The organism is Haloarcula sp. JP-L23 (assembly GCF_011602445.1).
GTDB classification, from domain to species: Archaea; Halobacteriota; Halobacteria; order Halobacteriales; family Haloarculaceae; genus Haloarcula; species Haloarcula pellucida.
This window is the reverse complement of sequence record NZ_CP050014.1, coordinates 3332734-3563419: the sequence shown is the minus strand read 5'-3', so window position 1 is coordinate 3563419 and position 230686 is coordinate 3332734. Positions and strand designations below refer to the sequence as shown.

The 230686-nt window shown below is 59.9% G+C and carries 214 protein-coding genes, 1 tRNA gene and 14 pseudogenes (2 of these 229 running past the window's edge); 112 read left to right on the top strand and 117 right to left on the bottom strand.

What is annotated here, in order from left to right:
* The 5 genes from G9465_RS18605 to G9465_RS18585 all read right to left on the bottom strand — a co-directional run.
* Nucleotides 1-851 carry the 5' portion of an ISH3 family transposase gene (locus G9465_RS18605; protein WP_166972752.1) on the bottom strand. The gene continues 316 nt to the left of window position 1, outside the view, so only the first 851 of its 1167 coding nucleotides appear in the window; it begins with the start codon at nt 849-851; its stop codon lies off the left edge, out of view.
* A 24-nt stretch (nt 852-875) separates the two neighbouring features.
* Entirely contained in the window at nt 876-1088 is a 213-nt protein-coding gene (locus G9465_RS25700; protein WP_255491955.1) for an OsmC family protein, read from the bottom strand.
* Between the two features lie 1201 nt (nt 1089-2289).
* The gene (locus tag G9465_RS18595) at nt 2290-2706 is read right to left on the bottom strand and encodes a hypothetical protein (protein WP_166972750.1); all 417 of its coding nucleotides are present in this window, start codon (nt 2704-2706) and stop codon (nt 2290-2292) included.
* A gap of 247 nt (nt 2707-2953) precedes the next feature.
* Nucleotides 2954-3265: an MTH1187 family thiamine-binding protein gene (locus G9465_RS18590; RefSeq protein WP_166972748.1), complete on the bottom strand. Its 312-nt coding sequence runs from the start codon at nt 3263-3265 to the stop codon at nt 2954-2956.
* A gap of 177 nt (nt 3266-3442) precedes the next feature.
* Nucleotides 3443-3706: a hypothetical protein gene (locus G9465_RS18585; protein WP_166972746.1), complete on the bottom strand. Its 264-nt coding sequence runs from the start codon at nt 3704-3706 to the stop codon at nt 3443-3445.
* 404 nt (nt 3707-4110) lie between these two features.
* On the opposite strand from G9465_RS18585, the gene G9465_RS18580 reads away from it, so the two are divergent.
* Together G9465_RS18580 and G9465_RS18575 are read left to right on the top strand one after the other, a co-directional pair.
* A complete protein-coding gene (locus G9465_RS18580; RefSeq protein WP_166972744.1) occupies nt 4111-4578 on the top strand; it encodes a DUF5793 family protein in 468 nt (155 codons plus the stop codon).
* A 272-nt stretch (nt 4579-4850) separates the two neighbouring features.
* Nucleotides 4851-5414, top strand: a complete 564-nt coding sequence (locus tag G9465_RS18575) for a TATA-box-binding protein (protein WP_166972742.1) — start codon at nt 4851-4853, stop codon at nt 5412-5414.
* A gap of 294 nt (nt 5415-5708) precedes the next feature.
* Here G9465_RS18575 and G9465_RS18570 read toward each other — a convergent pair.
* The 9 genes and pseudogenes from G9465_RS18570 to G9465_RS18530 all read right to left on the bottom strand — a co-directional run.
* A pseudogene (locus G9465_RS18570) lies at nt 5709-5907 on the bottom strand (ISH3 family transposase); the annotation flags it as partial.
* A 543-nt stretch (nt 5908-6450) separates the two neighbouring features.
* Nucleotides 6451-6867, bottom strand: a complete 417-nt coding sequence (locus G9465_RS25420) for a hypothetical protein (RefSeq protein WP_193571719.1) — start codon at nt 6865-6867, stop codon at nt 6451-6453.
* Nucleotides 6857-8023 (bottom strand): signal peptidase I, encoded by a 1167-nt coding sequence (locus G9465_RS18560; RefSeq protein ID WP_166972740.1) that lies wholly within the window; start codon nt 8021-8023, stop codon nt 6857-6859. The genes G9465_RS25420 and G9465_RS18560 overlap by 11 nt, the downstream gene beginning before the upstream one ends.
* Before the next feature lie 84 nt (nt 8024-8107).
* Complete coding sequence (locus tag G9465_RS18555; protein ID WP_166972738.1) at nt 8108-8770, bottom strand: hypothetical protein; 663 nt, start codon at nt 8768-8770, stop codon at nt 8108-8110.
* Between the two features lie 48 nt (nt 8771-8818).
* Nucleotides 8819-9535, bottom strand: a complete 717-nt coding sequence (locus G9465_RS18550) for a hypothetical protein (RefSeq protein WP_166972736.1) — start codon at nt 9533-9535, stop codon at nt 8819-8821.
* Between the two features lie 557 nt (nt 9536-10092).
* Nucleotides 10093-11262, bottom strand: coding sequence for a hypothetical protein (locus tag G9465_RS18545; RefSeq protein WP_166972734.1), 1170 nt, complete (start codon nt 11260-11262; stop codon nt 10093-10095).
* 93 nt (nt 11263-11355) lie between these two features.
* Nucleotides 11356-13035 (bottom strand): SipW-dependent-type signal peptide-containing protein, encoded by a 1680-nt coding sequence (locus G9465_RS25695; RefSeq protein WP_227015628.1) that lies wholly within the window; start codon nt 13033-13035, stop codon nt 11356-11358.
* Between the two features lie 97 nt (nt 13036-13132).
* Entirely contained in the window at nt 13133-14806 is a 1674-nt protein-coding gene (locus G9465_RS18535; protein WP_166972732.1) for a vWA domain-containing protein, read from the bottom strand.
* A gap of 93 nt (nt 14807-14899) precedes the next feature.
* On the bottom strand, nt 14900-16450 hold the full coding sequence (locus G9465_RS18530) for a SipW-dependent-type signal peptide-containing protein (RefSeq protein WP_166972730.1): 1551 nt from the start codon (nt 16448-16450) through the stop codon (nt 14900-14902).
* A 551-nt stretch (nt 16451-17001) separates the two neighbouring features.
* On the opposite strand from G9465_RS18530, the gene G9465_RS18525 reads away from it, so the two are divergent.
* Complete coding sequence (locus tag G9465_RS18525) at nt 17002-17559, top strand: hypothetical protein (protein WP_166972728.1); 558 nt, start codon at nt 17002-17004, stop codon at nt 17557-17559.
* Nucleotides 17523-18392, top strand: a complete 870-nt coding sequence (locus tag G9465_RS18520; RefSeq protein ID WP_227015627.1) for a hypothetical protein — start codon at nt 17523-17525, stop codon at nt 18390-18392. The genes G9465_RS18525 and G9465_RS18520 overlap by 37 nt, the downstream gene beginning before the upstream one ends.
* Nucleotides 18393-18570: 178 nt before the next feature.
* On the opposite strand, the gene G9465_RS18515 is transcribed toward G9465_RS18520, so the two are convergent.
* Nucleotides 18571-18822, bottom strand: a complete 252-nt coding sequence (locus G9465_RS18515) for an Lrp/AsnC family transcriptional regulator (protein WP_166972726.1) — start codon at nt 18820-18822, stop codon at nt 18571-18573.
* A 662-nt stretch (nt 18823-19484) separates the two neighbouring features.
* A complete protein-coding gene (locus G9465_RS18510) occupies nt 19485-20882 on the bottom strand; it encodes a Tat pathway signal protein (RefSeq protein ID WP_166972724.1) in 1398 nt (465 codons plus the stop codon).
* Nucleotides 20883-21705: 823 nt separating this feature from the next.
* On the opposite strand from G9465_RS18510, the gene G9465_RS18505 reads away from it, so the two are divergent.
* Nucleotides 21706-21996 (top strand): winged helix-turn-helix domain-containing protein, encoded by a 291-nt coding sequence (locus G9465_RS18505; protein ID WP_166972722.1) that lies wholly within the window; start codon nt 21706-21708, stop codon nt 21994-21996.
* Between the two features lie 77 nt (nt 21997-22073).
* Here G9465_RS18505 and G9465_RS26315 read toward each other — a convergent pair.
* From G9465_RS26315 to G9465_RS18465, 8 genes and pseudogenes are all read right to left on the bottom strand, one after another.
* Nucleotides 22074-22280 (bottom strand): annotated as a pseudogene (locus G9465_RS26315) (ArsR family transcriptional regulator); the annotation flags it as partial.
* A gap of 2 nt (nt 22281-22282) precedes the next feature.
* Nucleotides 22283-22900 (bottom strand): hypothetical protein, encoded by a 618-nt coding sequence (locus tag G9465_RS18495; RefSeq protein ID WP_166966306.1) that lies wholly within the window; start codon nt 22898-22900, stop codon nt 22283-22285.
* A gap of 127 nt (nt 22901-23027) precedes the next feature.
* Nucleotides 23028-24262 (bottom strand): annotated as a pseudogene (locus G9465_RS18490) (RNA-guided endonuclease InsQ/TnpB family protein).
* Nucleotides 24263-24711: 449 nt separating this feature from the next.
* Nucleotides 24712-25689: a transcription initiation factor IIB family protein gene (locus G9465_RS18485; RefSeq protein WP_227015626.1), complete on the bottom strand. Its 978-nt coding sequence runs from the start codon at nt 25687-25689 to the stop codon at nt 24712-24714.
* Between the two features lie 545 nt (nt 25690-26234).
* Nucleotides 26235-27239, bottom strand: coding sequence for an IS110 family transposase (locus G9465_RS18480; RefSeq protein ID WP_166972720.1), 1005 nt, complete (start codon nt 27237-27239; stop codon nt 26235-26237).
* 312 nt (nt 27240-27551) lie between these two features.
* Nucleotides 27552-28121, bottom strand: coding sequence for a hypothetical protein (locus G9465_RS18475; RefSeq protein ID WP_166972718.1), 570 nt, complete (start codon nt 28119-28121; stop codon nt 27552-27554).
* A complete protein-coding gene (locus tag G9465_RS18470; RefSeq protein WP_166972716.1) occupies nt 28118-28483 on the bottom strand; it encodes a hypothetical protein in 366 nt (121 codons plus the stop codon). Before G9465_RS18470 ends, G9465_RS18475 begins: the two co-directional genes overlap by 4 nt.
* Nucleotides 28484-28580: 97 nt before the next feature.
* A pseudogene (locus G9465_RS18465) lies at nt 28581-28910 on the bottom strand (hypothetical protein).
* 637 nt (nt 28911-29547) lie between these two features.
* Between G9465_RS18465 and G9465_RS18460 the strand changes: the two are divergent.
* On the top strand, nt 29548-29844 hold the full coding sequence (locus G9465_RS18460) for a hypothetical protein (protein WP_166972714.1): 297 nt from the start codon (nt 29548-29550) through the stop codon (nt 29842-29844).
* Nucleotides 29845-29989: 145 nt separating this feature from the next.
* On the opposite strand, the gene G9465_RS25690 is transcribed toward G9465_RS18460, so the two are convergent.
* Nucleotides 29990-30181, bottom strand: a complete 192-nt coding sequence (locus G9465_RS25690; protein WP_227015624.1) for a hypothetical protein — start codon at nt 30179-30181, stop codon at nt 29990-29992.
* Between G9465_RS25690 and G9465_RS25685 the strand changes: the two genes are divergently transcribed.
* From G9465_RS25685 to G9465_RS18445, 4 genes are all read left to right on the top strand, one after another.
* On the top strand, nt 30101-30343 hold the full coding sequence (locus G9465_RS25685) for an SWIM zinc finger family protein (protein WP_227015779.1): 243 nt from the start codon (nt 30101-30103) through the stop codon (nt 30341-30343). The two genes, G9465_RS25690 and G9465_RS25685, sit on opposite strands and share 81 nt — an antisense overlap.
* Nucleotides 30344-30427: 84 nt before the next feature.
* Nucleotides 30428-30745 carry a hypothetical protein gene (locus tag G9465_RS25680; RefSeq protein WP_227015623.1) on the top strand — a complete coding sequence of 106 codons (318 nt, stop codon included), beginning with the start codon at nt 30428-30430 and terminating at the stop codon, nt 30743-30745.
* Between the two features lie 34 nt (nt 30746-30779).
* Nucleotides 30780-31019 carry a hypothetical protein gene (locus tag G9465_RS25675; protein ID WP_227015621.1) on the top strand — a complete coding sequence of 80 codons (240 nt, stop codon included), beginning with the start codon at nt 30780-30782 and terminating at the stop codon, nt 31017-31019.
* A 456-nt stretch (nt 31020-31475) separates the two neighbouring features.
* A complete protein-coding gene (locus G9465_RS18445; protein ID WP_166972712.1) occupies nt 31476-31862 on the top strand; it encodes a hypothetical protein in 387 nt (128 codons plus the stop codon).
* Nucleotides 31863-32025: 163 nt separating this feature from the next.
* On the opposite strand, the gene G9465_RS18440 is transcribed toward G9465_RS18445, so the two are convergent.
* On the bottom strand, nt 32026-32196 hold the full coding sequence (locus G9465_RS18440; protein ID WP_166966303.1) for a hypothetical protein: 171 nt from the start codon (nt 32194-32196) through the stop codon (nt 32026-32028).
* Nucleotides 32197-32585: 389 nt separating this feature from the next.
* Between G9465_RS18440 and G9465_RS18435 the strand changes: the two genes are divergently transcribed.
* Nucleotides 32586-33182 (top strand): bifunctional nuclease family protein, encoded by a 597-nt coding sequence (locus G9465_RS18435; RefSeq protein ID WP_166972710.1) that lies wholly within the window; start codon nt 32586-32588, stop codon nt 33180-33182.
* A gap of 99 nt (nt 33183-33281) precedes the next feature.
* Here the strand turns inward: G9465_RS18435 and G9465_RS18430 are convergent.
* A pseudogene (locus G9465_RS18430) lies at nt 33282-34150 on the bottom strand (RNA-guided endonuclease TnpB family protein); the annotation flags it as partial.
* 192 nt (nt 34151-34342) lie between these two features.
* Between G9465_RS18430 and G9465_RS18425 the strand changes: the two are divergent.
* Both G9465_RS18425 and G9465_RS18420 read left to right on the top strand, forming a co-directional pair.
* Complete coding sequence (locus G9465_RS18425; RefSeq protein ID WP_166972708.1) at nt 34343-34834, top strand: HTH domain-containing protein; 492 nt, start codon at nt 34343-34345, stop codon at nt 34832-34834.
* Between the two features lie 251 nt (nt 34835-35085).
* Nucleotides 35086-35517: a cyclic nucleotide-binding/CBS domain-containing protein gene (locus G9465_RS18420; protein WP_166972706.1), complete on the top strand. Its 432-nt coding sequence runs from the start codon at nt 35086-35088 to the stop codon at nt 35515-35517.
* A 246-nt stretch (nt 35518-35763) separates the two neighbouring features.
* Here G9465_RS18420 and G9465_RS18415 read toward each other — a convergent pair whose 3' ends face one another.
* Nucleotides 35764-36129: a hypothetical protein gene (locus tag G9465_RS18415; protein ID WP_166972704.1), complete on the bottom strand. Its 366-nt coding sequence runs from the start codon at nt 36127-36129 to the stop codon at nt 35764-35766.
* Nucleotides 36130-36540: 411 nt separating this feature from the next.
* Here G9465_RS18415 and G9465_RS18410 point away from each other — a divergent pair, with 411 nt between their 5' ends.
* The 4 genes from G9465_RS18410 to G9465_RS18395 all read left to right on the top strand — a co-directional run bounded on the left by G9465_RS18410 (nt 36541) and on the right by G9465_RS18395 (nt 40084).
* On the top strand, nt 36541-36687 hold the full coding sequence (locus G9465_RS18410) for a hypothetical protein (RefSeq protein ID WP_166972702.1): 147 nt from the start codon (nt 36541-36543) through the stop codon (nt 36685-36687).
* Nucleotides 36688-36934: 247 nt separating this feature from the next.
* A complete protein-coding gene (locus tag G9465_RS26310) occupies nt 36935-37084 on the top strand; it encodes a nickel-binding protein (protein ID WP_227015619.1) in 150 nt (49 codons plus the stop codon).
* A gap of 1636 nt (nt 37085-38720) precedes the next feature.
* Nucleotides 38721-39653 (top strand): methyl-accepting chemotaxis protein, encoded by a 933-nt coding sequence (locus tag G9465_RS18400; RefSeq protein ID WP_166972699.1) that lies wholly within the window; start codon nt 38721-38723, stop codon nt 39651-39653.
* Between the two features lie 5 nt (nt 39654-39658).
* A complete protein-coding gene (locus tag G9465_RS18395) occupies nt 39659-40084 on the top strand; it encodes a chemotaxis protein CheW (RefSeq protein WP_166972697.1) in 426 nt (141 codons plus the stop codon).
* 466 nt (nt 40085-40550) lie between these two features.
* Here G9465_RS18395 and G9465_RS18390 read toward each other — a convergent pair whose 3' ends face one another.
* Entirely contained in the window at nt 40551-41000 is a 450-nt protein-coding gene (locus G9465_RS18390; protein WP_166972695.1) for a universal stress protein, read from the bottom strand.
* 656 nt (nt 41001-41656) lie between these two features.
* Here G9465_RS18390 and G9465_RS18385 point away from each other — a divergent pair.
* Nucleotides 41657-41911 carry a HalOD1 output domain-containing protein gene (locus G9465_RS18385; RefSeq protein WP_166972693.1) on the top strand — a complete coding sequence of 85 codons (255 nt, stop codon included), beginning with the start codon at nt 41657-41659 and terminating at the stop codon, nt 41909-41911.
* 487 nt (nt 41912-42398) lie between these two features.
* On the opposite strand, the gene G9465_RS18380 is transcribed toward G9465_RS18385, so the two are convergent.
* The 6 genes from G9465_RS18380 to G9465_RS18355 form a co-directional block, all read right to left on the bottom strand.
* Nucleotides 42399-43820, bottom strand: a complete 1422-nt coding sequence (locus G9465_RS18380; protein ID WP_166972691.1) for a nitrogen regulation protein NR(II) — start codon at nt 43818-43820, stop codon at nt 42399-42401.
* Between the two features lie 7 nt (nt 43821-43827).
* The gene (locus G9465_RS18375; protein WP_166972689.1) at nt 43828-45336 is read right to left on the bottom strand and encodes an ATPase domain-containing protein; all 1509 of its coding nucleotides are present in this window, start codon (nt 45334-45336) and stop codon (nt 43828-43830) included.
* A 7-nt stretch (nt 45337-45343) separates the two neighbouring features.
* The gene (locus G9465_RS26430; protein WP_166972687.1) at nt 45344-45712 is read right to left on the bottom strand and encodes a HalOD1 output domain-containing protein; all 369 of its coding nucleotides are present in this window, start codon (nt 45710-45712) and stop codon (nt 45344-45346) included.
* A gap of 93 nt (nt 45713-45805) precedes the next feature.
* Entirely contained in the window at nt 45806-46381 is a 576-nt protein-coding gene (locus G9465_RS18365; RefSeq protein ID WP_166972685.1) for a response regulator, read from the bottom strand.
* Complete coding sequence (locus tag G9465_RS18360; protein WP_166972683.1) at nt 46374-48683, bottom strand: PAS domain S-box protein; 2310 nt, start codon at nt 48681-48683, stop codon at nt 46374-46376. The genes G9465_RS18365 and G9465_RS18360 overlap by 8 nt, the downstream gene beginning before the upstream one ends.
* 1275 nt (nt 48684-49958) lie before the next feature.
* On the bottom strand, nt 49959-50132 hold the full coding sequence (locus G9465_RS18355; RefSeq protein ID WP_166972681.1) for a hypothetical protein: 174 nt from the start codon (nt 50130-50132) through the stop codon (nt 49959-49961).
* 235 nt (nt 50133-50367) lie between these two features.
* On the opposite strand from G9465_RS18355, the gene G9465_RS26125 reads away from it, so the two are divergent.
* Together G9465_RS26125 and G9465_RS18350 are read left to right on the top strand one after the other, a co-directional pair.
* The gene (locus tag G9465_RS26125; protein WP_255491953.1) at nt 50368-50496 is read left to right on the top strand and encodes a hypothetical protein; all 129 of its coding nucleotides are present in this window, start codon (nt 50368-50370) and stop codon (nt 50494-50496) included.
* A 59-nt stretch (nt 50497-50555) separates the two neighbouring features.
* Nucleotides 50556-50798 carry a hypothetical protein gene (locus tag G9465_RS18350; RefSeq protein ID WP_166972679.1) on the top strand — a complete coding sequence of 81 codons (243 nt, stop codon included), beginning with the start codon at nt 50556-50558 and terminating at the stop codon, nt 50796-50798.
* A gap of 1949 nt (nt 50799-52747) precedes the next feature.
* Here G9465_RS18350 and G9465_RS18345 read toward each other — a convergent pair.
* A complete protein-coding gene (locus G9465_RS18345) occupies nt 52748-53101 on the bottom strand; it encodes a hypothetical protein (protein WP_166972677.1) in 354 nt (117 codons plus the stop codon).
* A gap of 132 nt (nt 53102-53233) precedes the next feature.
* Here G9465_RS18345 and G9465_RS18340 point away from each other — a divergent pair, with 132 nt between their 5' ends.
* Nucleotides 53234-53719, top strand: coding sequence for a universal stress protein (locus G9465_RS18340; RefSeq protein ID WP_166972675.1), 486 nt, complete (start codon nt 53234-53236; stop codon nt 53717-53719).
* 456 nt (nt 53720-54175) lie between these two features.
* On the opposite strand, the gene G9465_RS18335 is transcribed toward G9465_RS18340, so the two are convergent.
* Nucleotides 54176-54586: a hypothetical protein gene (locus G9465_RS18335; RefSeq protein ID WP_166972673.1), complete on the bottom strand. Its 411-nt coding sequence runs from the start codon at nt 54584-54586 to the stop codon at nt 54176-54178.
* A 279-nt stretch (nt 54587-54865) separates the two neighbouring features.
* On the opposite strand from G9465_RS18335, the gene G9465_RS18330 reads away from it, so the two are divergent.
* Nucleotides 54866-57352, top strand: a complete 2487-nt coding sequence (locus G9465_RS18330) for an MEDS domain-containing protein (protein ID WP_166972671.1) — start codon at nt 54866-54868, stop codon at nt 57350-57352.
* On the opposite strand, the gene G9465_RS18325 is transcribed toward G9465_RS18330, so the two are convergent.
* The 3 genes from G9465_RS18325 to G9465_RS18315 form a co-directional block, all read right to left on the bottom strand.
* Nucleotides 57317-57700, bottom strand: coding sequence for a hypothetical protein (locus tag G9465_RS18325; RefSeq protein ID WP_166972669.1), 384 nt, complete (start codon nt 57698-57700; stop codon nt 57317-57319). The genes G9465_RS18330 and G9465_RS18325 overlap by 36 nt on opposite strands.
* A gap of 270 nt (nt 57701-57970) precedes the next feature.
* Nucleotides 57971-59161, bottom strand: coding sequence for a cation:proton antiporter (locus tag G9465_RS18320; protein WP_166972667.1), 1191 nt, complete (start codon nt 59159-59161; stop codon nt 57971-57973).
* Between the two features lie 12 nt (nt 59162-59173).
* Nucleotides 59174-59659 carry a cation:proton antiporter regulatory subunit gene (locus G9465_RS18315; RefSeq protein ID WP_166972665.1) on the bottom strand — a complete coding sequence of 162 codons (486 nt, stop codon included), beginning with the start codon at nt 59657-59659 and terminating at the stop codon, nt 59174-59176.
* Between the two features lie 126 nt (nt 59660-59785).
* Between G9465_RS18315 and G9465_RS18310 the strand changes: the two genes are divergently transcribed.
* Nucleotides 59786-60016 (top strand): hypothetical protein, encoded by a 231-nt coding sequence (locus G9465_RS18310; protein WP_166972663.1) that lies wholly within the window; start codon nt 59786-59788, stop codon nt 60014-60016.
* 395 nt (nt 60017-60411) lie between these two features.
* On the opposite strand, the gene G9465_RS26305 is transcribed toward G9465_RS18310, so the two are convergent.
* Both G9465_RS26305 and G9465_RS18300 read right to left on the bottom strand, forming a co-directional pair.
* A complete protein-coding gene (locus tag G9465_RS26305; RefSeq protein WP_166972661.1) occupies nt 60412-60564 on the bottom strand; it encodes a primase-helicase zinc-binding domain-containing protein in 153 nt (50 codons plus the stop codon).
* A 191-nt stretch (nt 60565-60755) separates the two neighbouring features.
* Complete coding sequence (locus G9465_RS18300) at nt 60756-61838, bottom strand: transcription initiation factor IIB family protein (protein WP_193571717.1); 1083 nt, start codon at nt 61836-61838, stop codon at nt 60756-60758.
* A gap of 1036 nt (nt 61839-62874) precedes the next feature.
* Between G9465_RS18300 and G9465_RS18290 the strand changes: the two genes are divergently transcribed.
* From G9465_RS18290 to G9465_RS18260, 7 genes are all read left to right on the top strand, one after another.
* Nucleotides 62875-63171 carry a hypothetical protein gene (locus G9465_RS18290; RefSeq protein ID WP_166972659.1) on the top strand — a complete coding sequence of 99 codons (297 nt, stop codon included), beginning with the start codon at nt 62875-62877 and terminating at the stop codon, nt 63169-63171.
* 88 nt (nt 63172-63259) lie between these two features.
* A complete protein-coding gene (locus G9465_RS26300; protein WP_166972657.1) occupies nt 63260-65074 on the top strand; it encodes an SWIM zinc finger domain-containing protein in 1815 nt (604 codons plus the stop codon).
* Nucleotides 65075-65087: 13 nt separating this feature from the next.
* Complete coding sequence (locus G9465_RS18280) at nt 65088-65873, top strand: hypothetical protein (protein ID WP_166972655.1); 786 nt, start codon at nt 65088-65090, stop codon at nt 65871-65873.
* A gap of 62 nt (nt 65874-65935) precedes the next feature.
* Nucleotides 65936-67027, top strand: coding sequence for a tetratricopeptide repeat protein (locus tag G9465_RS18275; protein WP_166972653.1), 1092 nt, complete (start codon nt 65936-65938; stop codon nt 67025-67027).
* A gap of 225 nt (nt 67028-67252) precedes the next feature.
* On the top strand, nt 67253-67609 hold the full coding sequence (locus tag G9465_RS18270; RefSeq protein WP_166972651.1) for a calcium-binding protein: 357 nt from the start codon (nt 67253-67255) through the stop codon (nt 67607-67609).
* A 115-nt stretch (nt 67610-67724) separates the two neighbouring features.
* Nucleotides 67725-69125 (top strand): DEAD/DEAH box helicase, encoded by a 1401-nt coding sequence (locus tag G9465_RS18265; protein ID WP_166972649.1) that lies wholly within the window; start codon nt 67725-67727, stop codon nt 69123-69125.
* Complete coding sequence (locus G9465_RS18260) at nt 69125-70483, top strand: DUF790 family protein (RefSeq protein ID WP_166972647.1); 1359 nt, start codon at nt 69125-69127, stop codon at nt 70481-70483. The genes G9465_RS18265 and G9465_RS18260 overlap by 1 nt, the downstream gene beginning before the upstream one ends.
* A gap of 640 nt (nt 70484-71123) precedes the next feature.
* Here the strand turns inward: G9465_RS18260 and G9465_RS18255 are convergent.
* The 6 genes and pseudogenes from G9465_RS18255 to G9465_RS18230 all read right to left on the bottom strand — a co-directional run bounded on the left by G9465_RS18255 (nt 71124) and on the right by G9465_RS18230 (nt 74577).
* Complete coding sequence (locus tag G9465_RS18255) at nt 71124-71945, bottom strand: IS5 family transposase (protein WP_166972645.1); 822 nt, start codon at nt 71943-71945, stop codon at nt 71124-71126.
* Between the two features lie 70 nt (nt 71946-72015).
* Nucleotides 72016-72366: pseudogene (locus G9465_RS18250) on the bottom strand (carboxymuconolactone decarboxylase family protein); the annotation flags it as partial.
* Between the two features lie 356 nt (nt 72367-72722).
* Nucleotides 72723-73100: a hypothetical protein gene (locus tag G9465_RS18245; protein ID WP_166972641.1), complete on the bottom strand. Its 378-nt coding sequence runs from the start codon at nt 73098-73100 to the stop codon at nt 72723-72725.
* Nucleotides 73101-73483: 383 nt separating this feature from the next.
* Nucleotides 73484-73927, bottom strand: coding sequence for a hypothetical protein (locus G9465_RS18240; RefSeq protein WP_227015617.1), 444 nt, complete (start codon nt 73925-73927; stop codon nt 73484-73486).
* Between the two features lie 44 nt (nt 73928-73971).
* Entirely contained in the window at nt 73972-74346 is a 375-nt protein-coding gene (locus G9465_RS18235) for a PIN domain-containing protein (RefSeq protein ID WP_166972639.1), read from the bottom strand.
* The gene (locus G9465_RS18230; protein WP_166972637.1) at nt 74347-74577 is read right to left on the bottom strand and encodes an AbrB/MazE/SpoVT family DNA-binding domain-containing protein; all 231 of its coding nucleotides are present in this window, start codon (nt 74575-74577) and stop codon (nt 74347-74349) included. It abuts the gene before it with no gap.
* Nucleotides 74578-74956: 379 nt separating this feature from the next.
* On the opposite strand from G9465_RS18230, the gene G9465_RS26425 reads away from it, so the two are divergent.
* From G9465_RS26425 to G9465_RS18215, 4 genes are all read left to right on the top strand, one after another.
* The gene (locus tag G9465_RS26425) at nt 74957-75445 is read left to right on the top strand and encodes an HTH domain-containing protein (protein ID WP_394353972.1); all 489 of its coding nucleotides are present in this window, start codon (nt 74957-74959) and stop codon (nt 75443-75445) included.
* Nucleotides 75446-75610: 165 nt separating this feature from the next.
* Nucleotides 75611-76258, top strand: coding sequence for a DUF6517 family protein (locus G9465_RS18225; RefSeq protein WP_166972634.1), 648 nt, complete (start codon nt 75611-75613; stop codon nt 76256-76258).
* Between the two features lie 118 nt (nt 76259-76376).
* Nucleotides 76377-77576: a PGF-CTERM sorting domain-containing protein gene (locus G9465_RS18220; RefSeq protein ID WP_166972632.1), complete on the top strand. Its 1200-nt coding sequence runs from the start codon at nt 76377-76379 to the stop codon at nt 77574-77576.
* A 386-nt stretch (nt 77577-77962) separates the two neighbouring features.
* Nucleotides 77963-79183, top strand: a complete 1221-nt coding sequence (locus G9465_RS18215; protein ID WP_166972622.1) for an RNA-guided endonuclease TnpB family protein — start codon at nt 77963-77965, stop codon at nt 79181-79183.
* A 402-nt stretch (nt 79184-79585) separates the two neighbouring features.
* Here the strand turns inward: G9465_RS18215 and G9465_RS18210 are convergent, their stop codons facing one another.
* Nucleotides 79586-81136 (bottom strand): SagB/ThcOx family dehydrogenase, encoded by a 1551-nt coding sequence (locus tag G9465_RS18210; RefSeq protein WP_193571715.1) that lies wholly within the window; start codon nt 81134-81136, stop codon nt 79586-79588.
* Between the two features lie 126 nt (nt 81137-81262).
* Between G9465_RS18210 and G9465_RS18205 the strand changes: the two genes are divergently transcribed.
* The 5 genes from G9465_RS18205 (at nt 81263) to G9465_RS18185 (ending at nt 87311) form a co-directional block, all read left to right on the top strand.
* Nucleotides 81263-81583, top strand: a complete 321-nt coding sequence (locus G9465_RS18205) for a hypothetical protein (RefSeq protein ID WP_193571714.1) — start codon at nt 81263-81265, stop codon at nt 81581-81583.
* Nucleotides 81584-82108 carry a hypothetical protein gene (locus tag G9465_RS18200; RefSeq protein ID WP_166972620.1) on the top strand — a complete coding sequence of 175 codons (525 nt, stop codon included), beginning with the start codon at nt 81584-81586 and terminating at the stop codon, nt 82106-82108.
* A 1211-nt stretch (nt 82109-83319) separates the two neighbouring features.
* Entirely contained in the window at nt 83320-83892 is a 573-nt protein-coding gene (locus tag G9465_RS18195; RefSeq protein ID WP_166972618.1) for a hypothetical protein, read from the top strand.
* A 79-nt stretch (nt 83893-83971) separates the two neighbouring features.
* Complete coding sequence (locus G9465_RS18190; protein WP_166972599.1) at nt 83972-84769, top strand: IS5 family transposase; 798 nt, start codon at nt 83972-83974, stop codon at nt 84767-84769.
* A 934-nt stretch (nt 84770-85703) separates the two neighbouring features.
* Complete coding sequence (locus G9465_RS18185) at nt 85704-87311, top strand: hypothetical protein (RefSeq protein WP_166972597.1); 1608 nt, start codon at nt 85704-85706, stop codon at nt 87309-87311.
* A gap of 168 nt (nt 87312-87479) precedes the next feature.
* Here the strand turns inward: G9465_RS18185 and G9465_RS18180 are convergent, their stop codons facing one another.
* From G9465_RS18180 to G9465_RS18165, 4 genes are all read right to left on the bottom strand, one after another.
* Nucleotides 87480-88955, bottom strand: a complete 1476-nt coding sequence (locus G9465_RS18180) for an ATPase domain-containing protein (protein ID WP_166972595.1) — start codon at nt 88953-88955, stop codon at nt 87480-87482.
* A gap of 226 nt (nt 88956-89181) precedes the next feature.
* Nucleotides 89182-89796 carry a transcriptional regulator gene (locus G9465_RS18175; protein ID WP_166972593.1) on the bottom strand — a complete coding sequence of 205 codons (615 nt, stop codon included), beginning with the start codon at nt 89794-89796 and terminating at the stop codon, nt 89182-89184.
* A gap of 422 nt (nt 89797-90218) precedes the next feature.
* Nucleotides 90219-90674 carry a hypothetical protein gene (locus G9465_RS18170; protein ID WP_166972591.1) on the bottom strand — a complete coding sequence of 152 codons (456 nt, stop codon included), beginning with the start codon at nt 90672-90674 and terminating at the stop codon, nt 90219-90221.
* A gap of 191 nt (nt 90675-90865) precedes the next feature.
* On the bottom strand, nt 90866-91099 hold the full coding sequence (locus tag G9465_RS18165) for a hypothetical protein (RefSeq protein WP_166972589.1): 234 nt from the start codon (nt 91097-91099) through the stop codon (nt 90866-90868).
* Nucleotides 91100-91261: 162 nt separating this feature from the next.
* On the opposite strand from G9465_RS18165, the gene G9465_RS18160 reads away from it, so the two are divergent.
* The 3 genes from G9465_RS18160 (at nt 91262) to G9465_RS18150 (ending at nt 93362) form a co-directional block, all read left to right on the top strand.
* Nucleotides 91262-92413 carry a thiolase family protein gene (locus tag G9465_RS18160; RefSeq protein ID WP_166972587.1) on the top strand — a complete coding sequence of 384 codons (1152 nt, stop codon included), beginning with the start codon at nt 91262-91264 and terminating at the stop codon, nt 92411-92413.
* A complete protein-coding gene (locus G9465_RS18155; protein ID WP_166972585.1) occupies nt 92410-92778 on the top strand; it encodes a Zn-ribbon domain-containing OB-fold protein in 369 nt (122 codons plus the stop codon). Before G9465_RS18160 ends, G9465_RS18155 begins: the two co-directional genes overlap by 4 nt.
* Before the next feature lie 293 nt (nt 92779-93071).
* Nucleotides 93072-93362: a winged helix-turn-helix domain-containing protein gene (locus G9465_RS18150; protein WP_166972583.1), complete on the top strand. Its 291-nt coding sequence runs from the start codon at nt 93072-93074 to the stop codon at nt 93360-93362.
* A gap of 77 nt (nt 93363-93439) precedes the next feature.
* Here G9465_RS18150 and G9465_RS18145 read toward each other — a convergent pair.
* Nucleotides 93440-93833, bottom strand: a pseudogene (locus G9465_RS18145) (winged helix-turn-helix domain-containing protein).
* 110 nt (nt 93834-93943) lie between these two features.
* Between G9465_RS18145 and G9465_RS18140 the strand changes: the two are divergent.
* A pseudogene (locus G9465_RS18140) lies at nt 93944-94270 on the top strand (hypothetical protein); the annotation flags it as partial.
* Between the two features lie 116 nt (nt 94271-94386).
* A pseudogene (locus tag G9465_RS18135) lies at nt 94387-94548 on the top strand (zinc ribbon domain-containing protein); the annotation flags it as partial.
* Nucleotides 94549-95275: 727 nt separating this feature from the next.
* Here the strand turns inward: G9465_RS18135 and G9465_RS26420 are convergent.
* The 3 genes from G9465_RS26420 to G9465_RS18120 all read right to left on the bottom strand — a co-directional run bounded on the left by G9465_RS26420 (nt 95276) and on the right by G9465_RS18120 (nt 100427).
* Nucleotides 95276-95512, bottom strand: a complete 237-nt coding sequence (locus tag G9465_RS26420; protein WP_166972581.1) for a UPF0058 family protein — start codon at nt 95510-95512, stop codon at nt 95276-95278.
* 61 nt (nt 95513-95573) lie between these two features.
* Nucleotides 95574-98522 carry a PAS domain S-box protein gene (locus G9465_RS18125; RefSeq protein WP_166972579.1) on the bottom strand — a complete coding sequence of 983 codons (2949 nt, stop codon included), beginning with the start codon at nt 98520-98522 and terminating at the stop codon, nt 95574-95576.
* Between the two features lie 399 nt (nt 98523-98921).
* Nucleotides 98922-100427 (bottom strand): MEDS domain-containing protein, encoded by a 1506-nt coding sequence (locus G9465_RS18120; RefSeq protein WP_166972577.1) that lies wholly within the window; start codon nt 100425-100427, stop codon nt 98922-98924.
* A gap of 1211 nt (nt 100428-101638) precedes the next feature.
* Between G9465_RS18120 and G9465_RS18115 the strand changes: the two genes are divergently transcribed.
* The 4 genes from G9465_RS18115 (at nt 101639) to G9465_RS18100 (ending at nt 104042) form a co-directional block, all read left to right on the top strand.
* Nucleotides 101639-101794 (top strand): hypothetical protein, encoded by a 156-nt coding sequence (locus G9465_RS18115; RefSeq protein WP_166972575.1) that lies wholly within the window; start codon nt 101639-101641, stop codon nt 101792-101794.
* Nucleotides 101795-102049: 255 nt separating this feature from the next.
* The gene (locus G9465_RS18110) at nt 102050-102451 is read left to right on the top strand and encodes a plastocyanin/azurin family copper-binding protein (RefSeq protein WP_166972573.1); all 402 of its coding nucleotides are present in this window, start codon (nt 102050-102052) and stop codon (nt 102449-102451) included.
* On the top strand, nt 102451-103089 hold the full coding sequence (locus G9465_RS18105; RefSeq protein WP_166972571.1) for a cupredoxin domain-containing protein: 639 nt from the start codon (nt 102451-102453) through the stop codon (nt 103087-103089). The genes G9465_RS18110 and G9465_RS18105 overlap by 1 nt, the downstream gene beginning before the upstream one ends.
* Nucleotides 103090-103163: 74 nt before the next feature.
* Nucleotides 103164-104042, top strand: a complete 879-nt coding sequence (locus G9465_RS18100) for a universal stress protein (protein ID WP_166972569.1) — start codon at nt 103164-103166, stop codon at nt 104040-104042.
* 113 nt (nt 104043-104155) lie between these two features.
* Here the strand turns inward: G9465_RS18100 and G9465_RS18095 are convergent, their stop codons facing one another.
* Complete coding sequence (locus G9465_RS18095; protein ID WP_166972567.1) at nt 104156-104848, bottom strand: hypothetical protein; 693 nt, start codon at nt 104846-104848, stop codon at nt 104156-104158.
* A gap of 106 nt (nt 104849-104954) precedes the next feature.
* A complete protein-coding gene (locus G9465_RS18090; RefSeq protein WP_166972565.1) occupies nt 104955-105602 on the bottom strand; it encodes a metal-dependent hydrolase in 648 nt (215 codons plus the stop codon).
* 137 nt (nt 105603-105739) lie between these two features.
* On the opposite strand from G9465_RS18090, the pseudogene G9465_RS25655 reads away from it, so the two are divergent.
* A pseudogene (locus tag G9465_RS25655) lies at nt 105740-105934 on the top strand (ATPase); the annotation flags it as partial.
* Nucleotides 105935-106106: 172 nt separating this feature from the next.
* On the opposite strand, the gene G9465_RS18080 reads toward G9465_RS25655, so the two are convergent.
* Nucleotides 106107-107882 (bottom strand): S8 family serine peptidase, encoded by a 1776-nt coding sequence (locus G9465_RS18080; protein ID WP_166972563.1) that lies wholly within the window; start codon nt 107880-107882, stop codon nt 106107-106109.
* Nucleotides 107883-108117: 235 nt separating this feature from the next.
* Between G9465_RS18080 and G9465_RS18075 the strand changes: the two genes are divergently transcribed.
* On the top strand, nt 108118-108306 hold the full coding sequence (locus G9465_RS18075; protein ID WP_166972560.1) for a hypothetical protein: 189 nt from the start codon (nt 108118-108120) through the stop codon (nt 108304-108306).
* A 977-nt stretch (nt 108307-109283) separates the two neighbouring features.
* Nucleotides 109284-110258: a MoxR family ATPase gene (locus G9465_RS18070; protein WP_166972558.1), complete on the top strand. Its 975-nt coding sequence runs from the start codon at nt 109284-109286 to the stop codon at nt 110256-110258.
* Here the strand turns inward: G9465_RS18070 and G9465_RS18065 are convergent.
* From G9465_RS18065 to G9465_RS18050, 4 genes are read right to left on the bottom strand one after another with little or no spacing between them, the layout of a single operon-like run.
* A complete protein-coding gene (locus tag G9465_RS18065; protein ID WP_166972556.1) occupies nt 110230-110931 on the bottom strand; it encodes a hypothetical protein in 702 nt (233 codons plus the stop codon). The two genes, G9465_RS18070 and G9465_RS18065, sit on opposite strands and share 29 nt — an antisense overlap.
* On the bottom strand, nt 110919-112190 hold the full coding sequence (locus tag G9465_RS18060; RefSeq protein WP_166972554.1) for a DUF58 domain-containing protein: 1272 nt from the start codon (nt 112188-112190) through the stop codon (nt 110919-110921). Before G9465_RS18060 ends, G9465_RS18065 begins: the two co-directional genes overlap by 13 nt.
* Complete coding sequence (locus G9465_RS18055; RefSeq protein WP_166972552.1) at nt 112187-112873, bottom strand: hypothetical protein; 687 nt, start codon at nt 112871-112873, stop codon at nt 112187-112189. The genes G9465_RS18060 and G9465_RS18055 overlap by 4 nt, the downstream gene beginning before the upstream one ends.
* Entirely contained in the window at nt 112870-113661 is a 792-nt protein-coding gene (locus tag G9465_RS18050; protein WP_166972550.1) for a DUF4129 domain-containing protein, read from the bottom strand. The genes G9465_RS18055 and G9465_RS18050 overlap by 4 nt, the downstream gene beginning before the upstream one ends.
* 162 nt (nt 113662-113823) lie before the next feature.
* On the opposite strand from G9465_RS18050, the gene aglM reads away from it, so the two are divergent.
* Together aglM and G9465_RS18040 are read left to right on the top strand one after the other, a co-directional pair.
* Complete coding sequence (aglM, locus tag G9465_RS18045) at nt 113824-115131, top strand: UDP-glucose 6-dehydrogenase AglM (protein ID WP_166972548.1); 1308 nt, start codon at nt 113824-113826, stop codon at nt 115129-115131.
* 109 nt (nt 115132-115240) lie between these two features.
* Nucleotides 115241-116194, top strand: coding sequence for a hypothetical protein (locus tag G9465_RS18040; RefSeq protein WP_166972546.1), 954 nt, complete (start codon nt 115241-115243; stop codon nt 116192-116194).
* 4 nt (nt 116195-116198) lie between these two features.
* On the opposite strand, the gene G9465_RS18035 is transcribed toward G9465_RS18040, so the two are convergent.
* Nucleotides 116199-117347 carry a glycosyltransferase gene (locus G9465_RS18035; protein ID WP_166972544.1) on the bottom strand — a complete coding sequence of 383 codons (1149 nt, stop codon included), beginning with the start codon at nt 117345-117347 and terminating at the stop codon, nt 116199-116201.
* 466 nt (nt 117348-117813) lie between these two features.
* On the opposite strand from G9465_RS18035, the gene G9465_RS18030 reads away from it, so the two are divergent.
* Both G9465_RS18030 and G9465_RS18025 read left to right on the top strand, forming a co-directional pair.
* Nucleotides 117814-118932, top strand: coding sequence for a hypothetical protein (locus tag G9465_RS18030; RefSeq protein ID WP_166972542.1), 1119 nt, complete (start codon nt 117814-117816; stop codon nt 118930-118932).
* The gene (locus tag G9465_RS18025; RefSeq protein WP_166972540.1) at nt 118922-120097 is read left to right on the top strand and encodes a glycosyltransferase family 4 protein; all 1176 of its coding nucleotides are present in this window, start codon (nt 118922-118924) and stop codon (nt 120095-120097) included. The genes G9465_RS18030 and G9465_RS18025 overlap by 11 nt, the downstream gene beginning before the upstream one ends.
* Here G9465_RS18025 and G9465_RS18020 read toward each other — a convergent pair.
* Nucleotides 120067-121005 carry a glycosyltransferase family 2 protein gene (locus G9465_RS18020; RefSeq protein WP_166972537.1) on the bottom strand — a complete coding sequence of 313 codons (939 nt, stop codon included), beginning with the start codon at nt 121003-121005 and terminating at the stop codon, nt 120067-120069. The genes G9465_RS18025 and G9465_RS18020 overlap by 31 nt on opposite strands.
* Nucleotides 121006-121102: 97 nt before the next feature.
* Between G9465_RS18020 and G9465_RS18015 the strand changes: the two genes are divergently transcribed.
* The 6 genes from G9465_RS18015 to G9465_RS17990 all read left to right on the top strand — a co-directional run bounded on the left by G9465_RS18015 (nt 121103) and on the right by G9465_RS17990 (nt 128034).
* A complete protein-coding gene (locus G9465_RS18015) occupies nt 121103-122524 on the top strand; it encodes a sulfatase (RefSeq protein ID WP_166972535.1) in 1422 nt (473 codons plus the stop codon).
* Between the two features lie 31 nt (nt 122525-122555).
* A complete protein-coding gene (locus G9465_RS18010) occupies nt 122556-123956 on the top strand; it encodes a hypothetical protein (RefSeq protein WP_166972533.1) in 1401 nt (466 codons plus the stop codon).
* 61 nt (nt 123957-124017) lie between these two features.
* Nucleotides 124018-124731, top strand: coding sequence for a hypothetical protein (locus tag G9465_RS18005; RefSeq protein WP_166972531.1), 714 nt, complete (start codon nt 124018-124020; stop codon nt 124729-124731).
* Between the two features lie 86 nt (nt 124732-124817).
* Entirely contained in the window at nt 124818-126263 is a 1446-nt protein-coding gene (locus G9465_RS18000) for a glycosyltransferase family 2 protein (protein ID WP_166972529.1), read from the top strand.
* A complete protein-coding gene (locus G9465_RS17995) occupies nt 126256-126960 on the top strand; it encodes an acylneuraminate cytidylyltransferase family protein (protein ID WP_166972527.1) in 705 nt (234 codons plus the stop codon). The genes G9465_RS18000 and G9465_RS17995 overlap by 8 nt, the downstream gene beginning before the upstream one ends.
* A 48-nt stretch (nt 126961-127008) precedes the next feature.
* The gene (locus tag G9465_RS17990) at nt 127009-128034 is read left to right on the top strand and encodes an N-acetylneuraminate synthase family protein (protein ID WP_166972525.1); all 1026 of its coding nucleotides are present in this window, start codon (nt 127009-127011) and stop codon (nt 128032-128034) included.
* Between the two features lie 16 nt (nt 128035-128050).
* On the opposite strand, the gene G9465_RS17985 is transcribed toward G9465_RS17990, so the two are convergent.
* On the bottom strand, nt 128051-129832 hold the full coding sequence (locus G9465_RS17985; RefSeq protein ID WP_166972523.1) for an ABC transporter ATP-binding protein: 1782 nt from the start codon (nt 129830-129832) through the stop codon (nt 128051-128053).
* A 198-nt stretch (nt 129833-130030) separates the two neighbouring features.
* Between G9465_RS17985 and G9465_RS17980 the strand changes: the two genes are divergently transcribed.
* The 5 genes from G9465_RS17980 to G9465_RS17960 all read left to right on the top strand — a co-directional run bounded on the left by G9465_RS17980 (nt 130031) and on the right by G9465_RS17960 (nt 135088).
* A complete protein-coding gene (locus G9465_RS17980; RefSeq protein ID WP_166972521.1) occupies nt 130031-131368 on the top strand; it encodes a sulfatase in 1338 nt (445 codons plus the stop codon).
* Nucleotides 131369-131432: 64 nt separating this feature from the next.
* Nucleotides 131433-132221, top strand: a complete 789-nt coding sequence (locus G9465_RS17975; protein WP_166972519.1) for an FkbM family methyltransferase — start codon at nt 131433-131435, stop codon at nt 132219-132221.
* 111 nt (nt 132222-132332) lie between these two features.
* A complete protein-coding gene (locus G9465_RS17970; RefSeq protein ID WP_166972517.1) occupies nt 132333-133544 on the top strand; it encodes a glycosyltransferase in 1212 nt (403 codons plus the stop codon).
* Between the two features lie 676 nt (nt 133545-134220).
* Complete coding sequence (locus tag G9465_RS17965) at nt 134221-134529, top strand: glycosyltransferase (RefSeq protein WP_227015611.1); 309 nt, start codon at nt 134221-134223, stop codon at nt 134527-134529.
* 64 nt (nt 134530-134593) lie between these two features.
* A complete protein-coding gene (locus G9465_RS17960; RefSeq protein ID WP_166972513.1) occupies nt 134594-135088 on the top strand; it encodes a hypothetical protein in 495 nt (164 codons plus the stop codon).
* 18 nt (nt 135089-135106) lie between these two features.
* On the opposite strand, the gene G9465_RS17955 is transcribed toward G9465_RS17960, so the two are convergent.
* The 4 genes from G9465_RS17955 to G9465_RS17940 are packed head-to-tail and all read right to left on the bottom strand — an operon-like array spanning nt 135107 to nt 139093.
* On the bottom strand, nt 135107-135979 hold the full coding sequence (locus G9465_RS17955) for an FkbM family methyltransferase (protein WP_166972511.1): 873 nt from the start codon (nt 135977-135979) through the stop codon (nt 135107-135109).
* Between the two features lie 36 nt (nt 135980-136015).
* Nucleotides 136016-136999 (bottom strand): NAD(P)-dependent oxidoreductase, encoded by a 984-nt coding sequence (locus G9465_RS17950; protein WP_166972509.1) that lies wholly within the window; start codon nt 136997-136999, stop codon nt 136016-136018.
* Nucleotides 136992-137927, bottom strand: coding sequence for an NAD(P)-dependent oxidoreductase (locus G9465_RS17945; protein ID WP_166972507.1), 936 nt, complete (start codon nt 137925-137927; stop codon nt 136992-136994). The genes G9465_RS17950 and G9465_RS17945 overlap by 8 nt, the downstream gene beginning before the upstream one ends.
* Nucleotides 137924-139093 carry an NAD-dependent epimerase/dehydratase family protein gene (locus tag G9465_RS17940; protein ID WP_166972505.1) on the bottom strand — a complete coding sequence of 390 codons (1170 nt, stop codon included), beginning with the start codon at nt 139091-139093 and terminating at the stop codon, nt 137924-137926. The genes G9465_RS17945 and G9465_RS17940 overlap by 4 nt, the downstream gene beginning before the upstream one ends.
* 145 nt (nt 139094-139238) lie before the next feature.
* Between G9465_RS17940 and G9465_RS17935 the strand changes: the two genes are divergently transcribed.
* From G9465_RS17935 to G9465_RS17920, 4 genes are all read left to right on the top strand, one after another.
* A tRNA-Pro gene (locus tag G9465_RS17935) sits at nt 139239-139311 on the top strand.
* Between the two features lie 259 nt (nt 139312-139570).
* Nucleotides 139571-140008: a hypothetical protein gene (locus tag G9465_RS17930; RefSeq protein ID WP_166972503.1), complete on the top strand. Its 438-nt coding sequence runs from the start codon at nt 139571-139573 to the stop codon at nt 140006-140008.
* A gap of 400 nt (nt 140009-140408) precedes the next feature.
* Nucleotides 140409-140675, top strand: a complete 267-nt coding sequence (locus G9465_RS17925) for a hypothetical protein (RefSeq protein WP_166972501.1) — start codon at nt 140409-140411, stop codon at nt 140673-140675.
* Nucleotides 140676-140774: 99 nt separating this feature from the next.
* Nucleotides 140775-141143, top strand: a complete 369-nt coding sequence (locus tag G9465_RS17920; protein ID WP_166972499.1) for a methyltransferase domain-containing protein — start codon at nt 140775-140777, stop codon at nt 141141-141143.
* Here the strand turns inward: G9465_RS17920 and G9465_RS26415 are convergent.
* Nucleotides 141069-141377: a hypothetical protein gene (locus tag G9465_RS26415; protein WP_394353982.1), complete on the bottom strand. Its 309-nt coding sequence runs from the start codon at nt 141375-141377 to the stop codon at nt 141069-141071. The two genes, G9465_RS17920 and G9465_RS26415, sit on opposite strands and share 75 nt — an antisense overlap.
* On the opposite strand from G9465_RS26415, the gene G9465_RS17910 reads away from it, so the two are divergent.
* Complete coding sequence (locus G9465_RS17910) at nt 141366-142145, top strand: hypothetical protein (RefSeq protein ID WP_166972496.1); 780 nt, start codon at nt 141366-141368, stop codon at nt 142143-142145. The genes G9465_RS26415 and G9465_RS17910 overlap by 12 nt on opposite strands.
* 296 nt (nt 142146-142441) lie before the next feature.
* On the opposite strand, the pseudogene G9465_RS17905 reads toward G9465_RS17910, so the two are convergent.
* Nucleotides 142442-143592 (bottom strand): annotated as a pseudogene (locus G9465_RS17905) (IS630 family transposase).
* 1284 nt (nt 143593-144876) lie between these two features.
* On the opposite strand from G9465_RS17905, the gene G9465_RS17900 reads away from it, so the two are divergent.
* Nucleotides 144877-145851, top strand: a complete 975-nt coding sequence (locus tag G9465_RS17900) for a glycosyltransferase family 2 protein (protein WP_166972494.1) — start codon at nt 144877-144879, stop codon at nt 145849-145851.
* A 230-nt stretch (nt 145852-146081) separates the two neighbouring features.
* Here G9465_RS17900 and G9465_RS17895 read toward each other — a convergent pair whose 3' ends face one another.
* The 9 genes from G9465_RS17895 to G9465_RS17855 all read right to left on the bottom strand — a co-directional run bounded on the left by G9465_RS17895 (nt 146082) and on the right by G9465_RS17855 (nt 154820).
* Entirely contained in the window at nt 146082-146690 is a 609-nt protein-coding gene (locus tag G9465_RS17895; RefSeq protein ID WP_227015610.1) for a winged helix-turn-helix transcriptional regulator, read from the bottom strand.
* 1138 nt (nt 146691-147828) lie between these two features.
* Nucleotides 147829-149070, bottom strand: a complete 1242-nt coding sequence (locus G9465_RS17890) for a hypothetical protein (protein WP_166972490.1) — start codon at nt 149068-149070, stop codon at nt 147829-147831.
* A gap of 209 nt (nt 149071-149279) precedes the next feature.
* Nucleotides 149280-149924 carry a hypothetical protein gene (locus G9465_RS17885; protein WP_166972488.1) on the bottom strand — a complete coding sequence of 215 codons (645 nt, stop codon included), beginning with the start codon at nt 149922-149924 and terminating at the stop codon, nt 149280-149282.
* Nucleotides 149921-151102, bottom strand: a complete 1182-nt coding sequence (locus G9465_RS17880) for a glycosyltransferase family 4 protein (RefSeq protein WP_166972486.1) — start codon at nt 151100-151102, stop codon at nt 149921-149923. Before G9465_RS17880 ends, G9465_RS17885 begins: the two co-directional genes overlap by 4 nt.
* Nucleotides 151099-152061: a glycosyltransferase family 4 protein gene (locus G9465_RS17875; protein WP_349674910.1), complete on the bottom strand. Its 963-nt coding sequence runs from the start codon at nt 152059-152061 to the stop codon at nt 151099-151101. The genes G9465_RS17880 and G9465_RS17875 overlap by 4 nt, the downstream gene beginning before the upstream one ends.
* Nucleotides 152062-152210: 149 nt before the next feature.
* Nucleotides 152211-152687, bottom strand: coding sequence for a glycosyltransferase (locus G9465_RS17870; RefSeq protein ID WP_166972482.1), 477 nt, complete (start codon nt 152685-152687; stop codon nt 152211-152213).
* Nucleotides 152684-153127 carry a PssD/Cps14F family polysaccharide biosynthesis glycosyltransferase gene (gene pssD / locus G9465_RS17865; RefSeq protein ID WP_166972480.1) on the bottom strand — a complete coding sequence of 148 codons (444 nt, stop codon included), beginning with the start codon at nt 153125-153127 and terminating at the stop codon, nt 152684-152686. The genes G9465_RS17870 and pssD overlap by 4 nt, the downstream gene beginning before the upstream one ends.
* Nucleotides 153124-154161 carry a glycosyltransferase family 2 protein gene (locus G9465_RS17860; protein ID WP_166972478.1) on the bottom strand — a complete coding sequence of 346 codons (1038 nt, stop codon included), beginning with the start codon at nt 154159-154161 and terminating at the stop codon, nt 153124-153126. The genes pssD and G9465_RS17860 overlap by 4 nt, the downstream gene beginning before the upstream one ends.
* Before the next feature lie 101 nt (nt 154162-154262).
* Nucleotides 154263-154820: a nucleotidyltransferase domain-containing protein gene (locus G9465_RS17855; RefSeq protein ID WP_166972476.1), complete on the bottom strand. Its 558-nt coding sequence runs from the start codon at nt 154818-154820 to the stop codon at nt 154263-154265.
* A 416-nt stretch (nt 154821-155236) separates the two neighbouring features.
* Here G9465_RS17855 and G9465_RS17850 point away from each other — a divergent pair, with 416 nt between their 5' ends.
* Nucleotides 155237-156952 (top strand): carbamoyltransferase C-terminal domain-containing protein, encoded by a 1716-nt coding sequence (locus tag G9465_RS17850; protein WP_166972474.1) that lies wholly within the window; start codon nt 155237-155239, stop codon nt 156950-156952.
* A 288-nt stretch (nt 156953-157240) separates the two neighbouring features.
* On the opposite strand, the gene G9465_RS17845 is transcribed toward G9465_RS17850, so the two are convergent.
* The 3 genes and pseudogenes from G9465_RS17845 to G9465_RS17835 form a co-directional block, all read right to left on the bottom strand.
* Nucleotides 157241-158170: an NAD(P)-dependent oxidoreductase gene (locus tag G9465_RS17845; RefSeq protein WP_166972472.1), complete on the bottom strand. Its 930-nt coding sequence runs from the start codon at nt 158168-158170 to the stop codon at nt 157241-157243.
* A 195-nt stretch (nt 158171-158365) separates the two neighbouring features.
* A pseudogene (locus G9465_RS26295) lies at nt 158366-159437 on the bottom strand (glucose-1-phosphate thymidylyltransferase).
* Complete coding sequence (locus G9465_RS17835) at nt 159434-159910, bottom strand: dTDP-4-dehydrorhamnose 3,5-epimerase family protein (RefSeq protein ID WP_166972470.1); 477 nt, start codon at nt 159908-159910, stop codon at nt 159434-159436. Before G9465_RS17835 ends, G9465_RS26295 begins: the two are co-directional and overlap by 4 nt.
* Nucleotides 159911-160263: 353 nt before the next feature.
* Between G9465_RS17835 and G9465_RS17830 the strand changes: the two genes are divergently transcribed.
* The 5 genes and pseudogenes from G9465_RS17830 to G9465_RS17810 all read left to right on the top strand — a co-directional run bounded on the left by G9465_RS17830 (nt 160264) and on the right by G9465_RS17810 (nt 165583).
* On the top strand, nt 160264-160761 hold the full coding sequence (locus tag G9465_RS17830) for a hypothetical protein (RefSeq protein ID WP_166972468.1): 498 nt from the start codon (nt 160264-160266) through the stop codon (nt 160759-160761).
* Nucleotides 160754-161245, top strand: coding sequence for a metal-dependent hydrolase (locus G9465_RS17825; RefSeq protein WP_166972466.1), 492 nt, complete (start codon nt 160754-160756; stop codon nt 161243-161245). The genes G9465_RS17830 and G9465_RS17825 overlap by 8 nt, the downstream gene beginning before the upstream one ends.
* A 283-nt stretch (nt 161246-161528) precedes the next feature.
* A pseudogene (locus G9465_RS17820) lies at nt 161529-162670 on the top strand (ISH3 family transposase).
* Between the two features lie 396 nt (nt 162671-163066).
* Nucleotides 163067-164038: an NAD(P)-dependent oxidoreductase gene (locus G9465_RS17815; protein ID WP_166972464.1), complete on the top strand. Its 972-nt coding sequence runs from the start codon at nt 163067-163069 to the stop codon at nt 164036-164038.
* 90 nt (nt 164039-164128) lie between these two features.
* Nucleotides 164129-165583 (top strand): oligosaccharide flippase family protein, encoded by a 1455-nt coding sequence (locus tag G9465_RS17810; protein WP_166972462.1) that lies wholly within the window; start codon nt 164129-164131, stop codon nt 165581-165583.
* Nucleotides 165584-165904: 321 nt separating this feature from the next.
* Here G9465_RS17810 and G9465_RS17805 read toward each other — a convergent pair whose 3' ends face one another.
* From G9465_RS17805 to G9465_RS17795, 3 genes are all read right to left on the bottom strand, one after another.
* The gene (locus G9465_RS17805; protein ID WP_166972460.1) at nt 165905-167101 is read right to left on the bottom strand and encodes a sulfatase-like hydrolase/transferase; all 1197 of its coding nucleotides are present in this window, start codon (nt 167099-167101) and stop codon (nt 165905-165907) included.
* 4 nt (nt 167102-167105) lie between these two features.
* Nucleotides 167106-168368, bottom strand: a complete 1263-nt coding sequence (locus G9465_RS17800; protein ID WP_166972458.1) for a sulfatase — start codon at nt 168366-168368, stop codon at nt 167106-167108.
* Nucleotides 168369-168530: 162 nt separating this feature from the next.
* Nucleotides 168531-168764 (bottom strand): esterase family protein, encoded by a 234-nt coding sequence (locus G9465_RS17795; RefSeq protein WP_166972456.1) that lies wholly within the window; start codon nt 168762-168764, stop codon nt 168531-168533.
* A 506-nt stretch (nt 168765-169270) separates the two neighbouring features.
* Between G9465_RS17795 and G9465_RS17790 the strand changes: the two genes are divergently transcribed.
* Both G9465_RS17790 and G9465_RS17785 read left to right on the top strand, forming a co-directional pair.
* Nucleotides 169271-170533 carry a CDP-glycerol glycerophosphotransferase family protein gene (locus G9465_RS17790; RefSeq protein ID WP_166972454.1) on the top strand — a complete coding sequence of 421 codons (1263 nt, stop codon included), beginning with the start codon at nt 169271-169273 and terminating at the stop codon, nt 170531-170533.
* Nucleotides 170534-170917: 384 nt separating this feature from the next.
* On the top strand, nt 170918-172702 hold the full coding sequence (locus G9465_RS17785; protein ID WP_166972452.1) for a hypothetical protein: 1785 nt from the start codon (nt 170918-170920) through the stop codon (nt 172700-172702).
* A gap of 502 nt (nt 172703-173204) precedes the next feature.
* Here the strand turns inward: G9465_RS17785 and G9465_RS17780 are convergent.
* Complete coding sequence (locus tag G9465_RS17780; protein WP_166972450.1) at nt 173205-174287, bottom strand: DUF1616 domain-containing protein; 1083 nt, start codon at nt 174285-174287, stop codon at nt 173205-173207.
* Between the two features lie 596 nt (nt 174288-174883).
* Here G9465_RS17780 and trmY point away from each other — a divergent pair.
* The 10 genes and pseudogenes from trmY (at nt 174884) to G9465_RS17730 (ending at nt 183986) form a co-directional block, all read left to right on the top strand.
* Entirely contained in the window at nt 174884-175480 is a 597-nt protein-coding gene (trmY, locus tag G9465_RS17775) for a tRNA (pseudouridine(54)-N(1))-methyltransferase TrmY (RefSeq protein ID WP_166972447.1), read from the top strand.
* A gap of 58 nt (nt 175481-175538) precedes the next feature.
* A complete protein-coding gene (locus tag G9465_RS17770; RefSeq protein WP_166972445.1) occupies nt 175539-175982 on the top strand; it encodes a VanZ family protein in 444 nt (147 codons plus the stop codon).
* Nucleotides 175983-176113: 131 nt separating this feature from the next.
* Nucleotides 176114-178183, top strand: coding sequence for a hypothetical protein (locus tag G9465_RS17765; protein ID WP_166972443.1), 2070 nt, complete (start codon nt 176114-176116; stop codon nt 178181-178183).
* A 246-nt stretch (nt 178184-178429) separates the two neighbouring features.
* Nucleotides 178430-178975 carry an NUDIX hydrolase gene (locus tag G9465_RS17760; RefSeq protein ID WP_166972441.1) on the top strand — a complete coding sequence of 182 codons (546 nt, stop codon included), beginning with the start codon at nt 178430-178432 and terminating at the stop codon, nt 178973-178975.
* Nucleotides 178976-179018: 43 nt separating this feature from the next.
* Entirely contained in the window at nt 179019-179294 is a 276-nt protein-coding gene (locus tag G9465_RS17755; protein ID WP_166972439.1) for a hypothetical protein, read from the top strand.
* On the top strand, nt 179291-179737 hold the full coding sequence (locus G9465_RS17750; RefSeq protein ID WP_166972437.1) for a type II toxin-antitoxin system VapC family toxin: 447 nt from the start codon (nt 179291-179293) through the stop codon (nt 179735-179737). The genes G9465_RS17755 and G9465_RS17750 overlap by 4 nt, the downstream gene beginning before the upstream one ends.
* A 25-nt stretch (nt 179738-179762) precedes the next feature.
* On the top strand, nt 179763-181235 hold the full coding sequence (gene tgtA / locus G9465_RS17745) for a tRNA guanosine(15) transglycosylase TgtA (protein WP_166972435.1): 1473 nt from the start codon (nt 179763-179765) through the stop codon (nt 181233-181235).
* A 190-nt stretch (nt 181236-181425) separates the two neighbouring features.
* A pseudogene (locus G9465_RS17740) lies at nt 181426-182729 on the top strand (acetamidase/formamidase family protein).
* A 182-nt stretch (nt 182730-182911) separates the two neighbouring features.
* On the top strand, nt 182912-183190 hold the full coding sequence (locus tag G9465_RS17735; RefSeq protein ID WP_166972433.1) for a hypothetical protein: 279 nt from the start codon (nt 182912-182914) through the stop codon (nt 183188-183190).
* Between the two features lie 181 nt (nt 183191-183371).
* Complete coding sequence (locus G9465_RS17730) at nt 183372-183986, top strand: class I SAM-dependent methyltransferase (protein ID WP_166972431.1); 615 nt, start codon at nt 183372-183374, stop codon at nt 183984-183986.
* Here the strand turns inward: G9465_RS17730 and G9465_RS17725 are convergent.
* Together G9465_RS17725 and G9465_RS17720 are read right to left on the bottom strand one after the other, a co-directional pair.
* On the bottom strand, nt 183983-184474 hold the full coding sequence (locus G9465_RS17725; RefSeq protein ID WP_166972429.1) for a GNAT family N-acetyltransferase: 492 nt from the start codon (nt 184472-184474) through the stop codon (nt 183983-183985). The genes G9465_RS17730 and G9465_RS17725 overlap by 4 nt on opposite strands.
* A gap of 49 nt (nt 184475-184523) precedes the next feature.
* A complete protein-coding gene (locus tag G9465_RS17720; RefSeq protein ID WP_166972427.1) occupies nt 184524-184781 on the bottom strand; it encodes a hypothetical protein in 258 nt (85 codons plus the stop codon).
* Nucleotides 184782-184885: 104 nt separating this feature from the next.
* Here G9465_RS17720 and G9465_RS17715 point away from each other — a divergent pair, with 104 nt between their 5' ends.
* The gene (locus G9465_RS17715; protein WP_166972425.1) at nt 184886-185068 is read left to right on the top strand and encodes a hypothetical protein; all 183 of its coding nucleotides are present in this window, start codon (nt 184886-184888) and stop codon (nt 185066-185068) included.
* Nucleotides 185069-185107: 39 nt separating this feature from the next.
* Here the strand turns inward: G9465_RS17715 and G9465_RS17710 are convergent, their stop codons facing one another.
* On the bottom strand, nt 185108-185365 hold the full coding sequence (locus G9465_RS17710) for a ubiquitin-like small modifier protein 1 (protein ID WP_166972423.1): 258 nt from the start codon (nt 185363-185365) through the stop codon (nt 185108-185110).
* A 91-nt stretch (nt 185366-185456) separates the two neighbouring features.
* On the opposite strand from G9465_RS17710, the gene arcS reads away from it, so the two are divergent.
* The gene (arcS, locus tag G9465_RS17705; RefSeq protein ID WP_166972421.1) at nt 185457-187244 is read left to right on the top strand and encodes an archaeosine synthase subunit alpha; all 1788 of its coding nucleotides are present in this window, start codon (nt 185457-185459) and stop codon (nt 187242-187244) included.
* A gap of 110 nt (nt 187245-187354) precedes the next feature.
* Here the strand turns inward: arcS and G9465_RS17700 are convergent, their stop codons facing one another.
* Entirely contained in the window at nt 187355-187645 is a 291-nt protein-coding gene (locus G9465_RS17700) for an antibiotic biosynthesis monooxygenase (RefSeq protein WP_166972419.1), read from the bottom strand.
* Nucleotides 187646-187790: 145 nt separating this feature from the next.
* On the opposite strand from G9465_RS17700, the gene G9465_RS17695 reads away from it, so the two are divergent.
* A complete protein-coding gene (locus G9465_RS17695; RefSeq protein WP_166972417.1) occupies nt 187791-188729 on the top strand; it encodes a hypothetical protein in 939 nt (312 codons plus the stop codon).
* A gap of 44 nt (nt 188730-188773) precedes the next feature.
* Here G9465_RS17695 and G9465_RS17690 read toward each other — a convergent pair whose 3' ends face one another.
* The 7 genes from G9465_RS17690 to G9465_RS17660 form a co-directional block, all read right to left on the bottom strand.
* Complete coding sequence (locus tag G9465_RS17690; RefSeq protein WP_166972415.1) at nt 188774-190108, bottom strand: hemolysin family protein; 1335 nt, start codon at nt 190106-190108, stop codon at nt 188774-188776.
* Between the two features lie 4 nt (nt 190109-190112).
* Nucleotides 190113-192215: an ABC transporter ATP-binding protein gene (locus G9465_RS17685; protein ID WP_166972413.1), complete on the bottom strand. Its 2103-nt coding sequence runs from the start codon at nt 192213-192215 to the stop codon at nt 190113-190115.
* On the bottom strand, nt 192212-193132 hold the full coding sequence (locus G9465_RS17680; RefSeq protein WP_166972411.1) for an ABC transporter permease: 921 nt from the start codon (nt 193130-193132) through the stop codon (nt 192212-192214). The genes G9465_RS17685 and G9465_RS17680 overlap by 4 nt, the downstream gene beginning before the upstream one ends.
* Nucleotides 193129-194124 carry an ABC transporter permease gene (locus G9465_RS17675; RefSeq protein ID WP_166972409.1) on the bottom strand — a complete coding sequence of 332 codons (996 nt, stop codon included), beginning with the start codon at nt 194122-194124 and terminating at the stop codon, nt 193129-193131. Before G9465_RS17675 ends, G9465_RS17680 begins: the two co-directional genes overlap by 4 nt.
* 152 nt (nt 194125-194276) lie before the next feature.
* Entirely contained in the window at nt 194277-196202 is a 1926-nt protein-coding gene (locus G9465_RS17670; protein ID WP_166972407.1) for an ABC transporter substrate-binding protein, read from the bottom strand.
* 128 nt (nt 196203-196330) lie between these two features.
* Entirely contained in the window at nt 196331-196981 is a 651-nt protein-coding gene (locus tag G9465_RS17665) for a helix-turn-helix domain-containing protein (protein WP_166973100.1), read from the bottom strand.
* A 91-nt stretch (nt 196982-197072) separates the two neighbouring features.
* Complete coding sequence (locus G9465_RS17660; protein ID WP_166972405.1) at nt 197073-198506, bottom strand: SLC13 family permease; 1434 nt, start codon at nt 198504-198506, stop codon at nt 197073-197075.
* Between the two features lie 122 nt (nt 198507-198628).
* Here G9465_RS17660 and G9465_RS17655 point away from each other — a divergent pair, with 122 nt between their 5' ends.
* The 4 genes from G9465_RS17655 to G9465_RS17640 all read left to right on the top strand — a co-directional run bounded on the left by G9465_RS17655 (nt 198629) and on the right by G9465_RS17640 (nt 202000).
* Entirely contained in the window at nt 198629-198994 is a 366-nt protein-coding gene (locus tag G9465_RS17655) for a VanZ family protein (protein WP_166972403.1), read from the top strand.
* Nucleotides 198995-199182: 188 nt separating this feature from the next.
* Complete coding sequence (locus tag G9465_RS17650; protein ID WP_166972402.1) at nt 199183-200352, top strand: sensor histidine kinase KdpD; 1170 nt, start codon at nt 199183-199185, stop codon at nt 200350-200352.
* 158 nt (nt 200353-200510) lie between these two features.
* Nucleotides 200511-201587, top strand: a complete 1077-nt coding sequence (locus G9465_RS17645; RefSeq protein WP_166972398.1) for an archaeosine biosynthesis radical SAM protein RaSEA — start codon at nt 200511-200513, stop codon at nt 201585-201587.
* A gap of 50 nt (nt 201588-201637) precedes the next feature.
* Nucleotides 201638-202000 (top strand): hypothetical protein, encoded by a 363-nt coding sequence (locus G9465_RS17640; protein ID WP_166972396.1) that lies wholly within the window; start codon nt 201638-201640, stop codon nt 201998-202000.
* Nucleotides 202001-202034: 34 nt separating this feature from the next.
* Here the strand turns inward: G9465_RS17640 and G9465_RS17635 are convergent, their stop codons facing one another.
* Entirely contained in the window at nt 202035-202337 is a 303-nt protein-coding gene (locus G9465_RS17635) for a hypothetical protein (RefSeq protein WP_166972394.1), read from the bottom strand.
* Between the two features lie 240 nt (nt 202338-202577).
* Between G9465_RS17635 and G9465_RS17630 the strand changes: the two genes are divergently transcribed.
* Nucleotides 202578-203123, top strand: a complete 546-nt coding sequence (locus G9465_RS17630; RefSeq protein WP_166972392.1) for a hypothetical protein — start codon at nt 202578-202580, stop codon at nt 203121-203123.
* On the opposite strand, the gene purQ is transcribed toward G9465_RS17630, so the two are convergent.
* The 4 genes from purQ to G9465_RS17610 are packed head-to-tail and all read right to left on the bottom strand — an operon-like array spanning nt 203120 to nt 205623.
* Nucleotides 203120-203794 (bottom strand): phosphoribosylformylglycinamidine synthase I, encoded by a 675-nt coding sequence (gene purQ, locus G9465_RS17625; RefSeq protein ID WP_166972390.1) that lies wholly within the window; start codon nt 203792-203794, stop codon nt 203120-203122. The two genes, G9465_RS17630 and purQ, sit on opposite strands and share 4 nt — an antisense overlap.
* A complete protein-coding gene (gene purS / locus G9465_RS17620; RefSeq protein WP_166972388.1) occupies nt 203791-204045 on the bottom strand; it encodes a phosphoribosylformylglycinamidine synthase subunit PurS in 255 nt (84 codons plus the stop codon). Before purS ends, purQ begins: the two co-directional genes overlap by 4 nt.
* A gap of 38 nt (nt 204046-204083) precedes the next feature.
* The gene (locus G9465_RS17615; RefSeq protein WP_166972386.1) at nt 204084-204740 is read right to left on the bottom strand and encodes a hypothetical protein; all 657 of its coding nucleotides are present in this window, start codon (nt 204738-204740) and stop codon (nt 204084-204086) included.
* 1 nt (nt 204741) lies between these two features.
* Entirely contained in the window at nt 204742-205623 is an 882-nt protein-coding gene (locus G9465_RS17610; protein ID WP_227015602.1) for a GAF domain-containing protein, read from the bottom strand.
* A gap of 123 nt (nt 205624-205746) precedes the next feature.
* On the opposite strand from G9465_RS17610, the gene G9465_RS17605 reads away from it, so the two are divergent.
* Entirely contained in the window at nt 205747-206727 is a 981-nt protein-coding gene (locus G9465_RS17605; RefSeq protein WP_166972384.1) for a formyltetrahydrofolate deformylase, read from the top strand.
* Between the two features lie 119 nt (nt 206728-206846).
* Here the strand turns inward: G9465_RS17605 and G9465_RS17600 are convergent, their stop codons facing one another.
* From G9465_RS17600 to G9465_RS17590, 3 genes are all read right to left on the bottom strand, one after another.
* Nucleotides 206847-207020: a hypothetical protein gene (locus tag G9465_RS17600; RefSeq protein WP_166966300.1), complete on the bottom strand. Its 174-nt coding sequence runs from the start codon at nt 207018-207020 to the stop codon at nt 206847-206849.
* An 86-nt stretch (nt 207021-207106) separates the two neighbouring features.
* Entirely contained in the window at nt 207107-208894 is a 1788-nt protein-coding gene (locus G9465_RS17595) for a hypothetical protein (protein ID WP_227015600.1), read from the bottom strand.
* Nucleotides 208895-209023: 129 nt separating this feature from the next.
* Entirely contained in the window at nt 209024-209446 is a 423-nt protein-coding gene (locus G9465_RS17590) for a type IV pilin (RefSeq protein ID WP_166972382.1), read from the bottom strand.
* Between the two features lie 460 nt (nt 209447-209906).
* Here G9465_RS17590 and G9465_RS17585 point away from each other — a divergent pair, with 460 nt between their 5' ends.
* The 9 genes from G9465_RS17585 (at nt 209907) to G9465_RS17545 (ending at nt 219229) form a co-directional block, all read left to right on the top strand.
* The gene (locus G9465_RS17585; protein ID WP_166972380.1) at nt 209907-210530 is read left to right on the top strand and encodes a transcriptional regulator; all 624 of its coding nucleotides are present in this window, start codon (nt 209907-209909) and stop codon (nt 210528-210530) included.
* 441 nt (nt 210531-210971) lie between these two features.
* Nucleotides 210972-213590: a type II/IV secretion system ATPase subunit gene (locus tag G9465_RS17580; RefSeq protein ID WP_227015599.1), complete on the top strand. Its 2619-nt coding sequence runs from the start codon at nt 210972-210974 to the stop codon at nt 213588-213590.
* A gap of 6 nt (nt 213591-213596) precedes the next feature.
* Nucleotides 213597-213932 (top strand): 50S ribosomal protein P1, encoded by a 336-nt coding sequence (locus tag G9465_RS17575; RefSeq protein WP_166972378.1) that lies wholly within the window; start codon nt 213597-213599, stop codon nt 213930-213932.
* Nucleotides 213933-215966, top strand: a complete 2034-nt coding sequence (locus G9465_RS17570; protein ID WP_166972376.1) for a type II secretion system F family protein — start codon at nt 213933-213935, stop codon at nt 215964-215966.
* A 1-nt stretch (nt 215967) separates the two neighbouring features.
* Entirely contained in the window at nt 215968-216492 is a 525-nt protein-coding gene (locus G9465_RS17565) for a hypothetical protein (RefSeq protein WP_166972374.1), read from the top strand.
* 2 nt (nt 216493-216494) lie between these two features.
* Entirely contained in the window at nt 216495-217088 is a 594-nt protein-coding gene (locus G9465_RS17560; RefSeq protein ID WP_166972372.1) for a hypothetical protein, read from the top strand.
* Nucleotides 217076-218056 (top strand): hypothetical protein, encoded by a 981-nt coding sequence (locus tag G9465_RS17555; protein ID WP_166972370.1) that lies wholly within the window; start codon nt 217076-217078, stop codon nt 218054-218056. The genes G9465_RS17560 and G9465_RS17555 overlap by 13 nt, the downstream gene beginning before the upstream one ends.
* On the top strand, nt 218043-218507 hold the full coding sequence (locus tag G9465_RS17550; RefSeq protein ID WP_166972368.1) for a hypothetical protein: 465 nt from the start codon (nt 218043-218045) through the stop codon (nt 218505-218507). Before G9465_RS17555 ends, G9465_RS17550 begins: the two co-directional genes overlap by 14 nt.
* Nucleotides 218504-219229 (top strand): hypothetical protein, encoded by a 726-nt coding sequence (locus tag G9465_RS17545; RefSeq protein WP_166972366.1) that lies wholly within the window; start codon nt 218504-218506, stop codon nt 219227-219229. Before G9465_RS17550 ends, G9465_RS17545 begins: the two co-directional genes overlap by 4 nt.
* Nucleotides 219230-219248: 19 nt before the next feature.
* Here G9465_RS17545 and G9465_RS17540 read toward each other — a convergent pair whose 3' ends face one another.
* Together G9465_RS17540 and G9465_RS17535 are read right to left on the bottom strand one after the other, a co-directional pair.
* Nucleotides 219249-220283, bottom strand: coding sequence for a phosphoribosylaminoimidazolesuccinocarboxamide synthase (locus G9465_RS17540; RefSeq protein ID WP_166972364.1), 1035 nt, complete (start codon nt 220281-220283; stop codon nt 219249-219251).
* 65 nt (nt 220284-220348) lie between these two features.
* A complete protein-coding gene (locus tag G9465_RS17535; RefSeq protein ID WP_166972362.1) occupies nt 220349-221230 on the bottom strand; it encodes an NAD+ synthase in 882 nt (293 codons plus the stop codon).
* Nucleotides 221231-221383: 153 nt separating this feature from the next.
* Here G9465_RS17535 and G9465_RS17530 point away from each other — a divergent pair, with 153 nt between their 5' ends.
* Together G9465_RS17530 and cofH are read left to right on the top strand one after the other, a co-directional pair.
* Nucleotides 221384-222403: a sodium:calcium antiporter gene (locus tag G9465_RS17530; RefSeq protein ID WP_166972360.1), complete on the top strand. Its 1020-nt coding sequence runs from the start codon at nt 221384-221386 to the stop codon at nt 222401-222403.
* 75 nt (nt 222404-222478) lie between these two features.
* On the top strand, nt 222479-223828 hold the full coding sequence (cofH, locus tag G9465_RS17525) for a 7,8-didemethyl-8-hydroxy-5-deazariboflavin synthase subunit CofH (protein WP_166972358.1): 1350 nt from the start codon (nt 222479-222481) through the stop codon (nt 223826-223828).
* Between the two features lie 301 nt (nt 223829-224129).
* Here cofH and cofG read toward each other — a convergent pair whose 3' ends face one another.
* From cofG to G9465_RS17500, 5 genes are all read right to left on the bottom strand, one after another.
* A complete protein-coding gene (cofG, locus tag G9465_RS17520; RefSeq protein WP_166972356.1) occupies nt 224130-225236 on the bottom strand; it encodes a 7,8-didemethyl-8-hydroxy-5-deazariboflavin synthase subunit CofG in 1107 nt (368 codons plus the stop codon).
* 33 nt (nt 225237-225269) lie between these two features.
* On the bottom strand, nt 225270-225878 hold the full coding sequence (gene cofC / locus G9465_RS17515) for a 2-phospho-L-lactate guanylyltransferase (protein ID WP_166972354.1): 609 nt from the start codon (nt 225876-225878) through the stop codon (nt 225270-225272).
* Nucleotides 225878-226654, bottom strand: coding sequence for a hypothetical protein (locus G9465_RS17510; RefSeq protein WP_166972352.1), 777 nt, complete (start codon nt 226652-226654; stop codon nt 225878-225880). The genes cofC and G9465_RS17510 overlap by 1 nt, the downstream gene beginning before the upstream one ends.
* Nucleotides 226632-227816, bottom strand: coding sequence for a tubulin/FtsZ family protein (locus G9465_RS17505; RefSeq protein ID WP_166972349.1), 1185 nt, complete (start codon nt 227814-227816; stop codon nt 226632-226634). Before G9465_RS17505 ends, G9465_RS17510 begins: the two co-directional genes overlap by 23 nt.
* 220 nt (nt 227817-228036) lie before the next feature.
* Entirely contained in the window at nt 228037-228939 is a 903-nt protein-coding gene (locus G9465_RS17500; protein ID WP_166972347.1) for a complex I NDUFA9 subunit family protein, read from the bottom strand.
* Between the two features lie 130 nt (nt 228940-229069).
* On the opposite strand from G9465_RS17500, the gene tmk reads away from it, so the two are divergent.
* Nucleotides 229070-229663 carry a dTMP kinase gene (tmk, locus tag G9465_RS17495; protein WP_166972345.1) on the top strand — a complete coding sequence of 198 codons (594 nt, stop codon included), beginning with the start codon at nt 229070-229072 and terminating at the stop codon, nt 229661-229663.
* A gap of 1 nt (nt 229664) precedes the next feature.
* On the opposite strand, the gene G9465_RS17490 is transcribed toward tmk, so the two are convergent.
* The gene (locus G9465_RS17490; RefSeq protein WP_166972343.1) at nt 229665-229985 is read right to left on the bottom strand and encodes a hypothetical protein; all 321 of its coding nucleotides are present in this window, start codon (nt 229983-229985) and stop codon (nt 229665-229667) included.
* Between the two features lie 43 nt (nt 229986-230028).
* Nucleotides 230029-230259, bottom strand: a complete 231-nt coding sequence (locus tag G9465_RS17485; RefSeq protein WP_166972341.1) for an Lrp/AsnC family transcriptional regulator — start codon at nt 230257-230259, stop codon at nt 230029-230031.
* Nucleotides 230260-230415: 156 nt separating this feature from the next.
* Between G9465_RS17485 and G9465_RS17480 the strand changes: the two genes are divergently transcribed.
* A protein-coding gene (locus G9465_RS17480) for a TrkA family potassium uptake protein (protein WP_166972338.1) crosses the window boundary here: on the top strand, nt 230416-230686 show its 5' end (the start). 416 nt of this gene lie beyond the right edge of the window; the window shows 271 of its 687 coding nt (coding positions 1-271); its start codon is at nt 230416-230418; its stop codon lies off the right edge, out of view.

Sequence of the window (230686 nt, the reverse complement as noted above, 5' to 3'; positions counted from 1 at the left end):
CGTGGTGTCTCAATAAACGGCGCGTCAGCGGCGTAGCCGTGACGCGCCACCCCGTGTTCGTCGTACCGTCCGTTTTGGTAGGTACAGTCGATGTAGACGGGAAACTCGACGGTCCAGCTGTGACCGTCGAGTTTCCCTGTCAACTCATGTTGAATGACTCGACTCCACCCTTCCGAGAGTTCCTGCTTGATCGTCTTTCCCCAGCGGACAATCGGCATTACGTACGCGTAGTTGTGAGCGTGAAGGAGCGTGAGACACTTGCTATCGTAGAATTCCCGATCAAGATAGACGGCCTTGACGCTGAGGTCAAGGCCGTCAAGGAGGCCAAGAAACTCAGCCAGGACACTGCTGGCGGTGTCGCCGTCGACGAGACGGCGCACCGCCAGCGTGTATCGTTTATTCTTCACACGCGCGTAGAGTGTCGCGTAAGCGTGGAACGCGGTGGTTCCACGCTTGGCTTCTGAGTGATAGAGGCCATCTGTCTCATCCTCGTCACCGTAGTAGGGCCGCAGGTGGAGGTCTGCGATGACCTCCACCTGCTCGGGAAGGACCTCTAGAACGTCCTTCTGGAGGAGTGCGTTCCCGACTTGTTCAACCGATGTTAGTTCGAACTTCTCGCGGAGGTGGTACAGAACTGTGTTTTCGTGGGGAGAGTCTTCACTGGTCTCACAGAGTTCGGATATCGAGGTCCCGTCGGCGCAAGCGCCGACGAGGACCTCGTAGATATCCTTAGCATCGAATTCAGCATTAGCTCCGAGACAGAAAGCAACTTCCTCGTCAAGGGTGTTGACGAGGAAGTTAAGAAGTTGGTCCTCGTGGATTTCATTGTCTGCTTGCTTGTTGGAGTGCACATCCTCAGCAAGCAGACGTTCTAACTAACCGGCTTTGTGAGGTACTGAGTATCGTTCAGTATATCTCTGGAGCGCCGCTTGAGTCTCCTCGTCGAGGTCGCCGTCGACAGACACGTCGAGGCGGACGTCCTCGAACCCGACCGGGACATCGTCCTTGATGCCTAGCGTCCCGCGAAGATCGAGATCACCGGTGGCCTCCACACTGATGTCGACGTCGATGCCGAAGTTTGCCGCCACGGCCTGCGCAGTCAGCTGCGAGCAGGCCGCCAATGCCCCCAACAAGGGTCTCCGGAGCAGGCTACCGCACCGGGCCCACCCGCGCCCTCGTGTAGTTCAGCCTCGTATATCGCCCGACCAATATCCACGCTGCAGGCCCGGACGTCGTCCTGCTCTTCACCGGTCGCAGTCAACGAGATCTTCGCTGCATCCGGGTTCTCCTCGTACTCGGTTTTCAACGGTTCCTGTGCTTCTTGCAAGTCAATATCTGTCATGCTCATCCAGGAATTGTTAGTACATCAATGTGATTCTTCTGCTGCTCTCGCTGTACTGGCCGACACATCTACAGAGCGATAGCTGAACGCCGTACTGGCTGTGGTCGATCGACGACGTCGACGTACCTGTCTCCACCTCATGGAGTGATTGGCCCACTCAGTACCTATTTGATGGCTATCGAGGCCGTCGACGTCGTCAGTTCCGACCGCCTCGATTCTATGCACCGTCGACAATGACCATGACAGCTATTGTCTAACATATTTCAAAAATCTTCATAGTGGTCGCTATTCTACGTTAGTATGTAGCGAGAACGTGAGGGCTCGCTGGACGATCAGTCTCCAACCATCTACGAGGATGGGGAAGAGGCTGGTTAGAGGTGAACACTGAATGGTCCATAATAGGGCCCCGAAGTCAAAGCCTCGAAGGAGAACCGAACCAACCCAGTACCTGTCCCGCCGTCGGGGGATGGGTAAGAAGACCAAGTAATGGACAGCACGGAAGTGGTGTTCGTGAAACTGGCGCGAGTCAGGGTCAATCCGTGGCTCTGACACACGTCAGAAGGGTCGTACGGGTTGGGGAACGCATCTCCCGCCCAGGTCCAATTCACGGTTCTCGCGAGCCGTTTTCGCCTCGTGAGTGGCATCTATATTTATACTCTTAATCAACCAATACAATATTAACCAGTGGAGAATCCGAGTCTAGATATTTGTACGGTAGATTGATTCATCCTTGGTCATTGGTAACACCCTGAACGAAGAGACAATGTCCGAGTGCAATAACTGCAGCCGATTCGTAACACCCGATTTCGTTCGCGTATTTGGTGACAACAGTGGCGAGCTAAATGGCTGTATTCACTGTCTGACGATAGCTGAACTCCAAGATGGTGGGGCGATCGGTGTCGACTGAGGAAAGGCAAGATTGCGCATTGCACTTACAGTATGATTTGTTAGATGATGTCGGTGAGAGAGCTGGCCTCAATGTCTTCTAGCTCATGTAGAACCTCCCGTCTCTCCCGTTCCAGGTCCTGCCGGTCACGCCAACGGCTTCGTCTCTCTTTCCGAAGTTCACGGTAGAACTCTCGAATCCGCTGCTTCAACTCGTCTCGTCGTTCATTTTTGCTACGAGCCTGTTTGTACAGTGTTTCTAGCTGGTCGAGGTACCAGTCCAGCTTTGACTCGATGTCGGCCACAGTTTCGTCGTGAATGGCTTCGCGGCGGTCTAGCTGCTGCTCAATCCGTCCAAGCTCGTCTTCCAGCCGCTGCCTCGCATTCTCTTCCGACTGTTCAAGCACCGCTTCGACGTCGAACTCTCGGCTCTGCCCGTTGAGCACAGTTTCCCAGCTATCGTAGTCAAAGTAGTCCACACCACAGTATCGGGAGAAGAAAAGAGAAGTTGGTTAGTCTTCGCCGTGCTGCGTTAGCCGCCGGAATTCCTTTGCCTTCTCCCTATAGAATAGGGGCAGCTCCTCAACTTCCTCTTCCGACCACGACGCAACCTCGGCCAACAATTGCTCGGCCTCGTGAAGATCGCGTGTTAATACCCGACTCATCACTATCGAAATTAGTTCAGCGAGAGATTTACCGACGCGGTGACGCCGGGTTACAAATGGGCTATTGGTTACGCTTCGGTTCGCGGCCGAGCACACTTGCGACGGACTCGACACGGTCCTCGGCGTGTTGCTCACGGTTCCGCTGTTCGTCAACCTCGAGAGACGTGATGACACGGTCGGCTTCGACCGCGTTGTGTGCGGCCTGAACGGCATCAAACACCTCGTCGACGTCTTCAGCCTCGATGACCGTATCCGTCGCGGTCAGTTCGTACGAGATGTCGAAATCGTCGAGTGCGTCGATTGCCTGTGCGATGTCCTCGGACAGACTCCCGTTCTGGACCGGAATGACCTCGAATCTGGCTATGACAGTCATGGGTTCCACTCCAAATTGGCTGTGTATGGCAGGGGCACGCCAACCCCGATCTATAGTGACCTACGTTAACAACCACCATATAATTTTGCAGTTTAAATATTCTGATGACTTATCGGTACCAGTACTTGCCGCAAAACCAGGCTCACCAATATCGACACTTCCTTTCTAGTCACGCGGTTACTTTTCTAATAAAAAGCCGTATTGTGTGACATCAGTGATGGTCCCGCTGTACGTGTCACCTGTGTCGCCGTCGGTGACGACAGTCTGCCATCCATGCATGGTAGTTATCGGTATATCCCCGAACCTATCCTGCAACCCCTCCGGGAGTGCCACGCCAATATTTGGGCCGTGGTGCTTGATCAGTATCTGGTCGCTTACAACTTGGATTTCGTGGCAGTCGTTAGCCTCATCAATGAGAGTGATACGTGTCTTAGCCACCATGTGAGAGAATGCCACAGACGAGATAGTAAACCTATGGCTCCTACCCATCTTTAGTGGCGGATCTAAGGTAAACTACCTCGTGGTCAAGCCCCGTGGCATCCGCCTCAACCGCCTGTGAAAGCCCCATCATGATCTGCCCACAATTCCAACAGGCTTCTAAACCATTCATTTTACGGAAAGGATAGGGAGACCAAGTAACACTGCGTTGCCTAGACGGAGTGTAGAAGGCCGACTTGTTGACGGCCCAAGGGTGTCATACAACGGTTCGCATACCTGTTCCCCCCTCCCTCAATTCGGTCAGTATGGGGGAACAAGGTATCAAATTCCGGATTATCTCTTGAGGGGTCGTTCCTGCCGACAGCAGTACGTTCATAGTGTGTGGGTGAGTAACACACAGTGCAAGAATGCGCCGTGATAGCCGCGATCTAGAAATTCACACCGGTGATCGAAGCGAGGACGGTGCGCTGCCTGGACGTCCGACGCTCAGTGTCCACTGTCACGACGAGACGGACGCAGTCGGCGCCCGTTTGAACAGGGGTAATGGTGAGGTACTCACAGGGTCCGATCTCGATGTAGCTTTCCGCTTCCAGACATCGACTAAAGAGGATGAAAACACCGGTATCCTAAGCGTCGCCGACCGCACGACGGGCGCGTTCATCATCGAAGTACCCACCTCTTCTAGGCCGATCGACGAGTTCGTCCGTGTCGCACGCCGGAATGGCGACACAGCTACAGACAGCACCTACGCTATCCGCCTGTTACTCAATAATGATCCCGTCATGGTTGATGAGAAGCGGGCCTTCCTCGTCTATGCCGCTGATGGAACGCTCCTCCGTCACTGCAGTCTCATCCCTGCCGATATCGAGATATAACCACGTTGAGAGCGACGACAGTTCTCCTCCCCCTCCTCTCCGCTACTCCCGCAGCGCTCAGAACAGACTGAAAACTCGCGATCTTGCTCTGAGATACCGTCGGATATGAGTCCGTAAGTAGTGTCGACACTCCAAATCGGCGAATATCTTCACAGAACTGTGGGACGGGTATGACGGGGCTTGACTCTGAGGGAGGTGACGAAGGGATATCTCACAGTCTATTCAGGAATAGCAGGCCGCATTTATATACACACTACCTAGGTTTGCTAGCAATGACCGATCCAAAGGAAACTCTCTCTATCGAAAACGTCGTCGCCTCAACGAGTATCAATCAAGAGCTTGACCTTGAAGAGCTTTCTGAGGACCTTGAGGGAGTGAGCTACGACCCAGACCAATTTCACGGGCTCGTCTATCGAACTCGAAACCCGAAATCGGCGACTCTTATCTTCCGTTCCGGGAAAATTGTCTGCACGGGAATTGAGAGCATTGATAATGTTGAAAAAGTGGTGGACTTCACTTTTGACCTTTTCAGTGAGTTAGGGCTGGACGTTCCTGATGAACCAGAATTTACGATCCAGAATATCGTGACGAGCGGTGATCTCGGGCAGCCACTCAGTCTGAATACTATCGCTATCGGCCTCGGTCTAGAGAATATTGAGTATGAACCCGAGCAGTTCCCTGGCCTCGTCTATCGGCTTTCAGAGCCTGAAGTGGTAATCCTTCTATTCGGCAGTGGGAAGCTCGTTATTGTTGGCGGAGAGCAACCTGAGGATGCAGAGAACGCTATCGAAACTGTTCAGACGCAACTGGTCAACCTTGGATTGCTCAATGGGTAGTCCCGGACCCAGTCGGTCGTCCACCTCGCTTTGAAGAAGTTAACAGCTTGCATGAGATGCATTTTCTACGACATCCAAAACAGACGCCAGGACTCCTCGCTCTACTCTCAGTCGATCACATCGACAGCCACACGATCTCATCCAGTAGACGCTGAATCTGCTTGAGCTGTGCTCGGACCGTCTCGAAGAGATGGTGAAGGTGATTTTCGGCACTGGACAGTCGCTGTCGGCGGCGGATCGCCGCCGACGCGACAGCGTTTCCACTCACGAGTGCCGCCCCAACTCGGAGGCAGACTACCGGAAGAACCGTTCGTCGAGTGGTTGATTCGCTGGGACAGCCCTGCGGACACCAAGCACTGTCCAGGCAGCGCGAACCACCATCTCACAGAACTCTGCAAACGGTCACCACCAGAGGCGGCGACCCCCCGTGGCGGGGCGCCGCCACGAACATCCAGTGGAGATACCGCCAGACGTTCTGAAGTAACAGACGCACCCTACTCGCGCTACCGCGCTCGTTGAGGGCGGGGCTTGCGTGCGGTTTCTCGGCATGGGACTCATGCCGAGGAAAGACGCTTGTAGCGCAGGGCCAGACGCCAGCGGCAATGTAATTAGACGTGACCTCCACTCGACCCCGCGACCGAGGTCACGGGAGACGGAGAGGCACATGGCGTCACGTTCGCTTCGATGGTCCGTCTTTCGGGGTCGGTTGACTGCGACCCGTCCATGCCGAGAAACGCACCGTGGCCTCGTTGGCACGCCAGCCCTCACGGACTGTCTGTGGCCCGTCATGGACAGTCAGAGGTTGTCGCACTCGGTATTATCGTTTCGCACGCCCTCCTCCCCTCCCTACTCACTCACTCCGTTCGTTCGGTGAGGAAGGGGACTCCGCGCGACCGCCGAGTTGATAACAAAATCAAGCAGCTGCTCTTCCTCTAGTTCACTGTCTGCTTGGTTTGGGTGCACACCATATCCAAGCAGACGTTCTCTCTAAGCCGATGTGATCGACTGAGTCTGGGTTTGTGTTTCGGTCGCAGTTTCAGTCTCGGTCCCGTCGCGGTGTCTTCGCGGTGTCTGTGGTTGTCTCGGTCTCGGTCCCCGTCGCGGTGTCTGTGGTTGTCTCGGTCTCGGTCCCCGTCGCGGTGTCTGTGGTTGTCTCGGTCTCGGACGTCGTCTCGGTGTCTGTGGTTGTCTCGGTCTCGGACGTCGTCTCGGTGTCTGTGGTTGTCTCGGTCTCGGACGTCGTCTCGGTGTCTGTGGTTGTCTCGGTCTCGGACGTCGTCTCGGCCGTCCCGTCTACGTTCCCGGCGTTCCCGACAGAGAACGAACTGACCACCGACTCGCTATCGCTCAGTACGCTCACCGTGTAGAAGCCCCCGGTACCGGTCGTGAGGACGATGGCCGTCACGACCACCAGAGCGGCGATTTTCTGGCCGGACGTCGGATCAGGTGTCATCGGAGTCCTCCTCTATTCGGTACTCGATAGCTTCGGAGTCGTTCTGCATCGACGATCCGTTCTTTGGTTCGTCCGACTGTTCATCCACCACGGGCGTTGCGGGAGCGGCGTCGGACTCCTCGGTAGCGGGTGCCGACAGCGTCTCCGCGATCGGTTCGTTCGCCGACTGACAGCGGTAGATGTGATCGTCATTCGGGAGGTACCATTCGTTCCCTGCCGGATCCCAGAGAACACAGCGGCCCATATCCTTGGCACAGGCAGCGACCACCTCGACTGACTCGACGGGCACGAGAAGGGCGTCGTCAACGGAGACGGGTGCAGTGACCGCCGGTGGCGTTCCCGAGTCGATGTCTGCAGGACTATCAGACTCGTCCTCGCCATCCGTGGCCGCTCCATCGGTCGAGCCGCTACTGGAGACGACCATCCCGAGGCCGACCAACAGACTGACCCCGGCCGCAGTCGTTATCGCGGCCGCGACACCCGACCGCATGTCGTAGGTAATCCAGGCGCTGACTACTGTCAGGGCCGCTGTCGGAATGAGTGCGAGTTGGATCTCGCTCGCCGAGAGCGTTATCGTCTCCCTGCTGTCGTCCGTGCTGTCCGTGGGAGCGGACTGACCGGCCTCGTCGTCGCCGCCAGCTGCCGCTTCTTCACTGGACTCGTTCGCTGCCGTGAAGAAGACCCACACTTCGTTCAGTAGCAAGAGCCCGAGGGGAACGACGACCAGCGCAGCGAATCCGTAGGTCGTATCGGCGAACGTGAGGACATGCCCAATGTACGGAAGCGTCAAGAACACGTCCCCGACGACCTGTTGCCGTGGCACCGGAGTGGGGTCACGCTCCTCGTTCGCGTCGCCTTTGGTGACGTACACCTGCTGCCCGTTCTGAGTCGTGACGTCGACAACCCGGTGAGTCGTCGGGAGTCTGTCGTCGCCACGGGTGTACGTGACGACGTCCCCCTTCTGTATCGCACCCGGCGTGTGGTCGATGATGACGACGTCACCGACGCCGATAGCCGGTTCCATGCTCCCACTGACGACTACGTGACTCGAGTAGCCGTCTGCGAGGTTTGCACCACCGACGGCCGCGAACGGCAGGACGACTGCCACTAACGCGAGCGTCCCGAGGACTTTGATGGCGCGACTAACTCCGGACACGTGCCTCACCTCCGTCGCCCGGCCACTCCACCCACTCTGTTCGCTGATTGGTTCTGCGTCGTCGATAGGGGTTCGTTCTGTCCATCATGCTGATTCGTTTCGGTTGTCGCACTGTCGGGCGTGAAAATCGAGAGCGAGGCTCAGGGACGTGTCGGAAAGACTGTCGGTTCTTCCGGTAAATTCCCATTCGAGACCCAGACCAAGTGGTTGACACCCGACACAGTCGCCCACCGCCACCGGAACTGGTTCCGTCAGGAACTGTGTGAGCGTCCCCGTGTACAGCGGCGAATCGCCGGGGGTGCTACTCGCATCTGGCGTCTCCTCTCTCCACAACGTGGCCTCGATGGCGTCGGCCAGGTCGGCGTCTCCTTCCGCGCGGACGCGAACTGTCACATCCGAAGGAGTGTCACAGACCACGAAGGCGACGATGGCCCGCCCGGTTGCGTCGGGTCCGATGTCGTCGAACGAGAATTGGATCGTCTGTTCCCGCTCGAACGATTGCGGAAACTCGTCGACGGGCTGTGTCGGGGTGGTTGTCGTCGTTCCGTCGTAGGTGACGGCTGCTGCCATCCGGAGATCCAGTTGCCTGCCACCTACCAGTCCGGGGTAGGTTCCAGCGTCGTTGAGTGTCGCCCGAGTGCCGCCCTGTGTGGTGAGGCTGTGGAGGAACGATCCGCCCGTGAACCCGATCACCCCCGCGGCAGCGGCGTTCTTGAGTAGAGAGCGGCGGTCCCACTCCTCAGTCATGGCTGTTCCTCCCTTGTCGGACCTCCAGCAGCCCCCTCCGTAGGGAGGTCATGAGTTGCGCCCCCCGCTCGATTCGAGCACGACGTCGAACGCAACGGTGACCTGATCCGATTGCACCGCGTTCGATACGGTTTTGTCGAGGTGCCAGTCGAGCCCGAGACAGAGCGAATCCGAGGGAGTGAGACAGGACACTTCGACCGGCGACGACGAACCTGAGAGTGTATCGGTGACAGCCGACAGTGGTCCGCTCGCCAGTACTTTCTCGCCGGGATCCCGACGCCCATTACACGGGAACAGGACGTTCGACCGGAAGGGGCCGGTGTCGTACCAGACGGTGGCGTCGATAGCCTCGTCCAGCACTGTCGAGGCGTCGGCCTTCCGCTCGGGCTCGGTTTCGCCCTGTTCGCTGACGTCCTCAACGCGCATTTCGAAGGAGAGACACGTTTCAGGCTTGCCCTCCGATGGTGGCACTGTCATATGCAACAGCACCCCGCCCGAGTCGCCGGGGAGAACGTTCGATGTCACGAACGTCGGCAGCTCTCCCTCGGGTGTCTCCGAGTCGACTGACGCTCGGTCGACGACCTGTCCGTTGTACTGCTCGCGCCACTCGATGGTGAGTACGGGCGTGTCGTCCGCGTCGGTGAGGACGGTCGCATTCGTGTACTTCGTCTCGGCCAACCCGAACTGCGCTATCGCGACGGACGCCACTCCCGCCGTTCCGAGCCCGCCGAGGATCTGCCGACGCGTGATTCGACGGTCTGTCATCGACTGCGAAGCGGCCTCCCGATGGCTGTGGCCCCGTGATTCGATTGGTCCGTGACACTCGCCGGTTGCTTCTCGGCAGCTGTGAGAGTCGAACCGTGAATACCTCTCTCTCGCCTGGTTCTGTACTCGTGCGCGTGTTCGGACACGCTGGTGTCCGGTGACTCTCTGAACGGCCGTTCGCTTTGCATATTCTATCACACCCATCGGCCCGGCAGCGTGGGAGTCCCACTCGACTGTTAGACAGCCAACAGCCATCGGTCGCTCACTTGAACGACCTGTTTGGCGGGTTGCTGCCGATTACCGTGTGGGGGGTCGGTCGGTCTGGGCTTATCTAATGAGTCAATTGGTCGAACCGACGGCGAGACGTGCCGTTTCGGCTATTTTTCAGTCGTGGACTGATTCCCCGAGACTGCTCTTTAGAGACCGCCTGATTGCGTGGACATTTTCGATCATTCGGGAAGCAACAGCCTATGACATGCTGATCGAAGTTTGGACTGTGACGGTGAGTCAGCGTATCGGTCGACGAGAAGGGACTAATCGAATGCGCCGGGTCGAACTCACTCCGACGGCATTCGGGACCCGTCGTTGTGACGGCACTGCTCGGTGTAGAAGCCGAGATCGAATCCGATGGAGTCCGTCTGGATTTCGTTGGCGTGGTCGACCGGCAGCCACCACGCGAAGCAGACGTACCGGGTCGTCGAATTCGGGTAACAGTCGCGCTCGGTCGTCCGCGTGTCGGCGTCGAGCGGGATGCCACCGTCGGCCGCGCTTTCGAGGACGTCGCGGAGGGTTCCGTGGGCGACGATGCGTTCGTCCCCGGTAAGGTCGATAGTGCTGTCACTGTCGACGTCGTGCGGTGAGTAGACGACTTCGGTCGGTTCGAGGACGTTGTCGCCGTCGTCGTGCCAGACCAGCGCGTGGATGGCGTCGAGGAGCTCGCCCGGGTTGTTCCCGTTCGCGTTCGTCCCCGACTCGTCGTCGTCTTTCTCTTCGGGTTCGGTCATGCCGTTGTCGGCGTTCTCGAGTATCTCCGCGTCGAACCAGATGTACCCTGGGTTGTTGAACAGGTGAAGGCTGAACGTGACCTCACCGAAGTCACCCGGCTTGACGTCTTGCAGATACACGAGCGGATCCCCGCGAGAGGATTCGGTTCGTAGGTCGGAGTCCAGTTCATCGGGGACGTTCGCGAACTGTGACCGGAACTCCTCCTCTATTTCCTCGGGCGACAAGGTCGTCATTTTGCTGAGTTGGTCGCGGGTGTATATCGTATCCTGAATCCCGTCGTCGTCCTCGTCCGGGAAGGCTTCGATAGCCGTGTTCATCATGAAGTCGTCGACGAACTCGTCGGGCACCGCGACGAGTGGCACCATCGGAGTAGGGAGTCCCGTGTAGCCGTCGGGGACGTTCGTCGGATCGCCGTCTGTCATCAGGACCTCGAAGTTCCCGGTGCCATCGTCGTCGGTATCTCCGTCCCCGTCGAGGTCGGTCTCGTCGCCTCCGAAGTCGTCCGTCCGGTCGTCGTTCTCGTCGACCGACCAGTCGGAATAGTGTTCCTCCCAGTCAACTAGCATGTCCAATTCGCCGGCGACGAGTTGACTGTCGCGGAACGTCTCCGTGTCGCTGAAGAACGCCGTCGTTCCCAGTCCGGCACCGGTCGATGCGAGTCCAACACCGCCGAGGCCGGCGAGCACCTTCCGCCGTGATAGTTCGAGTGTATTGTTGGTCATGGGGTCCCTCTCCAGGGAAGACCCACCGGCGGAGTCGAACCGCCTGTCGTGCGCCCGCGTGGGTCAAACGTTCGTGAAACGATGCTACTGGTTCTACTGTCGCTGCATCCCGGAGCCGTCGTTGTGGCGGCACTGTTCCGTGTAGAACCCGAGGTCGAAGCTCACGCTGTCGGTCTGGACCTCGTTGCCGTGGTTGACCGGGAGCCACCACTCGAAGCCGAGGTAGGCGGTGGTGGAATTCACGAGACAGTCACGAGGCCCACCATCGGGCGGTGGAACTTCCCCATCTTTCGGGCCTCTGATGAGACACAGCTCTATGTAGCTGATTCCCGGGTCCTCGTTGCCGCCTGGATTCGTCGGTGCAGTGAACCACTTCTTTCCGTCAGAATCGTCAGCCCCTTCATCCGGTCCGTCCGGATCTGACGACGGGCTCTCGCCGTTCGGCGGCACGCAGATGTTGCCCCTATTGCCGCCCTTGACGATGACACCCGCGGCGTATGCTGAACCGGTCGAGCTATCGGTAGTATTCTTGAATCGGATATTCTCCAGCTCGACTTCGGATGGCTGACCGTCGTCCGTGTTATTGACGACCAGCTCGACCTTGTACTCGTAGTCGCCAATCGTCTTCGTGAGCGTGGTATCGCTGGTCGGCAGTTCACCACCCTCCCACCGTGGAGCGGCGTCGATAACGTCGTCGCTGAAGAAATCCTCACAGCGAGGCTGGACATCCGTCGTCTCGTAGCACTCGTACTCGACTGGATCGGTCGTCGTATCACTCAGATCTATCCCGTCGGTGATATGAGTGGAACAGAACCTGGACGCGTCTAAGGGCACGCCGGGGTCGCTATCGAGACTGTTGAGTACCTCCCTGAGAGACCCACGGAGGGTGGGCACATCACTGATGCCTTCTCCCACGAGTGGTTCGAACTCTTCTTTGCGATTATTGCCCGACGATGCAACCGAGTCGGTCCCGCTGGACCCGTCATACCAGACGCGCGCCTGAATCTTGTCGAGGAGTTCGACAGTACCTCCGTCTGAATCGTCGGAGTCCTTCAGCACGACGTTACCGTCGGCATCGAGTGTCTGGTCTTCGTCGTCGTCCTTCCGTTCGGGTTCAGTCAGTCCGTTCTCGCTCCCAGAGATGTTATCCGCGAACATCCACAGATATCCGGGGTTGTCACAGAGGTGCAGGCTGAAGGTCACCTCACCGAAGTCGCCCGGCTTGACGTCGTCGAGCGAGATGAGCGATTTGTACTCTTCGTTCTCCTCGTCGTAGGTGTCCGAGTTTCGCGTGCGAAGCCCATTCGTCGGATCGAGGTCTTCGGGTGTATCAGCCCCGATATTGCAGATGTCGCCCGGATTTGGCTGTGAGTCCGTCAGGGCTTCCAACGTCGCATCGTAATCGTTGATGGTGTCGTTGTCCGTGTCGGGGAATGCTTCGACAGACGTCGCCGCCATGAACCCGTCTTCGTCGGAGAACTTCAGCATGATGGGCTCACCGGCGTCTCCTCCCGGGAGCACGTAGTCTGCGGTATCTTTGGTCGACGCCATTCCGGCGTACTGCTCCTCGTCGCTGGACCAATCGGAGTAGTGCTCCTGCCAGTCCATCTTGAGGTCGAGTTTTCCGGCCGTCAGGGTGTTACCCTCGAACGTCTCCTCGTCGCTGAAGAACGCCGTCGTCCCCAGACCTGCGCCAGCCGAGGCCACGCCGACGGTGCCGATACCGGCGAGGACCTTTCGGCGTGACAGTTCGATTATGTTGTCGTTCGTCATTGTTGCCTTCCCCGTCTCGGGGAAAGACCCACCGGCGGAGTCGAACCGCCGCGGTGCCACCGTGGGCCGGTCGCTGTTGGTCGATGCTATCGTTTGGTTACGCTTCGGGAGCCTGCCCGGTGCCGTCGTTGTGGCGGCACTGCTCCGTGTAGAACCCGAAGTCGAAGCTCACGCTGTCCGTCTGGATCTCGTTGGCGTGATCGACCGGGAGGTACCACGCGAGGCCGATGTGGTTGGTATCGGACGGCTTGAAACACTCGCGCTTGTCGCTTCCCGGCCCGTTCGGGTCGGAGTCGCCCACACCGTCACCCGGCACTTCGTCAAACGCTGTCGTCCGGTTCCCGTCGAGCGGTATCCCCGGGACGTTCCCGTCGCCGTCCTGCGCAGTCGTCAGCGCGTCCTTGAGGTCACGGAGCGACCCGCGGAAGAAGACCTCCTCACCGAGGACGACCTGCGCGAGGTTCGCGATGGCGTTGGTGAGGTCTGAAGTAAACTCGACGTGTGCGTCGTCAACGGGACGGGCGAACGTTTGGAGGTCCGACTCACTGGAACCTCCGGTACCGATGGCGAATATTTCGTCGGTGTTGTTGTTGATCGCGTTATCGGCCGCGGTACTCGGATCGCCACCAGATATACCGTCGGTGACGACAATCTGGACCTTGCGTGCGTTCGGTTCCGCACAGTCCGCGAATTCGGCGTCCGCTTTCTCGATACCGAGGTCGATTCTGGTTCCGCCACTCGCGTCGATATCTTCGATATCTTCTTCGACTTCGACGAGTTCGTAAGAGTCAGGGGTACCAGAAACTCCCCCGTTCTCATTGGTGTCTTCGTCTAGTTCGAGCTGGTATATCGCGTCACTATCGAAGTCGACAACACCGACCTGATTTCTGGAATCGGCGTTCAGGATTGCTGCAGCGAGTTGCTTCGCACCAGTCTTTAGCTCCTGGTTTCGACTCACACCGTCGCCGTCCTCAAGTTCCATCGACCCCGAGGAGTCCAGAACCAGCATCGCACAGACGGGCCGTCCGTCCCCGACGTCGAGGACGTTGTCACCGTCCTGATCGTACCACGCGACGGTCTGGATGGCGTCGTAGAGTTCGACGACGCCGTCTTTCTCGTCGTCGTCGTCGGCTTCCGGTTCGGTTGTGCCGTTCTCGGACGCACTGAAGTTTGCACCCTGCATCCAGACATATCCTGGATTGTCACAGAGGTGGAAACTCAGCGTCAGTTCGCCGAAGTCGCCGGGTTTCACGTCCGAGATGTTGAGCAGTGGTTCGGGGTCGTTACCCTGCCCGTGATCAGAAGTCCGGAGGTCCGACCCCAGTGCTGTATCGAGGTCCGCATCGTGCTTACAGATGCTCTTTCCGTCGGGGAACACTGGGTGACCGATGTCGTTCTGGTTTTGGGCCCCGTCGTCGTCTGGGTCGGGGTACGCCTCAATGGACGTGTTGTCCATGAACGTGCTCACGTCGTCCCTGTGCACCCAGATGAGGGGGTTGGCAGGGTCAGGGAGGCCGACGTACCCCTCTCCAGGGTCGCTCATCTTGACATCGTTGCTCAGTCCATCGCTCTCGTCTTCCGACCAGTCGGAGTAGTGTTCTTCCCAGTCGACTTTTAGGTCCAGCGCACCAGCGGTCAGTTTGTTGCCGTCGAACGATTCCTCGTCGCTGAAGAACGCCGTCGTGCCGAGTCCAGCGCCGACGGAGGCGACCCCGATGGTCCCGAGTCCGCCGAGCACTTTCCGCCTCGATAGCTCAAATTTGTCTGTCATTTGTCGTGCTTCCCCGCTCTGGGGGAAGGCCCACCGGCGGAGTCGAACCGCCGCGGTGCCAGCGTGGGCCGATGTTCGTGGATCGATGCAGGGTCAGGCGTTCTCGGGTGCCATGCCCTCGCCGTCGTTGTGGCGGCACTGCTCCGTGTAGAAGCCGAGCGAGAAGGTCGCCGAGTCCGTCTGGATCTCGTTGGCGTGGTCGACCGGGAGCCACCACGCGAAGACGGCGCTGTGGACGTGGTCGTGGTCGTCCGCAGACCCTCGGAAACACGCCGTCGGGAAGTGACCGAGCGAGTTCCCGTTCAACGAGGGATTCCGGTAGTAGACGTCGGAGACACTGTTGCTCCCTCCGGACGTGTTACCCAGACCGGCACCCATCGCAACCACCGTGGCGTCGCTAGTAAAGGCGTCTTCGGGCGACGAACCCAGAGAGGTGTGTCCCGACGAGGTAGCCTCCATCCAGCCGTTGGAAACGTTGCTGATCTCGTCGCCGACGTTCCGGGTCTGCCAGGTGTCTTCTATCGTTCCGTCCCCAGCGCTGCCTGCATTCCGCCAGACGACGTGTTGCGTGCCGTCGGGTTCCTCGATTAGCAGCCAGACCTCATCCGGATTCGCGTTCGTGCTGTCGGCGCCCTCGTAGTATTCGTAGGTGAGACTACTGATGTTGCTGATCGTCTCCTCAACTGGAACGACTGTCGTCGCGTAATCCTGCGTCTCCTGACCGCCGGAGGTTCCATGAGCGACCTTGCTACCCCCGCCTGCCGGGTCGTCGACGAGTTCGAAATCCACGTCGTAGTCGCCACCACCGTCGATGTCGAATCGGTTGACGCCGTACGCGGTGAAGCTTGTTGGCGCAGGCTTGCTGCTGGAGGCATCTATCTTCCGCCCGTCGATGCGGACACCACGGTCGGAGCCACTCGCTTCCAGCTCGTTTAACACTTCCTTAAGCGACCCGACAACGAGTGGTTGCTCACCGCCGTTCTGGAAGTTATTCCCGTCGTCGAGCCAGACGGCAGCCTGAATCGTCTCGGCGAGCTCGCCATCGAAGTCGTCGTTAGGGTCGTCTTGAGTCTGTGACTCTTGGTCGTCATCCGCCTCAGGTTCGGTGACCGAGACCTCGTCGTTCTTGACGAGTTCGCCGTTCATCCAGACGTAGCCGGGGTTGTCACACAGCACGAACGAGAACGTCACCTCGCCGAAGTCGCCCGGCTTGACGTCGTTGAGGTTGATGACCGGTTGGTCAAGGTCCCCAGCGTCCGTCCCGTTGGGACAGGACGCATCGCCGTCGGCTCCGGTTTGCGTGTTCGCGAGGAACTGTTTCGCGTCGTCGGCGTCTTGCACCGAGATCATCGAAGCGACGTTCGACGGGAGGCCGACCCGACCGTCCGCTACTGGACCTCCACTCGGGTCGGTCATCTGCACCTCGCCGTCGAGACCGTCGTCCTCGTCCTCCGACCAGTCGGAGTAGTGGGCCGAATAGGCCGCCTTCATGTCCAGACTGCCGGCCTGCAGTTTGTTGTTCTCGAACGTTTCCTCGTCGCTGAAGAACGCGGTCGTGCCGAGTCCAGCGCCGACGGAGGCGACCCCGATGGTCCCCAGTCCGCCAAGCACCTTCCGCCTCGACAGTTCGAAGTTGTCTGTCATTGGTTTCAGTGCCCAGCAGTGCGGTAGTCCCACATGCCGGACGTGGCTCAACGTCTGGCCTATATGGGCTTAGATAATGGCAGGATTGGTGACACGACAGCGGATTGAACAGCTCGTGTGAATTCTCAAACGTCTCGATTGAAGCCGTTGATTGTCCGATTAGTGGATACCCGCAGAGAGGTATACAACGTATAACTACGACGATACCTCAATTGAGGATGCCATCCAGTCGATCTGCTAATAGGACGTCTCGATCGTCGTCAACCCCCTCATCTCCGAGTACGGCACTCTCGTTCCGAACGACGACGTTCGCTCCATCGCCGAATCAGGTCTGTGTCGTCCCTACTTGCAATTAGCCGTCGTCTCAGACACCTTTTACTACGTCCCCTCCGCTCGCAGTCGCGCTGTTTTGTGCGGCCTGAAACCGTATCACGGCGCCTAATCTGCGTAACAGAGCGAATAGTTACTTCACTAACACTCTAGGCGACGAGACACAGCGGCCCGAATTGGGGTTGGCACTCGTCGCCCGTTGACGTCGCTGTTGAGAACCAATGCAACAGGAACGACACACATCGAAGAAAGAACGCATTCTCAGCGAACAAGACGTGCACGAGATACTGCGAAACGACCGACGGAAAGCCGTCATCCAGAAACTCCAGCGGACGATTGGGGATGTCTCCCTTCGCATGTTGGCAGAGAGCATCGCCGAGTACGAGACGGGCGAATCACCCCCACCGCGAAACATCCGCGAAAGCGTCTACAACTCCTTACACCAGACTCATCTGCCAAAACTCGACAGACAGGGTATCATCGACTATGACAAGAACCGGAAGACGGTGTCGCTCCGTCGAGATGCGCGGGAGGTCAACCCGTACATGGACGTGTTCTTCCTCGAATCGCCCCGTGTCACGTGGGCGGCGTACTATCGGTCCGTGGCGGTCGCCGGGTTTATGACGCTACTGGCTGTCGCACTCGAGACGCCGGTTGTCAGCGCTATCGATTCGCTTCTGTGGGCCAGTCTGTTCTTGGTCGTCATCGCACTGTCGACAGCGTATCAACTCCGAGGCTACAGATGGGTACTGCTCGAACGGTTGCTGGGGGGTCGATGATCGTGTCGCTCGCCTCGCCACTTGACCACGTTCGGACGCTCGCTGGTCGTCTCCGGCGACCCGAGTACACCGGCGACAACCGGTGTCTGCCCTGTACCGTCGTGAACCTCGTCCTCGCAGCGCTGTGTACTGCCGTCCTCGCGACGGGAGCTCTTTCGATCGCTGCGCTGTTTCTCGTCACGTCGCTCCTCCTGATTTACTTCCGGGGCTATCTCGTGCCAGGGACGCCGACGCTGACCAAACGGTACCTCCCCGAGCGCGTGCTGGCGCTGTTCGACCACCATCCATCACCGACTGCCGGAGACGGTGAATCGGACCTCGACTTAGAACGGATTCTCCGACGCGCGGACGCGATAACGTCGGTGGCCGACGATGAGGACGTGGAGACAACGCCCGACTTCCACCGGGAGTGGTACCGACGGATGGCAAACCTTCGTGACCGAGATCCCGATTGGACAGCTCTCGCACCGGTTCTCGGCGTTGACATCGATGACGTCGAGTTCGAAGAGTACGGTGACGCGCTCGTCCTGCGGCGGCACGGACGCCGCGGGGGACAGTGGGAATCTCGTGCGGCCTTCGTCGCGGACGTGGCGGGTGGTGAACTCCTTGCCGAGCGGTCGCCTGACTGGGACCGGTTGTCTGTCGCCGAACGGGGCGCCGTCCTCGGGGGTCTACGGTTGTTCCTCGACCACTGCCCGACGTGTGGTGGCCCGGTTTCGTTGGAGACCGACACCGTGGAGTCCTGCTGTCGGTCTATCGACGTCGTCGCTATCTCGTGTCAGTCCTGCGAGGATCGCCTGTTCGAGGAACCGGCCGAGGACGTCCTGAACTGATCTGGGACCGCCGCTTGCAGCACCTTGGAGTTTCCCGACGGGGCCGTTTGTCGCCGGATCGGATGACCGACTTTTCATCGACAGGAGGATGGCCTCGCGAGAGCCTGGGTACAGTTGTGCGAAACGTACCGTCCTTGGGCAGTCGGACAAGCATCACGAGGGTTACTGCGTGGTTGTTTCAGACCGTAACTTTCCACGTTGTCCCCGAAGAGTAGCCCCACTTTTCGATTTGTATTTCGGTTGTTTTCTGGCAGAGTATCTTTATGTTCGTGCCAACCTCTTTCGACGACAGACCGACCTCGTCTGCGATGAGTCGAGATTTGAAGTAGGTCTGTTCTGTGGCGTTCTTTTGGAGGTATGCAAGGATACGCGATTGCTTCTCCGAAAGGTTACTCGAAGTCATCGCAGTCTCTGTGGCTGACGTCGACATACAGTCTCCACTCCCGTACTATCCATATTGTTATCAATTGTCTTCCCATAGGGGAGTTGGTTATCTCACATGATAAAACTGGCCGCAAATCAAGGTGAGACAGTGTAGTCCAAGAAGTGCGAGAAAGAGCAGCACTGCTTGAATACTGTTGAGGCCGACGATTAGGAATGGTATGTATAACAGTGGCAAGATAATCGAACTCCAGAAGAAAATGCGCAACAGGGCCGTTTTCACGGCGTGGAGGATATTGAAGATACTTCGTAGTGAGGGGTGGTCCAGAACGTTGTCTTCTTGCAAATCTATCGGCCCCAACACCATAACGTGTACTCTCGCAACGTACGGTTAGTAATCCACTCGCTACAGGCTCGTGAGACCGCAGTATCCCCGTTCTACAGGTGGCGCAGGCCGAGTGCCCCGGGGTCGTTCGAGAGAGTGACGCACTCTCGTGATGCCGGGACGCCGTCAGCATCTCGAACCACTTGCCCCCGAGGTGGTTCACCTTGGACGGAGTGACGTGTCGAGAAATCGGACGTCGGATCCCCCACGCAGCTGGCCAGTACGTAGTAGTCGGCGGAGCGTTGGCGATACACGTCGACGGTGAGCGCTGGATCGGTGCGAGGGCGGCCGACATCTCCACCGACATGGAGGCGGGCGACAGGATGTCAAGGGCGCGACGGTGGGAGTGCCCGCAACGAGCGGGGTGGGACGAGGAAGTGCCCCCGCGACAGGACATCGATTCGAGCGCTGATGCCGCTCCGGGGGTGGTGGCCGTCGGTACCATCGGTGTCGTCGCGTTCACGAAGCACCCCGTCGAGCCCGGGGTCGTACATCGCGTCGGCCACATCGAACCAATCGGAGATACCCTCGACCAGTCCGACGAAGCTCAGCCCGCCCTTGCCGCCAGCAACAGTGATGTCGCCGTCGCGGCGGAGCAACTTGACCCCGAAGTCATCGTCGCGGGCGCGGGAGACTTTCTGTGAGTGGCCGACAATGCCCTTCTCGCGGGCGTCGGCCTCGGTCTGGTCGGTCAGTTCGTCGGACCATCCCTCACCGTCTCCCCGCCCGCTGCCTTCGCCGAGTCCCTCGCCGAAATCACCGACGTCCTCGGGCGTGTAGTCGGGGGCGAACATCTCCTGAACCCGTTCCGCTTCGGTCCGTTCCTCGTACCACTCCCGCAGTTTCAACCGGAGTTTCGAGACCATCGCCACCGTCCCGTCCATCCATGGCCCCTCGGAGATGGTAACGCGCTGCTCTGGCGGGATGCTGTCGGCGTAGACGGAATTATACCCCATCGAAAGCGGCGATGTCTCGTCGATGTGTTCGGCGACGTCGTCGGAGAGACGCTCTTTCGGCAGTCCCGGGCCGGCGAAAACCGACCGTCGCTCCGCAACCACACAGAACTCAGCGAGCGAGTTTTCCACCGACACACCGTTCACTGTATCGGCGTTCCCTTCGAGCGCCGCTTCGGCTGCCAGGACTACCGACGCGCGGTCGCTCGCGAGCTGGAGGAAAATGTCTTGCCGGTCCATCTCGGGGTTGTTGTAGGGCGAGACCGCCCGCGGCTCGGTAATGTCGACGCCCTTGGGCTGGCCAGTCGAGTAGCGCTTGAAGTAGGCTGGTGAATATCCAACGTTGAACAACAGCCCCTCGGACTGGTTGTAGGCGAACGCTTCTTCGAGCTGGCGGAACGACGCCTCCATTCGGGCCCTGTCGGCGTCGATATCGTCGCCAGCGTAATCAAGCAACAGGACGATCTGGTGTGTCGGTGGCGCGGGGTTCCCGTGTTCGTCCACGTATCCTGCATCTGACCACCGGTGCTGCTGTGGCGGTCGGTTCGACGGGTCACCGTCCGGAGACGTCGTTGACGGATCGCTTCCGTCGGCTTCGATGCTCATAGCGGCCGTCAGTGCGCTCATGCCACCGATAGCGACGGCGCTTTTTAGGAAGGCGCGGCGGTCGATACTCCGACCAGACGACCACTGGTGTGTCCGCTCCCCCTCGGTCCGATCCTCTGGTGCCTCCGAATCCCCGTCATCCGCGTGGAATGGGCATCCTCCCATGCCACTCCCTTATGATCGGTACACTTACCTATAAGCTGTTTACCATATCGTACCCGGTCAGCCAGTCTCTGGTAGGCACCGTATATCGACGATACTACGGATGCTGTCGGTGAGACGTGTTGATGACGAGCCGACAGCTCATACCCAGTGGTCGGTCAAGACGTAGAGCACCGCTCCAGAGGAGGTGACGACCACGATGACCACCACGGGCGAGTCGACAGGCCGCCGCCGTCGACTGCTCCGCGCTCGTAGTCCGGACTTCGTCCAGTAGGTCGGCTCAGAAGAGGGCGAGGACGACCCTGAGCGGGAACGAGTGAACTGAGCGGTGGGGGCATCCGTCGGCGGTCGTATCGCTGTCTACGTACTCGATAGGACCCACCAAGCATCTGCCGCAGGCAGCCCCCACCCCCAGCGAGCAGTCGATATCAACGGTCATCGCTGGGCGGTGAGTCGGCTCTGGCGATGTGAACAGTGCCGGGCTGAAAACATCCGGCGCGGTGGGATGGGGTGAGTGGTAGGGAGTTGCGGACACGCTGGGGAGCTGGCGCTGCCCGTACCCGTGGGTAGCCCACGTGCGACTGATGAGGAGTGCAGGCATTTGCCCGCATCACGAATTACAAACGTGACTCTGATAAGTTATTTATAGATATTTCAGGAATAGTCCTCCCAAAGAAGCAATCGGTTACCGTTAGCAACCCTCGTATTTGGAGCGACTTACCCACCTAAACGATCAGCGCTGTTAATCAGCTACCAATCAGTAGATATCCACTCATCACACAATGATGGAAGACTACACTCAGCCTCGGCAGAGGCGGACCCACCGATGACGTCCGACGAGCAGTGGGACGACGTGAGCTTCGTTATTAGTTCCCGCTACCGCGTTGGCACACTGCACCGCCTCGCAGAGGGACCGGCAACACCGTCGCTCATTTCTGATGAAACCGGACACAGTATCGCACATATCTCCCGAGCACTCCAGGAACTACGTGATGTGGATCTCATCACGCTCTTGGTCTCTGAAGACCGCCGAAAAGGGCGCGTCTACGGCATTACGGACGCCGGCACGGATGTCTGGGACACGATCGAAGCCCAGAACATGATCGACGCCGAGTGACAACGGTTCACTGAGAGAAGCGAAACGAACAGCACAGCCGCTTCCGTAGTGCCGGAGCCGATACCGTTGCACACCGCTCACGAGTAGACGTCGTTGCACTCGCGTTCGCGGCGCATCAACTCCTCGACGCCATGCTCGAGACTGCCGCGTCCCAGTGCGGCCGGCTGGGAGTACGTGCAGAAGCTCTAGCTATCAGCGGTCCGTCGCTGGCGCTTGCCGACGAGCCCAACGTCGACCAGTTCGTCGAGATGGGGATGGAAGTTGTGGGCTGCAACGTCGACCGCGGTTAGGTGTCCGAGATGCGTGACGGGATCCCGATCGCGGTGAAGCGGACGTCGACGGCACCACAGGCCGCACAGCCGTCGACGAACGCACACACTTGTAGCGAGGTCGCTACCTCTTGGCGGCTACCACACACCGAACACGTGTAGGACATGAGATATCGATCCGGCATCCGAGTCCTGTCTCCCTGTGTGTGGGGCGTTGCTGTCGACGACGATTGATCGTGTGCTGACGGCGTGCTATCTCGGCCCTCATGCTGGTCACGCGGACTGTGCCACGCGTCGTCGGGGAAGGTGTCGTAGAGTCGGCCGGGATCGATGTCGGCGTCGTTGACGGACACAGTGTCGGCTGGTCGTGTATCGTGTTCTGACCCCTGGTGCGGTGGTGAACCGGCGTCATCGACACCAGTAGAGAGGTCAGTCGGTGGGAAGGCTGTCGTCGACGCGCTGATCGCGACGTACTCCGTGCTGTCGTGGAGTTCGCCATCGATTGCAGCGGCGAGTTCAGCGAGCGGATCCGCGATCTGTGGCTTGGCGTGGTTCTTTACGCCCGTTTCGAACAACCAGTCGCGAAAGACAGCGGCTGTCTCACCGTCGAGCGTGAACGATGGGGCTGGTGACATCAATGACTCGCTCCGTCCCTCCAGGGAACGACAAACCAGTACTCGCTCTCTCCCTATCTCAACGGCCGAGTGACAGTAGTAAGCTACCACGCCCTGAAGGGCGTGGCATTCAGCGTGGACTCCCGTTCTAACCGCTGAGAGCGGTAGGCGAATACTCGCCGTTCACGTTCATCATCCCGCTGTTCAAGCGCACGCCTACGGGTGCGCCTCCACGCCCAGACTTTTGCTGGTCGCGGAGATACTTCAGGCCGATGTTCTTCGCCGCGTTGTAGTCCGCGTGTACGTCATACCCGCACTTCAGACACTCGAACTCGTCTTGCCCGTTGTTGTGGGGGCGGTTGTCTTCGTGGGTGAATCCACACTTCGAGCAACGCTGACTCGTGTACGCCGGGTTAATCTCACCACGAGACCCTCAGATTCAGCTTTGTACGTGACGTACTCGTACAGGCGGTGGAACGCCCACTTGTGAACTGCTTTCGCGTGCGGTAGACGCTCACGGATTCCGTTGAGTTGCTCGAACACGATATGGGTACACTCGTTCTTAAGAGCTTCCGAGACGAGTTCGTTCGAGATGGTGTGAAGTAACTGCTCGAAACGTCCTGTCTGCTTGCGACCGACGCGCTGGACGTTCACGTGTGCCCAGCGAGTCCCGACTTGTTGCAGGTCGCCTCGGCGTTTCTCGTATTCTCGGTGCCAGTGGTTGAGTTCGCCACCACTCCAGAAGCGTCCGGTTGAGGTGACTGCGATGTTTGTGATGCCGAGGTCAACACCAAGGACGGAGACGTGCTTGGCATCGTCTGTGTCGGCATCATCGTTCTCCACGGCGGGCTTTGTCCGCACATGAAGGTAGAAACAGTCCTCAACCGCGTCGTAGTGGAGCGTGGCTCCCTTCACGTCGTAGTCATCGTTGAACAAGTATGCCGAGTACGGCGTCTTACGAGACGCATCTGGGAGGACGAACTCCGCAGTCACTCGCCCATCGATGGTGGCGAGTGTTGCGTGGTCGTCGTTGACAGTGACAGTTCGCGCGTCGTAGCTGGCGAACCGCGCCGTGAAGTGTGGTTTGGAGGCTTTCTTGCCTTCCTTCCAGCGTTCAACGACGCCTTTGACGGCTTCTGCGGCGCGGTTTCGTGCGGCTTGCACGAGGTTGGCCGGGAGTGGTGAGTTCTCTCGAACGTCGTAGTAGGTGAGGTCGTGGAGTTTCTGTTTGCTGGTGATTTTCCAGTCTGGTTCCCACGCTACGTCTACGACGTAGTTGGCGGCGTCGAGAAAGTGGTCGGTTGTCTGGTGGAGGAGATCAGCGGTACTCTCACCCATATCGAGTTTGACGGGGACGGTTCGAGTGCCTGAGTCTTCCACCATCTACACTTCATATGTGATAGCCTGTATTTATATTAGTTCGGGTTGACGTGGGGGAGTCAGCCTGCTATCGCGGGTGGTTCGTGTAGGTATTGTCGGCTTCCTCCCGCGCCTGAAGGCGCCGGTTTCCGCCTTGCAGTCATTATGAAGACGCCACAGAACTCTTGACACGGTCGCTGTTTTCACGTGTAGTCAGCGCGAATTGGCCGATGAGTGGAGACTACAATTTCAGTAACTATTGAACTTTTTCAGTAATCCAAACCCTATTCAGCGAGAGACTAACCAGTCTTTTCTTTATTTTAATATACACTGAGTATTAGTGTGTGGCTGATCACGAGGACAATATCCCCAATTCCTTGGGGAGTTCCGACAACAACGGGTTAGTCTCCGTCTCGCTTGATCTCTCGTACACAAGAGCTGTTCAGCCGTAACGCATCTGACGAGTAGCCGCGTCAGGCGGAATAGACCCATTTCCGGGATTTCAATCCGGTGGCGATACTCAGCCGTCCGTGCCAAGTGACTAGGACAGGCCGGTCCGCCGCATAGACGGCCGCCGCTGCGACGGTCAGCCGTGGCGTCCCCGGGCCAACCGGCACCCGGTCACCCAGCTGCATCAGGTGCTGGGCCAGCCGCCACGTCCGCACTGCCCGCGCGCCAGGGATGGCGTCCTCCGCGAGGGCATCGACGACGTCCATCACGGCGTTGGGCCTGATGAGTGGCGCGTCGAAGCCGCATTCACACCGAAGCTTCCGCGCCGCAGCGCACACCCGCTCGTGGGGCGCTTTCGTATGGGTTGCGACTGCGAGATCGATTGCCTCACGGTCGACCGGGGACGCTCGCACGGCCAGCAGGACGGCGCCGCCGGCGAGTGCCTCCCAGGCCATCCGCCCGCCCGGGAGCCGTGCCTCCGAGGCGCTGCGCAGGTACCGGGCCGCCGTCTTGACGACGTGGGCCGGCAAGCCCAGGTTGCCGCCGATCATCTCGATGTCCCGCAGCCCCTCGTTGAGCCGTTTGGTCCGCTTGCGCTGTGCCCCGAACTGGTAGCGCTTGTGCCACTTCCGGAGGCGCTGGACCTTTGCCCACTGCTCGGTGCTCAACGGATTGCCGTGCCCGTCGGTGCTCTTGTCGATCTTCGTGTGCAGGCCCTTGTCCGTCCGCATGGGGTCCACCGTCTCGATGCTCTGGTCGGCGTCGCCGACCAGGCCCAGGTCGGTCAGCGTCGGGCTTCGATTGACCCACTCGTCGGCGACAACCAGCCCGCAGTCCGTGCAGAAGGACGCCTCGTCGTCGGTGATCACCCGGCCCGCACACTTGGGACAGGCCGATCGCGCCGACGGCTCGTGTTCGACCGTGGGTTCACGACCGCGTTCTTCAGTGTTTGGAGTCTGTCCGTCCGAAACCGTCTTTTCGCTCGCGCTGGTATGTGACATTGCAGTACTCCTGAAGGCCTCACCACAGCGCCCGACTCCCCGTGCTCCAGACGGGGATTTCCTCGACGACACTGACCGACAGCACCGACTGCGCTCTCGCTCGCGCCTTCGCGAGCGCCCTGTGGGCGCGAGCGAGAGCGCGCCCGAATGAGGTGACCCATCCAGCACCGCGCGCCGACCCGCCTCGACGCGAACGGCGAACGGAGTGAGCCGTGCGCAAGCGGAGGGCGGCAGCGGCGAGCGGGGCGGGCCGTATCGCACCACCTGTTCAGCCGACGGAGTCGCTCGGCCAGCCATCCACCATCCTGGCGGACGCAAAAAGGGCGAGGCCGCCTCGGTCGTCCCCCGACCCCGCAAGCACCTATGAGAATCTGCGACTGAACGAACCACGTCAGCGATGATAGCTGTTTGGGCTGAACCGCTCTCTTCCCGTCGAATCAGCCGACTGCGGTCGGATCGTGATTGCGGTGCGGTACAGTCGGTCGCGAGAGCTGTCGCTCTTGCTGGGACCAACCGGCCGCTGAATCGCGTCGCTCAGACGCGACTCAGCTCACCGGTGGCGCGTACTTCTCCTCACGCGTGAGCATATAGTAGATCGACACCAGCAGTTTTCGTGCCGTTGCGACAACCGCGATCTGGTGGTTCTTCCGCTGCTTCAGTCGTCCGTAAAACTCGGTGAGGTACTCGTTTCCGCAATTAACCGCGGTGTTCACGCATTGTGTAAGGACCCAGCGCATCGCCGCTGAGCCTTCTTTGCTGATCCCGCCACGCGTTTCGTGGTTGCTCGATTGCCGAACCGTAGGATTCAGCCCGGCGTAACTCACGAGTTTCTCGTGGCTCGGAAAGCGCTCGATCTCGCCGATTTCGGCGGTGAGCAACACCGCCGAAAACGCGCCTACGCTAGGAATCGTCTGTAACAGCTTCGCTTCCGGATTTTCTTTGGCAACCGCTTCGATCTCTCGGTCAAGGGTGGCGATCTGTTCGTCGTACGTGTCGACCACGTCGAGGTACGTCTCGACGATCACGCGATCCGTGTCGGCCAACGAGAGTTCCGCGAGGAACTCTCGGCCGGTCGGCCCGAACAGTTCGCTTCGATACTGGTTGCCGGTACGCTTGAGGACGGCCCGGACGCGGGATTTCACCCGCGTCCGGTCCTCGACGAGCGTCTTGCGCGTGCGGACGAGATCGCGGTTCTCGCGGATCTTCCGCGGTGGGACGTAGCTTTCAGCAACGAGGTTCGCTCGGAGCAGATGCGCGAGCATCTGCGCGTCGATCTTGTCGGTTTTGACGCTTGCTTCGGCGATGACGCGAGTCTTCTTCGGGTTGACGAGCGTTACGTCCGTGTACTCGTCGAGCGTCTCGTAGACGTGCCGGTAGAAGCCGGTCGCCTCGATGGCGACCGGCGACCCGGCGTACTCGCGAGCGAACTCGGCAAGGGCACTGTCGGTGACGCGGCGTTCGTCGAGAATCGTTCCATCGGACGCCATGACGGCCACCTGGGAGTGGCCGTCATGGCAGTCCATACCGATGTATGGAGTTTCGGGTTTCATACTTTCACCAAGGGCTGTGTCGGGTGGCGCGAGCGAAATAGGCACCTATTCGCGCTCTCGGCGCAGTTGTTCCTATCCATGCAGGCGGGCCAGTCACCGCACCGTGTTCGTCTGTGACACATGCTTACGGACAGCCTCTGTTCAGCCCCAGCGTTCGTTCGCGCCAACGGGGCTTAGCAGATTCTCATAAACACACCGCAGGTACGAGGCGCGCAGCGTGGGTCGCGGGACGTCGAGCGGCCGAGGGCTTTCAGGAGTCGTTGCTGGGTGCTCGGCGTCGCCACTCGTGGATGACGGCCACTCGGAGGCCGGTTACTCTTCGAGGCGCTGGAGCAATTGCGTGACGTACGGACTATTCTCCCAGCTCCGATGCGGGCTGATCGTCGTGAGCAGCGTTCGAGCCTCCTCGCGACTCAGATGCCCGTTCCGAGCGTAATCCACGATAAGCCGCGGCGTCGGGACGACCCGCGGTCCCTGCAGCACGGCGTGAATCAGCGGGAAGTTCGTCCCGCCGAACTCGTCGGTGAGAAACCCGTCGACGTTGAGCGCGTTCGCGAGGACGATCCCGTCGGTTTCGCCGTCATCGAGGCCGAACGTCGACCGGGAGTCCGGCGTCTCGTCGCGTTCGTAGGGATCGTCGACCGTGTAGTGGCCGCGGGCCGCGAGGACGTTGTTCGCAGCCGCGGCGTGGATATCCTGATACTGCGTGATGTCGCGGAGCTCCGCGACCACTTCTGGCGGTACGAACACCTCACACGACGTGAGGAGATACTGGAACGGGTCGGGAACATCGGTGTCGACGGCCGCGTCCGCACGAGGCACGGCGAGACTGACGAGCGCGCTGGTGTCGGCGACGGCCGTTCGCAGTTGCCGGCCACTCATCGATCGTCGTCTGCGGTCTCAACCGTCGTCGCATCGCCATTGTAGACGTCGACATCGTCGGGGGCAGCGAGATCGAGTGGCTCGGCCTCGAGATCCGCTTTGAGAAGACGGAGCCGCTGGGCGGTCTCGGCGCCGACCAACTGCTTGACCGTCTCGAACTCCAGCTGGTCGTCGTAGTACTTCGTCGCGACGAGTTCCTGGAACGTCTTACTATCAGCAGTGTCTTCGATGTACTCGCGAATCGCCTCGACAAGCAGATCCGTCCGATCCGTGTCGAAAAGCTCCGCGATCGCGTCCAGCCGGTCGACGAGATACGCCGGCGACTGGAAGTGAACCCGCCGCGGATCATCGCGTGCGCTCATTCTATGTGCAAGTTCTGCACATAGACGCATAACGGTTTCGACGGATGCACAGCGCGTGCACATCAGAACACCTGGACGAGGACTCGCCCCGCCAGTCTCAGCCGTCGTCCTGTGCGTTCCACTCGTCGAGAACCCAGCTGGCTGCCGTCCCGATCTGAACGCCGTCGACGGTACGCATCTCAAGGCCATTCGTGGCGGTCCGGAACGGGTCGGTGTCGACGAGGACGCGGTGGATGACTGTGCGGACGGGTTCGGTCCCGTAGGTATCGATGATGGTCGCCATCACCGTAGCAACCTGTGCGTCCTCGTGATCGTCTCGCGGGGTTTGCGCCCGTTCCATCACGAGGTCGGCCACATCGTCGACCGATGCGTGGTCGGAATTCCCGGTTCGCTCACGACCGTTCTAGAGCGGTTCAGACTCGGGCATTGCGAGTGACAGACGGATAGTACACTGTCGGCCCCGTCGAGACGCCGTCGGATGCGCTTGTGGCGCTCGCCGCCCGATTTCGTGGCCACGAACAGGTTCACGGACTCGCCGAAGGCGGTGGAGGTGACCTGAACGGCACGTCTCTTGTTCTATACCAAGGCGATGTGTCCTGGACGACGCTCGTCGTCCAACATGAGGCCGTCCAGACAACAACAGGGTGAACTAAGCCGGCAGCGGCGAGCGGGGCGGGCCGTGTCGAACCACCTGTTCGGCCCGGCTCGACGCTCGGTGACCCAGCAGATACCTTGGTGGACTCAGAAAGGGCGAGGCCGTCTCGGTCGTCCCCCGACCCCGCTAGCACCGAGTGAAACGAGGAGCGCAGCGTGGGTCGCGGGATGCTGAGCGGCCGAGGGCTTTCGATGGTCGTACGCGTCGCGGTATCAGTTGAAGACTCGAATACCAGCACGGATGGCGGATCAACTTAACCAACAATTGCCGGACACGAATGGCGGTGTTGGTTAATGTTTCAGCTCGGCCGACCGTATCACGCTCGCCTCCACCGTTTCCCGTGCTTTCACTGAAGAGAACGGCACAGGGTGTCCGGGCATACTTGTACCACGAGGTAGTATCGACTGGTATGACGGGCGAGGACGAGCCGGTGCAACACTATACGTTGGCCGAGTCAGTGGATCTCCTCGAAGTGCTTACGGCCGCTGAGATCGAGCATCTCGATGTCGACGAGCATCGGACAATAGTAATCTATCAGCAAGCGATTCTCATGGTCATCGCCACAGAGGGGCAGGCAACGGCAGCGCGGGAGGTCGACGTTGAACTCTGGAAGGAACCACCAACCGAGCCTGATCGCGATCCAGAATCACTCTTCACTGCATTCATCGACGAACTGTTGACGACGACTGGGACGACTCGTCGTTGATGTCCGAGCCGAGCCTGCTGTCGGATGGCCCTCGATACTGATGCTGACCCAGCTTTTCTATCGAGAGAGACCGTAGAGATGCCTATCGATGGGACAGGCATCGACCATAACAGAGGCAGCCATCCGTAACCTGGCACGATCGCAGTCATACGACTGAGGAGAGGAGTACTACGAACACGGTGCCGTCCGTGAGGTTACACGTCGTGGCAACCGTCTCGAAGCAGCGGTCGAGGGCAGCCAGTACGAGCCCTACCAGATACAGATCGAACTCGATGAGACCGGCGTCGTCGACACGACGTGTTCCTGCCCGTACGATCACGGCGGCATCTGCAAGCATCGCGTGGCCGTCCTCCTGACGTACATCCGCGATCCCGACGAAATCAGCCAGCGACCACCTGTTTCCGAACTGGTCGCCGACACAGATCCACAGCAACCCCGAACCCTGCTCGTTGCCCTCGTCGAGCGTCGTGCCGACCTCGTAGAACGGATTGAATCCTGACTCGAGACAGCTCAGTCAGAAGACACAGCCGACGATTCCCGCGACCAGAGTCCAACCATCAACCGAGACTCGATCCGACGGCAAGTGCAGTATGTCCTCCAGCCATTTGCAAAGGTGATATCGATTTCAGCAGAACACTACCAGTTCAACGACTTCGATCAACTCTATGAAACCGCTGACGAACTGCCAGAAGTGGATCGGCACGAGGTCTATGCCTACCACGAAGACATGGATGAGTGGGAGCAGGTGCCGTACAAGGACAGTCTGTGGACAGAGGATGGCCGGGCCACCGGCGTCGTCTCCTCGTCGGAGGACTTCTACCATGTCACCCAGTACGGCGACATCCTCGAAACGGTCGGTAAGGCCGTCGAGCAGTATCAAGACACGGGTATTGAGCCGTGAGGGTGGTGTCACCCTGTCGCCGACCGCGCACAAGATGAGCGCTGACGTGGAGTTCGATGGCTCCACGGTCTACGCCGATGAGGATGATCCGATTGACCTCGGGTTGAAGATACGGAGCGCTCATTCCGGGTTCCACGGATTGAAGTACGACGTCGGTGGGGAGCGCCAGGTTTGTAGTAACGGGATGGTGGCGTTCGTCTCCGACATGCATTTTGACCAGACGCACAGCCAACGTTCCAGTCCGGGCTCGCGTACAACGCCGTCGACGCCGTGATCGATGGCACGGACACGGTCGAGGAACGACTGCATGAGGCCCAGAACCATGAACTGATGAACCGAGACGAGGCTCTTCTCGTCCTGTTGGAACACGGTGTCAGTGAATACCTTGACCAGCCGGTACCCGATCTGGTGAACACACTCCACGACGAGGTCGACGACGCTGACAGCCCGACGCTTGGGGGACGTACAACGCGGCCACGCGTGCGCTCACACCATTAGAGAACATTTCCGAATACGAGCTGGACAGGGGCTTCGAACAGGCCGATCAGCTGCTGGAAACCGGGCGGTCAGAAGTGCCGGATCCCACCACACTGGGATAGAGTGCAGTGGAGCGACGGGCCAACCAGTTCATCGAAAACCAGGATGTAGTGGAGTACTGGGAGGGCGAGGAAGAACCGATTCGCCACCTCATGGATGCCCACGACGTCTCCGCGTAGAGGGTGGTACTTGGATGCACATGCTGATACACGGCCTGGTACCCAGTGAGACACCCGATGCAGCGGTTGAAACGGCGAAGTACGACGTGTTCCAACCCTTGGCCAGGGATGATGTGTTCGACTACCACGTGACATTCGACGCCGACGGACGGGGCGTTGCAGGGAAAGACCGCTGGGGTGACCACCCGGTCGCGGAGCAAGTCGATAGCGACCATGGCCAAGAACTGGTCGAACAGGGATGGCAGGCAACAGTTGACGCGTACACCCGGAGCTTCGATCAGGTTGAGGAGTTTCTCACCGACTACGAGCAGCAGGTTGAGCAGGATGAACTGGACGAGTACAGCCAGAGTGCTCTCGATGACTATATGGACTACCGCTGTTCGTTACGTGACATCTGTTAGATCTCGTAGCGTGCAATCTGCTGTGATCCGCAGGTAGGACAGCCATCGGATAAGGCTTCAACGGTCGTCCCGCAGCGCCGGCACTCACAGATCCGCTCATAGCGTCGTCCTGCCAGGACCTGTTTCACCTTGCGAAGCATGACTTGATACCTCCGACCGGAGATCACTCCGGATGGACCACCTCATGGCAGCATGGGCACTCGGTCCAGACCTTGGGCTGGCCATCACCGGTTTCATACTCGATCAGGATGTCGACGCTGGCGATCGTGGTTTGGCAGTGCGGGCAGACGCCAAGCCGCGTCGCATTCTGATTGATGGATTTTTGTGTGGACATGGGTGGATCTCCTGTGTGTCCAAAGGGGAATGGGAGGTGGATGGGAAGCGCGTCACTCGCACCGAACGGATTCAGTCAGAGGGCAAGTTGTGACGCCCTCTACTACCCGTCTCAAGCGGGCAAAGATAAATAGGTCCGCTAACCACACCGAAAGTGAAACCGCCAGACAGTACAGCGATGCCAAGACGCCGTCAGCCGCCCGTCAGACAACTGAGCCAGCGCTTGCTCGTGGCTTGCGGCATCCAATCGATCCGTGGTCACCACTGACACGGCAGCAATGTATTGTGAAGAGTTGGATAGTGCGGTGGCCCGGGGAACCATAAGCAGTCTCGTCCTGTCATCCTTGTCGGTCACCCAGAGCGTTTACCTGTGTCGGACCTAGTGACGGTATGGCACACGAAGCAACGATCCATGGGATTGGTGTCGGTGTCGGTGAGGGCGGGGTGGGTGCTCCCGTCGTGCTTCTCGAGGCACGCGGTGAAATTGTCCCGATTTTCGTCGATCCCGGCCAGGCACAGACAATCGAACTGGCCCAGCAGGAACTGCCGGCCGAGCGACCGCTCACACACGATCTGTTCGTCGATCTCCTCCACGATGTCGACGCCATGCTTGACCGCGTGCGCATCGACGACCTCAGAGATGAAACGTTCTATGCGAAACTTGATCTCGCTGTCGAACGCGGCGACGAGCAGAAACAAATCGTCCGTGACGCACGCCCGAGTGATGGGATCGCGCTTGCTGTCCGTGTCGACTGTCCCATCACCATCGATGACGCCGTGATCGACAAGGCCGGTCAAGACCTTGACCAGCTTGGCGTCGGGACAGCCGAGTTCAGGTCAAGTAGCTTAGAAGGAAGGGGTCTCGGCGGGCAGGAAACACACAGGGGTGAGAGTGAAGCAGCTGACGAAATCGATCATGACGCCAGCGTCGACATCGATATCGACGAGCCTGCAGATGCGGACGACGACACCGATCCAGAGTCGTAGTATCGGTATCGAGATCCACTCGGTCCCCCAGACAGACGAACCAAACCGTGACATCCTCCGCGCCGTAAACGGCGCGGCTTCCCGGCATGGGAATACCAGCTATGTGCCGCTGTTGCTGGCAGAGGGTTCCGAGAGGGTCATCTGCGAGGATTGCTCACTCGTCTCTCGGTGGGTCGTGGCGCTGTCACAGGCGCTCCCATCCCGTGAGATGTCATCGCCCGCCGGTTTCAGCGGCAGGCACTCACTCCAGGCGGTCAGCGATGTTGACCGCCGCGTTGATGTCTGCGTGGTACTCCGACACCCAACACTCGTCGGTCTGGCACCGGAACTTGTCGCTGTTCCGGTGCCCGATGTGGCCGCACTCGTGACACGTCTGGTTCGTGTACTCCGGTCGCACGTATATGACCGGAAGTCCGGTCTCTCGTGCTTTGTCCTCGATGCGCTGTTGGAGCCGAGCGAACGCCCATGCGTGGAGGCGTCGGTTCATCCACTTGCCGTAATCGAGGTCTTCACGGATGTACGAGGAGTCTTCCAGCACGATGACTGGCTTCTCGAACTGGCAGGCGTACTCGACGGCACGTTGAGCTGCCTTTTCGATGATGTCAGTGAGTGCGTTCTGGTAGTGGTCGAATCGTTCGTCAATCCGCCACTCGGCGGCGTCACGCTCTTGGAGCCGCTTGAGTGTCGTGAACATTTCTTTGCGAAGATGCCGAGCGCGACCACCGTTGATGAGCAGTGGGTCAGTCGGAGTCCACCTGCTCGCAGGCACAGCCCGCGAGCAGGTGTGCTTCGCCAATATCGAAGCCAACTGGTGTTACGTCTTCGTCAGTCGGTTCGTAGTCGGGTTCTTCGACCGGGAACTCGACGGTGACGTGGAGCATCCACGTCGTGCGGTGGCGTTGCAAGCGGAGTTGGGCTGCGGATGCATCACCGTGTACGAGGTCGTGCCACAGCCCTTCTTGTGCGGGGTAGGGTGTTCGGCCGTTTCGCTATATCGAAAAAAGGAGAGATGTCCTTATATCAACCCGAATATGGAGAATTTTGAAATTAACTGAATATGATGGAAACACGCGAAACCGGTCGAGAGAAGCCGTTTCGAGGCATGTAGACACTTCTCACAGCAGCTATATATGGATGCTCCATCGTGATATTGGGTAGACATGATCGAGGACACCCCGACTCCCCACATTGAGCTATACGTTCGATCCATGCTTCCCAACGGTGCACACGAACGCCAAGAGGATGCCATCAACCAACTCCATACCCTCGACGAAGAAGGCCAGATAGACAGCTTCAATGTCATCGTCTGGGGGAAGCGGATTGCCCCGCAGTCAGCCGCCGCCAGGACAGAAGAGGGGAAGTACATCCTGAACCGGGTTGCCGAGTTCAAGCAGTGGTCCCTGTCGAACAACGTTTCTTTTGACTCGTTCCACCAGCGAACCGATGTCGACGCCGAAGTCACGGAGTCGTCCTACGAGGCAATAGTGCTGCCAGTCATGGGCCTCGCTGAGTATACCAACAACGAACTTACCCACGTCGCCCCGTGTACCAAAGGCGACACCGTCCACACGATCATGGACCGCCTTGACCGACTCGAAGCAGGCCAGCCCTCCGCCCTGGAGCAGGACACCGTCGACGTCAGTATCGTCTAACGAGGAAGAAGCTCCGATCAGGATCGTTACCGAGCCGACAGCCGATCAAACGAATCGCGCGACCGAATCAAGTCTTCCTGAAGAGCGTGAACTGGAATCAAACGCGGTGCAGATCACACCTCTGAAAAGGACCCATGCTTCTTTCAGCAAGGCAAATATCTATACCGACCGGCAGATACATTGTCTATTGGCAACAATAGCCATGGTAGTGGTTCGTTGGCTCGTTGTCAACAATCACGGGGAAGAATTCAATGACTGTCAAAGACATTTGCCGACCGAAAGAGGAACTCGTCTCTGCCGGCGAAGACACGTCCGTCCGTGAGCTCTGTCAGCTGATGGATACGCGGAGGGTGGGATGTGTGGTGATAGAGGCCGACGACAAGCCGACGGGGATTGTTACCGACCGGGACATCGCGATGGCGTTCGGTGAAGGCGAATCGCTCGACGAGTGGACCGCTGGCGATATCATGAACCGTGATCCGTTCACCACGGAGGCAGGCGACGGCGTCTTCAATCTATGTGCGAAGATGGCCGAACACGGCATCCGCAGAGTACCTGTCATTGAGGACGGCGAACTGTGTGGCATTGTGACGCTTGACGATCTGGTTGTCCTCCTCGAAGACGAGATGCACAACATCTCCGAGGTTATTCGATCCGAATCGCCCCCATACCAAACGCCGTAGACATCCCCAGATCGGTGTATTTCAGCCGACTGGTGGAAATAATCGGATGTAGAAACCTCTATCTCTCATAAGAGTTCTATCAATTTGGATAGTCTGACAGCAGCTAAAGAAACAGTTATATTTCTGCAGGAATTCCAGTTTGAGGACTAACGCGACGACCGCCAGTAATACATGACGTAATTTCCGCATTAATAACCAGTATCGCAGCTGTGAGGAGGACCGAATAACAGAGCGAAATGGCTGAAATCAAAGGAAATCATCCGGGAGTCGGTTTTGATTCACGAAGAGGAGTCTGAGAACTGGTTCCAGCTTATCGAATTGCGGGCCTCGTGAGACGGTTTGTGTTTCTCGTTCCCATTCGATAATACCTTCTTCTTCTAATTTCGGGAGATGCATGTGATGTAGCTGCATTTCGAGCTGTTGCACCGACTCTCCGTTAATTTGCGAGGAAGAACTGTGAGGAGAGTGCGGTTGAGTGTCTTGTGATTGTACCTGATCGTGTGACAGGATACCTTCTGGAACATGGATCGACGCATTATCGCACAACGCATAGAGTATGCGTCGGCGGATGTCGTTGGCCAGCAACTGGAATAAGGTATTAGTATCCACCATGCTACAGTACTGAACGCACGCCCATATGTAATTTAGGCAACTATAAATCACGTCTACAGATTACCAAATGATAGGTATATTTTCTATACTGATCGGTCGTTGGATCAGTACAAGAGTATTCAAACTGTTCTATGACTCGCTGCTCTGATGGAAAGGAATTGATATCAATTCACTCGCTCACTAATGGCGTCAAGATACTTGTCGATGATAAGACTTTTTCGGTGAGGCGCATGGGGATGGGAACGGAGATTATTCTGTGTCTCACATCTCAGTTCACAAAGTAGCCGTTCTGAGAGGATATATCGACTAACAAAAAGAGGAGCGCACCGTTCCGATGCAACGACTGCTTCTGACCAAACTACCAGTAGGTACTTGCTGCTAGACGTCTGATTTCAATATTGTGTCAATGCCATGCCTACAATTGAAATCGACGACGAACTCAAGAACCGATTAGCGAGCCATCTCGAAGAAGACGAAACAATCGAGGAATTCATTGAGGAACTACTCTCAATGTATGAAACTGAAGGAACGTTTCTTCAAGAAGGATACTCGGAGTGATTCTCAGCTCAAGTTACAGTCGCCAACGAACACCCAGTACGGAGCATGTGTCTTTCACGTTATTGTAGCCAAGTACCATAAACATAGATATATTTATATGAGCTGTATTGAGAATAGTTATCGTTCATGATGTCGTAACAGTACGTACCATGCCGCTATACATGGACGTTCACAGAAATGTCGATGAAAGTATTAAAAACATTGTAGAGGTCCACAAAAAGACCTCGAAGTCCAAGAAAAACACGGTGTGAAGTACCTGAACTACTGGGTTGACGATAAGGAAGGTGCCGTCTTCTGCCTGTTCGAAGGCCCCAGCAAAGAAGCGGGTGAGAAGGTCCACCGTGAAGCCCACGGGCTCGTCGCAAACGAGATCTTCGAAGTCGAACACGATGCATAGCCCGAATTGCTGGGATACACGTCTTTTTTCGATTTGGCGCGATGGGGCGGTCTGCATCAGCGTCGATAGTGCACTCACGGTCGCGTACTGATACCTCAAGTCGACCCCGCTCGTGGTCGGATTCAAATCGCTCATCGGCACGCTTGGGATCATAGAACCTTGTCTGGTTCTAGTTCGAGCTCGCACGCTACTAGTTGGCTCAGGCGCTGCTCGCGCTCCATGTCATTGTCGTCGCGCTCAATCTTGAGGTGGTGGTCGGCCGATGACAGCAGCTGGTCAGCTGACACACAGCGATGGGCAATACATAGTGACGAATGGACGACGGTCGCCGGCCACATGGGTTCCGCTCTTGGGTGAGAGAATAAACAGCCGACGACCAGATCCACCTTTCACAGTCAAGCCGCAAAAACAGTCAGTGGATACTGCGAAGTATCTCGAGATTTATGCAGCACCCACTGAGACGGGTGATTTCCTCACCAACGATACGTCTCAGCTGGAGGTGTCACAATGACCAGCGTCGACTGGCCGCCAGCGTTCAAGCACACCGGCCCATGACACCGCTCAAAGAACCGGTCCTACGAGGTGTCGATCCACGACGCCGTCGCCGACCTTGACCCCGAGATGGACCGATGCGAGGTCAACGACTGGAACCTCGAAACAGCAATGACCCACCAGAGCCAGACGTACAGCCAGCCTCACCGAACAAGATCTGCCACGAGGCAGTCTCTGTCGATGTGGAGTGATCGCCTTGAGGGGATCGGTTATAGATCACTACCTGACCGCATCGAACGACCAAGCGATAGCTCGTGCTGTGGGTGGCATAGCTTGGTCCGATTCCGGGGACGAGCCCTGCGTGGTACCCATGCCACGAAGCACTACCCCGACGACAGCGGGACCGATAGCACAGCTACCGACCACGGACTGGCCACCTAGATCGGTATGGATATTGGGCAGGATGGTTCAGACGTTGGGAACCACTGGACACCCCCCACTCAACTCGACGACGAGGTGTCTCCCCCTCGTTTCGAGTGTTCTGGAAAGGTGGATCGCAACTATCGACGGACTGCAAGAGTTTGTCGACGAACTGGAGGCCAACCTCGCGGATCCACGAGGTCGCGGCGACGGGCCCCACCGCTGTACTCGGGGAGGAGCCACATCGCCAGACGGTCAAATGAGTCTGGGAAAACTAATCGGATTGAGCGGCGATGACCTCGTCGAGAAAACGAGGCAGGTCAGCCAAGAGTAAAACGAAGACAGAACTTCTCGGGATAGACATGGACACCGCGGAAGGGCTACTGGAGAAACGCTACATCGGTCTGAATCTGCTGGAGGATACCGGTCAGAAGGCAACGACGGGTGGCGTCACGCTTTTGTGGTGGAGCCATCGGTCTAAGCCTGTGACAAGAGCCAGCTGAAGAGAGCATGGGGAGTCATCAGCCAGCTCGTGGGAGGCCTCGATATGTTCTGTTAGTGCATCTAGGATGTCGTAGTTTATATAGTGTACGACTTCAAGATCCTCTAATTAAATTAATAAGATTGAGTAATACCTCGAACTATTCAAATATATTACTTGATCTTATCATACATGATAATTCAGCAAGTACTTTTTTAGTAGTGCTATTCTTTCACACAGACGATGTCGTCAGACCAAACAAACACTACTGGTGTTTCAGATGCGTCGGCTGGAGTTGACGAAATAGACCGAGATGACGCGGCTGAAGAGCTAACTACGGCTATTGAGGAAATCAACGAGGCAGCTCAGGATATCGCGGTCTCCGCACAAGAGATCAGTGAGATGTCCAGCGAGCAGGCTACGAGTCTAAACGAAGTGGCCTCTGAGATGTCGGATCTCAGCGCGACTGTCGAAGAAATCGCTTCGACGACTGACGAGGTCAGAGAATCGAGTGAAGCGGCCCAGCGACGGGCAAGTCGTGGTCGAGAATCAGCTGACGATGCAATCGAAGCGATGGAAATCGTGGATGATGCTGCAGACGAGGTGAGCGCTGATTTTGAAACGCTGCAAGAACACGTCGAAGAAATCGATGATATCATCGCCGTGATCAACGATATCGCTGACCAAACCAACATGCTGGCACTGAACGCTAGCATCGAAGCGGCTCGCGCAGGTGATGCTGGTGAAGGGTTTAGTGTAGTTGCTGACGAAGTGAAAAGCCTCGCTGAGGAGTCTCAGACCCGAGCAACCGAGATCGAAAAAACGGTCGACAGTATTCAATCCACGACGTCGAAGACTGTCGAGAGTTTAGAGGAAGCCACCACGCGCATCAGCGATGGGACAGCCGAAGTTGAGAACGCAGTCCAGGAGTTGCGCGATATTGATGATGCCGTCTCACAAGTCAAACAGGGCATCGACGAAGTCGCGACGGCGACCGACGATCAAGCTGCCAGTACGGAGGAAGTGGCGAGTGTCGTTGATGATGCTGCTGACAAGGCTGACGAGATGGCTCACGAAATCGAAGAGGTAGCCGCTGCATCCGAAGAACAGTCTGCCAAAGTTAACGAACTTCGGGAAATCGAACGGCGATTGCGAGCCAGTGCCAGCGAGGAGTGAACCAGATGACAACTAGATCGATATCAGATACGCAGATCGTCGAATTCAAACTCGGAATACAGACGTACTGTGTTGATATCCAGTATGTTACTGAGGTTGCAAATCTCGAGAGGATCACGCCAATCCCCAACTCGGAATCCCACGTACGTGGGTTGATGGATTTGCGTGGCCGAACCACATCTGTTTGTGATCCCAAAGTGTTGTTCGATATCGAGAACACTGGCGATGAAGAGGCAATCCTCGTCTTTGACGCCGACGAGTTTAATACTGGGTCTGTTAGTTGGGTGGTTGATGAAATCACACAGGTCACGGACCTACATGAGACTGATCTCGACGAAGCCGATGTTGCTAACAGCGAAGGTGTCCGCGGTGTGATCTCCCAGAATGACAATTTCATAATCTGGGTGGACCCAAGCAAAGTTATGGACTGATCCATTGCCACTCTCACAGCTCTCAGCACCTCCGTGTAGCTCATTCCAGAACCCTTATTTTAATTTATCTAAACTATAGTCGTATCTCGTATTGATGGTTTATGGATGGTGCGGGTTGTCTTGGACGAGATACCATCAAATGGTGGTAAGGATACCAACATACGCCATCTTATTTCACAATACCGATAAATTGGCAATCACTAACGCTGGAAGACATGCAGCACCGACGAACACACTGGAAGGAGATCGTTGAGAGCCGAGGTGGAGAAGTTAAGGGGCTCTACTATGGCTTGGCCAGTACGACATCGTTGCGATAGTTGAGGCGCCTGAAACTGACGCGATAGCGAAAATCCAGCTCGTATACAAGCAAATGGGGTTAGCACACGTAGAGAGCTTTAGGTGTTCGAAGCAGACGAGTGGGGCACTATCCTCGAAGATACGCTCGTATAACGGAGCTTCTGAGGTGTTACACTGATTCGACGGCAGGTGTTTCTGCCGCCGTATCCACTTCCATGATTTCGGTGTCGTTGGTCGTGCGTTCGCGGAGAAACGACCCGACCTCGGGGTCATCTTGGAGCAGGCGCCGCAGGAGTCGTCGCCAGGTGGATTGCTGATTTGCCCCAACCACGATGATATCCGCGTCGATTTGGGTTGCTTCTTCAAGGATGACCTCTTCGACGAGGAACCCCTGGCGCGTGGTCACGGATGCTTCGACGTCATCAAGCGTCGACGAAATCGCTCGTGTGAGTTCGGTTGTTTGCGTATCATCTCCAGTCTGGTAGAGATTGACGTGGAGGACTTGGAGGTCCGCTGGGGCGTGATCGTGTGCGAGCCGACCGGCGAACGCGAGGGTTCGGGCACTCTTGTCGGTGAGTGGATACCGGATCGGGACGAGGATTGTCGTAAGATCAGTCATCAACCGATACCAAGTAAGCTATTTAGTTTGATTGTGACTTAACCCTAACGACCCATTATCAAACTGAAAATTCTCGGATAATCAGCAGCGGTAAAGAGGCTGTTAACACCAACCAGTAATGAGTTGATCTATCACGATATCTGTCCCTCTTCGAGAAGCTCACGGTTGCTCTCAGTGTCCAGTGTAACGAATCACAAAGCGATGTACCGGGAACGGGTGGTTTGCAGTATGCATCGGCTGTCCGCTGATGTGAGCCACTATGCGATATCGCGGCTATTATCGATTCTGACGTCGTCGGTGAGTTCGAGCTTGATCGACTCAGTGAGTGAAGTACACAGACCGATAAGAGCCGATGTCGACGACCAGTGATCCTCGTTGAAGGCACTGACTCCGCGCTTTTCCTGCTGTACCTTTGGTTTGTGCGGATATCGCCACTATCAACGACTCATAGAATGGGATACAACCGAAATGACTGAGTTTCTTACTGTCGATGATGAGCAGAGAACTCGGCGTCAGCGAACATCATCGGTGCCGCTTATAGTATGAATATCAAAACTGATATTCTAAAGTGACTTGCCCTCCCGGAAATCTGTCTAAAATTCTCTCATATTGATACAAAAGCAACTCTTTTCCTCTCGCCCAACACATTACAAATCATGGTGGGTCACCCAGTCTCTCAACAAGTGGTGCACGCAGTTGCTGATGCTGAATCAGTCCCAAAAACGGAATTAACCCCTCTTGCAAAGTCTATTGACCCAGAGTCACTCAATACGCTATTCTTATCCAACCCAAAGACCAAAAAGAAATTTCGCTTCGAGTATGAAGGATATATTGTAGTTGTTGAGGACCAAAACAGTGTCACTTTGAGCGATTCACCAGAGTGTGGTTTAGACAAGAGTGGGATAGAATAGTTCCGTAAGTTGAGAACAAATCAACCGCTCGGTACGCATACAGACTGAGCAGGCGATTCCCGACAGCCTGTTCGAGATAAACTTCTTGGGACCGATGTATGCCTCCTTTTTACAAGCAACTGGATGTCCGTATCTGGATCCCCGTCGTCGACGAGCCTACCACACCTTGAGGTGTGCATCTATTTTGATACCTGTAGGTGAAATCGTTTGTTAGGTAGATAGTTCTATGATTCTGATATCCATCCAAATATTAATAAGTCGTCATATTATTAGCTTAACTGATTACTTTGATTCGATCGAGTTGATCATAATCTATTTACGGAGTAATTATCGCGAGATTATAAATGAACTTGATCAGACGATTACTAAACAAAATGAGAGGGAAGACAGAATCTGAAGACGGTTGGCCGGGAGATTGGGAATCTGCCGTCGAATCTGAGTATGAAAACAAGTGATGACTGCAACAACCACTCAGTGTCTCTAAATTTCACACGACTGGTCCCTGATCTAAATCGACGTTCGAGATTTCGAACCGTGCTCCACCAGAAGTGCTCTCAGTGACAGTAATATCCCAACCATGACCGTTGACTATCTGCTGGACGATTGAGAGCCCGAATCCAGTCCCATCAGGTGAATTTGAATACCCGGCTTCGAAGATGTCGCTTTGCTCTGCTGGTGGAATCCCAGGCCCATCGTCTTCTATATAAAACCCGTCCGAACTCGAGAGAGAACCTACACGTACTGTGACTTCCTCCCCGTCGTGTTCGATGGCATTCCGAAACAGGTTCTCTAACAGTCCACATAGCCGCCCTTCATCTGCTGTGATCATGGCTGATTCATCCACGTCAGTTTCGAGTGTTGCACCCCGTGTTTTCACGTGACTCCACGCCTGGTCGGCAGCATGTGGCAGTACGATCAGACTTGGATCGTGTACTGCTTGTCCTTGTTTCGCAAGGACCAATAGTTCTTCAATCATCTGATCCATTCGTTCATGTGCGGAGCTGATTGCGTCGAAGTGTTCCTCACCACCAGAGTCTCGAGCGAGTTCAAGCCGTCCTCGTGCAACACTGAGTGGATTCCGCAGGTCATGTGCAACAGTTTTTGCAAACTCTTCAAGCCGTTCGTTTTGCCGTTCTAATTCTTGTTCACGCTGTACTCTCGCGGTGATATCTCTGAATATCCCGATCCGTTCGACAGCGTCCCCGAAACCCCTGACCACCTCAGTGTTGAGTTCAGTGACGAGGATTTCTTTCCCCTCCAGTTCCCAGTTGATTGTCGTTGAGGCTGGCTCTTCGTCTGCAATACGAAGAAGAACGCGTTCCACCACATCGGACGGCGACAGTTCAAGTTCGGTAATCGATTGGTTCTTCAAATTGTACGGATCAACGCCAAATATCCGAACAAATGCGTCGTTCACTTCGGTAATAGTGCCCTCTGGAGATACGACGATGACTGGATCTGGTGTTGATTGGAAAAGTGATTTAAATCGCTGCTCGCTGTGCTCTTTTTGATCGACAAGCTCTACAGAGAGGCGACGTCGATGGAGGAGATTGTTGATTCGAGCATCCAGTTCGCGCCTGTTTACCGGGCGTTGGATCACCTCATCAACAATGTCCCACACATCATCCGACAACTCTGCCGGGGACTGCTGCTTGGTGAGCAAGAGGTGCGGAAGAAATGCTGGCTCAGCGTCTGTTTTTGTCCCTCGTAAGCTGTCCTGGAACTTTTTCAAGGATGATGTGTCGAAAAGACAGATATCGTACTGTGGATAGTCAAACGGAGTTTGGGCTGCAGTTTGGATGTTAAATTCGTTGCCGAGCTGATCAGCGAGCAACTCTCGATTCCGGTCGCGTTCAATAAGCAAGAGGAGTGTCGTAGCTTTGGACTGACCGGTGTTTGATGCCTCCATGACCGGACTACTCACTCAACCCGTCCCTATCTTGATTGTCCGTCAACTGTGGTGTGCCACTGAGGATCCCTTGGACCTGAATGAGTGGATCCCCGACAGTGATACCGTGTTCGGTGATTTCGAACTTGCGGAGCGTCCGTTCGAAGTCACTGGTCCGCATCTTCAGTACGCCGATAACTTTCTGCATCTCTCCTTCGAGTTCGAGATGTCGAAGAAAGACGATGTTGTCCGCGAGATAACTGATCCCCACGTTTGTGGCCTGAAACTCACCGGTAATGTTCGACACCTCGTCGATGAGAATGACCGTGACGCCCATATTCTTCAGATAGCGGTTGAGTGCATGGAGGTGGGTGACAAGCTCGTCTTCGTCACCCTGAAGGCCGAGTTTGTATCCTGCGATCCCATCAATCATCACGATGTCAGCATCCTCCTCTTCGACTTGGTGGCGAACCATCTGTGCGAACTCCTGCGGTGAAACCTGGAGTGGTTCGACCTCTTCAACGGTCAGGGTGCCGCGCTCGCGCATCTCGGAGACAGGAATATTGATCGCCTCCGATCGCTGCATGAACGTTGCCTCGGATTCCTCGAAAAGGTACATCACCGAGCGTTCACCCCGCCCGGCCGCTTCCTTCATGAACTGTGTGCCGGTCGTTGTTTTTCCGACTCCGGTTGGGCCACTAATGACGGTGACGGTTCCTCTGTCCAGTCCACCGTTGAGCAGTTCGTCTACTTCGGGAACGCCCGAGGAAATGGGTTCTGCAACAAACTCTTGATTCTGTTTTCCGGGGGTGAGTTCTGGATATACGACGAGCCCACCGGCAGTGATCTCCATCGCATGGTTCCCGCCTTCGGTCTCTGATCCGCGGAATTTTGGAACACTAATTGAGCGGCCAGTCGATGCATATCCGAGGTCAATTGACCCGTCGCTCATGAACTGGAGATCGTCGTCGGGAGCATCGTCCGTCGCCTGGGTAGTGAACAGAACTGTCGCTCCCTGTTCGCTGAGCAGTCGCATGAACGACAGGGCTTGTTTGCGGAACTGATACTCGTCGGTCGAGAGATATCGCAACTGACTGATTGGATCAACGAACACCCGATCCGGTTGGAGTTCAGAAACCTGTTCTGCAATTCTTGCTACTATTGGATCGCGCTCGACTTCACTGGATTCGAAGATATCGTAGCCTTGTTCACCAGCAAAGAACTCCGATTTCGGACTCAGATCGAGGAAGTGGACGTCTTCCAGATCAAAGCCCAGTGCTGCGGCGTTCTGTTCGATGTCCGCTGTCGTCTCCTCAAGATTGATGAAGAGCGCTGTCTCACCCTGTACTACGCCAGTCGTGAGATAGTGCAGGCCAAGGATTGTTTTTCCCGTACCTGGTTCTCCCCGGAGGAGATAGCTTCGCTCTGAAATAAATCCTCCGTGGAGGATTTCATCAAGTCCACTGACGCCGGTTGAGAGACGATCGGTCGATTGTGCAACGGTTTCTGCTGAATTGGGATTGGTGTTGTATGACATGGGTATCTTATTTCGATTGCTCTTGATAGGGTGATACGGTGACTGTTCCCGCCGCTTGTACACTTACGAGATACCCCGCATACGTGAACGTGACACGTCCATTGATACATGACTTGTCTGTATGGGGCAGTTTGAAAACCACGTCTAATCCATCTGGATTGATTCGTTCGTATAGTGGCGGAAGATCCTCTCTAGAGTATTCTGAAGCGAGTTCCAATAGTAACACGACCGTGGTGCTAATTGACTGATTGGTCGACCAGTCGTGGTCCGCTTGATACGTGCTCACCGTTGGATCATAATAAACTTCGCCGATAGACGATTCTATCGTGTCACATTTTTTGATATCGAGCTCTGGTGGTGTTGTATGGTATGTCATCTAGTATGGAATAGGGGCTTTGCCGCCTGCTTGCAGGCGGCCAGTACTGCTCTCGGGGTAATCGTTCGAGTCATGCGTCTATCGTGTATGCGGTCATAGGTCACGGAATCCGGCGACAGCATCTGTCACCATCATCTCCGTGAGAGCGGTATCTGTTTCTTCTCTGGCTGTTATCGTCGATTCTTTCAGCGTTTGGTATGCATCGCTTGACGCCAATTCTTGATCGCTCATGTTCGCCTCCATCGTGGCTTTCTTTGAAACCATCGCGAAATACTCCCGGAACTCCCGATCGTATTGTATTCGAGCAGCTAGGCTGCTAACGGCCTCACGGAGTTCTGCCTGATCGATTGGTTTCACAAAGTAATCGTCGATAGCCAAATCGAGAATGTCGTTACCGGGATCGACGGCCGTGAGCATTGCAACCGGCTGGTCATATCCACGTTCGCGAAGGTTGGTCATCACTTCTCCACCCGATTGTCGCGGCATTCGTCGGTCCAGCAGAAGGATATCTACCTCGTCATCCATCATCTCAAGTGCTTCATCACCATTGTACGCTGTTCGCGTCTCGTAGTGGTCCTCAAGATATGCAGCATACAAGTCAGCCAACCCTGTCTCATCATCGACAATGAGCACGGTCTTCGTTTGGTCGTCTTCCGTAGAGTCATTCATCTTTTGAACTCACCGGTATCTTCTTTTTGGGTAGCGTCTTAGGATTGACCGTGGGGAACTGCATCGTCACTGTCGAACCCTTACCCTCGGGTTCTGTAATCGTCAGTTCACCGCCAGCCTTTGTCACGATCCACTGAACGATCCAGAGACCGAGCCCATTGCTATGTTCGAGTTGGGTCTCTTCGCCCCGCTGGAAGACAAGTTGCTGATCATCTGGAATACCTGGGCCGGTGTCCCTGACCGTGATCTCTACCCAGTCGCCTGCCTCAGCCGGAACGGCTGTAACCCGGACAGATGGATCCTGACGTTCGGCGTGGACGATTGCGTTTTCGCAGAGCTCTTCGAGCGCCTGTTCTACTTGGACAGTTCCAGCCACCCACTGCTCCGAGGCGACCTCCATGGATAGTTCTGCACAGGGGTATCTCTCTCGTAATGAGCACACGACGTTATCGACAACCTGGAACACTGAGATGGGCTCAGTATTATTCTGTGCCTGCGTGTCTTCTGAGAGTGGCCGGACCGTTTCACTGATACTAAGCAATTCGTCGGCCGCGTTGAGTCCGTTCTCGAGGAGAGACTCCGAGACTGGTCCGTTATCGTTTCGCGCTCGTTCCAGGACTCCTCGAACGATATTCAATTTGTTCCGGATATTGTGCCGTAGGACGCGGTTGAGGACCTGCAACTGCTGCTTGTGTCGCTTTTGATCGGAAATGTCTGTGTAGACAATGTAGGCACCAATAGTCGATTCATCTCGTTGTATCGGAACGATTCGGATGAGAAAATCACGTCGTCCGGTTGCTGTTTCCCGGCGTGCTTCGGTTTCGACTTTTTGACCACTGAGTGCGTGTTCGATGAGAATTTCTGACTGGGCCTCTTCGTCAGTAGGTACGACAAGCTCACCAAGTGATGTGTCTCGGACTTCGTCCCGCTCGTACCCGAAGACGCGCTCGAACGCGGGATTAACGTCCTGAATTCGCGGCTCTCCGTCGACAAATTCAACATCGACGATACAGTCGGTTGTGTTTTCGAAGAGTGCGCTCAGAGATTTGTTCCGTTCGTGTAACCTCTGCTCGCGCTGGGCCCGTGCAAGCGCCGCTGTAGTGTTCGTCGAGAGGATTTTTGTTGGTTCGAAATCTTGCTTATCGAATGCATTCCGCTCAATGGCTCCGATACTCAAAGTCCCATAAGTACCTAGAGGAAAGCACATCACACTCCGGATCGGCTCGTATTCAGATGGAATCTCCATTGTTCGAAGACGTTCGAAAGGGTCGTATCGAAATGGATGGTCCAGAACTCGGATATTCTGGAATGGGTCATATCGAAAGGGGAAGTCCAATATTCGGTGAATGTCCGCAATCTCAGGCTCACCCTGGTCGAAGACCTGTCCTACGAAGCCCTCACCGATTTCGTATACTGGTGGATTCGAACCGAGCCGTTCCCGAGCAGGTGCTGTTGTCGCCTTGATTTCCAACGTTTGCGGGTTCGTATCCTCGTTGAGCAAGCGAACACTGGCGATATCGTATGAAAAAACGTGTTTTGCGGCATTGACCGTTATATCTGCGATGTCTAGTGCTGACGATGCCCGCATCAGTTCTGAAGTCACATCATGAAGACCACTCAGAGCTTGTTGTTGCTCAGTTCGAGTCGTAACATTACGAATACTCGCCACCATGTGGGGGCTTCCGTCTAGCTCGATAGCGGACGCCGATATCTCTACATAGAGATTCTCTCCACCTTTTGTCTTGCAAGTTAAATTTGTAGCCCTCCCTTGCCCCTCCTTGAGCACTGTCTCTTGGAAGGTACGAAATGTCGGAAGATCAGTTGGATGCAGATCTGCGGGCGAGAGCGAGCAGAGCTCCGCGGGTGAATACCCAAGCATGTCACTGGCCTGGGGATTGCACTGACGGATCGAATCGTGTTCTGGATCGATAATCAGAATAGCATCATTCGATGATTTGAATATTTTATGAAAGAGTTCACGCTGGTGGTCGAGATCGTCAGAGAGCTTCACTGACATCTCACGACGCTCGAGTAAATTCGAGAGACGGTGATAAAGTGTCTCTTTGCGCGTTGGGACTGAGATCACCTCATCGACAATCTCCCAAATATATGGCCTATCCTCCTGTTTTGCACTGGACGATGAAAGGAAGAGATAGGGAAGAAAAGTAGGATCTGCAGCTCGCTTGATGGAACGTAAAGTATCCCAGTGTGTCTCAAGCATTGCAAAGTCAACGATACAGAGGTCAAACACCACTCCCTTTGGCGACTGGCTATCTGGTATGATAACTTCATAGTTCGGCATCAACCACTCTCCTAGACGCTTACGATTCCCCTCACGATTTAGCAACAGCAGTATTCGAGTAGAATCTGATTGAGGTGTTGTGGATGATAGAGAAGCCCCTCCAGAGTTCGATATTGACTCATCACGATTCATTCTACTGTATTCACTATTATTATAGTGTAGAATATATTATATAGGTGTAATGGCCTATTATCAAATGATGATAACTTATTTGAGATATGGCTAACTCTTTGAAGAAAGATTTTGGCCATCCACTTCACTTTCCGCCCGGTCCGTGCCCTGCAGATAGAAGCCGAACAGGACGATAGCATCCGGTTGGACACAGACATAGACATCCTGCTGTTGTTTGCTACTTCCCCGACGAAAAGGGATAGGCCCGTACAACTGTATGTCACAGGCCAGAGACCGAACCCTGGTATTGGTGAAGCACGATGCTGAAACCCCACCCGAACTTCTTGCGACTCTCCGGTGGGTCGACGTCGACGACCGGCTCCCCGAAGGGTATCGACGAATTCCTCGAGACAGTCGACGCTCGAAACAGGAATATCTGGTACAGCGGTAAGCAGCGCTTCAGTTAGTATCACAACAATAACTTTCTGCTGGTTCTGGGAACAGATTCCAGGTAAATTCCAACTTGCCCGCCCTGTCCATTGTGAAACTGATCTCGTCTGTGGCGACTGTGTGTGTGGCCATGTGGGGCGAAAAGATCAACTCAGACACAAAACACTCACCGAATGCCAACGACTTCCAATCATGGGCCGACGACTGCTACTCACAGCCACCATCCTACTGACGGTCCTCGTAGCAGGGTGTCTGTCGCCCAGTAGTGTACCGGAGCCAGTAACCGAGAGTCCGTCACAATCCGAGAGCGAACGGGTCGCCGAGAACTGTCCGTTGACACCACACGAAGGCCAATGGCCGCGTTGTGTCGACTTCGACGATGACGGGATGTACGACGAGGTGTGTATGGACAACGTCGAGTGCTACTGCGACACGCCCCAATCTGCCGACCAGTGCCAACCATACGTCCTGCACCGTGGTGGCGAAGTGTATGGTGAAGAGACAAATACCACGGCAACCACCACCCACTCGCAGAGTGAGAAGGCGCTACAGGGCGGGTATTCAGTGACTGGCTCCCATGTGAGACCCGTTTGCGCTCGAACCCCGGCAGCGCCCATCGCTGACTGCTACGGGACGTAGCGTCAGCGCCGTCACGCCTCGTCCCCAACCGCCTCAACTAACCCACCGAACCGCTCCAACACGGCCACTAACTGCTCAGTGGCCGTCATACGCTCCCCCGATCACGTCATCGACGTCGTCCAGCCGATCGTCCTGAAACGTCCCAGGCTCGAACAGCACCTCCGACACTGTCTCGGGCACCGGTCCGTACTGCTTGGCCCGCTCGACCAGTGCCGCCAACCGCTCGGTGGTCACCAACACCAGCTCCACACGATTGTCGTCCTCGATCGCCGCAGGCGTGAACCCTGGCACGACCACGACCGCGTGATCGGCCCACGCGCTTCCTGGTGGCCCTGGATCCGTCTACCGGGTGATCCGGAGTCGGTTCAGTACTCGAGTAGTGGGAAGTGTGACCTCGAAAGACCCGGCTACCCAGAAATTAACAACCGGATATGGAAGGTGATGTACAGAGAACCCCACTGTGTGAGGTCCTCACGTGGTCAGAATGAGATCCAAACGAGAACGCGCGGAACGCCGTCTGGACCGCGTCATTGACCGCTTCGCAGAGGACGTCGGCTATCTCGAGTTAGAGTTGTTGTTCCAGAAGCAGGCACAGGAGCTCCACGAACAGTGAGTCGACGAGGCCGACGGCGACCCACTGACGCTCGACGACATCGACCTAGAGGGCTCAGTATGAGCAGCGAGACAGACGAGCCGCGCTCGAGGACGACTCAGGGCGAGTTGGAGGACGAAGACGTACGCGACGAGTCGTGGATGATCTGGGTTGCGTCGACGAAAAGCAGTGGTCCGAGAGTGATGCACGTACGCGAGAACTACTCGTATCTCGAACGGGCGGATTTCAAGACCAAGAAAAACCGCGACCTGCTGTTCGACGAGACAACGTGGTGCCAGAATTGTGCTGGTAGTCTCAGGTGAGCTGGTCATTCGACCAGACCGAACGGCGCCCCGTCTCAGTCGACTGTCGGCGACGCGAGCAGCGATAACGGCGTCGGCGATCGCCGACCTGCGAGCCAAACTGGACGCCGAGCCACAGCTCACGAGCGATACGGAGGAATTTACCGACCAGGAACGCCGCGTTCGTGATCGGGTGTTCGCGCGCCGGGGTAACGCTGCGGCCGACTTCTCGGCTACGCACCCAGGCAGTTCGTCGCCAATGCACCGGTACGCACCCACGATGGCCCTACCACCTCGTCGAGCAGGCGTATCTGTTCCCATTGGTCGAATACTGACGGTAATGTCTCAGTTTCTCAGTATCGAACCAACGATCTGGCGCCAAAGACATCAGTATTAGCTCGATGGGGCTGAATACTGGGGACGCCTTCTCGACACGTTACTCCGGACAGGGTAGAACGGAGATATCGCGATCTCACAAGTCTGTAGCAAACGGATTACTAACCGTGCGTTACGAGAGTACACGTTATGGTGTTGGGGCCGATAGATTTGCAAGAAAACAACGTTCTGGACCACCATTCACTACAAAGCATCATCAATATCCTGCAGTCCGTGAAAACAGCCCTGTTACGCATTCTATTCTGGAGTTCGATTATCTTGCCACTGTTATACATACCATTCCTAATCGTTGGCCTCAACAGTATTCAAGCAGCGCAGCTCTTTTTCGGCCTTCTTGGATTACACTGTTTTACGTTGATTTGCGGCTACTTCTATCGTGATAGGTGAGTTCGTCCGCACTCACATTGAGCGTTGATCACGCCACCACGCCAACTCCCCAGTACCTTTACATAACCCGCCAGCAACCACCAACCCAGTGACAGACGACCGCCGGATGACCACGGGCCGCTTCTACGGCGGCGTGACGAATCGATGTGACAACCTCCGGGCCTGCTTGGCGTACATCCAGTCGACCACCCCGACCCGCGAGGAACTCATCCAGTGGGTTATCGACAACACCCGCGCGTCGAGCCCCAAGGCCATCAACCACCACTTAGCCGCGTCGACGCTTTCTCGAACGCCATCGCGAGTTGTACAAGTTCTAGACGCTCGCTGCCGTGTGTCGGGCTGTCGACGGCCTGCCGCCCGCAGTGCTCCGGGAGTTCGCGTTGGCTGGGGATGACGCTACGGCCGACGCCGTCGCAAGCACGTCTTAGCACGCGGCGGCGGTATCGGTCGACAAGGTGCTAACCAACGTAGCGAGCGCCTGCGCCCCGATGTTGGTTAGCGCTCCTCTGAAACCGCTGGTTTGTGCTCGGCATCGATGTTGCAACAGCCGCTCAGTAGGTGTGCGTATATCCCGACTACGCCGAAACGAAACCAGTGAGTAGTCGGAGGTAAAGAGACTGGACTGAGAATCTGTCAGAATATATATTGAAGGGTGTGTAACTCATTCTATGACATGCAGATCTAGGGTTTTGAGCGACGGTGATCAGTCTGGAGGTCCTTGGCACTCGCATACGGTTCGTGAGGGTCCATCGTCGCACCACCATACTCAATGAGTCCATCACACCAAAGGCACACACTGAATGAGAGTGGAGCGCCTGTCGAATCGTAGTCCGATCGGTACACCGGCGTCTCGTGATCACAATGTGGGCACGACAGGACTTCAGCGCCGTTGGTACACATGGTTTTCCCGACGCCGTAGTTGAGTTTCAACCATCGTACCATCCTGTAGATGAGTTTCATAGCGTTTGGGTGAAACTCGGCATCCAGCACTAGTATGTCTTTGGGGATAGACACCATACCAAACACATTTCAATTTTCACACAATCCTTTCGTAGATTTGTTTTTTAGCTACCAGACGGTAAATAGGCCGCTCGGTACGGGTGCGTATTCATCACGATGGGGTCTCCCATACTGGAGGGATGATCAGTCGCTTCACCAACGTGGACACGAGCACGTGAGATGTGTTCTCAGGGACAAGGCGGGAGGAGGTTCTGGAGATGGTCCGTGAGAGACGTCTGACCAGTACGAAGCCAGTGCATTTCGTGCGTCTGTTTTTTCCCGGCGCTCAGGAATGGCACAGTCGTCTCTGGCTCCTTGTGATATGCGTCAACTGCATACACGAGATTCGTACGTGCTGCCTTCTCGAAATCCCCGACGCCCCGACAGTCTGTTTCGGGATCGAGCACGACCCACGTCGTTGCCTCCGACCCGCCGGGGAGGAGGTCGCCCGGTTGCTGCATCACCTCAGCCCGTTCAAAGACAGTGTTTGGGTCCATATGTGTATTTAACATGGAGGAGATAATGTCTGTTCCCTCCCTCATGGCCGCGACTCGAGTGGCTCACCCCTGTCCAAGATCGTGCTGTGTAGCATGCGTACTCCTCGCATCTGAAAGAGAGACGTCATACTGTTCAGGAGACTGTAGTTTATTATCCAACACATGTTATCAATACACATGTACGAGAAGATATTGATTCCGACGGATGGCAGCCAGGACATGGAGATCATCGCTGAACATGGAGTTACACTGGCCACCCAACTCGGGGCCGAAATTCACGTCCTTCACGTCGTCGACGATCGAGCGTATGCGTCCGTCCCCAAAGATGCACGGAGTCAGGTACGCGAAACGCTTGAAGCGGATGCTGAAGACGCGACGAAGGCACTCGCCACTCGCGCACTGGACGCTGAGTTGTCCGTAACACGAGAGATTCGCTGGGGAAACCCACCGGCGAGCATCATCTCCCACGCCGCCGAATACGACATTGACCTCATTATCATGGGAACGCACGGCCGGACGGGCTATGACCGCTATCTCCTCGGGAGTGTCGCCGAAAAAGTCGTCCGGGCCGCCCCCGTCCCCGTTCTCACGGTCAACGTTGGTGACGAACCGGCGGATTCGCTTCCGGAGAGTATCCTCTCAGAGACAGACATGACTAACTGAAGATGCTGTGCTGACCGCATCGCCCACGAAAACTGACCTAACGCCAGCTGTTTCTCAGCATCGACGGCGAAGGTGGTGCGCACTACTGGGAGGCTACGAGCAAGTGCTCGTCATCGGCGCGAATGAGGATGACGAGACAGTCGAACTCGCGGAACCGGCGATTAGGACGCTCGGCCAGTGGTGCGAGTACACGTACAAAGCGCGTGGATGGGCCGTAGCCTGAGAGAGTCTCTTCAAGCGAAACGTTTCGGCAGTACACAACCATAGATGCTAGTATGACAATCAATCGCATTCTCAAGCAACTCCTCGGACTTGCTCCCCAAAGTGGCTATGACTATCACTGTAACAACTGTAAGCGCGATTTCACCTATCCAGCCGATTTGTCTGAGCCGGACTGTCCCTACTGTGATTCGACCGATCTCCGACGACTCACTGAGCAGGACTGAGTGTATTGGATTAGCAGGTATCTTGAGTTATCGATGTTCGTTCAGTCTCCAGCAGGTCATCAACTTCCTCCTCAAAGTAGTCTCGCAGAGCCGACTCTATCTGTGCGGCGGCTGAACCTACTTCGACCATATCCTCATCTTGAGAGTATTCAACGAGATCAGCGTCGATCAATACTGGTAGCTGTTCATAATATAACGCGTCGTATACCCAGAATCGGTGTTGAAAATAGTCATCAGTTGCATTGGTGTCACTCCACACTGTGAGCTGATCTGCGATGTCAGCCAACTTCATTGGGTTCGCATACATATGAAGACAGTAGAGGAGCTGTCGTCGAAGTTGGTTCTCTAAGACTTCTGTGACGGTGTCAATTTTGTTCTCTTCTCCCCCGTTGAAATAGTACGGTGTATTTTCGATTGCCATATTGTAGATGATCTTCTCTTAGGTTTTGGTCGGACAATGACAGTATAACGTCTCGCTCCAAGTACCTAGAATAGTGTCAGAGAATGTTCTCGCGTTGTAAATCTCTAACATATTGCAGTGAATACTCGGGTTAGTAGTTTGTTCATATATCTTAACCAACTAGAATAAAACTATGAGTAATCGGAAGTAAACGGCACATTCATCGACCCTACAGCAGCCCGCCGTAAGAGTCAATCACAAAACAAACTTCAGACCACAGACCATGAACAGTCAATTAGCATGAATTATACTGCGTCAGACCACTTCGGATCTGAGGGCAACAACCCAGACAGCGGGATCGCGGCGTTGCGGGCAAGCGATGCCTTTCGCGGTCCTGTTGACCCACCTGATGGGCAGGACGCGAACGCACACATCGCCCAGGTCTATAACACCCGGGAAGAGCAGTGTGCAGCTGCACTCCCGTTCATTCGCCACGGCCTCGCGCGGGGCGAGAAGTGTCTGTACATCGCCGACGACTACTCGAAGGCAGATGCGCTCGCGGCGATGCGCGAACACGGTATCGACGTGGATGATGCGCTCGACTCGGGCGCGTTGACGATACTCACCGGGGACGCATATCTCCAAAGCGATCCGTTCAGTATCGACGATCAGCTTGCGTTCCTTGCCGAGACGATCGAAGGCGCGACCGAGGAGTACGATACGCTCCGCGTAGCCGTCGAAATGACCTGGTTTCTCAGCGATGAGTCAGAGTTCGAGAACCTCATCGAGTATGAAGAACGCTTCAATACTCTCAGTGCCGACGCCGACGTCACCGCACTCTGTCAGTACAACCGTGACCGGTTCCCATCGACTGTCATTCGAGATGCGATCCGGTCGCACCCGTATCTGATCGTCGACAATACGCTCTCTCACAACGTCTACTACACCCCACCTGAAGAGTTCTTCAATCCGGACCACCCCGCCCGCGAGGTTGATCGCATGGTTCGGACACTACGCGAGCGAACCGAGGCACAAACAGAACTAAAGAAACGCCAGCAATTCCTGCGCAGGCAGAACGAGATTACAGCCAGTCCGGACAAGACGTTCGAGGAGAAACTGCAGGCGCTGTTCGAGGAGGGCTGTGAGCGGTTCAATCTCGAACTCGGCGCAATGGCCCGGGTCGACACCGAGGAGGATTGGTTCGAGGTGGAACACGTCAGCGACGAGCACGACCACTTCGAGCCCGGGGTCGAACTACCACTCTCGGAAACCTACTGCACGGCCGCAACCGAAATCAAGGCGGCTGGTAGCGTCGTCAACCCTCGCGAAGAGGGATACGATGACATCACCGTCTACCAAAAGTTCGGTATACAGGCATATCTCGGGACGTATGTCGAAGTAGACGGTGGGACTGATCGGACGTTTTTCTTCGTCACCTCCAAGCCCAGGGAGGACCCCTTTGGAGACGACGAACACACGTTCCTTCGGTTGCTGGGCCAGTGGGTCAAGTACGAACTCGAGCGGAAACAGCGCGAGGCGGAGCTTCAACACTCGAAAGAGCAACTCGAACAGCAACGCGACGAACTAGCACAGCTGGACCGACTCAACACGCTCGTCCGGGAACTCATGCAGGCCCTCCAGGACACCGCTTCGCGCGAGGCGATCGAGGCGGCCGTCTGTGACCGGCTCACCGAATCAGCGCTGTATGAAAGTGTCTGGATCGGGGTCCAGGGGGCAACTGTGACCGGCGACCAGACAGTGATTCACCAGACGGCTGCCGGCATCGACATGGCCGATCTCGATGGGAGTTCAGCCTTCGAGGAGCCGGCTACAACGGCCATCCAGACCGGCGACGTACAGGTCGTCGACAACGTTGCGACTGCCGCTGCGTTCCCCGACGATCGTCGGGAGCGGAAACCCGAGCACGACCATCACGCTCTGGCAGCCGTCCCGCTCACGACTGGCGAGGTGAATCACGGCGTGTTGATGGTCCTTCACCCCGGTGACCAGACCATCAGTGGCGGCGAGCAGACGATCCTGGCAGATCTGGGGCAGTTGATCGCGCAGGCGATCCAGCGCGTCCACAGCCAGCAGGCACTCAGCGCGGAAACCGTCGTCAGGCTCGATCTCCAGCTTCCGAACACCGATCTCCTGCTCGGCGAGGTGTCCACCAAGTTCGACTGTGAACTGGCTCTCGAACAGCGGGTCTCGACGAGCGACGACGGGGAGATCTACTATTTCAGTATCCACGATGCTGACCCGGAGCAACTCTGTGAGTTCCTTCGGGAGACGCCACTGAAGTGCGACTGCACCGTAGTGCGGAAAACCAGTGACGACCAACCTCCCCTCATCGAACTCCGGTTCGATGAGCAACCGCATCTACCGACTGACGTACTCAGTACCTATGGGGGTTCGGTGACGACAGCCCGTATTGCGGACGGCGATCTCTCCCTCGGTGTCGAGTTGCCACCGGCGGTTGACGTCCGGAGCGTTGTAGATACTCTCCACGAAGTGGCGCCCGGTATCGAGCTCGTCAGCAAGCAGTACGTCGATCGCCCAATCGAGACGGGCCCTACGCTCCAGACCCAGCTCACAGAGGACCTGACGTCCAAACAGCAAGCGGCTCTGGAAGTAGCTTACGCCCGTGGGTACTACGCTTGGCCGCGTGAAAGTACGGCTGAAGACCTCGCCGACACGATGGACATTTCGTCGGCGACGCTCCATTACCACCTACGCCATGCGGTTCACAGGTTATTGACACCGGCCTTCGGCGAGAGCGACAAATAGCCACGCGTCGTCGGTGAGGGTGTCGTATAGTCGGCCGGGCTCGGTGTCGGCGTCGTTGACGGACACAGCGTCGGCTGGTCGTGTATCGTGTTCTGACCCCTGGCGCGGTGGTGAACCGGCGTCATCGACAGCAGCAGCGTGGTCAGTCGGTGGGACGGCTGTCGTCGAGACGCTGATCGCGACGTACTCCGTGCTGTCGTGGAGTTCGCCATCGATTGCAGCGGCGAGTTCAGTGAGCGGATCCGCGATCTGTGGCTCGGCGTGATGCTTGACACCCGTCTCGAACAACCAGTCGCGAAAGACAGCGGCTGTCTCACCGTCGAGCGTGAACGATGGGGCTGGTGACATCTGTGACTCGCTCCATCCCTCCAGGGAACGACAAACCAGTACTCGCTCTCTCCATCGCAACGGACGAATGGCGGTAGCGAGGGCGTCAGAGAACTCTTGCCATGGTCGGTATTTTTGACGGAAGAGTCAGTGCAAATTGGCCGATATGTAGAAGGTGCGTGTTGAGTGATTTTGGTTGACAAGCATCCAGTTTTTCAACACTCTTCGAGAACACCTAATATTATAAAATTTAGATATTTATAACGATGCTAGATGGTCTATAAATGGACTTTATACGGTTATTCTGGCCATCCGTGTCAGCGGGCCCGAATACTGGATACACAGCGTGCCGAGGATACTCATCACTAACACGTATCCAACCGCGAACGCGGGGACAACTTCTTGTACTTCTGGGATGCTACTCGTCGCAGCTATAGCCGCGATAATCAGCGAGAACTCGCCACGAGGAATCAATCCAAGCCCGACCCGAAAAGATCGTCGCGGGCTCAAGTCATATACGTATCCGCTGACGAACCCACTTCCGACTTTTACTACAGTCGTCCCCATGACCGCGACTACAATCAGAACTCCGACATCGGCGACCACTAAGAGGTCTGTTGAGACACCTATCGAGAAGAAAAACAACGCTGCGAACACGTCTCTTAGTGGAGAGAGTTGTTCCTCTATCCGTTCCACGAGATCCGTCCCGTGAAACGCTGTTCCGACGAAGAATGCGGCAACCGCCTCGCTGACGCCGATTGCGACCGCTGTACCACCGATTAGAACCGTCGTACCAACAATACGCAATAGGAACAGTTCGTTCGATTCGACTGCGAATACACGGTCGACATACTCTGTACCATAATGTGCTGCCGTTGCGAGTATTCCAAGAAATAGGAACGATTGTGCGACCGTCACCGCAACGTCTCCAAGCGGCCCGCCCCCGACTACGAGTGCAGAGACGACCGCCAGATACACTGCAATCACGATATCCTCTACGACAAGTGTTCCGAGAATCACCTCGCTCTCTGGATTAGCCAACCATCCGACTTCAGTCAGAGCTTTGGTGATGATCGCACTTGATGAGATATATACGACGCCCGTCAGAAGTACGATTGTCGTAACCCCGAACCCAAACACGAGGAAGATGCCGACGCCGATGAGGCTGTTGGCTACAAGATCGATACCGCCAATTTTAGCGAGCTGAGTGCGATTTCGAAGTAACGTCCCGACGCTGAATTCTAGCCCGAGAAAAAAGAGCAGAAAAACGATTCCAAGCTCCGCAACTACTGTAAGAAACTCACCGTCAGTGACGAGCCGAAGCGAAAGGCTGCCGATGTTGGTTGGGACGTATGGACCGACGAGGATACCCGAGATAATGTAGGCTGGAATTACCGATTGTCCCAGCAGTCGGGCACCGGTTCCGATGACGGCGAGCGTGAACAGCGCAATGCCCACCTCTAAGAGAGACGTTTCAGACATAGAGAGACGTTCCTATTGCCCCGTTTCCAACAACGACTGGAATGCCTGTTGTTCGGTGCGAGAGCCGATAACAACTAAGATATCTCCCGGCGTGATGGCAGCCTCAGCATTCGGGCTGGCGAGTGTCTCGTCGTCGCGTTGAATCGCAGCAACAGTGGCTCCCGTACGCTCACCGACCTGTGCGTCTCGAAGCGTTTGGCCAGCAATAGGAGATTCCTCCGGGACCTCAACCCACTCCATGATGGCATCACCCAATGGGACATCGGCTGTTTCGAGATCAAGCGGCTGGAAGTCAGCACCCTCGAGAACAGTTGCGGCTTCACGTGCCTGTTTGGAGGAGAGATCGAACAGTTTCTCAGCATCCGCGTCGGGGCCATCACGCCGGAAGATTTGCCGCTTCCCATCGTGATGGACAATCACGACCAGTCGTTCATCATTGCCGGTTTCAATCTCGTATCGTTTCCCTACGCCAGGGACTTCTGCCTCGTAGATAACCATTATCGAGTTGTTGATGTTCCGATTTGATAAATGCGCCTGCCTGCTGAGCAGATCTCTGCACACTCCATGAGAACAGTTAACGCCCCTTGGAACGAAATCACAACTACACATCATAAGGGAGATCCGATGAAAGAAGTGACAAACACCACAGTTCATCAATTCGGTAATGAGCTGATCGTCGAACTCATTGGGACTGATGAATACGGGGATGTGGCTACTGAGACTGTTGAGTTTACGCTGATTGAACCAGACGCTGGAGAGGTCCGACCTCGCGAAGAGATCCCTACCGAATATACTGAGTATGTGTGTACAGCACTTTCTGAAAACAGTTATTCACTCGCTGATGTGTTTGGGTGATTACAATTGAACCGCCATGCTGAATGATGATAGAATATGGGGAACATTCCAGTAATGCTAACATCGAGAACGGTTTATTTGTCAATCAACAAAGAAACAGCCTGCAAGTACATCAGAAGCCGTCTCGATGGTATTCGAACAACGCGTGAATCCGGGCGCATTACGATCGCGTCCACAACTGGCACTACACTCGCCTACCTCTCAGATTACGAGGTTTCCGAAGGCCAATTGGGTACGAAACTAGAATACCGAACAGGGCCAACAATTCCCGTCGTGTTGGCACCACTTGTCAGGAAGGCGAAGAAAATCAGAAAGGCTGTATCACAGTACGAGATATGAGGTAGATCAGCGATACTCGTGGACCCAACTGCGGCCATCAACTATATCATGGCTGTTCACTCTCGCTCCGAATCAAGATAGGGATCATATTTCCTGCCACAGCTCTCGCAAATGTAGTAGGATACTCTCCACCCCCCTCCTGTCGTATATCGGGCTCTATAGCTGTCGGACGCACCACATTGAGGACACAGGACGGGACGCAATTCCATATGAAAACTACAGCACCCAGTGCTAAGTCCTTATTCTGTACTGACCCCTACGTCTTTTGTCTGTCTCTATCGTTTCACCCTCAGTAGTGGTAGAGAGGTCGTGGCTGCCGACGCCTCTGGCGTCGGGAGCGGAGGGTGGGGCGGTGGGGCATCCGTTGGGCGGCGGTCACAAAAACGGGGATAGGCCCCGCTCAGTGCAGGATGTCCGGCTCTTGCTTGAGGACGACATCCAGGTTTTTAGTCCCGTGTCGGGCTTCGTACGCGTCGACGAGTTCGCAGTTGTACCGACTGAGCCGATGTGTCGACGTCGGCACGACCGTACTGGCCGCCGCCGCCACCTGCCCCTGGGTGAGTCGCTTCTGGGGCGTCAACCGATCCGCGCCGTAGAGTGCCGCCGCCGCGATGGTGAGCCGCGACGTCCCCGGTCCGACCGGCACCTGGTCGCCGAAGTACATGAGGTGTTGCGCCAACCGCCACGTCCGCACGGCTGCACTCCCCGAGAGTGCGTCGTCATCAAGCGCGTCAACGACCGTCAGCACGGCGTTCGGTCGGGTGACGGGGACTGTGTCGACCCCGAGTTCGCACCGGATCTTCCGCGCCGCAGCACACACCCGCTCGTGGGGCGCCTTTGTATAGGTCGCCACGTCGATGTCGATCTCGTCACGATCAATTTTCGATCCGCGCGCTGCAAGTAGGACGGCACCGCCGGCGAGTGCCTCCCAGGCCATCCGCCCGCCGGCCAACCGGGCCTCCGAGGCGCGTCGCAGGTACTGTGCTGCTGTCTTGACGACGTGATCGGGCAGATCCAGATTGCCGCCGATCATCTCGACGTCCCGCAGTCCTTCGTTGAGCCGTTTCGACCGCTTGCGGCCCGCATCGAACTGGGAGCGCTTGTGCCACTTCCGGAGGCGCTGGAACTTCTTCCACTGCTCGTTACTGAGCGGGTTCCCGTGTCCATCGGTGCTCTTCCCAATCTTCGTGTGGAGGCCCTTGTCTGTCCGGAGCGGATCCACCGTCTCGATGCTCTGGTCGGCGTTCCCGACCAGACCCAGATCGACCAGCGTCGGGCTTCGGTCAACCCACTCGGCCGCGACGACCAGGCCACAATCCGCACAGAACGACTCCTCGTCGTGGGTCACCACTCGGCCATCACACTCCGGACACGCCGACCGACTCGCCGGCTCCCGCTCGATCGTGACCTCACGACTACACTGCTCAGTGGTTGTTGTCTGTTCGTCCGAAACCGTCTTTTCGCTCGCGTTGGTACTCAACATTGGGGTTCAACTCCTGAAGGCGCTCACCACAGCGCCCGACACCGCGGCCCACACCGCGGGTTTCTCGACGACAACGACCGACAGACTCGTCTGCGCGCTCTCGCTCGCGCCTTCGCGAGCGCCCTGTGGGCGCGACGCGAGAGCGCGCCCGAGGCGGACGCCCAGCCAGTACCGCGCGCCATCCTGCCGAGCGTAGCGAGGCAGGACTCAGGAGACGAACGGAGTGAGTCTTCCGCCGACCCGCCCGGAGCGAGCGGCCAGCTTTAAGCCGTTTCTCGTGTCCGGCCCGGACTGCGGGTCCGTGTCCAGGGCGACGGTCGTGAGCACGGCGAGCCGCAGCGTGGCTCGCCGCGCGGAACGGCCCAAAGCGCTGGAACGCGAAAGCCCGCGAGGGGCGCAACCGAAAACGCGCTTAATGCTGGCGCCGAGACCAGATGCATTTTAGCCCGGCAGGATCCGCACCGACTGGAGCGGAAGCCCGCCCGAAATGGTCGGTCGCGAGCGAAGCGAGGCGCGACCGGGACGTGGGCGACCGCAGGAAGCCCACGATGGCGAGCGGGGAGCGGGCGACCCGCGAGCAGGGAGCGCCTCGTTGTGAGCGGTGAACGCAGTGAACCGCGAACAAGCAGAGGGCGGCAGCGGCGAGCGGGGCGGGCCGTTCGTACCCACCTGTCCAGCCGACCACGTCGCTCGGTGAACCACCCATCAGCCTGGCGGACTCAGAAAGGGCGAGACCGTCTCGGTCGTCCCCCGACCTCGGTAGCACCGAGTGAAACGAGGCGCGCAGCGTGGGTCGCGGGATGCCGAGCGGCCGAGGGCTATCGAGATTGCAGCCAGCTGGCGTATCGACCAACCCAGCAGAACAGCAGCACAGACGAGAAGCCAGAGTACCCAACGGAGTTCGCTTACAGCGGCCGGTGTTGGATACCGAGCCCATCCCGCCGACTGTGTCGACCCCACCACCGTTCCTGGAGCTTGCCTGAGAGCGCACAACGGAGGCCCGGCATACTTGTACTGACGACGAGTATCGACGGCTATGACAGGCGATGAGGAGTCGGCACAGCAGTGTACGCTGTCCGAACCAGTCAATCTCCACGCTGCCCTTGAAACGGCCGCGATCGAACATCTCGACGTCGACGGGGACCGAACAGTCGTAATCTACCAGCAAGCGATTCTCATGGTCACCGCCACAGAAGGGCAGGTAACCGAAACACGGGAGTTCGACGTCGAACTCTGGCAGGAATCTCCGACCGAGCCCGATCGCGATCCTGACTCGCTCCTCGCAGCGTTCATCGACGAGCTGATTGCGACGACTGAGACGACTCGTCGTTGATGTCCGAACCGAGCCTGCTGTCGGAGGGCTCTCGATACTGACGCTGACCCAGCTTTTCTATCGAGAGAGACCGTAGAGATGACTACCGATGGGACAGGCACCGACCATAACAGAGGCAGCCATCCGTGACCTCGCACGATCGCAGTCATACGACCGGGGTGAGAAGTACTACGAGCAAGGTGCCGTCCGTGAGGTTACACGTCGTGGCAACCGTCTCGAAGCAGCGGTCGAAGGCAGTCAGTACGAGCCCTATCAGATACAGGTTGAACTCGATGAAACCGGTGTCGTCGACACGATGTGCTCCTGTCCGTACGATCATGGCGGGATCTGTAAGCATCGTGTGGCCGTCCTCCTGACGTACAGCCGCGATCCCGACGAGGTTAGCCAGCGCCCACCTATCTCCGAACTGGTCGCCGACACAGATCCAGCGGAACTTCGGGACCTCCTCGTGGCCATCGTTGAGCGTCGTCCCGACCTCGCAGAGTGGATTGAATCTCGACTCGAGACACCTCAATCGGAAGATGCAGGCGGCGACTCTCGCGACCAGAGTCCAGAAATCAACCGAGACTCGATTCGACGGCAAGTCCAGTATGTCCTCCAGCCTCCGGGCGAGCGTGGGTCTCGGACCCGTGATCCGTATGCGGCAGTCGAAACTGACGTCGAGGAGCTTGGGGATCTGCTTGATCAAGCCTGGGCTGCCATCGAAGCCGGCGACGGCGAGACGGCACTGGACATCCTTGATCCACTCGCAGACGAGCTTATGGACCACGAGTGGCTCGCGCTTTCGTACGACGACTCACAGGCCATCTTCGAGTTTTTCGACGAACTCGACAACGTATTGGCCGAAGCCCTGCTTACAGCCGACCTTGCTGACTCAGAGCGCGATGACTGGGAGGCGAAACTCCAAGATTGGAAGAATGAGATGAGTAGCTATACGGATCGATCCCCCTATAGCGTCGCTCTTGCGGCCGTCCAGCGTGGCTGGGACTTTGACCCGATCCAGGAGGCGATGAAGCCCGAGAGCAGTGACGCGGACCTCTGGGACGGAGAGCACCCCTGGTACGCCGAGGATGTCATTCGGGCTCACCTCAACGTCCTCGAACGCCAGGGCCGCATCGAGGAGTACCTGAATCTGGCGGCGGCCGCCGACCTGACCGACGCATACGTCACGATGCTCGTCGCGGAGGGCCGCATTGACGAGGCGATCGAGTACGGCCAGCAGAATCTGCACTCGCCAGCTGACTCGCTCACACTAGCCAAAACCCTCCGGAGTCACGACCGACCGCAGGCAGCACTGGAGATCGCCCAGCACGGATTGACCCTGGACGGCAGCGGGAAAGCAGCGCTGGCCGAGTGGCTCCGCGACCGAGCCAGCAGTATGGACGAACCAGAGGTGGCGTTGGAGGCGGCTATCGCCGCGTTCAAAGCCTCTCCGACGCTTGTAGCCTACCAGGCGACGGAAGAACTCGCCAGCGAGGACTGGCCGGCTGTTCGCGAGGAACTACTGGAGGCACTCGCGAACCGAGACACGACCCAGCGGAGTGCGCAACGCCACATCGAGATCTTCCTGTACGCGGAGCGGTACGACGAGGCCATCGCCATCGCGGACCGGTTTTCGGATTACAAGGTGGTTGAGCTGGTCGCCGACGCCGTCTGGAACGAGCGCCCGCAGTGGACGATCGACACCTGCAAGGCACAGGCCGAACCAATCATCGAGGAGGGGCAATCACAGCGATATCGACATGCCGTAGACTGGCTAGAGACAGCCGGAAACGCGGCCGACGCTGCGGGCGAACTTGACGAGTGTCGGGGCTACATACAGGATCTCCGGGATGAACACTATCAAAAGTACAAGCTCAGACCGATGCTGGAAGAGTTACTCGATGAGTTTGAAGATCGATAGCATAACGAAGACCATGACTGACACAGAGATCACAAACCGATTCGTCATCGAAGTCAGCCAAGTAGGCACTGTCGACCACATCGTCGACCTAGAAGCAGACTCAGCGGACAGGTCGCCGTACGCACCTCGACGGGACTTGCCGGGCGAAAAGCTGTGTGACCGGAGTACGCGCTCACCCGCAAGCGAGTACATCAAACTTCGGGACTACGCCGACTGGAAAGGTTTCGACAAGACGGCATTCGAAGGTGATGCGCCGGACGAGGTATGTTCGTATTGCTGGACAGAGGTACTTGAGGAAATTGAACAAGTAGAACAGCACGAACGCGATGACGTCGACGAACGCATCGGGACAGTCGGATATCGCTTGCGATGGAAGCAGAAGGGCCGGGCACGCGAAGAGTGGTACGACATCGTCGTCCGACCCGAGACGACGATGGCAGAGCTCGATTCACTTGTCTGCCGGTTCACGACGCTCGATGACCTCCATCTTCGGATGTACGGGCTCAAAGACGAATACATCGACTCGACACTCAACGTCATCCCGGACCACCAGTTCACCAAGGTTAGAGACCCCTCATACACGGAAGCAAGCGAGATGACGATCGCTGACGTCGCCGGGCGGACGACGCTTTGGGACGGAGACAGGCTCAGTATGGTCTACGATTTCGGGACGCCCTCACACTACTACTGCATCGTCAAGGAGGTGTACGATGCAGACGAGATCGAGAAACTCCTCGAGGAACGTGAACCGATCGCAGCGACCGAGACGGCCGCCATCATCGACGAGAAACGACCTTAGTAATGGCCACGAGCGGACAGTTGCCCCGCTCTTTTTCACCGTCCTATTCGAACTCTCGGTCAATGCCCGACTGCCCGTACTGTGAACAATCCTTCGCGGACGAATCCGACATTCGTGAGCATCTCTATGAAGACCATGAGTACGACGACCTCGGTCGGATCGACACCAAGCGGGTTGACCAGTACGTCGACGAACACGACCTCGAAGAAAGCGACGACGATGCCACCCGCGCACAGCAAGACACGGACGAAACGGTACACATGACCTCGGCGACCGACCGCCATTCGGATGAGCGGTGGGAGTTACATGACGTACAGGCGCTATCGACGAGGGAAATCACGGACACCCTTGCCGAACACGGTATCGACACGACCGAAGCGTCGTTCCGTGACCGTGCGGCTGAGGTCGACTCTGCGATGGCACTCGCTGACCAGTGGGAAGACGACCACGACATCGACGTGTCGGGGTACGATCGAGATTTTATCTGGATGGCAGCTGAAGTGCTCTGGAGTCGGTGGGCACCCGACCTCCCCTATCGAGAACGGATCTACGACCTGGTACAGAAAGGTCGAGAACTCCGTGAGCAAGGGAACGACGCCGAGGCCTGCGAACAGTGGCTGAGTGCCTGGGAGATCATCGCCGCCGTGACGCCGGACGGCATCACGACGATCGAGGCGGCTGACGATCATCTCCCGAATGTGCTCTCGCTCGAAGCGTTCCTGCGGTCGGTCGACAACGACCTTGCCACCTTGGCAGCGGACGATCCGACCTATCACGAGCGACGCCTCGAATTCTGTCGGGAAGTCTGTACCCAGTTTCCGGATGCACCCGACGAGCTACTCCTGGACTTTCGCCACTTCATCGCTGACTCGCTGATAGAGCTGGGACGACTGGCCGAGAGCAGGAGCGAGTTCGAGGCACTCATTCGAGATTACCACGAGGATCCGTGGGCGTACAAGAAACTCGCGGATAGCTACTGGCTCGATGAAGCTGACGAGCCAACAGTCGAGGAGTTGGAACGCGCCGCCAAACTGTACCAGCAGGCCCTAGACGCTGAAGGACCTCTCGAACAGCCATCCACCGTATCTGACCGGCTCGACGAACTCGAACGCCGATTAGCTGATGTAGATGCGTCCGAGGGACAAGAGGGATAGGCAGTCGCTATCGACTGGTTAACGCCGTGAGCGAGCCACACTCGTCATCACGGAATCCCAACCATCATCTTAACCAACAGTGAACAGCGTTGTCGCGCATTCGTTGGTTAACCTCGTCCAGCGACTCAGATCCACTCTGCGGGCGGATTGAGCGCCTCTTGGAGCGGTCGGCAAGTGATTTCGGCCGCCCCGAGCATCTTACGGCTGGAGCGAGTACCGGTGGGCATGACACGGGCCGAGAAAGACGAAGAGCGGGAAGAACGCATCAAGATGCGGATCATCGTCGATACCTACAGCCCTGAAGAGCAGGCGTGGGGATGGTACGCGTATCTGGACGATACGATGGACTTTCCCTTCGAAGCACGGTGTGTCACCGAGCGAGAGGAGTCGCCTTTGGAGGAAGACGAAACGGTGCGCGTGGTTGGAATGTCCCCGACAGATCCGACTCTCAGCCAGATGTTCGTGACGATCGAGTGGATGGACAGAGAACTTGGCGTGCCGCTGGAGCAACTGGAGCCTGTCGAAGCCAGCAGTAACACGGAGCAAGCGATCGCAGACTGGCAGTACTGGCTCGATCGCTGACAACCAAGCCCCTCGATAGACCCCTTCCCAACTACAGAAGGACAGAGACGCGCTTCACCAGCTCCCGGACAACCCACATATTGAATCCGCTCGGGAACATCCGTCGTGATACTGAATGCGAATCGAATTCGACGACGGCACGCTCTTGCTCCACGACGCTCCCGACGACGTTCCGTACGTTGAGTGGGACGACCGCGTCGATGAGTACCGCGCCCAGGCGTATCGGTATCGACCGCTCCTCGAATGGGATGGCACTTGGGCAGACGAAGACGAGCAAACAACGCTGCAAGACGGCTTCGCTCACGCTCTCGAAGATGGCGCCCGCGCCTATCCCGATCTCGAGCTCACACCGGCGCTTCACATCGAACCACGCGATTACCAACAGGCCGCCCTCGACGCGTGGATCGAGCACGACCGGCGGGGGAGCGTCGTCCTCCCGACGGGCAGCGGGAAGACGTTCCTCGGGCTACAGGCGATCGCCGACGCCGGCGTCAGTGCGCTGGTCGTAACGCCGACGATTGACCTGATGAACCAGTGGCACGCCACGCTCACCAACGCCTTCGGCGACCAGCTCTCACAGCCGATCGGCGTCCTCGGCGGCGGCAGCCACGAGGTCACCCCGATTACGGTGACCACCTATGATAGCGCCTATCGCTACGTCAACGAGTACGGCGACCAGTTCGGCCTGCTCGTCGTCGACGAGGAACACCACCTGCCAGCCCCGACCTACCAGCAGATCCCCGAGATGACGATCGCGCCGTATCGACTCGGTCTCACGGCGACCTACGAGCGCCCCGATGGCAAGCACGAACTCCTCGAGGAGCTTCTCGGCCCGGTCGTCTACCGCGAAGACGTCGACGAACTCGCCGGCGAGTACCTCAGCGAGTACGAGACGATTCACATGTCAGTCGACCTCACGGCTGACGAACGCGAGACGTACGACGAGGAGTACCAGATCTACCGCGACTACGTCGACAGCCACGACTTCGATCTCTGGACGGAACGCGGCTACCAGGAGTTTCTCAAGCGCACCTCGTACGACCCGCAGGGGCGGCGGGCCTTGATCGCCAAGCAGCGAGCCGAGCGAATCGCCCGCACAGCCGACAAGAAACTCGATACGCTCGACAATCTCATCAAGCGCCACCACGACGACCGTGCCATCATCTTCACTGCGAACAACGACTTCGCCTACGACATCTCACAGGAGTTCATCGTCCCCTGTATCACCCACCAGACCAAGACCGACGAACGCACCGAGATCCTCGAGCGGTTTCGCACTGGGGAGTACTCGATGCTCGTCACGTCCCAAGTCCTCGACGAGGGGATCGACGTCCCGGCGGCAAACGTCGGGATCATCCTCTCGGGAAGTGCCTCGAAACGCCAGTACGCCCAGCGGCTCGGCCGGATTCTCCGACCCACGGACGACCGCCAGCCAGCACGCCTCTACGAGATTATCACCGAAGACACGATGGAGACGTATGTCTCCCAGCGCCGCCGTGAAGGGGTGGATGCATAGTGTTGACAGCTGATCTCGCCCGGTCGCGCACGACCGACGAGGCAGTCACCCCACTGTTTATCGATCCATCTGATGAGCGGTATCGCAAGACGGCACGGGAACTCCTCCAGCTGTTCGAGGCCCATCTCGGCGAGCCGAAAGGCGACCTCGAGGACGCGATCGACGAGCTGACTGTCGACACGACCGACTACAAGATCGTCCAGGGGCTGGCGAAGCTTCTCACAGACGAGTGTGAGTTCGACGTCGTCGCGTCGGTCGATCCACGTGAGATTCGCGAGCGGCTCTTCGAAAAGGCCACCGACCGGTATCCGATCGTCCGCCAGCCCACACTTGGGGAGGACACGCAGAAGTTGGAGGTATACAGTGCGGTCGCCGACGACATCGGGTTGTCGCTCGAAGAGTGCTACCGTGGAATGTACGCCGATCTCGAGGACAACAAGCGACTCGTCCGGACCGGCACGCGAACCGCCGAACAGTACGCCACTACTGGCGATGCGTCGACGTCGACGACGAATCTGACTGGCAGCAGTGCCGAGGACTACGAACACACGGATCTCACCGTGGACTGGCTGCTGACCCGATACAACCTCGCGCTCGCCCAGGCAGTCCTCTACGACGCCACGGAGATGCGGATTCGCGTGTGGGATCACTTCGGGACGGTGTTCAGCTACGTGAAGCTGTTCGGGCTCATGCATCGCATCTACCCGATCGATGCCGACGGTGACCGCGTCGCGAGCACGGATCAGGCTGCTGGCTACGAGGCCGTGTTGGACGGCCCGGCGTCGCTGTTCTCGAAATCACAGAAGTACGGGATTCGGATGGCGAACGTCCTACCGGCGTTACCGCTTTGTGAGCGGTGGGAGATGACCGCCGAGGTTCTCGTCGACGAGACGACCAGCGAAACACGGCAATTCACACTCGACCACACAGTGAATCTCGATTCGCACTACAGCGCTGGCACACGGTTCGATAGCGACGTCGAGCGGACGCTCGCTCAGAAGTGGGAGCGAGCGAATACCGACTGGGAGCTCGTGCGAGAGGACGACGTGTTCGACCTCGGCGCCGAAGTGATGATCCCGGACTTCGCGATCGAACATCCCGATGGACGGCGGGCGATCCTCGAGATCGTCGGCTTCTGGACGCCGGAGTATCTGGACACGAAGCTGAAGAAGATCCGGCAGGTGGAGGCTGATAATTTCGTGTTGGCTGTCTCAGAGCGACTGGAGTGTGCCAGCGACGAGTTCGGGCAGGCGGCTGATCGAGTGCTGTGGTTCAAAACAGGGATTCACGTCTACGATATGGTCGAACTGGCTGAACAGTACGCAACAGGGCACTCGCCCGCTAACTCAAGCCAGTAATACAGCAACGCCCCGGAAAGAGACTGGCTGAGAGGTACATGTTGAATAGCCACAGAACCTTTTGGCATGTGGCACGATACCGAGGAACATATGTCGAAGCACAACGCTGATCTCGAGTTTCCGAACTGTTGTGGGTGCTGTCCACACCTTCAGACAGTCAAAGCCTCGTGTACGCATGATCTACGGCAATCGCTCGTTCGAGAACTGACCACCAACCAATCGTGTCCAATCTATACACGAGAGAAGACGAACGCTATGCGACAACTAGAAAAACAGTAATACTATTCGCGACACCACGACTTCTGAGTCCGACGGAGATCAGTCGTTGACCGGCTGAATAGCGTCGTCTCGGGGCTCGGTCTGGAACTCGGTCTGTTCCAGCAGTGCGTTACTCATAGTGATTCGCAGAAGTGTTCGTACTTTCTAACGTGGTAGATTCTTGATCGGCTGAGCTCGGCGTGACCGATCAGAGACCGTATCCAGCAGATCAATATCGACAGAAGGTGAACCGCCTCAGGGTCATGCCCCGAGGCACTCGCCTTGTACTTCTGTAGAACTATTCCCTGGGGTCGTCGTTTCAGTCGTCTGCTGCAGCCTTTTGTTCTTTGGGCTCTGTAGTTTCGGTACACGGCGGTTGATTTCACGGGTATCGAACGCTCCGGCGGAGATTGTAGACGGTGGCTTTGAGCAGCATTTCACGGAACTCCAGCCACCAGTGACGCGCACGCACGGCAGCGCCGAGCGTACGCTTGAGGCTTGAGAAGACGGTTTCGTTCATCGATCGACGGTTGTACCGATCACGATCCATGCGGGCGTTGTGAGCGTGATCGAGTGGATTCATGATGCGGTGCTTGATCAGTGGACGGACGCCGTTTTCGCGGAGTTCGTCTCGGAAGGCTTTCGCATCGTAGCCTCGGTCGGCGGCGAGGCTCCGCAGGTCGCCGACGTTGCGTCGAGCGACCTGCGGGCCGATCTTCGCGTCGTGTTTTTTCGAGGTCGTCGAGTGGATGTCAGTGATGTACAGCGTTTCGACATCCACGAGCGCAGTGACTTTCAGCGCCCGGACGCGGTAGTGCGTGCGGTTAGCGTAGTGGCGGCTGGGTTGGTCACGGTCGAAGCCAGTCGAATCGATGGCGGCGTGGCCAGTGCGTTTCTCGGCTGACGCGCCGAGAAACGCACGCCACGTCTTGGTCGGAATCCGGGCAAACCACGTGCGGAGGACGGTGTAGTGAGGCACCCGCGTGAGGCCGATTTCTTCGAGGACGCCGGGCATCTCGCTGAGCAAATCCACCGTGACGCGGTAGGATTTGCCCAGCTCGATTCGAAGTGCATGGAGCGTGAGCATTGCCCACTCGGCGAACCCGCCACCCCCTTCGGGGTCGGCGGGTTCGTCCGGATTAGCGACAACTGATTTAGCCTTAGCAACCGTAACACGAGTGAAGAGGCGGAATTCCGATACCACAACATTCTGCCTCTTCGCTTTCTACATCGATAACGTAGTCGCGGCGCTCTCGTATAGCGAAACTACAGAGCCGTTCTTTGATGTGCTCGACGATCTCGTCTGTTTCGGTGACGAAGTCGTCTATGTCAACATCGTTCCCGTGGAGAACTGTCGAGAAGTACTGTGTAGTGCTAGCAAGGTTGACTGCCTCTTCAAGTTCTCCCTCTGTGACGTCCTCTAACCGTGCATCTTCTTTGTGGAAATACGTGCAGTAGGGACACTTGATAGCCGACGCGACGCCAACCCCGATGAGTGTTTTCTCCCGTGCGGACAGTTCGGTTTCCCCAGCTTCGAGATCGCGGAAGAGCCCCCAACTATGTTCGCTCGCTGGCTCTGCGATGAGTTCCATCCAACTGGGAACCTGCCCAAGCGTTTCTTCCATCTCTTGTCGTGTCGCTTGTGATACCATAGGCTAATCACCGATCCCCCGATACCTCGCTTTCGACCGACTCGGCGATAGGAGGGGGATACAGTAGGCCATTTTGATTGGAATCTACATTGTAATTTAGTTGCTGCTTCGAGTAGCAATGGATTATGAATAATTCGCGCGCTGTATCTGCCAACTACTGGGGATGATTCACGCAAAACTATGGATTACTACGATAGTCCCTATCAGTTGGCTCTCGCAGTGGTTAACCTGTAAGTGTCGGTATATCTCAGTGTTAGTCTCATCGGTCTGATCAAGTGCACCGGGTTGGCCGCTGGTTAGCTGAATGTAGTCGTCCGGTCAAGATATCGTCATGGCTGCTGGCGGAATGCCGCTGTCCGCGCCCACCTCCGAAGCCGGTCAAGCCCGGCGAGCATTTTCTGGTAGGCCCAGTAGGCGAACGCGCCCATGAAGAGCGCGCTACACAGACTCATGAGATAAAACGAGGATTCTGCAGCAGTGAAGGAGTCGAGGATCTGGGCAGCGCTACGGCTGCCAGTAGCGAACGCAGTAAGAAGTGGCTCGGAGCCACCAGTCACGAAGAGGACACCATAGGCCAACATGGCAAGCACGAGGCTACCGAGGAAAGCCGCTGAGAACGTGAGCAACAAGAGAAGGAACCATCCAAAACCGAGAGATTCGTCACGAAGTGCTGCTTTCGCGCGGGTACGGAGCCGGTTGAGTTGCATATTCCACAGTGTCCCACGCGAGCGAAATAATCTGATCCCCAGTTCGGTACGTCCCGAACGTTCCTGTCGGGACCGCTGCTGCACTGATTACCTCCGATAACCCGGACTATCAGACCCACGTGCCACCAGTGACCGTCGCCCCGATCGAAAGGAACACAATCCCCGTCGTTCAGATAGACTCAGAGTTGGGTCGCCCTCCGTGAGCTCCGACTAGTCGTACTGTGCACTCGTCTGGGGAAGCGTGCCCAGTTGTGGACGATCTGACTCGGGCTCACCACCGAGGAAGTCGATCCTCGCACACTCACGTCGGATCGCTTCGGGTGAGAGCTCACCGAGATAATGCCACCGGAAAGTGTCCCAGTCGTCCCAGCCGCCAAACCCCATCACGACACTCGGCAGCACACCCTGCTCGAGGAGGTGGGTGCCCCACGTCCGCTGGAGATCGTGCGGGCCGACGAACTGCCAGCCCTCGTCACCCGTCTGCTCCTGCAGCCGATCAGCAGCTCGGCGGATCCACCGATAGACGTACTTGTCGGGGCGTCGACGACAGGCGCGTTGTCGGCACGATCCCACGCAAATGTCTCGACGATGCTGAACAGGGTCTCTGGAACAGGGGGCTCCCGATAGTGCTCGCGCTTGGCGTAGTCTTCCCAGATACGGACATGCTTCCCGGTGGGGCCGGTAACGAGGTCCTGCGGACACACTTGTGTGATCTCGCTCTGCCGGAGGCCACACTGCCCGGCGAGCAGGAACGGGATCTTCTGTTGAGGGCCGTTGGCTTCGTCGATGAGCTGTTCCATCTCCTCGGCACTGAGCCAGACGCGCATGCCGTCGTCACGGGTTGGATGGGGGTCAAGTCGTATAGGTTATCCTATTCATCGGTCACGATCGTGAGATTGAGTTGCGGGGCGAACGAGTCGTACGTCTCGTCACTGGAGATGATAGTGTCACCATCGGATTCGACCAAATGCAGGGCGTCGAAGGGGGTGAATCCATGGTCTTCAACGTATGTCGCAGCGGCGACGACTGTATCGGCGTCGCCACGTACTTCCAGCAGGGCGGCGGCGTTCGTGACAACCTGTTCCGTATCACGGTCCTCACGATAGGCAACCATGAGCAGTTCGATGAGCGTGAACTGTGACGTCCACAGCTCGTCTTGATGGGCCTGATACACCGTCTCAGCGGCGTCACCGAGCCAGTCTTCGTCTTTGATGAGTGCCAACAGAAAGGCCGTTTCGGCGTACATTCAGCGGCCAGCCTCGTCCAATGCGGCGTCACGACCCTCATCGCGGAGTTCCTCGGCTGTCTTCTCGACGTCGGCAAATTCGTCCCGGAGTGCCGCAAGGGGATCGTCCGCAATTGGGATGAGCTTGATACCGTCGTGCAGCTGGACGATCTGGTAGTGGTCGCCGTAGCGCTCACGGATTTCTTTTGGCAACGTGAGCCGGCCGCGGTTGTCCAGTGTTGCATCGGACATAGATGACCGTTTGGTGGGTAGAAATAAGAAAGTTCCCATAGATACGGCCTTATTCCCATTCGGGTCTCGACCAGCGATCGAGGAGCGGCGCAACGTGGCTGTCCAGTTTGCTAACTTTCAGGACAGAAGTATTTAAAAGATGGGTCGAGAGCGGGTGTGTTGAGCGGTGGTTTCGGTGTCACGCTGGGTACGAAGTGGGGATTCGCGGACAGGTATCTACTTCTCAGCGTGAATCGCCTCGGGTCCGACTCCAAGGCGGTTCACTGTTACCAGCCTGTCCGAGAATATCCGATCAGCAGATTGACCGCGGTCACGGTGCTGACAGGTCGCCAATCATAAGAAAATTGTATAGTGGGCGAGTGTATTGGTAACACCACACATGGATGGGTGGGAACACATCGAAATCGACTGCTATGTACGGGCAGGCACGCGACCGGAACCAGTAAATGAACTGGTCGCACGGTTGCGTAACTTAGCCGGCACTGGGACTGTAGCCGAGCTGACGGTCCACTCGTGGCCGAGTACAGTAGATCTCGATACCGACGTGAACGACCGCTACCTCGACATCTACGAGCAACTAGACCAGTGGGCAGCGAGTCATGACGCACAGATCCAGCCACCGTTCTCTGTACGCCACATTGACTCGTCCATTACCGGGGAAACGCGGCGAGAACTCGTCATGCCAGTACTCTGTCTCGCCCTGTCGACCTCCCGAGAGCTCACGGGTGTATTCCCTCACACTGTGGCTGGCGACACGTACGCGCCACATGACGTGGTTGACACGCTTGAGGCGGGAGACGCACTCGACACTCTCAGCCATGCCATTCGACCGCACCACACGACGCGCACGCCGAAGCCACTGCCCTAATACTAGACGACCATCGAAACGTTCGACTTTTGATATCTTTGCCACGATCTGTCCAAACGAGGCAAATCGGAGCCCTGTCCGATACTGTCGGCAGGTGTGACCGAATTGTCGCGTATCGACGATATCACAACACCTATTCAGTGCCTGTAGCAATGTCGCACCATAATGATAACACGTCAGACCATAGCTATCGCCGCCGTCGGGCTCATGATGGTCACCGCCGGGTGTGGATTCATCACTGGGGAAGAAGCACTCACGTTTAGTGCGTCACCGGCCACCGTAAGTGACCAAGCCGTCTCGGATGCCGGCTATGAGGAAGTGAGCGTCACCGAACAGACCGTTACCCGGAACTTCAGCGCGGCTGATCAAACCCGACAAGTGAAGGTCACCAACCAGCTCGCCCAGTACGAACGCCAGGTTGATCTCGGTCCACTCGGATCGAAACGTGCAGCCGTGTTCGTCGCCTTCGCCAGTCCAGAGGTGAAGGTTGCGACGGAGACGTTCAACCCGATTGCGGAGATGTCCGAACGGGAGATCCTCCAACAGTTCGAATCCGAGTACGAGAGCATCAGCGTCGGTGATCGGATCGACAATCGAACCGTGACCGTGCTCGGCCAATCAACTGCCGTGGAGAAATTTGAGGGGACAGCGACTCTTGCAGGGTCTCAGGTCGAAGTCTACATCCACGCGACAAAACTCAAACACGAGGGCGATCACATCGTTGCCGTCGCGATCCATCCGCAACGGCTCGATGGTGAGGAACAGAACGTGATCACGCTCCTAGAGGGCCTCGAACATTCGGAGAATAACTGACCGATCCGGAGAGTGTGTCGGTCATCGGGACACTACTAGCTCAATTCTACGAATCGTCTGCCACCTGTCAGACGGGGCCAGAAAGGATATACTTCCTGTGGGGCACGTTCCGAGTTGTATGAAGATCCAGAGTGCCGCTCTGATGGCCCTCCTTCTGATCGTCAGTAGTACCGTCCCAATTGGGGCTGCCGCCGCAACGACCCAGCAAGGCGAAGCGTATGTCGGGACGCACGTGGAGTTTGAAACTGCCAGTGACGCAATTGTCGATTACACGGTTAATGGCGAGACGATGCTCCAATCGGTACAGGTGCAGTCACAAAGTACTGCAGAGAGCCGGGGTGACGTCCGGGCTGGCGTAGGACTGTCAGCAGTCACCGAGCTAACCGGGGCAGCGCTCTCACTCGATTCGCAAACCGAGGTCAGTGCGACGATCACTGCTGAGAGCGGCGCGACGATGCACGCACACGATAACTCGAAAGGGATTCTCGTCGTCCGATCCGGCGGCGAATCCCAGTACGTCACCGTGAACGTCTCCAGTTCCTCGCAAGCCGAAAACGAGGGCGAGAAGCGCGTCATCGTCACGACCGAGGACGGCACTAAAGGGGCGTTCATCGTCGTCGGCGACGGCGAAGTGACGGTGAACGAGCAGGGGGACGTCTCTGCGAACGTCGGCAGCGATGGGACGCTGGTCTTCCGGTCGTATCCCGAGGGACGCGACGACAACGACCAGCAAGAAGAACAGCTCATCTCCGAGGGCAAGGCCGCGGCTGAAGTGTACGTGATGGAATCGAGCGAAGAGGGTAGGGAACTCGCCGCTGACGTTGTCCAGTACAGCGAGGACACAACTGTCGAAGTGACCCAGAAGACCGAAGGTACGGTGACGATGACCGCTGAGCGATCCCAAGAACAAGGGAAGATCATCATCACATCCGTCTCCGAGCAGGCAATCAGTTCCGTCGAGAACCTCCAAGTGACCGTCGACGGTGAAGCAGCCGCCGAAGCATCATCGTACAGCGAACTTGAGAGTGCGATCAACAACGGCGATTCCTCGAAATTCCTCGTGCGCCAGCAATCAAGCGCGCAGGCGAGTGCGGACGTGCTCGTCGCGGTCAATCACTTCTCCACCCGTGAGATCACGATGTCCGAGGATGGAAGCGGTAGTGACGGCTCGGATGGGACAGAGGCTGATGGAACCGATGGGAGTGATGGCGACGGCGACCAAACGACCACCGATGGACAAGGCCCTGGATTTGGCCCGGTCGTGACCCTAATCGCGCTCGTAGCTGTGGCCGCACTCGCGCTTGCCCGGCGCCGATAACCATCAATACGCGTATAATCTGTCATTTGAGAGTGTTCGAGATGAACCGTTTCGACAAGCGCCATAGCGACTGCTGTGCCGGCGTGTTCTCACTGGTATCGTCAGCGGTCTCTCGTTGGGCCTGAAGACGCTCAATTCGATCGGCGCGGTCGGATAATGCGTCCTCCAGCTCTCGTGAACCGCCTCGGGGTCAAGCCCCGAGGCACTCGGCCTGCCCCGCCTGTAGATCAGCCTCCAGCTCGGCGATTCGATCGGTTTTCTGGTCGAAGGTGGTTTCAAACTAGGTAGCGAGGCGGATTCCCCGCCCCACCGTGGGCGGGGAGGAAGCCGACACTCGCTGCCACAAACCACCCACTACTAACTACCTTACCCGTCTATTGAAAGACGTGGCGGACGACAACTACCTGAGACGCACCGCAATCACCCGCCCCATCCTTACTACCGAGCAGACGCAACTTCTCGACGCCACCATCAACGAGTGGAAAGCTGCCTGTAACATCAGCAGTCGAATCGGATGGAGAACGGGTGAAACGCGGAAGGTGTCCCTCCAAGACCTCGCTTACGACACAGTACTGGAGGAGACACGTCTCGGGAGTCAACACGCGATTCTTGCCACCCACCAAGCCGCAGCCGCACTCTCCGGTGTCGAGGAACTCGAAGAACTGGACGAGGACTACAAGACCTCTCGTCCCAGTTTCACCGCCAGTACGGTGACATACGACACCCGGACGATGACGCTGTTCGACGACGGTAGTGTCTCACTCTCAACAGTCGATGACCGCATTCGGTGCGACCTCGCGTTGCCGGACGGTGAAAACGGCTACCAACACCAGTACCTCAACGATGGGGACTGGGAACTTACCGAATCCACGCTCACTCGTCGTGATGGCGACTACTACCTGCACCTCGGGTTCCGCAAGCCGAAGCCCGAGAAACAAGTCGAAACACAGGGTGACGACGAGGACAGGACAGTTCTCGGCGTTGACCTCGGCATCGTCAACATCGCCACCACCTCGACGGCGTACTTCGCGTCCGGCAGAGAACTCAGGCATCGACACCGGGGGGTCGAGCGGATTCGCGGGAACCTCCAACAGACTGGCACGCAGTCCGCGCACCGCACTCTCCAGCAGATGAGTGGCAGGGAGTCCCGCCACGTTCGGGATGTCCTACACCGGGTCGCCAACGACATCATTGAGGAAGCGTTGGAACACGACTGCGAGTATATCGCGTTCGAGAACCTGAAACACATTAGAGAGCGTGCGCCGCCGGTGAAAGAGTTCCACCAGTGGGCGCACCGCCAACTCGTTGACCTCGTAGAGTACAAGGCCGACGCGGAAGGCATCTGTGTAGAATACGTGTCACCGGAGAATACGAGCCGTCGGTGTCCCGAGTGTGGACACACGAGCAAAGGCAATCGTATCACGCAGGCGGAGTTTGAGTGTGAGTCGTGTGGTGCGACGGCGAACGCGGACTATGTTGGAGCGAAGAATGTTGGGTGGCGGTATGTCCGTCGCGGCCTACAGTCGTCGCGGCGGACGGGCGACAGTCAACTCGCCCTGAAGTCAGGAACAGTGACGCCGAACCGGGGATTCGTCCCGTCCGACTAACCACGGTCGGCAGAGGCCGAGTTCACTGACAAGCCCCGCGCCACCGTGCGCGGGGCAGTTGACTAGAGCCTGCGTATCGAGCAGAACTACGAGTTTTGTAACGATAATAAATAAAGAGGGGGTTTATTCGAGTTTACGCACAAGACTAGCTAATGTTTCCATCCACAGAGGTTAGAGACGATCTACCGTCTGCTTGTGAGGAGGTTGCGCGACTCCGTCTCCGATGGTCTAACTATTCTCTGTCGGAATTAGTGGAGAAAGACGTTCTTGAGCGGGATGAAGACGAGAACGTTGTGAGAAAGGGTGAGCGATTCACCGAAGTATGGAACGACATATGGTGAGAGGAAACGCGGGTCGGTAACTAACGTTACCTCTATCCCCGGTATTGACCACGAATCCACACTATGCAGGACGACCCAGGGTGTAGAGGAATATCGGCGTCTGCCCTGCTGCGCGCGGCTCGAAGAAGTCCGTCACCACGTCATCGAAGAATGTCAGCCCGGTGCCGCCGAGGTCGCGGTGGGCGTAGGTCGACAGATACAGGCGGCCGGCAGTGAGTGCGGCTTCCAGCTGCGCGACACGGTACCCTCGGTTACCGAGTGCATCGGTCACCGCGTCAAGGTCGGCCAGGAAGTAGATGCAGACGGCGGCGTCGGCACCGAGCTGTTGATCGAGTGCCAGGTGCCGGGCCGCTTGCCGGGACTCGCCGGCATGAATGCGTTCGAGTTCGCCAGCGTCGGGGTGGTACTGGTAGGCACCCGGTTCGAGATCTGCAACGCCGTTCACGATGCAGTAGCAGTCCACGAACTGGAGCGCCGCCCCGGTTCCACTGTCCCCATCGTCTGCCCGCACATCCATAGGCACCCCCCGCGTCGCGCGGTCGAGCACTGTCGAGAGCTTCCGGAACGAAAGGGTGTCACGCTCGTAGGCCCGGCAAGAGCCGCGCCGACGGATGGTCGTGTGGAGTGGCCGAGTCGACGCTGTGTCCGGTCCCACGGGGTCAAGTTCGACACGGTCGCCGTCGCCTGGCCTACGACCATCCACCGGTCGCTCGCCGCGAGTACGCCATGCTTGGGCCGCAGTGCCAGCCGAAAGCGTGCTTCCCGTCCACGCCTGGTGAATCAACGGATATGCTATCGGGTCCGAGGCAAGCGGCTCGGTCGGCGGGTCGATGGGCTCGACGGCGCTTGTACCGGAGCTCCTGGCCACAGGGGCACCCACACCGACGGGCACGAGTTCCAACGGGGCCTCCCACTCGGGGTCGATCCCCAGCAGGGTTGCAACGGGATCGTCAGCGAACCCTGAGACGATGGTGGCGGGCCTATCCAGCGCGTGTGCCGCGGCGACGAGATTCGCGAGGACTGTCCCGGAGTCCCAGAACGCGTGGCGGTAGGTCCGTGCCCCGTATTTCCAGGCATTCCGCCACCATGTCGAGGTCACAACGAACGTGACTGGGGCGCGCGTAACAGCCGGGTCGCGACTCGCCTTGACGAGCACTCCCCGATAGTCACCGTCTCGGAGCATGTCGAGTGACTCGGTCCGTGGGTCGTAGTGGTAGACGCCGTCGTCAAGGTCGTCGAGATCGCCGCAGACGAGGTACAAGTCGATGTGATAGAGTGCGCCAGTACACGCGGCGGCCCGAAAGTGATAGTTCTGGCCGTGCCGTCGGATGGACTTCGTGATACCCGCAGCGTAGTAGCACAGGCCCGCAAGCGTAGCTCGGTCGAACGATGTGGACGCATCCGTGTCCGGTGGGGGCTGCGTAGCGACGGCGTGGAGCGCCGGCATCGCTGGGTCACGGATTGCGTCGGCCAACGAGACGGTGGGCACGCCGTTGTAGCTCTTGTACGGACGCGGCTTGTTGTCGAAATCGAGGCCGGACCCACTGCGGACGCTCCGTGGGGTATGTTTCGTCCGTTCGTGGTAGTCGATGGCGGACACGGCATTCGACATAGACTGTTGTACGACACCTGACCTGAAAGAAGGTCTGCCGCGCATGAGTCGGTGCAGCTACAGCCGTGGGTCGTTGCTGAACCGTATGAGGCAAGTATTTTACCATCACACTCACAATGTACACACATGAGTTCCGAGTCAGAGAAAAAGCGCGTTCAGTTCCGAGCACCCCGAGGATTAGTCGATCGGGCCGACACCCTCGCAGCGGTGTTCGAGACGGACCGGACGGATATTCTCATCTCTGCCCTCCGAGAGTATCTTCGGGATGCGGCGCATTCCGACGAGGTGAAACAGGAGATTGCTGAGGCTTTCTACGACGACGACATCACCTTCGAGGAGTTAAAAGCCCTCGTCGGTCACGAAGAGGCTGCAAACTTTCGCCTCCTGAAACAACAGCTGAGCGAAGCGTTCCTCGACGATGTTGCGGAGGAGCTGGCCGATCCCTAGATGGTGCGCATCGTCGCCGATACGTCCGCCCTCGTTAGTTTAGGGACTGTCGAAGATACCACGCCCAATCCACTCGACCTGCTTCTCGACTCACACGTCGTCATCCTTCCCGAGCAGGTCGTCGACGAACTCACCGAGACGGCATCCTATGACGACGCGTCGGGGGTGGCAGCACAGGCCGTCCTCGATCGACAGGCCGCGTTCGAGGTTCGCAACGTCGATCTTGACGAGACGTTCCCGCTCGACGATGGCGAGAATGCAGCAGTCACGCTGGCGAACGAGGTGGATGCAGTCCAGTTGCTCTGTAACGAGTTCAACCGATTGGCGCTGGTGCATGCTTCACTGGTGGATACCCGTCTCGTGACGACGCCGATCGTCCTCACGGCGCTCGTTCGAAACAACGTGCTCTCCCCGGATGCAGCCGAGGCGGTCTTGGAGGAAATGAGCAATGCCCGTAGCTGGTCAGCGAACACCTATGTCGCACGTGCGAAATCCACGCTGCAACAGCAGCGAGAAGATGGGTGAGGAGAGGTCAACTACCCCGTCGCTGAGAATCCCGCTATCTGAACAGACCACCTGAATCGTGTTAGTTGCTTGGACCGCGCCGCTATGTTTGTGGAATGAAAAAGAAAACCCAAAGACTGCACTGGTATCAACTCGGCGGTCGCGCGGAGTCCCCTTCCTCAACGAACGAACGGAGTGAGTGAGTAGGGAGGGGAGGAGCGCGTGCGAACCGTTAATACCGAGTACGACACACCTCTGACTGTCCATGACGGGCCACAGACAGTCCGTGAGGGCTGGCGTGCCAACGAGGCCACGGTGCGTTTCTCGGCATGGACGGGTCGCAGTCAACCGACCCCGAAAGACGGACCGTCGAAGCGAACGTGACGCCATGTGCCTCTCCGTCTCCCGTGACCTCGGTCGCGGGGTAGAGCGGAGGTAACGTCTAATTAAATTGCCGCTGGCGTCTGGCCCTGCGCTACAAGCGTCTTTCCTCGCCATGAGTCCCATGTCGAGAAACCGCACGCAAGCCCCACCCTCAACGAGCGCGGTAGCGCGAGTAGGGCGGGGTAGTTGACATCAGCAGGGTTGTTCCCTGGCTTCCAATTAGTCTGCCTCAGCCGTCTGCGTCCGTGGATTGTCGTTCAGTAGCTCACGACTCAGTTTGCTTTTCCGGTGTGACGTCTGTAAGTGCCGGTAGACTGCCTGAGAATCGTCCTCAAACACACATAATGGACATGTTACGACATCAACACCATCGTCATTTTTACCGTGATCTTCCTCATTCATCTTGGAGGGGATGTCTCCCTCTTTGGCAACCATGAATCGTGATGTAATGGTGCCGATATGATGGGATATTCCTTGGGCCTAGATACCTAGATCTGATGTGTTAGTCGCTCACATCCCGTTTAATGTGAATGCGAGCACATCAGCGAAAAAACACTGCTACCACAGACTCCAGTTGAACCACTCGAAACGTAGGTGAGACGCTTGTCGGCCCGCCATACTATACTGTCGGCTGTACCTATTCGAAGCGATGATGTCTGATTCCGGTCGGCTTGCGGCCACAAATCCCGAGATGGTCGAATACGCCTTCACGTGATTACAGCCGACAGTATAAAAGCAAGAACTGACGCGTCCCAACTCTCGCCAGTCAGGAGGGGGACCTCCACGCTGTAAACCTGCACACCGACAGTGGCCCGAAAACACTTATCGCCCGAAATGCCACCGATGATATGGTTCGTTCGGAACCAGGTGCCACCGCTTTCATTCTCACAGGTATTGCTGGGCTGCTTGGCACGATCCTCGGATATGGCACCAAAAACACGCCACCGACACCGAGACAACCAGACTCCGTGACCGCCATTCTCCTCGTCGTCTGTCTCGGATTCGTTGTGACGGGATGGCTATGGCGTCGGGAACCGGATTCGAAGGAGGCACGCTATCGCGGGGTCCCAGCACTGACGCTCGTATTGGTAGGATTCATGGGCATCATTGGAAGTCTCCTTGTGTTGCAGCCATGGGCGTCCCGCGGGCTTGCTCGGCTGGTGCTACTGGTCGTGACAGGCGGATTCAGCATACTTGCTGGTGGCCTTCTGCTGGCCGGGGTAGTGTGGTTTCGGCGACGAGAAGAGCGCTATCCGCTTGCAGTCCTCACAGCGATCCTGTCCGTTGGGTTGTTTCACTGCTACGCACAACGCTTCGATCCTAGCATCGCGGTTCCAGTCGTTGCACTGATCGGTGGTGTCCTAGCGACCCTGTCAGCCATCGTCGTGCTCTACGGACTCGCACCACGCGTACCGGTCTGAGCGGCTGTGTTGAATCACTAGACGGCGTCGGGATAGGTCGCTAAATCGAAGGAGTTGAAGCGGGAGACTTCAGTTGTTCATGACCCAAATCTCCCGCTTCACTAGCGAAATCGTCCCGATTGCTCAAAGAGTTACTGGCGGCGGATTCGCCGACTATGCGCTCGTTTCCCTGCATTGTCTGCGGATCTACCTTGATACATCCTACCGGATGACCATCGACCTGCTCAAGGAGATGCCACAAATAACCGGGGAGATCGGCCTCAACACGGCCGATCTCCCCTCGCCGTCCACCTTGTGTAAAGCGTTCGACCGGATCAGTATGAGCATCTGCCGAGTGTTGCTTCGCCAGTCGGCGCAGCTACACGATCCTTCGAAACACGCCGCTATTGACGCTACATTCTACGAACGCTCAGCAGCGAGCCGCCATTACTGCCAGAGAATAAGCTACCGCGTGCAGAAGCTGAAAGTCACGAAACTCGTCGATACAGAGACTCAAGCAGTCCTTGACGTACACTGCTCGACGACTCGGGAAGGAAGCGACGCAGACCTCGCTGAGCAGATCGCCCGCCGGAACGCGGGCGATCTGCGGTCTCTAGCTGCCGACAAAGGCTATGACAAGCAGTCACTCCGTGAATCACTGCGTGAGATCGACATCAGACCGCTCATCAAGCATCGCATCTTCGCCCCGTACGACCACGCTCACAACGCCAGAATCGACAAAAAACGCTACAATCAGCGCTCTATGACTGAGACCGTCAATTCGGCTGTGAAGCGCTCGCTCGGCTTCGCCGTGCGAGCGCGTTCCTGGTTTCGTGAGTTCCGAGAAATCGCTCTGATGTGTGTCGTCTATAACATCAAACGTGCCGTCAAACAGTGAATTCCACCGCCTTACGGCGATTCAACACAGCCCACACTACCGTTCAATGACTGCTAGCTGCCAAGTCTGAATTTCAGCCACTTTAAGAGTAATTAAAACAGTATTAGAAGGGCACGGAGACGAAACGTGGCTCCCTCTGTCAAGCCCTGAGGTACCCGACCTGCCTCGTCTGTAGACGTCAAGAACCGGAGTGAGTCGCCGAGGTATTGCACGGGTCCACAAAGATACAACTCTCAGTCAACTCTCGCTCCGAAACACTCGAAATCGGGGGTATGCTCTTTCGACCATCAGCGCTGACAGACAGAAGTTGGTTGTCCCCGTTAAGAGCCCCGATATACAACACGGTGTGAAACAAGGAAAGTAACACCAACGTCTAGATGATTTGCGACGAGTACCGAGCCCAAGCCTACCGATATCGGATATTCAACTCGCCCTGAAGTCTGGAACCGTGACACCGAATCGGGGATACACCCCGTACCCTGACGGGGTTCGAGGCCCAGTCCATGGACAAGCCCTACCCTCAACGAAGCGAGTGGGCATCAGCCCGAGGGAGTAGGGCAGGGTCGTTGACCGGATCCTATCGGCAGCACGGTGGGTATTACAAACGATAACACTCCTACTCCCGAAATTCTGCCTAGTTATACGAAATACTACGTAATTATAGTACAAACTCTGAGGAAAACTGACATTTTATCCCATCTACCCGCCATTTTTACACGTCTTAATATCAGATTTGATGTTTACGAGACAGATAATGAAGATGGAAGGGCATTATTACTAAACCATGACGTCAGATAGAAATCAGGAGATAGCTGATGGTGGAGAGCAACGTGATAATGACCTGGAAACGACCAGACGAAAACTAATGAGCGGTGTCGGTGGGTTGACGTCGCTGATTTCGGGCTGTAGCGGTTCGGGAGAGATGTTCGAGACGATGCAATCGTCAGACGTCGCCGGTGATTTCAACGGCGATCTAGACCTCAACGGGAACGACATCCTGAACGTCAGTGATATCACGACGACAACCGATCGCGCGTCCCTGCGTACGCCCGGGTCTGGTAACGGCGCGGTGGAACTCTACGACGCCGCTGCGGGGGACTGGTCGATGCGCGCGACGGAGGGAGCGGACCAGCCGGGTCCAGTCAAGTTTCAGTCCCCGATTCAGGGGACGGCCCGGAGCAGCGAGAGTGCTCCTAGCCTCATCGTCAACGGCGGAGTTGACACGGACGAGTTGTCCGTCGATAGCTGGGACGTCATTGACGTGAGTGAGCAAGGAATCGAGCCGGAGTCTGACGACGACCTCGGCGCGTTCATCCAGAATCACTTCAATCGACAGGAGCCGAACGAGAGCGTCATCTACTACCTGCCCAATGGGACGTACACGTGGAACACAGCAGTTGAAGCCGACGAGTTCGCCACGTTCGGCCTCGTCGGCAAGCCACAGGCCACGGTGAAGTGTACGAACCCCGAGATGCCCTACTTCATTCGGGCTGGGGTTGACAGACCCGGGTATGCGGACATCTTCATCGCACAAGACATCGAGTTCGACATTCAACAGTCGAACGTGGCCGCCTCGGCGATGATCGCGTCCGTCGACGAGTACCTCGAAATGGACCACTGTCGGCTCGTCGGTGAGATCGACCGCATTGTCCCGCCGTACTATTCCATCCATCCGACGCTTCTGACAGAGACTGGACAGGGGTTCGTGAACATCGCTATGCCCGATGGCTCCTTCTACGACCCGGACCTCACGGAACAAGAACATCCGATGGGACTCGCGATCGAGCGCGACCACCGGGGCTATCTCGTCATCGAGAACAGCGACATCGCGGGGTTCATCAACAACGGGATCTACAGCGCCGGCCACAACGGGAAGGTCGCGATACGGAACACGGAAATCAAGAACTGCGGCGCCGGGAACATCCGCCTCGGTGATGGCGACTTCGCCTACAAGTGCAAGATCACCAATACCGACGCGGAAGACCGGGGCTACTCCTATGCCGCTCTGTGGGTGAACAAAGCCCACCAGGCCGTCGCCGACAGTATCAGAATCGATGCCCAACAGCGGACGCCGTCCGAACTGGTCCGTGTTGGGAGTGACGTCGACCACTGCACGCTGTCGAATATCACTATCGACAGCAGCGCCAACCAGTATATTTGTGACATCTCCGGCAATGGCTCGGATAGAAATTTGGGACGGATCGTCGCCCGCAACTGGACTATCTACGACAGCGGGAGCGCACAGTCGAACGCGCATCTCGGTCGTATCACCCGATCGAACGTGATACTCGAAAACTGGGACGTCCACATGGATCCCGAAAGCGACGGCAAACGCCATGGCCTTCTCGTCGACGCGCCGTGGCTCGACGTCCGGGCTGTTCGTTCAATCATACCGGCGGCGGACTGGACCTTCTCCTCGACGACGGCGCCGATCACCTCCGGCTCAAGGACTGTGACTTCAAGAGCGGGCAACTCTACCAGTACAGTCGAGCGACGACCGAAGACGCCATCGTCGCCGACAACCGGTTCGGCGACGGCATGACGCTGGCCGGCGACCAGGTGAACTGGACGACCAGAGGGCCCGGCTTCGAATAAACGATCCCGCCCTATTCCCACCCCGCTGACCGAGAACGAACGCCTGTGCAAACGGGCTATTTCGCACGCTATCTCTCTGAGAGCAGCCGACTCCTTGCACCATCATACAACTTTTTCACTTCACCCGGATATATGGATCATCTTGGATATATTCGACAAGGCGTAGCCCCCCGATTTCGCCCGACGGGGCTTTTTTCAGCTGGACGTACTGGAGGCCAGTATCGTCGAGCCACGTTTCGAGCACCTGGGTCGCCGCATCCGTGTAGAATTCGGCCAGGTCAGCTGCCATCAGGTTTGGATTGTGAATGTCGACCAAGAGGTCGGACGCCTCAAGCATCTGTGACTGGAGCCAGTAGCGCGTCCGCCGGCTTTCTTCCTCACCAAGTGTATGGACCTTCGCTTCCGTATTCAACAACAGCAGAAGTCCGTCTGTGGTGGCCCTGTCTCTGATGGTCTCCAACAGATCGCGGATGCCATCGTCTTCGCGCTGGAGATTGAATACGTTGTGCCGGTCTTTCCACGCGCCGAGCGCATCCAGCACGAACAACTGGTCCGTCTGCAGGAGCTCCAGCGTGTCCCGCCTGATGGGCTCGCGCCCGAGGAGGGTATCGATGGCTTCTGGTGGGGTATCGACGCGGGGGACTACGACGATCCCCATGTTTTCGGCCAGTGCCTGGTTCAGCACTGCGAAGAAAAACGCCTCGAGGTTGGCCCGGCTGTCGTGTTCGAGCAGAACGCTCTCGCCTCGGAAGAACCCGCCGTCAAGCAGCGTATTCAGCTCAGGTACCCCAGTCGAAAGCCGATCACGGTCTGCCATCCCATGAGGCAGTGCTCGCTGCCGCGGAATAATGTCGACTCCCTGCTCTGCGAACGTAATCTCGTACTTGCGAGTGTCGTGGTTGACCCCACGCATCTTCATAACGTCGATGAACCGTCGGAGTTCGCCACGCTTCTGCTCGCGCCACAGTCGGATGACGCCGTAAACGTTGTACTGGACCGTATTGTCGCCGCCGATGGCTTCGACAGTCTGTTCGCGTGGTGACGGCCCCACATATTCAGCAGTCAGGACGGTGGTTGCACCGAAATTGTCGGTGAATAATTGAATAAGGTCCAGTACGCCGCGCCGGTACACATCACGGTTCTGGGCCATCGGTTGGAGCCCCGAAACGCTGTCGAGGACGACCCGATCGCAGGGGGCGTAGCGTTCGAGTCCTTGTTGGATCCGGTCGCTGGTGAACGCTGCCGAGATGCCGTCGCCGATTACTTCCCTGTCGTCGAAGGTTTCGAGAACCAGTGTCGGTTCGTCACTCTCGAACGTCTGTCCCGTCCGCGCATGCAGGGACGTGATCGTGAGCTGGTCGTGGTCGAGGGTGAACGCGAATGGTGCGAACGCATCACGGAGTTCGTCGACCGTCTGCTCGGTACTGATGAACAGACATGTTTCGCCGTTTTCGAGGCCGTCTTGCAGGAACTGCATGGCGAGCGTACTTTTCCCAGTGCCGGGTGTCCCGGTAAGAAGCGTGGCTCGCTGTTCGGGATAGCCACCGTCCAGCATGGCATCGAGGGTGGGACTACCGGTCGAGACGGGCATGCACCAATGTTCAGTCACGAGCGGTATATAGCCAGGTGTTACCTCGGCTCAATGATGGGTATATCACCGGCTGTGCCAGCTTCGATGATTCCTGACGACGACAATAGTCGCGTCAATGTGGGTGGCCTTCCCGAAGATCACCGCGTCGACGAGGGACCGGCGGCAGGTGAGTCCCGATGCCTTGACGCCATCGAGTGTCAACGACATCACCCGTGTAACGGGATGGTCATGCGATGTCGCGGCTGGTGTCGACCCTGACATCATCGGTGAGTTCGAGTTTGACCGGTTCCGTCAGCGCCCGACCCGCACGGAATTTTGGGACGACCAACCACGTCTCAACATTGCCTTTCTCGACGTCGACGTGGAGTTCCCAGACGATGTCCGCCCGATCCAGCGTGAGCCGCCGATTGGTGGCCTCACTCCCGGTGAGACAGCGTACTAGCCCGACTGCGTTGGCCGTCTCGAGCTGCTGTTTCAGCCGGTTCAGAAAGTCAAGATACGCGTCGTGGCCACCTCGCTCGAGTTCATCGACCGTATCGATGACGACGTTCCCCCCGTCCGGGACGTCATCAAGGTATACGTCGGGCTGTTCGACCAGATCCCTCGGCGCGATACGAGTCGCCGTGACGTCGCCCCCTCGGGTCGCGATCATGTCGTGGATTTCACGTTCTGGACGGCTTGTCGTAAGATAGAGTGTGTGGCGCTCGGCCAGCAGCCGTGAGAGCACCAGTTCCCCCTGCGTCGCGGGCGGCATCGTAAATGCGACGAGGGCACCGGCTGGAACCCCGCCCTCGAGGTGTCGGTCGAGCGTCGGCACGCCAGTGGACAGCCGGCTGGTCATAGTCCCAATACCGAACTCCGTAGTAACAAAAGCACGGGCGCACTGATCGGGTGGCGGTCGATGTTTCACATGGTGACGAGGCGATGGCCCGACCCTTGAGGTCGGGGAGGAAGCCGACACCAATCACATTCGAGAGCAGGCCCGATTCCTAAAACTCCACTCGTTAGCTCTTATTTGGCAACAGCAGTACATGTAAAGTATGGATGGACGACACGCCACGACGCACCGTGCCCATCAAACTCAACGTACCCCAGGGGCGTCGTGGCGACCTCCATCAAACGGACCTGATTTTGAGGACAGGTTTGAGACATCTCTCTTGTTGACTCAGTTTTGCACGTTGAAGTGGAAGGGATGTAGAGGATGGCAACAACTGTTGATGCTGATTATGGACTTCGCTGCCGGTAACGTGCAAAGCTGTGTCCTCAGTAGAAATCCGGCGTCTGCTGGAGGTACAACAAGATCCCGAGCAGATAGCTGCCGAGGCAGATCGCCCCGATCCCCGCTCCGAGATGGAGAATCGAGTCGAGTGTGAGAGGAGCAAGCATGGTAGTGCCGAGTGCTGTAGCTCTGACGAGAAGATAGATGAACAGCCCCATCACCGGGGCTATGATCAGTAGCGTGCTTGTGAGGACGCCATCATTCATGTACGCGTTGGCGATAGCCAGTCCGACGGCGCTGACGAACACGAACACCGCGATCGATTCGATCACGAGGTGTGCATACAATCGTGGCCATTCCGAGAGAAGCACGTACCCGAGTGCGGCAAATCCAGCCGTCAGGCCGCAGAGGCCGACGGCGCTCGTGATGAACCACCGCGTTCTGGTCCGATCACGGCCGAACAGCCACGTGCGTGACCCAGAAGGGAATTGATCCATCATGTATCGATAGTAAGGACGGCAACCACGAACTGAGTTTCGGCATCTCAACCACCATACGCAGAGAAGTCCATAATCGGCATCATCCGTCCTTACCACCACCTACGTCACGCTCCTACTTCAACGTGCAAAGCTGAGTTGTTGACAGAGAGTGTTTGCTAGTGAGAGGAACTCTCACAATGAGAGTGCCAGTCTCAGCAGATATCGGTCACGAGTTCCGTGAACCGCCCACCAGGAGCCTCGAGAGATTCGATTTCCTGCTCGACGACGTCACCAGTAACCCCTGTAATGTTCGACAGTGGGATAACGCGCTCTTGGCCGTCATCTGCTGGAGTCGCCCACACGATGTCGCCAATTATCTTGGCCTCTTCACACTCAAAACTCTCTTCGTCGTCCATCGGGGTTTCGAGGAACACGGTTGCACCCATACCATGCTAGAGGAAGTCACACTATAGTATAGCTAACGGGGAAAAAGACTGTGTCGCCACGGATGCGTGAATTAACACTGTATAACTTTGCAGTCGTAGCAGAAAACACTGTAAAATCAGTCAATCGTAACGAATATCGTCCACCCACGAGCGGAGAATGACATGGAAGTTGCAGTACTCGGCGCGTCGATGACAAAGTTCGGTCAGCGTGACGCCTGGATTCGAGAGCTCCTCTCGCAGGCGGGTGAGGCGTGTCTCGACGACGCCGGCGTGACACCGGCAGACGTTGAGCACCTGTACGTCTCGAACATGGCGAGCGGCGAGTTCGAGGGCCAGACGGGCGTGATGAACGCACTGGCCCACGATCTCGGGGTCCTGCCGGCATACAGCGAACGCGTCGATCAGACCTCCTCGTCGGGCGGTGCAGGCATCTACGAGGCGTGGCAGTCCGTCGCCTCCGGCGCCAGCGAGATGACGCTGCTCGTCGGTGGGGAGAAGATGACCCACAAGACGACGGGTGAGGCGACGGACATCATCGCCTCATGTACTCATCCAGCGGAGTACAAACACGGCGTGACGTTGCCGTCGTTCGCCGGGATGACTGCCCGCCACTACCTCGAACGGTTCGAGGCCCCGAGGGAGTCGCTCGCGCGCGTGGCGGTGAAGAACCACAAGAACGGCGTCGACAACCCGAACGCGCAGTTCCAGAAGGAGATTACGGTCGAACAGGCACTCGACTCTCCCATCATCGCGGATCCGCTTCGGCTCTATGACTTCTGTCCCATCACGGACGGCAGTGCGGCCATGCTGTTCACCACTGAAGAGCGAGCGAAGGAGATCACCGACGAGTACGCCGTCGTCTCCGGCATCGGCGGGGCGACGGACACCCACGTCGTCCACGAACGCGACGACCCCACAATCATGGGCGGCGTCGTGGAGTCGAGTAAGCAGGCCTACGAGATGGCCGGTCTCGGTCCAGACGACCTCGACGTGGCCGAACTTCACGATATGTTCACCATCCTCGAGTTCCTCCAGTTGGAGGGGATCGGCGTCGCCGACCAAGGGACTGCGTGGGAGCTGGCGATGGACGGCACCACGGCGAAAGACGGCGACCTGCCGATCAACACCTCGGGAGGTCTCAAGTCCAAGGGCCACCCGCTGGGTGCCAGCGGCGTCGCACAGGGCGTCGAAATTTACGAGCAACTCGTCGGCGAGGCCGGCCCGCGACAGGTCGACGCGGAGACGGCGCTTGCGTGTAACGTCGGCGGGTTCGGGAACTGTGTCATCACGACCATCATGGAGGCCGCAGAATGACTCTCGTTGCAGGCAAATGCCCGAACGGTCACGTCTCGTACCCCACGCACCCGCGCTGTCCGGAGTGTGGCGAACCGCAGGAAGAAACGTTCGACTTCTCCGACCAGCGCGGCGAAGTCATCACGTGGACGAAGTCCACGGCGACGCCGCCGGGCGTCCGCCAACCGAACACGCTCGCCATCGTCGAGTTCGAGGTGGACGGCGACGTGGTCCGTGCGCTCGGACAGGTGACGACGGAGGAAATCGAGACGGGTGAGGAGGTGGAGCCAGTCTACGTCGAGGAGTTGCGGGACCCCGACGTCGGCCTCAAGAGCGAGAACCCGGAGAGCCAGGAGTGGGGCGGCTACCGCTGGGACCCGGTGTAGCAACCACCGAGACACACTAGCGGTGTGCGTGCTGCGTGCCAGGAACACGTGACGGCAGTCTCTCTTTCGACGGTGCTGTTCGCTGACGGCACGTGTCTCAGTCAGCGTCAGGCTGCGTCAAATGGGACAACAAAGAGAGAAGAAACAGTCGATTACCATCATCTCCCTCCGAATTTGGAGTTGCTTACCCATCTGAACGGTCACAGCTGTTAATCAGCTACCAATCAGTAGATGCGAACTCATCACACAATGGCGGGAGAATACAACCAGTCCTGGCAGAGACGGACCCACCTATGACGTCCGATGAGCAGTGGGACGACGTGAGCTTCGTTATTAGTTCCCGCTACCGCGTTGGCACATTGCAACGCCTCGCGGAAGGCCCTGCAACACCGTCGCTCATCGCTGATGAAACCGGACACAGTATCGCACATATCTCCCGAGCATTCCAAGAACTACGTGATGCGGATCTCATCACGCTCTTGGTCTCTGAAGACCGCCGAAAAGGGCGCGTCTACGGCATTACGGACGCCGGCACGGAGGTCTGGGACACGATCGAAGCCCAGAACATGATCGACGCCGAGTGACAACGGTTCATTGAGAGAAGCGAAACGAACAGCACAGCCGCTTCCGTAGTGCCGCAGCCGATACCGTTGGACTCCGATTACGAGTAGACATCGTTGCACTCGCGTTCGCGGCGCATCAACTCCTCGACGTCATGCTCGAGACTGCCGCGTCCCAGTGCCGTCGGCCGGTAGTACGTGTAGAATCCCTAGCTATCAGCGGTCCGTCGCTGGCGCTTGTCGACGAGCCCAACGTCGACCAGTTCGTCGAGAAGGGGATGGAAGTTGTGGGCTTCTACGTTCGACCGCGGATTTGCGCTCGGCGGCGCTCAGCTCGTCGTTGGCGACGAGCGTGCGCAGGATGCGAAATCGCGTCGGGTGGCCGATCGCCTGTTGCATCGCGAGATACTCCTCGAGCGTCAGCCCGCTCTCCTCGGGAAGCGGCGGCTCCGGCTGGCGAACCTCGTCCGTGGAACGGCGGTCGGTGTCGGCCATTGGGCTGCCTCGGTTCGAGTGTTGTCGCGCCACGTACTTAGTTACTCTCTAGTCGAAAATTCCTGAAAATATCGGTGTTTATAAGGTATCGCTCTGAACCGGAATCTCGAATGCGGGACCGGATTATCGACGATCTCACGCGGGCGGTCGGTGACTCGGTGGTTCTGCCCCCAGTCCGGCGCAAGCAGTTTCTCGTGTATCTGATGGGCCCGTACCGCACGTTCGACGGCGACTCCCTGCTGCCAGCGGATGCCGACGTCGAGACTGACGCGCCGTCGTTCGCGACGTGGGATGCGGCCAGCGGCGAGTACGCTGACGACGACGTCTTGCGTCTCCTCCAGGAGACGCGTGACTGTCTCCGCGACCGCGGCTTCAACGCCTTCCTCGCGATTGACGTCGGAATCCCACTCGACGAGATGGCAGCGACGACTGAGACGACCCGTCGCTGAGTCCGTAATGAGTCCGCTATCGGAGAAGTCTCACCGACGACACTGTCCCGGCCTTTTCTATCAGGAGGGCCGTAGAGAGAGGTACCGGTGGCACAGGCACTGACCATCAGCAGGATGCGGCGTGGCAACAACTCAGCACACTCCTCGAATACAAGACCGACTTGTACGGTACACACGTCGTTCAGGTCAAAGCGGCAGGGACGACAAAGGAGTGCGCGGCGTGTGGTGTTGAGACGGCGAGACCTATCTGGGTGCAGGAACACTCGTCACTCACGGGAAGGGCGGGATTCTCTCGCTGAATCAAAATAGAGACGTTGACTGTCGTTGAGGACGGTTTTCCGAGGAGCTTCTCGGCCAGAATGTCTGTTCACAGGAGAGTTGGGAGCGGAGAGGGAGAGATGAGGAGGGGGCTGGCGTCGTGAGATCAGCCGGTTTCGATGGGTGGGGGTAGTGCCTCTGAACCGGCCACTCTAGTCTATATTTTGACGGTGGGTAGATCTAGTGCCCTAACAATCCGGTGCGGTCAGGACCGCTACTGGGGTGGTGATAGAAAGGCGAGCGCATACCGCGTTCCTGTGAGTCGAGGTGTTCCGACGCCAGTCGTAACGACGAGCCAAACAGGCAGAGGTTGTTGGCACGGTGACACAGCCGTCGAAAACAGCAGTGCTGGACGACCTACCGAAGATCATTGTTCTGGCCGGTGTATTCAAAATTGCTACGGGATCGGTGAGATGCTGGCCTCCAACAGACTGGGGGCGGTGACGAATGCGGTCTGTCCGTCACGTGGCCATGACACATGCCAATGGGGCCTGCATGACCGAGCCACAGCCCAATATTGAGCGAGCAAACGAGTGATTCGCCGGAATATTTCCGGTTCTCTCTGAGTGCGGGTTGGAACCGGAACGCTCTGGTTCAACAGGGTGGGCATCCGGTGGCCGGATACCACGGCCGTCAGACCGTGGAGGGGTCACGTATCGAAGGACTCTGCAGGTGCTAACGGGTATCCGTAGTCGATTGCTCTGTCGCGAGTGTTGCGTTTAACCCTGTTAATAAGTGCCTGATTGCCGTTTTGTGTGTGTCTTTCCGTTCGGCAATCGCTGTGGGTCTGACCCCATAGGCGTCGTACACGTCAAATGCATCTGTGGGGATTGCTATTTCCTCTTGCTCAGCGAGGTGCCGACGTACCAAAACGAGTAGACCATGAATGTGGACGAGTTCGTGCTTTCGCATGGACTAGCACTCACACTGGAGTCCAGTAGCGATACCGCCACAACAATCCGGTATCCGCCTGTCAGGCGCACTCTGTCGGTGTATCGGCGATAGAAGAAACCAGTTTCCCCAGTCCCACGCGGAGATGTTGATGAAATGTTGACGGCGAGATATCCAGAGAGGCAGCGATGTCTTCGCCGGTGCTGTGGCGTGGTTGCTTGAAGAAGCCGGCGAGGTAGGCGGTTTCGAGTGCGTCACGCTGTTTATCTGTCAGGCGGTCAGTAACGGCTGCTTGAAACCGGTGTTCGGTCTGTAGCGGACGGTTGACAGTTTGCTTGCCCTGAAGTTCGACATCGGCACCCATCGCTTCCAAAGCGTCAATCACCCGACTGAGATCGGCAGTTCGGGGGAGATCGATACGAACCGTGCAGTGATCGTTCTCAGCAGTCATATCGGTGACTGTCCCACCGTATTCAGCGATTGTCGTGATGAGCGACGAGTCAGTGATACTCACTTCACAAAGACACTCAGTCGCGTGACTGCTCACCATTCGGACGTGATTGACCATCTCACTTTGATCTGCGAGATCGCGAATTGCTGCGGGTGAGGCATCTGTCACGGTGAAGTATGCGAGATATACGTCGTCACTCCTACCGGCTATGCCATCCAACTTCACGGTCGCGTCGAGTCGACTGGCAGCCTGGATGAAAAACTGCTCTGAGTCTCGAATCGAGAGTGTGAGTTCGAGGACGCTTTCGGCGACGAGCGCATCTTTTCGCTCGGCTGCCGTAATGGCGAAGCCGATAGTTTCGCCGAGATCGACGAAGCTCTCCCGCTGACGGTCGCCAAACGCAGTTGTCGGCGCTGCATACACCACGAGCACGCCGTACAGTACGTCACCATGCTCGATAGGTACGGCCAGTGCCGAGTCGATGTCGGCGCCCTGTAACTGATTGTGACACGCCTCACCAGCCAGATCGTCGAACGGATTCTGGATGACGCAGGCGTCTCGAGTTTCGACTGCTCGTGCTGCGATCTCCCTTGGCGAAGTCCCATCGGTGCTTGCAGTGGATATTCTCGGTACGGCGTCGGGATCGATACCGCCCCCTACCCGTGGGGTCACTGTCTCAGCTGTCTGTGTCTGTTCGCCGATCCAGGCCGCTTGATAGAACTCGGAGGCGGCCAACTGGTCGCAGATGGTTTGCTCGATTTCCGTGCGTGTTGATTCTTCGACCATTGCGTGGACGAGATCTTGTACGAGTTCGTTGAACTGATTCAGTCGCGCCAGTTCAGTCCGCTGTTGCTCGAGTGCTCGTTGACGCTCCTTTCGTTTGGTGATGTCGCGCACGATGCCAGTAAAGAATCGTTGGTTGTCGTATTCGGCTTCACTGAACGAAATCGCCAGCGGGACCTCAGAGCCGTCTGCACGGACCCCCGGGAGTTCGATGTTCGACCAGTCGAGCGTCCGCTCGCCGGTAGTAAGATAGCGTTGCAGTCCGACCCGGTGTTGTGCTGCGAGCTCATCGGCCATCAGTCGCGTCAACGGCTCACCGAGTAATTCGTCAGGTGTGTATCCGAAGATGTCTGTGACTGCGGGGTTTACCGACTGGATGATGCTGTCGTCGTCGATCGTGACGATGACGTCGGTGGCTGCCTCGGTGAGCGTTCGATACTGTTCGAGTTCCTGCTCACGCTCTTTCCGATCGGTGATATCCTGGAAGTAGACTGAGAGACCGGTCTTGGACGGATAGGCGCGGACGGAAAACCACGAGTCCAGTCGCGGGTCGTATTGGTCGAACGAGACCGGTTCTTGTGTTTCCATCGCCGTGTGGAACTCGTCGTAGACCTGCATATCGACTGTGTCGGGAAACTCGTCCCAGATAACAGCCCCGAGCAGGGCTTCTTCGGAGCGGTCGACCAGCGTTTCGGCCCGGGAATTGAGATACGTGAACCGCCAGTCGGTATCGAGCGCGTAGAATCCATCCGAGATGCGCTCGAATCGTTTGCGGGCAGTCACGTCGCGACCTACACCAGCGACACCCCGGACGGTCCCCTCGTCGTCGGTGATTGGTGCGCCGGTGAACTCGTAGGGGAGATACTTCCCGTCTTTTGTGACGAGGTGTGTCTCTCTTGGCTCGATCGACTCTTGATCGAGTATGTGTGCAATCGCTTCGGCGATCTCCACCCTCATCTCCTGTGCGACGAACTCCAGTGGATGCATGTCCGCGATTTCTGTGTCTGTGTATCCGGTGATCTCTGTCACCCGATCATTCCACCAGACCAGCTGACCGTTTTTGTCGAATGCATACAGGAGGTCAGGAATAGCCTCCAACACGTCGTCGATGATCGGTGTGTCCGGTAGCGTGGTGTCACGAGGGATCTGGGTGATCGCATCTGCCTGTTCTTCATCCACGTTGAAGCCAGCATAGAGGCTCTTGGTCGTCGAGAGAGCCGTGTGTCGCAGCCGGTCGCGAACAGCTGTCAGCGAGCGGTTCTCGACGATCAGGAGACGCCAGGCCATGCTGTGGCGGAGCGTTTGCGGGGAGATGTCCGCCGGCTCACTTTGCCCAGCAGGCGTGTAGGGGCGAATCTCAGCAGTGGCGGCGGCTTTGGTAACTACATCCCGGACCGCTTTGGGTGTCAGGTGACCACCGTTTCGCGAGGGGAACAGGACCGTGCTGTCGTCCTCCCGGTTGGAGAGATAAGAGGTGAGTAGTCGAACCGTTCCCAGTGAGTGGGCTGGATCGAGTTCGAGGGTATCCCGTGACGGTGGCGAAGTCTGTCGGCTGTCGGCCTGCTCTGGGTTAGGAAGCTGTATGGTCCCGGTGTCCAGATCGAGATGATTGAGAGTGAGCTGGACGAGTTCACCCACGCGGAGCCCGAGATCGTACAGGAGCGCCACCAGTGCGTCATTACGTTGTCGGTACGGCGACTGAAAGCAGTCGTCGTAGCAGGCAGTCCGAAGTCGCTCGATCTGGTCGGGTTGCAACCACGTCGACGCGTGATCGGTTGCGGTGGTGGATGCAGTCATGTGGGTTGGTCACATCCACAAAGATGATAGGCCCTCTTGAACGTTCGGTTACCTTCAGTCTACAGTTTAAAAATGGCCCGCCCTCTATCTTGAATCAGCGAGAGAATCCCGCCCTTTCCGCGAAGACGGGTGTTCTGACACTCGCTGTCAGAACCGAGGACTGAGCAGGGTGGGAGTGAATCGCGTAAGCCCTGGGCAACAAGCCACTATTGACGCGTCCTGATGAATATTTAACAATACTCATAGAAATTAAATCAGTTTGATATTATGGGGTATATATGGTGAATTTGGTCACAACATGCACTATCACGGGCTTACAGGACCTCCGAACCGCCTTGGCGCAGGTCCTCACTCACCAACGACCGTGAGGGCGTCGTCCGTGACCTTGATGAAGGTGAGTTAACCGTCGGGAGTCTCGGGTGGTTTTCGGGCTTCGACAATCGAGAGGTCCCAGTCAGGATACGGCGGATCATTCCGGCAGGCATAGAAGTGTTCGAGATCGATGTCGTTGTCGTAGGCAGCACGAAGCACCGCGTTCAGTGAGTCGTTAACCGCTCTCCCGTCGGTGGTCGTAGTGAGTGTCTCTTCGGATGAACGATCGGGACTTGATATGTTGGTTTCGAGGGCATGCTGAGTCTGTTTGCGCTCGGTGCTGTCGACAGCCATGGCAACAATGTTGGCGACACTCTGGACGAAGGCAACGTCGTGGTCGGAGAAGTCCTGCTGCTCGCGAGTGTAGACCCCAAGGACCCCCCAAGGATCGTCCTGTGACCCGATGCAGACACTGATCCCGCTGGTCACGCCATGGATGGTGAGAAGCCCCGTCCCACTGAACCGCGAGTCAGTCGCCAGATCTTCGATGATAACTGGCTCTGCTGACTGGAGAGCATAGCCGGTCGGTACGTCGTGGTCAGTACTAACCGCCGCTTCACCAACGATGCCATCCTGCCAGCCGATCCCCTCGCGTACTAGTAACGCTTCGCCGGTAGGCAGTCCCTCCAGTATCGCACAGTAGTCGGTGTTGAGGGTATTGGCCACTTGCTCGGTCACGTCGGTTACCAAGCGATCGGGATCGTGTGCTTCCACCACGCGTTGGCCGAGTTCGGCGACGACCTCCTGCTGGTGTAGCCACGGGTGTCGGTGGTGTTCGCTCTCCTGCAGGGTGGATTGCGCACGGGCACGACTGACCAACTCCTCTACCACCCGATCAACATCCAGCAATGGGTGGTCAGTCCCGACGAACTCCTCTGGCGGGTAATAATAGACGTTCTGGCACACTGTTCCATCGTAAATCACCAACGGGTGGTTTCGGATGACATCTGAGAGAACGTCGGCTGGGAACCGCTCACGGTTGTATTGACACAGAACGACGTAGTCCTCGCCGGGATAGATGGTGTTGAGCATCGCCTCGTACTCGACCAACCGATCGAGAGCCGTCCCTTCGTCAAGGGCCCAGGTCATCTCGGCGGCGGCTCGCACGCCCGCGTAGTTGTCTTCATCCCGCGCCTGGGAGAGCCTCTCCTGCCAGAAGTCAAGCATTGCGTCCTGCTCGAAGGCACCTGTTTGCAGGTATGTATCGGCTTTTGTGTGGATCGAGAGTGCCCCAGAATCGCGTGCAGATGCAACGTCGATTCCACCCTTGCGTAACGCATCCAGAACCTCCTCCCGCGTGTTATCATCGGCAACGTACAGACACCGTTCTCCCCGGTCGAGACCCCGCTGAATGAAGGGGACGACTACGTCGAACTGGTCATTGTGGGTGTCGTAGATGGAGGCGAGGTGGTCGTTTGCTCCCTCCCCTTCATGATACCCATGAACCCCAGTTACGCTCCGCTGCGTGTCCACTGCTCCGAGAGCGCCCTCAAGCCCGAATTTCTCGGTTGTCTCAACCTGGTGTTGACTCATACTGGTTCAGGGCACGAACATCTGTTCGGAGCGCGACAGTGACCGCTCGCACTCACTTCGAACCTGGACTTCTCTCTCGCCATATTTAAGCACCAATTGTTGATTGTTCACGCCCAACATTCATAAGTATTATTTAAAGCACATATTTGACAGTTATCTCAGCCAATGGTGGATCAGCAAGTTCGATCGGCTATCAGCAGATTCGTATTAAAGTGTACACATCGCGCGTCTACGGGATCGGTGGCTGTTCCTGTACCACTTCCCAGACGGGTCGGACCCGTACCAGAATATGCATATGTGACGAACTGAGAGTGGCTGTTGCGGACACCGCTGAAGCCATCACTCTCGGCGTGTCCGCAACCCCCACCTACAATTCCCACCCCACTCGCGCCGGGTGAGTTACCCCGGCGTGCGATTTTGTCTACTGCAGGGACAGACATGGTGCGGTCGAACGGTCTCTAGATCGACCCTCTGTGTTCGACATCCAACCATGATCTGTCTGGGCCGTCGACGAGGTGTCGCAGGTACAGGGCTACGACAGTCCCCCTCAGTGCTGGGTGTAACCACTTCGGGGACACGTAGCTCAAGATGTCGACGGCGGCTCGTCATGCGGAACTGATTCGTCGGCGTAGCACTGTTCGCCACACGACCGACAGAGACGGGTCGGAAGCCACACTCCGAGAGCACCGACGTGGTGGATTCACATCCCGTGTTCAGTATCGAACTCCGCTCTACACGTTGATCTGTCGCCGTCAGAGATACGCTTGGTAAGAGTTGATCTCTGCGTCGAGATCGAACGTTGCTGGCGAGTGCTGCTACATCTCGGGCGTGCACTCCTCGCCAATGGAGACTCCGAGAGCCCTGCTGGTAGCGGCATGCAGTTCCAAGTTACGTCATACACACACAGTCAACGTAGTCGTTCGAAGCCGAGAAATGAAGGTGTCCGCCCCCAGTCGTAATCAATCGTGTGGCGGTGCATCGCCTCGCCGAAGAAGACGACGTCGATGCCGTCGCCGACCTACGGAACCGTTCTCGACACTGTCTCCGGTACAGTCATCACCGAGCGAGAGACGCTCGAAGTGGTCTCTCGGATATTCTCTATGACTAGAACGTCTTCCTCGAAAGACGCCCACTGCGTGATCGTTTTTAGCTGCTCACCGGTGATGGTATACACCCCTTAACAATTACGTACCCGACGAGACAGTGTCTCCATGGGTGAGGTAGCGAACCAGAAGGATGGCGAGTGTGAACAGACGGGTGAAGAGGAGCAGACGGACCAGGAAGTATCCGTCGCACAGATATCTGAAGCCGAGCGTCGGTGTGGTATCTTTCTGAATACCGATTCCGACGCAGAAGAGGCGTCCTGAGGCTTCCCAGAATCGACGAGACCAGCGAGTGCCACAGCGGTCCTCGTAGTACACGGCGAAGGCGCGATGCGAGGGACGCTCGTTCTCGACCGCCGGTGTGGACGGACTACGCGTCCTTGAACGACGTCGTCGGTAGCTACTGGTTCAGCACCTCTATGTCCGATATGCGCCACGCTATCTATAACCATATCTACTTCCTGTTGGGGATCGAACACTACACTCGGAGGTATCACGATGGCTCCAGACAGGCGGACAATGCTCCAGACGACATGCGGCGCGGTGGCCGGGATACTCGCTGGCTGTGCCGGCGGCGGTGGCGGGACATCGGTCGAAGAGACCACGGACGTCGCGATGGTGAACAGTCAGTTCGACCCGCGAAACGTCCACGTCGGGGCGGGCGCGACGGTGACGTGGACGAACGAGGACGGCGACGCTCACACCGTCACCAGTGCCTCGGACAACTGGGATGCGGACGTGGAGGTGCCGGGTGGCGAGACGGCGACGCACACGTTCGATAGCGACGGAGTGTACGACGTGTACTGTCGGTTCCACGGCAGTTCGAGCCTTTCCGGGATGAGTATGCGGGTCGGCGTCGGTGAGGGAACTATCGAGCAACCACTCGGTAGCGGCGGTGGCGACGTTGGGGGTGGGTACTAATGGACAGACGGACGTTTCTGACACGCGGTGCCCTCGTGACGGTGCCGCTGGTCGCGGGGTGTTCCGGACAGGAGGGCGAAGATGGCGGATCACCGGCCGAATCGCCGACAGCGACGGACAGGGAAACGCCGACAGTGACGGAGACGCAAACACCGACAGCGACGGAGACGCAAACACCGACAGCGACGGAGACGCCACCCCAGTCACAGTCCACGACGGCTACAGGGACGCCGACGGCCGGACAGCAGGCGTATCCGGACTACGAGTGGGGGCGACTCTCGGGGGTCGAACCGGACCCGACGACCACGATTCGGATGGCAAACACCGAGTTCCATCCGCTGATCGCCGAGGTCCCGTCGGGTACCGAGGTGACGGTCACCAACGAGGACGCGGCCAGACACACAATAACGGTGCCGGCGCTGGACGTCGACGAGACGGTCGATAGCGGCGGATCGGTGTCGTTTACGGTCCAGCAGACCGGGACGTTCGACTACGTCTGTACGTTCCACCCGCCGCAGATGCTCGGGCGACTCGTCGTCACGGCGGCCGAGCAGACGCCAACCACGTCGACGGCGACGGAGACACCCACGGAGACAGCTACGCCGACGCCGATACCGGACGACGACGGCGGCTACTGACATCAGCACGGTGTGATTCTCCGACATGCCGCTGCAAGTGAATACTTTTGTCAGTGTGGTGCTAACAATGAACAATGGCGACCGACCCAGCAGCGACCGACTATCGAGTCGCCGTCTCGGTGGCTGAATCCGATCAAATCGGGCAGTTGATGCGGACGGCCATCGATATCGCCCGCGACCGCGACGGGGACGTCTTCGTCATTAGCGTCGTTGGCGAGTCCCGGTCGTCGCCGTTCTGGGTGTTCCGCGACGAGGTCATCAAGGAGGAGTTCAGCGGCGACCGCCGCGAGCTACTCGACCGCGCCATCGCCATCGCCGAGGGAACCAACGTCGACGTAGACGGACGCCTCGTCGTCGCCGACAGCGTCGCCAGCGGCATCCTCACGGCGGCGACGGACTGCGACGCCGACGCGATACTGATGGGCTGGCACGCGCGTCGCCACAGCGACATCCTGATGGGACACATCGTCGACGACGTTGTGGCCTCAGCTCCCTGTGACGTCCTCGTCGAGAAGATCGGTCCGACCGCGAACGGCGTCGAGACCATCTGCCTTCCTGCTGGACCCGGGGCGCACACGGCCCTCGCGGCGGGGGTGTGCCATGCCATCGCCCGCGCGAACGAGGCCCGCGTCGACGTGCTCAGAGTGGTGGCACCGGACGCCTCCGACGAGACACGCGAGGAGGCCGAGACGCTCGTTGCGGAGGCAGCGTCCGCCGTCGGAGACGTGGCCACGACGACGAACGTAGTGGAAGGCGAGGACGTCGCCGAGACGCTGGTCTCGGCTGCCGAGGAGCGGGACGTAACCGTCATCGGTGGCGGAGGCGGCAGTCGACTCCGCCGAGTCGTCGTCGGGTCGACCGCCCGCACGGTCGGCCGGCGCGCCGAGACGACCGTCATCGTCGCCACGCGCCCGCAGGGGGCGCGGTCGTGGCTCGCTCGCCGTCTCTCGTGATTTCGACCGCGGGAAGCGCCGTTTCGGTGTCGCCCGTCTCTATCGCGTCGGCGTTCGGCGCGTCTTTGCCCTCACTATCGGCGTCGGCGAGCACCAGATACCGCCCAACGGCGTCACCCGTCCGACTCGACGTAGAGGCCCAGCGCTATCACCACCGACCCGACGGTGACGACGCCACCGGTCCAGGCGAGTAACGCCTGCGTCGCGTCGGGGAAGCGTTCGGCCAGAGCGACGAACACGCGCACGTCCAGTGCGACCACGACGAGAGCGCCCACGAGGTCGAAGGCGAGGTCGAAGGCCGTGTCTCGCCAGCCGTAGTGGACGAGTACTGGCTCGATACCGTAGCGCTTGCCGACGGCCCGCGCGACCAGTTCGACCAGTTCCCAGAAGACGCCGACGAGGAACGTGTAGACGACGGCCGTGACGGCGATGGCGAGCGGCGAGAGCGTCAGCGCCGCGTCGGTGGCGACGGCGACGACGAGGCCGGCGTACAGTAGCGCGGCGACGAGCGCGGCAGAGACGGTGTGAGTGAGGTGGTCCCACCACCAGACGGACTCGTAGGGGCCGAGCATCCCCACCGAGTGCAGGAGGCCGGCGACGGTGACCCACAGCGGCAGCGCCGGCGTGTCGACGGCGAGCCATGGCGACTGGAAGCCCCCGGCGACGAAGACCGAGCACAGGGCGAGGACGAGCGACACCAGCGCGTTCACTATCGCGGCGCCGTTCCGGCGGTGAACGGCGACGACGAGCAAGAGCGTGAGCACGCCAAGGAGGACAGCCAGTACTCCGTTCGATTCCCCTACCATCGGTACGAACCGCCGCTACCGGAGTTCGACACTGAGCCGGCATGACTCTTTGGCCCGCCGGGACGCGATAGTCGCACTCTCGCCGACGTAGGGACCCACGTGTGGCCTACCTTGATGTCGTCTGTTCGGCGGCCGAGTGCGACCGCAGGTACCGCTCCGGGACTCGCGTGCGTACGCACCGGGGAAGTGCCGGGAGGACACTGCCGAGTATCGCGTCGGCGATGGCCGGCAAGACGCGCCGGAGTGCGGTGTAGACGACCGCCACGCCCAAGCTAGCGGCGACGACGCCCTCCAGCACGCCCTCGACGTTCCAGACGAGCGGGACCGAAAGCGCCGTCGAGAGCAGGAGGTCGCCCGGCGACCCGTCGTAGCGGACCCAGCGACGGGGTTCGAGCCACCGGCTGTTGTAGTGGTCGTACACCGCACGGTCGGACGTCGCCTCCCACGGCCGCAGTTCGAGGCCGCCGCCGAAGACGTCGGCGACGCTGTGGGTCGCCGCGCCGAGGAGCAAGACGGCCGCGCCGACGGTCAGAGCCGACGGAAGCAGTGATGCGAGGACGAGCGTCCCGGAAGCGAAGGCGGCGTAGTACACCGGATAGTGGAGCGTTCGACGGTGGCCGACGTACATATCGAGGTCGGGGAGGATCCCGCCGAGCAAGCCCGCGACGAGGGCCACGCCGGCGAACTCCGGGACGGCGTACCCGGCCGCCAGACCGAGGAGCATACCCGCCAGCGCGTGGGTCGGCAGCATCATCGGGTTGTTGCATACACGACAGAATCAATTGAACCTGTCGGTGGTTTCGGGGCATGCCGTCAGGCGCCCAATCAACGTCTGTCCCGAGTAAGCCGGTGAGCCCGCTATCCCTCTGTGACCGTTCGAGGAGTACGGGCATAGACGTTGAGGCCGTCGCGGACCACTGCGGGACCGTTCTGGACGCCGTCTCGGCGGCGGTCATCGTCGGGCGAGAGACGCTCGAAACCGTTCTCTCGGGCTTTCTCGCTCGCGGGCACGTCCTGCTCGAAGACGTTCCGGGGACCGGCAAGACACTCACCACGGAGGCGGCGGCAGACTCCGCCGGGTCGTCTCGGGTCGACCGCTCGCACGGTCGGCCAACGCGCCGAGACGACCGTCATCGTCGCCACTCACGCGCAGGGGCCCCGTTCGTGGCTCGCTCGCCGGCTCTCGTGAGTCGACGGGGTCAGAGGTCATCTGCCGAAGTGTGCGTACAGCACCGATAGCACAGTCTGGTCGAACGCCTTAGCTCCCGTCTTCGCCCTCCGTGGCAGTCGCAGACGCGGTGTTGCCGGCGGCGTCGGTCACCACGAGTTCGACCTCGTAGGTGTGGCCGTTGTTCTCGTCGAATTTGGCGGAGAGACTGTTCGTACCGGAGGCGTCCGACCCGCTGACGTCGACGCTTGCCGTGTCTTCGGTGGCTCCCGTGTCAGTGTCGGTGAGCGTCAGGTCGACCGTCTGAAGGTCACTGTCAGAGTCGCTGACGCTCCACGAGGCATCGAAGTCGGCGTGTGGGTTGCCACCGCTGTTGTCTTCGCGCAGCGAGAGGCTGTCGACGGCGAGGGTGCTCTCGGTGTTGTCGGTCGTGACGGTGATGCTCGCGCTGGTCGTGTTGCCGGCCGAGTCCGTCGCGCTGGCGGTCAGGCTGTGGTCACTGTCCGAGACACCCGTGGTGTCCCATGAGTCCTCATAGTTCCCTGACGTAGAGTTGTAGCTGGTCGAGCGTTCGGTCCCATCGTCGATAGTGTACGTCACATCGAGGGAGTCGTCGCTGTCCTCGCTGTCGCTGGCGTCGATCTGGACCGTGACCGTCCCCGAAATCGTCTCACCGTCAGAGGGCGTGACCCACGACACGGTCGGCGACGCGTCGACAGATCCCGACACCGCGGCTTCGACGTCCAGCAGGCCGTTCCCTTGCTCACTGTCCGACAGACCGATGTCCTCCGCCGTATCGTTGAGTTGCGCGCGCGTGTCGGTGTGCCCGTAGCCCTGTGCCATCAGTTGCCCGCCAGCGCCGCTGACGTGCGGGCAGGCCATCGACGTGCCCGAGAGCGTCCGGTAGCTGCCGCCGGCGTACGTGGAGTAGACGTCGACGCCGGGCGCGGCGAGTTCGATGTCGCTGCCGTAGTTCGAGAAACTCGCGAAGCCGTCGGTGTCGTCGGTGGCGCTTATCGCCATCACCGTCGAGTAGGTGGCGGGCGCCGTCCCCTCAACGTCGCTGCCGTCGTTCCCTGCGGCGGCGACGAGCAGGACGCCTCTGTCGTAGGCGTACTGACAGGCGTCTTTGATCGTACTCGATTTCGGGCCGCCGAGGCTCAGGCTTCCGACGTCGTAGCCCTGGTTTGCGACCCACTCGAGGCCGGCGGCGACGTCGGAGTAGGACCCGCTTCCGTTCTTGTCGAGCACCTTTACCGCGTGTAGCGTCGCTGCCGTACTCACGCCGACGACACCCTCGCCGTCGTTCACCGCGTCGGCGGTCCCCGCGCAGTGGGTCCCGTGGCCGTTGTCGTCGTCCCACGCCTCGGCGTAGGGGCCGCGCGACTTCACGAACGCCTTGCCCGTGCCGAGATTCGCCTGGAGGTCGGGATGGTTCGAGTCGATGCCGGTGTCGAGTATCGAGACGTCCGCGCCGTCGCCGGTAGCGCCGTCGGATTGGGCCTTCTCGGCGTCGATCCGGTCGACGCCCCACGGGACTTCGGGGTCGCCGGAGTCGATGCTGATGGCGTGCATCTCGCCGTCAACCTCGATGTAGCGTACATTCGGGTTCCGCGCGAGGTTGTCGAGTGCGTCCTCGGAGAACTGGCCCGCGACGGCCTGTCCGATATCGCCGAAGTCGAGAACCCGAAAGACCGAATCGGCCCTGCGCTTTGCTGCGTCAGTCGCGGCCCGCGTACTCGTCCCGACGATGTGTCGGTCCGCGTCGACGGCGCCAGCAGTACCCGTTCCGAGCGTCAGTGTTCCGATGCCGACTGCGCCGAGTCCGTATAGCAATTCACGTCTGCATACCTCTGGACTATCCATGGTTGGTAAACACAATCATACCGCTTAGACATTGCGACCCTATGCTCGGCCTAGTCATCTCCTTCCCCTACGACAGTCTCGGCTGTCGGTTCAGGTCCGAGTGCGACGGCGTGGCCGACCGGCACACACGGGCGTTCGGCCCGGTGCTGTCGCTCTCGGCGTCGTCTCGACCACCCGGTCTAGGTACTTGGAGCCAATAGTTAGACCGCTAATTGCTGTACAATCCGTCGTACTCATGGCGACTGACGAGATGGCGTTCTTCACTCGGACCGACGGACTCGACGGCGGGGACGTGAGTGACGGGGCGACGGTCCACTGTCTCCTCTGCGTCTTCGAGAACGACCCGCAGACGATGTACCGACACCTGCAGAAGTCACACCGGAAAAGCGAACTAAGCCGCGCGCTACTGGACCACAGTCGCTAGGGGTGTCAGCAGGACGCGAGCACCCCGTCTGACGGGACAGAGTGTGATCGCTTCGAAGTGGACGGTAGCAGTTTCGGCTGGCAGTGACACCGATTTCGCTATCGTCGCCGACCACCGCGGGACCGTCTCCAGTGCGGTCATTACCGACCGGAAGACGCTCGACATCGTGCGCTCTGGTTTCTCACCAGACCTGCCTCTCAGAGACATTTACTGGACACAACAGAGTCCGACGGGTTTTCCACACGTTCACAGCGGCGACTGATACACCACGTGGTAGGTGTGGCGTCTGGGCCTCGTTCCGTACGAAGACGGCGCTCACGGCAGAAGACGGTGGTGCGCCATCCCACGCCCGGTCTTCGTCCGCTTTCTGCTCATCGGCTACTGGATTTGTATCGATTGTGAGATGTATCTCCCCTCCAGATAAATTTTGCAATCGAAGATATGATCGCTCTCACAACTATAATTCGAAATATAGAGCCAAATATAACGGCATAAGATAGATATACAGGTACTAGCAGGTAGAATAACTTGACAATGCCGAAGTGTAGGTGTATAAGAAGACATTGGTAATCTCTGGAATAAATTCACTCCGTAATATAGTATATCAAAATAACAGAGAAAGGATCAAAAAGACCCCATATTTAACAATATATGCTCTGAAAAGCAGTAATTACTACTGAATTGGGAATAGACGGCCGAGAATGGGTGCCGTCTCTTCGAAGAGGGCCCGGGATGCTGACGAACGATGTCGGTGAACTCGGCGATGTCGCATCCGGGCCACTGGGCCGAGAACATGCCCCTCAGCGCATGCGTCACAGCGTCAGTGTGCCGGACGGGACAGAATCGACGACGCTCTCGGTGGTTGCAGAGTGTGCCGTTCGGACCTTGGTTCTGTTCACCGAAAATCGGCGGCCAATCAACGCCTCTTCGGAGTAGGCCGAGGATAACTAAGCCCGCAATCCATCTGTCACTGTCCGATGAGTACGGACACTGACGCCGTCGCCGACCACTGCGGAACCGTCCTCGACACCGTCTCCGGCGCGGTCATCACCGAGCGAGAGACGCTCGAAACCGTTCTCTCGGGCTTTCTCGCCCGGGGGCACGTCCTGCTGGAAGACGTGCCGGGGACCGGCAAGACGCTCACCGCTCGGTCGCTCGCCAACGCGCTGGGATTGGAGTTCTCGCGCATCCAGTTCACGCCGGACCTCCTGCCGGCGGACGTCACCGGCACCTACGTGTTCAACGAGAAAGCCCACGAGTTCGAGTTCCGCGAGGGCCCCATCTTCGGCAACGTCGTCCTCGCCGACGAAATAAACCGCGCCTCGCCGAAGACCCAGGCCGCGCTGCTGGAGGCGATGGCCGAAGGGCAGGTCACCATCGACGGCGAGACCCACGCCTTGCCGGAGCCGTTCTTCGTCATCGCGACCCAGAACCCCATCGAGCAGGACGGCACGTTCCCGCTCCCGGAGGCGCAGGTCGACCGCTTCGTCGTCAAGACGAGTCTGGGCTACCCCGACGAGGAGGGCGAACTGGAGATCATCGACCGGCGGGCGGCCCGCACCGACCGGACGCCGACGGTGACCGAGGCCGTCTCGATGGCTCCCGCAGAGCTCCGACAGGCACCCGAGGCAGTCCACGTCGAGAAGGAGGTCCGGAAGTACGTCGTCCGACTGGCACGGGCGACCCGTGAGGAACCGCGCGTCGAGACGGGCGTCTCCCCGCGGGCGACTCAGCGGCTGTTCGAGGCGGCCAGAGCGCTCGCGGTGGTCCGCGGGCGCTCGTACGTCACACCCGACCACGTGGCTCGCATCGCGCCGGAGGTGCTCTCCCATCGGCTCGTCCTGACGCCGGACGCGCGCGTCGACGACGTCGAGAAGCGCGCCGTCGTGGCGGACCTGCTGGACGAGGTCGAGGTGCCGACCGTCAGTTATACAGAACAGCCATCAACGTGACGGCGGCGGCCAAGAGCAAGGCCAGCGCCCCCAGCGGCACCCCAGTCCCCCCGTTCTCGTAGAGGACCATCGCACCGACGACTAACACAGCCCCGTAGCCGCCGCTCACGCCGGCGTGGGCGAGTTCGACGGTGTAGGTGCGTGCGTCGGCCCGCAACTGCTCGCCGAGGCTGATGGCGTGTTCTGCGAGGTCCCACGCGACGACGGCGGCGGCCGTCGCCGCGAGCAGTGCGGGCGGGTCCGCCCGCTCGAAGACGCCGGTGATGACGACGCCGAGTACGAGGGCGGCCAGCCCCGCCGAGACGAACCGGCGGGCGAAGCGCTGTCTGAGCGGGCGGGTCCCGAGGCCGATGCAGACGACGCCGACCAGTCCGGGGACCAGTTCCGCCTGTGCGCCGAACTCGCCGACCGCGCTCAGGGCGTGGGCGAGGGCGGCGACGACGACCACCGCACCGATGGCGACGACGAGACGGCCGACGAGGCGGGGATACTCCCCAGTCAGGTCGTCCCGGTCGCCGAACACGACGAGGCCGACGCCCGTGACGGTCCCCAACACGGCGAGTCGCTGCTCGGGGCCGGGGGCGAGCAGCGCCGTCGAGATGCCCGCAAGCAGCACCGCAAGCGCGCTGGCGACGGGCGTGGGCCGGTGGTCGACGCCCGTCACGCCGACCACCGCCGTCGGCGCTCGCCGAGCAGTACCGTTCCAAGTGGGTCCGTCGGGGTCCAGTCGACGACCGGGACGCCGGCCTCACGGAGCGCGTGCATCCGGTTCTCGCGCTCGGTCCGTGCAAGCCGTTCCCCGAGCGTCCCGTCGGCGGTAACGTCCGGACTCAGGACCGTCGTGGCGTGGGAGGCGGCCTCTAAGGTCCGGACGGTCCGCACGATGGCGTCGTCGGTCAGCGGCGAGCAGACGAGTACCTGCGTGTCGGCGTCGAGCCGTTTCCGGAGCATCTCCGTCTGGCGAGCGACGTCGCCGTCCTCCTCGGGCGCGGGCGGCGTCGCCGACAGGCCCGGATGAGTCCCGAGCAGTCGGCGGAGGTCCGCGTGGTGGTCCGGGCCGGCGCCGGGCGAGGCCCAGCAGAACTCTCGGCCCAGCGCGGCCACGCCGACGAAGTCGTTGGTGTCGTCGAGCGTCGCGAGCAGGCGCTCGACGGCGGCGAGGCTGTGGGCGACGGCGTTGGGCGACCCCTCGCGCTGCGAGCGGTACGCCGGTTCGCGGGCGTCGACCAGCAGGAGGACCGAGGTACGCCGCTCCTCCCGGAACTCGATGGTCGTGAGTTCGCCGGTGCGTGCCCACCGCTTCGAGTCGATGCGGCCAAGCGGATCGCCCCGTCGGTACTCGCGGACGGCGTGGAACTCGATGCCGCTGCCGCCGTCGTCGGTGACCAGACGGCCCGCGTGGCCGTTTGTTCGCTGGCGCACCGGGAGCGACGGGACGGACTCGGCGCAGTCGATTTCGGTACCCGTCGCCACCGTCGTCTCCACCTCGTGGGCACCGGTCACGTTCCGGACGACGACCGTTGCCGGGTCGAACTGGTGGCGGCCGTGTTCGGCTTCGACCGCGTAGGTGTACTCCGTCGTCTCGCCGGGGCGCAGCACCGCCGCGTGGCGCGGACTGCCCGACGCGACGGTGAGCATCGGCGGGACGCCGTCGACGATGCGCACGTCCGTCAGTGTCCGGTCGCCGGTGTTCGTCAGTCGCGTCGTCACCGTCACCGGGTCGCCACGGGCGGGGTGGCCGTCGTCGAGGCGGCGTTCGAGGTCGAGTTCGACCGACGGCGGCCCGAGCAATCGGGGGTACGCCGCGAAGCCAGCGCCGACGACCCCCACCAACAGGACCGCGGGCCGGTCGGCGAGGACGCCGACGGCGACGGCGAACAGGCCGACGGCGACGATGCCGCGCCAGCGGCCAGTCGTCCGGACCGTCGTCATGCCTCGTCGCTCCCGTCGTCTCGCCGGCCGAGCCGATTCGTCTCGCTCCCGACGTCGTCCCCACCGTTGCTCTCCTCGCCCGTCTCGATTCGGTCTGTGAGTGCCTGTGCGGCCGCTTTTGCGCCGTACTGGACCCACGAATCGCCGCGAAGCGCGAGCCGGGCGCGCTCGCTCAGTGGGGGGCCCCTGGCCGTCTCGTCGAGGAACCGCGCGGCGACAGGGTCGTCGGTCCATGCCCCCTTCTCGACCCGTTCGTTGGCACGCTCACGGCTCAGTCCCTCCTCGCGCATCATCGTCGCGACGACCGCGTCCCGCAACCGCTGGCGGAGCTGTTCGGCGTCCTCGCTGCCGTCTCGGGCCGAGAGCGTCGGGATACCTTCGACCAGCCGGTCGAACTCGTCGCCCGGCGGCGGCGCGTCGCGCACCGTCTCCGGTTCCGGAGGATCGGCTTGCGTGACGTGCTCTCTCGCTCGGCGGACGACCATCCAGCCGAGGACGCCGACCCCGACGCCGCCGAGTATCCCGAGCAGGAAGTACTCGTTGCCGACTCGGTCGATGAACGTCTCCGTCGGGAAGATGCCCGACCCGCCGGGCACGACCGCCAGCGCGAACGCGAGGACGCCGACGACCACGAGTAGATACCACCCGAGACGCCGGACGCCGGTCACCGATCGCTCGCTCATTCGTCGTCCTCCCCCAGCGACTGGAGCGATTCGCGTGCGACTCGCACTCGCTCGCCGGACGGTGACTCGCCGCCGTACTGGACGTCTTCGAACGCCCGGCGGAGTCGGTGGACCGCCTCGGCGTCGAACCCCGTCTCGACGGCGGCGCGGGCACAGTCTCGTGGCGTACGAGTCCGTGGCCGTGTGATGCCTGCTCGCCGGAGTAGGGAGACCCACGCTCGCTGCACGTCGTTTTCTGGTGCTGGTCGCAACGTCTCAGTTCCCTCGTCTGGCGGGGCTTTGGCCCCCACCATCATTCCTAACAGCGAGATAAGCTCCTCGCGGTAACGGTACGCGATGCCTACGAGCGCCGCGAGCGCTACCAGCGAGAGGAGCGCGAAGAGGAGCGCCTGCAGGTTCGACTCGGTCGGCACGACGCCGGTGCCCTCTCCCTCGCTGGGGGCGTTCTGCTGGTCGTTGCCGTCGTTCGAACTGCCCGAGTTCGATTCCGAACTGCCGGGATTCGACTCGCTGGCGGACCGCGTATCGGCCCCCTCCGGGTCCCGGTTCGCGCGTTCGCTCCGCTCACCGGTCGGCGCCGGGTTGCCGGTGTAGCGGTCGTGGAGGTCCTGTGCGGCGTCCTCTATCTGGCCGGCCCGGTCGTCACCGACGGGGAGCAGGTCGTAATCCGGGTCTATCGCGTCCGATGGGTCGGTCGACATCGACGAACCGAGCGTCGCGGCCGAGAGGCCGATGGCGACGACGACGACACAGGCGACGCCGACCGACACGAGTCGTTCAGTGTCCATTGGTGTCCGAGCGGCGACTGGGCCGCCTGACTGGTCGGTCCTGCGTCAGCGCCCGGCGTTGTTATTGGGAGGTTATCCGCGAGGCGGCGGTCGAAGAGAGCGCCGAACGACGACGCCGAAGGACCCGAATTCTCAAGGGCGGTGGTGGCCAACCCCTCCCCGATGAACGTCAGCATCGTCGGGAGCGGCTACGTCGGGACGACCGTCGCGGCCTGTCTCGCAGATTTGGGTCACGAGGTCACGACTATCGACATAGACGAGGCCATCGTCGACGCGGTCAACGCGGGCGAGTCCCCCATCCACGAACCGGGACTCGACGAACTCGTCGCCGAACACGGCGGCGACCGGCTGCGTGCGACCACCGACTACGGCGTCGTCCGCGAGACGGACCTGACGATGCTGGCGCTGCCGACCCCTTCCAACGAAGACGGCAGTATCGACCTCCAGTACATGGCGGCCGGCGCGACATCCGTCGGAGAGGCGCTCGCCGACGCCGACGAAACTACTGACGACTCGCACCTCGTCGTCACGAAGTCGACGGTCATCCCGCGGACCACCGACGAGCGACTGGCCCCGCGCATCGCCGAGGCGGGCCTGACCCGCGGCGAGGACTTCCTCGTCGCCTCGAACCCCGAGTTCCAGCGCGAGGGGACCGCCGTCGCGGACTTCCTGAACCCCGACAAACTCGTCTTCGGCGCCGACGACGAGCGCGCGTTCGAGCGGTTACGCGCCCTCTACGCCCCCCTTCGCGAGGCCGCCGACGGCGACGTGCCCGTCGTCGAGACGGGCATCGCCGAGGCCGAGATGATAAAGTACGCCAACAACACCTTCCTCGCGAGCAAGGTCAGTCTCATCAACGACATCGGGAACGTCTGCAAGGAGTTCGGCGTCGACGCCTACGAGGTGGCCGAAGCTATCGGACTGGACGACCGCATCGGCGAGCAGTTCTTGCGAAGTGGGGTGGGTTGGGGGGGAAGTTGCTTTCCAAAGGACACTAATGCAATTATATCGGCTGCCCGCGAGGAGGGCTACGACCCCGCCCTGCTCTCGGCGGCCGTCGAGGTGAACGACACCCAACCCGAGCGCCTGCTCTCCCTACTGGACCACCACGTCGACATCGCCGGCAAGCGCGTCGCCGTGCTCGGATTGGCGTTCAAGCCCGGCACGGACGACATCCGGAACACGCGTGCCGTTCCGGTCATCGAAGGCCTGCAGGAGCGCGGGGCCGAGGTTGTGGCCTACGACCCCGTGGCGACCGAGAACATGCGCGAGCGCTATCCCGACGTCGAGTACGCCGCGTCCGCTGGCGAGGCGCTGGAGGGGGCCTCGGGCGCAGTGGTGGTGACCGATTGGGACGAGTTCGCGGCGCTGGACAGTGAGTTCGACGCGATGGCGGACTCCGTTGTGGTCGATGGTCGGCGGGTTATCGAGCGGCGAGAGGGGCTTACGTACGAAGGCTTGACGTGGTAAGACATCCACTAATTCACAAGGCGACAACCTCTATACGCCTGACATGAGCATAACCTGGGGGGCGGCGTATGCAAGAGTATATCTTACTACTGTCAGTATTGTCTCGTAGATGGGAATAGGTTCGTTTCGTGATATCATAGGCAACGCACTCTACGGAACTGACGCGATTAGGCGTGCATACCATTGGTACAAGCGCGCGTGGGCGACGGCGACAGTTCGTTATCCAATAGGTGCGAATATATTCACTCGCGATTGGGACCTACTCATCGTTCTTGATACCTGTCGAGTGGATGCACTCAGAGCCGTCGCCGACGAGTACGACTTCCTTGATGACATTGGTGTTATCACTTCTGTGGGAAGCTGTTCTCCCGAGTGGATAGCGAACACGTTTCAGACAGCGTATACCGATACCATCTCTCGGACGGCATGTATTTCCGATAACGCGTATATGAGCCGGATACTCGAAGACCGAACGTACCTTGGGGGGACGGCTCGGACGGTCACGGCATCGGACCTCCACTCGCTTGATCAACCGTGGCAGTACGTGCCTGACGAACAGAAGCCATTCGTCCACACACCGCCACAATACGCCACGAACAAGGCAATCAACGTCGGCCGCACAACCGACGCCGACCGCATCCTCGTCCACTATCTCCCACCACACTCTCCGTATACGGCTAATGCTATTGCCGAGAGCCGGGAGCTGGAAGCGCACGAGGAAACACCCTTCCAGGCGCTACGTGACGGGATACCGTTCAATCGCGTCTGGGCTGCGTATCTTGACGAACTACGTCTGGTCTTGGACCACGTATCACTCTTGTTAGACAACATCACGGCCGAGAAAGTCGTCATCACTGCGGATCATGGGGAGGCGTTCGGCGAGTACGGAATCTATAGCCACCCGTTGGGGATGCCACATCCACATATCAAGCGCGTTCCGTGGGCGACCACGACAGCTGTCGATACCGGGACACACGAGCCGGAACTTACGTTCTACCAAAGTGAGGAAACGGCGGGAAGTGATCCGGCCAACCAACTGGCCGCGCTGGGCTACCTGAAGTAACTGCTCAGAGATCATAGGCGTACACTCTCGTCCCGGTAGCAAATGCTACGAGACCAGCTAAGACGCCAAGGCTCGCCCAACTGTAGCTGAATGGCACTGACGTCAGTGGCGGGTTGAGGCCGTAATGCTCGGCCGCGTATCCCACTCCCGCAAGTAAGTAGAACACCACTTGGAGGCCTCCGAAGGCGGCGATTAATGGCGATGATGGTGCAAGCAGCCCTGTGAGGACGGCGATCGCGAGTAAGGCGACGGGAATGAGGTAGCGTAACAGCCAGTATGAGACAGTGTGAAGGGTCAGCAACGGCCGCATGAGCGGATTAAACACGGTGCGGTATCGCCACAGTGCTGTGAGCCCCCGAATCGTCAGCCGACGACGAGTACTGAACTCACCGCTCAGCGTCGTCGGGAACTGTTCCGTCGCGACGGCTTTTGGGACGTACAGAGACTTGCCTCCACGGAGTATCGTCATGAACCCTGCCGTCTGGTCGATGTCTGCAGTGTCCGGTATTGGCTCAAAGTATGCTTGGTCAATTCCCATGACGGCTCCTGAGGACTTGACCAGCATCCCCAGTCGGCTCTGGTGTCGTCGCATAAAGTATTCCCATTGCCAGTACAGGCTCATTCCCGTCCCGATTGCGCCGTCGTCGAAACTCTCGGAGACAAGGGTTCCACAGACTGCGCCCACGTCGGGGTCGGTGAGTGGCGTGACCAATCGCCTGAGACAGTCCGGTCGATTGCGCGTGTCCACATCGGTAAAGAGGACGATGTCTGAACTCGCGCGTTCGACGCCACGGTTTCGTGTCGCAGACTTGTTTTGCGGAGTGTTATTGAACGCGGTTACCCGCGGAGAGACGGACTCCGCGATTGCGACCGTTCCGTCTGTCGATGCGTCTGACGCAACGATAATCTCGAGCTTTTCTGTCGGATAGTCCGACGCGAAGAGATTCTCCAGACGAGCTTCGATACCATCGGCCTCATTGTGTGCGGGGATGACGATCGAGACAGGGGGGAGATCATCGTCTGGCAAGAGGTCCGCGGACGCTGGCTCGGTTCCACAACGGCTACTAACCGCCCACAGCACGAGCGGATAGCCGACGTAGTGCCATCCCAGGACACCAACCAACACCGCTAGTATCGCCGTTCCGCCGCTCATCTCGTCGTTGAACGCCTTGTGGCCGGTGGCAGATCGGTTCGAGCCGACGAGTTTGAATGTACAGTCGTCCTATACATAGGCGCTTTCTGCATCTATCGTGAGAGGAACCTGAAGGAACTAAAATTCACACGGTCTGAGTCTAATTCCCAGAAAGCAACCGTGCTATCACTCCGGCGTTTATCCATCCGACAACTAGTTCTGCTGCTCGTCACTCTCAACCAAATATCTATTGTTACCCACCAGAAAGGAGCGTTGTATCGGTTGGAGACATAGCATGCTACCAATAAATCACCTCTCGCTATTGGCTGTTCGTCAACTTGCTGCTATGGGCGCCATCGGCGCTGTCGTTACACCGAAAATAACTGCTGCTACCGTCGTCTTTATTATGTTTGCGGCAGTGACTGTTGCACTTGCGTCGTCGTGGTCACTATCCCCTCGTTGGCCCCTCCTCGCTGGCAGTCTGCCAATGCTCGTCGGTATCGTTGATATGTTCGCGCCATTCCTGCCACAGAACGGTGACGTAGGGCAGTACCACAGGGCCGCGGTGTTTGTCGCCGACCACCTCCGGGCAGGCAATGTGGTAACCGCGGTACAGCTGTCGGAGCCGATACAGGTCTCGGCGTACAGCGTCCCACTCGGGGTACTGTACGCGCTCACTGTCTCAGCATCCGTCGTCGGTATCGCGCTGAATAGTGGCGCCTGGTCGATTACGGTACTCCTCTGGCTGAAAATCGCACGCCGACTGTATCCAGACATCCGCATTCATGTCATGGGCCTGCTCTTTGTTCTCTATCCTGCTCCGGTTCGGTTCATGTCCAGAACACTACGAGATGCGCTCCCACTGCTTTGTATAACTATCCTTATGTTGGTTTTTGTGCGATGGTTGCAAGATGAGCGGGATTGGTGGACTGTCGCCGGTCTCGGGTTCGTTGTCCCGCTGGTCCTGCTTCGCGTCGAATTGGTTCCGCCGCTCTGTCTCGGGGCGCTCGCTGGCTGGGCGTACAAGCACCGTACTGAACTGACTCGATGGCGTGTGGCCGCACTCGCCGTAGCCATTCTCACCAGTACCCCTACATTCTTGTGGCTCGAACAGAACTTCGGTCCGGGATTCCTCCCAACCCGTCTCTCCGGTTTCGAAGCGACCCGACAGAATCTCGTCGATGGCCCGAACCCCTATCTGGTCGACCTCGCGTACCAGTCGTGGTTCGATATACCACTGTACGCGCCTGTTCGCCTGTTCTATCTGCTTTACAGCCCGTTCCCGTGGGTGCTGTCGAGCTTCGAGCTGTTCCTCGCTGCCACCGATGCGCTGTTTATCCTTCCGCTGTCGCTCATTGCCGTGTATACGCTCGTGCGGTGGCGGGATCGCATCCGAGCCGAGGTAGTGTTTGCGCTCGTGTATGCGTTCACCATGCTACTAGGTTACAGTCTCGTCGTCAGCACGAAGGGGGCAGCGTCGAGGCGACGGTTGTATGCTGTGCCGCTGCTTATTGTCGTCGCTGGCTTCGGTCTGATTCAGTTGTTGGAGCGGCAATGTGACCGGTCCACGAACCAAAACGCAAACCAACAGTACGATGCAAAGTAGCACCCGACACGAGATGCACGTCTGCTTTCTCTTCCACCGGGAGTTTCTGCAGGACTGCTCGACCAGCATGAACGAGTATCCACAGAAACTGGCTGAACTCGGCGTCGAGACGACTGTCGTCGCCGCTCGAAACTCCCGTGAGGAACCGAAGCGGGAGCAAATTAACGGCGTCGATGTACACCGAATCCACTCCGATACGTCGACAGCGCTGTCGACACAGCCGACTCGGTTCGGTTACAGAGCGATGCAGACCGTCGACCGGCTCTGTGCGACCCAGGATATTGACATCCTCCACATGTCGCCGTTCCCCGTCCTCGGTGGGGTTCTCGCGCCGCCGCCATGGCTCGAATCGCCGTCAGTGACCGTGATAGACGTGCGTCACCCGGCCGTCAGGAACCGCTTTTTCGCCGCTGTCGCGCGGGCTGGAATCCGCCTCCAGCGCCATCTCGTCGACGGGACGATAGTCATCGACCCGCACGTCGCCGAGAGCCTCTTTTCGTATACTGACGGGATAGACATCCTCCAGCTGGGGACGGACATGACCGCGTTCACGCCGGGCGAGAACCCCGAACTGCGCGCCCGGTGGGGGGTTGCTGATGACGACGTGGTCGTCGGCTACACAGGCAGTATCAACGCGCCACGGAACCTCCAGCGTCTCGTCGACGCGTTCGCGCGGGTCCAGGACCGGCACCCACGGACCAAACTCGTTTTCGTCGGTGATGGTAACGACCGCCGCCGGTTGGAACAGCATGTGGCCGAGCTCGGACTGGCCGAGGCCGTCCACTTCACCGGGATGGTCGACTACGAGGAGATGCCGCGGTACGTCCGCGGATTCGACGTGGGCGTCGGGTACGCGCCCGACACACCCCAGTACCGGGACCAACCGTTGTCAAAGACTGTCGAATTCCTTGCGTCGAACCTTGCAGTCCTCGCAACGGACACGCCCGGGAACCGCCGCTACGTGACCGACGGCGACAATGGAGTGCTGGTACCGGATACGACGACCGCGCTCGCGGACGGTCTAGAACGCCTCGTCGCCTCCCCTGACTTCCGGGCGTTGCTCGCCGACGGTGCCCGGGCGTCGGTCAGAGAGTACGATTACCGCCGTATCGTCGAGACGGACCTGCTGCCCATCTACGAGCGGCTGCTTGACGAGACGACCTGAGCTAGTCGCCGCCGGAGGCCCACCGCGAGCGCCCAGAGCAGGCGGCAGTACTCGACGCGCTGGGTCGGTTTCCCACGACGGAGGTATTTCGTTCCCCGCCAGATGTCTCCGCGATAGTAGTGGAGACGCGCCAGTGCGAACCGGTGGTAGGCCGCGATGGGCACCCCCGAAGCCTCAAGCGTCGCAATACCGTCCTGAAACTTCTCAAAGTACCGCCGTTTCCCCGCTTCGAACACCGAGAGATCCGGCACGCCGGTGTCGTGACGGACGACCAGTGGTTCGGGGGTGTAGGCCAGTTTTCCCTCCCCAAGCAAGCGCACCAGAAACTCCAAATCCTGGTGGCGCGGGAACCTCTCGTCGAATCCGCCGACGCGTTCGACTGCCGGTCGCTCGACGAGGAGCGTAGAGGTGCCGCCCAGATAGAATCGCGTGGTGTGAATCTCCTCGACCAATTCGCTCCCGCCCTCCGTAGCCGATGTCTTCTCGAATCCCGGAACGAGCGCCGTCGCGAGGGTGTAGAACGCCTTTTGTAGCCCGGTTCGGTTCGTCACGATATCACAGTAAGTTGCGACGAACTCCTCTGGGCGTGCTGTGAGGGTGTCGAGTTGCCGCGTTAGCTTTTCCGGACGCCACTCGTCGTCGGAGTCCAGAAACGCGATGTACTCGCCCGCCGCGGCCTCGATACCGGTGTTGCGTGCCGCCGCGCCGCCGCGGTTGTGGTCGTGACGGCGCAGGTGGATGCGGGGGTCGTCGTACGTCTCAACTACGGCTGCCGTGTCGTCATCGGACGCGTCGTCCACGACGATGACCTCGATCTCTTCGTGTGTCTGTGCCAGCGCACTGTCGATGGCACACGAGACCATTCCCGATCGGTTGTACGTTGGTATCACGACACTGACGACTGGCATCAACAGGTGCTTGCGGATGCGTATATAAAGGGGTTGCTCACGGCGGGGTCGCGCGGGGAAAGCTCTCTTATCCGAGCACGCGAAACACTGTCACCAGATGGCCACTCCAAACATCGTGTGGGTGACACTTGATAGCGTCCGGGCCGACCACACGACAATGCACGGCTATCGGCGGGATACGACGCCGGAACTCGCGGCCCTCGCGCGGGACGGCGTGGCCTTCGAGACGTGTATCGCACACAGTTCGCGGACGCCCGTCTCAGTCCCGTCGATGTTGACTGGTACCTACCCCTCCCGCCACGGGGTCGGCCTTGGGGCCGGTGTCTGCGGGCGAATTCCGGACACGATGGCGACGGTTCCCGACATTCTCCGGGACTGTGGGTACACCAGTGTCGCCGTCTCGCGGAATGTCTACGCTGGCGAGGTGACGGGACTCGCCGACCGGTTCGACCGGTTCGTCTCACCGACGCTCCGCGATGACCTGCTCTCGTACCCTTTCGTCCGGTCACTGGCGAAGTACGGGGCCGCGGCACACAGACACAGTGGTGGTCTCACGCTGGACAAACAGCGCCACCCGAAATCGTTTCTCGTTAGCGACGTGGCCAAACGAGTACTGGCCGAGGAGACGCGTGGGGCGGACTCGGTGTTTCTCTACCTCCACTACAACGACCCACACAGACCCTACTACCCGCCAGCGTCCTTCCGCGACCGCTACACGACGGAGGCCGGCGTTGACCCCGACGCCGCTCTCGACTTCGCGAGGGACATGCACGAACACGCCTACGAGTACATGGCTAAGGGACTCCCCTTCTCCGAGACCCAGTGGGAGATGCTGTACGCGATGTACGATGCGGCCATCGCCTACACAGACCACTGTCTCGGGTCTCTGTTGACGTTCATCCGCGAGCAGGTGGGCGAGACGATAGTCGTCGTCACGGCCGACCACGGTGAACTGTTCGGCGAGTACGGACTGCTGGGTCACCACATCGTCTTGGACGACGCCATCACGCACACCCCGCTCGTCGTCAGCGGATGTCCAGAGCTTGAGCGGGCCCGCGAGGACGTCGTCCAACACGTCGACGTGATGCAGACCATCGTCTCAATGGTTGGTGGGGACACGTCGCAGTTTCAGGGCTACGACCTTCGAAGCGAATGCCGGCCATTCGCAGTGAGTCAGGACCTCCGCGGGACTGTCGTAGACCCGAACCGACAGGACTACGAACGGATTCGTCAGCACAACCCGGAATTCGACACGACCCCCTTCCACCGGTCGCTCCTAACGACGCTACGGACCAACGAGTTTAGACTGCAGCACACCGACGAGTGGCGAAAACTTCACCATCTCCCGGACGAGCGGACGGTGGTCAACGACACGTATCCGGACGTGTATTCGGACCTTACGGCGCGGCTTACAGCGTGGCTCGAAACCTACGGACAACCATACGCCGAGTCACGGACGGAGGAATCGCATTCCCCTCGGACACGCGAGCGGTTACGGGAGATGGGATATCTCGAATGACCGCTGGCTAATCTCCTCAGAGGCACTACCGATGTCTGAGTACAGCTACGACTGGTTTCACCGCACGTTTCGCGATATCGAGGAAGACATCGGCCTGTTCGACCTCCGTGTCGACGACACGCTGGTATGGGAACGACTCAGGTTCCCCGTCCACCAGCAGATCCGTAATTCGCTCGTCCACGCCGACTCCAGCGGCGGCACCGACTACGCGGGGACGCCGCTCGCGGCCCGTCTCGGGCGCGTGGGGACGGCGCTCACCCGCCGTAATCCGTTTCTTACCTCCCCCCGCGACACGCTCGTGTGGGGACACAACCGTCGGAAGTTCCGCGAGGACGGCCAGTACTGGGACATTTACTGTGACCCACTGTACGACCGCCTCGACACGTCGTACCTCCACCTCGAGAATCCACACAAAGGGACCCACTATCGCCCGGCAAAGACCGATCAGTTGCGGTACATGGACGGTCTACACACCGCGAGTTCGCTCTACGAGCGAGTCAGCCATGCCGACGTGTCGCTCTCGCGGTCACAGCGACGTCTCTGTCGGCGGGCTACCGAGCGCTTTGCGGCAGCATTCGCCGTCGACATTGATATCGAACGGCGCGTCCGGACCGCCGTGGCCGAACGACGCGCCACTAAGCCGTTCTACGGCGCGTTGCTTGACTGGCACAACCCGTCGCTCGTCGTCGTCGTCGTGAGCTATGGGAAAGAGACGTTCGTTGAGGCCTGCAAGGAGCGGGACATTCCGGTGGCCGAACTCCAACACGGCGTCGTGACGCCGTTCCACTATGGCTACTCATACCCCGGGTCGCGGACGAAAGCGACGTTTCCGGACCTGTTTCTCACCTTCGGTGAGTTCTGGGCGGACAGCGTCGAGTTCCCAACGGATACCACCGTTGAACCAGTCGGCTACCCGTTTCTTGAGCAGGGGGTCAAACGGACGGCCGACACCGACCGGCGGAATAGGGTCGTGTTTGTCTCGCAGTGTAGCATCGGCGCATCCCTCTCGGAGGTGGCGGTGGCGTTCGATGACCTGACTGACATGGAGGTGGTCTACAAACTCCACCCCGAGGAGTACACTGTTTGGAGGGACAACTACCCGTGGTTACAGTCGTCGTCCGTAGACGTCATTGCCGACGACGGCCCGACGCTGTACGACCTGTTTGCCACGTCACAAGCACAAGTCGGGGTCTACTCGACGGCGCTGTTCGAGGGGGTACGATTCGGACTCGCGACGTACGTCTTGACCGAACCCGGGATGGAGTACGTGCGGAGTCTGCTCGACGCCGGTGCCGCGACAGCCGTCGACTCCGTCGAGGAGCTCGCGGCGGCGGTCGCAGAGGGGACACACGGCGGTATCGACGTGCCGTACTTTTTCGAACCGAACCCGCTCGCGAACATCGAGCGGGCACTCGCCGACGCCCGCCGGTGACCGACCCTCGCATACCACTGGGCGAAAGCTTTGTGACAGACGCTCGCTCTATTATCGAGTGATGGCTCAGGGGACACAGGCACGGACGCACGCAGACCAGTTGGCCCGGGATGGCGTCGTCTCGATACCCAACTACCTCGACGACGAACTCTGTGTCGAGATTCGAGACAGTATCGACGAGGCACTGGAGAACGGGGACATCGTCGTCGCAGACGAGTCGATGGACTATCGAGAGAAAGTCGAGGCCGATGTGCCGGTAATGAATAAGCGGAGTGGGGAGTTCGACAGCGGAATGTTGGACATCTTCAACGTTGACTACATCCACCCGAAGCTCCGGGCGGTCCGTGACGACGAGTTCATCACCGACATCATAGAGACGGCGACTGGGCAGGCCTACGACTCGGAACATGTCAACGCGTACGTCAACCGCTCGGTGACGACGACGCGGGGGTACCACGCTGACACTTACAGCGGGAAGTACAAGTCGTTCGTCTACCTGACCGACGTGCCCGACGAGTCCTACGGTCCCTACTCTTATACCCTCGGTTCCCACGACCCGTCGTTCGTCGAACGGATGGCCTCCTCACTAGTCAACAAGTACTGGGGGAACCCCCCTACGGACGCGGTGTTCCACGATGAGTCGCAGGTACAGACCTTTACGGCCCCGAAAGGAACACTCATCATCTCGGACCAGTCGGGTTACCACCGTGGCATCCCACAGGAGGACGGGCGCGAACGGATGCTGACATCCACCGCATATCAGCCCGTCGACTGAGCCGTGCAGAGCACCAGTATCCGTTCGGTCCGCCGGCCACACGTTCGAAATGTGTTTATCTGCCCTTCTGCAAGCGGTGGTAGCAGATGAGTTCGCCAATTGTGAGCATCGTCGTTACCGCCCACAACTACGCGGAGTACCTCGAGACCTGTCTCGATAGCGCCCTTGACCAGACGTACGACGACTACGAGGTGGTAGTCGTCGACGACGGGTCGACCGACGAGACACCAGACATCGTCCGGGCGTACCATCACGAACACCCCGACACTATCGTGCCGTTGCATCTCGACGGGGTGGGACTTCCTGCGGCCTGTAACGCCGGTATCGAGGCTGCCAATGGTACCTACATCGTCCGGCTCGATGCCGACGACTACTTCGATGAGAACATCCTGACCGTCCTCACCGCCTTCCTCGACAGCCACCCGGAGACGGCACTGGTGTATCCCGATTACTACACGGTCGATGCCGAAGGGACGATACTTGACCATGTCCGTCTGCCGGAGGTTGGCGAGGAGGTAAAACTGCTCAACCGGAGTCCGCTGGCTGCGGGTGCCCTGTACCGAAAGTCGGCATGGGAACGACTGGGTGGATACGACGAGTCGCTGTCGTATCAGGAGGACTACGACTTCTGGATTCGGTTCGCCGACGAATTCGACGTCCATAACGTCAATCTGCCCCTGATGTACTACCGCCAGCACACGTCGAACATGTCAATGAATTTGACTGGGCGGATGAGCGCACGGCGAGGCGTGAAACGCTCTTTCGCCGAGTCGAACTTCGGCGTGGCCGACAACCAGGAGATACTGGCCGTCGTCCCGGCACGGACGGAACAGCGTGTCAACCCGCCGGAGGGGACGCCCGACCACGATGACCCGCTGGCGCTGTGGAAGGTCGACGGCGAGCCACTACTTGCCTACACAATCAGCGAGGCGCTGGCGACGCCCCAGGTAGACCGCGTCGTCGTCTCGACTGACAATGAGGCGATCGCGGGGGTCGCGAAAGACCTCGGTGCGTCGGTCCCCCGACTCCGGCCGTCCGAACTCAGCGACCCGACAGCTGAACTGTCAGACGTGACCATGGCACTGTTGGAGGAACTAAAGACTACGGAGTCGTACGTACCCGACCTGCTCGTCCAACTTCCGTACGTGTCGCCGCTCCGGACGGCCGACCACATCACCGAAGCGATAGACACGTACAACATCTTTTCGGTCGATTCGGTCATCAGCGTTTGTGAGAACCGGAAATTTCAGTGGCAACCCGGCGAGTACGGTCTCGAACCGCTGTTCGAGAGACGCCTGCTCCGCGAGGAGCGCGAGGCGCTCTATCAGGAGAACGGCAGCATTTATGTCACTGGGGCGACAACTCTGCGCCAGCACAAGGATCTCATCGGGAGCCGTGTCGGTCACGTTCTCCAGTCACAGGTCGCCTCGCTGCACATCGACTCGTGGTTCGACTGGGTCGTCTCGAAACGACTGCTGGAGGACCACGACGAACTCACGCCTGCGTTCGCACACCGAGGGAACGATGACTGATACTGTCCCTGTCGTGATTCCGGCACGTGGCGGTTCGAAGGGCATCCCCCGAAAGAACCTCCGCCGACTCGGCGAGAAACCACTCGTCGCCCACCAGATAGCGAGCGCGCTCGAGGCGGAGTCCGTGGGTACGCCTGTCGTCTCGACGGACGACGAGGAGATAGCCGCGGCCGCCGAGGAGTACGGTGCCGAGGTCCCCTTTACCCGACCCGACGCGCTCGCTACTGACGACGTTCCCGTCATCGCCGTGGTCGAACACTTCCTCGAACACTGCCTCGACACCGGCGTTGACCCGGCCTACGTCCTCTGTCTCCAACCGACGTCGCCGTTCACCACGGCGGCCCAAATCGACGCGGCCGTCGAGAAAGCGCGCTCTACGAGGTGTGACTCCGTGGTATCTGTGACGAAGGTGACGGACACGCACCCTTACCGGGCCTACCGGATGGCCGACGACCGGGTCGAACCGCTCCCATTCACTGAGGAGGTGCCCGACCAGCGACAGGACCGCCCGGATGTCTATGGGTTCACTGGCGCGATATACCTCCGTCAGCCCAACCTGTTACTTGACTGGGACCACGACGACTTCGCGTTGGGTACGGATGTGCGCGGTATCGTTCAGGAGGGCAAGAGCGCCGTCGAAATCGACACTGAGTTCCAGTTGACGCTCGCCCGGGCGCTGCTCGCCTATCAGGACTGATCGACGGGAGAAAGACACTTTTTGTAGTGCGTTCCCACATAGAGTCGAGTGCGACACCACATGCTCCCGTTTCACAACCATGACCGACCCTACGTCATCGCCGAAATCGGTGGGAACCACGGCGGCGACGCCGACACGGCAATGGAGTACGTCGAGACGGCCGCGGCCGCTGGGGCCGATGCTGCGAAGTTCCAACTGTATCAGGCTGAACACCTCATCACCCGCGATCACCCGCCGCTCCCACTCGCCGGAGACGAGTACGACTCACAGTTCGAGCGGTTCCAGGAACTGGAGTTGACGCGGTCAGAATGGGAACAGGTCGTTGCGGCCTGTGACGACCACAATATCGACTTCGTGGCCAGCGTGTTCGACACGGAGATGCTGGCGTTCGCTGCTGAGCGGACGCCGTTCTTGAAGATCGCCTCCGGCGACGTGACGAACCTGCCCCTGCTCAGAGATGCGGTCGATACTGGCCTTCCTCTGGTTGTCTCGACCGGGTTTACGACCCTGGAGGAACTCGATGCAGCTGTCGCAGAACTGCCGACCGAGCGGCTGACGCTGCTACACTGCATGGGGTCGTATCCGACGCCTGACGACGCCGCGAACTTGGCTATGATAGAGACGTTGCGGGAGCGCTACGACGTGCCGGTCGGTTACTCCGACCACACCATCGGCACGCTTGCGCCGATTACGTCTGCCGCGCACGGAGCACAGGTCATCGAGAAACACTTCACGCTCGATAAGTCACAAGACATCGGCGACCATCGCCTCTCGGCCACTCCAGGCCAATTGGCGACAATAGTTGAGCAGACGGCCCGCGTCACGGCGATGCACGGGACCGGCGACCGTTCGACAGTGTTCGCGGAGGAACGAGAGATACGGGAGACGATGCGGCGAAGTCTCGCGACGGCCCGCGACGTCGAGGCTGGCGAGACGCTGACCGAAGACGACCTCACCGCACTGCGCCCGGCATCCGGACTCTCGCCGCTGGACCTTGATGCCGTCGTGGGACGGCGTGTGTCCGACGCCGTGTCCGCTCACACTATCCTGACCGAGTCACATCTGGCCGACTAACAGCCCATGCTATCGACTACTGATTGCTGTACAGACGGGCGTACTCGCCGTTCTGTGAGACCAACTGTTCGTGGCTTCCCATCTCGACGACGTTTCCATCGTTCATCGTGTAGATTCGGTCTGCACCGGTGACCGTCGACAGCCTGTGTGCGACGACGACGAGAGCGATGTCTTCGTCTGCATCGGTTATTCCGTCGTGGACCCGCTGTTCGAGTGCGGTGTCGAGGTCACTGGTAGCCTCGTCCAAGACGAGAATATCGCTGCCGACTAGCAGTGCTCGCGCGATAGCGATACGCTGTCGCTGTCCGCCCGAAACACGGACGCCGTTGTCACCGAGTACCGTCTCGTATCCGTTCGGGAGGTCATCAAGAAACTCCGTCACCTGTGCGAGTTCCGCGGCCCGTTTGATTTCTTCGTCCGTTGCCTCTCGGTTCCCGAGCGTGAGATTGTACCGAAGCGTCTTGTTGAAAATAAACGGATCTTGACGAACGACCGAGACTTTCGAGCGCCACGACTGCACGTCGAATGAACGGATATCCGTGCCGTTAGCGGTTATCTGCCCGCTGTCGGGTTCGTACATTCGTGCCAACAGTGACACGATGGTCGATTTCCCTGCGCCCGAAGAGCCAACGAAGGCGATAAACTCCCCCCTGTTGACCGAAAACGACACATTTCGAAGGACTGGCATCTCGCCGGAGTAACTGAACTTCACCTCGTCGAACGACACGCGGTCGACGCTCTCAGGGGCTCGGTTATTTGTTCTGGGCTCGGCCTTGGAGTCCAGCGTCTTGATGAATTGCTGTGTCCGGTACAGGTGTGGGAGGTCCCCCTCCAATTGATATGCGAGATTATTCAGCGTACTCACCTTCGGTGAGAGGCGGAACATGGCAAACAGAAATATTCCAAGTCCACCGATCGAGAGCGATGTAAACTCGATGGCAAAATAAATCAGACTGAACACGGAAACTGCCGTCGTCATCTGATAGAAGTTGTGCATCGCGGCTTTGTTTCGCCGGAAGGCGATATGCGATTCGGCGTATTCACTGATTTCGTCGTCGAACTCCTCGTATAGCTCCGTTTCCAGACCGAATACCTTCACATCGCGGATACCCTGCATCCCCGCTTGGACGACCGTTTGGACTCGCTCATTCGCGTCGGCGACTCTGTCTCCCAGCGTGTAGGCTGACTCAACCAGATACCGGAAGCCGTAGATGATTCCCCCGAGGAATACACCAGCGAATATCGTCAGCTTCGGGGCCAGAGACAGTGTTATCGCTAAATAGACGATAGTCATAAGACCGTGTTCGATGACTCTGACAAGTCGCTGAATGACTTCGCCAGCGATAGCCGCCTGCGTAACGATGGCGTTCAGTATCTCGTCAGACCCCTGTTCGTCGAAGTACGCAACGTTCGCGTCTAGCGCCTTCGAGAATGCTTCTGACTGGAGGTGTCTTACGTATACTGTCCTGATAGTTCCTTGCAACCACTCGACAAAAAACGACGTTCCGTACCGTGTTCCCATGACAAGTATGACTCCAATGACTACCGACTCTAAGGTGAACGGGATGCCGAGAAACTCGTATACGTCGAGGAACACCGATATGAGACCACTCTCTCGGTCTGAGGCTCCGGGGCCGTTTACTTGCTTGACGATGGGGATAATGAACGAGAGTCCGATCCCTTCAAGCACGGCCGCGACGAGGCTCAGCGCTATCAACCCCACTGTGGTTGCCGGGCGAAACGCCGCTACCTGAGACAGTGCGCGAAATTTCTCACGAAATGTGAGTTCTTCAGACATATTGATTGCCGTGTACCGTGTCCTGAGTTCCGTACCGAAGTAAATAAACCGTGTGACTGTTCCGCGGACCAGACAGTGTGTTTATAACTTCTCGAGCGCTGTTTTACCGGCGCTCTCAGCTCGCTTCGGCCGTACTATGGCACCTTGTCGTACGACACACCGGTGTTTTCATATCTCTCCGTGGGATACACCAACCCGATGAATTTCCTGTGGTGTGTCCTTGACTGTGCCAGATACGACGCGTTCTCGTACACTGGCTACCATCGCGACACGACACCGGAATTGGACGTGAGACTCGGTGAAGACTTTGTCTCGTTCGAGAACGCCTTCACGCAGTCGACGTTTACCTACTCGGCGTCGTCGTCACTACTGACCGGGACGTACCCCTCGACACACGGGGCTCTCGACAGGACCACCCGGTTACCGGAGAACATCAACAAACTCCGCCACTACTTCGCCGACACCGGCCACAGGGTGACCGCCGTCCCCGGGATGGAATGGTTCACGGACGAGTGGGGGCTGGCGGACGCCTTCGAAACGGTGTACGACGCCACACCGCCGGACGGTACGAAACCACGTGCGGACGACTTGGTCGATACGTTCATCTCGGAGTTCGACTCCCTTGGGGACCCGTTCGTCTCGATGCTGTGGTTTTTCGACCTGCACAAACCCTATCGGACCGAATCGATATTTTCGGGGGAGAACGACCACCGAGACGCCTACGATTCGGAACTCCGGTTCGTTGACTACCAGCTCGCCCGCCTTTTCGACTTTCTCGAAGCGGAGGGCCACTACGAGGACACCCTTGTCGTCATCACGGCGGACCACGGTGAACTGTTCGACGAGCACCACCTGTATGAACACGGCCTGCTCAGTGACTTCTGTACGCGACACGCTGTGCCTCTGCTTCGGGAGTACTTGACCAGTCCAAAACTCGGTGACGCGGAAAGTGGATTTCTCGGGCACAACCCCTATCCGCTCTACGACGAGGTCGTTCACGTGCCGCTGTTCATCAAGCTTCCCGGCAGCGCTAACGGCGGCGAAACCGTCGCTGGCGACGTGGAACTGATAGATATTCTCCCGACAGCAGTTGACGTCGCCGACGTCTCGGTTCCCAGTGCTGATTGCCACTGGCAAGGCCAGAGTCTCAGCCCTGTGCTGTCCGGTGATCGACCGGGCAAAGAGCGAACGTTTGCCGAGGTCAAACGTGGTGACCATTTCCAGTACACCACTATCCAGAACGCCGATTACAAACTCGCCGTGCGTGACCATCCCATACGCGAAGCGGCGGCAGTCAAGAACTACCCGGTGGAATACCTGTTCGAACGCTTCGACGCGCCGCGATACCTCCTGTTTGAGCGCGGTGACGAGACACGAACCGTCGCTGACGACCGACCGGGTGTAGTCCAGACCCTCGAAGACGCGATCCGCACACAGCAAGCGACGAACGCCCAACAGGCCGAGGAGTACGAGTCGGTCACGCGCCGCATCGACGACCAGACCAGAGCCGAACTTGAACGACTCGGTTACCTCTGAGCGTCCCAGTCACGTTCCGACTTCATCGCAAATTTCACCTGCGTACGCGCCAGATGGATACGAAATGGCCGGGACTTACAAGCGGTACGTCCGACTCCACTCGCCACCATGGCTGTTCGCCGTCGTGGCGTCGGTCTACTGGCTTCTCAACCCCTATACAGACACGCAGTTACTCTACCCCACGGGGAACTGCTATCGTCACTGGAACCTCACGACGGGCGAGAAGTATCACTTCCCCGACCTCCGCCACATCCGGAAAGCATCGGTGGATCGCCGCGACAAGTACGACACCTACACCATAGACGAGTTCGCGGCGGTCGAACCCGGCGACACTGTCGTTGAGATAGGTGCCTACGTGGGTGAGTTCACACTCCCGGCCTCAAATATTGCGGAACACGTAGTTGCCTTCGAGCCAGCCCCGCAGAGTTTCGAGAGCCTCAGGCTCAACACGGCCGACCTCGCGAACGTGGAGGTGTACCAGCGGGCTATCTCCGACAGTGACGGGACCGTCTCGTTCAACGTCGCGCCGGACCCCAGCGACAACTCGTTGCTCGCCGTCGACAGCGGGGAACGGACGGAACGACTGCAAGTCAAGTCAATGCGGCTTCCGACGGCGATGGACGCCGTCGGCGTCAGCCAGATAGATTTTCTAAAGATAGATGCAGAGGGGGCAGAACCCGAAGTTGTCGCGGGTATCGGCGATTTCCCGGTGGATCGAATCGCCGTCGACTGTTCCGCAGAGCGCGACGCCGAATCACCGGTCGAGGAGATACGGGCAACGCTGGGACGACGAGGATTCGAGACCCGGCTCCGAACCGACCCGCGTCCGATTCTCTGCGGACGCAGGACGTAGTGGGTGGACAGGTCGGTCCCCGACTCCAGACGCTCCTGTCTTGTACCTCGCAACCGAGGTTCTATTACGCCGACGGACAAACGAGCGATAAGAGAACCCGGCGTACATATCATGGTCTTCGTTTTGAAAGAACCTCGTAACGACTCGAAGGGTATCGTCGTCTTCACCCACAAGGAACGAGCGTTTCTCGACACGGATATCGTCCCGCTCGTCCGCCGTCTCCATACGCTGAAACGGGAGTACATCGTCGGTATGCATTGGGGGATGTACACCCGCGACGCCGACCCCGTCCCGTTTGTCGACTTCCATCTGGCCCGACCAAACACCGTACAGTTCACTGAACCCGGCGAGATACGGCGGATTCCACTCGCGTCGTACAACTTCATCCCGCCGCGGTTCCGGCAGTTTCCATCACCGACAGACTGGGACATCTGCACGGTCGGGCACCCGACGAAACGGAAGCGCCACAGCGACCTGCTCCGTGTCGTCCGGCAACTATACGACCAGGGACTGTCGCCGAGGGTCCTCGTCGTCGCTGGTAAGACCGGCAACGACCAGTTGAACGTCGACGAGACGTTCTTTGATATGTACCACACCCAGTTCACCGACACCGAGCGACACAACATCGACCTCGCAACACCCGTCAGAGACGACGACCTGTTCCCGATTCCCAACCAACTGTTCCCGTACATCTACAACGCGAGTCGCGTCTGCGCACTCTTTTCGGCCGAGGAGGGAAACCCCAAGACAATCCATGAGGCGCTGCTGTGTGGCACCCCGGTGCTGGTCCGGGACGATATGGCCGGGAGTGGCCAAGACTACCTGACGGTTGATAACGCCGCAATCGTCTCGGATCTCGACGAGGCAACTGAGACGATGGAGACGATGCTTACGGCCCCCAACCGGTACGAGTTCGACCCGGCGGCGCTCCGGACTGACATCTGTGCCGAGGAGACCGTCCCACGACTAGAAGCGGCGTTAGCGGAGGTGTTCGACGACCTTGGGGAACCGTTCGAGGGACCGCTCCGGACAACTGAACTGTGGAAGCACCTCCCGAGCCACCACACCAGCGTCCCGCGGGAGTTCTGTCGGCCCTACACGAGCGACCTCAAATCGGCGCGGGCGACCTACGAGTACCTGAGTCACCTGCTGTCGTACGACCCCGGAGCGGTCGCCCCATTGCAGATTACCGCTCGGACGCTGCTGGACCCTGATCTGGTCAAACGGAAGGCGGGTACGCTGGTCAAGGCGACTGACGACCGAACGGGGTTACCGCTGTTTGACAGTGTGCGGTCGCTGTACCACCGCTTACAACGACTCTAGCAGAATGTCGGGGTATACGGGCTCTCTCCTGCCGGATACGAAAGCACACAAAATGTATATGCTGGTCCGGTCTAAAGCGTGTAGTCCGTGAATCCCCCAAACGTTCTATTTTGAGAACGCTATCTCGCCGTCGAACGTGGTGGCTCCCGACACGCTCGCTCGCGCTATCGTCCAGTGTACTGAAAGCGCCGTCGAACCGGGCACATACACCGTCGTGAATCGACCACAGTGAGCTGGAAGGCGGTGGTAGCTGAATACGCGGACTCGGTGGCGCACGTCTCGTTCGCCCGACCAGCCAGTCGCCAGGAAGTATCGGTACGACTGGCCACCTTCCAACGGCTGAAACCGGTTCTGAGGCGGCTGTGGAACATTTACGAGGAATACGCGATATACATGCCCGCACCCCTCAATGATAATCTGTTCGACACCCGAGACGACATCGGAACGCTGAACTAGATGCGTCAGATTATTTCAAGGAATAGACGATCGAAACGGTCCATTATGATCTCTTCGGTTTTGAGCTAGCTCCGGGTCCCTATCTCCCACCTCGTGAAACATGACTGATTCTGTCGGTCATCCGTCGACGTGATAACAAACACTCACGCGCCTCCATGTACGCTTATTACTCCCGATTACGTACTAGTCTCCTGTTCTCTCTGTCACACCCGACGAACACATGGTACGGTACACTGTCGCGGTCTGTAACTACAACATGGCCGAAACAATCGAAGAGTCGCTCACAAGTATCATCTCGCAACTTGATGATGAATTCGAGGTTCTCGTTGTCGACGACGGGTCGACAGATGGTTCCCTCGATATCTTAGCGTCGCTCGCCGACATCCATAAGCAGCTCCGATACGTCGTTCGGGACCATTCGAATCTCGCCGAGGCGAGAAACACGTCGTTCGAACTGGAAAAGGGGAGTATATCCTCGAATCGCTGGACGCTGATGACCGCTATGGAAGTGGCATACGTAACTTCGTGAACATCTATCACCAGATCGAAGCGGGCGTGGACTTCGATTTTATCTCAAGGGCGAAGCGATAAACATGGCTCCGCGGGACCTCCTCCTCGAAGTACCCTATCGGAGCTTGGATATCGCCGAAGACGTGGATTTGCGCCAGCGACTCGCGCACCGCGATGCTCTCCTCTGGCTGCACCACGAGCCGTTCGTCGAGGAGATTGGCTACAGATACGATCTCCAGGACCGCCTGAAAAAGATGTTTCACGTCAAAATTGCACAACTACGGATGGGGACACGGTTCTGGAGCAGCGTCCGATGGACGGTCTCCCAGCGGTCGTGGTCAAGTCCTGTGTTGTACTACGAGTTAGTTTCGTACCCGATAGCGTTCCTTCTCGCGGTGCTACGGGGATACTACGACCCGACGCCTGGCTTCGAGCGCCGCGTCGACTACTGGGAGAAAGTCGTCTCGAAACGGATGACGATCTCGGAGATAGAACACGAGTTCGACATCTCGATAGACCGTTCGGTCCTCTCAGAACGTGGTCGAGAGCTGTTCTGTTCGCCCACTGACAGCAGGTAGATATGATGTAACTCCCGATTACGGCTTGATGGCGCGAAGGAAGTACGCCTCATCCGATTTGTCTTGTTGCCGCTCCTTATGTACTACCTCTACTTCGAAGCCGAGATCTACAAGAGCACTTTCGACGGCATCTGCATCGTGTCCGTAGTCCGGGAGATGGCGAGGATGAACCTCACAATAGACGAGTCGGCAGTCGTCGTGTTCCAAAGTTTCTCTCGCTCCATCGATGACGCCGTACTCGGCCCCTTCGACGTCGATTTTTACGATTTCGGGCACTGGGCAGGACTCCTCCTCAACGTACGAGTCAAGGGTCGTCATCTCTACTTCCACCACCGTGTCCATAGTGCTCGTAGTCGCCGCTGGCCCGTCGGGGAGTGCCATATTGTGCGTGGCGCCGGCTGTTTCTGTCTGGAGAGCGAAATCAACCGTCCCGTCGCTGTCGCCGACAGCAGCGTGTACGACCGTCGCCTGAAGATCGTTAATCGATAAATTCTCCCTGATTAGCGTCGTGTTCCCGGCATGCGGTTCGAAAGCGACGACGTTGTCGGAACCGGCGACATCCGCGACGAGGCAGGTGTACATCCCGTAGTTCGCACCGATGTCGAAAAACGTCGTCTCCGGGGTACACGTGGCCAGAATATCCTTGATTACTCTCCGCTCTTTTTGTGTGTAATCGGTGAACGTCACCCCCTCGTCTAACCGTTTGAACGAGACCACCGAGCCCGCTATGCGTATTGGCTTCGTGTCGCCGACGACAGCGCGCTCGACTCGTTCGAACGCGTCCCGTAATCCTGGGGCTAGCCCGGAAGTGCGGAGAAATCTGCCAAGCGCGCGGGATACCGAGGCCCGAAGAAAGTAGAGTGTCTGGTGTAACTTCCACCGGAGATCCATATCTGTGTGTGTTCGGTCGTTGGCGAAATAAGTATGTTATTGCAGTTCGGTGAATATCTGCTCAATAGTTGACTCCACGCGGTGTTCCGGTGTCCATCCGAGGCGAGTGCGTGCCGCAGTCGTGTCGACGCCGAACGATTCGACCATGGTTTCGTCGTCACCACGCGGATTCTCAACGCGAGCGATGTCAGCGTCCAGCCCGTACTCGGTCGCGACCGACTGGACCACCTCGGCCACCTCGTAGACGCTCGGGTCCTCGTCGCTAGCTAGTTCGAATTTCTCTACGCCTGTCTCGCCGGCTGCCAGCTGGTCGAGCAAACGCTCCGCGCTCCGGACGTATGCCCGCGCCACGTCGTTCACGTGGACGAAGTTACGGGACTGAGTCCCGGGTTCGTACACCGTCAGCGTCTCGCTGGCCAGCGCACGGTCGAGGAAGAAGTTGATGACGGTCCCTTTCGAGATGCGCTCCCCGTCGACTACGTGGCCGCCGTAGAGGTTCGAGATCATGAACTGGTGGGCCGGGAACGCGCCGTCGGCGAAGGTGTCGATTGCGCGCTCCGAGAGGAGTTTCGTCCGGCCGTACCAGTTGATGGGCTCTCGCGGGTGGTCGGCGGTGATAGGGAACTCCTGTGGGTCGCCGATGACGGCCATCGAGAACGGGAACGCCATGGCGGCACCGGTCTTCCGGCAGAACCACGCGACGTTGTCGGTCCCTTGGACGTTGACCTCGTAGGCCAGATCCGGGTTCTCCTCGCAGTCGTCGACGCCCGAGACGGCGGCCAGATGAAGGACCACGTCGGCACCGTCTAGCGCGGTCTCAAGTCGGTCGCGGTTGCGGATGTCGACGTGGTCGATATCGACATCGCCGACCGAGCGGACCTTCGCCCTGTAGAAGTTGTCGATGGCGGTGAGGTCCCAGTCGGGGTGCTGTTCCTGCAGTTCGACGAGGACGCGGCTGCCGATGTAGCCGGCCGCGCCCGTGATAGCGACGTGTGGCGTGTCTACTGTTCGTTCAGGCATCGGTGAATCTCCGTGCGATGTCGCGAATCCCCTCGCGGAGGGTGGTCTGCGGTTCGAAGCCAGTACTGCGAAGTCGGTCGAAGTCGACGTGGTAGGAGGGCCCGGGGTGTTCGTCTTCGAGGTAGGTGATGTCGACGGCGCCGACCGCCTCGTCGACGACGTCGGCTATCTCCGAAATCTGGTAGTTGGCGTCGGAACTTCCGACGTTGTACACCGTCTCGTCCCACTCACCCGGTTCGAGCGCAGCGTGCTTGTAGGCGCGAGCGGCATCCGAGACGTGGATAAACGGTCGCCAGTTCGAGCCGTCGCCGTAGACGGTGAGCGTGCGGCCGGTCAGCGCCCGGAAGACGAAGTAGTTCACGACGAGGTTGAACCGGACACCCGGCGAGTAGCCGAAGTTCGTCGCCATCCGGAGGGCCGTGCCGTCCATCCCGAACTCCTCGCAGTACTCCCGCAGCAGGGTTTCGGAGTCGAGTTTCGTCTCGGCGTAGGGGTTGATCGGGTCCGGCGTGACCGTCTCGTCGATGTCCGTACTCGTCGCCCGCCCGTAGACGTTACACGAGGAGGCGAAGACGACGTTCTCGACGCCCAACTTCCCGGCGGCTTTCAGGACGTTCTCGGTGCCGTCGTAGTTGACTGCGACCGTCTCCTCGCGCCGGTCGTGTGTGCTGGACGCGCCAGTGATGGCGGCCAGATGGACCACCGTGTCGACGCCGCGCATGGCGCTCTCGACGTCGCCGTACTCGCGGACGTCGCCGCGGCGGAACGCCAGATTGCCGTCGACGGTGCCCATCAGCGCCCGGGGCGACCCGGAGGTGAGGCTATCGAGGACGACCACCTCACCCACGCGGTCGTCGGCCTGCAGGCGCGGAATCAGGTCGCTCCCGATGTAGCCACACCCGCCCGTGACGAGGACGTCGGTCGTCATTCCGCTAAGACGCCCGGCAGGAAGCGGTCCTCGTGGGCCTCGATGGTGTCGGCGTAACGGGTCAGCGTCTCGAAGATGTCCTCGACGCCCTCCTCGAAGGACTGGGCCTGCCCGCCGATCAGATCGTCGTAGCGCTCGTTCGCGATCTCCATCTTGTGGGTCTCGTCCTCGTCGCGTGGGTTCTCGAAGTGTTCGACGGCCACGTCCAACTCGAACTCGCTCCCCACGTCGGCGATGGTCTCGGAGATCTCGACGATGCTGATGGCTCGGGTGACCTGATTGTACACGGTCAGGCCCTCGGGCCGGTCGTCGGCGTCGGAAAGGGCCAGTTGCGCGAGGCCTTCGACGGCGTCCTCCAGCGAGACGAACGGTTTGCGCTGTTCGCCCTTGCCGTAGACGGTGACCGGGTAGCCGGCGACGGCCTGCGCGCAGAAGCGGTGCGTGACCGTCCCGAAGTAGTAATCGAAGTCGAAGCGCGTCTTCAGGCGGTCGTCCTCTCGGGTTTCGGCGGTCTCGGTCCCGTACGTGATGGCCGTGCGCACGTCCGAGATGGGGATGTCGAACTGCTTGTGGGCTAACCGCATGTTGGCCGCGTCGTGGGACTTCGTCAGGTGGTACCAACTCCCAGCCATCGCGGGGAACGGCACGTCGTCGGCCTCGCCCTGGTTCTCCATGGTCGCACCGCCCTCGGGGATGGGGAACTCCGGCGCGCCGTAGACGCCCGTCGTCGTCGTCTCGACGAAGTGCGTATCCGTGAGATCGTTCTCTTCGAGGCCCCACAGCAGGTTCCGCGTGGCCTGCATGTTGTTGTGCTGGGTGTAGTTGGCTCGTTCGCCGTTGATCTGGGAGTACGGCGCGGAGGGCTGCGCGGCGGCGTGGACGATGGTGTCCGGTTCGTGGACCTGCAGGAGTTCGTCGACGAACGCTCGCTCGGTCAGGTCGCCCTCGACAAAGGACATGTTCGAGACCCCGAGCGTCTCCTCGGCCGCGCGGATGCGCTCGTCGATGGACGCGACGGGGGTGGCGCTCGTCGCGCCGACCTCTTCGACCCACTCGCGGCGGGCGAAGTTGTCCACGAGGAGGACGCGGTCGTCGGTTCGGTTCGCGATGCGCAAGGCGGTGGGCCAACCGATGTAGCCGTCGGCCCCGGTGACGAGAATGGTCATAGTTACTCAACTCGTGAGTAACCACTCGCGGATAAATATCTTCTGCCCGGGCAGTGGGTCCAACCGTGTGCCGGTGGTCCGCAGATGCTCGGCCGTTCCGGAAGGGTTAAAAATCGCCCTCGCATTCTTTCAGATGCTATCGCACGGGCCGGTGGGGTAGCCTGGTATCCTTCGGCCTTCGGGTGGCCGTAACCGCGATTCGAATTCGCGCCGGCCCATACCGTACAACCCTTTTCCGGGTTTCCCGACAGTTAGCGGCCGCTGTAGGGGGTGGTCGCATGACCCTCTCATATCCTAACGAGCGGCCCATCTGCGATCTCTGCGGAGCGTATCTCGAAGCCCCTGACAGCACGTCCAGCCACTGACGACGGGCGGAGGTGCCGCCCACGATGGTCACGCTGGAGACCCCGTGTCTCACGCAGGGTAACTGGGCCCGGTGACCGATCGACTCCCGTGACGTCGACGGCTGCGACCTCTGTGACCAGTGTTTCCCCCGACAGCTGGGACTCCGTCGCCACTGACGATGTCGCTCCGAGCGAGCGGTCAGTCGTCCAGGCACTCGCTGACGGCGGCCGGATGTACTACGACACGCTGGCCGGGGCGAGTGATACGTCGACGCCGGCGGTCTACCGGACGCTTGCCACGTTCGAGGACGTGCTGGAGTCCGCGAACGGTGTCGTCGACTTCGCCGACGAGGTCATGCGCGAGAAGTTCGAGGATCTGTTCGGGACTCGCCGACGCCGCCGGGTGGGTCGAGACGGCGAGACGTTGCTGGCTGGTGACAGTGCGCTGTCACGGTGGGCACGGTGCTACGGCGACGCGAAACGTGCCGGCCAGCACTATGGCGAGACGTTCCTGAACGCGACCGTCACGTTCGGCCACGAAAAGAGACACGTTGAGGGGCTTGATGTGTGAGTCCTCTCCGTTACCACTCCTCACGTGGCGGGAACCCCTCACCACAGCGCGGACAGTATCGCATCGGGGCGCGCCACTCTTGACCGTCTTTTCCAAACGTGATTTCTCGTCCACAGTTCGTACATGCTATCTTTGACATCGTAGTCCTCGTAGAGTCGTTGCCACACCGACGACCTATCAGGAACTCTCTGGCTAGCCATGTCAATTATCCACATTGTTGGCGTTCACGATAGAGAGTAGGATATGGCTATCAACTCCGGCCCGCAGTACTAAGGGTTCCTCTCGTGAGATTCCAGATATGCCTCACGAGACAACTGCCCGATTAGCGGAATACGCCCGCAAAAGTGTGGACAACGCTCTGCGTACCATCGCTGTCGTGTACGAGGATGATTGTGACGTAGTGTACCTTCGGGACGACCTCAAAGGCAAGTACACGGCTGAAGAGTACAAATCCGTCGTAGAATCGTTCAGAGTGATCCCAGAACTGACGAGCGACATGACTGAGGAGGCACCCCTCGGGAGCAAGCAATGTCTCATCCACTACCACGAGAAGGCGTTCGTGTTCCAGTTCCCCCACGAGGGGTGTCACAGTATCCTCTTGAGTGTTGACCCAACTGTCGGGTCCCGACTTCAATCTTTCATCAGCGGCTGTCAAGAGCAACTATGAGCGGCTATGTTGGAACTTCTTACTACAACTCTTCGAGGAGCTTTTCGGCCCTCTTGTCACCGATACCGTCGACCTGCTAGAGGTCGCGACATCGGCCGCGTGGAGGTCGTGCTCGACGCCGTCGGTGACGACTCGCCCATCGTCGACTCGATCCCGCTACAGACGGGTTCCGCCGACGCTGTCGTCGCGATGGACATGCTCGAACACATCTCTGATCTGGCGCACGTGAGCGACGAGATAGCCCGCGTCATCGACGAGAGCGGGCAGTTGCTCGTCTGTGGACCGACCGAGAACGTCATCTGCGAACTCGGTAGACGGTTCGGTGGCTTCAGCGGTGCCGACCACAAGACGACCGTCGGTGACATCGACGATCAATTGCAGGCCAATGGATGGTCACGCGTGAAGAAGCGAGACCTGCGAATCGTGTTCCCGCTGTTCTCGGTGCTCGTCTACGAACGGCGGACCTGATCTCGCCGAGCGGGAAACATTACAAAAGATCATCACGGAACACCGTGAGAAAGTACCGCCTGAAGAGTGTCGCCGCCTCCGCGGGTCGTTGATGCCCCACGGATAGACGAAACTGCTCGCCCCGCCCTCGAACCCGTTGTCGAGGAGCCACGCTTTGGCGTCGCGGACCTGTGAGCGAATCGCGTCGGCCTCGAGTTCCGTGAGCCGCTCGTGGTCGACCGTGTGACTCCCGATTTCCCACCCAGCGGCTTGCAGGTCGCGGAGCTAGTCGAGCGAGAGGTAGTCGTCGTCCCCCACTCAGTCGGGATTGATGGCCGCGAATCCGGGGAAGTCGTACGCTTCCATCACAGGGAAGGCCCGGGTGTACTGGGTGCGTTCGGTATCGTCGAAGGTCAGGGCGACGTAGCCACTGTCGCCTCGTTCGGTGGCACGGAGGTCGTCGACCAGCACTTCGATGGGGCGCCCGTTATCCTGATTCATGCCGAGCCGAATCTCCTCGACTTCCGAGAGGTCCGGGTCGCCGTCATCTTCGGTGATGCCGAGGTCGAGACGGAATCAGCCGTACGTGGGCGTGATCGTCCGACGTTCCATGCGCACCTCGTCGCCGTCGTCGTCCTCAACGACGACAGTCAACTGTTCGACTTCTGTCACCTCGAGTTTGAGCGCCAGCGAGAGGGCCCGGTCCGAGAGGTCGAGGTCATCGAACTCTCGGCTGATTTAGAGGGTTCCGTCCTCGTCGGACTCCAAGGTGAGCCGCGCGGACTGGGTGCCGCTGTAGACGTCCGCCGCTTCGACGTTGAGCGACCCGCTCTCGACCTCCCACTCGTCGAGGTCCTCGAAGTCGTCGACTCGCTCCCCGGCGTCGAGGTAGCGGTTCGGACTCGCGAACGACGTTCGAAGTTCGTCGACGACCGCGTTCCGTCGCCCCTCCTCTTCTCTCTCGTCGTCTTCGCGGTCGTCACCGTCCTCGTCGTCTGGATGGGCGAGACTGTTGTCTGTTGAGAGATAGGTCCCCTCCCACGATTCCCAGCGCGCTCCCGGAGCTCCGGAGAAACAGCTGTCTCGAGGCCCATTCGGTGTAATTCATGCTCCACCGCGTGTATTCGAGGTGCGATTGATTGTTATTTGGACACTGTCACTATTCGCCAACTGCAAGAATCACTTATCTAGATCGACGATGTGACAACGTCAAATTACTGCTCCACGGGTGTCAGTCATTTCCGGACGACGACGCGTTCGTGGTGGTCAGTTATCTGGCACTGATCTCGTCCCACGGGGTCGTCAATCTCAGTGTAGCTTCAACCCTGAACTTGCCGGTCCTCTTCGATTTCAATTTCGACCGGGTAGAGCCGGCGTAGCTTGATTCGTGCGTCGTCGGTGGTGAACTGCCAGTCGATGAGTCGGTTAGCCGCGTTCCGATGATCTTGCCACGCAGCGACCTCCGACCGGAGAGTCGCTGCGTGGTAGATTCGACGGTCGAGACACTGTCGTTTGAGCACACCCAGTTCGATCTCGGCCATATTCAACCAGCTTCCTTTCTTGGGCGTGTAGTGGAACTCGAACCGATCAAGGTACGCTTGGGCTTCATTCGGCGGGAAGAACTGATAGAAGCCAGCGGGTTGTGCGTGTTGAGTTGATCGACCACCACCCGGATGCGGTCCGCATCCGGGTAGTGGTTGTCTGCGAGTTCGACCATCCGGTCGATGAACTCGGTGGTGCGTCGTCGCTCGGTGACTTCGACGTTCACCCAGCCAGTCAACGGTTCCGTGGCGAGGTGAATCCGTTCTTTCCCGTTGCGTTCGTAGCGGTGATCGACACGGGCGACCGCTCCCGGTCGCGCCGGGAGCGGGTCGCGTTCGTGCCCACGGAGTGCTTTGCTGGATTCGTCGAAGCAGATGACTGGACGCGTCTCGTCGTATGGTTCGTGGTAGAGGTCGAGAACGTCCTCCATATGGTAGACGAAGTCAGCGTCATTCTCGGCTGGGATCGACCAGTAGTCAGAGAGATGGGGTTTCAGGGTGTTTTTTTAGCCGCTGTCGGACGGTTTCGTGAGAGATCGACTCGAAGTCGATCTCGTCGAGGGTAACGAGTTCGTCGGCAAGGAGATGCAGCGTCCAGCGAGCGTGTCCTTCCGGGGTTCGCTACAGGCGAGTCGGATGAGGTGGGCTTCGGCGGCACCATCCATTTTGACCTCGTATTCACGGTCGGGCTTGCGGCGATGAATCGCCGCGAGCCCTCGCTCACAGTATGCTTTGCGCGTGTTAGAGACCGTCTTGGGAGAACAACCGACGTGCTCACTGATTTCCGAATCAGTGAGCCCGTCATCGGCTTTCAGTAGGATCCGTGCTCGTGTATTATCCTCGGCCTTGCGTTCACCGGTCGAAATGAACCACTCAAGCGTGTTGCGGTCTTCCTCAGACAGCTCCACGACGTATTTCTTCGCTCCCATTCCAGTAGATACGCGCCCAGAGGAGATAAGCAGGTACACTCACGGTTGAAGCTACACTCAGACGTCCCAGCACAGCTAACGCACCCCGTCGACACGGTCCGGTCTGACCCAGTTCGTCGTCGGCCACGAACCCCACCTTCTCGCTTGACGCCTGCAATAGTCTTATACAAGTAGTATGCCTGATGATAGCGAAACAATCTTCGGCTTATACAACGAAATATTACGATCAATAAGTAGAGTTGAGAAATAGGGGACTAGAAATATGTCTATATTGGGCCTATTTGGTTTTGAGAGTCTCAGTTTAGCCATTTCTGTGACCGAATCGAATCTATTTAATGAGAAATATTGGTGCAGATGCATATCTGGGAGAAATAACGATATTTATCTGACTGACGAGGCAATATCTATACTCGTACTCGGTTCGTCTCGGGGATTTCGGTGTTTTTGGTATCGATCACGAGCAGTTTTAGACGGTTTCCACTCGCGATCTCTTTCTGAACGGTTGTACGACGTTGATTTTGTATTGTTTGATGTGGCCTATCTATCCTAGGTCGAATTTCACAAACTGAGTAATCAGATACTCGGAGACAACTCGGAACTCTCGAACATGATAGAAGTACGCCTGTTATTTTCTTCACCCCATGCTGCAACCTGGACGTGAGAGGGAGATGGAACACCATCGATTTGGATAGATATGTGACTTCATAAGACTGGATTACTCAAAGTAATCCATCTCACTCCGACGGAGGACATACCTTACGACAGACACTCAGATTTATCAACGAGGAAAAGAGGGGTAATCTTCTAAAACTCGTCCCCGTTACCCGCTAACGAAAACCTATCCCGGCTTTCAATTGTACTGAGAGGAATTCACCTCGGTATCCACCGAGTAATGGGATACGGGGCTTCGTAATAGGGTCCCCAGGGTGGACAGTCGATGTACGATTAGCACTCTACTCACTAGCACGTCGATGTACGACCGCTTCAGCACCGGTCGCCTCTGTCCTACTCCACAGTCAAATATAGCAGACGTGCGACAACAAACTTTTATATAGCCTCGGCGGATATGTTGGCAGTACAACATGAGCGAGAGTTCAGTGGAACCAGCAGGGCTGCCAGTTCGATACAATCCTTCCAGAGGGCATCGTTCTCTTCGGGCCGCCCAAGGAACGGACACTACGATTTACTTTGCAGAACGAAAAAAGGAGAAGATGACCTGAAATCGTAAGAGCAGGGGAACAGAAAGGATCAGTTGGGTCTCCAGAAAGCGAAAATACGACAAAAATGGGAACAACTACACAAAACGTGAATCAAGAGGGTTCGAAATCGAGTGCAATAGAAGGTGCGGCTGACAGGCCAGCAGGGCCGGTCATTGCAGGTGTCCCCGCATATAATGAAGAAGTCGCGATCGGGAGCGTCGTCCACGGTGTGAGCGAGTACGTAGACGAAGTCGTGGTCGTCGACGATGGCAGTGATGACGACACCAGCAAACTGGCCCGCCGTGCGGGTGCGACAGTCCTCGAACACGAGTGTAACGCTGGAAAAGGCTCTGCGATGCGTAGCCTGCTCTCGTACGCAAAGTCGGCAAGTTACGACGCGCTAGTGGTCCTTGATGGGGATGGGCAGCACCTCCCCGACGACATCCCGAATGTCGTGGAACCGGTACTGGCGGGGGACGCCGACATCGTTATCGGGAGTCGGTATTCAGACGACCAGACGCACGACGAGACTCCGTTGTACCGACGGTTCGGACAAACCATATTAGACGCACTTACGTTCGTCTCGGTAGGTGCCAATGTAAGCGACTCGCAGAGCGGTTTCCGAGCCTTTTCGCCGACGGCTGTTGAGTCACTAAGCCTGACTACCAACGGATACGGTGTGGAGACGGAGATGCTGAGCGAGGCCACAAAAAAGGATCTGCGGATCCAGGAACGCCCCATCAACGTTCGGTACAAAGACGTCGACGGACAGACCTACAACTCGGTTCACCACGGGATCGCTGTAGTGGCGCTGATACTCCAATTGATTCGAGATAAGCATCCCGTTCTATTTTTTGGTGTTCCGGGTATTATTCTTACAACTGTGGGGACGATATACGGCGTCCACGCCATTCTACTCTATCAACAGAGCGGAGTGTTCTATGCGGCGAAAGTGCTTACTGCAGGCTTCGTCACCATCCCTGGGATTCTGGCCATCTTTTGCGGGTTAGTACTAAACAGCGTTCAACGGATGATTACACAGAGCGACACGCCAGGGTGAAGCGAGTTGACATCGGTTTCTGAAGACACAATTCGTGTTGCCGACGCTTTCGGTCCGGTCGAGGGTCCGGTACCCCAGACGGGGCACAACGACATACCATCCCGATGCTATGGCAATCGGCGTCGATAGACTTTGCACACCGACTGAGATGGCCTATCACATCGCTAGACCGACTAAAAACGCCTCTGACATCCCGTATTGTCCTTTGGGATTCGATTAGACAGCTATCGTCACTCTATGAAGAACGCTAGAATTCGACGTTCTTCTTCGTCACATATGTCTTCGTACTGGATGCATGCGTGCACCATCTTGTGCACGAGTTCCGTATCACTCAGGGCTCTTTCCTCCTGTTGCCGTCCACCGAGGTCCGCCTTCTCTTCGAGGGCCGAGACTCGGTCTTCAAGTTCATGGAGTGAGAAACTGCTCTCCGAATTTCCGTTGGACATACTCCTTGAGTTTCGTTCTTGGCTTTTGGTTTCAGTGCTGAGCACCGCTTCTGCAAACGCTTTACGATCACTCCAATCGAACCCCCTAATCGAATTTGCGCGATTACTAACCGTTGCCGCCGAGACACCGAGATCCTCTGCAAGCTCCCGTTGTGACGCATCCGGATTTTGACAGATCGCGCGTAACACCTTCCGCTGACTCTCGGACAGATCTGACTCGGCAGGGTAGTCATCAGACTCTGTAGGTTCCGATATAGCCGGAGTGGGAGAATCCGGCTCTGCATTGGCTGGGTCGCCGTACTCCTCTAACACTTGCTCTGTGAGTTTTGGAGTCGCACTTGGGACTTTGTTGGCGATACTCTCAATTGATGCATCCGGGTTGTCTGCTGCCACGTCCAAGATACGCTTGTGACGCATCGATTTAGGCAGTGAACGGGTGTCTTTCGACTGACTCATTTTGACCTTCCGACATCCGTTGCTCTTTCCGTGGTATTAGTTAATACGGTCTAATAGACAGTAGCATTCTGTTGTGCAATCTCTGTACGAGGTCGCAAAGCAAGTAGCTATAGTGGCCGCTATTCGAGTCCTGGCGCCGTTTGGCTCTTCATTGCGAGGGTTTTGGATTGTTATCAATTATCGAATTAATACTGCCTTTCAGAACTCTACACGGGACTGATCAAATCGAGGGTCTCTCCTGCATCATTTCTTCAGAGTGACTCACACTCAGACGCAACGACCTACGACGAATCTCTGTACGAAAGCATCTTAACCAGATCTGATCGACAGTACTTTTGCTCACTATTCTATATGCATATGATTGAATTTAACGATAAGGTTAGAATAAATTCTGGTGGGAGGGTACTCTCTGCTGGGCTAAGAGACCGACGATCAGCCGTTACCAGTTATAATTGGCTATTTAGCAGTTCTAACACCAATTGCTAACCACGCTACTTACACCGAGAGTTATTACGATGAAGCGTGTATTCGAGAGTAGCACTGAAGTTCGCTCAGTGCGTCAAAGAAAGTTGACGAACGCTCCTATGAGGTACCCCATAGTATGAACGAGAACAGTGACTCTCGAATCGATTCCGTCGGAAAAATTTCACAGCGACCATCGCGACTTCGGAATGATTCAGAGACAACCACGAAATTATCGAGACGCTCTTATCTGAGATTGGGGGTACTACTCATGCCCGTCTCCAACGGGTCTCCGACTGTGAAGAACGCTGTCCGTAGTACAAATTCGGGGGGATTTGGTACCCGCGGATACGGTGATAGTTCGTATGGCTATCCTCTCGAGGATATCGAGGCGGTAGATTCGTCGTCAGCTGGGCTGTGACGCTGACCACGCTGAATCGTACCTATGTGGATTCGAAGAACACGTCTTCAGAAGATACTGGCCTCGAGTGAGTGCCTACTGGACGGTGCGTGACACGCTATCGATATCGTTGGTCGAACGATTCACTGGTTCTTAGAAATATCATCAAAATGGAAAACAGAACTACCACTGCTGACTTGGCAAGACTGTGGCTTACAACTCAGTGGTTTGATTCGTCGCGGCGTTGGTCATCCACTGAGCCCGACCGGACTCGTTTTGCACGGCCTCGGGTGTGGCTCCGAGAACATTCATATGATTGTCACGGCAGACATGGTGGGGTTTATCAGGCGCCTGGAAGCTACTGAGAATCTGCCAAGCCTGACCGTCTAACCGCCCAACGTCCCAGATAGCTCCCTTCATGAGGTTCTCCCGCGCGGCCGTCTGGGGTTCTATTCTCCAGATCGACGTTCCACCGTCCGTGGTCTGAATTTGAGTGTTGAAGATATTCTTATTGATCGGATTCGGCCCCTCCATTCGGATCGGAACGGAGGCGTCCTGATAATTTCCACAGAAGAAGTTGCCGTTCATAAATCCCCCGTCACTGGACCGTGTACTGGAGTCGAAGTAGATGCCCGTCTCGAACGATTTTTCGCCGTCTGCGGCTTGCCTGTTCGGATACGAGGGATATCCAAAGTTACTGGTGATGGTGACGAACGACACGTGATTTCCTCGGCTCTCGGCTTTGTTGATTCCGAGGTACAACCACGTGCCTTCCGCGCCAACGGCCAGCGTGTACCCACCGTGAATGGTCGTGCCGTCAGCGAAGTACCCCAGTCCCCAATTGCCTGGGTCGATGGAGAACACGCGGCCTCGATACGGGTTCGAGGCGTCGAATCCGTCGCCGCCGTTCCAGAGGTCTATTTTCGGATAGAGGACCTGTGACCGCGGACCGAGGTAGACAATATCGGCATCGTTTCGCTCTCCCTGTGCACGCATGACCGCCCCGTTGAAGTCTAGGGAGACGTTCGGTTTCACCCGCCACGGATTCGAAGGCGGCCGGTAGCTCTCTGCGGGTGTCAATTTGACGAGTCCACCCCCGTTGTTCGCCACTCTGTCGATAGCGCTCTGGACCTGCCCGGGTGGAGCAACGATCGCCCCGTCCTGTGTGACGTCGCTCTGAGCACTTCCACCACTCTGCTGTGAACTGATTATTCCTTGAAGTTCCCAGGAGCCATCGGATTGTCCAATGAAGAATCGCTTGGTGTCGACAGCGTACGCAGGTTGGCCGGCGGCCGCTTCGATTTCGCACAGGTCCGATTCTGAGTCGACGGTCACCATCAGCGAATCGTCGAGCCGAGTAAAATTACCGTTCAGCGGCTCGTGCCAGTCGGATGTACCTTTTCTGGGTCGTTCCAGTCCGAACTTCGGCGTGTCATCCATCGTGTAGCTCTCCATCCGAAGTTTCTTTTCACAAACAAATATAGCTAGTGTCGACTGCTACCAGAGTATTACTCCGAATGATAGGACGAGGTTCCACGGCGGAAACCTATTCTGGGGCTCTCGGGCGCCTTGGTGTGTTGTTTATCAGCGTTCAGTCTCTTGGTACGTTCTCTCGTTACTTTTCGCGTGAACACCTAGCATAATTCTGGTCCCTAGCAACACCACTATGTGAGCTGGTCGATAATCTCCTGGTGGATCTGTTCCTTCGATTTGGTCGCGTCTATCTTCCGTATTCCGTTGACTTCTGCGAGTTCGTCGTACAACTCGACCATCTGCGGGAGGGTATCGTCGCTACGAACGTCGTCGCGACGGGGACGCAGATACTCCGCGTCAGCCGTCAAAAGGATAATACACGCCCGGTCTGGGATAAGGCGAAGGAATAGGTCCCCGATAAACGTACGATAAAACTCGTCGTCGTCAATCGACAGCATCACACTGACGACGATATCGTAGACGAACCGGTCACAGACGAGAGTGCGGCCGAAAACAACCGTAGGAATGTATATCTGAAAGACATAGAAAAGGAACGTATCTACGAGCAGCAAAACAGGATACAGAGCGGAGACCACGTTCGACTGCCAAAAATAGTGATAGCCGATCTTTCGCCCGCTCTCCAGTTGTTTTACCTCGCTCAGACCGGCGATACGAGCGTAGGCGAGCAAGGGAAGCGAGACGAGATGTTTGGCACCGAACCATCGATATTCGCAGTCGATGTTGTTCGACTCGAACGCGTCGACGAGTTTCCGCGTCTGGGTGGACTTTCCCGCGCCATCTGGCCCGATGATAGAAATGACGGGTGGCTTCTTCATGCGTACTCCTCCAGTAACCCCTGAAACTGTACCCGTGCCTCGTCCCAGCGCTGGTATCCCTGCATACGGTCCCTGTTGCGGACCCCGATTCTTTCGCGGAGGTCATCCCGACTCACTAGCGAGTAGAGCGCCTGCGTCAGTGAGGACAGGTCCGCGGGCTCGACTAGTTGCCGTTCGTCGTCGAGGAGTTCCGGAATACCGGCGGTTTTCGTCGACACGACGGGCTTGCCCATCGACATAGCCTCGAGGATACTTATCGGCACAGAAGCCTGCACGATTTTGAAGGGGAGCGCGACGATGTCGGCGGCGGTAAGGTACGTTTTCACGCCCTCTGGGGAGAGGTTCCGTGGCACGAGGTCGAGCGAGTTTCCAACCGAGCGTTCGATTGCGAGTCGCTGGATATATTTCTCGTCTCGGGTCAGGCCACCACCGTCCTGTCTAGAGAGGACGACCAATTTGCATGGGCGCGTTCGCCGCACCCGAGCGAACGCCTTGACGAGCGTATCCGTCCCGCGCAGTGTCAAGGGCGACGTGAAGTACAGTATCATCGGCACTCCCTCGGGATTTAGCTCCTCACGAACAGCGTCGATGTCAGGGCGGGCCGGACGTTTCAGATCGAACTCGTCGATTCCCGGTGGGATGGCCGATATCGGGGTATCGACGCCCGCACTCCGCAACCGTGTCTTGTTTTCGGCTGTCAACGTGACGATGTGTGTGAACGCCGCCGAGCGAGTTCGAATCGCCCAGTCGGGAGCGAGCGACCCGGCGAGGTGGACTGCTAGATACGGGTGATTACGATATAGTTCGCCCAGTCCCACGTTTAGTATCTCCGAGAGCGAATAGAGGGGTCCCGCGAAGATACCGACAGTCGGTTTGTCGGTCGCCGACGCAATGGTCGATGGCCGGACGAAGTTCGTCGAACCGATAAGCGACACGACGACGTCGGGGTCCTCTCGTTGGATCGCTGTTAGGACCTCGCTCGTCGGCCCAGTGGCACCCAGAATCTTTTCTACTGTTCGTATCTCGATTCCAGCGGTCTCGGATCTGTCGACATCAGTTATCACGGTCAACTCGAGACCGTCTTCGGGAAGATTCGTGACGAGTTCGTGGACGTACCGCCACGGCTGTTTCCGCAAGTTCGACGGCTCGAAGCCGAAACAGACGACCGCGACGTTCACTGTTCCGTCCTCGCTAGTCGGTATTCTCGTTCGAACTTATCCGTGATCGTTTCCCACGTATACTGCTCGAGAATCGTCTGACGAGCGGCCGCCCCTAACCGGTCACGCAATCTCGCGTCACCGAGCAGCGTGTCGATGGCATCGGTTAGTGCTGGTGGGTCCCCTGGGGGAACCAGTAATCCGTTCTCCGCCTCTTCGATGATGTCTGGACACCCCCCGACTTCGGTCGTGACTACCGGCGCGCCGCAAGCCATGGCTTCCAGTAGCACTGTCGGCAGTCCTTCGTAGTGAGAGGGGAGCACGAATCCTGTCGCGTTCTGGTACAATCGAATTTGCCGGTCTCGTGAGACGTAGCCGGTAAAGGTCACGTCGCCCCCGAGATCGAGGCGTTCGACCTGACGTTCGAGTTGTTCTCGCTGCGGCCCTTTCCCCGTGATTTTCAACTCGACGTCGTGTGTTTCGAAGATTGGCCCCACAGCTTCGAGGAGGTCCGGAATCCCCTTCGGATACGCGAGTCGGCCGACGTACAGGAGATACTCTTCGTCGCGCTCTCCGCCGGGACGAAACTGGTCGGCGTCGACGCCATTTCCGACGACCGTCGCGTTCTCGATGCCGTAGTGTCGAGCGAGCTCACGACTCACCTGACCGGACACTGTCGTGATCCGATCCGCAGTGGCTCCCTGTCCAGCTACCAGCCGTTTGCTCGAAACCAACAACTGCAGTTTACTGACCAGATTCGTCAAGTTCCATCCCCCGACGTGGTCGACGTCCTCGACGACCGAGGTGTGAATCGTCGAGACGAGCGGATGCTGGCTCTGCACCACTGGCGTGAGGGGTGTATGCGTGTGAACGAGGTCGAAACGATCAGCCCTCCTGCTCAAGAATCGGTTTACCAACACTCCGTGGACGTCTACGTGGAACGGATAGAGAGGCGGGCAGGGTAGCTGAACGACTCTGATCCTTCATCCTGTGTATCTTCTTGCCGAAGTCCGCCCGAGTGAGTATACTGACCGAATGCCCCGGTCGACGAGTTCTCGTGAGAGATTGAACGCGTAGTTTCCGATACCTTCCTCCGGGGGGTAGGGAGTCGACTGTATCATCGCAATGTTCATGTGTCGATGTCCTCGATGTAGTCGTTTAAAAACCGGACGAGAGAGTTGTTTTCCGACCCCGATTCGACGGAAATCGAACGTGCATCCCGCATCGCTCGCCGTAACTCCGAAGTTTCGTGTACGACGAATACCTCCGCTCGTTCACTGAGTGCATTCGCGAGTTCCGTCTGGTGATCGTCGTTGTGATCGCCGTGTTGCTCACGCCGGGGTAGAACGACGATCGGCTTTCCGTACGAGAGGGCAGTCAACAACGTCCCAGCACCGGCATGAGCGATAACGACGGTCGCAGTTCGATAGAGCTCGTGAATCTCCTCTTCGCTCGTGAATCTGAACCAATCGATGTCCTCGGGAACGTACTCTCCAGCGCCGATCTGTGCTCGAATCGGCTCGTCGAAATCGACTGCGATCGAGTCGATCTGTCGGATCAGTCGGTCGAACCCGTCCGGGCGGGTCCCGACGGTAGCGAACATCATAACACGCCACCTTCGTACGTCGCCTTCTCACCGTAGCTGTCCAGTAGCTCGGGCCATTGCACCAGAAACAGATCCGAAAGCGGATAGACGACTCGCCCAGTCTGTGACCGGGTTCGAACACGGCACCAACTCTCGATGAAGATAGTTTCGGCGCCGAGTATCGTTCCCCAGAGGAACGCTGGAATGGCGATTTCTGCCCCAGTACTCACGACGACGTCCGGACGTTCGCTGACGAAGATTCGTCCGATTTGGAAAATCGCCTTCATCATCGCCCGAACGTCGGTGTGAATCGGGTCCAGCAGGTACGATTTCGTTTCGAGCTCTTTCGTTCGGAAGTTCTCGTAGGTGACGAAAAACGTCTCGTGACCGTCGAATGCACTAGATAGCGACTGAAGTTCGGTCAGATGGCCGCCGAAAGAGCAAACCATGGCGATTTTCATTTGCACAGGAGCGAGATGTTCGACCGGTAACACTTATTGGCCAATCGTATAACCCCCCTGAAGACGGGAGATATGGGGAGCTCTTCTGCCGGAATCTGATCGTCTAACTGTTCCACTAACTCCCTAACGTCTACCTCTACCGGCGTCACACTCGTTGAGAATGCATCGATGATAGCTCGGACTTTTGCCCGTACGCCCGCTGGACCTTGGAGGATAGCGTATCCCCACGTCAATATCTCTGTAACGAGCAGCGATGGGAGAACGAGCGCTGCCCCTTTCGCCCCGAGATACTTCCGCAGGATGAGGTATCTGCCGCGCTCGAGGTGGAATAGTTTGCCAGCATCGAGGTTTGCGCCCGGATAGTCGTGCAGAACGGTTGCAGTCGGGACGTAGCGAATCTCGACGTCAGCGGCGGCCGCCTTCCACGACAGTTCGACGTCGTCCATGTACAGGAATATCTCGTCGTCGAAACCACCCAGTTCCCGATAGACCTCTGTGGTAGTTGCGAAGCATACCCCAGAGACACCGGTTAGCACGTCTTCCTGCGAATACGTGTCTGGGTCTTTTTCGAATCCGCGAGTAGACGATAACCCAGAAAAGTGGGTGGTGATTCCGATCGTGTTTATGCATTCCCCGTCGTAGGTCAGTATCTTCGGAGTCGTGATGAGGCGCTCGCTCTCAGTAAGTGGCCGTAAGAGCCGGTTCAGACAATCGTCTCCGAGCCGCGTGTCTGGATTTAGTACGACGACGTACTCCGCTTCGACCTGCTCCATTCCCAGATTGTTCCCGCTCCCGTATCCCACGTTCTTTTCGCACTCGATTACGTCTACGTCCGGAAATTCTCTTTCGACGGTTGCGATAGTGCCGTCGGTCGACGTGCTGTCGACGACGATTACGTCACCGGGGTCGTTTGCCAATACCCGCTCTAGACACTCTTCGATGTACTCTTCGTGGTTGTATGTGACGATGACCACGCATGCGTTGTTGACGAGATCCGTTTCTTCGACGAGTATACCCTCGGATGACAATGCCATAGTACGTGTTGATAATACTACAATAGCTCGCTAACAGCCAATAAACTTTCGGTACCGTTGACATCATCGCGTGGATCGTCGGCCGACATTCGCGATACCGTTTACTGTGCTGTGTCGCCATCGGTAGAGCAGTCTCCCCCCTCATTTCCGATCCAGTTTTCCTTATCGACCAACACCTCCGGAACTTCGTCGTCCCGCAATCGCTGGAGTGATTCGGGGCTATCGAGGAGATAAATATCGAGCGGAAATACGGACAAACTGGCCCGTGCTCTCTCCCGGCAAACCAACGCCGACGAAGCTATTGCGTTCACTGTTCCGGGATATCTAATAACTCGAATATCTAGATCTGATTCCTCACCCAGTTGCTCTCGTGAATAACTCCCGTAAACGGCCACAGCAGCGATCGAATCCGACGTCTTTCCAAGGTGTTCTAACCGGTTCATCCACGCGACGAAGTCGTCGTACGAGTTGTTGATCCTCTCTGACCGGACGTGGTGTCTAAAGAACACCCACAGATGGCCGTTGAAGACGAAGTTGAGCAGATGAGATATCGAGACCGCTTTGATAGTTGCGTAGTTCGAAAACGGTAGTGTCCGCCGGAGAAGCGCACCGAGTCCGACTGTGACCCCTAGCTTGAATATGCGCTCCGTGTCGTCCATGTACAACGTCCCCTGAAAGACGAGTGCGGAGACAAACAAGACCGGTACGCGTATCACGCCCGGCACGTCGTCACTTTCCGTGAGATAGTCGTGAAGCCCCTGAATGGACGTCATCGTTCGCTACTTCCTACGACTACTATCACTAAATAACGTTTCCCGATTGCGAGGTTTCGTTTCCGCTATCGGTCGGACCCGCACGTATCCACTCTCTTCTGGGCTCCTCGATACGCACTGGTGACCGCGAGCGTGGGCGTCTACTGATTGTAGTCTGCATGGAATTCCGGTGGTTTCACTGCGACGGCCAGTAGTGACGGTGACTGGTCCTTCCTGATTCATCCCGATATCTAGCACCCGTCAGCGAAATTAAACGTCCGGTGGGATTCAAGTAGTTTGGATGAGATGTTCCGGGTGGCTTAATGACAACGCACACCCTCTCGTTTCATACCACACACAACGCCGGAGCGGCACTGCTCGAAGACGATAGCATCGTCGCCGCTGCTTCCGAGGAACGCTTCAACCGACAGAAACACTACGCATCCCTTCCGTACGAGAGTATCCAGTATTGCCTCGATACAGCGGGTATCTCTCCCGAGGACGTCGACAAGATCGTCATTCCGGCAGACGTCGTAACTTCGGGTGCGAAACTCCTACTGGACTGGAACGACTACGATGCTGAAAACATCTCACAGGGGTCTCGGCCGACGGGAAAAACCACGAAGAAGTGGTTGGCCGAGCGAGTGCGAACGTGGAAACAGGACACCGCGATGCCGGCGTACGCTCGACTGGTCGAATTCCCGTCTGATACCCGGCTACAAACCGTCAATCACCACGAAGCGCACGCTGCGAGCGCCTATTACACCTGTGGGAACGACGACGCACTGGTGGTGACGAGCGACGGACTGGGCGACGACATCTCTCTGACGGTCTGGCACGGTCGGGACGGAAAGCTGAACGAACTGTATCGCGTCGGCAAAGAGGGAAGCTTCGGGTATTTTTACGGAGTTGTCACACAGGCGCTAGGATGGTGGGTCGGCAACGGGGAAGGCAAGACTATGGGGTTGAGTTCGTACGGTGACGCGCCAGCAGAACTGATCGAGACGCTTCGAGACTACTGTCCGGAATTTCGAAACGGGCGACTCGAATCACCGACACCGATCGATTACCCGAGCGTCTGGCGGAACCTGGATACCTTTCATCCAAATTTCGAGGAAGCCGACGAAATCGAGGCATTGTTGGACAATTACGAGCGGGAGGACATCGCCGATGCAGCCCAGCAACTGCTAGAGGAACAGATACTCGAACTGGTCGGGTACTGGTTTGCCGAGACCGGGGCTCGAAACCTCGCTCTCGCCGGCGGGGTGTTCCTGAACGTGGCTGTCAATCGCCGACTCCTGTACGAACTGGATATCGACGATTTTCACGCGTTTCCGGCCGCCGGTGACGATGGCCTCCCAGTTGGTGCAGTGTTGAGTTCGTACTACGTTGAACACCATGACGAGCGCCCCCAGCATCTGGAGCACCCCGATTTCGGTCCCGGATTCTCGGACGACCGGATCGAGACAGTGCTGGACGGGCGAGAACTCGACTACTCCAAACCCGATTCGATTACGGACCGAGTCGCCGAACTGTTGCTCGACGAAAAAATCGTCGCGTGGTGTCAGGGACGGATGGAGTTCGGTCCCCGAGCACTCGGCAATCGGTCGATTCTCATCGACCCGCGTCTCGACGATGGGAAAGATCGGGTCAACGCCGAGATCAAGTTCCGGGAGTCGTGGCGACCGTTCGCCCCCTCGATGCTCGAACGCGCAATCGACGAGTATCTCGTCGAGCCGGTTCCGGACACGTTCATGATTACGTCCTACGAAGTCCGTGACGAGAAAAAAGACGAAATCCCGGCAGTGACACACGTCGACGGAACGACGCGACCGCAGGTCGTGAAAGCTGACGCAAATCCGCACTACCACGAATTGATCGAGACGTTCGATGCGAAGGGCGGTGTCCCGCTCCTGTTGAACACGTCGTTTAATCTGAGCGGCCAACCGATCGTGTGTACCGCGGAAGACGCCGTCGGCACGTTCTATAACTGTGGGTTGGATGCGTTAGCGATAGGTGATTACCTACTCGAAAAGTGAGTGGCTGACTGGCACCGTCGAACAGGAGACAACTGGACTTCTCTGCTAGCGCGTTCACACGGAATCAGTGTCGTGTTTGCTGGAGAGGTGAGGCAGGACGATAGCCAGCCTTTGTGATAGCGTCCATCTCTCTGGAGAGAGAAACGGACGCCCTCCCAACGCGTTGCCGAAGAAATCGAGTGGGTGGTCCCAGTGTGGTGAGCTGCCTGCTCGGTGGGCAGTGGGTCCCTCCACAGAAAGTCGCCGTCTCTACGAACCGACCCCGTGAGAAACCGAAAACAGGCCCGTCTACACCATGCCACGAAACTTGTCCGCTAGTTCGGACACGCCCTGATCCAGTGTGTATCCCGTCTCGAACCCTCTCTGTCGAATTTTCTCGTCGCTGACGATGTACGATAGTTGGTTCAGTTGCTCTGCTTCGGTATATTCGATCATGACGTCGGGGAAGTATGTCTCGATGGCGTCCACGACGTCTTGCAATCGGCCGTTCTGCCCCACCACGTTGTATGCCTCGCCATCACCGAGTTCCGTCGCAGCGAATAGCATCGCTCGAACCGCGTCTTGGGCGTGCAGGTATGGGCGCTTCTGGTCTTCGGCCCCTTCGTAAACTGTGAGCGGTTGCCCCGTTGCCGCTAACAGGGCGAACTTGTCTACGACAGTGTCGAACCGCATCCCGGTCGTCCACCCGTACACTGTCCCAAGCCGGAGCACTGTGACGTCCATCCCGCCGTCGTATCGACTGAGCATGTCCTCCTCGGCAGCGAGTTTTGCCTCACCGTAGGGCGACTCTGGGTCACACGCGAAGTCCTCTTTGATCTCTCTCTCGGTCCGACCGTAGACTGAACACGTGCCGACGTCGACAAATTCCGCTGCACCGTGGTTCTTGGCGTCTTCATAGAGTGCCACGGTGGCCTCGTGATTCACTTCCCACGTTTTCTCCGGGATATCGAACGTTTCCGGCGCGTTCGTTATGGCCGCGAGGTGAAACACCGTGTCGACGCCTTCGAGCGCCTTCGAACGGACCTCCTCGTCTCTGATGTCTCCTTCGATGAATTCGTAGTCAGCGTACGAGGGCAAGTCCCACAACGAATGAAAGCGTGGCTGTCGGAAGTTGTCGAGTATCTGAATACGTTCGCCTGAGAAGGTGGAGTCGGCCGGAATCTCTCGGATGAGCCGCGACCCGAGATACCCGAGGCCGCCCGTAACGAGTACTGTCATCGCTTATTTCTCCATTCTGAATCGTTCGAGGTTCTCTTCCACGTAGGTTCGATCCGCTTCGTCCAAGCGGTCGAAACGTAGTTCACCGCCACAGCTACGTCTCGGACATTTCATCACGCGGTTCCGCTCGAGCACATTCTCAGCAACTACTGTTCCACAGTTCTGGCAGGTGAGTGTGATTATTCGCATGGGTTCTTACAGTTTGAGCGTTGAATTTTCGCCGACGACGAGCCGTTCTCCACCGGGCTCGATGCCGTTGCTGGACACGATTGTCGTCTGCCGTCCGATCAGGCTATCGACGATCTTGCGATCGCAGTCGATTTCCGATTCCCCGATTACGATGCTTGATTCGATGTGAACGGTGTCGATGACGCAGTTCTCTCCGATGCTGGTATACGGGCCGATGTATGCGTCACTTCCTATCGTGGTTTCTTCGCCGATCGACACCGGCCCGCGAACGACCGCACCCGACTCAATAGTGCTTCCCTCGCCGAGCTCGATTCGTCCCTGGATCGGGGTGTCGTTCTCGATTTCTCCCTGTATCTCCGTCGTCAGGTTGTCGAGCACGAGACGGTTCGTTTGTAGCATATCCTCCGGTTTCCCCGTATCCTTCCACCAGCCGGGGACGACGTGTGACTGGACAGAATACCCATCGTCGAGTAACCCCTGAATCGCTTCAGTTATCTCCAGCTCACCTCGCCAGGACGGTTCAAGCGGTTCGATCTGTTCGAAGATTGCGGGGGTAAACACGTAAATCCCAATCAGGGCGAGATTTGAAGGGGATCGTCTGGCTTTTCGAGGAGGCGAGTAACGTTCCGTTGCTGTCGATATCGACGATTCCGTACCGAGATGGTTCATCGACTTCCTGTACGCCGATCTGGGCGGCGGACTCAGTCGGGTCGAAATCCCCTACGAGACCAGTGATTCCCTCTCCGACAACGTCGTCCCCGAGATAGACGACGAACGACTCGTTACCGACAAAATCTCTAGCACATCCCACGGCATGCGCGAGGCCGAGTGGTTCTCCCTGTACTATATAGGTGATGTCGACGCCGAAGTCGCTGCCATCGCCGAGATAGTCCTGAATCGCTCTCCGACCGACTGTGCCGAGTATCACCCCGATATCGTCGATCCCGGCTTCACGAAGATTCTCTATCGCGTACACGATGACCGGTTTGTTCCCGATTGGAACCAACTGTTTCGGCCTCGTATGTGTAATCGGCTGCAAGCGCGACCCGGTTCCGCCTGCGAGAATGACTCCCTTCATGATTTCTTATGTCGAGGGTCGTCCCAATCGAGTGGAATTTTTTCGGTGTCGTACGGTAGTCGCTCTTCGTCGGGATCGTCGTACTCGTAGAGGTTTGTGGGAAAGTTGATCAGTGTCGCTTGCTCGTTCCCGATCACTTTGAACCCATGCCAGCAATCACCGGGTACCCGAATCGCCTGCATGGACTCTTCACCTAGGACGTATGTGCCTAGTTCGCCTTCCGTTGGAGAATCTTCCCGGTCGTCGAAAATACCGACTTTCACCCTCCCGTGTGGGACAACGAAATGATCTATCTGGCCTCGATGGTGTCGGTGCCATGCTCGAATAACACCGGGATACGACACCGAGAAGTACGACATTACGGGTCTGTCTTCTCCCTCGAACATCTCCCAGTCGTCACGCCAAATCTCTGTCAACGAGCCGCGTTCGTCGACGTTTGCCTGAAGATTTCTCACCTCTACGTCGTGAATCATGGCCAATATGACAACTCGATATTAAAATCTACCAACATTTATAGCTTACTGAGGGGGGTCGACATGTGGCTATCCATTCACCAGTAAACACGCTGGTTTTCGTGAATCGTTGAGCTAAACAGATTGAACAGAGGAGACAGTATCTAATAAACGTACTACTGTTATTTCGATTGGGCAAGCTATTCATATATTTAAACAAATTAATATAATCTGCCTTAGATAGACTGTGTCCAATCTATACCTGCACTGAACTAATACTGAAGACGAGAACGTAGTAGGAACCCGCAGTGGTGGAGAATAATTGTAATTGGTACAAAACGCCTTTCTCTCTCACACGACTACGTCCAGATTGTATGAACGAATGGCACAGAATCGTCCTCCTTCTGTTGCTTAGTCTTGTACTCGTCTGGTCACTCGTTGCATTCGGGACAGTAGAGAAGGTGCCGACAGACTCTATCCGGGATAAGTCGACCAAACAGGTACTCGTGGCCCCCGAATCACACATCGGTGACCGGGTTATCGTCGACGGCACCGTCGCTAGCACGGATCCCATCGTCGTTCGACTACGGGAAAGTAGCGTTCAAGAGATGACTGTGACGGGAATCGACCGGAGAAAACTCGCGGTCGGCAACCGCGTGTACGTCACTGGGACGCTTACTGGCCCCTCTCGTATCGCCGGTGATAGCGTAATGGTCGAGAAACCGTGGGAAAAAACGGCCATGTACGTGGGATCGTTCGTCGGCGGATTATTGGCTCTCGGTCAGGTTAGCCGACATTGGCGCTTCAGCCGGCGTGAGAGAGCGTTAGTTCCACGAGCCGGTAACTCAGCAAGAGGCGGAGAAGATGGCTGATCTCTTGACCCACGTCCTCGTCGGGTTCATCCTGGGAAGTATACTGGCGGTCGGTTTCAGATGGAAGGCCCCCCCATTCGTCGCAGTCGTCATGGTCGGAGCCTTACTCCCAGATTTAGCAAAAATCGCGATGATACTCCCACCTCGAGTAGTTGAGGAAACTCTGGGTATCCCGTTCGACTGGTTCGCTGTGCACACTCCATTCGGGACGCTACTCGTCGCGGGGATCGGCTCGCTTCTCGTCAGCGAAACCATCCGGCGGCGCGTATTTGTGCTTCTACTGATCGGTGGAGCCTCCCACCTCGTTCTCGACTCGTTGCTGATTTCGCCCAGTCGGTTCTACCACGTGTTGTTCTGGCCGCTCACTACGCAGTTCGTTAGTTTACCAGGGCTGTACCTGAGTAGTGATCGCTGGCCGTCGATTGTCGCGGCTTGTCTCGCCGTAGTCGCGTGGTTTGTTCGGTGGCAGAATGGACGAGAGTGATAGTCCAAGGCAGGCTATCGTTCGAGTTGCGGTTCTCAGTGTTGTCGTGGCAGATGGCGCCGAGACGACAATCCGATCATATTACTATCCACACGGAGGCAGTGTTTACTGCCCGTTTTGGCTATCTTCGATTAGCGAGGCGGTTCACCGTTTATTTGGAGAAAGCACGTGATAGAGGTGAGGGTGTTTTCAGCCCTGTGCCCCCGTTTCTCACAGAGTATCGCTGTTAGCCTAACCTCAGTCGATCACATCGGGTTAGAGTAAGCGTCTGCTTGGAGAGGATGTGCAACCAACCCAAGCAGACAGCGAGATAGAGGAAGAGCACCTGCTTAATTTTGTCGTCAACAGCCTTGACGAGGAGCTTCCGATAGATCTCGGTGAGAACGTTGAGGTCACGACAGATGCCTTGTACGAGGTCCTCGCCGGCGCCAGCGCCGGCGGGACCTCGATCAACCACGTCTGCGAAACAACCGACGACTCACCGCATGCCAACACCGTCCGAGGATATCTCACCGATCAGTTCGACCTTGATACTGTCGAGGCGGTTGGAGACACGCTTCTCCAGAGAGATATCCTTGAGACACTCCCGGATCGACCGGTGGAGGTCGTCGCCGACCTCCACCTCGACCCCTACTACGGCGACGAAGACGAGACAGAAGCGCTGTATTCGTCGCAGGCCAAACGCGGAACCACGACTTTTCACGCGTATGCGACCCTCTACGCGCGGGTACGCAACAAGCGGTACACGCTGGCGGTCCGCCAGCTTGTCGCTGGCGAGACCACCAGCGATGTCCTCGCTGAGTTTCTAGACCTCCTTGACGGCCTTGACCTCGGCGTCAAGGCTGTCTACCTCGATCGCGGATTCTACAACAGCACCTGTCTCGGACTGCTGTACGCACACAACTACGCCTACGTCATGCCGATTGTCAAGTGGGAGAGACGATTCAAGACGAACTCAGCACAGGCTGGAGCCGCGAGATCGAACACGATCTCGCCGGCGAGGTGACGTTCCCGTATTCATCGACTGCGTTTACCAGCAGGGACGATACGACGAACACGGGGTGGCGCGTCACGGCTACGCCGCTGACGCGCCGTTCATCGACACACCACGAGATGCACGAGAGCACTACAGCAAGCGCTTCGGCATCGAGTCTAGCTACCGATTAGCCAACCAGAGCCTCGCATTCACTAGTTCTCAGGACGCTGGTCTACGGCTGGTGATGTTTGTTGTGAGCCTGCTTCTCCAAAACTGCTGGCGGTATCTTCACTGGAGGTACGTGGCGGCGCCCCGCCGCGGGGGCGCCGCCTCTGGAGGTGGCCGTTCACGGAGTTCTGTGAGATGGTGCTGCGGGCCGCCTGGACAGCGCTTGGTGTGCGCAAGGCTGTTCCAGCAAATCAACCCTCGACGACCGGTTCTTCCGGTAGCTGTCCACCGATCCGGACAGCGGTCGTGAGTGGCGACGCTGTCGCGTCGGCGGCAGTCCGCCGCCGACAGCGACTCCTCACCACCGAAACTCACTATCCGTCTCACTTCGAGAACTGACCGCCCATCGAAGACGCAGATTCAAGCTCTACTGGAAGGGCTAGTGGGCTTTCGATGTGATCGACTGAACCTGCGTGGGATCTATATGCGTTCCTGGGTCTGTGAGTTCCGAGAAATCGAACTGATGTGTGTGTCGTCTACGACATCAAGCGAGTCGTGAAACAGTAAATTCCACCGCCTTGTGGCGATTCAACAGAGCCAACTTATGACTATTTCTAGCAGCCAGTGCGCTTCGAGCTACCGATGGGTTTTTCATGTCACTATTTGATATAATCTGTATGGTAGATTGGAACGACGAACGCGTCTTAATCACCGGTGGCCTCGGATTCGCTGGAAGTAACCTCGCCCGACGGATGTTAGACGAAGGGGCGGACGTGGTCTTGTTAGACACCGTCCGGGAAGAGAAACTCCTGACGGTTGAGGATATCAGGGAAGACGTAGATATCGCTGACGTGGACGTCCGAGAAAAAGAACCGATCCAAAACTACGTGTCAGAGGCCGATATCGTCTACCACTTGGCCGCTAAGAGTAGTCGACCTGCGGCCAACGAAGAACCCCGAAAGAATCTGCAAATAAATTGTGGCGGCCCGCTGAACGTCCTCGAGTCGGCAGCAGACCGTGAAAACCCGCCTAGAGTTGTGTATGTGAGTTCGCTGGCAACGCTGGGGAACGTTCCGGAGACGATCGACGAGAGTACCGAACCGAAACCGGTCGACATGTACGGAATTCATAAACGCACCGTAGAGGACTACTGCCAACTCTACACACGATTGAAGGACGTCCCGACGACGGTCGTTCGACCGGCGAACCTATATGGTCCACGCGCTCCGTTGTACGATACTGGTTATGGTATCATCAATCAGTTCGTCGGCGATGCATTACGAGACGAGTCGCTCTCGGTCTTCGAACCAAGTGACCTGCGAGATTTCTTGTTTATCGAAGATATGGTCGATGCCCTCACACATATCGGTCAGGATGACCGGGCAATCGGTGAGAAATACGTACTAGGAACCGGTGAGTCGAGAACGATGAAGCAAGCCGCTGAGTTGGTCATCGACACCGCAAAGGGTGGATCGCTGGAGTTAGTTCCCTGGACAGAGACGTGGCAAGGTATTCGTCGCGGAGACGTTGTCATCGATCCGTCGAAGATAGAGGAGCAACTCGGATGGTCGACGTCGGTTAACCTAGAAGAGGGACTCGAAAAAACCGTTGACTTCTATCAGAGTAACCGTGAAAAGTACCTAGACTAACGGTGCGTGGCTCATGCAATCCGAGTTGAACAGACGTTATCGAAGAACGAGACGGCCCTATCAGGCGGTTCGACATAAGCGTGGTAACTAGTGCTAGCGAGAAATCTCAGAAGCCTCATCTCGATTAGTTTCATCGGTCGGTTACTGGGTAGTGGCTTACAGTACGGTATCTACATCGTTATCGGTCGATATCTTGGTGCCAAGTCCCTTGGGTTGTTCACTTTCGGTTTCGTTATCTTGAACATTGGGGCGACGGTGTCGAAAATCGGGTTAGATAAGGCCGTCAGGAAATTCATCCCGATATACAGAGAGTCGAGTGACGATGCGTTACTAACGGGGACGCTACTGATCAGTCTCGTCGTCCCGTTCTGTCTGGGTATCTCGTTCAGTCTGTTTTTCTATTTTGGATCGGATATCGTCGAGACCTATTTTTCTCGCTCCCTGGATGCGACGACGATGCTGTTTCTCGTCGGTATCCCGTTCATGGCTCTGATGACTGTAGGACAGGTAGCAACGACAGGTTTCATACAAACGAAATATTCGGTGTTGATAAAAGATATCGGACAGAGTCTCTCGGCGATTGTTTTCGTCGTCATCGGAACTGTCGTGATTGGGACAGTAGAAGCCACTATTGTTGGGTACGTGTTCTCTCTGGTCGTCGCAGCAGGACTCGCACTATACTTCCTGTACGACCTAGGTGGATTTGACGGGATTTCTGACCCGGTCTTTGAGGTTCGCCAAATACTCAGATACTCGACCCCACTCACTATCGCTGCGCTCGCTCAGTATCTGATGCAATGGACAGACGTGCTTATGCTCGGAGCTTTTAGCACGCCGGCTGGAATCGGCCGTTATCAGGTCGCGTATCAGACAGCAGTGATTCTCGGTTTCCTAATCGGAGCTGCGAACAGTATCTTCCCGTCAGTAGCCTCAGAGCTATACGATAAGGGTCAGATGGACCAACTACGAGAAATGTATACTGCATTGACAAAATGGCTCACGTACCTGACCGCTCTGGGACTAGTGTTCATCGTGGTGAACGCCACTAACATTCTCGCGCTGTTCGGCAACGAATTCACGGATATCTGGGTGGTACTTACGTTACTTGGGGGAGCCTTCACGTTTGCCACCGCTGTAGGTCCAGCGGGGTTTCTATTGATGATGACCGATCACGAACGAGTAGAGATAACAAACACTCTCGTAGTGGCGGCCACCAACGTGGCGCTAAACTACTTTCTCATCCAGGAGTTCGGTGTGTTAGGGGCAGCACTCGCCACTGGGGGTTCGCTGGTAATGGTGAGCGTCCTGCGTCTCGTAGAGACCTGGTGGTTCCTCGACGTTCGACCTCACGTTCGTGGTTATTGGAAAGGAGCGATCGCGATTATCACGGCATTCCCCCTGATGCTGGTCGGAGAGCTGTTCCTGAGTCACAGTCTCGTCGTCGTGCTGGTCAGCGGACTCCTCTCTCTTCCGGTTTTTTGCGTTGTGATTTATTATATCGGATTTGACTCAACTGACCGGCGTTTGATAGAGAACTTATCGTAATAGCCCGGTCTCTTCCACATCCGCCTCGAATTCGGTCTCATCAAGCGTACAGATGCGACTAGCGACTCAGAGCGGTCGAAGAAGAGCGGGCCAGACCGGCTCTCTCGTTTTCGGTTACCGACTCCAGTAGCTGGTGCATGCGGCTCTGCGAGACGTGGCCGAATACATCGTCGAAGTGCCAAAGCCGCCGGAAGGCCACAAGCGCCGTGAAGAACTACCAGCTGGATAGCCCGACGCCCTCGCCTCTCACCGAATGACGACGCTGACAGGTTCAGGAAGAACCGGTGCTACAAGCCTTCGTGATGCTCGTTTCAATATCCGCTACTCGATGTATCCGAGCGATCGTAATTTCTCGGAATCAACATCGACTTGCTCCGCATCTTGGTTAACCCCAAACTCCGGTCGTGTGAGTGTCTCTACGGAAATATTCCCCTTGTATTCGCCGTATCTTACTGTTCGAGGAAGAAACACTGAAAGCATCTTTCTGACATTCGTCACTGGCCTCTTCCGTACGATCGGCGCGTACGGTGCGATGTACAAACTCGCACCCAGTGCAAATATGAGCCGCCCTGTGCGGGGCCCCCTATGAAGCACTACCCCTCCGTTTTCGTCCCAAATCGAACTGGCAGCATAGCGGATGCGATCGCCGTAACTCGAACGTCGCCATACATCCGCTCGAATCGGCCTCTCGGATCGAGTCCCATCCCAGAGATTCCAGCCACTCATCGAACTCGGGACGGGGCGATTCTGCGCACTGAGAAGCGTCGGTGCAATATCTAGACTCGACAACAGCGTATCGTATGTGACGTCCTTCGGGAGTCTCGCTCCGCAGAATACGAGGGGAACCTCGAGGAGTTCGGGGACCATTGGGCTGGTATGTTCGTATAGCCCACCGTACTCGCCGAGTAATTCTCCGTGGTCACTGGTAAATACGACTAGCGTGTTGTTTAGCTCGCCTCTGTCTCGAAGCCGCCGGTAAATCGACCGGAAACGGTCGGCTGACTGGCTGACGCCTTCACGATACCGTGTCCTAATCCACGTCTCGTCGTTCCGGTTCTCGGTAAAGAAATCCTTCGACGGCTTGAAACGTTCACCTGCCTCTCCGTATGGAGAGTGTCCTCCATGGTCGTGTACCACATAGGTAAACGGGCGATCCAGTTCGTCAAACGATGTATGACTGTTTAGGTTGAGGAGCGTTAGAGTCGGTTTCTCGTTCAATTCGTACTCGTTTCCCCAGACTCGCTTGACGTTCACACCCGATGAGTGGGCGGTGCTGAGAAGATTGGGGACGTGTTGAAGTTGGTCGGAGAAGCCCCATACTTTGTGTTCGTGGGGGAACTGCCCGGTGAGGATCGACGGAACACTAGATGCTGTAAACGTGCTCGGTGCAACCGCACGTGCCGTCACTCCGAGAGAGGAGATCGCCTCTGGTAACGAGTCGTATCTGAGGCTATCGGAGATGTATACCAGTACGTTGTCGACCGAATCGACGGATGAGAGCCGCGAGAGGTCCTTCATGAGTTCAAAGCGTGTCGTCTTCGACAGTTGCTTCTGCTGCTTCGGCGATACGCCGTTTTTCGAGTCGGTCTCTGTGAGCAGACTCGGCTAGCTGAGACGCCCCCCGTACGAGCGGCTCCGGAGGGTCTTTCCACAGTTCTTCTGTACCCGCGAGGGCATCGACTCGATACAGTTCTCCCGTATCAGTCGACGTATCGTGTATGTACTTCCAATCACTCGTTCGAATCGACACCGATTCTTCGATCCACGAGACTGCCATCTGTTCGCTCCACTTGCTGCTCACCTCTCCAATCTCAGTGTTCTCGGTGGCGAGATCGAGGAGAATGTCTGGGAGTGACTGCAGAGACACAGTCTCGTCGACCGATACGTTGGGTCCGTTGTGGATAAAAAATGGGACGTGCAGTAGCGGTTCACTCAACCCGCCGCCGTGACCGTATCGCCCGAGTTCGCCGAACTCGTCACCGTGGTCACCGTGGACGGCGATGAGGGTGTCGTCGTCCGAGACATCTTGCTCGAGGCGACGCAAAAATTCGTCTGTGTGTCGGATACAGTTGTCGTACGCTTCCAAGAGCACGTCGTCGAACGGTGCAATGAGCGACTGTAGTTTCGGAAAGAAGAGCCATAGATTCGCGCCGAGGAGTAGAAGATTGGATTGTGTTCGATATTCCGAACCGGCATAGTAGGGGACGTGAACGTCGACGAGAAATAGCCACATAAAATATGGCTTTGTCGCATCGTCTGTCCAGTTCGTGACGTCGTCGTAGAACGCTTCCCACGACATGAACATATTCTGTCCCTTGACCCAATCGTGGACGTTTCGACTCGCCTCGACGAGTATCGAGTCATCACTGATAGCCCCCGAAAACAGACGGTTCGAGTCCGTCTCAACGAAGAAATCCTCAAAGTAGTCGAACCCTTTGTCGAAACCAAAATAACGGGAGGCCCAAGGATTCGCGGTGAAGGCACCTGTCGTGTAGCCCCTCTTCGAGAATTTCTCAGCTACCGTCTGCCGAGCACCTGACTGGCTCTGTACCCACTCGTTGAGATATGCGTTGTCAGTTTTCATCGGTGGAAATTCACCGGTTAGAGTCACTGGTACCGAGTCAGGCGTTGCGGCTCCCGGTGCAATGGCATCTCTGAAGTTCAGTCCTTGGCGGGCCATCCTGTCGAAGGTTGGCGTCGACACTGTCTCGTTGCCGGCGAATCCGCACCGATCGTACCGGATGCTATCAATCGTGACGAGAACGACGTTTTTCTTATCGACCATATCGACTGGATCGGATGTTGTGTTCGGCGCACTGGCCATCGTCTATGGCTATCGACTTGAGCACGAGTATCGCGGTGGCTATCGTGACGCAGAAACGCGGTGGCTTTCGATCGGGACAGCTGTGTAGTGCGTGACCGAGCGTTCTATCGCCTTGATCGGTCGTCATTCGTCGAGATAGCCGAGAGATTGGAGCCGATTCTTTACGTCTTCCTCCGCAACCGTGTTCCCACTGTCTGTTCCAGCATTCTCTTCTACACGATACAGTACCTCTTCTAATACGTATGTGATATATGCTTCAGACGAGTCAAATTCCGTGTGTTCAAGCCGCTGATCGACTCGGTTCAGAATCCGGTTCGGTAATAGTACCTTGTTGCACTCTGACTCTTCCAGCCTCATGATTCGATTAGGTCCTCCTGACACGTCAATTCGCCACGTGTATTCTTAACTATAGGGGTGAGACAGAGTCATTCTCGGGAGAGACGGCGATTCCATTGTCACCGGCCAGATCGACCACGACTGGATATTCGGATACGACGATGCTCACCTCGTCGTGGAATGTGGCTGTCCCAACTCCGGCACAGTGCTCCTGATTACCTCGTTCTCGCTGCCGACTACTGCTGTTGAGGAAACCGGTACGCACACTTTCGGGGAACGTAGTCGAATCGAACTGCACCAACTGGGTATTTAATCGAGCAGTCAGTCGCGGAGCGAACAAACACGTTGAGGCGCAGATACCGTTCTGTACTGTCAAAGCCGAACACGTCAAGCGTGGCGATGGAAGGGATTGAACCGACGGAGGGTCTGGTGCTGTGTCTGGATACGATTTACCGCGGGTCGTCGGCGCTTGATTCAACGAGCCAAGTGATTATAAGACAACGGCCTTATGTTTATGTTGCAGAACTATGCTAGCATCACCGGATCGGATCGACGAGATATTCCGCAACGGCGAGGCTGTGCACACGGTGTCCCGAATCATGTCGTATCTGCACACGGTTGGCTTCCCTCTTTGTTTTGTCTTCGGCCTTTATGACCAATTTACATCCTACGACCGTCGGGACATCACCATCCTGATTCGTGGTACTAAGCCGGAATCAGACACCTATGCTCTGCTTAGCGAACTCGCCGCCGACGATACCGATCGGACGCTGTACGTCTTCTCCCCTATGGGGATTGACGATACGCAGCTTACCCTCTGGGATGATAGTGATGTCACAACCAAGTCCGCAGAGGTACACACCCTGACTTTCTTTCGTGCACTCGCACAGAGCGAGATCGTTCTGTGTAAATCTAACCCGTTCCTGAAGTGGTACAGGCTGCTCGATCGAAGTGACCGCCGATACGTCCGCCTTTACCACGGACCGATTACAAAGGCATACGGGACCACTCGCACCGGCTCTGAGCCCAGTTTGTTCGGAGATAGCGTACCGCTGCCGGACACTGCACCCAAGTACCGTGCGGTCGAATCTGTAGTCGAAAAGTACTTTCGGGCGAGTGCAGAGGGTAGCCACCCCTCTCGGTACACTATGTGGGGCTACCCGCGTTTCGACAGAATCCAACGTCTCGTTGCCGGAGAGGCAAATCCTGTCCTGCCCGAGGATTCTGAAGCAGTTCTCGAAGAAAGGGACTACACCGACATTCTCTACGCCCCGACACACAAGGATGGCGCCTACAAGACCTCTTTTTTACCGTTCGAAGATGCTGATTCTGAGCGACTGCGTGACTGGTGTCACGAACACGACGTGCGTCTGTTCCTTCGTCCACATCCAAAAGAGAATGTCGAGTACGACCACCTCGTCGACGACCAGCGGATTTTTTCTGCCGATCAGACGTTCGCGAACTCAGCAACCGAACTGATGCCGTATCTCGACGGTCTGATCACTGACTACTCGTCTATTTACATCGCGTTTCTCCCGTACGACTGCCCGATTATCTTCGTCAAAGACGACCACGAACGGTTCCTTTCAGTCCGTGGACTGGCGTTCGACTACGAGCGATACTTCCCTGGCCCCAAACCGGAGACGTTCGACGCGTTCCTCGCCGAACTCCTGGCGATTACCAATGGCCACGACGAGTTCGCTAACGAGCGTTCGTTCGTCAGAAATACCTTCGTCCCTAGACGCGAAACGACGTTTCTCGAAGCTATTCTCCACGAGTGTGACTCGTAGCGACGACGCCGCTCTCCCGCTCTTCGTACTCATGACTCCACTCAATTTCCCGCCTCCGGTTCGAGGCGTCCGAGCAGTGATCCAACGACTCCTATCTCGACGGTACAACGGCCATCTCTTGGATAGCAGAGACGACTTCACATCCTCCCCACTGAGAACAGATTGCCATCAGCTTGAGGCGACTCGAAAACCGCAATTCCAAATCTGAGAAGAGCGACGACGGGTATAACGCAGTCATTCGGCGGTTCGGATTCCCACAGTATAATATTTCGGTGAAAAGAGTTATTTATGTTCTTTGTGCTATATTATCGAAAGTGCCACTACGAGCGAACGTGTGAAGAACTCTATGCTGGTAATCATCAACGTGCAATAGTCTGAGTATACATGAGACAAGGCGTCAAGAAACGGTTTTTAGAAATCCTTGCAATCGATTTGGTCATCGGAAGCGTCGTTAGAGCGCACCAAGCACCAGCCACTGGATACGAACTATCGATATACGAAGCAACCCCAATCTCTGTCTGGGTTGGGCTTGGCTCTGCGTTGATAGTATCTATCGTCCTCATAGCGATACTGGACTCTAAGATCGGCTACGTTTCCGGGCTACTTGCGTTGATTAGCTGGACCTCGATGGGAACGATTCGTGGCCATTATCTCACGGGGGCAGATCCACTGGTCCATCTAGGGGAGGTCAAATATATCCTTGCTACCGAGAAACTCCGGAATGGATTCTATCCTGTGACACACCTCTTGTCCGCTAATCTGTCCTCGATAGGTGGTCTTTCACCGCGTCAATCACTGATACTTACGACGCCCATTTTCGTCACCCTCTTCGTGATATTTATCACACTCACTGTTCGCCGGTTTACTGACCAGGGTCTCTATGCGTCACCAGTCGGATTCTTTACCGGACTGCTTCTCCTCCCTATCAACTGGATGGGCGTACACCTGAAACCACACCCGTCGTCGTACGCAACTCTACTGATCCCTCTGCTGTTGTTCACTGCACTGCTGTATTGGGAATACGGAAACACCTCTCGACTAGGCTGTTTCGCTTTCTTATCACTGGCCTTGGTACACACCCACCCACTAATCGCACTGGTCATGACTGGAGTTCTAGCAGCGATATCCTTTTCCAACCTCACTCTTGACAAATTCTCTAAAAATATAAATTTCGGTATCACCGAACGTTGGTGGTTGTACTCGCTACCTGTCTTAATCTTGAGTATCTTCGTATCAGTTAAACTTTCAGGGAACCCAACGTTTCAGAGCGAGATAGCGGCCGTGTCGGAAAATTTCGGATCGTTATTCGCACAAGAATCAACGACGACGGGCCGGGCCTCCTCTCTGAACGACGTTGGTATTACGCCGACCCAATTGGTTATGCGGCTAATGGGTGTGAGTCTAGTTGCCGGAGTCGTTGGTGCGATAACTGCATCAGCATCTATTTATAAATCTATTTTGGAACATGAAGACTCGAATAGGCTACAAATAATACTCTCTATGGGAGTTCTATCCTCAATAATTCCCTTTGCGATATTTTTCTTCGCTGATTCACTACTATATTTCCGAATAATTGGCTCATCTATGGTTTTTGTGTCCATTGTATTCTCATCTGGGGTTTCTTGGATACTACTTGGCACTGCTAGTCGGAAATTTATAAACAGCCGATACTTGTTAGTCATCGTCTTCCTGATATTGTTGTCTCCCTCGATGGCCATCGCAAATCCGTCGCCATATATCGTCCAAGAATCCCAACAACGAACTGAGGCACAGATGGCAGCAGTCGAAACATTGAGTACACATTACGATGGCAACGACGTAGTCACCGTCAGATCTCATTATCCTCGATTAAAATGGGCCGTGACTGGACGCCCCGCAACTCTCCACATTCAAAATATGCCATACAATTTCAACAACCGAGACTTGCCGGCCGCGTACAACCATTCGCGATACGTGCTTGTCACTGCGCGCGACTACCAGATGGACGTACGCCTTTACGACGGATTACGTTACAATTCCGGTGACTTTGCGTACCTCGACAACGAGACGGGAATGCATAAGATTCTGAACAACGGTGGAACGACAATATATCGAATTCCGGATGAGACCCGACGGGAGCGATCAATTCGTTGCGAGGGTTGTCGAACTCACACCGAGGTCAGAGATTAGTTTCCAGAGCCCTAGTCACCGATGGTTGAGGATTCAATCTCCTCATATCTCGCACAGATTCGGCTAGTCAGCGAGGTTGGCGCTGGTCGTAGTCAGTGCCACCGAAAACAATACGTGTGACTTCCGGGGACGTATCGCGGCCGTCAGTGTCTGTGTACCTTTCTGTTACCATCTGCTGGTAGTCGAGGAATGCACTCTTCTGTCTACTGATTGAGGCTGACAGCGGGTCGGCACGAACGCTCGCTGTCCGCGACTAGCACCTCGATATCGGGTGCTTGCGGTTCTCAACCTCGACGGGCAGATTACCGCCTCGCCGACCCATCCGTGGGAACCGGTATCGCCTGTCACTGAATCCTTTGTCAGGAATAGACCGTCATCATACTGGGTCTGTTCACCGAGAACGACGCCGGTCACAGACGAGCACAGGATACCGCTACCAGCCCAGCTGCACGTCGTAACAGGCCAGATAGCTAATGACACACCGCGACGTCAATCTCAGCACTCAATTCGAAGTGACGTTGACCCAGAGGTGGACGTCGCGATACGCGGATTCGGCATTCGGATTCGACGGTACTCCGCCACGATACAGCAGATACTGTAATCGGAGGTGAGTTCCCTCAAACGTCGGGGCGATGGTGTGGTGATGGCGCCACGTCTCGTTTGGTGCGAGGGTTCGATGGAACTCGTCCAATCGCTTCGAACGCAAGACCGTAGTCGAGTTGTTTTCGACTCTCACGTTCTGGAGTCTGACCAGCACGCTGTATTCGACTCGCCGGTGTTCCTGATTGCTGACGGCCACTATCAGCCTACGTTCTTCTCCGACAGAGTACTCGGTCGGATAGTCCTCGGGCACTAGTTCGCCGGTCTCTGATTCGGTAAGGAGGTAGAATTCTGTAAACGACTCGCCCTCCTGCGGGAAGGTCACGGCCCAGCCGACGGTCGAAACCGCGACGATGAGACTCACCACGAGCACAGCAGTGATAATGCGTTCACCATGATGAGTGGGCTGTCCGAATTTGGTGCGTGCGCTTTCGACCCACTCGCGGTACGGAACCTGGAACCGCTCCGTCTCGGGCAGCGACTGGCGGCGGTACGCAGCGACAGCAACTGACGCGAGGGTGAACGCACTGAGGCTGAGGAGGATGGGAACGAGGCTGAGAGTCCAGGACAGATAGTCCATCACGACGCCTACGAGAGGAGATATCACGATGCTGAGGCCGAAAGAGAGGGAAAGACGCTCTATGCCGTCGATACGGTTCGACGCGTTCGCTCCACTCGATGAGTTCCTGAGTCCAGTCGCTGGGACGTCGGCTGGCTCCGATTCAGCGGAGCCTGTTCCGACCGCTGGGAAGAGTGCGGCGACGAAGGCGTAGCCCGGGAAGAACAGCAGGAATCCCACACCGAACAGAATTCGGAGCGGGGTTTCACGAACGACCGGCAGTAACACGAACAAGTTCGTCGAGAAGACTGCGGCGAGTACTATCGTGAGGTCTGCCGGGAGTTCGTGTATACCGTTCGCCACGCGCAGGGCTCCCTCGGTAAGAAATCCGATGTCTTCGTCTGAATCGACCTGCGAGTCGCCCATACAGGCAATAGTGTCAAAATCGTATTAACTCTGACTCCTAGCAGTGACACCGTTTCCGTGTTTAATGGGCTAGCTGAATACCGTATCTCTCGGACACACATCGCACTGCTCGGTGCCGTATCCGGCATCTTTCAGGGTTTTACGATTTCCACACTCCTCGCTAGCGAGCTTTGGGCGTCGGTAGGCGTCGGGTGTGGGCAAACACCCCTAAAAAAGACGCTCGGATTCGGCGCACAGATGCTCCCGACTCCTACACTGGTGTCCGGTGAACTGCTTTCGGCGTATCGACGTGAGTGCCTCGAACGTGTGAGGTCACTCTCCCTCACTCATCGAACGTAACCGCGACCGCATTGTCGGTCGCATCAACCCGTTCGAGTGAACCCCGAAACCCGAACCCGCTGATAGAGCTCCGACTACCGATTCTCGGGAGAATCTGGTGGTGAACTGGTCGAACTTCCCTGTCTCCCTCACCTTGAGTACGGAGTGCCGTGTTCCGTGGTCTGTGGTGGGTGTTGGACGTGTCTGCGAGACGTTGATCCAATGTCCAGTTCAGGCCGTCCCGACACACCTAACCTACCCCGTCGATACGGTCCGGTATGCGCCAGTTCGTCGTTGTCGGTCACGACGCTCCCACCACGCCCGACTTCTCGCTCGACGACCTCGCCGGGGCCGCCGGTCGTCTCGACGTGCTCTGTCGCTGTGTCAACAGTGCGTTCTTCTTAAGCCACGACATCCGCGAGGACGTCCGTGCGCACCTCGTCCTCGCCGACGAGTACACCGTCACCTTCGAGGGGAGCGACCTCCGTCGTCTGAACCCCGACGAGCGGTCGACGGCGGCGCTCGTCCGCAACGCCCTCGAAGAGCGCGAGGAAGCTATCGGCCACATCCCCGTCGAGACGTCGCCCGGTGTCTCGCTCACCCGTCGAGGATTCAAGGCGACGCTCGACGACGTTGCTCGGGACGGCACCGTCGTCCAACTCCACGAAGACGGCGATCCCGTCGTCGACGTCGAGACGCCGACAGACCCGGTGTTCGTCCTCTCGGACCACCACGACTTCGCTGCGAGCGAGGCCGGCCTGCTGGCCGAGGCCGCCGATGAGCGCGTCTCACTCGGCCCCGAACGACTGCACGCCGACCACGCCATCACGGTCGCACACAACTACCTCGATACGGACGGCTTTACGGAGTACTGACTCGAAGATGGAGCGTAGTCTTTAGATACGGAGTTGGCAAATAGACGGACTAATACCCATGACTGTTCGTCTTCCGCTCGTCCCACGCTGGCTCCGGTGGGGGTTCGTCGTCGCCGTCGCGGGGTTCATCTTCTACATGTCTCTCGTCGCCGTGCCACCGGAGACAGCTGTCGACACGGCGAAACCCGACGTACTGCCGCTGGATAAGTGGCGCCACTTCGTCGCGTACGCTGCGCTCGCCGGGACGCTCGTCTACGCGACAGCCGACTGGGCGCTCCGTCGACGGTGGTCCGTCCTTCTCGTCGTCGGGAGTGTCGCGCTGTACGGCGTCGGCATCGAGGCCGGCCAGTCGGCACTTCCGGCGCGGTACTTCTCACTGGGGGACGCCTACGCGAACGTCCTCGGTGCCGTGTTGCTGACGCCGTGGTACCTCCTCCAGCCCCACTTCGAGTTCGTCGGGGTGCGAGCGTGGGTCCGAGAGACCGTCCCACACCCCTCCTAAACGGACCAACAGACCCCAGAAGACCTTTGCCTCGCGCTCTCGACGACGCCGTATGATGCAGGACGGCGCTCCGAACGGCCGGGTCCCGCGAGGCACCGCGGCGTTATACGCACAGTGGGGTGGCTGACCGGATGGCGGAGCCAACACTCGACCGGCGGACGCTCCTCGCGGCCCTCGCGGGTGCCGGCGCGGCGTCGGTCGCCGGTTGTTCGGTCTTCGACGGCGGCGAGGACAGCGACGCGAGCGACGTCGAGAGCGACCGGGCCGAAGAACTCGCCACCCGCTTTGCGCCGACGCTGTACTTCGACGAGAACGAACCGTGGTTCCCGACCGATCCACGACCCTACACCAGCGAGCGCGACGGCGAGACAGTCGTCGACGGGTTCGACGCCTTCGACGGCTACCACGAGCGGTTCACCGGCGAGCAACCACCGGACCCGACGGTGTTCTATCACGCCGTCGAGTACGAGAACTCGCCGCTGGCGGTCGTCCAGTTCTGGCTGTACTCGGCGTTCGACCAGTTCACGACCAACTTTCACTGGCACGACTGGGAGGTACTGCACGTCTTCGTCGATACGGAGACCGACGAGCCCCAACTGTACGTCGCCAGTTCCCACTCCCGGAAGGTGCCGAACAACGAGTTCCTCGACCCGGACCCCGAGGGCGTGCCGCGCATCCTCTCGGAACTGGGGTCACACTCCAGCGCGCTGTCGGTCAACGACTCGCTCGACGAGTTTCAGCGACTCCCCGAGGGGGCCGCCCTCGCCGACATCACCAACAGCGCCATCGAGACGCTGGAGGACGTGGCGGCCATCCCCTTCGCTTACGGGTTGCCGCGCGACGAGGGGTATCGACTGCCTTACGTCGTCCCCGAGTACGAGGGCGCGCCGCTGTACGACCACCCCGACCTCCCGTCCGTCGAGCGCTCGGACCTCGTCAGCGACGCGCTGACGGTACGCTCGCTGGACTCGCTCTCGTCGCCGCCGACGGACCTGCCCGACCGGTCGACGGGACTCGTCTTCAAACACGCCGAGCGCGAGGGCGGCGACGAGGCCGATATCGAGTACGACCTCGTCCCGACCGGCGAGTTAGAGTCCATCGCGGATTTCACCGGGCCGCAGTTGAGCTTCGAGTTCGCCGTCCCCGAGTTCGGCGAGGACGCCGTCGCGGGCCACATCACGACGACGGGTGCGCCGTGGGGCCAACCCCGCTACGAGAACCCGGCGGCGGATATCACCGAACCGAACCACCGGGCGGCGCTGGCCGAGCGCTACGACGCCATCGGCGAGGCCGCCTCCATCAACACCGTCGTCGCCAGCATCTCCGAGGCCGTCCCGAGCGGCGACGCGCCCGAAGACGAGGGCCTGACCACGCAGTCGTCGACCGTCGAGGCGTTCGCGCTGCTGGAGAGCGACCCCGAGGCTGTCCCGACGTTCAACGGCGTCGCCGCCGTGCGGGACGTGCCGGCGGGCGAGCACCGCCTGACGGTCAACCGCGCGGGGGCGGCCCCGCACAGCGAATCGGTCTCGGTCGCCGACGAGGGCGGCCCGACGCTCGCCGGTGTCGACGGCGAGATACCGACCGTCGCAACCGAACGCGCCCGGAAAGTGGAACTGGACCCGGCCGAGGCCGACAGCGACCTGACCGACCTCGCCGTCGAGGACGACTTCGCGGGCCGACTGTACGACGTACCGCTCTCCGGTCCGGACGCGGTGTACGTCCACGACGGCGGCGCCTACACGACGGAGGTTCGAGATGCCGACGACGCCGTCGGCGCGTTCCGCGTGAACCCCGACCCGGCGGCCGACGAGGCCGTCCGAATCGAGACGCCGAACACCGGGAAAGCGTCGCTGTCGACGTTCCTCGCGGACATCTCGGCGGAGACGCAGACCGAAATTCAGGGGCGCACAGAGACCGATACCGCGACCGAAGTCGGCGGCGGGGCGGCTATCTCCGGCCTCACGCAGGCGCTCGGTGCCGTCGCCGACGCGGCACGGCGGGCGGCCGAGCGGGCCGAGGCCGGCGACGCCGCCGGCGCTGACAAACGACTCCGGGGCCTCCGGACCGCGCTGGAGCAGGTCCGCGACCGACTGGAAGAAGCGCGCGACGCACTGCCGCCGGAACTCGCGACTGCCGCCGAGAAGCGGCTGAATCAGGCTGACAGGCGAGCCCAACAGGCACTCGACCAAGAGAAGCTCTGAGTCGCGTTCGACGTCGGCTCTGCTCCGCGTCGGCGGTCAGGACCCTAGCCAGCGCGCGGCACCGCCGGCCAGCATCACGAGTGCACCGGCGACGAACGTGCCGGGAATCGGGAGCGCGAACAGGAGCGCGCCGCAAACGAGCACTATCGAGGATACTCTCATCGGGTTCACGCTACAAGCGCCGCCCGGATACGCGCCGGCCTTGCAATCGCCACGCGTTTATCAGTCGACCCCCCAAACCCGCGCATGGCAGACGACCTCGCATGGGAGACGCTAGCGACGGAGACGGCCTACACCTGCCCGGGGTTCGACGTGGTCCACGAGGACGTGCGCCTGCCTGACGGGACCGAGTCGGACTTCGACTTCCTCCGGGAGGGCGACAGCGTCGTGATACTGCCCTTCACCCCCGACGGCGATGTCGTCGTCATCGAGGAGTGGCGGCAGGCGGTCAAGCGGGTCAACCGCGCGCTCCCGGCCGGGAGCGTGGAGGCCGACGACGACGCGCCGCGGGCGGCAGTTTCCCGTGAACTCCGGGAGGAGACGGGATACGAGGCCGACGAGGTCAGCCACCTCTACACGGCGGAACCGGCCAACGGCTACGCGGACTCGGTGTTCCACTACTTCCTCGCCGAGGGGTGTACGCCGACGGCCGAACAGGACTTAGACTTCAACGAGTCCATCCGCGTCGAGACGACGGCCTTCGAGGTGCTACTGGCGTCGCTGCGAACCGGTGACCTACAGGACGGCCGGTCGGCGGTCGGGGTGATGTACTACGCGCTGTTCGAGCGTTGACTCGTACCAATGTTCATCTGGTAGAAAGAGTTACTAAGTAACTATGGCGACAGCGGTCAAGGTCGACGAGGACGCCAAGTCCCGTCTGGAAGAGCTACAGGCGGTGATTCGGCTGAAAGCCGGGAAACGCGTCACACAGCAGGAACTCCTCTCACGGCTCATCGACGACGCGTACGAGTCTCGGGAGGAGGTCGTCGACTCGTTCCGGGAGTCGACCGTTCCCCTCACTGACGACGAGAAGGAAGCGATGCAACGCGGTCGGTTCAGTTCGGGCACCGAGACTGACGAAGAGGACATCGACGATATCCTCTACGGATGACCGTCTTGGTCGACACGGGTGTTCTCTACGCCGACCACGACACCGATTCGGCTCGGCACACAGCCGCCAGTGATGCATTGGAGACGGTGTACGACGGCGAACTCGGGCAGCCCTACGTCAGCGAGTATGTATATGACGAGGCGGTGACGCTGACGCTCAAGCGGAGCAACTCTGTCGAGGCTGCTCGCCGACTGGGACGGCGCCTTCGTGGGACTGGGTCGTTTCCGAAGGTGTACGAGATTCTGCACGTATCTCACCCGATGTTCACGGACGGTATCGACGTGTTCGAGCGCTACGACGACCTGAATCTGAGTTTTACCGACTCCGTTCTCATCGCACAGGCTGAGCATCACGACATAGACGGGGTCCTCAGTTTCAACGACGACTTCGACGGCCGGCGCCGACCGACTCGACCCGGCGGACCTGTAGAACACAACCCTTAGGCGCGCGCCCCGCCGACGACGGACAATGACGAACTTCGAGGTCCGGGCGTACGACGCCGCGGGCCGACTCGGCGAACTGGAAGTCCCGCGGGCCGGCGTCACCGTCCAGACGCCGACCATCCTTCCCGTGGTCAACCCCCACGTCCAGACGGTCGATCCGTCGGCGCTCGAATCCGAGTTCGGCGCGGAGATTCTCATCACGAACAGCTACATCCTCCATGGTTCCGAGGACCTGCGCGAACCGGCCCTCGAACAGGGTCTGCACGACCTGCTGGACTTCTCGGGGGCCATCATGACCGACTCGGGGTCGTTCCAACTGGCGGAGTACGGCGATATCGACGTGACGACCGAGGAGATTCTGCGGTTCCAGTACGACATCGGATCCGACATCGGGACGCCGGTAGACATCCCGACGCCGCCGGACGTAGAGCGCGAGCGCGCCGAGTCGGAACTGGCGACCACGCAGGATCGTCTGGGGCGAGCGGCCGAGGTGGACACCGGCGAGATGCTCGTCTCTGCACCCGTACAGGGGTCGACGTACCCGGACCTCCGCGAACGGGCCGCCAGAGACGCCAAGTCGACCGGGCTGGACGTGTTCCCGCTGGGTGCCGTCGTCCCGCTGATGAACGAGTACCGCTATGCCGACCTCGCGGACGTCGTCGCGGCCTGCAAGCGCGGCCTCGGCGAGACGGGACCGGTTCACCTGTTCGGTGCCGGTCACCCGATGATGTTCGCGCTGGCGGCGGCGCTGGGCTGTGACCTCTTCGACTCCGCCGCGTACGCGCTGTACGCCCGCGACGACCGCTATCTCACCGTCCGCGGGACGGAACTGCTGGACGACCTCGAACAGTTCCCGTGTCAGTGCCCGATCTGTACGGACCACACGCCCGCGGAACTCCGTTCAATGGCCGACGAGGTGCGCGAGGACTTACTGGCCCGGCACAACCTCCACGTCACGTACGGCGAGATTCGCACCGTCCGGCAGGCCATCCGCTCGGGGGACCTCATGGAACTGGTCGACTCGCGGGCCCGCGGGCACCCGACGATGCTCGACGGCTACCGCGCGCTGCTCTCCCACGCCGAGCAACTCGAACGCACCGACCCCGTCTCGAAGGACGCCTTCTTCTATACGTCCGCCGAGAGTGCCCGCCGGCCCGAAGTCCTGCGTCATCACGAGCGACTCGACCGGTTCGAACTCGATGCCGACTCGGTGTTGCTGACCGAGGGCGGGTCGAACGACCGCTACGACGAGACGTGGGGCGTCGTCCCGCCCTTTGGCCCGTACCCACGGGACCTCGCCGAGACGTATCCGCTGACCGCCGAGGTGCCAGAACGGACCGACCGGGCGGCCTACGAGGCCGCCGCCGACGGGGTCGCTCGTCTCGTCAGCCTGCATCCCGATGTGGAGTTCACGCTGGTCCACGACGACTGGCCCGCGACGGCGCTGGAGACGGTGCCCGACGGGGTACGACTGCGTGACCTGCACGCGAGGGACTAGCGAGGGTCTGAGCGACGCGAAGACCCTCGAAGCGAGACGGCGACCACCGGGAGCCGTAGAGCAGTAGCGAGAGCCCGAACGGAGTGAGGTGGTCTCGAACTGCGAGCGCTCGTCTCTGGGCCGGAAACGTGAACTCCGTCGATGATTGGGTCGTACGTTTATCCTGTTCGACTTCCAACAGTAGAATGGTATGTCACAGCAAGTCACGAAAGACCTCGAAGTCGACGAGTACACGCTCGGACTGGTCGGACCGGAACAGGAGTGGGCTGGAACGGTCGCCGACGGCGGCACGGTCAGGACACACACGCCGCCGGCCTGCTGGGGGCCGATGATCACGCCCGAGTTCCGCGGCGGACACGAGGTGACGAAGCCGATTCGCGTCGACGGCGCGGCGGTCGGCGACGCCATCGCTATCCGCATCAAGGACATTGAGGTGACCAGCGTTGCAACCAGCACCGGGTCGATGGAGGAACGCGAGGGCGCGTTCGGCGACGACCCGTTCGTCGACCACAAGTGTCCGGAGTGTGGCGTCGAGTGGCCCGAGAGCGTCGTCGAAGGCACCGGCGAGGAGTCTATCCGGTGTGCGGAGTGTGGTGCCAACGCCTCCTCCTTCGCCTTCGAGTACGGCATCACGGCGGTGTTCGACCACGACGGCGAGGTGGGTCTCACGGTCGACAGCGAGGCCGCCCACGACCTCGCGGGACGTGCCGAGGAGGCGATGGCCCTACCCGAGAACTCCCGCCAGCACCCCATCCTGCTGTACGAACCCTCGGAGATGCCGGGGACGCTCGGCCACCTCCGACCGTTCCTCGGGAACATCGGGACGACGCCGCCCATCGAACTACCGGACTCGCACAACGCCGGGGACTTCGGGCAGTTCCTCATCGGCGCCGACCACGACTGGGGTCTCGACAGCGAAGACGAACTCGCCGAGCGCACGGACGGGCACATGGACATCAACGCCGTCCGCGAGGGGCCATCCTCGTCTGCCCGGTGAAGGTCGACGGCGGCGGCATCTACGTCGGCGACATGCACGCCAATCAGGGCGACGGCGAACTCGCCTTGCACACCACCGACGTGAGCGGGCACACCGAGTTCGAGGTGGAGGTCATCGAGGGCCTGAACATCGACGGGCCGATACTCCTGCCGAACGAGGAGGACCTCCCCCACATCGCCAAACCGTACACCGACGACGACGTCGCGGCCGGCGAGGCCCTCGGCGCGGAGTACGGCGTCGACGTCGAGACGGAGATGGGACCGATTCAGGTCGTCGGCTCCGGGGCGACGGTTAACGACGCCACCGAGAACGCCTTCGACCGGGCGGGGACGCTGCTGGACATGTCGGAAGGCGAGGTTCGTACCCGGTGTACGTTCACCGGCGGCGTCGAAATCGGTCGGCTCCCGGGCGTCGTCCAGTTGACCATGCTGGCGCCGATGGACCGCCTCGAAGACCGGGGCCTCGACCACCTCGTCCGCGAGCAGTATGGCCTGTAATCGGACGCGCGCCGTCGACGGCGGTTCGGCCGGAATCCCGGATCTGTCGCTAGCGCCCGTAACGATTCGGTTTAGCCGGCGTTAATCCGCGTTAACCGTCGTAAAATCGGCCCGAAACCGGCCGGCAATCGGGTTCACGGCCACCCCCCACTTTACACCTGTCCCCGGAAGACCGAGTTGCAATGTTCGAAGCAGACCCGCTCACGATGGCAACGTTCGCAAACGACGCGGCGCAGCTGGCGATGCAGGCCGGCCCGCCCACAGACCTGCCCGCGCAGGTACCGGACTTCGTCGGCGACATCCTCGGCGAGGTCGGGTCGTCGGCCGGCGAGGCCAAAGACGGCATCGGTGAGACCATCAGTGGTCTGACACCGGGCGGCAGTGAGGCCTCCGGGGGTGCCGACGCGGCGGCCAACGCGAGCGACGCGAGCGAGGCCGCGGCCGACGCCGCCGGTAAGTAGAGTCCCGTACCCGCTGACGCTCCCACACGCGCGGTCGACGTAGCGACCGGCGCGTGACCCCACTCCACGCACTCCTCCCTGACCCCCGCTCGTCTCCCCGTTGCTCCACACCGTTCCACCCGTTTTCGACGGTATCGGCCGAGTCCGCGGAACCTTTCAACGCGCGACTCCAGCATCGGGTATGAAGAAGTCGCTGGACGAACACGCGGACCGATTCTCCGACCACGCCGTCGACTACGACGAGAGTCAGGACTCTCCGGAGTACCGGGCCTGCGCGGACCTCGTCGTCGCCCACGCCGACCCCGACTCCGAGGACGTGGTGCTGGATTTGGGCACCGGGACGGGCGCTATCGCCTTCGGCGTCGCCGACGAGGCTGCCGAGGTCGTCGGCCGCGATATCAGCGAGGGGATGCTCGAACAGGCCCGCGAGAAGGCCGCCGAGAACGGCGTCGCAAACGTCACGTTCGGCGAGGGCCGCTTCCGCGACCCGCAGGTGCCAGACGGTGTCGACGTGGACGTCGTCACCTCGAACTTCGCGATGCACCACCTCGGCGACGACGAGAAGCGCGAGGCCATCGACGTCATCGCCGGCCTCGGTCCGCACCGCATCGTCCTCGGCGACGTGATGTTCTTCGGCGAACCGAATCCCGACGACCCGTTCTACAGCCCCGAGGTGGACGACCCGGCGACGGTCGGCGTCCTCGCCGACGCCTTCACCGACGCGGGCTACGCGCTGACGGCCGTCGAGATGGTCTCCGAGCAGGTCGGCGTCCTCGTCGCCGAACGACCGGACTAGAGCGACTTGGCGTAGACGTAGCCCTCCACGTCGAGGAACTCGTCGTAGTGGTCGTCGACGCGGCCGAACCCCCGTGCCTCGTAGAACCCGATAGCGGCGTCGTTGCCGGCCATGACGACGAGCCGCAGGCGACGGCCGCCGCGTTCACGGAGTCTCGATTCGAGGTCACCGAGCAGCGTCGTCCCGGCGCCCGCCCCCCAGTAGTCGGGGTCGACGTAGATGCGTGCCAGCGACCACGTTCGGTCCCCGTCGTCACTCTGCTCGGCGTCGGCGAACCCGATCACCTCGTCGTCGGCTGTGGCGACGAGGAACACGCGTTCGGTGTCGGTTATCGCCGTTTCGAGGCGCGACGGCGTGTAGTACCGCTGGAGGAACGCGTCGACGGTGTCCGCACCGACGATGTCGTCGTGAGCGGCGTGCCACGCCCGGCGACCGACACGCTGGACCGCCGGGACGTCCTCGCACGTTCCCCTTCGAACCCCCGGCATACGCCACCATATCAACCCTCTCGCAATAAGTGCTTGTCAGGAGCGCGCGTTACCGTTCGGACGCCGGTTCCAGCCGTGTGCCGTCCCGCGGGCAGTAATCGTACGAGTCCACGGTCGCCTGAAACCCGCAGTGCGGACACTCCTGTACGACGGTCGGTTCGCCGTCGCCGAGCCCCCGGAAGAGGAACGGAACGAACGGGAGGAACAGGAAGACGAACAGGCTCTCGAAGTACCACCAGAGCGCCGCGGTGACGAGGAGGCTCACGACGAGGCCGACGATAGCCGTCGCGGTTCGGGACCCGACCATACTGGGCAGTTACTGTCCGAGGGCCAAAACCCCACGGCCATCCGATTGTGCCACGTGCCCACACCGCACGCTTTTGTCACATGCGGGACGACATTCGACCAGGTATGTCCGACGACGACGGGTACTGGCGGTTCTGTGCCATCGTCGAGCGAGAGATCATCACGACGCCGACGGTGACGGCGCCGCCGCACACCGAACGGGCCGTCCTCGAACAGCACACCGACTCTGGCGCGTACCGCCTCCGACCGCTCGATGCGATCACCGACGGCGCCGAACGGATAACGTAGTCTGCCGCGTGAGCGCCGTCGACGAGCGCCGCGTCGTGCTCAGCCACCCTGCATCGGAGGATGGACGCTGAGTTCGGCGTCGGCCGGACAGTCGTCTTCTGGGTCCACCGTGGCCCCGTCGACGGACAACCGCACGCTCGATTCGAGGGCCTCGTCGTCGAAGAGGTGTCGTTCAGCACGCGGGTACGCTTCGACGAGCGCCGACACCGCCTCCCGGACCGTCCCGCCGTCGAAGTCGACGGTCACCGTCTTCTCGCCGGTGGCACCCCGGAGGTGGCCGTACACTGTGACCTCCATGGGCGGGGTTTCGGACGCCGCGGGGATTACCGTTGCCCGTCTCGGCCCTCGAAGAGCAAGATAGTTACTCGCCCGTGGCCGAGAAGTGGGCATGACCGACTACTTCGAGGTCCACGAGCGCGACGGTGCCGCGCGACTGGGCGAGTTGCGCCTCGCCGAGTCCGTGACGACCCCGGCGCTGGTCGACGACGTGGACGCCGACACGCCCGGTGACGTCCATCGGGTCCTCCGCGACGCCGGCAGTCGCTGGCCCGCCAAACAGGAGACGCCGGAAGGCGACGAGTCGCGGGTGACGGTACTCCCACACCGCGGCCTGCCCGCGGGCACGCCCGAGGAAGTCACAGAGGCCTTTGCCCCCGAGTACCCCGACGTCTCGTTCCCGAGCGGTGCCGTCGTCTCGCCGGACACTGCCGAGGACGTCGGCAGCGACGTGTACGTCCTCGCTGGCGCGCCGGGCTACGTGGGCCACGCGTCGGCGTTCGTCGACGCCGTGACGACCACGCGGGAGGCTACGCCCGCCGACACCGCTCTCTATCTGCCCGGCGTCGCCACGCCCCGGAACGTCGCGACGCTCGTCTATTCGGGTGTCGACGTCGTGGACCCCCACCGGGCCGTGATCCGCGGGACGGAGGGGCGCTATCTGACGACGGACGAGGCGTACTTCCTCGAAGACTTAGACGAACTCCCCTGCTCGTGTCCGGCCTGTCAGGTGCCCCGCGAGGAGTTCACGCGCGAGGACTGCGTCGAACACAACGTCAACGCCCTCGCGGCGGAACTCCGCCGGGTCCGCCGCCGCATCCGCGACGGCCGCCTGCGGGACTACGTTGAGGGACAGGCCCGACAGGACAACTGGCTGACCGCGACGTTCCGCCGACTGGACCAGCAGTACGGCTACGTCGAACAGCGGACGCCCCTGATTCGGCGCGCACAGCTATCGGCGGCCAGCGAGGACTCGATTCGCCGCGTCGAGATTCAGCGCTTCGCCGAGCGAGTGACCGACCGCTACGTCCCGCGGTTCGACGACCGGCCGCTCGTCATCGTCCCCTGTTCCGCCCGGAAACCCTACAGCGACTCCCAGAGCCACAAGCAGTACCACGACGCCGTCCACTGGCGCGCCCACATGGTGTCGATGACCTCGCCCATCGGCGTCGTCCCGCAGGAACTCGAACTCACCTACCCTGCCCAGCACTACGACTCGGTGGTGACGGGCCGCTGGACTGCAAACGAAATCGAGTTCGTCTCGCAGGTCCTCGAACGCTACCTCGACGACGCCGACTACCCCGAAATCATCGCGCACGTCCCCGGCGAGGGGTACCGCGACATCTGTGAACGCGTCGAGGACGCCCTCGGCCTCGAGTTCACCTACACCGTCTCCGACCACCCGACGACGGCCGACTCGCTCGGCAACCTCGCGGCCGAACTGGAGGGGTGGGACACCTACCGGAAGTCGACCCGCGAGGCCAACACCATCCGGGCCGTCGCAGACTACCAGTTCGGCGCCGGTGCGGGCGACGAGATGTTCGCCGACATCGGCACGCAGGGCCGCTATCCACAGTTGCGGGCCGACGACGAGGACGGCGAGCAACTGGCGGCGCTGGCCCAGCAGTACGGCGTCCTCTCGCTGACGCTCGCGGGTGCACGCCGCTGGGTCGAGAGCGACGTCCCGACCAAAACGGTCGAGATAGAGCCGTTCGTCCCCCACGGGTCGGTCCTCGCGCCGGGCATCGTCGACGCCAGCGACGACATCCGCGTCGGCGACGACGTCGTCGTGCGGGGCGACGCCGCCTTCGGCGTCGGCCGCGCCGAGATGAACGGGTCGGAGATGCAGTCCTCGACGCGGGGCATCGCCGTCCAGATGCGCCACGTCGAGGAGCGGTAGGGCGCGACCGTCCCAGTGTCAATCCCGGGTCGATTTCTGCTCGACGGGGCTGAACGGACAGCTCAGTGGCTGAGTGAATCCAGCAGCGACGGTGAGACAACAGGCCAAAATCAGGCCGGAGAAAGCGCCTTTCGTTCCGTCAGATCGAGATACGATATCTCGACGTCGTGCATCTCCGGTTCGGTCAACTCGTCCTCACCGACGAGATAGTCGTTCCAAGCGCGGGCGTTCGTTTCCTCGTCGAACTTGATGAGGACGGTAATCTCGTTCGGATTCGCGGTGGACTGAAAGAGTTGATAGCTCTCTCCGCCGTACTCCGCCCGGCGAGAGTGATACCGCTCGAAGTCGTCCTTCCATTCGTCGAAGTCGTCGACGGTCGCTTTCACGTGCATGTACGCCATCGGGTTCACCTAGTACTCGATACGACGGACGGGGCTAAGAGCTGATATTGCCGCTTACTGCTATTTTTGCGACAGATAGACACACACTCGTCGGTCGGATCACTCTCCGCCCACCTTTTTTGTCCGCCGTCGACTACCGGAACCGATGGCTGGAGCGCTCACGCTGTATCTCTTCGTCGTCGCCGGGATGGTCGTCTGTCTCGCCGGCGCGTACGTCTACTACGAGGCGGCCGCGATGCCAAACAGCGCACTTCCTGCTGGACTCACACCGCGTGACGGCGCGGCAATCACCGTGGTCACGCTCGTCGTCGTCGTCGCGATGGGGTTTCTCGGCGACGTGACGTTCTTCGACCCCGAGACGGACGTCCGGGGGGTCGGAATGCTCGTCCTCGGGTCGTCGATACCGCTCGTCCTCGGACTGGCCGGCCTCGCCAGTTGCCGGACCTTCGTCCGGCGGTGGCGACGACTCCATCCCGACGGCGACGTGCCGACGGGGTCGCTGTCGCCCGGTGCGGCGGCCTGTACGGGCGAGGTTACCGACGCCGCCGTCGACAGCGCACCGGTCACGGGCCGCGAGGCGTGTTGCTGGTCGTGGAACGTCGAGGTACTGGACCCCCACGGCGTCGGCGACGTCGGCCAGCGAGAGCAGTGGGTCGTCCGGGACGGTGGCGTCGGCGGCGTCCGCTTTGCCGTCGACGACGGGAGCGGGCCGGTGTGGGTCGACCCCGACGACGCGACGGTGGACCTCGCGGCCACGCGGACGCTGTCACTCGACGCCGACGAAAGCCTGTCCGCCGACTTCCCGAACCCCGCGCCGAAGGTGGAACGCGACCACCGGGAAAAGCCACGCCGCTACGAGGAGTCGGTCGCCGGGCCGGGCGACCACGTCGCCGTCGCGGGGACTGCGCGGCCAACCGACGACGGACTCGTCCTCGGCGGAGACGTCCACGTCGCCGTGGGGTCGCTGTCGACAGCGGCGTCCCGGTACCGGAACCGGGCGGCGATATACGGCGTGGCTGGCGTCGCCGGCGTCGTCGTGGGCCTCCGGGCGCTGGCGTTGGTCCTCGGCGTCACGTCACTCTGACGGCCCTATTCGACGCACGCGTTTGCCGCGCTGTGCGGTCCCGACTAGCCCGACGCGGTCGCTTCGCGCTCTGCGGGTTCGGACGGTTCGGGGTCGGTGATGCGCACTCGCTCGATTCGGGTCCTATCGACGGCCTCGACGGTCAGTTCGGCCCCGTCGTAGGTGATGGTCTCGCCGGCTTCGACCAGTCGGCCGGCGCGGTTGAAGACGAACCCGGCGACCGTCTCGAACTCCTCGCCGTCCGGCAGGTCGACGCCGACCACGTCGTTGACGGCCTCGACGTCGACGGCTCCGTCGACCACCACGGTTCGTTCGTCGACCACGTCGATTGGGTGGTCCTCGCCGACGTCGAGTATCTCGCCGACGACGGATTCGACGATGTCCTCGGTCGTGACGATGCCCTCCGTCGTCCCGAACTCGTCGACGACGACCACCTGCTCGACGCGCCGGTCGCGCATCTCGCGGAACAGGTCGTCGACGTGCTTGCTCTCGGGGACGTGGAGCGTCTCTCGCACGTAGCCGTCCAGCGAGTCGTCCGCGGCGTCGTCGCCGTCGACGAGGGTACGGAGTTCGACGACGCCGACCACGCTGTCGAGGTCGCTTTCGTAGACGGGCAGGCGGGAGTGGCCGCTCTCGACGCAGGCCGCCACGGCGTCGTCGACGGTCGCCGTCCGGGGGACGGCGGTCACGTCGAGTCGCGGGGTCATCACCTCCTTGGCGATGGTGTCGTCGAAGCGAAACACCCGCTGGAGCATCTCGCGCTCTTCGCGCTCGATGACGCCCTCGCTCTCGCCGGTCTGAATCAACTCCCGTATCTCGTCGCGGGTCACGTAGGACGTCTCGATGGCGGTACCGCCGCCGCTCAGGCGGTTGACGACGCGGGTCAGCCTATCGAACGTGACCACCAGCGGATACAGCACGTACTCCGAGAGTTGCAGCGGTCGGCCGACGGCCAGTGCCCACGATTCGGTGTTCTCGATGGCGTAGGACTTGGGGGCGCTCTCGCCGAACAGCAGGACGACGGCCGTAACGCCGAACGTCGCCGCGAGCACCGCCTGCCCCTGTGTGAGGTACATCGCGAGCAGTCCCGTCGCGATGGAGGACATGGCGATGTTGACGAGGTTGTTCCCGACGAGGATGGTCACCAGTAGTCGGTGCGGGTCGTCTTTCAGCGACGCGACGGTCTCCGCGCCGGTGGCACCGTCGGCCACGAGCGACTCGACGCGGTGCCGGGCCAGCGAGAACATCGCTATCTCCGCCGAGGAGAAGAAGCCCGACAGCGCGAGCAACGCGACGAGCGACGCGACGCCGACGGCAGTCGCGGCGTCCGTCGAGAGGCCCCCGAAGACCGACACGACGCTCGTCTCGAACCCTGCCATGGCGTCAGTCGCTCAGCGAGTCGGCGTCGACCGGCGTCTCGAAGCCCCCGTCGCCGGCGGTCCCCTTGGAGGCGGCCGACTCGCTCTCGTCGTCGGGGAAGTAACACGCGGCCCGGTGGTCGGCGTCGCCGGCCTCGTCGAGGCCCGGTTCGGCCTCCCAGCACGACTCCTCGGCCTTGGGGCACCGCGGCGCGAACGCACACCCCGAGGGGAGGTCGACCGGGTCCGGTGGTTCCCCGTCGAGGAGGACCCGAGTCCGGTCGGCCGTCGGGTCTTTCTCCGGGGCCGCGGCGAGCAACGACGTCGTGTAGGGATGTTTCGGCTGAGTCGCGATGCGGCCGACGTCGCCCTCCTCGATGATCCGCCCGAGGTACATGATTGCCAGTCGGTCCGACACCTGCACCAGACTCGCGAGGTCGTGGGAGATGTAGACGATGCCGATGTCCTCGGCGTCGGCCAGTCCCCGGAGCAGGTTCAACAAGTTCACCTTCAGCGAGACGTCCAGCATCGACGCCGGTTCGTCGCAGATGAGGAAGTCCGGGTCCAACACCAGCGCCTTCGCGACGGCGACGCGCTGGCGTTGCCCGCCCGAGAGTTCGTGTGGATACTGGTCTAGGAACTTCTCGGCGGGCGTCAGCCCCACCTTCTCTAAGGTCTCGACGATGGCCCGTTCCCGCTCGTCGGTCCGGTAGTCGTGGATGGTCAGCGGTTCGCCGACCAACTTCCGGACGGTCTGTCTTGGGTTCAGCGAGTCGAACGGGTCCTGGAAGATTATCTGGACCTTCCGGCGGAACTCCTGTAAGTTCCCGTCCTGATAGTACTCGAAGGGTTCGCCGTCGAACACCATCTCGCCGCCAGTGGGGTCCTCAAGCAGGGCGATTGTCTCGCCCAGCGTGGACTTCCCGCACCCACTCTCGCCGGCGACACCGAGCACCTCCGACCGGCGGACCGACAGCGAGACGCCGTCGACGGCCTTCACGTAGTCGGGGTCCTCGCCGCGGAACTGGCTCACCAGCGACTGGCTCTGCTCGTAGTACTTCTCCAACCCGTCGGTTTCGAGGACGACCTCCCCGCGGTCGGAGCCGTCGGCGTCCGAGTCGGGGATGTCCCACGTCTCCGGGGATTTGGCGTCTCGGCGCATCTGGGCTGCTTCCTCGACGTTGTGACAGGCCGACCGGTGGTTCCGGTTGGGGAGGTCCACGAGGTCGGGATGGGACTCGCCGCACTCGTCGGTGGCGAACGGACAGCGGTCCTCGAACACGCAGGCGGTCGGTTCCCGATTCAGGTTCGGCGGCGACCCGGGAATCGCCACCGGGTCGGCGTCGCCGTCCTCGATTTCGGGGAAGGAGTTCTTCAGCCCCATCGTGTACGGGTTCGTGGGGTTGACGAGGACGTTGTCGACGCTGCCCTGTTCCATCACCTTCCCGCCGTAGAGGATTGACAGTTCGTCGCAGGTCTCGGCGATGACGCCGATTTCGTGGGTGATGAGGAGCAGGGAACTGTCCATGCGCTCCTGTATCTCCAGAATCTTGTCGATTATCTTGTCCTGGACGATGACGTCGAGGCCGGTGGTCGGTTCGTCGGCGATGATGAGGTCCGGTTCCAGCGCCAGCGCCATCGCGATGGTGACGCGCTGGCGCATCCCGCCGGAGAACTCGTGTGGGTAGTCGTCGATGCGGTCGGGGTCGAGTCCGACGATTTCGAACAGTTCGCGGACGCGGTTCCTCGCCTTCGCATCCGAGACGTTCCGATGGTTGTGGATGGCCTGCGTGATTTGGGCGCCCGTGGACATCACGGGGTCCAGCGAGTCCATCGCGCTCTGTGGGATGTACGCGATGTCCTCCCAGAGGACGTCCCGGCGTTCGGCTTCCGAGAGCGAGGTGAGGTCTTTCCCGTCGAACTGGATGGTCCCGCGTTCGACGGTGCCGTTGCCCGGAAGCAAGCCCAGCAACGCCTCCGCGACCGTGGACTTCCCGGACCCGGACTCGCCTGCGAGGCCGTAGTTGACGCCCTCGTCGATGCTGAACGAGACGTCGTTGACGGCGTGGACGCTCTCGTCGTCGGTCGTGTACGTGACTTTGAGGTCTTCGACTTCGAGTAGGCTCATTGATCGGTCTGGATTTCGGGGTTGATGACTTCCTCGTAGGCGCGGCCGATGAGGAACACCGAGGTGGTCACGGCGGCGATACCGATGGCGGGCGGGAACACCCACCACCACGCGATGCGCATGTTGCCGGACTCGAACACCTGCCGGAGCATCCGGCCCCAACTGGTCATCGTCGGGTCGCCGAATCCGAGGAACGCGAGGCTGGCCTGCGCGGCGATGGCCCACGCGACGCCGTAGGCGGTGTACAGGAAGCCGATGGGCAGGACGTTCGGGCCGACGTGGTAGAACATCGTCCGGAAGTCGCTGGCGCCGCTCGCGCGCGCGGACTTGACGAACGTCCGCTCGCGCACCGACAGCACCTCAGAACGGACGACGCGGGCCGGCATCTTCCAGAGGAACCCGGCGATGATGGCGGTCATCAGCCAGATGTTCGGGGTGACGAACGTCAACAGCAGCAGCGCCATCGGCATGAACGGCAGCGAGAACGTCAGGTCGGTCAGGCGCATCAGCACCTCGTCGACCCAGCCGCCGTAGTAGCCGCTGACGAGGCCGACGAGGAAGCCGATAGCACCGGTGCCGAGGCCGCCGAACAGGCCGACGATGAGCGTCGGCCGCGCCCCGGCGAGGAACTGGCTCAGGACGTCTTTCCCGTAGGCCGTCGTCCCGAGGACGGCGGCCCCCGTCGGCCCGGAGAGACGCAGGATAGACCCGGCTTGGTCCCGGACGGTGTACTCGATGGGGTCGTGGGGTGCCAGTAACGGTCCGAACACGCCCGTGAACACGAACGCACCGACGACGAGGACGCCGGCGAAGGCCAATCGGTCCTGTCGCAGGAACGCGAACTGGTCGCGGACGAGCGACTGAATCCGGTCGACGCGCTTGTACAACTCCGCTTTGGGTTTGGTCTCGGTGCTCATGCGGACCCACTCCCGTTGGTCGAGACGGTCGGGTCGAAGTACGCGTACAGCACGTCGGCGGCGAGGTTCGCGATGATGACGGCGAGCGCCATGATGAACACCGCGGCCTGCACCAGCGGGTAGTCCTGTTGCTGGATGGCGAGGACGAGTTCGCGGCCGATGCCCGGCCAGCCGAACACCACCTCCAGCAGGATGAGTCCCTGAAATATCATCCCGAGGCGGAGTGCGAAGTACGTCAGGATGGGCAGCATCGAGTTCCGCCCGGCGCGGGCCAGTTGCTGCATCTCCGAGAGCCCCTTCGCGCGGTGGAGTTTCAGGAACTCGGAGCCGCGCTTCTCGACGACGCCGTTGCGGGCCAACAGCAGGAAGTCGCCGCTGTAGTACAGCACGGCGACGGTAAAGGGCAGGACGTAGTGGTAGGCGAAGTCGACCGAGAGGAACGTCTCTGCGTACCCCTCGGGCGAGGCGGTCACCGACCGCATCCCGAAGGCGGGCACCAGTTCGAGGTTGTAGGCGAACACGATGATGAAGAAGATGCCCGTGATGAACACCGGCGTCGACCGGAGGAACGTCGTCGAGATGATGCTGAACTTCTCGAGGAAGCTCCCCCGGTTCCAGCCGACGTACATCCCGAGCGAGGAGCTCAGAACCGCCGTCGTCACTAGCGCCGGGACCAGCAGGATGAGCGTGTTCACCAGTCGCGGTTCGAGGACGCTCCAGACGGGCTGGCTCCGCAGGATGGAGTAACCGAACTCGAAGGTGAGGATGCTCCCCATGTAGCTGATGTACTGCTGCCACAGGGGCTGATTCAGGCCGTACATCGAGCGAATCTCGTTTATTTGTTGCTGGTTGAGGTTGCCGGAGGTGACCAGCGCCTCGAACGGACTCCCGGGGAGGAGGCGCAGGACGACGAAGATGACCGACACCGCCACGAGCGTCAACAGCACGGATATCGCCAGCCGCTTCGCGAGGAATCGCTGGAACTGCGTCATCGGTCGGCCTCCCGGGTCGGTCGCGTGGTCGTCGGCTGTACGTCTGTTCGGGCCGTCCAGCGCGCGGCGAGCGGCGCGCTACCGGGCCGTTCCGGCCGTCCTCTCGTCTCTGTGTGTAGGGGGCAGTCGGTGTGCATTGTCCTGTGTGCTGATTACGAGAAGTCCGGCTGGCCGAGTTCGGAGCGGCGTTTGTGGGCGTTGCCGGGCTGGATGCGCTCGACGAACGCGCCCCACGCGTCCCCGTTGGGGAACCGCAGGTTTTCGTCACTGTCCCACGTGTAGCCGGCTTTCTTCAGCACCGCCCGGGCCTCGTCTATGTTGAACTCGTATCCCGGCGTCTCGCCGTTGTGCCACTGCGTGAGGTCCGAGATGGGGTTCTCGCCGTTTGGCACGGTCGCCCGACCCTGCAGGACGCCCTCGGCGAACCCGCCGGAGTCGACGGCTTTCGCCAGCGCGACGCGGAACTCCTTGTCGCGGACGAGCGGACAGGAGAACATGAGCTTCGTGTCGAGCGGCGCGAAGTTGCCGCTCGTCATCTTCTCGACGCCGCTGGTGCCGGCCGCGCGGTCGGCCTGACTGTTCGAGAGCGTCGCGCCGACGGCGTCGATTTCGCCGCCCTGCAGCGAGCCGATCATCGAGTCGATGTTGCCGACGTTGATCCAGATGACGTTCTCGACCCCGGGACCGCTCTCGGCTTGGTCGCCCAGCGCGTCTGCCCGCCAGTCGTCGTCGAACATCCAGTGGCCCTCGTTGCGTGAGACTTCGAAGCGGGTCCCCTGCTCCCAGTTCTCGAACTGGAAGGGACCGGTTCCGACGGGGGCGTCGGGGTTGTGCTGAGACGGGTTGTCGACGTCCTCCCACTTGTGCTTCGGGATGATGACGCTGCGGACGACGCGCTGGGTCATGAACGCCGCGTCGGGGTTCTTCAGGTTGAACCGGACCTCGTGGTCACCCAGCACTTCGACGGACTCTATCGGCTCGTAGAACGGCGTCTGACTCGTCGAGGAGTGTTCCTTGTACAGTTCGACGGTGAACTTCACGTCCTCGGCGGTGAACGGTTCGCCGTCGTGCCACTCGACACCCTCGCGGAGCGTGAGTTCGACGGTGGTATCGTCGACGAACCCGCCGCCGGTCGCCAGCGCCGGAACCACGTCTAAGTCGGGCGTCGCGTCGAACAGGCCGTCGTAGATGAACGTCAGACGCTTCGCTTCCGCCCCGCCGGCGGCCCACGGCAGGTTCAGGGAGTTCATCGACGTCGTGACGCCTTTCACGTAGGTCTTGTCGTCGGTCTGCGGTTGGAGGTTGACCTCCGACCAGACGAACGAGTCCTTCGTCGGGCCGTTGCCCGGCGTCTTCACGTAGCCGCTCCACTTGTCCGTGTTGACGGCCGTGATGACGTCCGGGAACAGCGTGATGAGCGCACCCACGTCCTCGGCGAATATCTCCTGTGCGCGGTCGACGAGTTCCTCGCGCTTCGCCCGGTCGGTCGTCTGGGCCTGTTCGGTGAGGATTTCCTGTAGCTCAGGGTGGTAGTAGTTGTCGTAGTTCGAGAGGCTCCCGGCGCTCCGGCGCATCAACAGCGGGTTCGGGTCCAACCCGCGCTGTGGGTCCGGGCCGTGGGTACTCATCGAGATGACCGCTTCCAGCCCCTTCGTCGCCCAACTCTGGGCGTACAGTTGGTTGAGCGGCCGGTCGTTGAGTTCCGTACTGATACCGAGGTCGCTGAGTCCCCGCTGGACCATTAGCGCGTGTTCGCGCATCCACGGGTCGTCCTCGCTGGAGAACTCGACCGGAAGCGGGTCCAGCACCGCGCCCGCGGACGCATTGTAGTCCAGTGGCGGCGAGTCGGCGTCGATGGTGTCCCACTCGCGCCAGTACTGGGTCTGGACCGTCTCCGGCGTCCCCTCCGGCACGTTGGGCGTGAGGCTCTCGCCACCGCTACCGCCGTCGCCACCGTCGCCGCCACACCCGGCGAGTGCGCTCGTCGCGAGGGTCGTCCCCGTCGCCGCGAGGTAGCCACGTCGGGTCAGTCCTGAGCCGGTTCCGCTGCCGTATTCATCATCATCTTTCGGCGCCATCTCGCCCCCATCTTCCGGGCTATCTAGAATCGTTTTACTCCCTATGCCGACCGATATCTATCGAATTTTAAAACGGGGTGGATATTTTCGGGCCGGTTTGCGTGTCTGTTAGAACATTCCCACACACGTCACTCTCTCGGGCCGTAGATGAGTTCGAGGAGCGACCGCTCGGCCGTCCGGAGTCGTTCGCTGACCGTCGACTGCGCGACGTCTAGTTCCTCGGCCAGTTCCGTCTCGGACGTCTCCCGTGGCACGTCGAAGTACCCCCGGTTGTAAGCCGTCTCCAGAATCTCCAGTTGGTCGTCGGTGAGTTTCGAGACGAGCACCTCGGTCAGTCGGCCGCTATCCAGCGGTTCGCCCGGCTCCTCGTTCTGTGTGACCGACAGCAACTCGAACTCGCCGAGGGTGGCCTGCACCTCGTCGGCCATCGAGCGGAACTGGTCCCAGTCCCGCGTCGTCGTCACGACTTCGAACCCGCCGTCCTGGAGGACGATGCGGTTCGGAATCGCCTCCTGTCGGAGCACCAACCCGAGGATGAACGGGTACGACTCCGTCGCGAGGATGGTGAGTCGTCGGATGTCCACGTCGGCGGACGCCGTCGGTATCTCGCTGGTGTAGAACAGCGACGCCCCGGAGATGTCGTCGACGAGGGCGTCGGCGTCGAAGTGCTCGCTGGCGACGACGGTCAGCGATTCTATCCACGTCCCGTCCTCGACGTAGAACGCGTTGTCGAGTTCGATGCTCCGCACGGACGACAGTCGCTCTGCTAGCTTCGCCATCACGCCCGTCGGCATCGTGGTGAACTCGACGCGGAGAATGGTTGCCTCCTGTGTCGGGAAGAACCCACTCGCCTATATATGTCTCACGGCATCACGCGACGAGCGGCCAGTATGCCACCCACGCGACGGCGACGACGAGGAGCGAAAGACCCATCGTCAGCAGGCCGAACGAGGCGACGTCGCGGTGCGAGAGCGGTCCGCGGTCCATCGATATCAGTACCGCCGTCGTGTTGAACGGCAGGAGCGTCGTCGACCCGACGACGAGCAACGCCGAAAGCGCCAGATACAGCCGGTCGACGCCGAAGGCACCGCCGAACTCAAGCAGGATGGGGAGTGCGACGACGATAGCGGCCGACCCGGTCGAGAACAGCACCCGAATCCCGACGGCAAGCGCAAGCAACACCGCGACGACCTGCCAGTGGGCCAGTGCTCCGAAGGGGACGACCCGAGTCAGCACGTCGACGACGACGTCGATTGCGCCCGTGGCCTCCATCACCTCGAGTATCGAGAGCATCGCTCCGATGAGGAAGATGATACCCCAACTCACCTCCGTGATGTCCTCTGTCGTGATGACACCGATGCCGGGGAGGGCAAGCACCGTCACCGCGACGGCGGCCGGCACGACCGTCGGGAGGCCGACGAACGACCCGGCGACCCAACTCACCACGGCCCCGGCCACGACGACGGCGACGAGTCGCTGGTCCCGCGTCAACTGGCTCCCGTCGCCGTCCGTCGCCAACGGCGCGTTCTCCGTCTCGGCCACCGTCGTCGTTCCGTCGACGGTCGTCACGACGGCGGCGGCGACAGTGGCCAGCGCGTACAGGAGCACCGTCGGCGGGAGCATCAACACCGCCCACTCCACCCACGTCACCGGTCGGACGCTGTTGCTGACGATTTCGGAGGTGACGAGCGCCATCCCGCCGCCGGTCATCAACGCCATCGACGCGATCGGGTTTACGTGCCCGAGCAAGAGGAACCCGGCCCGCTCGAACCCGCTGTCGTCGGCCAGTCCGAACCCGCTTTCCAACTGTTCGACGATGGGGACGAACGTGACCGCACGGGCCATCGCCGACGGCATCACGAACGCCAGCGCGAGCATGCTTCCCGCGACCGAGCGCAGCGCCCCGCGCGGCGTACTCTCCGCCGAGAGTAGTCGACGAGCCAGTTGCCTGTCCAGACCGACCGTCCCGATGGCGTTGCCCAGTAGCAGGAGCAACAGGAGAAAGAAGACCAGCGTCGAGGCGTATCCGGTCGCCGCGGCCTCGAAGGAATCTACGGTCCCGAGTGCGAACAGGAGCGTCACGCTGAGCACGCTCGAGACGACGTAGGGAACGGGTTCGGTCAACCAGAGGACCAGTGCGGTCAGAAACACCGCGAGCACGCGCTGGGCCGCCATCGTCAGGTCGCCGGGCGGCGGGAGCGTTGCCCCCGCGAGGAGGACGAGCGCGGCCGTCACGAGTCCGAGTGCCTCCGGTGACAGGAGTACACGGCGGGTCGGTACCCTGTCCGTTCGCCCGTCGGTCATTAGCTTCGCTCTCGGGGGTCCAGATGAAGTATCTGATGGCAGGCGCAGTCGTTGGCCGGTTCTCGCGTGCGGCCGAGACCGGTGACCGCCCTGCTTATGCGGTGCCACCCCCTCTCTCGGGTATGGACTCGTCGCGGTTCCGACGACACCTGCCCGCGATAGCGTTCGCCGCCCTCTTGTTGGTCACCTCGCTCGTCCCGGTGCCCGGGAGCGGTGCCGATGCGGTGCCGACGTTGCTCGGTGTCGCGCTGGACAAGTGGGTTCACGCCGGGAGCTACGGAACGCTGACGGTGTTGCTGGCGTGGAGACAGCGGACCCGAACTGTCACCGCCGTCGCCCTTCTCGCGGCGCTGACCGTCGGCTACGGCGCCGGCATCGAGATACTGCAGGGGCTTGTCGCCACCCGTGATACGAGCGGTGCGGACTTCGTCGCCAACGCCGTCGGGGCGGCCCTCGCCAGCGTCGCGTGGCTCTGGTACGGACGGTGACCGCCGTCGCTCGATGGCGACGCCTCGCGCGAGCGCTCGGACTGGTCGGGACGGCGGGAGCCACACGCGAGAGTATCAAACCTGATCTGTCGGGGTACACCCGTGTACTCCATCTTTCCCCTATTTACCATGCATGATAACTAGGGCATAAGTTAATCGTACACGAGTGGCATGTTGGTAGTAGATATATGCCGGGGAAACAACTCTCGTTTCGGCACCGACGGTTCGTTCCCCGGCTACTCGTCGGTTTCGGCAGTCTCGTGTTTCTCTCGCAGGTCGCAGTCCAACTCGCCTTCGACGGCGTGGGCCAACTCGATTCGGTGCAGAATCTCTCCGCGTACGCGGTCAGTGCCGTACTCGCCGGCATCGTGATAGCCGTCGGCCTGTTCCTGACGCGGTCCGCCACTAGCCCCGCCCGCTATCCCCGAGTCGCGCTCTGGTGTCTCGGTACCGCCTCGATACTCCTTGCCATCAACGTCCCGCTGATAGTGGTCAGGCCCGGGTTGGACACCGTGGAAATCGTCGGCTGGGTCCACATCGTCTCCGCCACCGGGGCGGCGGGTGGGGCCGTCATCGGGTTCATCGAAGCGCGGGCCATCGAACAGGCACAGGCCGCCGAACGCGCTCGAGTCAGAGCGGCGGCGACCGAGGCGGAACGGGAACGACTCGACTACCTCAACAGCCTCCTCCGTCACGAGGTGCTAAACAACGCTCAGGTCATCATGGGACGCACCGAGTTGGTTCTCGACGAACACGAAGCGGACATCGAGGACCACTTGCGAACGATTCAGCGTCAAAGCGAGGACATGACTCGCGTCATCGACGACGTACGGACGCTCATCAAAGCGTCTCGGGACGACAGCTCTCTCGTCGAAATCGACCTCTCGTCGCTTCTCGAAGCCGAAATATCGGATCTGCAGTCGAAGTACGACTCGGTCGAGATTACGGACGAGGTCCCCGAAGGCGTCTCCGTTCTCGGCGACGAGATGATGCGGCGCATCTTCGGCAACCTCCTGTCGAACGCCGTCGAGCACAACGACAGTCCGACCCCCTGCGTCGAGATAACCGTCGAACAGACGCCCGAAGTAGTCGCCGTCCACGTCGCCGACAACGGGCCGGGAATCTCGGCGGCGGAGCGTGCGACCCTCTTCGAGCGAAGCCAGAACGAAAACCACCAGGTCGGGTTGTTCCTCGTGAGCGTACTAGCCGACCGATACGACGGCACCATCGAACTCGCCGAAACCGGTCCCGACGGGAGCGCGTTCACGGTCGAGTTCCCGGCCGTCGACGGGGACCCCGACCCGGAGAATCAGTCCGAAGACGAGACTGTGCGGACTACCGCCCGCTCCCGTCTGTAACCGACGTCGGAACGAGTCGGTGCCCGGAGAGAGCCCCGTCCGTCAATCGGACGGGCGCTCCCACTCAGATGTCCAGACCGATTAGAGACAGTTCCTCTACTGGCGGCCGCAGTGAGAGGTCGAAGCGGATTTACGCGCTCGTCGGCTACCCCGGCACAATGAGCAAGCCCAGTCCCGACGTCTACGAGCAGGGCAAGGGCATGGACGCCCACAACGCGGTGATGCGTGACATCCGGGCGCGCAACGACTCGACCTACGACCCCCGGGAACCCACTCGCGTCTGGCTAGACGAGGACAACACGCCCGACGGCGTGTATCAGAGCCTGACAATCATCCTCAACACCGGCGGCTGTCGGTGGGCCCGCGCCGGCGGGTGTACGATGTGCGGGTACGTCGCCGAGTCCGTCGAGGGCGGCAGCGTCGCCCACGAGGACCTGATGGCACAGGTTCGGCACTGTCTGGACCACGAGGCCGAGGAGGCCGACGAGAAATCCGGCCTCATCAAGATTTACACCTCCGGGAGTTTCCTCGACGAGCGCGAAGTCCCCGCCGAGACGCGGCAGGCCATCGCCGAGACGTTCGCGGACCGCGAGCGCATCGTCGTCGAGTCCCTGCCGGACTTCGTCGAGGAAGACCGCGTTAGCGATTTCGTCGACGTGGGACTACAGACGGACGTGGCCGTCGGCCTCGAAACCGCGACCGACCGCGTGCGCCACGACTGCGTGAACAAGTACTTCGACTTCGCGGACTTCGAGGACGCCTGCGTCGAGGCCGAGGACGCCGGTGCCGGTATCAAGGCGTATCTCCTGATGAAACCGGTCTTCCTCTCCGAGAGCGAGGCCGTCGAGGACATGAAACGCTCCGTCCGCCGCTGTGCGGCCGTCGACGGCTGTCACACCGTCTCGATGAACCCCTGTAACGTCCAGCGCTACACGATGGTCGAGGAACTGTACCACGACGGCGGCTACCGCCCGCCGTGGCTCTGGTCCGTCGCCGACGTACTCGAATCGACCGCCGAGGAGGACGTCATCGTCGTCTCCGACCCCGTCGGCCACGGCAGCGACCGCGGGCCGCACAACTGCGGCGAGTGCGACGACCGGGTCCAGCGCGCCATCAAGGACTTCGACCTGCGGCAGGACCCGAGCGTCTTCGAACAGGTCGAGTGTGAGTGCAAAGCGACGTGGGACGCGGTCATCGAACGCGAGAAGAGCTACTCGATGCCGCTGACGCGGTAAGTTTCCCGGTCGCACGTACGTTTATATCGGATTTCGCCCAACCAGCCGACGTGCACTATCGGACACCGCTCGCCGCGGTCGGTGGAGCCGTCACGACCTTCCTGCTAGTGGCTGTGACCGTCATCGAACTCGTGAACGTCGAATTCTCCGCACTCGTCGCGCTCCCGCTCGGCCTCCTCGCCGGTCTCGGGACGCTCATGGCAGTGGCGCTCAACCTCGCGGACCTGTCGCCGGAGCGCCGTCGCCTGCTGTTCGCCTACGCCGCGTTCGGCCCGGCGGTGCTGCTGGTACTCGCGCTCTCGTACGTGAACGTCGGCCGGTCGCTGTTAACCGCCGAGGTGGCCGTCGGCGTCGGACTGCTCGCTACTGCCGTCGTATACGTCTCACTGTGGCGTCGCGAGAGCGCCGCGTAGACGGCGGCGTCGGGACCGCAGGAGTCGGGCAGTCTCAGAGTACGTCGTCCGGGTCGTGTTTCGCCTGCATGCGCTCGGCTTCCCCGGCGTAGCGCTCGCGCGTCTCGGCGTCGTCGACGCGCCCGAGGTTGTCCGGGTCGACGGCCATCGAGACGGGCGTCTCGCGGTGGTCGCCGGTGTAGGAGGTCAGCGCTCGCTCCTTGCGGAAGTCACGCTCGCCGTCCGGCGTGGCGTACGTGAGGATGATGAGGTTCTGTTCGTCGTCGGAGTAGGTCCGTTCGACCAGCCAGACCCGGACGGACTCGTCGTCGGCAGCGGTGGTCTCGTCTGTGCGCATACTGTCGGGTAGGAACCGACAGGAAAAGAGTGTGGTGCCTGTTCTCACGCACCGAGACGACCAGTTTCACTTTCACTCCGGTAGGCTGGCGTTTTTACGTCCGGGGGCTATACTGATTCATAGGGGCCGCGGACAATGTCACACGCTCCACTGGCCCCGCTCCATTCCTATCCCCTTTGGACCACACTCCGATAGCAGTCAGACAGAAGGTTGTTACTGGACGGGAGTGACGACGCCGGTATGCGCCGCCCGCCTGCACTCGCCCTCCTCCTGAGCGTCGCCCTCGTCGCCGTCGGCGGGGCCGCCGTCGCCGGCGTCGGCCCCGCCGTCGCCGGCGTCGGCCCGTTCCAGACGCCGCCGGACGTTCGGGTCACAGACGACCACCCGTCTGAGCCCGTCCTTCGGCCGTTCGAGTACGACGGCCGGTCGGCACAGCCAATCGACTACGTTCACGTCGGAACCCCGTCCGACGGCCGCCCGAAGCCGGTCGGCTTCGTCGTCGTGAACGCCGGCCCGGCCCGAGAGGTTCCGATGTCTGTCGGCCACTCGCCGACGGAGACAAACATCGTCGACCGGACGGTGACGATGCCCGAGAACACGACCGTCGTCTTCCTGTTCCACGAGGCCGCTACCTATCGAGTGACTGTTCAGACGGAGCGGGGGGTCAGCGAGTACGGAGTCGAGCCATCGGATTTCGACTGTAACGAGCGGTCCTACGGCGTTCGAGTCGAGGCTGGAGGGCAGACACTCCTGACGCAGAAAGCGACGACGATGGCCTGCGGTTAGTCGGCGAAGCCCTGCAGAACGGGCTTGCCGTCGGTGCGGCCCAAATCGTCGAGCGACGCGCGTTCGGGGTGGGGCATCATGACGGCGACGTGGTCGGCCTCGCCGGTGACGCCCGCGACGGCGTGTTTCGAGCCGTTGGGGTTGGCCTCCGGAGTCACGTTGCCGTCCTCGTCGCAGTACTTGAAGATGATGCGGTCGTCGGCTTCGAGTTCGTCGAGACGCTCGTCGGTTATCTCGTAGCGGCCCTCGCCGTGAGCGATGGGGAGTTCGACGACGTCGCCCTCCTCGTAGTGGCGGGTCCACGGCGTGTCGGCGTTCTCGACGCGGAGGTGGACGTGTTCACACTGGAAGCGCGCGCTCTCGTTGGTGGTGAACACGCCGGGCGTGAGCGAGGACTCACAGCCGATTTGTGCGCCGTTGCACACCCCGAGGACGGGCGTCCCGTCGTCGGCGGCGTCGCGCACCTCCTCCATGATGGGCGAGCGAGCGGCCATCGCGCCGGCACGGAGGTAGTCCCCGTAGGAGAACCCACCGGGGAGCATGATGCCGTCGACGTCCTCGGGCAGGCCGTCCTCGTGCCAGACGAGTTCGGCGTCGAAGCCCAGCGATTCGAGGGCTTGTACGGAGTCGCGGTCGCAGTTCGACCCCCCGAACTGGATGACGGCGATCATTCCCGTTCGGCGACCTCCACGTCGTAGTCGTGGATGGTCGGGTTCGCGAGGAGGCGTTCGGCCATCTCCTCGGCGCGCTCGGCGGCGTCCTCGGCGGACTCGGCGTCGAGGTCGATCTCGAATCGGTCGGCCGAGCGGAGGTCCGACAGTTCGAAGCCGAGGCGTTCGAGCTGGCGCTGGGTCGTCTCGGCCTCGGGGTCTAAGACGCCGCGCTTCAGGCGAACGGTGACGGTCGCGGTGAAGGCAGTCATTACTGAGAGCGCGGCGGGGGGCGGAGAAAACGCTTGTGTTATCGGAGCGCAGGCACCGCCGTCCACTCCCGTGGCTGGTCGGGGAGGCCCCGCACCCGGATGTCGACGCCGGCGTCGGCATCGCGCACCTCGATGCGGGCGTCGAACGACTGGGCGATACTGCCGACCACCCGGTCCTCGTGGGCCTCGGGGTCGATGGCACAGACGCCCAGTCCGTCCGCGGTCCGGATTCGGCTGGAGACGGTGTTGATGAAGCGAAACACCGGCCGCACGTCGTCGCTGTAGACGAGCAGCGGCGTCAGCGTGTAGATGCCGGTCCGCACCGCGTCGTAACCCCGGGCGTAGACGGACTCGTACTGGCCGGCGTACTCGATGCCGATGCCGGTGAGGTCGGCCGGCGTCCCGACGGCCGAGACGAACTCGCCGAGGTCGTCGCCGTCGTCCTGTGCGCAGTCGACGACCCGGACTCGCTCGCCGGGGGCGCTCCCGCCGAGGCGCTCGAAGTCGGACAGCGTCTCGCGGGCGCTCGTATCCGCCGTGATGATGACGACAGCGTCCTCGCCGAGTAGGAGTCGGAGCAGCAACTCTCGGGTCCCCCCCAGCGCCGGCCCCGTCACGAGCAGGTTCGTCCCTGTCTCGACCGGTTCCAGCGGGAGGTTCTCGAACTCGTAGACTGCGTCGCCTTGCAGTGACATCTCACTCACGCTCCTCGCCGAGTCGGCGGCGCAACTGGAGTTGCTCCTCGACCTCGTCGGCGAACCGCCGGAGGTCGTCCAGTTCCGCCCGAGTGTACGAGCGTGGCTCGCCGTCGATACAGCAGACCGCGCCCAGCGCGTTCCCCTCGTCGTCGGTGATGCGGGCGCCGGCGTACGACCGGATGTGCAGTTCGTCCAGTCGGTCGACTTCGGCAAAGCGGGGGTCTTCGTGGGTGTCCTCGACGACCATCTCATCGTCCGTGAGGATAGTGTGGGTGCAGATGGTGTCCTCCCGCGCCAGCGTTCGCCAGTTGGCCCCCGTACAGGCGACGAACCGCTCGTCGTGTTCGTCGACGAGGCCGACGAAGGCCACGTCGATGTCGAAGTGAGTCGTCATCAGTGCCGTCAGGCGGTCGAACGTCGCCTCGGCCGACAGCGAGTCCACGTCGTACGCCCGGACCGCCGCCAGTCGCTCGGTCTCGTTCTCGGGGAGCGGATAGGCCGCCTGTGTCACCTCGGCGGTGGCCCCCTCGACGACGTCGACGAGGCGGTCACGGGCGTCCGGGACCGACCGCGGGACGTACTCTACGACCTGATCTCGACCGCCACGCGGCAACTCGGAGAGCGGTTGCGAGGTGAAGAGGACACAGGCACAGTCCGGGTGCCGGTCACGGACCGCAGCCACCACGTCGAACCCGTCGCCGTCGGGGAACTTGAAGGCGGTCACGACACAGTCGATGTCACCGCCGAGCGCGGCCTCGACGGTGTCGACGGACGATGCGGTGACGACGTCGAAGCCGGCCGATTCGAGCGCGGTGGCCGTCGCCGAGCGGTGTTCTTCGTCGGCGTCGGCACAGACCACAGTCGACAACTCACGTCTCACGTGCCCCACCTATGGCCGGAACAACTAAGCTATACCGCCACAGGAGGGGAAAACGAAGGCTTTTGCATCGCGCACATCGAACCCACTGGCAATGAACCACGGTACCGTCCGGAGGTGGCAGGCATGACACACGGTCTCACTGAGATAACGGTCGTCGGCGACGACGACACGGGTCTCATCGCCGAGGTCACCTCGCTGCTGTTCGAACGTGGCATCAACATCGAGGACCTGGACCAGGCGGTCCGTGACGGGGTCTTCCGGATGACGATGCACGTCGACACCGGCGACATGGTGACGACGGAGGCGAAACTCCGAGAAGACCTCACCGAACTGGGCGAGGAACTGGGCGTCGACGTGCAGGTCCGGTTTCCCGCCGACCGCGAGACCCAGTCCATCGCCGTCCTCGTCACCAAGGAATCGCACTGTCTGGAGGCGCTGTTCGAGGCGTGGGCAAACGGCGACCTCGGCGCGGACATCGAGGTGGTCATCGGCAACCACGACGACCTCGAACCGCTGGCCCGGAAGTACGACGTCCCGTTCCACGACATCGGCGACGAGAAGGGCACGCCCGACGAGGAGAAACTGCTCGAACTGCTCGCGGAGTACGACGCCGACCTCATCGCGCTGGCCCGCTACATGCGCATCCTCTCGCCGGACGTCGTCTTCCGCTACGAGAGTCGCATCATCAACGTCCACCCGAGCCTCCTTCCGGCGTTCCCCGGCGCGTCGGCGTACATGCAGGCCATCGAGGAGGGGGTCCGCATCGCCGGCGTCACGGCCCACTACGTGACGACCGACCTCGATCAGGGCCCCATCATCACCCAGCGGGCGTTCAACGTCCCCGACGACGCCACCGAGGAGGAACTGCAGGAACTCGGCCAGCCACTCGAAGCCGAGGCGCTCATCGAGGCCATCAAACTCCACCTCAACGACGACGTCACGGTCCACCGCGGCCGGACGAAACTGCGGGACCCCGAGGAGACCGACGTGCAACTGGGCGCGCCGGCGGCGCTGGACGAAGAGAACCCGGACCGACCCATCGACGGCCTCGGCGAGTTCGTCGCCGGGGACGACTCGGAACCGGAGGCCGAAGCGGACGACTAAGCCGCGCGAGCATCCGCGGATGCCCGGTACGGACGAACGACTGGCCTGCGCCGTACGTGGCGAGACTCACGGAATAGCGAGCACCGAGCCGCGAGGCGCTGCAAAACCGATTTCGCTGCTCACATCTCGTACCGGGTGATGTGGTCGGACGCACAGTGTGGACACTCCGCGACGTGGCCCTCGACAGAGGCGCCACAGCGCCGGCACTCGTGGACCACTGTCGTCGTCTCGCCACAGCGGTCACACGTCGCGGTGTCGACGCCGACGTACGCGGCGAACCGCTCGACGAGCATCACTGCTCGTCCCCTCCCTCAATCCGTCTGGCCGACCCGCCGTCGACCGTCGTTCGGACCGCTCCCGTACTGAGTCCCCACATCGGTTATCCCTCCGACTCCACCTGCACGCGGTGGACCGTGACGTACAGTTGCTCTAGCTCCGAGAACGGCGAGCGTATCCGGGTCTTCCCCTTGAGGCCGTAGTCGTAGTGGGCGGCCCCGTACTGGCCGACGGTGAGGTTCCCGGTCACGGCGAGGCCGTACAGGTCGCCCTGCTTGATGTAGACGTAGCCGCTCCCGTTGGTCCCGGCGGGGGCGTAGACGAGGCCGTCGAACGTCGCCTTCTTGCTGTTCGACCCGGCGATAGTCGCGTTGAAATCCCGAGTGCCGTACACTCTGAAGCTTCGCGAGTCCTCGCCGGGCACGTGGACGGCGCTTTTCTTCCCGACGTGGAAGTTGACCGATTTGCTCCCCAGTCCCGTCGGGGAGACGGTCGTGTCGTTCTCGCCGGCGACGACGAAACGGGCGATGCCGTCACCCTCGACGGTGATGTTGCCACCCTGCTCCAGTTTCACGTAGTCGCGAACGACGACCGTCACGTCGCCGTCGGTGGTGTTCAGCGTCATCGACTCGCCGTCCAGCGTGACGTTGTGGACGTAGTATCGGCCCGCGTCGAGTTCGGTGGACGAACCGGTCGTCGTGAGTTGGTCGTCGGTGATGGCCGACGTTTCGTCGTTGTCGTTTTCGTCTTTGACCTGCTCGGCGTACGTCGCGACGAACGTGTCGATGGGCATGACCGACCGCACGCCGTCGATTCGCTCGACGTCGCCGGCGACTTTCGACTTCTCGGTGCTGTCCGGTTCGGGAGCCTTCGTCCAGTAGGCGCTCCCGTTGATCTCCGTACTGCCCTGCAGGTTGACCGTCCCGCCCGACTTGACGTCGCCGTCGACGAGTGAGTCCCCCGTGGCCGTGACGTCGCCAGCCGACTGTATCAGCCCGTTCGCCGAGTTGGTCTGTGAGTAGTTCCCCGCCGACGAGTCGTAGCTATTGACGTAGGCACCGGTCCCCGCGACGGCCAGTTCGCCCGTACTCGACGTCGCGATGATGCCCGCGTCGAAGGTCGTGTGGCCCGGCAGGACGACGAACGTGGCGGTCACGCGTTCGCTCGCGTGGTCGTAGGTCACGATGGCGTCCGTCTCGTCCTCGAAGTAGCGCCCCCACGCGTCGTAGTACGCGCTCTGGACCGTCACCGTCACCGACCCGCTGTCGGGCGGGTTCGAGAACCCGGCCGTTCGGTTCGGATACTGCTGGGTCAGCGGGCCGTCGGGCCGACTGTCGAGACGGCTCGTTAGCCCCGTCTCACCGTCGATGGAGACGACCGGGAGCGTCAGGGTCCGGTCGCGGTAGTGGAACTCGGGCCGGGAGAGCATCACCGACCCGTCGCCGTCACTCCGCCAGACGCCGCCGCCCTGTGACGCGACGGTCGTCTCGGCCTGTCTGTACTCGACCGTGCCGAGCGACTCGTTGACGACGACGGTCCGCGCGCTCGTCTCGTTGTCGACCGCGACGCGAATCCAGCCCGTATCGTAGTACCGCACCTCGCCGTCGTTGGCACGCAGGCCGAGGTCGGTGGTCGCTCGGGACTGTCCGAACGCGACGGCGCTCACGTCGGTATCGAACGCCGCGAGCGCGTGTTCCGCCGCCCCTATCTCCGCTCTGTCGCGCGTCTCGACGATAGCCGTGGTGCCGCTGGCGACGAGGACGGACAGACTCAAGACGACGATTACCAACAGCAAGACGACGGCGATGACCTCCGATTGGCCGCGCGTGGTCGTCCGGCCGCCGCTCGTGGCGGCCGTCTCGTCGGATCGTTGGGTCGTATCTGCGTTCATGGTGTATCTTGTCGTGTCCTGTCGCGTGTGTCGCCGTCCCCTGTGCCCGGAGTTATCCGTCACCGACGACGGATACCGAACGCCGAGCGGGGACCAGGACGGAATGTTACTACGCCTGTGCGCGTGCGGTCACGGTGCCGTCGACGTGGCTATGACCGCGCTCTTGTCGCTGTTCGGGTCGTTGTAGACGACCTTGATCGTCGCACCCGACGTGACGCTCGTGCCGCTGGTCAGGGTATCGCCTGCTGTAATTTCGGAACCTGAAGCTGGGTCCACGAGGACACTGCCGTCTTCTTTCACTTCCAGATTCCCAGTTTTCAGCGTGTCGCCGCCGTCGTGCGTTATCGTCATCGTTGCGGGACTCACGCTGGTGTCGTACTCGAACGAGAAGCTCGCCTGTGGTGTCGAGTTCGTCGAGCTGCCCAGTCCGATGACGAACGATCCGATGACGGCCGCGAGGATGACCGTGATTGCGACCATCAGCACGACGCCGATAACCGGCGAGACGGCGTCGTCGCTTTCAATCAGTTCTTTGATGTTTCGTAGTTGCATGGTTCTGTGGCGGATGGTCCATGAGTACGATTCGGCAGTCGCGTCGACATATCACGTCGTCCAACACTGGTCTCGTCGGTGGTACACTCACCCCGCCCGCGACGTCGCGGGCGAGCAGTGCGGTACCGCGTCCCGTCTCCCCACCGTGCCGACTCCCTTGCACTCTCGACCATCGCTGCACCTCATCCAACCGCTCATGGTGATATTGTTATTGGATAAATACCAGATTACCAGCCATACTCCAGTTGAAACGACCCGCTACTGTTCAACACAGTTCAGCGTCGTTCAGGTTAGTAGCCCGTTTATTCCCACCCCTCGTCTGTCGTATGGGGGGTGTAACAACGTGCGTGCTGGCGAAAGCCGACACAACGATGGAACAACTCGGTACAGATCCGTCGATTGGTGACAGACCGCGCGCACGGGCGTACGAGAGCGCGTGCGACGACCAGCAGGTGGGACGATGACTCGCCTCCTCCGCACGGGCATCGACGTGCTGGACCGGAAACTGAACGGGGGCGTGCCGCCGGGGAGCCTCGCGCTGCTCTCTGCGGACCCCGCGAGCCAGTCCGAGCAGTTCCTCTACGAGTTGACCACCCCGCGCCAGACAGTATACGTCACGACGGCACGGTCACAACGGGCGATTCGGGTCGCGATGGAGAACGCTGGCGGGACGCTCGATACCACTGACGTGTACGCAATCGGCGAGCGACCGCTGAAAGAGACCTATCAGGTCATCTGCGATAGCCCGGCCCAGTCGACTATCGTCGTCGACACCGTCGATATGCTCGAAACGGGGAACACACAGGAGTTCCTCCACTTTCTCAACGACGTCCGCGACGAGCTATCGGAGAAAGGGAGCTTCGCGGTCATGCACGGCCTCGACGGCCGGCAGGTCCCCGTCCAGCGCGACGTCACCGAGTACCTCGCGGACATCATCTTCGAACTCTCGACGGAGGTCCGGGGCGAGAGCATCGAGAACCGCCTCATCGTGCCGAAGTTCAGGGGCGGTGCGCCGTTCGACGAGACGGTGAAACTCGAACTGACACAAGAAGTCGCCATCGACACCAGCCGGGACATCGCCTGACACCCGACTGCACGCTCGTTTCTCTCCGCACAACGACTGGTTACCGTCCGAGCGCCGCACGCGTTTCGCGACGGTGTATCAGATATCTGATGGTCGGCGGCGACGTCGCTCGACGTCGAGATAACGCAGTGCCTTCGATCGCTGACGGCCGTTCTCACCGCGAATATCGGGGTAGACGCTCGCTAGTACGCCACGAGGCCGTCCCGAATGCGGTGTCGTCCGTACCGCTCGCCGCGGTATACACTTTCTACTTTCAGGTAAACCACACATTACCAACAGGGAGTAGGTGTGTGGTGATACCCAGCCACATGCGCTCCGGCGTCGCCGGGTCAGGCACCGGTTTATCGGTGGCCGGCACCGCCGAGGGCCGTGTGTTGGGACCACAATGAGTGAACACAGCTATCCGAACGGTGGGGGCTCGCAACGGCGAGGTGATGGGCCGTGACGTCCGAGTCCGGACCGTCCACAGACGACGACCAGCAGGACCGCCCGGTCGCGGTCGGCACGTACACCTGGGACGACCTACTGGCCGAGATGGGGTACAGCGCGGACATCGAGCGGACCGTCGAGACGGACCACTCCGACACCGACGGTAGCGGTGTCCTCGGGACCTTCGGCAAGACGGAGACGGCGGAGACGCCGGTCCGGACGCGAGACTGGAGCGCGACCGAGTTCTCGCCGACGGACTATCTCGGGTGTCACCCCGACGAGTTCCCGGCACGCGTCGGTCACGCGAAGGGGAACGCCCGACTGCTCTACGAACGGTACGCCGAGTGGATTGCGGCCACGCCGGTCACGAAAGACGCGTACACGTGGGAACACTTCAAGTGGGAGCACTACTACGACGAGGACGGTCACCCGCCCGAAGACGGAGACGGGAGTACCGAGCCGTTCGACCCGGCATCGTTCCTCGGGTTCCCGCCAGCGGAGATCGAAGACCGACTCACCCGAGCCAGCGACTTCGCCGAGGTGCTCGACGAGATCGTCGACCGGCGAACGGTCAACGTTAACCCCGAAATCGACGAGGACGCGTTCTTCTCGACCCACGGCGGTCTGACGACGCTCGCCAACCGCTACGATCTGGAGAAGACGGTGTCGATGGACAAGAAGCGCCACTTCGTCGAGATGGAGCGCTACTGGGTGAACAAGCCCTACGCGTTCGTCGTCGTCTTCCACTCCATCAAGGAGAACGAGAAGAAGTACTGCGTCGTCGAGCCGTACATGAACGACATCGAGGCGCGGGTCAAGGAGTACCTGACCGGCCGCCTCAGGACGGCGGTGAAGTACTCCGACGAGGACGCGCTCATCGACGGGAACGAGGCCGACAGGGCCGAGGTCATCCAGTCGGAGACGCTCCGCCTCTTAGACCAGTACGACCTCCGCGAGGGCGTCACTGACGACAGCGTCGTCGGACAGTTCAAGGACCTGTTCGGTGTCGACGAGGCCGAAGAGCGCCCCGACCGGGAGCTACAGGGTCTCGCGGCGCGGCCGGAACCGGCGGTCATCGAGGAGGACGCCGGGACGCTGACGGAAGCACAGGTCGAACGGCTCCTGTACGAACTCGAACGTGACTTTCTGGGGTACGAGCGCATCGACGCCATCAAACACGACATCAACGTCGAGGATATCTCGTGTGACGGCTACGACTCGCCGGTCTTCGTCTACCACACGGAGTACGAGAACGTCATCACGAACGTCACGCACGACGAGACGGGACTGGACAACTTCGTCGTCAAACTCGCCCAGCGCTCGGGGAAAGGCATCTCGAAGCGGCGACCGCAGGTCGACGCGACGCTACCCGACGGCTCTCGCGCCCAGTTGACGCTGGGCCGAGAGGTGTCGGATCACGGGACCAACTACACCATCCGGCAGTTCAAGGACGTCCCCTTCACGCCTATCGACCTCATCAACTGGAACACGTTCTCGCTGGAGGAGATGGCGTTTCTCTGGCTCGCCATCGAGAACAACCGGAGCCTCATCTTCGCGGGCGGCACTGCCTCGGGGAAGACGACGAGTCTGAACGCCGTCTCGCTGTTCATCCCCTCGAACTCGAAAATCGTCTCCATCGAGGACACCCGCGAAGTCGAGTTGCCCCAGCGCAACTGGGTCGCGAGCGTCACTCGCCCCTCGTTCGGCGAGGACGACGTGGGCGACGTCGACGAGTTCGACCTGCTGGAAGCGGCGCTCCGCCAGCGCCCCGAGTTCATCGTCATGGGCGAGGTCCGCGGCGAGGAAGGCCGCACCCTGTTCCAGATCATGTCGACGGGACACACGACGCTGACGACGTTCCACGCTGACTCCGTCGGCGAGGTGCTGAAGCGGTTCACGACGGACCCCATCAACGTCTCGAAGACGATGTTCACGGGTCTCGATTTGGTCTCTATCCAGACCCAGACCCGGGTGCAGGGCCGTAAGGTCCGGCGGAACAAGACCATTACCGAAGTCAACCACTACGACGCCGAGAACGACGAGATAAACATCCGCGACATCTTCGAGTGGCAACCGGAGAGCGACGAGTTCCTGCAACTCGGTCGGTCGAACACTCTACAGGAGATACAGTTCGACCGTGGCTGGGACCGCGACCGCCTCGAAGACGAGCTGTTCAAGCGGAAGGTCGTGCTGGCGTACCTCGTCGAAAACGACCGCAACGACTACGCCGAGGTCGCGGCGACGCTGCAGGCGTTCATCAACGACCCCGAAGCGATTCTCGCACTGCTGGCCCGGGGGGAACTCGGAGAGAGCCTCTCGGACCTCCGTGAGATGGAGAGCGTCGAGATCGACATCGACCCGGAGAAGGAGGCGGTCGTCCCCCGGCCCGACCCGGACCCGGAGACGAGACAGGTTGCGAAAGAGATTCTCGACACCGCCGACGGGACGCTGTTCGAGGAGTACCGCGACCGCGACGCGTTCTCGCTGATGGACGCGCTCCCGGAACACGCGCGGGCGAAGGGCGCCGAGATACGGAGCGGATTGGCGGCCGACGGGATGGGGACGGCCCCGCTGGCCGACCCCGTGGTCGTGGAACAGGGCGACGAACAGACCGACGACGACACGGAGTGAGACACCATGGAATACGTTTACGCAGCACTCATCCTGCACGAGACCGGCGCGGAGATCAACGAATCGAACCTGACCGCAGTCCTCGAATCGGCGGAGGCAGACGCCACCACGTCACGAATCAAGGCCGTCGTCGCCGCGCTCGAAGACGTCGACCTCGCCGCGACGAAAGCCCAGACGATGGCGACGGGCGGGGCCGCCCCCGCGGTGCGCGAGGCGGTGCCGGACGACGGGGAGGCAGCCGACTCCGGTTCGCTCGATACGCTGTTCGAGGACTCGGACGAGGCCGACGGCACGGACGACGCCGGCGAGGACACGGCATCCGACGACGAGACGGGGGCATAGATGAGTACCGAGACCGGTGACCAGCCGACGGTCCGAACGTTCGAGGGGAGCGCGGACAGGCTCGGGAACGCGTTCTATCCGGTCTACGACTACGTGTTCGAGGACGACGACCCGTTCGTCGCGACCGTCGAGCGGAAACTCGCCGAGGCCCGGATGCCCGTGACCGTCGAGATGTACCTCTCGCGTGCCGTCGGTGTCGGTCTCGTCACGGGTGTCGTCCTCTGGTTCGTCGGCATCTTCCTCGGGTACCTGCTCGCCACCGTCGGCGTCCTGTCCGGCCCGTTACTGGGCGTCCCGCTCCCGGAGAACAGCGTCATCGTCACGCTCGTCCGGACGCTTCGCGTCCCGTTCCTCGTGGTCGTCCTCGGGTTCGTCCTCGGTGGCCTCGGGTTCGCGCTCGGCTTCGGGGGCTTTCTCGCGATTCCGTACTCGCGTGCGAGCGCCCGTCGTCGGGAGATCAACATGCTCCTCTCGGACTCGGTGTCGTTCATGTACGCCCTCTCCATCGGCGGGCTCAACCAACTGGAACTGCTGGAGGCGATGGCGAAGGCCGAAGACACCTACGGAGAGGTGTCACAGGAGTTCCAGGCCATCGTCCAGGAGACGAACTCACTCGACACCGACTACCGGACGGCGATTCGCCACCAGCTAGAGCAGACGCCGAGCGACGAACTCAGGGAGTTCCTCGTCGACATGCTCGCGGTCATCAACAGCGGTGGCGACATGACCGGGTTCCTCGACGACAAGAAGCACAAGTACATGCGGGCGGCCAAACAGCAGCAACAGCAGACGCTCGACGTCCTCGAACTGCTCGGGGAGATGTACATCACGCTCTCGCTGTTTCCGCTGCTGCTCGTCATCATCCTCGTCATCATGAACATGCTCGGGAACGCCTCGCAGATGATGCTCTACGTCACCGTCTACGGGCTGATTCCGCTCATCGCTGCCGCCTTCCTCGTCCTCGTCACGACGGTCAAGCAGGACGAGTTCGGCGACGGGATCATCCGCCCGCGTGAGCGCAGCGAGTGGCTCGAAACGCAGAGCAAGAGCGGACTCCGTGACCTCGGGTTCATCACCGCCTTCAGCGGCACCTACCACATCTTCGACCGCATCGAGCGCAAGAAGGGGCTACAGGAGACGGTCGACCTGTTGCGGAACCCGCACCTGTTCTTCCGGGACAACCCGCTCTACACGCTCGCGCTCTCTGTGCCTGCCTCGATTTCGCTCGTCGTCGCGGCGGCCCTCTCCGGGGCCGTGCCGCTCTCGTGGGACGGCGTCGTCGCGCAACCGGTGTGGGCGACGTTCGTCTACTGCTACGTACCGCTGTTCCTCGTCGTGACGCCGCTCGCTGTGTTCCACGAGTGGGACCGCCGCTCCCGTCGTGCGCTGCTCGGGAACCTCTCGGACAACCTCCTGAAACTCTCGACGGTCAACGACACCGGGGCGACGACGCTCGAATCCATCAGGACCGTCTCGGAGACGTCCTCAGACAAACTCGCCGACGAGTTCCGAATCATCTACCGCAAAGTCAACTACGGGATGAGCCTCAAGGAGTCGCTCATCGAGTTCAACAACAAGTACCGGATTCCACGACTCGCGCGAACGGTGAAGCTCATCACGAAGGCACAGGAGGCGTCGAGCCACATCTCCGAGGTGCTGTCGACGGCCGCGAAGGCAAGCGAGGTGCAGGACGATCTGGCGCGAGAACGCCGGTCCCGGACGCTGATGCAGGTCGCCATCGTCCTGATGACGTACGTCACCCTGCTGGGCGTGATGGCGCTGCTGAAAGTCCAGTTCATCGACGTCATGGCGGAGTTCAGCACCGGGCAGGCCAGCGGGGCCGGCGCGGGGATGGCTTTCGGCGGCGTCGACGCCGACCTGCTCTCGCTCATGTTCTTCCACGCCGTGACGATACAGGCCATTTCGGCGGGACTCATCGCGGGCTACCTGCGGGACGCGAGCCTCCGCGCTGGCGCGAAGTTCATCGTGGTCCTCCTGACGATTTCGCTCGTCGTCTGGATGGTGGTGGGGTGAGATGGTGCCAACGTCGACGCGGGGGCAGATGCCCATCGACTTCCTGACGGGGATGGCAGTGTTCTTCGTCGTCGTCGGGTTCGTCCTCCTGTTCGTCCCGGACCTGCTCACGCCGACAGAGGGCGGACAGGAGACGGCACTGGTCGCCGACAGGGTCGGGACCCAACTCGTCGAGTTCCACCTCGGGCGGCCCGGGTCGTCGACGCTCTCGACCTGTGCCTTCTGGTTTTTCAACCAGAGCGGCGCGAACCCGTGTGCCACCTTCGATACGAGCGCGACACTCACCGACCAGGTCGGTATCGACGATAGCTACGGCGTGAACGTGACGCTCCGACGGGACGTCGGCGGTGACTCGACGCGAGAGATACTGTGTGCCGACAGCGGGAGCGTCGTCCCGTGTTCGAGCGGCGGGTCGCAGTTGGCAGTCGGGCCGCCGCCCTCCGCCAGCGACGCGTCGGTCGCCACGGCACGGCGGCACGTCTCGCTCGACGACACGGACGCGGTGTTACAGGTGGAGGTGTGGTGACGATGTCGACCCGCGCGCAGGCGTACACGCTCGAAGCGTTCGTCGCCGCACTGCTCCTCCTCGGTGCCGTCGTCTTCGCGCTTCAGGCGACGGCCGTGACGCCACAGACAGCGAGTACGGCGAGCGAGGCCCAGCAGCGCCAACTCGAACGCGTCGGGAGCGGCGTGTTGGACGCCGCCGCCGAGGACGGGTCGCTCCGCCGGACGGTGCTGTACTGGAACAACTCGACCGGGACGTTCCACGGCCTCGAACCGTACGAGTCGGCCTACAGCAACGGTACGCTACCGACCGACTTCGGGGACCGACTCGACCGCAGCGTCGGTGACGACGGCGTGGCCTACAACGTCAACGTCCAGTACCGCGACGCAACGGGGGAGACGGAGACGAAACGGGTCGTCGATAGCGGGACCCCGAGCGACGACGCCGTCAGGGTCGCCGCCTTGCTCACGCTGTACGACGACGACGTGCTGTATACGGCTTCGGAGGCGCCGACCGAACAAACGCTGGTGAACGCGTCCTTCTATGCACCCGACAGCGCTCCCGACAGCGGCGTCTACAACGTAGTCACGGTGGAGGTGGTGCTGTGGTCGACCTGACGGGCCCCGAACGAGCGGACCGCGGACAGGTGTTGCTCGTGACGACGTTCGGCATCGCCGTCCTGTTCGTGGTGCTCGCGCTGGCGTTGAACGCCTCTGCGTACTCCCAGACGATGGCCGCGAGCCACGGCGACGACGGCCGGGACGCCGTCGGGTTCGCCGACGCGGCCGTCGAGGGCGTCGACGGAACGCTCGCGTACGTCAACCGCCACAACGACACGGACTACACGACCCTGCAGACCGAACTGGACGAGGGCGTCGCCGACTGGAGCGACCACGCCGACGGCTACGCGGCCCGACGGGGGGCGCGAGCGACCGTTTCGGTCACCGGGACGACCAACGGGACCCGAATCATGCAGGCCAACGCGACGCGCACGATGACGAACGTGTCCGGGGCGGACAACTGGACGCTCGCCAGCGGCGCCTCCGGCACCCGCGACGCCCGACTGAACGTCTCCGAAAGCGCGCTCGTCGACTCGCCGGACGACACCAACGCGACCACGTTGCACGACGACCACGTGTTCCACCTCGACGTGACCGACGGGTCCGACGTGTGGCGACTGTTCGTCTACCAGAAAAGCGGCGACGTGGTCGTCAGGGTGCAGGACACGAGCGGGTCCTTGCAGTCTCCCTGTGCCGTTTCGGCGGGCGGCGACGGCTACGCTATCGTCGACCTCTCGAACGGGTCGGTCGAGGGCACCCACTGTCCGCAGGTCGCCGGGTTCGACGCCGTGGGGGGGTCCTACGACGTCGAGTATCACTGGGGGTCGAACGCCGCCGGCAACTACACCATGACCGTCGACCGGTCTCGCCCCTTCGTCGAGGACAGCGACTACGGGACGGCGGGCAGCGGCGACCCGCACGTGACCGAGCGCCTCTACAGCGCATCGGTTCGCGTCACGTACGAGACGCCACAGTCCTCGTACGTCACCGAAACGACGGTGTTGGCGGGTGATGCAGATGAATGACCGCGGGGCCTCGACAGCCGTCGGGTACGTCCTGACGCTGGGCATCACGCTGTTGCTCGTCGTCACCCTGCTCTCGGTGTCCGTCTCGCTCGTCGAGGACGAGCGCAGTAAGGCGGTCCACTCGGAACTGTCCGTCCTCGGGAACCGTCTCGCCGCGGAGTTGACCACGGCGGACAGCATGGTCCGCGCGGCGGACGCGCCGGGGACGGTCACCGTGCGAGCGACGCTTCCCGACCGCGTCGCGAACGGGCAGTACCGACTCAGCATCGACGAACGAGCGGCCACCGGGGCGTTCTATCGGTACCGCATCGTCCTCGTGAGCGACGTGGCCGACACCTCCGTCGCGGTCCACCTCAAGACCGGGACCGAAATCGCGGAGACGACCGTCGGCGGCGGGCCGGTCGTCGTGACCTACGACGACGGGACCGACACGCTGGAGGTGGACGCGTGACCGACCGCGCCCAGAGCACGACGGTCGGCTACGTCGTCATCTTCGGCACCGTCCTCGTGATGGTCGGCCTCGTCAGCGTCACCGGGTTCGCGGCTCTCGAAGACGTGCGGGACGAGGAACGGGTCACCAACGGCGTCCGGTCGTTCGAGGTGCTGGCGACCAACGTCGACGACGTGGCCACCGAAGGCGTTCCGAGTCGGACGACGACGGTGAAACTCGACGACGTTTCGCTGTCGGTCGGGCCGAGCGTGACGTTCGAGGTCCACGTCCCGGCCGACGGGTTTCGGAAGACAGTCGACACCCGTCCGCTCGTGCTGGACGCCAAGAGCGGGACGCGGGTCGTCTACTCGAACGGGGCCGTCCTCCGCGAGGACCGGGCCGGACAGGTGATGGCCAAACCGCCGCGACCGCTCGTCACGGCCGACTACGCGCGACTACACGTCGTTCGCACCCGACCGGTGGCGGCGACGTCGGTCGGCGGCCAGACCACGGCCAGCGTCCGGACGACCGCCAACGGGACCTCGGTCGCGTCGACCGGGACGGCGGGCGAGACCGTCTACCTCAACGTGACCTCGCCGCGGCACGAGGCGTGGGGCCGCTCCCTCGATAGCCACCCACAGATGAGTTGTGCGCCCGTCGGCGGCGAGACGGTCTCGTGCGTGCTGACGACCGACGAGACCACGGTGTCGGTGACGGACGTGGACGTGCGACTCGGCGACTGAGCCGGTGTTTTCGCTCTCGTTACAGGTCCCGAACGGCGTCGACGGCGGCCGAAAGCGACGGCGCGTCGAAGACGTCGCCGCCGACGTAGGCGTTGGTCCCGGCACAGTAGAGGTCCCGAGCGGCCATGATAACCGACTCGTCGAGCGGTTCCGGTTCGCGGTCACACAGCGACTTCCAGTCGGCGGTGCCCTCCTCGGTCGCCCGCTGTTTGGCCGTGGAGACGGCCTCGACCCACTCCGGTTGGGTTCGCTTGTGGTACTGGCGGATAACCTCCTTCGAGACCTGCTGGCCGTCGTAGGAGAAGCGGTTCTCGTCGAAGGTGCCGACGACGTCGGCGACGCGAATCTGGCCCTCGTGGTAGAGACACTCGATTTTGCCGTCCTCGTGGACCAACTCGGCATCTGCGGCTTGGTCCGTGACGACGTGGTTGACCGCGAGCGCCAGTTCCTCCAACTGGTCGACGCTGGCGGCGCCGGCGATGCGGTCGGCCTCCGCACGGTCGAGGTAGCTGTCCTGTTCCTCGTACTTCGTCGAGAACTCGACGATTGGCTGGTCTAAGTCGACCACCTCGTCCGGCCACGCCTCGAAGTCGAGGCCGTGGTCCGCGGGGTCGGTGCGCTTCCGGAGCGACGACCCGACGGGCACGCGGTTCCGGAAGACGATTTCGAGCGGAATCAGGTAGTTCTGCCCCGCGGCGTCGTGGTAGGCCTCGTAGTCGTACTCACCGTCCGCGAACGGCAGGTCCGGCACCTGCGTCAGCGAGATGACCATCTCCTCGGGGGCGTGGCCCGCCGAGAGCGCCTCGCCGAGGTCCAGCACCTCGTCGCTGTCGCCGGCCCGGACGCCCTCGTAGTGGGTCGGGATGTGGTTCTCCTCTAGCAACTGGAAGTTGAACGCGCCCATCGTACACAGCGACGCGCCCTTCTCGGGAATCGTGTCCGGCATCTTCCCCCAGTCGAACACCGAGTAGTCGTCCGTGAACACGAACGCGCCGCGACCGAGATCAGTGGCCGTCGCCGCCTCGTCGATACGGAACTCCTTGACGCTCGTCATTGCCGGCGCTTTGCGGGCGGGGACAAAGACGTTTCTCACTCGGCGCGACGAGCCTCTACGGCAAGTCACCGGGGCGGAGAGTCCGTTGGCCTGCGGACCCGGTCCCCGATACCCGGCGTCGGCGGCAGCGACCGTTTGTGCGCCGTCGTCGAACACATCGAGACGAGGCGGGCCGCCGTGTCTTCGGCCACGTCGAGCGCCGAAGCCACGCGCTCGACCGACTCATCCTGTTCGACGACGCGCCACAACACGGCGTCGACGACGTCGTAGGTCGCGCCGAGGTCGTCGGCGTCGGTCTGACCCACGCGGAAGCCGGCGGTCGGCGTTCGCTCGACGATGGCGTCAGGGAGGCCGAGGTGTCTGGCGAGTTCCCGGACCTCGGTCTTATAGAGGTCGCCGAGGGGGAACAGGTCCGCGCCGGCGTCGCCGTGTTTCGTGACGTACCCCAGCAGGAGTTCCGACCGGTTGGCGGTGCCTACGACGAGGCGGTTCGTCCGGTTGGCGACGTAGTACGCACAGGTCATCCGGAAGCGGGCAATGGCGTTCCCGAGCGCCCGGTCTTCGGTCGGCGCCGAGCCGTCCGTTACGCCGGGGTCTAGCGTCGGGACGACCGCCTGATGGAACTGCTGGAGGAGCGGTCGCAGGTGAACTCGCTGGAACGCGATGCCGAGGTGATCGGCGACCGTTTCGGCCTCCATGGCCGCGCAGGCGTCGGTCTTGTGACAGGGCAACGCGAGGCCGAGCACCCGGTCGGGGCCGAGGGCTTCGGCCGCGAGGGTCGCTGTCACCGTCGAGTCGAGGCCGCCGCTCATCGCGACGACGACACCGTCCGCGTCGGCGGCCCGCACGCGCTCACGGAGGAACGCGGCGACGGCCGATTCGACCGCGGCCACGTCGTCACGGGGGAACTGCACTGGGCTGTCTGGGTACTGCGTCTGGTCCGTCATTGGTGTCCGTCTGTCTCGCTCCTACGTGATGGCCTGACGAACGGCGGCATATACGACTAGTCCTTAAACACTTGTGAGAATCGGAGGATGCTAGCGGTTCGGACCGCCGACGGAGGGGAACCCATTTGCCGTCGCCCCGACATCCACGACCACATGGCTGGGAACCTGCTCGTCGCGGTGGGTGTCATCGTCGCCGCGACGGTGGCGATATGGAAAGGCAGCGAGTGGCTGGAGGCGGCGAGCGAACGGCTGGCGGCCTACTACGGCCTCCCGGAGGTGGTGCAGGGGGCGATAATCGTCGCCGTCGGGTCGAGCTTTCCGGAACTCGCGACCGTCGTCGTGGCGGCGCTGGGCGGGTCGATGCCGCTCGGCGTCGGCGCCATCGTCGGGTCGGCCATCTTCAATGTCCTCGTAATTCCCGCCGTCGCCGGCATCACCACCGACGACGACATCGAGGCCAACCGAACGCTCGTCTACAAGGAGGCGCAGTTCTACATGCTGGCCGTCTCCGTCCTGCTCATCACGTTCGCGCTCGCGGTCATCTACTACCCCGGCGAGGCGACGCTCTCGGGAGCGGTCACCCGTCCGCTGGCGGCGATACCGCTCGCGCTGTACGGGCTCTACGTCTTCATCCAGTATCAGGACACGGCCGACTACGAGAGCGACGGGAGCGAGGCCGCGGACGTCGCCGTCGGACGGCAGTGGCTCTTCTTGCTGGCCGGCCTCGCGGTCATCCTCGTCGCCGTCGAGAACCTCGTCCACTCGGTGTCGGTCATCGGCGAGGCGGTCGGCGCCGACGAGTTCCTGCTCGGCGTCACCATCCTCGCCGGGGCGACGAGCCTTCCGGACACGCTCGTCAGCGTTCGCGCCGCCCGACAGAACCGCGGCGTCACCTCGCTGGCGAACGTCCTCGGCTCGAACACGTTCGACCTGCTCGTCGCGATTCCGATGGGCGTGTTCATCGTCGGCGCGTGGACCGTCGACTTCGAGATGGCGGTGCCGATGTTCGGCGTCCTCACGCTTGCGACCATCCTCCTCTTTACCGCCCTGCGGACCGAACTCTCCTTGAGCACGGCGGAGTCCTACGGGTTGCTGGCAGCGTACGTCACGTTCGTCGCGTGGGTGGTCGCCGAGACGGTCGGTGCAGTCACCGGCGTCCTCCCGTCGGGGTAGTCCGCCGTGGGCGCGGGAACGCGCTGTCCGCACACACCCACACGCTTTTTGCCGTCGTTCCCGTTCGGACGAGCAATGCCGGACGCCTTCGACGCCGCGGACCCTGCCGGGGAGTTCGACTTCACCCACCGGCCGGTGACGGACCAGTCCTTCGAGAACGCACTCGCGAAGGCGCGCGACGGGGCGCGTCTGTCCGTCGCCGACGGCGTCGAACTCATCACCACCGGAACCGACCACGACGGCATCGACCGCCGGCGGAAAGAACAGGTGTTAGAGGCCGCAGACCGACGGCGGGCCGAGGTGGTCGGCGACGAGGTGACGTTCGTCGCCAACCTCAACAACAACGTCACGACGGCCTGCAACACCGGTTGCCTGTTCTGTAACTTCAAGGACCGCTCCGAGCAGTTCCGTAGCAGCTATCAGGACGAGCACGGCGGGTTCACCAAGACCCCCGAGGAGTCTCGTGACATCGTCAGTGACGCCATCGACCGCGGCATCTACGAGGTCTGTTCGGTCTCCGGTCTCCACCCGGCACTGGCGCTCGACGCGGAGCATCTGGAGATTCTGGAAGCCAGCGACCGGGGCGACCTGAACTACCGCCCGGCGAGCGAATACGACGTCGACCCGGGCACCTACTGCGAGCAGATACGCGCGATGGACGTCGGCGGCGTCCACGTGCACTCGATGACGCCGGAGGAGGCCTATCACGCCCGCCGGGGGACCGACTGGTCCTACGAGGAGGTGTTCGGTCGCCTGCAGGACGCCGGCCTCGACAGCGTCCCCGGCACGGCCGCCGAAATCCTCGTCGACGAGGTCCGCGACGTCATCTGCCCCGGAAAGATAGACAGCGGCGAGTGGCTGGCGGCGATGGAGGCCGCCGCAAGCGTCGGCCTCGATACCACGGCGACCATCATGTACGGCCACGTCGAGAACGCGACACACCGCGTGCGACACCTCCAGAAGGTCCGTGACCTACAGGACCGGACCGGGGCCATCACGGAGTTCGTCCCGCTGTCGTTCGTCCACACGAAGACGCCACTGTACGAACGCGACATGGTCTCCGGGGGCGCCAGTCCCGACGAGGACGAACTGATGATTGCGGTCTCGCGGCTCTTTCTGGACAACGTCGACCACATCCAGTCTTCGTGGGTGAAATACGGCGACGCTCACGGCCTGAAGATGCTGACCTGTGGCGCCGACGACTTCATGGGGACCATCCTCTCAGAGGAGATAACGAAACGCGCCGGCGGCGGCTACGGCGAGTTCCGCTCGTTCCGCGAGTACACGGACATGATAACCGCCATCGGCCGGACGCCCGTAGAACGGTCGACGGACTACGAACAGCGCCGCGTCGTCGACCCCGACGCCGACGTGGTCGGCCCGGAACTCGGTCCACGGGCCGACGGGACGCCACTTCTGGACTGAGGCGCCACTACGGGACGAGTGTTTCCGTCGTAAAACCGAGGCGACCACGTCCTCGGTCGTGGCCGCCCCGAGACGACGTCGTTGCCCGGGTTGGCTGTCAGAGGCACGCCCCGGACATGTTACACATAGGCGCTCCGGAGGGTATATAACTAGGACCTAGCCGTCTAGGCGATTCTCAGTAGTTGTAACTGCGTGAGGGCATTTCCTCACGACTCACGCACGGCACACGGCGTTTCGGCTAGCCGGATAGCACGCACAAAGCCCAGTTACGACCGACAGCGGGGCGCTGGATGGACCGTCGTCAGGCGTCGACCGGGTTCTCGCCCCGTTCGAGGACCGACCGGAAGCGCTCGCCGGCGGCCGTGTCGGCGTCGATGGCCTCGCGAATCGGCGGGGAGAGCCACTCGTCGTCGGCGAACCGTTCGTACACCGGCAGGCGCTCGGTGAGGGGCACCGACGCGCTGTCGGCGACGGCCCGCAGTTCCTGCAGGGCGGGCCACTCGTACTCGGGGTTGATGTGGTCGACCGTCACCGGGGAGACGCCGCCGAGGTCGTCGATGCCGCAGTCGGTCAGGTCGCGGGCCGGCGCGAGGTTGGGCGGCACCTGTACCGATACCTCCTCGGGCAGACCCGCGCGCGCCATCGCCGTCACGCGGCGCATCGTCGCGAGGTCCGGCGACCCGTTCTGCCAACGCTCGTTTTCGACGACCGGTTGGACGATAACCTCCTGTACGTGACCGTAGCGTTCGTGCATCTCGCGGATAGCGAGGATACTCTCTGCTCGGTCTCGCCAGTCCTCGCCGAGGCCGACGAGGATGCCGGTCGTAAACGGGACGCCGAGTTCGCCGGCGGTCCGAATCGTCGCCAACCGCTGGCCGGGGTTCTTCGCCCGGGGACCGCCGTGGGCCTGTACGTCTGCGGTCGTCTCCAGCATCACGCCCATCGAGGCGTTCAGGTCCGCGACCGTCGCCATCTGCTCGCGCGTCTGGTCGCCGGGGTTGGCGTGGGGGAGAAGCCCCTCCTCCAGCGCTATCTCGCAAGCCTGTCGGAGGTACTCGTGGATGGTCTCGTGGCCCAACGCGGCCAGTTGGTCGTACATCTCCGTATAGCGGTCGTCCGGGTCGTCGCCAAACGTGAACAGTGCCTCCGTACACCCGGCGTCGGCCCCCCGCTGGCACGTCTCGCGTATCTCCTCGGGGGTCATGAGGTCGGCCTGTCCGGGAGGGTCGTAGTACGTACAGTAGGTGCAGGTGTACCGACAGGCGGTCGTCAGCGGGACGAACACGTTCCGACAGTAGGAGAGTTCGTCTGCGGCGTCGACGTCGGCCGGCGTCACCGACACCAAGCGCTCTATCGCGTCGTCGTCGATAGCCACGTCGACGTCGTAGGCCTCGGCCCCGGGAATCACGTCCGCCGGTCTGTGCCGGACGACCAAAAGCGTTCACTCACGGGCGACACCCACGCGGCCGTCGTCGTCGAACGACAACTCGAAGCCGGCGTCGGCCAGCCAGTCGGCGGCCGCTCCGTCGCCGTGGAGCAGGACCTCCGCGAGGTCGGCCGGTTCGTCGACGTCCGTCGCCAACACTCGCGAGTCAACCTCGGCGAGACTGGCCCCGACAGTCCGCGCGATGCGGCGGTGGTCCCGAATCGACGCGCCGTGGTAGTCCACCCGGAAGTCGGGGTGTCGACAGACGACGGCGTTCGTCCCGCCGCCGAGTCCGGGTGCCAGTACCACGTCGGCATCGGGTGTGAACAGGCGGTCGACGGCCTCGGCGGTGAGAAGCGGCAGGTCGGCCATCACTACCGCGAGTGGCCCCGCCGAGAGCAGGTCGTTGACGAGTGCGTCGAGGCCCCGGTCGTCGACGGTCACCGGCGCGTCACAGTCCACCGGTCCGGTCGAGACCACCTCGGGGCTGTAGCCGGCGCTCTCGAGTGCGGCCACGACATCCGCGAGCATCGCCTCGGTGAAGTCGCGTCGCTCGGCGGGACTGAGAACGGGCGAAAGTCGCGTTTTGGGGTCTCTCCCCGAGACGGGGACGACGGATCGCATTACAGTTTGCTGTAGTCGTCGCCTTGGGTCTGCGTGTAGATGTAGTATCCGCCGCCCGCGAGCAGGAGGAGGACCACTAGTCCGCCGCCGGCCAGCAGGAGCGTCTGGGTCGTCTGCTGACTCTGCTGGGCCTGCTGGGCCGTGTCACGGGCCTGATTCGCGAGGTTGATCGCGTTCTGGAAGTTGCCGTTCTCGTAGGAGGAGACGGCGCTGTCGACCAGTTGCTCTGCCTCCTGGTTCCCACCGGCGTTGTCGATGGCCGTCTGGGCGCTGTCGATGGCCTGTCGGGCCTCCTTGCTCTGCTCGGTGTAGTGGTGGGCCGTGCTGTTCTGGAACTCCTCTTCGTTGCTCCCGCTCACTCGCGTGAGGCTGGCGACGACGTACTGCTCTTCTGGCTGGTAGGTGTAGTTCTCGACGGCCGGCGTCGTGCCGGTGAGTTCGACCCGGACCTGGTCGCCGTTGTTGTCGATGTCGAGGTCCTGACTGAACGACTGGTCGCCGTAGGTCTGCTGACTGACCTGACTGCCGGCGCGCAGGACCGTCACGGTCCAGCTAACGTTTTCCAGTTCCGTCTCGCCCGCGAGCGTCCACTCGTTGGACGTTCCGGTGAAGGGGTCGTCGATGGTGTAGGTGACCGACACTTCCTCGCCGACGGCAGATTCGGAGGGCACGCCCTCTGTAGAGACAGTAAAGGCGCTGGCCGTGCCGGCGAACGCGAGCAGACCGACCACACAGAGGACGGTGACGATGCCCCTAGAAGAGTGGATCGAGTTCATCCTCATCGTCTTCAACCAAGTCCTCTAAGTTATCTTCGCTTTGCTTCCTGATGTCGTCGATGTTGTCCTGTGCCTCGATTGCGACCTGCTGGAGTTCCTTGATTCGCGGGACGTTGTGGACGCCCGCCAGCAGGATGGAGGCTGCGACCTTCGGCGCGTTGGTCGGGTAGTCACCACCGCGGACCTCCATCGAACCGGTCTGCTCCTCCAGCCACTTGCGACCGCGCTCGATACCTTTCCGGTTGAGGTGTTCGGGTGGACCTGCCATGACGAGGAGGGCGCGTTCGGCACCCTCGATCTCGCAGGGGAGCGTCAGCCGACCGAGTGCGGCCTTCCGGACGAGCGACGTGATGCGGTTGGTCGTGTTGGCGGTATCCATCCCGTCGTCGCCGCCGTTGTCGCCGCCCTTGAATCGGGAGAGGAGGCCGCCGCCACCGGAGGAGAGTTCGACGTCCTCGGAGGCGTAGCCGACGGTGGAGACGCCACCGCCGTCGAGCGTGTTGATGATCTCGGAGGAGTCGACGACGCTCTCGGCGATGTTGTCGCCGGCCTCGACCTCGCCGGCACCGAAGAGGACGCCGAAGCGACGGACGATCTCCTCGTTGATGTGGTCGTAGCCGCCCTCGACGGACTCGCCGGTCTTTCGCCAGGCGTCGTTGTCGAACACCATGAGGTTGTCCACCTCGCGGACGAACGTCTGGAACGACCGGGCGGCGTTCAGCGTGTAGATGCCACCCTCGTCGCTTCCGGGCAGGACGCCGAGTCCGTAGACGGGTTCGGTGTAGATACGTTTGAGGTGTTTCGCGATGACCGGCGAGCCACCGGACCCGGTCCCCCCACCGAGTCCGGCGACGACGAGGAAGGCGTCGACTTCGTGGACTGGGATGTTGTCGATAGCGCCCTGTATCTCGTCGATGTCCTCCTCGGCGATCTCCGCGCCGAGTTCGTTGTCTGCGCCCACGCCGTGGCCCTTGACGCGGGCCTGGCCGATGAGCACTCGATTCTCCTCCGGTATGTGTTCGAGTCCGAGCAGGTCTGCCTTGGCTGTGTTGACCGCCACGGCCGAGCGGACGATTCCCGAGTTCGTGTTCTGATCGTACTCGAGGAACTTGTCCACGATTTTACCGCCGGCCTGCCCGAAGCCGATCATCGCGAGTTTCATTGATATGGTCCTCCGCTTAAAAGGCCTAAGTAGGATTGCGCGTATAAGTTTTTTGCCCAAATCTCACCGATGAAAGTCCGACTGAAAAACAAAAGAATACTGATGTTAGGGGGCCATTATTCCTGCTCTGTCTCGGACAGACCGATTTATCGCGGCTGCGGGTCGGCGCCCGTCGGAGACAATCCACTATTAGGACTGAGAAAACCGGTGGTCGAGAGCGCTACTCGACGCCGAGATAGTCCCCGTACGTCCGCATGGAGTTCGGGTCGACGCCGAACGCCCCGACATCGTTTTCTTTGGGGGTGTTGTCGAAGTCCAGCCCTTCGTACTGGTCGCTCCCCATCGGGAAGCCGAACGCCCCCAGTACCGGCAGCCCGATCTTCGCCAGCGGCATCGGCAGCGGGACGATGGTGATGGACTTGCCCTCGGCCTCGAAGACGAGTTCGGTCGCCTCCTTGAGACTCAGCGTCTCCGGACCACCCACCTCGTATATCTGGCCGACGTGTTCGTCCGCTTCCAGCGCGTCGGCCAGCATCGGCACGAAGTCCTCGACCCAGATGAGCTGGAAGTGGGCCTTCTCGCCGCCGCCGGGCAGCGGATACAGGGGGACGCCGGGGGCGAATATCTGCTTGAGTCGCTTGGTGAAGTAGGCGAACTCGTCACCCTCGCCGAAGACGATGGAGGGCCGGAAGATGACCCAGTCGAGGTCCGAGTCTTTGACCACTTCCTCGGCCTTCCCCTTCGCGCGGAGGTAGTGGGTCGCGGCGTTCCGGTCCGCGCCCAGCGCGCTCATCTGGAGGAAGCGGTCGACGCCGTGTTCCTCGGCGGCCCTGACGCTGTTCTCGGTGCCGCCGAGGTGGACCACCTCGTGCATCTCGTTGCCGCTGTCGGGCTTGAACAGCGGCGACAGGGCGGGGAGGAAGACGACGGCGTCTTGCCCCTCGAAGGCCCCCTCGATGCTGTCGTAGTCGGTCACGTCGCCTTCCTTTCGGGTTACGCCCGTCGGCAGGTCGGCGTCGTGTGGGTTCCGCGCCAGTGCGGTGACCTCGTGGCCTCGGTCGTCGAGTTCCCGACACAGATACTGTCCGATGAAGCCGGTCCCGCCGACCACAAGTACGTCCATATCCGTTTCGTCGCTGGGCGAGACCGTAAAGGTAAGGCGCAACTGGTTTGGTTTTCCCCGCTCGGCCCGTATCAGAGACGGCCAGACCACGCTCCGAGGTGCTTACGTACCCCGGCGCCGACGGTCGGATATGCTCGTCACGCTCGAAGGCCTCGACGGCAGCGGCAAGACCACGGTCTGGGAGCGACTCCGGGCCGGCGACGCCGTGCCGGAAGACGCCACGTTCACCCGCGAACCGACCGATAGCTGGTACGGCGAGGCCGTCCAGCGCTCTATCGACGACGACGATGCGGACTCGCTTGCGGAACTGTTCCTCTACACGGCGGACCACGCCGCGCACCTCGCCGACACCATCCGACCGGCGCTGGCAGACGGTCGTCTCGTCGTCTCGGACCGCTACTCCGACTCCCGGTACGCTTATCAGGGGGCGACGCTGTCTGGCACCAACCACTTCGAGGACCCGCTCGACTACGTCCGCGAGGTCCACGCGCCGTGGACCCGACCGCCGGACCTGACGGTGTATCTCGACCTCGATCCCGAGACGGCCGCCCGACGGAGCGGTGCCACCAACAAGTTCGAGACGGCGGACTATCTGGCGGACGTTCGGGAGAACTACGAGCGCCTCATCGAGGACGACCCCGAGCGGTTCGTCCGCGTCGACGCGACGGCCGACCCCGAGACGGTCTCCGACCGCGTCCGGGGCGCGATTCTCGACCGCCTGTGACTCAGTTCGTCGACGTCGGGAGGTCGACCTCGTCGGGCGAGGGCATCCAGACGTAATCGAAGGTCATCCCGACGACTAGCGGGACGACGATAGCGAGCAACACCGCGACGGTCGTACTGAGGTTGAGGCCGCCGCCGAATCCCAGCACGCCGAACACCATGAACAGGACGAACATGGCGAGCGGACAGAGCAGTATCGAGTAGACGAGACTGCCCCACCGCGTGTTCATCCGGACGCGAAAGAACCGCGTCATGAGTGCCGTCACGGCGCTGTTTACCAGCACGATGACGAGCAATCCGACGAGGCCGACGACGCTGACCATACCCGGTCTACGGCGGCGACGCTCTTTGCCGTATCGGAACCGGTTACTCCAGACAGATGTACGTCCGCGTGTCCGATACGCCTTCGAGGTTACGGACTCGCGTCGCGACCGACTGCATCACGTCGTACACTTCGGGGCCGGTCGCCTCGGCGATGATGTCGTACTGGCCGGCGACGATGTGGGCCTCGGTGATCCCTTCGGACTCTTCGACCGCCGAGAGCAGTTCGTCTGACTTGCCTGCGACGGTCTTTATCATGATGAACGCGCTGACCATACAGTGGTATGCGATACCATTACCCAAAAAGTTTCGCGCGACCGACCAATGGGAGCGTACCGGGTCTTCGTGGGCCCGGCGTGTCCGAGACCGACTCCCCGAACGCTGGTGGTTCGCCGGGATACTTTTATTCACTACCGTCTCGTACGGCTTCACATGCGATTTGTTATCGTGGGTGCAGGACGCGTCGGTATCCGAACCGCACGCGTGTTGCAAGAGAGCGGGCACGACGTCGTCCTCATCGAACAGGACGAGGGCGCTGCCGAGCGAGCGCGTACTGCCGGCTTCGAGGTCATCGAGGGTGACGGCGCCATCGAGACCATCCTCGACGAGGCTGACCTCGATGCCGCCGACGCACTGGGCGCGCTCACCGGCGACCTCAACGACAACTTCGTCGCCTGCATGATCGGCAAAGAACACGGCTGTC

Bases quoted from the DNA above. Each gene is read 5' to 3' on its own strand.
- G9465_RS17660 (WP_166972405.1), bottom strand. From the start codon at position 198,506: ATGACCGACGGGCGAACGGACAGGGTACCGACCCGCCGTGTACTCCTG.
- G9465_RS18105 (WP_166972571.1), top strand. From the start codon at position 102,451: ATGGACAGACGGACGTTTCTGACACGCGGTGCCCTCGTGACGGTGCCG.
- G9465_RS17655 (WP_166972403.1), top strand. From the start codon at position 198,629: ATGGACTCGTCGCGGTTCCGACGACACCTGCCCGCGATAGCGTTCGCC.
- G9465_RS17965 (WP_227015611.1), top strand. From the start codon at position 134,221: ATGGTACGGTACACTGTCGCGGTCTGTAACTACAACATGGCCGAAACA.
- G9465_RS18360 (WP_166972683.1), bottom strand. From the start codon at position 48,683: ATGCCGAACTATGAAGTTATCATACCAGATAGCCAGTCGCCAAAGGGA.
- G9465_RS17785 (WP_166972452.1), top strand. From the start codon at position 170,918: ATGAGACAAGGCGTCAAGAAACGGTTTTTAGAAATCCTTGCAATCGAT.
- pssD (WP_166972480.1), bottom strand. From the start codon at position 153,127: ATGAAAATCGCCATGGTTTGCTCTTTCGGCGGCCATCTGACCGAACTT.
- G9465_RS18385 (WP_166972693.1), top strand. From the start codon at position 41,657: ATGGTGGGTCACCCAGTCTCTCAACAAGTGGTGCACGCAGTTGCTGAT.
- G9465_RS17780 (WP_166972450.1), bottom strand. From the start codon at position 174,287: ATGGGCGACTCGCAGGTCGATTCAGACGAAGACATCGGATTTCTTACC.
- G9465_RS18110 (WP_166972573.1), top strand. From the start codon at position 102,050: ATGCTCCAGACGACATGCGGCGCGGTGGCCGGGATACTCGCTGGCTGT.
- G9465_RS18460 (WP_166972714.1), top strand. From the start codon at position 29,548: ATGACGGGCGAGGACGAGCCGGTGCAACACTATACGTTGGCCGAGTCA.
- G9465_RS18340 (WP_166972675.1), top strand. From the start codon at position 53,234: ATGTACGAGAAGATATTGATTCCGACGGATGGCAGCCAGGACATGGAG.
- G9465_RS18270 (WP_166972651.1), top strand. From the start codon at position 67,253: ATGACACGGGCCGAGAAAGACGAAGAGCGGGAAGAACGCATCAAGATG.
- G9465_RS18300 (WP_193571717.1), bottom strand. From the start codon at position 61,838: ATGTTGAGTACCAACGCGAGCGAAAAGACGGTTTCGGACGAACAGACA.
- G9465_RS17585 (WP_166972380.1), top strand. From the start codon at position 209,907: ATGACTCGCCTCCTCCGCACGGGCATCGACGTGCTGGACCGGAAACTG.
- G9465_RS18165 (WP_166972589.1), bottom strand. From the start codon at position 91,099: ATGGGTGCAACCGTGTTCCTCGAAACCCCGATGGACGACGAAGAGAGT.
- G9465_RS17985 (WP_166972523.1), bottom strand. From the start codon at position 129,832: ATGTCTGAAGAACTCACATTTCGTGAGAAATTTCGCGCACTGTCTCAG.
- G9465_RS18055 (WP_166972552.1), bottom strand. From the start codon at position 112,873: ATGAGCGAGCGATCGGTGACCGGCGTCCGGCGTCTCGGGTGGTATCTA.
- arcS (WP_166972421.1), top strand. From the start codon at position 185,457: ATGACCGACTACTTCGAGGTCCACGAGCGCGACGGTGCCGCGCGACTG.
- G9465_RS18235 (WP_166972639.1), bottom strand. From the start codon at position 74,346: ATGTACGCCGAAACGGCCTTTCTGTTGGCACTCATCAAAGACGAAGAC.
- purS (WP_166972388.1), bottom strand. From the start codon at position 204,045: ATGACTGCCTTCACCGCGACCGTCACCGTTCGCCTGAAGCGCGGCGTC.
- G9465_RS18230 (WP_166972637.1), bottom strand. From the start codon at position 74,577: ATGTCCGATGCAACACTGGACAACCGCGGCCGGCTCACGTTGCCAAAA.
- G9465_RS18315 (WP_166972665.1), bottom strand. From the start codon at position 59,659: ATGGTTATCTACGAGGCAGAAGTCCCTGGCGTAGGGAAACGATACGAG.
- G9465_RS18275 (WP_166972653.1), top strand. From the start codon at position 65,936: ATGCCCGACTGCCCGTACTGTGAACAATCCTTCGCGGACGAATCCGAC.
- G9465_RS17665 (WP_166973100.1), bottom strand. From the start codon at position 196,981: ATGGCGAAGCTAGCAGAGCGACTGTCGTCCGTGCGGAGCATCGAACTC.
- G9465_RS17855 (WP_166972476.1), bottom strand. From the start codon at position 154,820: ATGGACGACACGGAGCGCATATTCAAGCTAGGGGTCACAGTCGGACTC.
- G9465_RS17805 (WP_166972460.1), bottom strand. From the start codon at position 167,101: ATGAAGGACCTCTCGCGGCTCTCATCCGTCGATTCGGTCGACAACGTA.
- G9465_RS18325 (WP_166972669.1), bottom strand. From the start codon at position 57,700: ATGTCACCAGCCCCATCGTTCACGCTCGACGGTGAGACAGCCGCTGTC.
- G9465_RS18390 (WP_166972695.1), bottom strand. From the start codon at position 41,000: ATGACTGATCTTACGACAATCCTCGTCCCGATCCGGTATCCACTCACC.
- G9465_RS18350 (WP_166972679.1), top strand. From the start codon at position 50,556: ATGAGCAGCGAGACAGACGAGCCGCGCTCGAGGACGACTCAGGGCGAG.
- G9465_RS17650 (WP_166972402.1), top strand. From the start codon at position 199,183: ATGCCGGGGAAACAACTCTCGTTTCGGCACCGACGGTTCGTTCCCCGG.
- G9465_RS17590 (WP_166972382.1), bottom strand. From the start codon at position 209,446: ATGCAACTACGAAACATCAAAGAACTGATTGAAAGCGACGACGCCGTC.
- G9465_RS18590 (WP_166972748.1), bottom strand. From the start codon at position 3,265: ATGACTGTCATAGCCAGATTCGAGGTCATTCCGGTCCAGAACGGGAGT.
- G9465_RS17700 (WP_166972419.1), bottom strand. From the start codon at position 187,645: ATGGCGTACATGCACGTGAAAGCGACCGTCGACGACTTCGACGAATGG.
- G9465_RS18530 (WP_166972730.1), bottom strand. From the start codon at position 16,450: ATGACAGACAACTTCGAACTGTCGAGGCGGAAGGTGCTTGGCGGACTG.
- G9465_RS17975 (WP_166972519.1), top strand. From the start codon at position 131,433: ATGGCCGGGACTTACAAGCGGTACGTCCGACTCCACTCGCCACCATGG.
- G9465_RS25690 (WP_227015624.1), bottom strand. From the start codon at position 30,181: ATGCTTGCAGATGCCGCCGTGATCGTACGGGCAGGAACACGTCGTGTC.
- G9465_RS18000 (WP_166972529.1), top strand. From the start codon at position 124,818: ATGAGTTCGCCAATTGTGAGCATCGTCGTTACCGCCCACAACTACGCG.
- G9465_RS17765 (WP_166972443.1), top strand. From the start codon at position 176,114: ATGGCGGAGCCAACACTCGACCGGCGGACGCTCCTCGCGGCCCTCGCG.
- G9465_RS18290 (WP_166972659.1), top strand. From the start codon at position 62,875: ATGACAGGCGATGAGGAGTCGGCACAGCAGTGTACGCTGTCCGAACCA.
- G9465_RS18520 (WP_227015627.1), top strand. From the start codon at position 17,523: ATGGGTACTGCTCGAACGGTTGCTGGGGGGTCGATGATCGTGTCGCTC.
- G9465_RS17750 (WP_166972437.1), top strand. From the start codon at position 179,291: ATGACCGTCTTGGTCGACACGGGTGTTCTCTACGCCGACCACGACACC.
- G9465_RS17690 (WP_166972415.1), bottom strand. From the start codon at position 190,108: ATGGCAGGGTTCGAGACGAGCGTCGTGTCGGTCTTCGGGGGCCTCTCG.
- G9465_RS17900 (WP_166972494.1), top strand. From the start codon at position 144,877: ATGGGAACAACTACACAAAACGTGAATCAAGAGGGTTCGAAATCGAGT.
- tgtA (WP_166972435.1), top strand. From the start codon at position 179,763: ATGACGAACTTCGAGGTCCGGGCGTACGACGCCGCGGGCCGACTCGGC.
- G9465_RS18445 (WP_166972712.1), top strand. From the start codon at position 31,476: ATGCACATGCTGATACACGGCCTGGTACCCAGTGAGACACCCGATGCA.
- G9465_RS18050 (WP_166972550.1), bottom strand. From the start codon at position 113,661: ATGGACACTGAACGACTCGTGTCGGTCGGCGTCGCCTGTGTCGTCGTC.
- G9465_RS18205 (WP_193571714.1), top strand. From the start codon at position 81,263: ATGAGTTCCGAGTCAGAGAAAAAGCGCGTTCAGTTCCGAGCACCCCGA.
- G9465_RS18525 (WP_166972728.1), top strand. From the start codon at position 17,002: ATGCAACAGGAACGACACACATCGAAGAAAGAACGCATTCTCAGCGAA.
- G9465_RS17770 (WP_166972445.1), top strand. From the start codon at position 175,539: ATGACTGTTCGTCTTCCGCTCGTCCCACGCTGGCTCCGGTGGGGGTTC.
- tmk (WP_166972345.1), top strand. From the start codon at position 229,070: ATGCTCGTCACGCTCGAAGGCCTCGACGGCAGCGGCAAGACCACGGTC.
- G9465_RS17790 (WP_166972454.1), top strand. From the start codon at position 169,271: ATGCTAGCATCACCGGATCGGATCGACGAGATATTCCGCAACGGCGAG.
- G9465_RS17735 (WP_166972433.1), top strand. From the start codon at position 182,912: ATGTTCGAAGCAGACCCGCTCACGATGGCAACGTTCGCAAACGACGCG.
- G9465_RS17835 (WP_166972470.1), bottom strand. From the start codon at position 159,910: ATGATTCACGACGTAGAGGTGAGAAATCTTCAGGCAAACGTCGACGAA.
- G9465_RS18395 (WP_166972697.1), top strand. From the start codon at position 39,659: ATGACAACTAGATCGATATCAGATACGCAGATCGTCGAATTCAAACTC.
- G9465_RS18380 (WP_166972691.1), bottom strand. From the start codon at position 43,820: ATGGAGGCATCAAACACCGGTCAGTCCAAAGCTACGACACTCCTCTTG.
- G9465_RS18400 (WP_166972699.1), top strand. From the start codon at position 38,721: ATGTCGTCAGACCAAACAAACACTACTGGTGTTTCAGATGCGTCGGCT.
- G9465_RS18415 (WP_166972704.1), bottom strand. From the start codon at position 36,129: ATGGTGGATACTAATACCTTATTCCAGTTGCTGGCCAACGACATCCGC.
- G9465_RS18240 (WP_227015617.1), bottom strand. From the start codon at position 73,927: ATGCGCGTCTGGCTCAGTGCCGAGGAGATGGAACAGCTCATCGACGAA.
- G9465_RS18150 (WP_166972583.1), top strand. From the start codon at position 93,072: ATGACGTCCGATGAGCAGTGGGACGACGTGAGCTTCGTTATTAGTTCC.
- G9465_RS17600 (WP_166966300.1), bottom strand. From the start codon at position 207,020: ATGCTCGTCGAGCGGTTCGCCGCGTACGTCGGCGTCGACACCGCGACG.
- G9465_RS18155 (WP_166972585.1), top strand. From the start codon at position 92,410: ATGACTCTCGTTGCAGGCAAATGCCCGAACGGTCACGTCTCGTACCCC.
- G9465_RS18545 (WP_166972734.1), bottom strand. From the start codon at position 11,262: ATGACCAACAATACACTCGAACTATCACGGCGGAAGGTGCTCGCCGGC.
- G9465_RS18440 (WP_166966303.1), bottom strand. From the start codon at position 32,196: ATGTCCACACAAAAATCCATCAATCAGAATGCGACGCGGCTTGGCGTC.
- G9465_RS18265 (WP_166972649.1), top strand. From the start codon at position 67,725: ATGCGAATCGAATTCGACGACGGCACGCTCTTGCTCCACGACGCTCCC.
- G9465_RS18030 (WP_166972542.1), top strand. From the start codon at position 117,814: ATGCTCGTCGGTATCGTTGATATGTTCGCGCCATTCCTGCCACAGAAC.
- G9465_RS17800 (WP_166972458.1), bottom strand. From the start codon at position 168,368: ATGGTCGATAAGAAAAACGTCGTTCTCGTCACGATTGATAGCATCCGG.
- G9465_RS18080 (WP_166972563.1), bottom strand. From the start codon at position 107,882: ATGGATAGTCCAGAGGTATGCAGACGTGAATTGCTATACGGACTCGGC.
- G9465_RS17675 (WP_166972409.1), bottom strand. From the start codon at position 194,124: ATGACGCAGTTCCAGCGATTCCTCGCGAAGCGGCTGGCGATATCCGTG.
- G9465_RS17630 (WP_166972392.1), top strand. From the start codon at position 202,578: ATGCGCCGCCCGCCTGCACTCGCCCTCCTCCTGAGCGTCGCCCTCGTC.
- G9465_RS17685 (WP_166972413.1), bottom strand. From the start codon at position 192,215: ATGAGCCTACTCGAAGTCGAAGACCTCAAAGTCACGTACACGACCGAC.
- G9465_RS17950 (WP_166972509.1), bottom strand. From the start codon at position 136,999: ATGCCTGAACGAACAGTAGACACGCCACACGTCGCTATCACGGGCGCG.
- G9465_RS18025 (WP_166972540.1), top strand. From the start codon at position 118,922: ATGCAAAGTAGCACCCGACACGAGATGCACGTCTGCTTTCTCTTCCAC.
- G9465_RS17485 (WP_166972341.1), bottom strand. From the start codon at position 230,259: ATGGTCAGCGCGTTCATCATGATAAAGACCGTCGCAGGCAAGTCAGAC.
- G9465_RS18075 (WP_166972560.1), top strand. From the start codon at position 108,118: ATGGCGACTGACGAGATGGCGTTCTTCACTCGGACCGACGGACTCGAC.
- cofH (WP_166972358.1), top strand. From the start codon at position 222,479: ATGCCGGACGCCTTCGACGCCGCGGACCCTGCCGGGGAGTTCGACTTC.
- G9465_RS17605 (WP_166972384.1), top strand. From the start codon at position 205,747: ATGACACACGGTCTCACTGAGATAACGGTCGTCGGCGACGACGACACG.
- G9465_RS18435 (WP_166972710.1), top strand. From the start codon at position 32,586: ATGGCACACGAAGCAACGATCCATGGGATTGGTGTCGGTGTCGGTGAG.
- G9465_RS17860 (WP_166972478.1), bottom strand. From the start codon at position 154,161: ATGGCATTGTCATCCGAGGGTATACTCGTCGAAGAAACGGATCTCGTC.
- G9465_RS17680 (WP_166972411.1), bottom strand. From the start codon at position 193,132: ATGAGCACCGAGACCAAACCCAAAGCGGAGTTGTACAAGCGCGTCGAC.
- G9465_RS18090 (WP_166972565.1), bottom strand. From the start codon at position 105,602: ATGATGCTGCCGACCCACGCGCTGGCGGGTATGCTCCTCGGTCTGGCG.
- G9465_RS17530 (WP_166972360.1), top strand. From the start codon at position 221,384: ATGGCTGGGAACCTGCTCGTCGCGGTGGGTGTCATCGTCGCCGCGACG.
- G9465_RS18310 (WP_166972663.1), top strand. From the start codon at position 59,786: ATGAAAGAAGTGACAAACACCACAGTTCATCAATTCGGTAATGAGCTG.
- aglM (WP_166972548.1), top strand. From the start codon at position 113,824: ATGAACGTCAGCATCGTCGGGAGCGGCTACGTCGGGACGACCGTCGCG.
- cofC (WP_166972354.1), bottom strand. From the start codon at position 225,878: ATGCGATCCGTCGTCCCCGTCTCGGGGAGAGACCCCAAAACGCGACTT.
- G9465_RS18125 (WP_166972579.1), bottom strand. From the start codon at position 98,522: ATGACTGCATCCACCACCGCAACCGATCACGCGTCGACGTGGTTGCAA.
- G9465_RS17645 (WP_166972398.1), top strand. From the start codon at position 200,511: ATGAGCAAGCCCAGTCCCGACGTCTACGAGCAGGGCAAGGGCATGGAC.
- G9465_RS17730 (WP_166972431.1), top strand. From the start codon at position 183,372: ATGAAGAAGTCGCTGGACGAACACGCGGACCGATTCTCCGACCACGCC.
- G9465_RS17570 (WP_166972376.1), top strand. From the start codon at position 213,933: ATGAGTACCGAGACCGGTGACCAGCCGACGGTCCGAACGTTCGAGGGG.
- G9465_RS25420 (WP_193571719.1), bottom strand. From the start codon at position 6,867: ATGACACCTGATCCGACGTCCGGCCAGAAAATCGCCGCTCTGGTGGTC.
- G9465_RS17755 (WP_166972439.1), top strand. From the start codon at position 179,019: ATGGCGACAGCGGTCAAGGTCGACGAGGACGCCAAGTCCCGTCTGGAA.
- G9465_RS18095 (WP_166972567.1), bottom strand. From the start codon at position 104,848: ATGGTAGGGGAATCGAACGGAGTACTGGCTGTCCTCCTTGGCGTGCTC.
- G9465_RS17970 (WP_166972517.1), top strand. From the start codon at position 132,333: ATGGTCTTCGTTTTGAAAGAACCTCGTAACGACTCGAAGGGTATCGTC.
- purQ (WP_166972390.1), bottom strand. From the start codon at position 203,794: ATGATCGCCGTCATCCAGTTCGGGGGGTCGAACTGCGACCGCGACTCC.
- G9465_RS18190 (WP_166972599.1), top strand. From the start codon at position 83,972: ATGACCCAAATCTCCCGCTTCACTAGCGAAATCGTCCCGATTGCTCAA.
- G9465_RS17670 (WP_166972407.1), bottom strand. From the start codon at position 196,202: ATGGCGCCGAAAGATGATGATGAATACGGCAGCGGAACCGGCTCAGGA.
- G9465_RS18480 (WP_166972720.1), bottom strand. From the start codon at position 27,239: ATGAAACCCGAAACTCCATACATCGGTATGGACTGCCATGACGGCCAC.
- G9465_RS18180 (WP_166972595.1), bottom strand. From the start codon at position 88,955: ATGCCCGTCTCGACCGGTAGTCCCACCCTCGATGCCATGCTGGACGGT.
- G9465_RS18575 (WP_166972742.1), top strand. From the start codon at position 4,851: ATGACCGATCCAAAGGAAACTCTCTCTATCGAAAACGTCGTCGCCTCA.
- G9465_RS18185 (WP_166972597.1), top strand. From the start codon at position 85,704: ATGCAATCGTCAGACGTCGCCGGTGATTTCAACGGCGATCTAGACCTC.
- G9465_RS26430 (WP_166972687.1), bottom strand. From the start codon at position 45,712: ATGACATACCATACAACACCACCAGAGCTCGATATCAAAAAATGTGAC.
- G9465_RS17535 (WP_166972362.1), bottom strand. From the start codon at position 221,230: ATGACGGACCAGACGCAGTACCCAGACAGCCCAGTGCAGTTCCCCCGT.
- G9465_RS18115 (WP_166972575.1), top strand. From the start codon at position 101,639: ATGGGTGAGGTAGCGAACCAGAAGGATGGCGAGTGTGAACAGACGGGT.
- G9465_RS18175 (WP_166972593.1), bottom strand. From the start codon at position 89,796: ATGACCAGCCGGCTGTCCACTGGCGTGCCGACGCTCGACCGACACCTC.
- G9465_RS18195 (WP_166972618.1), top strand. From the start codon at position 83,320: ATGGTTCGTTCGGAACCAGGTGCCACCGCTTTCATTCTCACAGGTATT.
- G9465_RS17945 (WP_166972507.1), bottom strand. From the start codon at position 137,927: ATGACGACCGACGTCCTCGTCACGGGCGGGTGTGGCTACATCGGGAGC.
- G9465_RS18505 (WP_166972722.1), top strand. From the start codon at position 21,706: ATGACGTCCGACGAGCAGTGGGACGACGTGAGCTTCGTTATTAGTTCC.
- G9465_RS18100 (WP_166972569.1), top strand. From the start codon at position 103,164: ATGGCGACCGACCCAGCAGCGACCGACTATCGAGTCGCCGTCTCGGTG.
- G9465_RS18170 (WP_166972591.1), bottom strand. From the start codon at position 90,674: ATGATGGATCAATTCCCTTCTGGGTCACGCACGTGGCTGTTCGGCCGT.
- G9465_RS18200 (WP_166972620.1), top strand. From the start codon at position 81,584: ATGGTGCGCATCGTCGCCGATACGTCCGCCCTCGTTAGTTTAGGGACT.
- G9465_RS17500 (WP_166972347.1), bottom strand. From the start codon at position 228,939: ATGGACGTACTTGTGGTCGGCGGGACCGGCTTCATCGGACAGTATCTG.
- G9465_RS18245 (WP_166972641.1), bottom strand. From the start codon at position 73,100: ATGCAACTCAACCGGCTCCGTACCCGCGCGAAAGCAGCACTTCGTGAC.
- G9465_RS18495 (WP_166966306.1), bottom strand. From the start codon at position 22,900: ATGTCACCAGCCCCATCGTTCACGCTCGACGGTGAGACAGCCGCTGTC.
- G9465_RS18015 (WP_166972535.1), top strand. From the start codon at position 121,103: ATGGCCACTCCAAACATCGTGTGGGTGACACTTGATAGCGTCCGGGCC.
- G9465_RS17870 (WP_166972482.1), bottom strand. From the start codon at position 152,687: ATGATGTTCGCTACCGTCGGGACCCGCCCGGACGGGTTCGACCGACTG.
- G9465_RS18060 (WP_166972554.1), bottom strand. From the start codon at position 112,190: ATGACGACGGTCCGGACGACTGGCCGCTGGCGCGGCATCGTCGCCGTC.
- G9465_RS18475 (WP_166972718.1), bottom strand. From the start codon at position 28,121: ATGAGTGGCCGGCAACTGCGAACGGCCGTCGCCGACACCAGCGCGCTC.
- G9465_RS18220 (WP_166972632.1), top strand. From the start codon at position 76,377: ATGAAGATCCAGAGTGCCGCTCTGATGGCCCTCCTTCTGATCGTCAGT.
- G9465_RS18555 (WP_166972738.1), bottom strand. From the start codon at position 8,770: ATGACTGAGGAGTGGGACCGCCGCTCTCTACTCAAGAACGCCGCTGCC.
- G9465_RS18535 (WP_166972732.1), bottom strand. From the start codon at position 14,806: ATGACAGACAAATTTGAGCTATCGAGGCGGAAAGTGCTCGGCGGACTC.
- G9465_RS17715 (WP_166972425.1), top strand. From the start codon at position 184,886: ATGTCCGACGACGACGGGTACTGGCGGTTCTGTGCCATCGTCGAGCGA.
- G9465_RS18585 (WP_166972746.1), bottom strand. From the start codon at position 3,706: ATGGTGGCTAAGACACGTATCACTCTCATTGATGAGGCTAACGACTGC.
- G9465_RS18345 (WP_166972677.1), bottom strand. From the start codon at position 53,101: ATGAGGGAGGGAACAGACATTATCTCCTCCATGTTAAATACACATATG.
- G9465_RS17995 (WP_166972527.1), top strand. From the start codon at position 126,256: ATGACTGATACTGTCCCTGTCGTGATTCCGGCACGTGGCGGTTCGAAG.
- G9465_RS18550 (WP_166972736.1), bottom strand. From the start codon at position 9,535: ATGACAGACCGTCGAATCACGCGTCGGCAGATCCTCGGCGGGCTCGGA.
- G9465_RS17830 (WP_166972468.1), top strand. From the start codon at position 160,264: ATGAACGAATGGCACAGAATCGTCCTCCTTCTGTTGCTTAGTCTTGTA.
- G9465_RS26425 (WP_394353972.1), top strand. From the start codon at position 74,957: ATGGATGGGTGGGAACACATCGAAATCGACTGCTATGTACGGGCAGGC.
- G9465_RS18510 (WP_166972724.1), bottom strand. From the start codon at position 20,882: ATGGGAGGATGCCCATTCCACGCGGATGACGGGGATTCGGAGGCACCA.
- G9465_RS18420 (WP_166972706.1), top strand. From the start codon at position 35,086: ATGACTGTCAAAGACATTTGCCGACCGAAAGAGGAACTCGTCTCTGCC.
- G9465_RS17710 (WP_166972423.1), bottom strand. From the start codon at position 185,365: ATGGAGGTCACAGTGTACGGCCACCTCCGGGGTGCCACCGGCGAGAAG.
- G9465_RS17510 (WP_166972352.1), bottom strand. From the start codon at position 226,654: ATGAACTCGATCCACTCTTCTAGGGGCATCGTCACCGTCCTCTGTGTG.
- G9465_RS18280 (WP_166972655.1), top strand. From the start codon at position 65,088: ATGACTGACACAGAGATCACAAACCGATTCGTCATCGAAGTCAGCCAA.
- G9465_RS17550 (WP_166972368.1), top strand. From the start codon at position 218,043: ATGCAGATGAATGACCGCGGGGCCTCGACAGCCGTCGGGTACGTCCTG.
- G9465_RS17695 (WP_166972417.1), top strand. From the start codon at position 187,791: ATGGCTGGAGCGCTCACGCTGTATCTCTTCGTCGTCGCCGGGATGGTC.
- G9465_RS25675 (WP_227015621.1), top strand. From the start codon at position 30,780: ATGAGCGCTGACGTGGAGTTCGATGGCTCCACGGTCTACGCCGATGAG.
- G9465_RS17795 (WP_166972456.1), bottom strand. From the start codon at position 168,764: ATGAGGCTGGAAGAGTCAGAGTGCAACAAGGTACTATTACCGAACCGG.
- G9465_RS17815 (WP_166972464.1), top strand. From the start codon at position 163,067: ATGGTAGATTGGAACGACGAACGCGTCTTAATCACCGGTGGCCTCGGA.
- G9465_RS18040 (WP_166972546.1), top strand. From the start codon at position 115,241: ATGGGAATAGGTTCGTTTCGTGATATCATAGGCAACGCACTCTACGGA.
- G9465_RS18320 (WP_166972667.1), bottom strand. From the start codon at position 59,161: ATGTCTGAAACGTCTCTCTTAGAGGTGGGCATTGCGCTGTTCACGCTC.
- G9465_RS17615 (WP_166972386.1), bottom strand. From the start codon at position 204,740: ATGTCACTGCAAGGCGACGCAGTCTACGAGTTCGAGAACCTCCCGCTG.
- G9465_RS18470 (WP_166972716.1), bottom strand. From the start codon at position 28,483: ATGAGCGCACGCGATGATCCGCGGCGGGTTCACTTCCAGTCGCCGGCG.
- G9465_RS17725 (WP_166972429.1), bottom strand. From the start codon at position 184,474: ATGCCGGGGGTTCGAAGGGGAACGTGCGAGGACGTCCCGGCGGTCCAG.
- G9465_RS18335 (WP_166972673.1), bottom strand. From the start codon at position 54,586: ATGGCAATCGAAAATACACCGTACTATTTCAACGGGGGAGAAGAGAAC.
- G9465_RS18070 (WP_166972558.1), top strand. From the start codon at position 109,284: ATGAGTACGGACACTGACGCCGTCGCCGACCACTGCGGAACCGTCCTC.
- G9465_RS17565 (WP_166972374.1), top strand. From the start codon at position 215,968: ATGGTGCCAACGTCGACGCGGGGGCAGATGCCCATCGACTTCCTGACG.
- G9465_RS17560 (WP_166972372.1), top strand. From the start codon at position 216,495: ATGTCGACCCGCGCGCAGGCGTACACGCTCGAAGCGTTCGTCGCCGCA.
- G9465_RS18580 (WP_166972744.1), top strand. From the start codon at position 4,111: ATGCGCCGTGATAGCCGCGATCTAGAAATTCACACCGGTGATCGAAGC.
- G9465_RS17960 (WP_166972513.1), top strand. From the start codon at position 134,594: ATGGCTCCGCGGGACCTCCTCCTCGAAGTACCCTATCGGAGCTTGGAT.
- G9465_RS17505 (WP_166972349.1), bottom strand. From the start codon at position 227,816: ATGAAACTCGCGATGATCGGCTTCGGGCAGGCCGGCGGTAAAATCGTG.
- G9465_RS17825 (WP_166972466.1), top strand. From the start codon at position 160,754: ATGGCTGATCTCTTGACCCACGTCCTCGTCGGGTTCATCCTGGGAAGT.
- G9465_RS18485 (WP_227015626.1), bottom strand. From the start codon at position 25,689: ATGTCACATACCAGCGCGAGCGAAAAGACGGTTTCGGACGGACAGACT.
- G9465_RS17595 (WP_227015600.1), bottom strand. From the start codon at position 208,894: ATGAACGCAGATACGACCCAACGATCCGACGAGACGGCCGCCACGAGC.
- G9465_RS17885 (WP_166972488.1), bottom strand. From the start codon at position 149,924: ATGAAGAAGCCACCCGTCATTTCTATCATCGGGCCAGATGGCGCGGGA.
- G9465_RS18330 (WP_166972671.1), top strand. From the start codon at position 54,866: ATGAATTATACTGCGTCAGACCACTTCGGATCTGAGGGCAACAACCCA.
- trmY (WP_166972447.1), top strand. From the start codon at position 174,884: ATGCGCCAGTTCGTCGTTGTCGGTCACGACGCTCCCACCACGCCCGAC.
- G9465_RS17490 (WP_166972343.1), bottom strand. From the start codon at position 229,985: ATGGTCAGCGTCGTCGGCCTCGTCGGATTGCTCGTCATCGTGCTGGTA.
- G9465_RS18020 (WP_166972537.1), bottom strand. From the start codon at position 121,005: ATGCCAGTCGTCAGTGTCGTGATACCAACGTACAACCGATCGGGAATG.
- G9465_RS17635 (WP_166972394.1), bottom strand. From the start codon at position 202,337: ATGCGCACAGACGAGACCACCGCTGCCGACGACGAGTCCGTCCGGGTC.
- G9465_RS18375 (WP_166972689.1), bottom strand. From the start codon at position 45,336: ATGTCATACAACACCAATCCCAATTCAGCAGAAACCGTTGCACAATCG.
- G9465_RS18365 (WP_166972685.1), bottom strand. From the start codon at position 46,381: ATGAATGACTCTACGGAAGACGACCAAACGAAGACCGTGCTCATTGTC.
- G9465_RS26300 (WP_166972657.1), top strand. From the start codon at position 63,260: ATGGGACAGGCACCGACCATAACAGAGGCAGCCATCCGTGACCTCGCA.
- G9465_RS26305 (WP_166972661.1), bottom strand. From the start codon at position 60,564: ATGGAATTGCGTCCCGTCCTGTGTCCTCAATGTGGTGCGTCCGACAGC.
- G9465_RS17980 (WP_166972521.1), top strand. From the start codon at position 130,031: ATGAATTTCCTGTGGTGTGTCCTTGACTGTGCCAGATACGACGCGTTC.
- G9465_RS17540 (WP_166972364.1), bottom strand. From the start codon at position 220,283: ATGACGAGCGTCAAGGAGTTCCGTATCGACGAGGCGGCGACGGCCACT.
- G9465_RS18410 (WP_166972702.1), top strand. From the start codon at position 36,541: ATGCCTACAATTGAAATCGACGACGAACTCAAGAACCGATTAGCGAGC.
- G9465_RS18160 (WP_166972587.1), top strand. From the start codon at position 91,262: ATGGAAGTTGCAGTACTCGGCGCGTCGATGACAAAGTTCGGTCAGCGT.
- G9465_RS18035 (WP_166972544.1), bottom strand. From the start codon at position 117,347: ATGAGCGGCGGAACGGCGATACTAGCGGTGTTGGTTGGTGTCCTGGGA.
- G9465_RS18210 (WP_193571715.1), bottom strand. From the start codon at position 81,136: ATGTCGAATGCCGTGTCCGCCATCGACTACCACGAACGGACGAAACAT.
- G9465_RS18225 (WP_166972634.1), top strand. From the start codon at position 75,611: ATGATAACACGTCAGACCATAGCTATCGCCGCCGTCGGGCTCATGATG.
- G9465_RS17720 (WP_166972427.1), bottom strand. From the start codon at position 184,781: ATGGTCGGGTCCCGAACCGCGACGGCTATCGTCGGCCTCGTCGTGAGC.
- G9465_RS25695 (WP_227015628.1), bottom strand. From the start codon at position 13,035: ATGACGAACGACAACATAATCGAACTGTCACGCCGAAAGGTCCTCGCC.
- G9465_RS17760 (WP_166972441.1), top strand. From the start codon at position 178,430: ATGGCAGACGACCTCGCATGGGAGACGCTAGCGACGGAGACGGCCTAC.
- G9465_RS17850 (WP_166972474.1), top strand. From the start codon at position 155,237: ATGACAACGCACACCCTCTCGTTTCATACCACACACAACGCCGGAGCG.
- G9465_RS18425 (WP_166972708.1), top strand. From the start codon at position 34,343: ATGATCGAGGACACCCCGACTCCCCACATTGAGCTATACGTTCGATCC.
- G9465_RS17890 (WP_166972490.1), bottom strand. From the start codon at position 149,070: ATGGAGAGCTACACGATGGATGACACGCCGAAGTTCGGACTGGAACGA.
- G9465_RS17845 (WP_166972472.1), bottom strand. From the start codon at position 158,170: ATGACAGTACTCGTTACGGGCGGCCTCGGGTATCTCGGGTCGCGGCTC.
- G9465_RS17575 (WP_166972378.1), top strand. From the start codon at position 213,597: ATGGAATACGTTTACGCAGCACTCATCCTGCACGAGACCGGCGCGGAG.
- G9465_RS26125 (WP_255491953.1), top strand. From the start codon at position 50,368: ATGAGATCCAAACGAGAACGCGCGGAACGCCGTCTGGACCGCGTCATT.
- G9465_RS18010 (WP_166972533.1), top strand. From the start codon at position 122,556: ATGTCTGAGTACAGCTACGACTGGTTTCACCGCACGTTTCGCGATATC.
- G9465_RS26420 (WP_166972581.1), bottom strand. From the start codon at position 95,512: ATGCGAAAGCACGAACTCGTCCACATTCATGGTCTACTCGTTTTGGTA.
- G9465_RS17940 (WP_166972505.1), bottom strand. From the start codon at position 139,093: ATGACCATTCTCGTCACCGGGGCCGACGGCTACATCGGTTGGCCCACC.
- G9465_RS18120 (WP_166972577.1), bottom strand. From the start codon at position 100,427: ATGAGTCAACACCAGGTTGAGACAACCGAGAAATTCGGGCTTGAGGGC.
- G9465_RS17955 (WP_166972511.1), bottom strand. From the start codon at position 135,979: ATGGATCTCCGGTGGAAGTTACACCAGACACTCTACTTTCTTCGGGCC.
- G9465_RS18515 (WP_166972726.1), bottom strand. From the start codon at position 18,822: ATGTCGACGTCAGCCACAGAGACTGCGATGACTTCGAGTAACCTTTCG.
- G9465_RS18005 (WP_166972531.1), top strand. From the start codon at position 124,018: ATGGCTCAGGGGACACAGGCACGGACGCACGCAGACCAGTTGGCCCGG.